The sequence below is a fragment of the Vibrio sp. JZG10 genome (assembly GCF_054064075.1).
This window is the reverse complement of sequence record NZ_JBSUGE010000002.1, coordinates 57,672-288,357: the sequence shown is the minus strand read 5'-3', so window position 1 is coordinate 288,357 and position 230,686 is coordinate 57,672. Positions and strand designations below refer to the sequence as shown.

The 230,686-nt window shown below is 43.9% G+C and carries 194 protein-coding genes and 6 tRNA genes (2 of these 200 only partly in view); 78 read left to right on the top strand and 122 right to left on the bottom strand.

Annotated elements, in window-relative coordinates; all coding sequences use genetic code 11:
* Nucleotides 1-133, bottom strand: partial view of an enoyl-ACP reductase FabV gene (gene fabV, locus ACWYVB_RS03830; protein WP_074190664.1) — the 5' portion only. It extends 1,067 nt beyond the left edge of the window; 133 of the gene's 1,200 nt are visible here — the first part of the coding sequence; the start codon lies at nucleotides 131-133; its stop codon lies beyond the left edge, outside the window.
* Between the two features lie 82 nt (nucleotides 134-215).
* Nucleotides 216-818 carry a multifunctional acyl-CoA thioesterase I/protease I/lysophospholipase L1 gene (tesA, locus tag ACWYVB_RS03825; RefSeq protein WP_005395483.1) on the bottom strand — a complete coding sequence of 201 codons (603 nt, stop codon included), beginning with the start codon at nucleotides 816-818 and terminating at the stop codon, nucleotides 216-218.
* Here tesA and ACWYVB_RS03820 point away from each other — a divergent pair.
* From ACWYVB_RS03820 to ACWYVB_RS03810, 3 genes are all read left to right on the top strand, one after another.
* On the top strand, nucleotides 817-1,509 hold the full coding sequence (locus tag ACWYVB_RS03820; RefSeq protein ID WP_074190665.1) for an ABC transporter ATP-binding protein: 693 nt from the start codon (nucleotides 817-819) through the stop codon (nucleotides 1,507-1,509). The two genes, tesA and ACWYVB_RS03820, sit on opposite strands and share 2 nt — an antisense overlap.
* Nucleotides 1,509-3,965 carry an ABC transporter permease gene (locus ACWYVB_RS03815; RefSeq protein WP_317410511.1) on the top strand — a complete coding sequence of 819 codons (2,457 nt, stop codon included), beginning with the start codon at nucleotides 1,509-1,511 and terminating at the stop codon, nucleotides 3,963-3,965. Before ACWYVB_RS03820 ends, ACWYVB_RS03815 begins: the two co-directional genes overlap by 1 nt.
* 353 nt (nucleotides 3,966-4,318) lie before the next feature.
* On the top strand, nucleotides 4,319-5,758 hold the full coding sequence (locus ACWYVB_RS03810) for an FAD-dependent oxidoreductase (RefSeq protein ID WP_104973675.1): 1,440 nt from the start codon (nucleotides 4,319-4,321) through the stop codon (nucleotides 5,756-5,758).
* 27 nt (nucleotides 5,759-5,785) lie between these two features.
* On the opposite strand, the gene ACWYVB_RS03805 is transcribed toward ACWYVB_RS03810, so the two are convergent.
* Genes ACWYVB_RS03805 through ACWYVB_RS03795 form a run of 3 tightly spaced genes read right to left on the bottom strand, consistent with a single transcriptional unit; the run spans nucleotide 5,786 to nucleotide 8,156 of the window.
* Nucleotides 5,786-6,721 (bottom strand): 5-oxoprolinase subunit C family protein, encoded by a 936-nt coding sequence (locus ACWYVB_RS03805; RefSeq protein ID WP_046876110.1) that lies wholly within the window; start codon nucleotides 6,719-6,721, stop codon nucleotides 5,786-5,788.
* Nucleotides 6,718-7,401, bottom strand: coding sequence for a 5-oxoprolinase subunit B family protein (locus ACWYVB_RS03800; RefSeq protein WP_317410512.1), 684 nt, complete (start codon nucleotides 7,399-7,401; stop codon nucleotides 6,718-6,720). Before ACWYVB_RS03800 ends, ACWYVB_RS03805 begins: the two co-directional genes overlap by 4 nt.
* The gene (locus ACWYVB_RS03795; protein WP_074190669.1) at nucleotides 7,401-8,156 is read right to left on the bottom strand and encodes a 5-oxoprolinase subunit PxpA; all 756 of its coding nucleotides are present in this window, start codon (nucleotides 8,154-8,156) and stop codon (nucleotides 7,401-7,403) included. Before ACWYVB_RS03795 ends, ACWYVB_RS03800 begins: the two co-directional genes overlap by 1 nt.
* Nucleotides 8,157-8,475: 319 nt before the next feature.
* Here ACWYVB_RS03795 and ACWYVB_RS03790 point away from each other — a divergent pair, with 319 nt between their 5' ends.
* A complete protein-coding gene (locus ACWYVB_RS03790; RefSeq protein ID WP_139061101.1) occupies nucleotides 8,476-10,434 on the top strand; it encodes a diguanylate cyclase domain-containing protein in 1,959 nt (652 codons plus the stop codon).
* A 54-nt stretch (nucleotides 10,435-10,488) separates the two neighbouring features.
* Nucleotides 10,489-11,505 carry a UDP-glucose 4-epimerase GalE gene (galE, locus tag ACWYVB_RS03785; RefSeq protein WP_012842291.1) on the top strand — a complete coding sequence of 339 codons (1,017 nt, stop codon included), beginning with the start codon at nucleotides 10,489-10,491 and terminating at the stop codon, nucleotides 11,503-11,505.
* Nucleotides 11,506-11,841: 336 nt separating this feature from the next.
* Here galE and ACWYVB_RS03780 read toward each other — a convergent pair whose 3' ends face one another.
* Nucleotides 11,842-13,923 (bottom strand): TonB-dependent hemoglobin/transferrin/lactoferrin family receptor, encoded by a 2,082-nt coding sequence (locus ACWYVB_RS03780; RefSeq protein ID WP_104970700.1) that lies wholly within the window; start codon nucleotides 13,921-13,923, stop codon nucleotides 11,842-11,844.
* 232 nt (nucleotides 13,924-14,155) lie between these two features.
* Between ACWYVB_RS03780 and ACWYVB_RS03775 the strand changes: the two genes are divergently transcribed.
* Complete coding sequence (locus tag ACWYVB_RS03775) at nucleotides 14,156-15,043, top strand: LysR family transcriptional regulator (protein WP_005395465.1); 888 nt, start codon at nucleotides 14,156-14,158, stop codon at nucleotides 15,041-15,043.
* A 75-nt stretch (nucleotides 15,044-15,118) separates the two neighbouring features.
* Here the strand turns inward: ACWYVB_RS03775 and ACWYVB_RS03770 are convergent, their stop codons facing one another.
* Entirely contained in the window at nucleotides 15,119-17,752 is a 2,634-nt protein-coding gene (locus tag ACWYVB_RS03770; RefSeq protein WP_317410513.1) for a bifunctional acetate--CoA ligase family protein/GNAT family N-acetyltransferase, read from the bottom strand.
* 236 nt (nucleotides 17,753-17,988) lie between these two features.
* Here ACWYVB_RS03770 and ACWYVB_RS03765 point away from each other — a divergent pair, with 236 nt between their 5' ends.
* The 4 genes from ACWYVB_RS03765 (at nucleotide 17,989) to yciH (ending at nucleotide 20,525) form a co-directional block, all read left to right on the top strand.
* The gene (locus ACWYVB_RS03765; protein WP_005390018.1) at nucleotides 17,989-18,558 is read left to right on the top strand and encodes an SPOR domain-containing protein; all 570 of its coding nucleotides are present in this window, start codon (nucleotides 17,989-17,991) and stop codon (nucleotides 18,556-18,558) included.
* 149 nt (nucleotides 18,559-18,707) lie between these two features.
* A complete protein-coding gene (locus ACWYVB_RS03760; RefSeq protein WP_005395462.1) occupies nucleotides 18,708-19,697 on the top strand; it encodes a D-alanine--D-alanine ligase in 990 nt (329 codons plus the stop codon).
* 128 nt (nucleotides 19,698-19,825) lie between these two features.
* Nucleotides 19,826-20,212: a DUF3319 domain-containing protein gene (locus tag ACWYVB_RS03755; protein WP_005395460.1), complete on the top strand. Its 387-nt coding sequence runs from the start codon at nucleotides 19,826-19,828 to the stop codon at nucleotides 20,210-20,212.
* Nucleotide 20,213: 1 nt separating this feature from the next.
* Complete coding sequence (gene yciH / locus ACWYVB_RS03750) at nucleotides 20,214-20,525, top strand: stress response translation initiation inhibitor YciH (RefSeq protein WP_074190676.1); 312 nt, start codon at nucleotides 20,214-20,216, stop codon at nucleotides 20,523-20,525.
* 261 nt (nucleotides 20,526-20,786) lie between these two features.
* Here the strand turns inward: yciH and ACWYVB_RS03745 are convergent, their stop codons facing one another.
* Together ACWYVB_RS03745 and ACWYVB_RS03740 are read right to left on the bottom strand one after the other, a co-directional pair.
* Nucleotides 20,787-20,963: a hypothetical protein gene (locus ACWYVB_RS03745; RefSeq protein ID WP_253644507.1), complete on the bottom strand. Its 177-nt coding sequence runs from the start codon at nucleotides 20,961-20,963 to the stop codon at nucleotides 20,787-20,789.
* Between the two features lie 436 nt (nucleotides 20,964-21,399).
* Nucleotides 21,400-21,756, bottom strand: a complete 357-nt coding sequence (locus tag ACWYVB_RS03740) for a hypothetical protein (protein WP_253644508.1) — start codon at nucleotides 21,754-21,756, stop codon at nucleotides 21,400-21,402.
* 81 nt (nucleotides 21,757-21,837) lie between these two features.
* On the opposite strand from ACWYVB_RS03740, the gene ACWYVB_RS03735 reads away from it, so the two are divergent.
* Complete coding sequence (locus ACWYVB_RS03735) at nucleotides 21,838-22,677, top strand: LysR family transcriptional regulator (protein ID WP_012842273.1); 840 nt, start codon at nucleotides 21,838-21,840, stop codon at nucleotides 22,675-22,677.
* Between the two features lie 306 nt (nucleotides 22,678-22,983).
* Nucleotides 22,984-23,196 (top strand): hypothetical protein, encoded by a 213-nt coding sequence (locus tag ACWYVB_RS03730; RefSeq protein ID WP_012842272.1) that lies wholly within the window; start codon nucleotides 22,984-22,986, stop codon nucleotides 23,194-23,196.
* 102 nt (nucleotides 23,197-23,298) lie between these two features.
* Here the strand turns inward: ACWYVB_RS03730 and ACWYVB_RS03725 are convergent, their stop codons facing one another.
* From ACWYVB_RS03725 to ACWYVB_RS03680, 10 genes are all read right to left on the bottom strand, one after another.
* Nucleotides 23,299-23,688, bottom strand: a complete 390-nt coding sequence (locus ACWYVB_RS03725) for a universal stress protein (RefSeq protein ID WP_046875460.1) — start codon at nucleotides 23,686-23,688, stop codon at nucleotides 23,299-23,301.
* A gap of 928 nt (nucleotides 23,689-24,616) precedes the next feature.
* Entirely contained in the window at nucleotides 24,617-24,778 is a 162-nt protein-coding gene (locus ACWYVB_RS03720; protein WP_005394474.1) for a YoaH family protein, read from the bottom strand.
* A 42-nt stretch (nucleotides 24,779-24,820) separates the two neighbouring features.
* The gene (locus tag ACWYVB_RS03715) at nucleotides 24,821-25,942 is read right to left on the bottom strand and encodes a conjugal transfer protein TraF (protein WP_047009186.1); all 1,122 of its coding nucleotides are present in this window, start codon (nucleotides 25,940-25,942) and stop codon (nucleotides 24,821-24,823) included.
* 60 nt (nucleotides 25,943-26,002) lie between these two features.
* On the bottom strand, nucleotides 26,003-26,884 hold the full coding sequence (locus ACWYVB_RS03710) for a DUF2861 family protein (RefSeq protein WP_005394478.1): 882 nt from the start codon (nucleotides 26,882-26,884) through the stop codon (nucleotides 26,003-26,005).
* Nucleotides 26,885-26,890: 6 nt separating this feature from the next.
* Nucleotides 26,891-27,553: a response regulator transcription factor VxrB gene (vxrB, locus tag ACWYVB_RS03705; protein WP_005394480.1), complete on the bottom strand. Its 663-nt coding sequence runs from the start codon at nucleotides 27,551-27,553 to the stop codon at nucleotides 26,891-26,893.
* Nucleotides 27,528-28,982, bottom strand: coding sequence for a sensor histidine kinase VxrA (gene vxrA / locus ACWYVB_RS03700; RefSeq protein ID WP_005394482.1), 1,455 nt, complete (start codon nucleotides 28,980-28,982; stop codon nucleotides 27,528-27,530). The genes vxrB and vxrA overlap by 26 nt, the downstream gene beginning before the upstream one ends.
* Nucleotides 28,983-29,137: 155 nt before the next feature.
* Nucleotides 29,138-30,514: a Re/Si-specific NAD(P)(+) transhydrogenase subunit beta gene (gene pntB, locus ACWYVB_RS03695; RefSeq protein WP_005394484.1), complete on the bottom strand. Its 1,377-nt coding sequence runs from the start codon at nucleotides 30,512-30,514 to the stop codon at nucleotides 29,138-29,140.
* Nucleotides 30,515-30,522: 8 nt separating this feature from the next.
* Nucleotides 30,523-32,079, bottom strand: a complete 1,557-nt coding sequence (locus tag ACWYVB_RS03690) for a Re/Si-specific NAD(P)(+) transhydrogenase subunit alpha (RefSeq protein ID WP_005394487.1) — start codon at nucleotides 32,077-32,079, stop codon at nucleotides 30,523-30,525.
* 435 nt (nucleotides 32,080-32,514) lie between these two features.
* Nucleotides 32,515-32,796 (bottom strand): HlyU family transcriptional regulator, encoded by a 282-nt coding sequence (locus tag ACWYVB_RS03685; protein WP_005394488.1) that lies wholly within the window; start codon nucleotides 32,794-32,796, stop codon nucleotides 32,515-32,517.
* A 41-nt stretch (nucleotides 32,797-32,837) separates the two neighbouring features.
* The gene (locus ACWYVB_RS03680; RefSeq protein WP_005394489.1) at nucleotides 32,838-33,206 is read right to left on the bottom strand and encodes a late competence development ComFB family protein; all 369 of its coding nucleotides are present in this window, start codon (nucleotides 33,204-33,206) and stop codon (nucleotides 32,838-32,840) included.
* A gap of 254 nt (nucleotides 33,207-33,460) precedes the next feature.
* Here ACWYVB_RS03680 and ACWYVB_RS03675 point away from each other — a divergent pair, with 254 nt between their 5' ends.
* Complete coding sequence (locus ACWYVB_RS03675) at nucleotides 33,461-34,699, top strand: GGDEF domain-containing protein (RefSeq protein ID WP_048625059.1); 1,239 nt, start codon at nucleotides 33,461-33,463, stop codon at nucleotides 34,697-34,699.
* 24 nt (nucleotides 34,700-34,723) lie between these two features.
* Here the strand turns inward: ACWYVB_RS03675 and ACWYVB_RS03670 are convergent, their stop codons facing one another.
* Both ACWYVB_RS03670 and ACWYVB_RS03665 read right to left on the bottom strand, forming a co-directional pair.
* Entirely contained in the window at nucleotides 34,724-35,716 is a 993-nt protein-coding gene (locus ACWYVB_RS03670) for a Solitary outer membrane autotransporter beta-barrel domain (RefSeq protein ID WP_457528028.1), read from the bottom strand.
* Complete coding sequence (locus ACWYVB_RS03665; protein WP_012842266.1) at nucleotides 35,713-36,672, bottom strand: GGDEF domain-containing response regulator; 960 nt, start codon at nucleotides 36,670-36,672, stop codon at nucleotides 35,713-35,715. The genes ACWYVB_RS03670 and ACWYVB_RS03665 overlap by 4 nt, the downstream gene beginning before the upstream one ends.
* A 273-nt stretch (nucleotides 36,673-36,945) precedes the next feature.
* Between ACWYVB_RS03665 and ACWYVB_RS03660 the strand changes: the two genes are divergently transcribed.
* Nucleotides 36,946-37,383 (top strand): DUF3069 domain-containing protein, encoded by a 438-nt coding sequence (locus tag ACWYVB_RS03660; protein WP_005394495.1) that lies wholly within the window; start codon nucleotides 36,946-36,948, stop codon nucleotides 37,381-37,383.
* Nucleotides 37,384-37,454: 71 nt separating this feature from the next.
* Here the strand turns inward: ACWYVB_RS03660 and modC are convergent, their stop codons facing one another.
* From modC to ACWYVB_RS03640, 4 genes are all read right to left on the bottom strand, one after another.
* The gene (modC, locus tag ACWYVB_RS03655; RefSeq protein ID WP_457528025.1) at nucleotides 37,455-38,561 is read right to left on the bottom strand and encodes a molybdenum ABC transporter ATP-binding protein ModC; all 1,107 of its coding nucleotides are present in this window, start codon (nucleotides 38,559-38,561) and stop codon (nucleotides 37,455-37,457) included.
* Nucleotides 38,561-39,247: a molybdate ABC transporter permease subunit gene (modB, locus tag ACWYVB_RS03650; RefSeq protein WP_005394498.1), complete on the bottom strand. Its 687-nt coding sequence runs from the start codon at nucleotides 39,245-39,247 to the stop codon at nucleotides 38,561-38,563. The genes modC and modB overlap by 1 nt, the downstream gene beginning before the upstream one ends.
* A gap of 27 nt (nucleotides 39,248-39,274) precedes the next feature.
* Nucleotides 39,275-40,030 carry a molybdate ABC transporter substrate-binding protein gene (modA, locus tag ACWYVB_RS03645; RefSeq protein ID WP_005394502.1) on the bottom strand — a complete coding sequence of 252 codons (756 nt, stop codon included), beginning with the start codon at nucleotides 40,028-40,030 and terminating at the stop codon, nucleotides 39,275-39,277.
* A 69-nt stretch (nucleotides 40,031-40,099) separates the two neighbouring features.
* Nucleotides 40,100-41,551 carry a cobyric acid synthase gene (locus ACWYVB_RS03640; protein ID WP_457528023.1) on the bottom strand — a complete coding sequence of 484 codons (1,452 nt, stop codon included), beginning with the start codon at nucleotides 41,549-41,551 and terminating at the stop codon, nucleotides 40,100-40,102.
* A gap of 155 nt (nucleotides 41,552-41,706) precedes the next feature.
* Between ACWYVB_RS03640 and ACWYVB_RS03635 the strand changes: the two genes are divergently transcribed.
* Nucleotides 41,707-42,081, top strand: coding sequence for a YgiW/YdeI family stress tolerance OB fold protein (locus ACWYVB_RS03635; protein WP_457528021.1), 375 nt, complete (start codon nucleotides 41,707-41,709; stop codon nucleotides 42,079-42,081).
* Nucleotides 42,082-42,234: 153 nt separating this feature from the next.
* The gene (locus ACWYVB_RS03630) at nucleotides 42,235-42,771 is read left to right on the top strand and encodes a hypothetical protein (RefSeq protein ID WP_005394515.1); all 537 of its coding nucleotides are present in this window, start codon (nucleotides 42,235-42,237) and stop codon (nucleotides 42,769-42,771) included.
* A 113-nt stretch (nucleotides 42,772-42,884) separates the two neighbouring features.
* Here ACWYVB_RS03630 and ACWYVB_RS03625 read toward each other — a convergent pair whose 3' ends face one another.
* The 3 genes from ACWYVB_RS03625 to ACWYVB_RS03615 form a co-directional block, all read right to left on the bottom strand.
* Nucleotides 42,885-43,568, bottom strand: coding sequence for an ATP-dependent zinc protease family protein (locus ACWYVB_RS03625; protein ID WP_457528019.1), 684 nt, complete (start codon nucleotides 43,566-43,568; stop codon nucleotides 42,885-42,887).
* An 11-nt stretch (nucleotides 43,569-43,579) separates the two neighbouring features.
* Nucleotides 43,580-44,767, bottom strand: a complete 1,188-nt coding sequence (locus tag ACWYVB_RS03620; protein ID WP_048625063.1) for an amino acid aminotransferase — start codon at nucleotides 44,765-44,767, stop codon at nucleotides 43,580-43,582.
* A 155-nt stretch (nucleotides 44,768-44,922) separates the two neighbouring features.
* On the bottom strand, nucleotides 44,923-45,780 hold the full coding sequence (locus tag ACWYVB_RS03615; protein WP_457528017.1) for an AraC family transcriptional regulator: 858 nt from the start codon (nucleotides 45,778-45,780) through the stop codon (nucleotides 44,923-44,925).
* 120 nt (nucleotides 45,781-45,900) lie between these two features.
* Here ACWYVB_RS03615 and ACWYVB_RS03610 point away from each other — a divergent pair, with 120 nt between their 5' ends.
* Nucleotides 45,901-47,286 (top strand): MATE family efflux transporter, encoded by a 1,386-nt coding sequence (locus ACWYVB_RS03610; protein WP_457528015.1) that lies wholly within the window; start codon nucleotides 45,901-45,903, stop codon nucleotides 47,284-47,286.
* A gap of 86 nt (nucleotides 47,287-47,372) precedes the next feature.
* Here the strand turns inward: ACWYVB_RS03610 and nrdG are convergent, their stop codons facing one another.
* Nucleotides 47,373-47,843, bottom strand: a complete 471-nt coding sequence (gene nrdG, locus ACWYVB_RS03605) for an anaerobic ribonucleoside-triphosphate reductase-activating protein (RefSeq protein WP_005394529.1) — start codon at nucleotides 47,841-47,843, stop codon at nucleotides 47,373-47,375.
* A gap of 84 nt (nucleotides 47,844-47,927) precedes the next feature.
* On the bottom strand, nucleotides 47,928-50,048 hold the full coding sequence (nrdD, locus tag ACWYVB_RS03600) for an anaerobic ribonucleoside-triphosphate reductase (RefSeq protein WP_104973697.1): 2,121 nt from the start codon (nucleotides 50,046-50,048) through the stop codon (nucleotides 47,928-47,930).
* A gap of 309 nt (nucleotides 50,049-50,357) precedes the next feature.
* Here nrdD and ACWYVB_RS03595 point away from each other — a divergent pair, with 309 nt between their 5' ends.
* A complete protein-coding gene (locus ACWYVB_RS03595; protein ID WP_085343788.1) occupies nucleotides 50,358-51,224 on the top strand; it encodes an endonuclease/exonuclease/phosphatase family protein in 867 nt (288 codons plus the stop codon).
* Nucleotides 51,225-51,315: 91 nt separating this feature from the next.
* Here ACWYVB_RS03595 and ACWYVB_RS03590 read toward each other — a convergent pair whose 3' ends face one another.
* From ACWYVB_RS03590 to ACWYVB_RS03570, 5 genes are read right to left on the bottom strand one after another with little or no spacing between them, the layout of a single operon-like run.
* On the bottom strand, nucleotides 51,316-52,371 hold the full coding sequence (locus ACWYVB_RS03590; protein ID WP_457528009.1) for an efflux RND transporter periplasmic adaptor subunit: 1,056 nt from the start codon (nucleotides 52,369-52,371) through the stop codon (nucleotides 51,316-51,318).
* A complete protein-coding gene (locus tag ACWYVB_RS03585) occupies nucleotides 52,368-55,676 on the bottom strand; it encodes an efflux RND transporter permease subunit (RefSeq protein WP_457528008.1) in 3,309 nt (1,102 codons plus the stop codon). The genes ACWYVB_RS03590 and ACWYVB_RS03585 overlap by 4 nt, the downstream gene beginning before the upstream one ends.
* 28 nt (nucleotides 55,677-55,704) lie before the next feature.
* Complete coding sequence (locus ACWYVB_RS03580; RefSeq protein ID WP_258618338.1) at nucleotides 55,705-56,163, bottom strand: YeeE/YedE family protein; 459 nt, start codon at nucleotides 56,161-56,163, stop codon at nucleotides 55,705-55,707.
* A 10-nt stretch (nucleotides 56,164-56,173) separates the two neighbouring features.
* Nucleotides 56,174-56,593: a YeeE/YedE family protein gene (locus ACWYVB_RS03575; protein WP_048625069.1), complete on the bottom strand. Its 420-nt coding sequence runs from the start codon at nucleotides 56,591-56,593 to the stop codon at nucleotides 56,174-56,176.
* 28 nt (nucleotides 56,594-56,621) lie between these two features.
* The gene (locus ACWYVB_RS03570; protein WP_012842251.1) at nucleotides 56,622-56,930 is read right to left on the bottom strand and encodes an ArsR/SmtB family transcription factor; all 309 of its coding nucleotides are present in this window, start codon (nucleotides 56,928-56,930) and stop codon (nucleotides 56,622-56,624) included.
* A gap of 178 nt (nucleotides 56,931-57,108) precedes the next feature.
* On the opposite strand from ACWYVB_RS03570, the gene ACWYVB_RS03565 reads away from it, so the two are divergent.
* Both ACWYVB_RS03565 and ACWYVB_RS03560 read left to right on the top strand, forming a co-directional pair.
* On the top strand, nucleotides 57,109-57,294 hold the full coding sequence (locus tag ACWYVB_RS03565) for a YgaP family membrane protein (protein ID WP_012842250.1): 186 nt from the start codon (nucleotides 57,109-57,111) through the stop codon (nucleotides 57,292-57,294).
* Nucleotides 57,295-57,365: 71 nt separating this feature from the next.
* Complete coding sequence (locus ACWYVB_RS03560; protein ID WP_048625070.1) at nucleotides 57,366-59,069, top strand: FAD-dependent oxidoreductase; 1,704 nt, start codon at nucleotides 57,366-57,368, stop codon at nucleotides 59,067-59,069.
* 76 nt (nucleotides 59,070-59,145) lie between these two features.
* Here the strand turns inward: ACWYVB_RS03560 and ACWYVB_RS03555 are convergent, their stop codons facing one another.
* The 4 genes from ACWYVB_RS03555 to ACWYVB_RS03540 form a co-directional block, all read right to left on the bottom strand.
* Entirely contained in the window at nucleotides 59,146-59,841 is a 696-nt protein-coding gene (locus ACWYVB_RS03555) for an aspartate/glutamate racemase family protein (protein ID WP_012842248.1), read from the bottom strand.
* Nucleotides 59,842-59,985: 144 nt separating this feature from the next.
* Entirely contained in the window at nucleotides 59,986-60,786 is an 801-nt protein-coding gene (locus ACWYVB_RS03550; protein ID WP_140210444.1) for a PhzF family phenazine biosynthesis protein, read from the bottom strand.
* A gap of 141 nt (nucleotides 60,787-60,927) precedes the next feature.
* Nucleotides 60,928-61,404, bottom strand: coding sequence for a DM13 domain-containing protein (locus tag ACWYVB_RS03545; protein ID WP_457528004.1), 477 nt, complete (start codon nucleotides 61,402-61,404; stop codon nucleotides 60,928-60,930).
* A 297-nt stretch (nucleotides 61,405-61,701) separates the two neighbouring features.
* A complete protein-coding gene (locus ACWYVB_RS03540) occupies nucleotides 61,702-64,026 on the bottom strand; it encodes an FdhF/YdeP family oxidoreductase (RefSeq protein ID WP_457528002.1) in 2,325 nt (774 codons plus the stop codon).
* A gap of 666 nt (nucleotides 64,027-64,692) precedes the next feature.
* Here ACWYVB_RS03540 and ACWYVB_RS03535 point away from each other — a divergent pair.
* The 10 genes from ACWYVB_RS03535 (at nucleotide 64,693) to ACWYVB_RS03490 (ending at nucleotide 78,123) form a co-directional block, all read left to right on the top strand.
* Nucleotides 64,693-65,577 carry a LysR family transcriptional regulator gene (locus ACWYVB_RS03535; protein ID WP_046875405.1) on the top strand — a complete coding sequence of 295 codons (885 nt, stop codon included), beginning with the start codon at nucleotides 64,693-64,695 and terminating at the stop codon, nucleotides 65,575-65,577.
* Between the two features lie 53 nt (nucleotides 65,578-65,630).
* The gene (fdhD, locus tag ACWYVB_RS03530; RefSeq protein WP_457528000.1) at nucleotides 65,631-66,461 is read left to right on the top strand and encodes a formate dehydrogenase accessory sulfurtransferase FdhD; all 831 of its coding nucleotides are present in this window, start codon (nucleotides 65,631-65,633) and stop codon (nucleotides 66,459-66,461) included.
* A 406-nt stretch (nucleotides 66,462-66,867) separates the two neighbouring features.
* Nucleotides 66,868-68,262: a hexose-6-phosphate:phosphate antiporter gene (gene uhpT / locus ACWYVB_RS03525; protein ID WP_021707729.1), complete on the top strand. Its 1,395-nt coding sequence runs from the start codon at nucleotides 66,868-66,870 to the stop codon at nucleotides 68,260-68,262.
* Nucleotides 68,263-68,400: 138 nt separating this feature from the next.
* Nucleotides 68,401-69,009: a transcriptional regulator UhpA gene (gene uhpA / locus ACWYVB_RS03520; RefSeq protein WP_005376090.1), complete on the top strand. Its 609-nt coding sequence runs from the start codon at nucleotides 68,401-68,403 to the stop codon at nucleotides 69,007-69,009.
* A complete protein-coding gene (gene uhpB / locus ACWYVB_RS03515; RefSeq protein WP_457527998.1) occupies nucleotides 69,009-70,511 on the top strand; it encodes a signal transduction histidine-protein kinase/phosphatase UhpB in 1,503 nt (500 codons plus the stop codon). The genes uhpA and uhpB overlap by 1 nt, the downstream gene beginning before the upstream one ends.
* Nucleotides 70,512-70,517: 6 nt before the next feature.
* The gene (uhpC, locus tag ACWYVB_RS03510) at nucleotides 70,518-71,858 is read left to right on the top strand and encodes an MFS transporter (RefSeq protein WP_005394568.1); all 1,341 of its coding nucleotides are present in this window, start codon (nucleotides 70,518-70,520) and stop codon (nucleotides 71,856-71,858) included.
* Between the two features lie 124 nt (nucleotides 71,859-71,982).
* A complete protein-coding gene (gene manA, locus ACWYVB_RS03505; RefSeq protein WP_457527995.1) occupies nucleotides 71,983-73,200 on the top strand; it encodes a mannose-6-phosphate isomerase, class I in 1,218 nt (405 codons plus the stop codon).
* A gap of 350 nt (nucleotides 73,201-73,550) precedes the next feature.
* Nucleotides 73,551-74,813 carry a hydroxymethylglutaryl-CoA reductase gene (locus ACWYVB_RS03500; RefSeq protein WP_394625732.1) on the top strand — a complete coding sequence of 421 codons (1,263 nt, stop codon included), beginning with the start codon at nucleotides 73,551-73,553 and terminating at the stop codon, nucleotides 74,811-74,813.
* A gap of 406 nt (nucleotides 74,814-75,219) precedes the next feature.
* Nucleotides 75,220-76,788: a DUF1800 domain-containing protein gene (locus tag ACWYVB_RS03495; protein WP_457527993.1), complete on the top strand. Its 1,569-nt coding sequence runs from the start codon at nucleotides 75,220-75,222 to the stop codon at nucleotides 76,786-76,788.
* Nucleotides 76,789-76,797: 9 nt separating this feature from the next.
* Nucleotides 76,798-78,123, top strand: a complete 1,326-nt coding sequence (locus ACWYVB_RS03490) for a DUF1501 domain-containing protein (protein WP_457527991.1) — start codon at nucleotides 76,798-76,800, stop codon at nucleotides 78,121-78,123.
* 86 nt (nucleotides 78,124-78,209) lie between these two features.
* Here the strand turns inward: ACWYVB_RS03490 and ACWYVB_RS03485 are convergent, their stop codons facing one another.
* The gene (locus tag ACWYVB_RS03485; RefSeq protein ID WP_005394577.1) at nucleotides 78,210-79,304 is read right to left on the bottom strand and encodes a ketoacyl-ACP synthase III; all 1,095 of its coding nucleotides are present in this window, start codon (nucleotides 79,302-79,304) and stop codon (nucleotides 78,210-78,212) included.
* A gap of 162 nt (nucleotides 79,305-79,466) precedes the next feature.
* Between ACWYVB_RS03485 and trxC the strand changes: the two genes are divergently transcribed.
* Nucleotides 79,467-79,901 (top strand): thioredoxin TrxC, encoded by a 435-nt coding sequence (trxC, locus tag ACWYVB_RS03480; protein ID WP_005394579.1) that lies wholly within the window; start codon nucleotides 79,467-79,469, stop codon nucleotides 79,899-79,901.
* 176 nt (nucleotides 79,902-80,077) lie between these two features.
* Nucleotides 80,078-81,238, top strand: coding sequence for an MFS transporter (locus tag ACWYVB_RS03475; RefSeq protein WP_457527989.1), 1,161 nt, complete (start codon nucleotides 80,078-80,080; stop codon nucleotides 81,236-81,238).
* A gap of 48 nt (nucleotides 81,239-81,286) precedes the next feature.
* On the opposite strand, the gene ACWYVB_RS03470 is transcribed toward ACWYVB_RS03475, so the two are convergent.
* Both ACWYVB_RS03470 and ACWYVB_RS03465 read right to left on the bottom strand, forming a co-directional pair.
* Nucleotides 81,287-81,676, bottom strand: a complete 390-nt coding sequence (locus ACWYVB_RS03470; RefSeq protein WP_005394584.1) for a nitrous oxide-stimulated promoter family protein — start codon at nucleotides 81,674-81,676, stop codon at nucleotides 81,287-81,289.
* Nucleotides 81,677-81,689: 13 nt separating this feature from the next.
* On the bottom strand, nucleotides 81,690-82,199 hold the full coding sequence (locus ACWYVB_RS03465; RefSeq protein WP_104970738.1) for a GNAT family N-acetyltransferase: 510 nt from the start codon (nucleotides 82,197-82,199) through the stop codon (nucleotides 81,690-81,692).
* Nucleotides 82,200-82,335: 136 nt separating this feature from the next.
* Between ACWYVB_RS03465 and ACWYVB_RS03460 the strand changes: the two genes are divergently transcribed.
* Nucleotides 82,336-82,527, top strand: a complete 192-nt coding sequence (locus ACWYVB_RS03460) for a DUF2986 domain-containing protein (protein ID WP_012842232.1) — start codon at nucleotides 82,336-82,338, stop codon at nucleotides 82,525-82,527.
* Between the two features lie 53 nt (nucleotides 82,528-82,580).
* Here ACWYVB_RS03460 and ACWYVB_RS03455 read toward each other — a convergent pair whose 3' ends face one another.
* Nucleotides 82,581-84,752, bottom strand: a complete 2,172-nt coding sequence (locus ACWYVB_RS03455; RefSeq protein ID WP_457527987.1) for a TonB-dependent receptor — start codon at nucleotides 84,750-84,752, stop codon at nucleotides 82,581-82,583.
* An 89-nt stretch (nucleotides 84,753-84,841) separates the two neighbouring features.
* A complete protein-coding gene (locus tag ACWYVB_RS03450; RefSeq protein ID WP_457527986.1) occupies nucleotides 84,842-85,579 on the bottom strand; it encodes a siderophore ferric iron reductase in 738 nt (245 codons plus the stop codon).
* A 420-nt stretch (nucleotides 85,580-85,999) separates the two neighbouring features.
* On the opposite strand from ACWYVB_RS03450, the gene ACWYVB_RS03445 reads away from it, so the two are divergent.
* Nucleotides 86,000-87,331, top strand: coding sequence for an anaerobic C4-dicarboxylate transporter (locus ACWYVB_RS03445; protein WP_104972636.1), 1,332 nt, complete (start codon nucleotides 86,000-86,002; stop codon nucleotides 87,329-87,331).
* A gap of 88 nt (nucleotides 87,332-87,419) precedes the next feature.
* Here the strand turns inward: ACWYVB_RS03445 and ACWYVB_RS03440 are convergent, their stop codons facing one another.
* On the bottom strand, nucleotides 87,420-87,908 hold the full coding sequence (locus ACWYVB_RS03440) for a LabA-like NYN domain-containing protein (RefSeq protein WP_005394594.1): 489 nt from the start codon (nucleotides 87,906-87,908) through the stop codon (nucleotides 87,420-87,422).
* Nucleotides 87,909-88,025: 117 nt separating this feature from the next.
* Here ACWYVB_RS03440 and ACWYVB_RS03435 point away from each other — a divergent pair, with 117 nt between their 5' ends.
* Nucleotides 88,026-88,466, top strand: coding sequence for a DUF4174 domain-containing protein (locus tag ACWYVB_RS03435; RefSeq protein WP_012842228.1), 441 nt, complete (start codon nucleotides 88,026-88,028; stop codon nucleotides 88,464-88,466).
* Between the two features lie 13 nt (nucleotides 88,467-88,479).
* On the opposite strand, the gene cobA (ACWYVB_RS03430) is transcribed toward ACWYVB_RS03435, so the two are convergent.
* From cobA (ACWYVB_RS03430) to nirB (ACWYVB_RS03415), 4 genes are all read right to left on the bottom strand, one after another.
* The gene (gene cobA, locus ACWYVB_RS03430) at nucleotides 88,480-89,238 is read right to left on the bottom strand and encodes a uroporphyrinogen-III C-methyltransferase (protein ID WP_457527983.1); all 759 of its coding nucleotides are present in this window, start codon (nucleotides 89,236-89,238) and stop codon (nucleotides 88,480-88,482) included.
* Nucleotides 89,239-89,409: 171 nt separating this feature from the next.
* Nucleotides 89,410-90,261, bottom strand: a complete 852-nt coding sequence (locus tag ACWYVB_RS03425; RefSeq protein ID WP_182036261.1) for a formate/nitrite transporter family protein — start codon at nucleotides 90,259-90,261, stop codon at nucleotides 89,410-89,412.
* 196 nt (nucleotides 90,262-90,457) lie between these two features.
* On the bottom strand, nucleotides 90,458-90,781 hold the full coding sequence (nirD, locus tag ACWYVB_RS03420) for a nitrite reductase small subunit NirD (RefSeq protein ID WP_182033633.1): 324 nt from the start codon (nucleotides 90,779-90,781) through the stop codon (nucleotides 90,458-90,460).
* A gap of 13 nt (nucleotides 90,782-90,794) precedes the next feature.
* The gene (nirB, locus tag ACWYVB_RS03415) at nucleotides 90,795-93,359 is read right to left on the bottom strand and encodes a nitrite reductase large subunit NirB (protein WP_256966025.1); all 2,565 of its coding nucleotides are present in this window, start codon (nucleotides 93,357-93,359) and stop codon (nucleotides 90,795-90,797) included.
* 529 nt (nucleotides 93,360-93,888) lie between these two features.
* Between nirB (ACWYVB_RS03415) and rnk the strand changes: the two genes are divergently transcribed.
* From rnk to ACWYVB_RS03400, 3 genes are all read left to right on the top strand, one after another.
* Nucleotides 93,889-94,296, top strand: coding sequence for a nucleoside diphosphate kinase regulator (gene rnk / locus ACWYVB_RS03410; protein WP_005394604.1), 408 nt, complete (start codon nucleotides 93,889-93,891; stop codon nucleotides 94,294-94,296).
* Nucleotides 94,297-94,534: 238 nt separating this feature from the next.
* Nucleotides 94,535-95,488 (top strand): GGDEF domain-containing protein, encoded by a 954-nt coding sequence (locus tag ACWYVB_RS03405; protein WP_046875474.1) that lies wholly within the window; start codon nucleotides 94,535-94,537, stop codon nucleotides 95,486-95,488.
* Between the two features lie 484 nt (nucleotides 95,489-95,972).
* Entirely contained in the window at nucleotides 95,973-97,757 is a 1,785-nt protein-coding gene (locus ACWYVB_RS03400; protein ID WP_457527979.1) for an Ig-like domain-containing protein, read from the top strand.
* A gap of 63 nt (nucleotides 97,758-97,820) precedes the next feature.
* Here the strand turns inward: ACWYVB_RS03400 and ACWYVB_RS03395 are convergent, their stop codons facing one another.
* Nucleotides 97,821-99,416, bottom strand: a complete 1,596-nt coding sequence (locus ACWYVB_RS03395; RefSeq protein WP_104973722.1) for a hypothetical protein — start codon at nucleotides 99,414-99,416, stop codon at nucleotides 97,821-97,823.
* A 679-nt stretch (nucleotides 99,417-100,095) separates the two neighbouring features.
* Here ACWYVB_RS03395 and ACWYVB_RS03390 point away from each other — a divergent pair.
* Nucleotides 100,096-101,382, top strand: a complete 1,287-nt coding sequence (locus ACWYVB_RS03390) for a DUF11 domain-containing protein (protein WP_301575996.1) — start codon at nucleotides 100,096-100,098, stop codon at nucleotides 101,380-101,382.
* Between the two features lie 72 nt (nucleotides 101,383-101,454).
* Here ACWYVB_RS03390 and ACWYVB_RS03385 read toward each other — a convergent pair whose 3' ends face one another.
* From ACWYVB_RS03385 to ACWYVB_RS03375, 3 genes are all read right to left on the bottom strand, one after another.
* Nucleotides 101,455-103,137, bottom strand: a complete 1,683-nt coding sequence (locus ACWYVB_RS03385; RefSeq protein WP_457528145.1) for an Ig-like domain-containing protein — start codon at nucleotides 103,135-103,137, stop codon at nucleotides 101,455-101,457.
* 982 nt (nucleotides 103,138-104,119) lie between these two features.
* Nucleotides 104,120-104,193: transfer RNA gene (locus ACWYVB_RS03380), tRNA-Cys, on the bottom strand.
* Nucleotides 104,194-104,229: 36 nt separating this feature from the next.
* Nucleotides 104,230-104,316 (bottom strand) — tRNA-Leu (locus ACWYVB_RS03375).
* A gap of 301 nt (nucleotides 104,317-104,617) precedes the next feature.
* On the opposite strand from ACWYVB_RS03375, the gene ACWYVB_RS03370 reads away from it, so the two are divergent.
* Entirely contained in the window at nucleotides 104,618-105,547 is a 930-nt protein-coding gene (locus ACWYVB_RS03370; protein WP_457527976.1) for a CHAD domain-containing protein, read from the top strand.
* Nucleotides 105,548-105,615: 68 nt separating this feature from the next.
* Nucleotides 105,616-106,404 carry a lipase family protein gene (locus tag ACWYVB_RS03365; protein ID WP_047009223.1) on the top strand — a complete coding sequence of 263 codons (789 nt, stop codon included), beginning with the start codon at nucleotides 105,616-105,618 and terminating at the stop codon, nucleotides 106,402-106,404.
* Between the two features lie 74 nt (nucleotides 106,405-106,478).
* Here the strand turns inward: ACWYVB_RS03365 and ACWYVB_RS03360 are convergent, their stop codons facing one another.
* From ACWYVB_RS03360 to ACWYVB_RS03345, 4 genes are all read right to left on the bottom strand, one after another.
* A complete protein-coding gene (locus tag ACWYVB_RS03360; RefSeq protein WP_012842214.1) occupies nucleotides 106,479-106,733 on the bottom strand; it encodes a hypothetical protein in 255 nt (84 codons plus the stop codon).
* Nucleotides 106,734-106,863: 130 nt separating this feature from the next.
* Entirely contained in the window at nucleotides 106,864-108,387 is a 1,524-nt protein-coding gene (amyS, locus tag ACWYVB_RS03355) for an alpha-amylase (protein WP_053808368.1), read from the bottom strand.
* Between the two features lie 308 nt (nucleotides 108,388-108,695).
* Nucleotides 108,696-108,769, bottom strand: a tRNA-Cys gene (locus ACWYVB_RS03350).
* Nucleotides 108,770-108,806: 37 nt separating this feature from the next.
* Nucleotides 108,807-108,893, bottom strand: a tRNA-Leu gene (locus ACWYVB_RS03345).
* A gap of 553 nt (nucleotides 108,894-109,446) precedes the next feature.
* Between ACWYVB_RS03345 and ACWYVB_RS03340 the strand changes: the two genes are divergently transcribed.
* The 4 genes from ACWYVB_RS03340 (at nucleotide 109,447) to ACWYVB_RS03325 (ending at nucleotide 113,850) form a co-directional block, all read left to right on the top strand.
* Entirely contained in the window at nucleotides 109,447-111,078 is a 1,632-nt protein-coding gene (locus ACWYVB_RS03340; protein ID WP_182035241.1) for a methyl-accepting chemotaxis protein, read from the top strand.
* Nucleotides 111,079-111,267: 189 nt separating this feature from the next.
* Nucleotides 111,268-112,497 carry an alanine racemase gene (gene alr, locus ACWYVB_RS03335; RefSeq protein WP_182035239.1) on the top strand — a complete coding sequence of 410 codons (1,230 nt, stop codon included), beginning with the start codon at nucleotides 111,268-111,270 and terminating at the stop codon, nucleotides 112,495-112,497.
* A 316-nt stretch (nucleotides 112,498-112,813) separates the two neighbouring features.
* On the top strand, nucleotides 112,814-113,545 hold the full coding sequence (locus ACWYVB_RS03330) for an AzlC family ABC transporter permease (RefSeq protein ID WP_167427542.1): 732 nt from the start codon (nucleotides 112,814-112,816) through the stop codon (nucleotides 113,543-113,545).
* Complete coding sequence (locus tag ACWYVB_RS03325; protein WP_012842209.1) at nucleotides 113,542-113,850, top strand: AzlD family protein; 309 nt, start codon at nucleotides 113,542-113,544, stop codon at nucleotides 113,848-113,850. Before ACWYVB_RS03330 ends, ACWYVB_RS03325 begins: the two co-directional genes overlap by 4 nt.
* A 140-nt stretch (nucleotides 113,851-113,990) precedes the next feature.
* On the opposite strand, the gene dld is transcribed toward ACWYVB_RS03325, so the two are convergent.
* From dld to ACWYVB_RS03295, 6 genes are all read right to left on the bottom strand, one after another.
* A complete protein-coding gene (gene dld / locus ACWYVB_RS03320) occupies nucleotides 113,991-115,697 on the bottom strand; it encodes a D-lactate dehydrogenase (protein ID WP_031780543.1) in 1,707 nt (568 codons plus the stop codon).
* A gap of 384 nt (nucleotides 115,698-116,081) precedes the next feature.
* Nucleotides 116,082-116,984, bottom strand: a complete 903-nt coding sequence (locus ACWYVB_RS03315; protein ID WP_203342454.1) for a LysR family transcriptional regulator — start codon at nucleotides 116,982-116,984, stop codon at nucleotides 116,082-116,084.
* A 236-nt stretch (nucleotides 116,985-117,220) separates the two neighbouring features.
* Nucleotides 117,221-117,296, bottom strand: a tRNA-Gly gene (locus ACWYVB_RS03310).
* Nucleotides 117,297-117,332: 36 nt separating this feature from the next.
* Nucleotides 117,333-117,406 (bottom strand) — tRNA-Cys (locus ACWYVB_RS03305).
* 206 nt (nucleotides 117,407-117,612) lie between these two features.
* On the bottom strand, nucleotides 117,613-119,067 hold the full coding sequence (gene viaA / locus ACWYVB_RS03300; RefSeq protein ID WP_012842207.1) for an ATPase RavA stimulator ViaA: 1,455 nt from the start codon (nucleotides 119,065-119,067) through the stop codon (nucleotides 117,613-117,615).
* 9 nt (nucleotides 119,068-119,076) lie between these two features.
* A complete protein-coding gene (locus ACWYVB_RS03295) occupies nucleotides 119,077-120,738 on the bottom strand; it encodes an ATPase RavA domain-containing protein (RefSeq protein WP_145472985.1) in 1,662 nt (553 codons plus the stop codon).
* A 268-nt stretch (nucleotides 120,739-121,006) separates the two neighbouring features.
* Here ACWYVB_RS03295 and ACWYVB_RS03290 point away from each other — a divergent pair, with 268 nt between their 5' ends.
* The 5 genes from ACWYVB_RS03290 (at nucleotide 121,007) to ACWYVB_RS03270 (ending at nucleotide 125,789) form a co-directional block, all read left to right on the top strand.
* Nucleotides 121,007-121,522, top strand: coding sequence for an NUDIX hydrolase (locus ACWYVB_RS03290; RefSeq protein ID WP_005396403.1), 516 nt, complete (start codon nucleotides 121,007-121,009; stop codon nucleotides 121,520-121,522).
* Between the two features lie 22 nt (nucleotides 121,523-121,544).
* Nucleotides 121,545-122,549: a low-specificity L-threonine aldolase gene (gene ltaE / locus ACWYVB_RS03285; RefSeq protein ID WP_104972667.1), complete on the top strand. Its 1,005-nt coding sequence runs from the start codon at nucleotides 121,545-121,547 to the stop codon at nucleotides 122,547-122,549.
* Nucleotides 122,550-122,628: 79 nt separating this feature from the next.
* Nucleotides 122,629-122,949: a c-type cytochrome gene (locus ACWYVB_RS03280; RefSeq protein ID WP_005396401.1), complete on the top strand. Its 321-nt coding sequence runs from the start codon at nucleotides 122,629-122,631 to the stop codon at nucleotides 122,947-122,949.
* 203 nt (nucleotides 122,950-123,152) lie between these two features.
* Nucleotides 123,153-124,685 carry a putative basic amino acid antiporter YfcC gene (gene yfcC, locus ACWYVB_RS03275; RefSeq protein ID WP_457527970.1) on the top strand — a complete coding sequence of 511 codons (1,533 nt, stop codon included), beginning with the start codon at nucleotides 123,153-123,155 and terminating at the stop codon, nucleotides 124,683-124,685.
* 108 nt (nucleotides 124,686-124,793) lie between these two features.
* Entirely contained in the window at nucleotides 124,794-125,789 is a 996-nt protein-coding gene (locus ACWYVB_RS03270) for a succinylglutamate desuccinylase/aspartoacylase family protein (protein ID WP_134645718.1), read from the top strand.
* A gap of 198 nt (nucleotides 125,790-125,987) precedes the next feature.
* Here the strand turns inward: ACWYVB_RS03270 and ACWYVB_RS03265 are convergent, their stop codons facing one another.
* Nucleotides 125,988-126,521, bottom strand: coding sequence for a lipocalin family protein (locus ACWYVB_RS03265; protein WP_457527968.1), 534 nt, complete (start codon nucleotides 126,519-126,521; stop codon nucleotides 125,988-125,990).
* Nucleotides 126,522-126,836: 315 nt separating this feature from the next.
* Here ACWYVB_RS03265 and ACWYVB_RS03260 point away from each other — a divergent pair, with 315 nt between their 5' ends.
* Complete coding sequence (locus tag ACWYVB_RS03260) at nucleotides 126,837-127,217, top strand: cystatin family protein (RefSeq protein WP_005396397.1); 381 nt, start codon at nucleotides 126,837-126,839, stop codon at nucleotides 127,215-127,217.
* A gap of 56 nt (nucleotides 127,218-127,273) precedes the next feature.
* Here the strand turns inward: ACWYVB_RS03260 and ACWYVB_RS03255 are convergent, their stop codons facing one another.
* From ACWYVB_RS03255 to tagH, 22 genes are all read right to left on the bottom strand, one after another.
* Nucleotides 127,274-130,330, bottom strand: coding sequence for an AAA family ATPase (locus ACWYVB_RS03255; RefSeq protein WP_457527966.1), 3,057 nt, complete (start codon nucleotides 130,328-130,330; stop codon nucleotides 127,274-127,276).
* Nucleotides 130,331-130,339: 9 nt separating this feature from the next.
* Nucleotides 130,340-131,473, bottom strand: a complete 1,134-nt coding sequence (locus tag ACWYVB_RS03250; RefSeq protein ID WP_457527964.1) for an exonuclease SbcCD subunit D — start codon at nucleotides 131,471-131,473, stop codon at nucleotides 130,340-130,342.
* 323 nt (nucleotides 131,474-131,796) lie between these two features.
* Complete coding sequence (locus ACWYVB_RS03245) at nucleotides 131,797-132,639, bottom strand: NAD/NADP transhydrogenase subunit beta (protein WP_457527962.1); 843 nt, start codon at nucleotides 132,637-132,639, stop codon at nucleotides 131,797-131,799.
* Nucleotides 132,640-132,930 (bottom strand): PAAR domain-containing protein, encoded by a 291-nt coding sequence (locus ACWYVB_RS03240; protein WP_005375969.1) that lies wholly within the window; start codon nucleotides 132,928-132,930, stop codon nucleotides 132,640-132,642.
* Nucleotides 132,931-132,941: 11 nt separating this feature from the next.
* A complete protein-coding gene (gene tssI / locus ACWYVB_RS03235) occupies nucleotides 132,942-134,777 on the bottom strand; it encodes a type VI secretion system tip protein TssI/VgrG (protein ID WP_258621813.1) in 1,836 nt (611 codons plus the stop codon).
* 48 nt (nucleotides 134,778-134,825) lie between these two features.
* Nucleotides 134,826-135,305, bottom strand: coding sequence for an Hcp family type VI secretion system effector (locus ACWYVB_RS03230; protein ID WP_005375967.1), 480 nt, complete (start codon nucleotides 135,303-135,305; stop codon nucleotides 134,826-134,828).
* Nucleotides 135,306-135,513: 208 nt separating this feature from the next.
* Nucleotides 135,514-138,081 (bottom strand): type VI secretion system ATPase TssH, encoded by a 2,568-nt coding sequence (tssH, locus tag ACWYVB_RS03225; protein WP_457527954.1) that lies wholly within the window; start codon nucleotides 138,079-138,081, stop codon nucleotides 135,514-135,516.
* 10 nt (nucleotides 138,082-138,091) lie between these two features.
* Nucleotides 138,092-139,057: a type VI secretion system baseplate subunit TssG gene (gene tssG, locus ACWYVB_RS03220; RefSeq protein WP_114322985.1), complete on the bottom strand. Its 966-nt coding sequence runs from the start codon at nucleotides 139,055-139,057 to the stop codon at nucleotides 138,092-138,094.
* Nucleotides 139,054-140,877, bottom strand: coding sequence for a type VI secretion system baseplate subunit TssF (gene tssF, locus ACWYVB_RS03215; RefSeq protein ID WP_457527952.1), 1,824 nt, complete (start codon nucleotides 140,875-140,877; stop codon nucleotides 139,054-139,056). The genes tssG and tssF overlap by 4 nt, the downstream gene beginning before the upstream one ends.
* Nucleotides 140,874-141,338, bottom strand: a complete 465-nt coding sequence (tssE, locus tag ACWYVB_RS03210; RefSeq protein WP_012842186.1) for a type VI secretion system baseplate subunit TssE — start codon at nucleotides 141,336-141,338, stop codon at nucleotides 140,874-140,876. The genes tssF and tssE overlap by 4 nt, the downstream gene beginning before the upstream one ends.
* Nucleotides 141,339-141,345: 7 nt before the next feature.
* Nucleotides 141,346-142,140, bottom strand: a complete 795-nt coding sequence (locus tag ACWYVB_RS03205) for a type VI secretion system accessory protein TagJ (protein ID WP_457527950.1) — start codon at nucleotides 142,138-142,140, stop codon at nucleotides 141,346-141,348.
* A gap of 10 nt (nucleotides 142,141-142,150) precedes the next feature.
* The gene (tssC, locus tag ACWYVB_RS03200) at nucleotides 142,151-143,662 is read right to left on the bottom strand and encodes a type VI secretion system contractile sheath large subunit (RefSeq protein WP_152814361.1); all 1,512 of its coding nucleotides are present in this window, start codon (nucleotides 143,660-143,662) and stop codon (nucleotides 142,151-142,153) included.
* A gap of 52 nt (nucleotides 143,663-143,714) precedes the next feature.
* Nucleotides 143,715-145,208, bottom strand: coding sequence for a type VI secretion system contractile sheath large subunit (gene tssC, locus ACWYVB_RS03195; RefSeq protein ID WP_005396386.1), 1,494 nt, complete (start codon nucleotides 145,206-145,208; stop codon nucleotides 143,715-143,717).
* Nucleotides 145,208-145,738: a type VI secretion system contractile sheath small subunit gene (gene tssB, locus ACWYVB_RS03190; protein ID WP_005396385.1), complete on the bottom strand. Its 531-nt coding sequence runs from the start codon at nucleotides 145,736-145,738 to the stop codon at nucleotides 145,208-145,210. Before tssB ends, tssC (ACWYVB_RS03195) begins: the two co-directional genes overlap by 1 nt.
* A 15-nt stretch (nucleotides 145,739-145,753) precedes the next feature.
* Nucleotides 145,754-146,872, bottom strand: coding sequence for a type VI secretion system protein TssA (gene tssA, locus ACWYVB_RS03185; protein WP_268978939.1), 1,119 nt, complete (start codon nucleotides 146,870-146,872; stop codon nucleotides 145,754-145,756).
* Entirely contained in the window at nucleotides 146,865-147,659 is a 795-nt protein-coding gene (locus ACWYVB_RS03180; protein WP_005398381.1) for a PP2C family protein-serine/threonine phosphatase, read from the bottom strand. Before ACWYVB_RS03180 ends, tssA begins: the two co-directional genes overlap by 8 nt.
* A gap of 9 nt (nucleotides 147,660-147,668) precedes the next feature.
* Entirely contained in the window at nucleotides 147,669-148,364 is a 696-nt protein-coding gene (tagF, locus tag ACWYVB_RS03175; RefSeq protein ID WP_104970766.1) for a type VI secretion system-associated protein TagF, read from the bottom strand.
* A complete protein-coding gene (tssM, locus tag ACWYVB_RS03170) occupies nucleotides 148,346-151,864 on the bottom strand; it encodes a type VI secretion system membrane subunit TssM (RefSeq protein WP_145473018.1) in 3,519 nt (1,172 codons plus the stop codon). Before tssM ends, tagF begins: the two co-directional genes overlap by 19 nt.
* Before the next feature lie 16 nt (nucleotides 151,865-151,880).
* Entirely contained in the window at nucleotides 151,881-153,173 is a 1,293-nt protein-coding gene (gene tssL, locus ACWYVB_RS03165) for a type VI secretion system protein TssL, long form (RefSeq protein WP_457527945.1), read from the bottom strand.
* 11 nt (nucleotides 153,174-153,184) lie between these two features.
* Nucleotides 153,185-154,510: a type VI secretion system baseplate subunit TssK gene (tssK, locus tag ACWYVB_RS03160; protein ID WP_104972680.1), complete on the bottom strand. Its 1,326-nt coding sequence runs from the start codon at nucleotides 154,508-154,510 to the stop codon at nucleotides 153,185-153,187.
* Nucleotides 154,511-154,531: 21 nt separating this feature from the next.
* Nucleotides 154,532-154,987 carry a type VI secretion system lipoprotein TssJ gene (gene tssJ, locus ACWYVB_RS03155; RefSeq protein ID WP_005395676.1) on the bottom strand — a complete coding sequence of 152 codons (456 nt, stop codon included), beginning with the start codon at nucleotides 154,985-154,987 and terminating at the stop codon, nucleotides 154,532-154,534.
* 11 nt (nucleotides 154,988-154,998) lie between these two features.
* Complete coding sequence (gene tagH / locus ACWYVB_RS03150) at nucleotides 154,999-156,192, bottom strand: type VI secretion system-associated FHA domain protein TagH (RefSeq protein WP_005395675.1); 1,194 nt, start codon at nucleotides 156,190-156,192, stop codon at nucleotides 154,999-155,001.
* 312 nt (nucleotides 156,193-156,504) lie between these two features.
* Between tagH and ACWYVB_RS03145 the strand changes: the two genes are divergently transcribed.
* From ACWYVB_RS03145 to ACWYVB_RS03135, 3 genes are all read left to right on the top strand, one after another.
* Complete coding sequence (locus ACWYVB_RS03145) at nucleotides 156,505-158,655, top strand: serine/threonine-protein kinase (protein ID WP_268978940.1); 2,151 nt, start codon at nucleotides 156,505-156,507, stop codon at nucleotides 158,653-158,655.
* Nucleotides 158,656-159,085: 430 nt separating this feature from the next.
* The gene (locus tag ACWYVB_RS03140; protein WP_457527942.1) at nucleotides 159,086-159,421 is read left to right on the top strand and encodes an Hpt domain-containing protein; all 336 of its coding nucleotides are present in this window, start codon (nucleotides 159,086-159,088) and stop codon (nucleotides 159,419-159,421) included.
* A 34-nt stretch (nucleotides 159,422-159,455) separates the two neighbouring features.
* The gene (locus ACWYVB_RS03135) at nucleotides 159,456-159,647 is read left to right on the top strand and encodes a hypothetical protein (RefSeq protein WP_457527940.1); all 192 of its coding nucleotides are present in this window, start codon (nucleotides 159,456-159,458) and stop codon (nucleotides 159,645-159,647) included.
* A gap of 32 nt (nucleotides 159,648-159,679) precedes the next feature.
* On the opposite strand, the gene ACWYVB_RS03130 is transcribed toward ACWYVB_RS03135, so the two are convergent.
* From ACWYVB_RS03130 to ACWYVB_RS03115, 4 genes are all read right to left on the bottom strand, one after another.
* On the bottom strand, nucleotides 159,680-160,177 hold the full coding sequence (locus tag ACWYVB_RS03130; RefSeq protein ID WP_457527939.1) for an ATP-binding protein: 498 nt from the start codon (nucleotides 160,175-160,177) through the stop codon (nucleotides 159,680-159,682).
* 111 nt (nucleotides 160,178-160,288) lie between these two features.
* Nucleotides 160,289-161,389 carry a PP2C family protein-serine/threonine phosphatase gene (locus tag ACWYVB_RS03125; protein WP_457527937.1) on the bottom strand — a complete coding sequence of 367 codons (1,101 nt, stop codon included), beginning with the start codon at nucleotides 161,387-161,389 and terminating at the stop codon, nucleotides 160,289-160,291.
* Nucleotides 161,390-161,418: 29 nt separating this feature from the next.
* Nucleotides 161,419-161,679 carry a hypothetical protein gene (locus ACWYVB_RS03120; protein WP_005395662.1) on the bottom strand — a complete coding sequence of 87 codons (261 nt, stop codon included), beginning with the start codon at nucleotides 161,677-161,679 and terminating at the stop codon, nucleotides 161,419-161,421.
* Nucleotides 161,680-161,892: 213 nt separating this feature from the next.
* Nucleotides 161,893-162,507: a glutathione S-transferase gene (locus tag ACWYVB_RS03115; protein ID WP_457527935.1), complete on the bottom strand. Its 615-nt coding sequence runs from the start codon at nucleotides 162,505-162,507 to the stop codon at nucleotides 161,893-161,895.
* Between the two features lie 144 nt (nucleotides 162,508-162,651).
* On the opposite strand from ACWYVB_RS03115, the gene ACWYVB_RS03110 reads away from it, so the two are divergent.
* Nucleotides 162,652-163,227: a TetR/AcrR family transcriptional regulator gene (locus ACWYVB_RS03110; RefSeq protein WP_005395660.1), complete on the top strand. Its 576-nt coding sequence runs from the start codon at nucleotides 162,652-162,654 to the stop codon at nucleotides 163,225-163,227.
* Between the two features lies 1 nt (nucleotide 163,228).
* Nucleotides 163,229-163,633 carry a PPC domain-containing DNA-binding protein gene (locus ACWYVB_RS03105; protein WP_457527933.1) on the top strand — a complete coding sequence of 135 codons (405 nt, stop codon included), beginning with the start codon at nucleotides 163,229-163,231 and terminating at the stop codon, nucleotides 163,631-163,633.
* 98 nt (nucleotides 163,634-163,731) lie between these two features.
* Here ACWYVB_RS03105 and nirD (ACWYVB_RS03100) read toward each other — a convergent pair whose 3' ends face one another.
* The 11 genes from nirD (ACWYVB_RS03100) to ACWYVB_RS03050 form a co-directional block, all read right to left on the bottom strand.
* Nucleotides 163,732-164,067: a nitrite reductase small subunit NirD gene (gene nirD, locus ACWYVB_RS03100; RefSeq protein ID WP_457527931.1), complete on the bottom strand. Its 336-nt coding sequence runs from the start codon at nucleotides 164,065-164,067 to the stop codon at nucleotides 163,732-163,734.
* Nucleotides 164,068-166,587 (bottom strand): nitrite reductase large subunit NirB, encoded by a 2,520-nt coding sequence (gene nirB / locus ACWYVB_RS03095; protein ID WP_457527929.1) that lies wholly within the window; start codon nucleotides 166,585-166,587, stop codon nucleotides 164,068-164,070.
* A gap of 10 nt (nucleotides 166,588-166,597) precedes the next feature.
* Nucleotides 166,598-167,434: an ABC transporter ATP-binding protein gene (locus tag ACWYVB_RS03090; RefSeq protein ID WP_457527927.1), complete on the bottom strand. Its 837-nt coding sequence runs from the start codon at nucleotides 167,432-167,434 to the stop codon at nucleotides 166,598-166,600.
* Nucleotides 167,435-167,445: 11 nt separating this feature from the next.
* Nucleotides 167,446-168,411, bottom strand: coding sequence for an ABC transporter permease (locus ACWYVB_RS03085; protein ID WP_005375889.1), 966 nt, complete (start codon nucleotides 168,409-168,411; stop codon nucleotides 167,446-167,448).
* Nucleotides 168,412-168,491: 80 nt separating this feature from the next.
* A complete protein-coding gene (locus ACWYVB_RS03080) occupies nucleotides 168,492-169,856 on the bottom strand; it encodes a CmpA/NrtA family ABC transporter substrate-binding protein (protein WP_457527924.1) in 1,365 nt (454 codons plus the stop codon).
* A 265-nt stretch (nucleotides 169,857-170,121) separates the two neighbouring features.
* Nucleotides 170,122-170,703: an ANTAR domain-containing response regulator gene (locus tag ACWYVB_RS03075; RefSeq protein WP_457527922.1), complete on the bottom strand. Its 582-nt coding sequence runs from the start codon at nucleotides 170,701-170,703 to the stop codon at nucleotides 170,122-170,124.
* A gap of 73 nt (nucleotides 170,704-170,776) precedes the next feature.
* Nucleotides 170,777-171,694 carry a dienelactone hydrolase family protein gene (locus ACWYVB_RS03070; RefSeq protein WP_457527920.1) on the bottom strand — a complete coding sequence of 306 codons (918 nt, stop codon included), beginning with the start codon at nucleotides 171,692-171,694 and terminating at the stop codon, nucleotides 170,777-170,779.
* Between the two features lie 170 nt (nucleotides 171,695-171,864).
* The gene (locus tag ACWYVB_RS03065; RefSeq protein ID WP_457527918.1) at nucleotides 171,865-172,818 is read right to left on the bottom strand and encodes a glycosyl transferase family protein; all 954 of its coding nucleotides are present in this window, start codon (nucleotides 172,816-172,818) and stop codon (nucleotides 171,865-171,867) included.
* Nucleotides 172,815-173,720, bottom strand: a complete 906-nt coding sequence (cobA, locus tag ACWYVB_RS03060) for a uroporphyrinogen-III C-methyltransferase (protein ID WP_457527916.1) — start codon at nucleotides 173,718-173,720, stop codon at nucleotides 172,815-172,817. Before cobA (ACWYVB_RS03060) ends, ACWYVB_RS03065 begins: the two co-directional genes overlap by 4 nt.
* Before the next feature lie 20 nt (nucleotides 173,721-173,740).
* The gene (locus ACWYVB_RS03055; protein ID WP_457527914.1) at nucleotides 173,741-176,386 is read right to left on the bottom strand and encodes a molybdopterin-dependent oxidoreductase; all 2,646 of its coding nucleotides are present in this window, start codon (nucleotides 176,384-176,386) and stop codon (nucleotides 173,741-173,743) included.
* Nucleotides 176,387-176,679: 293 nt separating this feature from the next.
* Nucleotides 176,680-177,114, bottom strand: a complete 435-nt coding sequence (locus tag ACWYVB_RS03050; protein WP_005395641.1) for a GNAT family N-acetyltransferase — start codon at nucleotides 177,112-177,114, stop codon at nucleotides 176,680-176,682.
* A 381-nt stretch (nucleotides 177,115-177,495) separates the two neighbouring features.
* Between ACWYVB_RS03050 and ACWYVB_RS03045 the strand changes: the two genes are divergently transcribed.
* The 5 genes from ACWYVB_RS03045 (at nucleotide 177,496) to ACWYVB_RS03025 (ending at nucleotide 184,127) form a co-directional block, all read left to right on the top strand.
* Nucleotides 177,496-178,752 (top strand): aromatic amino acid transport family protein, encoded by a 1,257-nt coding sequence (locus tag ACWYVB_RS03045; RefSeq protein WP_457527912.1) that lies wholly within the window; start codon nucleotides 177,496-177,498, stop codon nucleotides 178,750-178,752.
* Between the two features lie 616 nt (nucleotides 178,753-179,368).
* A complete protein-coding gene (locus tag ACWYVB_RS03040; protein WP_170902565.1) occupies nucleotides 179,369-181,282 on the top strand; it encodes a tetratricopeptide repeat-containing diguanylate cyclase in 1,914 nt (637 codons plus the stop codon).
* Nucleotides 181,283-181,289: 7 nt separating this feature from the next.
* The gene (locus ACWYVB_RS03035; RefSeq protein ID WP_457527910.1) at nucleotides 181,290-181,631 is read left to right on the top strand and encodes a hypothetical protein; all 342 of its coding nucleotides are present in this window, start codon (nucleotides 181,290-181,292) and stop codon (nucleotides 181,629-181,631) included.
* A gap of 249 nt (nucleotides 181,632-181,880) precedes the next feature.
* Nucleotides 181,881-183,659, top strand: a complete 1,779-nt coding sequence (locus ACWYVB_RS03030) for a S8 family peptidase (RefSeq protein WP_048625132.1) — start codon at nucleotides 181,881-181,883, stop codon at nucleotides 183,657-183,659.
* 12 nt (nucleotides 183,660-183,671) lie between these two features.
* Nucleotides 183,672-184,127: a hypothetical protein gene (locus ACWYVB_RS03025; protein WP_012842506.1), complete on the top strand. Its 456-nt coding sequence runs from the start codon at nucleotides 183,672-183,674 to the stop codon at nucleotides 184,125-184,127.
* A gap of 144 nt (nucleotides 184,128-184,271) precedes the next feature.
* Here the strand turns inward: ACWYVB_RS03025 and ACWYVB_RS03020 are convergent, their stop codons facing one another.
* The 3 genes from ACWYVB_RS03020 to ACWYVB_RS03010 form a co-directional block, all read right to left on the bottom strand.
* Nucleotides 184,272-185,201, bottom strand: coding sequence for an SRPBCC family protein (locus ACWYVB_RS03020; protein ID WP_457527907.1), 930 nt, complete (start codon nucleotides 185,199-185,201; stop codon nucleotides 184,272-184,274).
* 88 nt (nucleotides 185,202-185,289) lie between these two features.
* Nucleotides 185,290-186,531: a sensor histidine kinase gene (locus tag ACWYVB_RS03015; RefSeq protein ID WP_457527905.1), complete on the bottom strand. Its 1,242-nt coding sequence runs from the start codon at nucleotides 186,529-186,531 to the stop codon at nucleotides 185,290-185,292.
* Complete coding sequence (locus ACWYVB_RS03010) at nucleotides 186,503-187,171, bottom strand: response regulator transcription factor (RefSeq protein WP_047009266.1); 669 nt, start codon at nucleotides 187,169-187,171, stop codon at nucleotides 186,503-186,505. The genes ACWYVB_RS03015 and ACWYVB_RS03010 overlap by 29 nt, the downstream gene beginning before the upstream one ends.
* Nucleotides 187,172-187,261: 90 nt before the next feature.
* Between ACWYVB_RS03010 and ACWYVB_RS03005 the strand changes: the two genes are divergently transcribed.
* From ACWYVB_RS03005 to ACWYVB_RS02985, 5 genes are all read left to right on the top strand, one after another.
* A complete protein-coding gene (locus ACWYVB_RS03005) occupies nucleotides 187,262-188,461 on the top strand; it encodes a DUF5666 domain-containing protein (protein ID WP_457527903.1) in 1,200 nt (399 codons plus the stop codon).
* A 125-nt stretch (nucleotides 188,462-188,586) separates the two neighbouring features.
* A complete protein-coding gene (locus tag ACWYVB_RS03000; RefSeq protein ID WP_145472013.1) occupies nucleotides 188,587-188,886 on the top strand; it encodes a hypothetical protein in 300 nt (99 codons plus the stop codon).
* Between the two features lie 292 nt (nucleotides 188,887-189,178).
* The gene (locus ACWYVB_RS02995; RefSeq protein WP_226977526.1) at nucleotides 189,179-189,346 is read left to right on the top strand and encodes a hypothetical protein; all 168 of its coding nucleotides are present in this window, start codon (nucleotides 189,179-189,181) and stop codon (nucleotides 189,344-189,346) included.
* 60 nt (nucleotides 189,347-189,406) lie between these two features.
* Nucleotides 189,407-189,706, top strand: a complete 300-nt coding sequence (locus ACWYVB_RS02990; protein WP_457527901.1) for a hypothetical protein — start codon at nucleotides 189,407-189,409, stop codon at nucleotides 189,704-189,706.
* Between the two features lie 107 nt (nucleotides 189,707-189,813).
* The gene (locus ACWYVB_RS02985) at nucleotides 189,814-190,092 is read left to right on the top strand and encodes a hypothetical protein (RefSeq protein WP_258459194.1); all 279 of its coding nucleotides are present in this window, start codon (nucleotides 189,814-189,816) and stop codon (nucleotides 190,090-190,092) included.
* 488 nt (nucleotides 190,093-190,580) lie between these two features.
* Here the strand turns inward: ACWYVB_RS02985 and ACWYVB_RS02980 are convergent, their stop codons facing one another.
* Complete coding sequence (locus ACWYVB_RS02980) at nucleotides 190,581-191,630, bottom strand: Preprotein translocase subunit SecY (protein ID WP_457527899.1); 1,050 nt, start codon at nucleotides 191,628-191,630, stop codon at nucleotides 190,581-190,583.
* 438 nt (nucleotides 191,631-192,068) lie between these two features.
* Here ACWYVB_RS02980 and ACWYVB_RS02975 point away from each other — a divergent pair, with 438 nt between their 5' ends.
* Nucleotides 192,069-192,530, top strand: a complete 462-nt coding sequence (locus ACWYVB_RS02975) for a hypothetical protein (protein WP_054868028.1) — start codon at nucleotides 192,069-192,071, stop codon at nucleotides 192,528-192,530.
* 93 nt (nucleotides 192,531-192,623) lie between these two features.
* Nucleotides 192,624-193,097, top strand: coding sequence for a copper chaperone PCu(A)C (locus ACWYVB_RS02970; protein ID WP_301616579.1), 474 nt, complete (start codon nucleotides 192,624-192,626; stop codon nucleotides 193,095-193,097).
* A gap of 339 nt (nucleotides 193,098-193,436) precedes the next feature.
* Here ACWYVB_RS02970 and yegD read toward each other — a convergent pair whose 3' ends face one another.
* The 3 genes from yegD to ACWYVB_RS02955 form a co-directional block, all read right to left on the bottom strand.
* Entirely contained in the window at nucleotides 193,437-194,789 is a 1,353-nt protein-coding gene (yegD, locus tag ACWYVB_RS02965; RefSeq protein ID WP_006742470.1) for a molecular chaperone, read from the bottom strand.
* A 112-nt stretch (nucleotides 194,790-194,901) separates the two neighbouring features.
* Complete coding sequence (locus tag ACWYVB_RS02960; RefSeq protein ID WP_253645101.1) at nucleotides 194,902-195,525, bottom strand: hypothetical protein; 624 nt, start codon at nucleotides 195,523-195,525, stop codon at nucleotides 194,902-194,904.
* A 324-nt stretch (nucleotides 195,526-195,849) separates the two neighbouring features.
* Nucleotides 195,850-196,170, bottom strand: coding sequence for a DOPA 4,5-dioxygenase family protein (locus ACWYVB_RS02955; protein WP_005375836.1), 321 nt, complete (start codon nucleotides 196,168-196,170; stop codon nucleotides 195,850-195,852).
* A 657-nt stretch (nucleotides 196,171-196,827) separates the two neighbouring features.
* On the opposite strand from ACWYVB_RS02955, the gene pdhA reads away from it, so the two are divergent.
* From pdhA to ACWYVB_RS02940, 3 genes are read left to right on the top strand one after another with little or no spacing between them, the layout of a single operon-like run.
* Nucleotides 196,828-197,922: a pyruvate dehydrogenase (acetyl-transferring) E1 component subunit alpha gene (gene pdhA, locus ACWYVB_RS02950; RefSeq protein WP_012842500.1), complete on the top strand. Its 1,095-nt coding sequence runs from the start codon at nucleotides 196,828-196,830 to the stop codon at nucleotides 197,920-197,922.
* Nucleotides 197,915-198,898: an alpha-ketoacid dehydrogenase subunit beta gene (locus tag ACWYVB_RS02945; RefSeq protein ID WP_005395620.1), complete on the top strand. Its 984-nt coding sequence runs from the start codon at nucleotides 197,915-197,917 to the stop codon at nucleotides 198,896-198,898. The genes pdhA and ACWYVB_RS02945 overlap by 8 nt, the downstream gene beginning before the upstream one ends.
* The gene (locus ACWYVB_RS02940) at nucleotides 198,895-200,043 is read left to right on the top strand and encodes a dihydrolipoamide acetyltransferase family protein (protein WP_457527894.1); all 1,149 of its coding nucleotides are present in this window, start codon (nucleotides 198,895-198,897) and stop codon (nucleotides 200,041-200,043) included. Before ACWYVB_RS02945 ends, ACWYVB_RS02940 begins: the two co-directional genes overlap by 4 nt.
* Nucleotides 200,044-200,109: 66 nt before the next feature.
* Here ACWYVB_RS02940 and ACWYVB_RS02935 read toward each other — a convergent pair whose 3' ends face one another.
* A complete protein-coding gene (locus ACWYVB_RS02935; protein WP_457527892.1) occupies nucleotides 200,110-201,075 on the bottom strand; it encodes an electron transfer flavoprotein subunit alpha/FixB family protein in 966 nt (321 codons plus the stop codon).
* 138 nt (nucleotides 201,076-201,213) lie between these two features.
* Between ACWYVB_RS02935 and ACWYVB_RS02930 the strand changes: the two genes are divergently transcribed.
* Nucleotides 201,214-202,875, top strand: a complete 1,662-nt coding sequence (locus ACWYVB_RS02930; RefSeq protein ID WP_457527890.1) for an electron transfer flavoprotein-ubiquinone oxidoreductase — start codon at nucleotides 201,214-201,216, stop codon at nucleotides 202,873-202,875.
* Between the two features lie 160 nt (nucleotides 202,876-203,035).
* On the opposite strand, the gene ACWYVB_RS02925 is transcribed toward ACWYVB_RS02930, so the two are convergent.
* Nucleotides 203,036-210,043: a VCBS domain-containing protein gene (locus ACWYVB_RS02925; RefSeq protein ID WP_457527889.1), complete on the bottom strand. Its 7,008-nt coding sequence runs from the start codon at nucleotides 210,041-210,043 to the stop codon at nucleotides 203,036-203,038.
* Between the two features lie 368 nt (nucleotides 210,044-210,411).
* On the opposite strand from ACWYVB_RS02925, the gene ACWYVB_RS02920 reads away from it, so the two are divergent.
* The 3 genes from ACWYVB_RS02920 to ACWYVB_RS02910 all read left to right on the top strand — a co-directional run bounded on the left by ACWYVB_RS02920 (nucleotide 210,412) and on the right by ACWYVB_RS02910 (nucleotide 214,333).
* Nucleotides 210,412-211,725, top strand: a complete 1,314-nt coding sequence (locus tag ACWYVB_RS02920) for a TolC family outer membrane protein (RefSeq protein WP_048625183.1) — start codon at nucleotides 210,412-210,414, stop codon at nucleotides 211,723-211,725.
* A gap of 5 nt (nucleotides 211,726-211,730) precedes the next feature.
* Nucleotides 211,731-212,348: an OmpA family protein gene (locus ACWYVB_RS02915; RefSeq protein ID WP_395218360.1), complete on the top strand. Its 618-nt coding sequence runs from the start codon at nucleotides 211,731-211,733 to the stop codon at nucleotides 212,346-212,348.
* Nucleotides 212,349-212,677: 329 nt separating this feature from the next.
* On the top strand, nucleotides 212,678-214,333 hold the full coding sequence (locus ACWYVB_RS02910; RefSeq protein WP_395218359.1) for an ABC transporter substrate-binding protein: 1,656 nt from the start codon (nucleotides 212,678-212,680) through the stop codon (nucleotides 214,331-214,333).
* Nucleotides 214,334-214,407: 74 nt separating this feature from the next.
* Here the strand turns inward: ACWYVB_RS02910 and ACWYVB_RS02905 are convergent, their stop codons facing one another.
* The 5 genes from ACWYVB_RS02905 to artP all read right to left on the bottom strand — a co-directional run bounded on the left by ACWYVB_RS02905 (nucleotide 214,408) and on the right by artP (nucleotide 218,035).
* Complete coding sequence (locus tag ACWYVB_RS02905) at nucleotides 214,408-214,980, bottom strand: protocatechuate 3,4-dioxygenase (RefSeq protein ID WP_457527886.1); 573 nt, start codon at nucleotides 214,978-214,980, stop codon at nucleotides 214,408-214,410.
* A 138-nt stretch (nucleotides 214,981-215,118) separates the two neighbouring features.
* Complete coding sequence (artM, locus tag ACWYVB_RS02900) at nucleotides 215,119-215,787, bottom strand: arginine ABC transporter permease ArtM (RefSeq protein ID WP_457527884.1); 669 nt, start codon at nucleotides 215,785-215,787, stop codon at nucleotides 215,119-215,121.
* Nucleotides 215,784-216,473: an arginine ABC transporter permease ArtQ gene (artQ, locus tag ACWYVB_RS02895; protein ID WP_005388570.1), complete on the bottom strand. Its 690-nt coding sequence runs from the start codon at nucleotides 216,471-216,473 to the stop codon at nucleotides 215,784-215,786. Before artQ ends, artM begins: the two co-directional genes overlap by 4 nt.
* Before the next feature lies 1 nt (nucleotide 216,474).
* Complete coding sequence (locus ACWYVB_RS02890; RefSeq protein ID WP_457527882.1) at nucleotides 216,475-217,218, bottom strand: arginine ABC transporter substrate-binding protein; 744 nt, start codon at nucleotides 217,216-217,218, stop codon at nucleotides 216,475-216,477.
* Nucleotides 217,219-217,306: 88 nt separating this feature from the next.
* Nucleotides 217,307-218,035 carry an arginine ABC transporter ATP-binding protein ArtP gene (artP, locus tag ACWYVB_RS02885; protein WP_341480770.1) on the bottom strand — a complete coding sequence of 243 codons (729 nt, stop codon included), beginning with the start codon at nucleotides 218,033-218,035 and terminating at the stop codon, nucleotides 217,307-217,309.
* Nucleotides 218,036-218,462: 427 nt separating this feature from the next.
* Between artP and ACWYVB_RS02880 the strand changes: the two genes are divergently transcribed.
* Nucleotides 218,463-220,697, top strand: coding sequence for a hypothetical protein (locus tag ACWYVB_RS02880; protein ID WP_457527880.1), 2,235 nt, complete (start codon nucleotides 218,463-218,465; stop codon nucleotides 220,695-220,697).
* A 141-nt stretch (nucleotides 220,698-220,838) separates the two neighbouring features.
* Nucleotides 220,839-221,834 (top strand): ABC transporter substrate-binding protein, encoded by a 996-nt coding sequence (locus ACWYVB_RS02875; protein WP_109169058.1) that lies wholly within the window; start codon nucleotides 220,839-220,841, stop codon nucleotides 221,832-221,834.
* A gap of 82 nt (nucleotides 221,835-221,916) precedes the next feature.
* Here the strand turns inward: ACWYVB_RS02875 and ACWYVB_RS02870 are convergent, their stop codons facing one another.
* From ACWYVB_RS02870 to ACWYVB_RS02840, 7 genes are all read right to left on the bottom strand, one after another.
* The gene (locus tag ACWYVB_RS02870) at nucleotides 221,917-222,294 is read right to left on the bottom strand and encodes a nuclear transport factor 2 family protein (RefSeq protein ID WP_318086861.1); all 378 of its coding nucleotides are present in this window, start codon (nucleotides 222,292-222,294) and stop codon (nucleotides 221,917-221,919) included.
* Nucleotides 222,295-222,430: 136 nt separating this feature from the next.
* A complete protein-coding gene (locus ACWYVB_RS02865) occupies nucleotides 222,431-223,162 on the bottom strand; it encodes a DUF3726 domain-containing protein (protein WP_047009283.1) in 732 nt (243 codons plus the stop codon).
* The gene (locus ACWYVB_RS02860; protein ID WP_457527877.1) at nucleotides 223,159-224,895 is read right to left on the bottom strand and encodes a hypothetical protein; all 1,737 of its coding nucleotides are present in this window, start codon (nucleotides 224,893-224,895) and stop codon (nucleotides 223,159-223,161) included. Before ACWYVB_RS02860 ends, ACWYVB_RS02865 begins: the two co-directional genes overlap by 4 nt.
* Before the next feature lie 101 nt (nucleotides 224,896-224,996).
* The gene (locus ACWYVB_RS02855) at nucleotides 224,997-226,598 is read right to left on the bottom strand and encodes a BCCT family transporter (protein WP_005390956.1); all 1,602 of its coding nucleotides are present in this window, start codon (nucleotides 226,596-226,598) and stop codon (nucleotides 224,997-224,999) included.
* Between the two features lie 110 nt (nucleotides 226,599-226,708).
* Nucleotides 226,709-227,698, bottom strand: a complete 990-nt coding sequence (locus ACWYVB_RS02850; protein WP_150918022.1) for a membrane dipeptidase — start codon at nucleotides 227,696-227,698, stop codon at nucleotides 226,709-226,711.
* A 69-nt stretch (nucleotides 227,699-227,767) separates the two neighbouring features.
* A complete protein-coding gene (locus tag ACWYVB_RS02845) occupies nucleotides 227,768-229,228 on the bottom strand; it encodes an aldehyde dehydrogenase family protein (protein ID WP_457527874.1) in 1,461 nt (486 codons plus the stop codon).
* Between the two features lie 72 nt (nucleotides 229,229-229,300).
* The gene (locus ACWYVB_RS02840) at nucleotides 229,301-229,699 is read right to left on the bottom strand and encodes a RidA family protein (protein WP_005375789.1); all 399 of its coding nucleotides are present in this window, start codon (nucleotides 229,697-229,699) and stop codon (nucleotides 229,301-229,303) included.
* Between the two features lie 155 nt (nucleotides 229,700-229,854).
* Here ACWYVB_RS02840 and ACWYVB_RS02835 point away from each other — a divergent pair, with 155 nt between their 5' ends.
* On the top strand, nucleotides 229,855-230,686 hold the 5' portion of the coding sequence (locus tag ACWYVB_RS02835; protein ID WP_139059842.1) for a LysR family transcriptional regulator. It continues 59 nt past the right edge of the window; 832 of the gene's 891 nt are visible here — the first part of the coding sequence; it begins with the start codon at nucleotides 229,855-229,857; the stop codon falls past the right edge of the window.

Genomic DNA, 230,686 nt, shown 5'->3' with positions numbered 1-230,686 from the left:
AAACCCGTTTTGGACCGCTTTTGATCTGCGGGGCGTGTTTTACGTATTCAATTTGCTCTTTAATGGATGCATGACACCCGTGAGGGTGAGCAGAGCGAGCAACAACACCTTGAATTAAAGGGTCTATTCGCATGTTGTTATCTATCCTCGATGAGTGGAATTGAAAATAGATTAACGTAAAGTTAAGTAAAACTTATTGAGCTAGACCATTAAAATTAGAGATGTTTAATTAATTCTTGAGCAACAAAGTCAGCAATCCAAGGCTGTGCATCAGGCTTTGGGTGAAGGCCATCATCCATCATCCACTCGGGTTTGATGACCACATGCTCCAAGAAGAATGGCATCAAGGTAACTTGTTGATGTTGTGCGAGCTTAGGGTAGATATCGTAAAACATATCGCTATAGCGCTTACCATAATTAGGTGGCACTCGAATTTGCATCATGACAACGTCCGCACCTGAATCTTTTATCATGGTAATCATTTTTGAGAGATTCGACGTAATAAGTTTAGGAGGGAAACCTCTTAGGCCATCGTTGGCACCTAACTCAATGAGCACCATATCAGGGCTGTGCTGGGTTAGCAGCTGTGGTAATCGAGCTAAGCCGTTGCCTGTGGTATCGCCAGAAATGCTGGCATTAATAACTGTTACATCTTGACCATGTTCTGACAAGGCATCAGGGAGTAAGCTAGGCCAACTCTTTTCGATCGGCATCTGATAGCCCGCGCTCAGGCTATCACCTAAGACAAGTAGCTTTTCGCTCGCATGTGCAGTAGCGGAAAAACAAAAAAATAGAACTAAGGAAAGTATACGAATCATGCAAACACCTGTACTTAATGCACCTATTGTTCAAGCCAATTTGGTTTCTAAACAAGTCTCTACTAATCAAGAGCAATTAACAATCCTCAAAGATGTAAATGTTGACATCAGGAAAGGAGAAAAAATCGCCATCGTCGGTACTTCCGGTGCGGGTAAGTCAACGTTGATGACGTTGTTAGCTGGCCTTGATACACCAACATCAGGTGAAATTACCTTGTTAGGTCATGAGTTATCAAAACTTGACGATGAAGCTCGCGCAAAAATTCGCGCTGACTCTCTGGGTTTTGTTTTCCAAAGTTTCTTATTAATCCCGAGCTTGAGTGCATTACGCAATGTCACGCTTCCTTGTCTTTTACGTGGTGAAGCCGAAGATGAAGCAAGAGCCGCCGAATTATTAACCGCTGTTGGATTGGAAAAACGTGTCGATCATCTTCCAAGTCAATTATCTGGTGGTGAACAACAACGTGTCGCGCTAGCACGTGCCTTTATGACACAGCCTGAACTGTTGTTCGCAGACGAGCCTACCGGCAATCTTGACCATCAAACCGCAGACAAAGTGATTGAGCTGCTATTCGATCTTAATGAGCAGCATGGAACAACGCTGATATTAGTTACACACGATAGTCATCTAGCAAGTCGATGTGACCGTATTTATCGTATGGAGGCGGGTGAGCTTAAGGAGGAGGTGTAATGTCTGCAGTATCATCAAGCGAAGCAACATCGACAGAAAGAAGCAGTGCAATAAAACACTCGTCAAACAAAAGCCTAATACGTTGGAGTTTCGGCGAAATAAGACAGGGGAACCTTTGGCCTATTAGCGTTGCTCTTATTCTTGTGATTGCGAGCATCTTTGCGCTTTCTGCATTAGCGGAGCGAATGGAGCAGGTGATCGTCAAACAGGGGAAGGATGCATTGACAGCGGATGCGGTGTTTGTGTCTGCTAATCCTATACCTGACACGTTGTTAGCCTCGACTGAAAACCTAGAACGTTCGACGATGACACGATTTGCCACGATGGCATTTAGCGACAATGGTATGCAGTTGATTTCCGTAAGGGCAGTGGACGACAATTACCCTTTAATGGGAGAACTGGTACTAGACAACAACCCATCCGGTCGCGTTAAAGAGAACCAACTCTGGCTTGATGAGCGGATTATGGCTCAACTAGACGTCAAGTCGGGTGACAGCGTCACTATAGGCGATGCCGATTTTACGGTTTCAGGTGCAGTGCTGATGGAACCTGGGTTAAGCTTTAACCCATTTCAGCAAATGCCTTCTGCATACATCCATCAAAAAGACGTTGAGAAAACAGGAGCGATTCAAGTCGGGAGTCGAGTTCAATACCGTCTGTTTCTACAAGCCGATGATAAAACGCTAAAAGGCCTGCAAGAAGATACTGTTCTTTCTCCTAGTGATCGCTGGCGCACGCAAGATACTGCCAGTCGTAGCAATGAGGTCTTTGAACGAACGACGCAGTATTTGTCTCTAACGGTTGCGATTGTCATCATTATGGCAGCGACAACATTGGTTCTTACTTGCCAAAACTATGTGAATAGTCGAACACAAACCATTGCGATGCTAAAAAGCCTTGGCGCAAGTCGACGATGGATTGAAAAATGGCTGTTTATTCAAGTCACAATCCTGCTCATTAGCGCCAGTGTCGTTGGGTTATTGTTGGGGAGTGGGCTGGAGTACTTATTGCGCATTCCACTCAAAGACTTATTACCAGAGCCACTACCTAGTTACGGCGTCACTCCTTATCTAGTGTCGTTTATCTCAGCAGTCCTGATCACCGTTCCTGCCCTTGGCATACCATTGCTAGGTTTGATTAAAACTCCAGCCTTAGAAGTGCTACAGCAGGGCAAAGCTCAACGTTCTTGGAAGCGAATGTTGCTTGTTCTAGTTCCCGTCGTCCCATTACTTTTGCTTTATGCTGATAATACCTTAGTTTGGATTGTTCTTATTGGTATTGCAGTACTTTTTGTTGTGCTTGCTGCAGTGAGCGTCGCACTCACAAAATTGTTTGCGCGTATTTCAACACAACCTGCCATGAAGCTTGCGTTGAGTCGTATCAACCGCACGCCAGTAACTAGTGGCCTGCAGTTTGGTGCTTTGGCGTTGTCTTTGATGCTGCTATCTATTATCTGGCTTGTGCGCAGCGATATTCTCGCGGATTGGGAGAGAACCTTACCTGCAGACGCGCCAAATGTCTTCGCATTAAATATTGGTGATTACGAACTCGATAGCTACCTAGAAACCTTAGATAAAAATGGGGTTACACGGTCACAAGCTTATCCAATTATTCGTGGTCGATTGACAGAAATTAATGGTCAAAACGTCAAAGAGATTGAATACGAAGGAGAAGGCTCTGACGCAATACGTCGTGAATTGAACCTTACGTGGGGAGACAGCCTGCCAGAGTATAATGATGTGCTTGCGGGTGAATGGACAAATAAGGGGAGTGTCTCCGTAGAAGCCGATGTAGCAAATGACTTGGGCATCGAACTTGGTGACAAACTGCGCTTTGTTATTAATAGCCAGAACTACGATGCGGTAGTAGATACCATTCGTTATGTTGAATGGCGTGATATGAAGCCTAACTTTTACTTTATTTTCTCATCCGACGTTATGGCTAATCTACCGGGTTCTTACCTCATCAGTTATAGAATTGATGAAGGGAACGAAACACTATTAACGTCTATGTCTCGATCTCACCCAACGGTATCTGTTTTAGATATTCGTACCATGGGCGAAAAAATTCAGGACTTGATTCAACAAATCGTATCGGCAATCACTATTCTTGCTCTTTTAGGCGTGGTTGCGGGGTTGCTACTTATCTTTACGCTATTGAGATTAAGCTTATCCCAACGTCAGCAGGAGATCCGTTTGTATCGCACATTAGGCTCAAGTAAAAAACGAATCAATACGACTCTGTGGGCCGAATACGGCATTATGGCGTTGATAGCTAGCGGTGTTGCGGTATTCGCTGCGGAAGTTTGTGTGGCCGCGGTAATGACATATGGCTTCGACCTGAACGCACAAATTCACCCCGAATTGTGGATAGCTTTACCACTAGCAACATTTGTTACGTTGGCACTTGTCGTAATGAGTTTGTTGAAAAGATTGTTAACGCCAGTAAACACTTAATCACTGCAAATGTTATTAAATGTGGAACACTCCATGACACTTTTATTTTAGTTATCCACAAAAACAGTGGATAACTTTTGGGATAACTAAATGGGGTAAAAAGTGGGGTGTTTCTGCAGGCTTTACGCCATGGGTCTTACAGTGAAATTGTTATTCACATAGGCACAAAAAAGTGTCTTCCTAACCATGTCGTCAAGTACTTTTTTTGCAATTTTTTTCTACTTTAACGCACCATAAAGGCGCAGTTGGATATTTCGCAAACCCATGAACTTTTTGTGATTTTAATCAAGCCCAAACACGAGTAGAATCCACCGTTAGTAAAGAATTTTCCTTATAAAATTTTTAGTGAAGCAATGAAGTCTGAGTTTCCAAATTACAAAGATAAGCACATCGCTGTTGTTGGTGGCGGTGTCGCAGGTGCAACAGCAGCAATTCATTTTGCGGAGCTGGGTTTTAAAGTTTCCGTAATAGAGAAGGGCGTATCACTGGTAAATGGTCCGCCCATTTGCCATTTACATGCAGGTGGCAACTTATATCGAGAGATTTCTGAGCAACAATGTTTAGATTTGTTAGCACAATCCATTGATACCGTTCGCCTATATCCGCTTTCACTGAATATTCGCCCGACGATCATTGCAGTCCCTTATTCTGATGGTGGAGACCCATCCGCACTTATTCCTCGACTAGAGGTGGTGAAAAATGCGTATCAAACGCTCGTTGATAAAGATCAAAGCAACAAAGTGCTCGGCGAGCCAAGCGAATACTACAAATTGTATTCAAAAGAGGATCTAGAAGCACTCGCACAATGTACTCAACCAAGTCACCCTGCAACCTTTGATGAGTGGTGTATTCCTTTTGCTCAACATACTGATCTAGAAGCGCTAAAGTACCCAGTTGTGGCGGTTCAGGAATATGGCTGGAGTGTTTTTCGCCTTGCCGCAATTGCCAACTTAACGTTGAACGCTCTGCCAAACGCCTCAGTATGCACACAAGCAACGCTCAAACAAGCGGACTGGATGGGTAATCACTGGCAACTTGGTTACGAACGAGATGGCATTGATTATCTTATGACATGTGACTACTTGGTCAATGCATGTGGTTTTGAAACAGGATCCATTGACAATACCATCGGTGCCAAGCGTGATAGGTTAGTTGAGTTTAAAGCCGCTTACGTAACCAAGTGGGCAGACTGCCAACAACTGTGGCCAGAAGTTATTTTCCATGGACCGCGTGGAACTGATAAAGGAATGGCTCAACTGACCCCCTATGGTGACGGTTATTTTCAGCTTCACGGCATGACGAAAGGTATTACGCTATTTGAAGATGGCTTAGTTGAGAGTACACCGTCCTCAGCTCAACCCGAACTGCCCGTTCCTTTACTCTCAAAGATACGTAACGGTTGGCGAGAAGAAGTCTTAGAAGAACGAACCAATAACGCTATCAATCACATGGCGCAGTTCATTCCCAACTATCACTCTGCTATCAAAGGGGGAAAAGCCCTGTTTGGTGCCCAGCAAATTCCTGGAACGGATCCGGTACTCAGGGCAGCCGACGTGACCTTTGAAGACAACCATTACGCACGAATAGAAGTGGTAAAAGCGTCATCAACACTACTCGCAGCGCAAAAAATGCTTCAGTTCTGGTTTGATATTGAACCTAATCAAAATGTGGAATCCCAACATCCTGTTGCTGTGCATTGGTCTGAACAAGAAATTGAACAGTACGCGATTAAACTCACGCAAGAGCGAGATTATCCGCAAGCGTTAGCAGAGCGTTATGGGATGCCTGCATAACAGTTACGTATGGGCTTAGAGGTTGTATTAATATCCAAAAAACTGAGCCCATTGGCACCATACTTCTTGCAAGCCTTGTCTATCTCCTTTCACAAAATTGACTTTTTGCCCGGGTTTCGCCTGTGCCAACCTTGGCAGGTCAATACGTGCTACACAGCCAAACTTAGGATAGCCACCGATGGTTTGATGGTCGTTGAGCAACACAATGGGATTACCATCGTTAGGAACTTGAATCGATCCTAGCGCAATTCCTTCCGACAGTACGCCTTCGTAAGGCGGTTTGATTTTGTTTCCTTCAAGACGATAGCCCATACGATTTGAATCAGGGGATATGGTGAATGCGTTGCTATAAAAGGCTTGGCGAGCGTCTTCATCAAAGTCCTCATTTTGATAGCCTTCAATCACTCTCAGCTTGATAGGTAAGTTGTAATCCGGCTTAAAGCGAAATGTCATCAGCCTTGGTTTGTGTTTCGGTAAGTTATGAGGAAAAAAGGGAAGAATATCGCCTGCTTTTAAAGCGCCACCATTTGAGTCATAACCACCAAGAGATTCTCTCGTGACTGTAGAGGCACTTCCTAAGTGCTGAGCAATATCGAATCCACCTTTAACCGCAAGATAGGATCGAAGTCCATTTTTTGCGACTCCGAACTGCAACTTCTGCCCCTTCTTCAACGTAAAGTCAGACCAATTTGAGATAGGCTCACCATCTACTTTTGCATTCAAATCACCACCACATATTGCAAGATGGCAGTTATGTAGTGCGACAAAGCAAGCGTTACCCAAAGTAATTTCAATCGCAGCACAATTGACTACGTTACCAAGTAAATGGTTTGCCCAACTGTAGGCGTAATCATCTACGGGGCCACCTTGAGTCACGCCAATATGCGCTAAGCCAAAACGACCAAAGTCTTGAATCAAAGAAAGTGGCCCTGACTTTTCCACCAGCAATCCAGCGTAACTCATAGAACACCTCCTAACTCGATAAACTTTTGTTTGGAAATGGCATTAAACGTGACCTTGTCACCTACCTCAAACGGTATAAAAGGTGGCGTATCAGAGAAAAGGGGAAGCGGGCTTCTACCGATAATGTTCCATCCGCCAGGACTATCTGATGGATAGACGGCCGTTTTAGAGTCTGCGATTCCCACGCTTCCGGCTGGTACTCGCGTTCTTGGTGTAGCTAACCTTGGCATATGTAATTGAGTATCGACATCGGAGAGGAATGCAAAACCTGGAGCAAAACCAATCGCTGAAACCGCATACTCGGCCTGAGTATGTAAAGAAATGAGCGCGTCTAATGATAGTCCACGATCTTGAAAGCGGGGCAAATCTAGCGCGGTTTTTTCGGAGTAGTATACGGGAATAGTGATGTGGTTAGGTTGAACAAGACTGAGCGATTGAGTATCAAACTGACTGATCATTTGATGCAGTTTATGCACTAAATCTTTTTCATTGATTCGAAAAGGCAAGTAATCAATGAGGATGGTTTGATAGGAGGGGACCACGTTCATAATGATTGACGCTAGAGTGTCTTTGATGTTTCGAGCAAGTTCTCCGACCGCATTTTCAGAGATATTCTCGTCAAACTTAATGAAAATACTGCACTCAGAGATCAAAGAGATACTAAATTTCTCTTTATGCATTAATTTCCTCCCGCGTATAGGCTTTGACGGATCTTTTGGATCAGAGCGATCGACTCTTCATTGTCACCATGAACACAAATCGTATCGGCTTCCAGTAAAATGTAGCCGCCAGAAGCGGTTTTGACACGCCCAGAATCTGCTAACGTACGGACTTGCTCAAGTATCGCATGCTCATTCTTTAACACGGCATCAGGCTGTGTCCTAGGTGTAAGTAATCCGTCATCTTGATACAAGCGGTCTGCAAATGCTTCAAACAGCAAGGGAACGTCATAGTCATCTGCGATTTCTAAGTATTTTTCGTTTTCCTGTGACGCTAAAATCATTAACGGCACTTTGAATAAAGCTGCCGCCTTTACGACTGCTCTAAATATCGCATCACTTTTCATCATGTCGTTGTATAACGCGCCATGAGGCTTTATATAGCTGATATCTGTGTATTGAGCCCGACAAAGTGCCTGTAAAGCGCCTACTTGGTATATAACCATGTTAGTAATTTCATCACCCGTCATGTTTATACTGCGCCTGCCGAAGCCTTGGAGGTCGGCGTAGCCCGGGTGTGCTCCAATATCAACATCGTTGTCGTTGGCTAGAGTGATAGTGTCGTGCATGACATTAGGATCGGAAGCATGAAAACCGCACGCGATGTTTGCCATATCAACATGAGGCATAACATCTTCGTCTGCCCCCATAATCCAAGAGCCAAAGCTCTCACCCATGTCACAGTTCAATGTAAGTTGCTGTTTATTCAATGTCATACGTTTTATTTCTACACAAGCAATGGGTTCACGATGCAGGAAAATGCATCTAGGTTCAGTGACTCACTTCATTCTTCTATCATGAAAGCGAGGTTTATGATCTGATGGCTGACGAAAAAGATCACTTTAGTCCATAAAGATGTTGCCGTTATTTGAGTTGATCCGAATTTTAAGGTATTTCGTTCCTTTTCCATCCAATTTTTGAGAATTTAAGGTTATTTTGCATTGTCATCGTGTTAATCTTGTCGCCCTTAATGGGTAATAGATTGCATAACAACGCTTCTGTCATTTTTAGTGGTTGTCTGCGACAGGAATACATATGTCATTACGAGCAAAGCTTATTTGGCCAATTTTGGTCTTTATAACGGCTATCTTTGTTATCTCAAAAGGTTATACCTCGTATACTGCATACCAATCGTCTAAGCATGAGTTGGTCGAACAAACGAGAAAGTTGATTAACAATGTTTCTTTCTCAATTAAAGATGCGCTAACGACAAAGAACAAGCAAAAAGCTCAAACTACTCTCATCAACTTTTTAAACCAGCCGAATGTTACGCGGGTTAAACTTTACGACCAAGATGATCAGCCTTTCGTTGTTCTTGAAGGAAGTGGGGTATCAGCTCCCGTCCCTAATCAAACTGAAAGAAGCAAGTTACACGCGCTAGGTTATGCCTTATCTGCCAAATTTCTTTATGTTCTAGAGCCAATTATTCACGATGGTCGTGTCATTGGCAGTATGAGGGTTACGCTTTCCCATCGTCCAATCATAGAAGCCCACCAATCTTTACTTCAAGATGGTGCTGTACTTCTTCTGTTGCTGTTCGCTGGTGGCACTATCTTTTACATAAGTATCGATAGGCTTGTTCTCAAACCTGTCATAGAACTGAGTCATACGATAGAGAGTGTGACACACGGACAAAATACGGATACTCAAGTTCGCTATTACTCCAAGGATGAAATTGGAGAACTCGCACATTCCTTCAATCAAATGATGAACAAGTTGACAACACGCGAGAAACAGCGGCAACACTCATTAGAAATGTTAGAACAAAAGCGGGCGTTTTCAGAAGAAGTCATTGAATCTGTTCAACATGCATTAGTTATTACCGACAACTTCGGGCGTGTTATTTACTGTAATACTGCGACTCGGCAGATATTTCAAAAAAAGTCAGAGGAACTTGAGCATGCCAATATCCGTGATCTAATTAAAACGAAAACACCGAATGAGCTGAGCCAAATCCTAAGTAGGGGGTTAGAGTGCGATGACATTCACCTCAAAAATGCAGACAACGAACAGCAGTTGAGTTTAACCAGTCGTCGTTTGTCCACACATGGACACTTATTGTTTTCGATTCAAGATATCACCGAAATTGAAGAGGCCATGAGCAGGCAGCGTGTTGCGGGGCGTGTTTTTGAGAGCAGCCAAGATGGCCTCATCGTTCTTAATCATCGAGGTGTTATCACAATGGCTAACCCAGCGGTCACTAAGTTAGTTGGACTAGAGATGGATCATCTTATTGGGAAGTCATTTATCCAAACACTAAAGTGGCGCAAGTTGCAGGAAATGATGCCTAGCATCATTGAATCGATAGAAAACTATGGGGTATGGCAAGGGGAAGTTATTGAGCAGAACCATCTTGGCCAGTTTGTGCCGATGTTTGCAAGGGTTAATCGTATCGTTAAATGTGAAGACCATGGGTTCTACGACCTAGTCATTGTTCTTACCGATCTTTCTGGTGCAAAAGAGATGGAACGACTTGAGTACTTAGCTCATCACGATGCACTAACGGGGTTAGCGAATCGCTCCAAGTTCCATTTAGAGTTGGAAGAATTAGTACAACGGTCGGGATACTTACGTGACGAATTTGCGGTGCTTTACCTCGATCTCGATGGTTTTAAAGAGGTTAATGATACCTATGGCCATGACGCAGGTGATGAAGTTCTGAAAAAAGTAGCCGAGCGTCTAACATCTGCGACTCGACATAGTGATTTAATCGCAAGACTTTCTGGGGATGAATTTGTCATGTTGGTTAACCCTGCCAACCAAAAAGTCGTCACCCGCATTGCAGAACAACTGCTCGAAAGCGTATGCACACCAATCGAGTACAAAGGTAACTCGCTCAAGGTTGGCGTTAGCATCGGCGTAAAATTGGTCGGTGTTAATGAGCGAGATGCCACTCGAGTGTTAAAAAGTGCAGATACTGCAATGTATCAAGCTAAAAAAGCCGGAAAAGGCCAAGCAATATTAATGGGATGCGAATTGCAGGAGACAGTTTAAATCGTAACGTCAAAGCTTTAAACTAAACCCATTCGCGTCAGAAGGAATGATAAAATGAAAGTACTTGTTACGGGTGGTATGGGCTATATTGGTAGCCATACATGTATTCAAATGATCGAAGCTGGTATGACGCCAGTGATTCTAGATAACCTGTACAACAGTAAGTCTACGGTCTTAGAGCGCATTGAAAAGGTATGTGGCGTAAAGCCAACCTTCATCCAAGCCGATATCAGAGATAAATCGACAATGGTAGAGGTTCTAAAATCGCACGATATAGAAGCGGTTATCCATTTTGCAGGTTTAAAGGCCGTCGGTGAGTCCGTAGCAAAACCTCTAGAGTATTATGACAACAATGTGAATGGCACTTTGGTATTGGTTGATGCAATGCGCGAAGCTGGAGTTAAATCGTTGGTATTTAGCTCCTCAGCAACTGTCTATGGCGATCCTGCATCTGTTCCAATCACAGAAGACTTTCCAACTAGCGCAACTAACCCTTATGGACGCAGTAAATTAATGGTGGAAGAATGTTTAACGGACTTCCAAAAAGCGAATCCAGATTGGAGCATCACACTTCTTCGTTACTTTAACCCTGTAGGTTCACATCCAACTGGTGAGTTAGGTGAAGATCCTCAAGGTATTCCAAATAACCTAATGCCGTTTGTTTCTCAAGTTGCGGTGGGCCGCCGAGAGTTCCTTTCTGTATTCGGTAGCGACTACCCAACGAAAGATGGCACCGGCGTGCGTGACTACATTCATGTGATGGACTTATCCGATGGTCACGTCGCTGCTTTGGAAAAAGTAGGTAACAAAGCTGGGCTTCATGTCTACAACCTTGGCACTGGCAATGGCTACAGTGTGCTTGAAATGGTGAAAGCATTTGAAACTGCAAGTGGTAAAGATGTTCCATACCAACTTGTTGAACGTCGTCCAGGCGATATTGCGGAGTGTTGGGCTGATCCATCAAAAGCAATGAATGAGTTAGGTTGGAAAGCGTCTCGCACTCTAGAAGAAATGACTGGTGATACATGGCGTTGGCAATCTAACAACCCTCAAGGTTACCCAGACGCCTAATTTTGATTTACACAATAATAACAAAAAGACGCATGATTGCGTCTTTTTTGATCCAAATCGGAAAAAATCGTAAATTACTGGTTAAAAGGTAGCAAGTCTATATAGAGCTGTTAAACTATGTCCGACTCTTAATTTGGGTTATAAATTTTCTCATAGCTATTGGGGTAGTTCATGGAACTCGGTCTGATCATCACTTTTATCATTGCAGCAGCAGTAATGGTGAAAAAAGAGATGGCAAAACAGTAAACTTTCATTTTTCATACTTTTCTTTACATTTTTGAAATGAAAGCCATAAAAAAAGCCAGCATTAAGCTGGCTTTTGTGTTTTCGGAGGCTTTAGAACTCGTATTTAGCTGTAATTGACCAGTTCCGCCCAGCTTGAGTCAGATCTTTGTTTTCTGTCTGAAGGTCACGCACATCATTCCAATTGTAGTACTCTTCATCTGTTACGTTGAACATACCTGCTCGCAACGTAAGGTCTTTAATAGGTTTGTAGTACGCGGTGATATCTACAACCGTAGCTGCGGAGATAGGCAACACTTTATCGTCATTTATGTCGCTTTTATCTTTAGATGCGGTGTAGTTAATGGTTAACGTGGTTCCCCAGTTTTGTTCTGAATCGTAATTAAAACCAGCGACAAGGTTCCAAGGGTTAACACTGTTTAGTGGATTATTGTTTCCATCTTCACCTTCCGTATACGCCGCTGCTACACGAGAGCTAAATCCTTCGATTGGCATGAACTTGTTCCACGAAAGTTGGTTTGAAAACTCAATTCCTTTAATTGTCGCTTTGCCAATATTTACGTACTGCAGAATCGCAGGGTCAGTCACAGGAGTCCAAGTGCCAGAGACGGTTTTACTTTCGATGAAGTTGTCGTAATCGCTGTAGAAAACTGACACTTCACTGCTAGAAATGTCATTATTATGTCGCCAACCAAATTCGTACGAAATGCTGTCTTCTGCTTTTAAATCAGGATTTGGCTTAAAAATATAGCCATGCATTGGGTTGCCGAAGGAGTAGTACAACTCTTGGAAATCTGGAGCACGGAAACCTTGGCTGATTTGCGCGAATAAACGATGTTGTTCATTAAGCTTATAAACAGAACCTAAGCGGCCTGTAAATGCAGAATCAGAAAACTTTTTGTAGTCGCTAGCCGCGTTACCACTTGGGTTGCTGCTTGTGTCACCTGGATCGGTTTCAAATGCATCCCACCGTACGCCCGGGGTAATCGTAAAGTTACCTACCGTAATTTCGTCTTGTAAAAAGAGCCCGTAACGACGCTCGCTCGCAGAAGGGATATAGAAAATTTCTTTGTTTCCGCTTGCACTGTTGTACTCTTTGTTAACGTTCTTAATGTCTTTATCACTGAAGGATGCACCGTACACAAAGTAATGCTCTGTACTACCAAGCATGAGATATTTGTCGAACTGAGAATCAAACTGGTAGCCTTCATCCTCGTAGATGTAGTCTTTACGTTGGTTATTCTGACCTTTAACACGATCAGTAATGCCGTTTTCTTCTTTGCTAAGCCAATCTAGTTGCCAGGTAAGGGAGTCCGCTACGGCCGTTTGCATCTCCCAAATATGTTTTATACCAACTTGATATTGTTCTGTTACATCTTCACTTGTTGCATTAGTATAACCGTTGTAAGACTGCTTTCCGTTGCCTTTGTTGCGAATATAATTCCCATTGAACTCAACACGATGTGCATCATTGAGTTGGTACTGAAGCTTAACCAGTAAGTTGTTCGCTTCTGTATCTGCATCTGCTAGATCTCCAAAGTTATCCAGTTCATTGCCGTCGCGACGCGTATAAGCAAGTAAAGATTCCAAGTCGCCAGTTTTGTGCGCTAATGCCACAGATTCACTGAATGTATTGTCTTCGGAAGAGTAGTTGAACTTCGCATGGCCACCAAAGTTACGACCCTTAAGGAAATCAGCCGGATCTTTAGTTTCAAATGCAACAATGCCACCAATTGCGTCAGAACCATGTAGAGACGATGCTGCACCTTTTACAATTTCAACCGCTTTTATTAGGTCGGTATCCACGTTAACGCGAGCAGAGTTAATGAACGTATTCCCTGATTCGAACTGGTTACCTTGAGATACGCCGTCCACAAGAACTTTAATTCGATTGCCTTCGATACCACGGATATTGATACTCTGGACACCTTGGCGAGAGTTTGTCTTAACCGTGACTCCTGGCGTGTACTCAAAGAGGTCATCTAAGCCAGTGACCATGCTTTCTTCGATGTTCTTATCAGTAACGACCGCAACAGAAGCAGCAGTGTCTTCGATTTGGCTATTAGTACGAGTCGCAGTCACGACCACTTCATTGAAGGTTGAATGATCTTCAGCGTAGACACCTTGGGATAGTGCAATCAGAATAGAGGCTGACAAAATGGTTTTTTTATACATTGGCTTCAATACCTTAGATCCATAATAGGTAACAACAAACGGGATACTAATAGATCTAAATAATAATTACTATCATTACCATTGTCGTTTGTGGTTTTATCTTGAGTAGAACTCTTAGGTTATGAGCATTTCTAGTCTTTAGTTATCAGTGTGTTATATTGTTTAACGTTAGTTCTTGATAAGATCATCCAAATACAATCAATGTGACAGAAATCACATTAAGAGAGGCCATGTGCAGAGTCCAATTACGTTAGAAGCGCTCCATATTCTGGATGCTATTGACCGAAGAGGGAGTTTTGCAGCTGCTGCGAATGAGTTAGATAGAGCCCCGTCATCACTGAGTTATCAGATCCAGAAACTCGAGCAAGACTTAGACATCATTATCTTCGATCGCTCTGGTCACAAAGCCCATTTTACTGAAGCAGGAAAGCTCATCCTTGAAAGAGGACGAGCCATTTTACAAGCCAGTGAAAAGTTAGTGAATGATGCAACGTTATTGGCGAATGGCTGGGAACTGGATATTACCATTGCCTTTGATGGCATTATTCCTATATCCAATTTCTTCCCTATGGTTGATGCATTGGCTGAAGTAAGCTCAACACGAGTCAGACTGCAAGAAGAGATCTTGGCTGGTAGCTGGGAATCGCTGAATACAGGTAGAGCGGATTTACTGATTTGCCCATCACTGGATACACTTCCTCAAGAAGTCAAATCAGAAAAAATTGGTAAAATGAGCATGTTTTGGGTAGCGGCAGCTGATCACTATGTTCACAAGCGTAGTGGTAAGTTTGATGAGGCGGCGCGAGAAAAGTACCGAATCATTGCCATTGCAGACACTGCACGCGAACAACCTGCGCTCTCAATTAATATCATTCAAAAACAGCCTCGCTTGACCGTCACCAACTTTACGGCAAAAGTAGATGCGCTCACTGCAGGTTTAGGCATTGGTACGTTACCAAGCCAAATTGCACAACCTTTGATTGATAGTGGCGTATTGAAGCGAATCGAAGGTACAGAAGAGCAGCCGATGGATATTATCTTAGCATGGCGCCGAAATACCATGGGTGAGGCGAAATCCTGGTGTATTCAATACTTGAAAAAGAATTGGAAACTAAAGTAACAACGTAACTTTTACTTCTTAGGTTCCCATTGCTTATCGAATCTAAGAAGTAAAGTTATCGCTAATGCTTTATTTTTAATTTAAAGGAAGCACCATATCTGCCGTACCATCGGCAAACTGAACATCGACTTCAAATCCCAGGTTTTGAGCTAACATCAACATCCCTCTGTTTGTAGGCATGGTCATTCCAGACATTTGCTTTGTGCCTTTAATCTTGCAATAGCTGATAATTTTCTGCATCAGCACTTTACCTAAGCCTTTTCCTTTCAAATCTGAACGAACCAAAATAGCAAACTCAGCATCACTATTATCTGGGGTAATCAATGCGCGGGCTACGCCTATGATAGACGGTCCGTCGGTATTAAACGCTACCGCAACAAACGCCATTTCGCGGTCGTAGTCGATTTGAGTGAAGTTTGCCAAAGCCTCATGGTTGAACTCACCAACCTCAGAAAAGAAACGCTTATAGAGATCTTCTTTCGATACGCTATTAATGAATTGAGCATGCAGCGGCTCATCTTCAGGCAGGATAGGGCGAAGCAGGATAGGTTGGCCATCTCGAAGCGTTACAGTTTCGACAAACTCTGCCGGGAAAGGGCGAATCGCCAGACGTTTTTGCGCATCTCCCTCGTATTTACACAGTGTGATGTCCGCATCGAGGATAGTTAAATCGCTTTCCGACACCAATACTGGATGGATATCCAGCCTTTGTATTTCTGGCAACTCAACCGCCATTTGGGAGATACGAACTAAGAATTTCGACAACTCACTAATATCGAGCGCATCTTTGTGTTTCTGCAGGCGAATCTTTCCAGACTTTAAAGCCACAACGACAAGGTAGCGTGCAAGCGTCATGTTCAAAGGAGGAAGTGCAGCGACGGCATCTTGGGCGATATTCCACTCCGAGCCGCCTTGACCAAGCAAGATCACAGGTCCAAAGACCTTATCTACTGCAATACTAATCCGTAGCTCTTCAGCGCTGCCGAGCTTTGCCATACCTTGTACCAACAGACCGTGTACATTGGCAGAAGGGTAACTTAGCTTTACGGTATCTAGAATGGATAGCGCTGCGTTGGAAACTTCTCGACTGTTTCTTAAATTCAGGGCGACACCGTGTACATCCGATTTATGAGGAATGTCTGGAGATCGCAACTTAACCGCAACAGGGTATCCGATATTTTCTGCCATATGCACGGCTTCAATTTCGTCAGATGCAATCCATGTTGGCAGAACATTAAACCCGAACAGCTTAAATAATGGGCTGGTTTGATGCGTATCCAAGGTAACTGTGTTTTTATCCAGTAGTCGTTCATTTACCCATTCTTTTGCAGAACTCACACTTCCAGAGTGCAATGGCTCAGCCGTCGTTGGCGTTTCCATTAATTGCTTCTGGTTTCGCCGATACTCAACCAGGTGCATGTATGCAACGACCGCACTTTCCGGCGTTCGATAGGTTGGAATGCCAGCTTGAGTAAATGCCAGTCGTGCCTCTCTCGACGTTTGTTCTCCTGACCAGTTGGTCAAGATATTAAAATGCTTATGCCGAGGGTGAGCCTTGATCGCCTCAATAACAGCTTGAGCAGTTTCAAGAGGGTCGGAAACCGCAGAAGGACTATGCATAATCAAGATCGCATCTGCACAGTCGTTATTCATCAGTGCGTTAATGGTATCAATGTAGCGTTTTTTTGTTGCGTCACCAGACAGATCAATCGGATTTCGAGCGCGCCAGTTGGACGGGAGTGCAGTTTGTAATTGCTCAATGGCAGCGTCATCAAGTGTTGCGAGCTGGCCACCACGTTCAATCAAAGTATCAACGGACATAACAGCAGGGCCGCCGCCATTGGTGACGATCGCTAAACGCTCTCCACGAAGTGGCACAGAATGCGTGAGTGTTTCTACCGCAGCAAAGAGCTCATGCGTATTGCTGACTCGTAACATACCAGTTCGACGGATGGCAGAATCGTAAATTACATCAAGCGTATCACCATCTTGCTGTTCGAAAGTATTCATCTCTTTAGAGCGGCCCGCTTTTAATACCAATATTCGGCGGTTACGTGAAGCAGCTCGCGCAGCAGACATAAATCGTCGAGCATCCTGGATGTTATCCACATAAAGCAGAATAGCTTCCGTATTCCCATCCATACTTAAGTAATCAAGCAAATCTGCAAAATCGATATCCTGTCCGCGTCCAATCGAAATGAACGAAGAAAAGCCAATATTCTTATCATTTGCCCAGTCTAACACTGTGGTACAAACTGCCGCAGATTGTGAGATGAACGCAATTTTTCCGGGCTTAGCCGCAACAGGAGAAAACGTGCAGTTAAATTTGTGCCAAGGCAAGATAATACCTAAGCTGTTCGGTCCTAAAACTCGAATATTCAATGATGAAATATTTAAAGGCTGAGCGTCATCAGAGATAACAATCGCAAACGGCGTGCCTCTCTCATCTAACTCTTTAAGCAGTTGCTCGTTGCGTGAAACGTTCGTACATAAAATCGCAATATCTGGCGTATAGGGTAGGGAAGCCACATCCGGGTAGGCTATAACTCCGGATACCGCTTTGTATCGCGGCGTTACTGGCATAATCGCGCCACCAAATCCACTTTGTAGAAGGTTACGCATAACGACATGCCCTGCTCGCAATGCTTTTTGAGATGCACCAATAACGGCCACAGAGTTGGGTTTAAAGAGTTTATGTAGTTTATTCATGCTGACTCCTAGCCGTTTGCAAGTAACGTTTGCCTATCGGTTTCATATCAATCATAAACGAATAATTTATTGATAAAACGCCTTCAGACCAGACATTGCATAAAATGTGGGCGATGCTTATGGAGTTTGTGTTATTCATCACATCAAAATCACAGATTATTGTATTTGATGCTTGATAAACGGCCCTGCTATCGGCATGATTTATCGTAATATTTATCCAGAGCATTTGTTACTTCATGAAAAAAATCGCAATCATCGGCTTGTCAGTCCTGCTTTCTGCTTGTGCATCTGAAACTTACATCACAGACGTAACTTCTGAAAGTTATCGAGAGGACTACAAATCAGATCGTATCTCTAAGCCAATTATGGCGTCTGAAAACGCTGTAGTAGAAAAAGACGTACAACCAACTGTTGTGAAAATGACGGCAAAGCCTGAAGAGAAGAAAGTAGTCAAGCTAACGCCAAAAGAGCAGGCGAAGCCAGTTAAGATCGTACCACCGAGTAAAAAGCAAGCAGGTATTCAACGATTCGGCTATACCATTCAAGTCGCGGCTGTGGGTAGCCAAGCGAAAGTCGATCAGTTTGCAAATAAGCTGCCACAGAACGGTCAGCCAATTTGGGAAAACTACAAAGTCGTCAACGGTACTAAGTGGTTCTCAGTTTTATACGGAGACTACGCAACAAGCGCGGAAGCCAAGCAAGCGATTTCGACTTTGCCTGCTCAATTTCAGCAGTTAAGACCATTTGTTAAAAGCATTGACGCCATTAAAAACTCAGCTTACCCAACGCTTAACAAATTAAACTAACACATCAAATAAGGGAGCGAATAGCTCCCTTATTTATTTGTTCAAATCCTACTCGAACAAAATTCCTCACACTAAAATTACTGTACGTCACACTTCAAAGGTTTATCATAATAAATAGTATCTTTTGTAGGTCACGGAAAGATTGATTCATGATTAAAAATATTCTTCTACTATGCGGCGGCGGCTCTTCTGAGCACGAGATTTCATTATTGTCTGCAAACTTTGTCGAACAACAATTAAATCTTATTGAAGACGTTCACGTTACACGCGTAGAAATTAAAAACGAAGGTTGGATGACCAACCAAGGTGAGTTGGTTTACTTGGATCTCAATACCAAGCAGTTGTGCTCAAGTGAATCTAATCAAACCATCGATTTCATTGTGCCTTGTATACATGGTTTTCCAGGCGAGACAGGTGATATTCAATCTCTGTTTGAAATCGCAGGCATTCCTTACCTGGGCTGCGGGCCAGAAGCAAGTAGCAATAGCTTCAATAAAATCACATCTAAGCTTTGGTACGACGCTATCGGCATTCCCAATACGCCTTACTTATTCTTAACGCGCAACGATGAAGAAGCTCATACTCAAGCTCATAAAGCGTTTGAAAAATGGGGAAAAGTCTTTGTCAAAGCCGCTCGTCAAGGGTCATCTGTTGGATGTTACAGCGTCACAGAAAAAGATAAACTTTCCAATGCAGTAAATGATGCGTTTGGGTTTTCTGACCAAGTGTTGGTTGAAAAATCAGTAAAACCACGAGAGCTTGAAGTTGCTGCATATGAGATGAATGGCCAGCTGCACATAACGAAGCCAGGCGAGGTTATTGCACCTGACGGTGCTTTTTACTCGTACGATGAAAAGTACAGCAGTTCAAGTCACTCGCTCACCGAAGTTGAAGCGAAGAATCTAACCCAAGCACAATTAGATGCAATTCAGCACGCATCTGAGATGGTATTTAAGCAAATGAATCTTCGCCATTTGTCTCGTATCGACTTTTTCTTAACGGAAGATGATGAGATTTACTTAAACGAAGTAAACACATTCCCAGGTATGACTCCTATCTCGATGTTCCCTAAAATGCTTCAAAATAACGGGCACAAATTCCATGAGTTCTTGGAAGATTGTATAAACAGTGCAAAGTGATTAACGTTATCGAGGCGCGTTTTATGATAGAAATTGTTTTCTAGAGCAAGGTTTATTCAAGCCGTATTTGAATATTGCTCAGTAGCAATTATGATTATATCAACGCATTAAACAGATGACTCAGTGGTATGGCGATTTCAAACTATAGAGGTTTTAACCTGCAGTCAGGCGGACCAGATGGCAGTATTTGGAAGGTTAAAATCAAGAACCACGTCTTACAAGGCAGTTTGACGGCGGTAAAGAAAAGCATTGATTGGTGGTGCGACACCGCATCAATTATTGATCCCAAAGAGTTTGCCGCCCTTGGACAAAGAGCGCAGCAAGTTGGTGGTGCAAAATCAGAAGTCTTTAACGGTTATACGATTCAAAATGATACAGGTCAGCCCAACTCTTGGTACTGTATGTTTAATGGTAAACTGATTAAGGGTAGTAAAACTGCTATTCAACGTCATATCGAAGCTTATTTAGTTGCAAAGCAAAAAGCGATGCAAGCTCAACAACAAAAGAAACAATAGAATGACTCTGGTATATTCAACAGAAACCGGTCGAATTAAGCCGGAAGAAGAAAAAACATCTCGCCCCAAAGGCGACGGTATTGTACGAATTCAGCGCCAAACGAAAGGACGTAAAGGTAAAGGTGTATGCATCGTTACAGGTTTAGACTTGGATGATGCACCTTTAAAATTATTAGCTGCAGAACTCAAAAAAGTCTGCGGCTGTGGTGGCTCGGTAAAAGATGGCAATATCGAAATCCAAGGTGATGCTAGAGACAAGATCAAAGCGTATCTTGAAAAGAAAGGCATGACAGTCAAATTAGCCGGTGGCTAATTTGCATTCAGGAAAACTCAGAATGGCGTCTAAAAATAGACGCCATTTTTTATTTTAGTAAGTAATACGCTAATTGAAGAACAAGCAATCGCAGATTGATAGATCGATATTAGCTATTTTATGGTAAATAGCTATTATGTTTAATACTCATATTAAAGGCTTTAAATTTCAAATTCACAGGGGAATAGGAGCGATCCTTGGCAACATTTGGCGTACGAGCATATATCATTTAACATAATATACATAATACGCACTTTAGAGTTAGAAGATTAGCATTGAAGATGATAGCTTGGTGACGCCGTATTTGGCTTTTCGCTTTATAGACTGCAGTAGCCGATTAAGTTCCTGCACTGTATCTTTGGTTACGTTCGACACCATGCACGTTGGTTCTGCATCTTGCTCATTCAAGTAACCGAACAGCTGGATTGGATATTCCATTATTTCTCTCCAACTTTCTGAGTTAACAAGATCTTTGGCTGGCGTTATTGAAGTTCGATACTAACTCTGCTGGGCATGAGCTAGTGTTTAAGTTATATCAGATAAGCAACCTAACGATTGCTTAAAGCCTTTGTCTTCAAATCTCATTATATCCTTTCGATAACTTATGTTTTAAGTTATCGAAAGGATGAGAAAATTCAATGTTCTCACTTATGGGCACGTATTGTTCATCCCCAAAAGTGTAATTATTACATTAGCTTTATAGGAACGTAAACTCTCTACTTTTCAATCTATACCTAGATCTTTCTTCATATGTTCACTCAACTCACTAGTGGTTCTTACATTAATTTTATGTTTGCAATGATGGATTCTCAACTCTTCACCAAATAATTTTACTAACGATTTTGTATACAAAGCACTAATATTATTTATTATTCTATACAATGTACCTTTCTGATAAACAGATCTTTTCGAATTTTGTATTGCAGTCTTCATATTTAAATATTCTCACATTTTTAACTTTATAATTTAAAGAATTATTTTCAAGTTCGATCTTTATTATTACTTTTGTCGATATTGAATGAGTCATTATCAATGATGCGCAATCGACAATTAAATTACCTGAATCCAACTTAGTAATTTCACGAGAGAGAACTTTTATTTTTAAATTTTCATTTTCGTTATTTAAGTCGATTGAGTTAATTTCTTCAGGATATTTGTTTAACTTAATATCCAATATAGTTTTATTAAGATAGTAGTCTGCCATTATTTCATGACGGCTTTTAAATATCATTGTCCCCCTCCGTTGATGCAAGTTATACTTTCCCTCCCGTTAAAAGACAACGTGACTCAGAGTTGCAAAAAGGTAACAATCATGGAATTGATGAACAATGAGCTGGTCTGCTTTGCAGCCATTTGTAAACACCTCTCTCTTACAGAGGCATCAAAAGAACTTGGAAAGTCGAAAGCTCAAGTCAGCAGGCAGTTAGCGGCATTAGAAAAGCAACTTGGTGTAACACTCGTCCACAGGACAACAAGAAAACTCGTTTTAACTGATCATGGCGAAAGCATTAGAGAGCTTGCCATCAAAACGTTAGAGAGCTTGCAGGAGTTAAATTACAGAGCTAGCTCGTTGAGTGAATGCATTAATGGAAAGTTTAAAATTACAATGCCCAATTCTATAGCCTCTTCTATTTTTGGTTCTGTTCTTAAAGGCTTACAAGAACGATATCCAGCAGTGAACTTTGAAATATCATCAAGTAACAATGTTGAGAATTTATTAGAAAGTAATGTAGATTTAGCGATTAGGCTTAATAACATTATTGATGACACTCTGATTGCACATAAAATCGGTGATTATAACGATGTTTTAATATCTACAGTTAACAATGCCAATAATAACACGCTATTAATCTACAAGAATCACTCGAATAAGGAATCGATTAAAAAGCAGTACACTGACGTTATCGAAGTTGATAACACCTCTATTTTAATAAACTTTGTCTCTGAGGGGGTTGGGGTTGGCGTCATCCCAAATTATCTTGTAAAAGGTAACCATATAGACAACAATATCCAAATTTCACAAAATTTTGATATAGAACGCTCCATGTATATCGCCTACCCTTATCAAAACCCTTTACCAAGAAAGCTAGCTGAAATATCTACTTTTATTAGGTCTGAGTTATCAAAAATATTGAAAAATGAATCACTTTAGGATGGCTTTTCAGGTTTATAATTTTCCTTTGATAACTCATGAGGTCTAGCGAGAAGCTTTGTAACGTATTGTTTCAAAGAGCCTCGTTAGGCATTTATGAAAATCCCCATCTTTATGCTTGTTATCACAACATGAGATGCTATACCGTTTCATTATCAAGGCTTTGCGTGGAATAAATCACGTGGGTTAAACGATAGATTGACTTACATTAAAAATTTAATCGAAAGCAGCTTTATATTAAATTGATTTCATACCGTTCTGCGTGTATCTTCTACCCATATCCCCACAATAACCAAGGAGAATGCCATGGATAAGCTACTCGCGTCTGCACTAGAAATTAAGCAGCGAACTATGGTGACTGGCTTTTTTGCTAGAAATGGATTCAAAATCGCTATGACCGATTTTGATGATGTCACTTTTGAGCGAGAAGGTGTGCAAGTTAACGTGCATTTTGATTTGCAGTCAAACGCAGAGTCTGCATCTATTTTATCCCAAGAGGCTTCTGCCATTCCTGGTTAATTATTTTGTCGTCAATCATACGTAAAGCCGAACACAAACGTTCGGCTTTTTAATATGCGAAAAACGGGATTACAAAAGATGTGGCACAAACCTGCGTTACTGTCACTCATCCAAGTAAACAATCAATAAATCCGCTTCAACCTCATTCGCTACCTTTGGTACCGATGAAAAGAAACGGCTCAATAAATTATGATGATGACCGCAGACAACTAGGTCTATTCCCTCTTTTTTTACGATTCCCGACAATTTGATATGAAGGTCACCGATAACTGCCATCGTCTCGTGTACTGGATATAGGCATTTATCAGCGAGTTCTTGTAGCTCCTTTTGCAACTTTTGTTCTTCTTTCGGCTCCATGATCACACGATCAACATCCACATAAACGAATGAAAGTTTGGCGTTCGAGTTCTTTGCTTGAGTTATTGCTTTTTCGATAACGACTTGGCTAGATTGAGATAAATCAACAGCGACTAAAACGTGCTTGTAACTCATTCTTTCTCTCCTAGTTAGTTTTCATGTGCTTATAGTAAGTCTAGTTCACTAAGAGCGAATGCAATGTCTAAACTCATATTTCATGAAAATATGGGAGTTTGATATAAGAATGTGGAAACAGCCGAGCGATCAGCTATCTAATAGCCATTGAAGGCTCGTGAAGTCAACTAGTGACTTAGGAACCGGTTATTGATATGTGGCCCATTTTGTTCTCCCTCCTTAGGATGTACATAACTATGTAACTAACGCAAACAAACCCACGCTACACTGTCACTACGCTTCTAAATCCTGTCAATTTCTATTGCAGCTTGTTTTATATTCCTAATTACAACGTCGCCTAGTTTAGTAAAACCACTTGGCAATAAGTAATTTCTTCGTGTAATCCATCGATCAAGATTAAGAGCTATTTTCATAGACAACACTGAATTAAAGACAAGATTTAGAGTTAAAACAGAGTCCAACACTCCTATGTTCAACCTAAAACCGACATACGTCTGCGAGCACTTACTGTCTCTATAAGGTCAATTATATAACTATATTCAGATTTTATTTTTCTGTTACAACGTGTCTTTTTTGTCTTTTCAGCATAATCCTCTACTTGAAAACAGGCCCAATAACCGCCTTGTAATTTAATTACACAAAAAACATGACCGAAATAGAAACACAAGACAAAAAACCAACGTAAGTTGCTGAATTTATTTATTTTAATTTAAAAATAGCATTTTACCCCATATCCGTTCAAGCCAGAACGCATCAAGGTTAACTTAAAAAAGTAAAATTTTACTAACTGCTTAGTACAGAATAGAGGGAGTTGAATAAATTGAATGGTATAGAAATAACGTTACGACGTAACTACGTTAAGGTGTGAAAATATTTGAGGATAATATGAGACCAAAAAAAACAGGGCCAAAGCCCTGATATGAATTAATTAGTTTTGTTGCTGTTGTTTTTCTGCGTACTCAGATCGAATTTGTTCGGCAACAATTTTGATGGCTTCTGCTGTACTTGTGCCCTTCGCCATCAATTCTTGAATTTTCTCTACAGCTTGTTGTTGCTCTTGGTGAGATAGAGGGGGTAAATCGTCAAACATAAAAAAGCTCCTCATTTTGAGGAGCAGACTATAACGATTCAATTAATAGGTCGCAAGGAAATTAATGGATGCCCCCATTGCGTTCTCGTTCGTGTACTGAGCAGCAATATCTAATTCGATCAACTTAAGTGGAGACAGTCCAATACCTGCAGTAATGGTACCTTCGTCGCTACTTCGAGCTAAGTTTTTCATATAACCCGCTCGCAATGCCAGTTGACGCAAGATATCAAATTCAATACCAGCTCGAATCATTTGTGTATTATCATCGAAGGATGAAAAACGTTTTTCTTCATTAAGATCGTAGTCGACACTCATAGTAAAGTAATCGGCAACAACCCCTGCCCCGACCGTATATACGGGACGCATGCTGTACTCGTATGATTTTATCGTATCACTGCCATACATGAACGATTTTGTTTTAACGTCTCTTCCGATCAAGTTTTTTGCTGAAATACCGAGACGATATGGGCCAAAGAACCAAAGCGCGCCCGCATCCAAGTTAAACATCGTTTCCGCTGTCTCATGTTCACGTAAGTCTTTGGTATCGAAATTCTGAAAACTCGTGGCGTAAGAGTACGTATAAATACGCTGAAGTTTAGGCGTGACACCAAATGAAAGGTGTTGATTCATAAAGTTGGTGTATTTAGCAAGTGATACACCTGCTTCAGCAACACCAATAGAAACACCTTGTACGTAGCTATCGTCTAACGGATTAGTACCTGACGTATCTACTTTTGGTTGCACGAATGATTCAGTGTATAACTTACCGTATGCAGTTGCAGATAAAAATTTATTAGGAATACCTATAGCGACAACGCCACCAAGATCAAAGTCAGTTTTTTTTCCATCTATGGCATTCATCGATTTTTTGATTTCATCGACATCAGTCAATTTGCTGATGCGTTCGATTTCATCGACAAGATCATATTGATCATCGTAGTTACCACCAAAACTTGGCACGATCATTCCAGCATCGTCGTTTCGGCGATAAATTGCAGTAAGTGCGGGGTTGAAAAAAGGAGCAGTCAGATAAGTTGCTGATACCGTACCAACGCCACCCATCGCATCGCTACGAGCTTCTATCGCATAAGTGGCAGCCGAAGCAACGTTTGCGAAAAGTGTGGTGGCAACAGAGGTGGCTAGAATTTTATATTTGGTTTTCATACTACACTTGTGATTTTGGTTCTTCCTGAACCTTTATCGGCACAAATGGTATTTCTTTAACTATTCTTCTTGGGAAAGATCATAGGTTCGGCTAATAGTTTGAGCTTGCTCAACAATTATATCGCCCTGCCAACGACGACTGTTGATACTCACTGCTAGCACGTATCTATCATTTGGGACACCCGCAAGCTCTAGTGAATTGGGATAGTTAGACTCGTAAGTCTTTTTCCACATTTGCTCGTATTGACCATCAATGTAGTCATATAAACCAACTTCAAGTTGCGGTAATGGACAATGGGGATTACGAAGTGCGCTCTTTTCTACTTTCCAATTCTCTTTAGATGTCCAACGAACATATTGCGAAGAATTGGAATCTCCTAATATTACCCAAGTTCGATACTCTTGTTTATCTTTAGAAACAATAGTTAAGTGATACAAGCCTGCTTCAAGCTTACCCGTGAGGTTATAGCGTTTCGAATAACTGCGCTCATTGGCTAATTCTGTACCGCTCGGCTGTTCTTCATAACTGAATGAACTGTCTGCGGATATAGAATCATCCACCCATCGATTAAATGAAATATTTTCGATGTCAGTTGTAGCTCTTAGCTTGATCACTAATCTAAATGTATCTCGCCCAGGGCTTTGGATGGTCTGACGAATAACGTTCACGCCACTTATCCATTCAGGCAGCGTTACACCAGTGAGAGACTTGCCACAGTTTTTAGATAGAGACTGACCAAGAAGGTCATTGAGATGAGGAGTCAAATCTTTACTTGGTTCCGTTTGCCACAGTTCAACAAGAGAGTTGAACATACCGGCAAGATCATCTTCAAGTAAGTGTTGATGTGCCTGCGTTAAAGGCGTGTTGGTTTGAAACCAGTCCATTGCATGGACTGGTTTCACTAACGCTAATGAGAGAACTACGGGGAGTAGTGTTTTCATTATGACTTATGCTTTCATCTTGTAGCCAACACCGCGAAGTGTTTCAATTTCCAGTCCTGGCAGTTTTTGACGAAGCTGCAATACGTGCGTATCCACAGTACGTGTTGTAGGGAAGTGATTATAACCCCAAACGTGGTCAAGTAGCTCATCACGAGTAAACACGCGACCTAAGTTCGACGCTAAAAATAGCAGTAGATCAAACTCTGTACGAGTTAACGTAATTAGCTCATCTTTATAGGTAACTTCACGAGTTGAACGATCAATTTCTAAGTCTTTTGTGATCACTTTATCAGCGCTGCTTTGCTCTGCTGAATCCGGTGCTCGTAGCTGTGCACGGATTCTCGCAAAGAGTTCCGCTTCAGCAAAAGGCTTCGTTAAGTAGTCGTTCGCGCCGGAATCAAGGCCTGCAACTTTATCTTTTACGGTAACAAGTGCCGTTAGCAAGATAACTGGTACGTCTTTAATCTGTTTCCATTCTGGGAGACATTGTACAGAGTCACCATCTGGGAGTTGGCGATCGAGAATAACCAAGTCAGCTTTTTTCCATTGTGGTTCTACGTCTGCAATACGTTCCACATGTAAACACTCATATCCTGCTTGTTCCAGGCTTACTAACAGGCCATCAGCCAAGTTTTTATCGTCCTCAACGAGAAGCAGTGTCTGTTTCACAAGGTATCTCCAATATAAAGGTTGTAGGTGGTCCCATCAGGGACATTTTTCCGCCCATGCGGCCTACCATAGATTCAACGATTGTTAACCCAAGTCCTAACCCGCTCTTACTGACGAACGGTTTCTTCAAATTTGCCCAATCTTTAGCCGTTAGGCCACCAGCATCTCGGACTTGGAATACTATTTTTTCTTCACTAGTTGAAACATCCAATTCAACTGGTGCAATACCGTACTTAAGCGCATTACGAAGCAAGTTATCGATACAAGTTCCTAACCAGTACACATTAACTTTAGCAGCCACATCTTCATTGATGTTGAAAAGCACGGCACTATCAAATTCTTCTTCGATCTTAAATTCTAACCAGTCTGCGACAGACGGAACCCAGTCTGTTGCAAGCATTTGGTTATCAGATTGCAAATAATCTTTACTCGCTTCTGCCAATTGACGCAAACGACGTGTATCTTCACACAATCTGCGGAACTCGTCATATACGCTTTCAGGTAGATGCTCGAACTCTCGGCGAAAGCCCTCAACCGTCAGTGATAGAGATGCAATCGGTGTTCTGAGCTCATGCGTTAAAATTTGCAATACAAGCATTCTACTACGGAGCTCTTCTCGCTTACTATTCCAGCGGTATACAGCCCAACCAATCACTAGAAGAATATTTGCGATTACCAGTATGATCATACTGATCCGCAAAACTTGTGAGTGATCTTCTACATCCCAACAAATATTGCCTCGTTTAACAAAGCAACTTTTGCTTTGAGACGCTAGAGCGTATGACAAACCCGCATTAGCAACGTTTTCTTCCCAGATATCTTTCTCGAAAACAAAGTAACGGTCACCACGTCGTAACCAAAGTTCGTTACCTTCGATAAACATGCTCGCGCCTGCAATCAAAGCATTAATGGCGTCGTCGTCCATGTTTTTCAAGCTTTCTAACAACTCATCCCCTTCCTCATTGTCACGCTCTTTAATATGCATGTATTGAGCAAGCTTGGGTTTGAGTTCTGGATACTTATCCACATAGCGTGCAGCATAAGTCCCACCACCTGGGTGAATGAGCCCACTACGCGAAAACCAACGTGGTGTCAGTTGCGTCCCTTTACAGATAGCTCTTGTAAATACTAACGGCTCAGTAATTAAAGGACTTAGTGGCAATTTACCACGACAAGTATTCGCTAAGCTGTAAAGCTGTTGTATATCTTTTAACGGATAGTCAGACGTTTGCGGCAGAAGCGAATCTGGCGCAAGTAACTTGGTAGGATAATTTGATTGCAGAATACGAATATCATACGATTTAAGAGCTACTTCATAATTAAATAGCTCTGTAAACGTATCTATTCTTTCTGGTAGTGAATCGGAAAATGCAGGTGCCGAAAAAAGCGGCAATACAGTTGCAAAACCGAGCAAAAACTTTTTAATCAAACTGTTACCGTCACTTGTTACATTAGCCAAAACTATACATCAATCTACAAGCAATTGACATCTGCTAACAGAAGGATTTGCATTACTATAACATTGAAACGGAACAAAAAAGGGCCAGCGATTGCTGACCCTGTATAGTTTTAAATCAAGAATGGTTAGAGTGCTTTAAAAATAGACTCGACACTTTCCTTCGCATCACCAAATAGCATTGATGTATTTTCTTTGAAGAACAGTGGGTTCTGTACACCTGCGTAACCAGTATTCATTGAACGCTTGAATACCACTACATTTTTCGCGTTCCAAACCTCCAGTACAGGCATACCAGCAATCGGGCTGTTCGGATCTTCCAGAGCTGCTGGGTTTACCGTATCGTTAGCGCCGATAACCAGTACTGTATCTGTTTCAGCGAAGTCATCATTGATTTCATCCATTTCAAGAACGATATCATACGGTACTTTCGCTTCAGCAAGTAACACGTTCATATGTCCCGGAAGACGACCTGCTACTGGGTGAATACCAAAGCGAACCTCAATACCTTTTGAACGAAGTACGTCAGTAATTTCATGCACTGGATACTGCGCTTGCGCTACAGCCATACCATATCCTGGAGTGATGATTACTGATTTTGAGTTCTTCAGCATTTCAGCGACTTCTTCTGCCGTTGTTTCGCGGTGTTCGCCCTGCTCTTCGTCACCTGAAATTACAATCTCTTGACCAAAGCCACCAGCAATAACACTGATAAACGAACGGTTCATGGCTTTACACATGATGTAAGAAAGAATCGCACCTGAAGAACCAACCAACGCACCTGTTACGATTAATAGATCATTTGCGAGCATGAAACCTGCTGCTGCTGCTGCCCAACCTGAATATGAGTTCAGCATTGAAACGACAACTGGCATATCAGCACCACCAATTGAAGCAACTAAGTGGTAACCGAACGCGAACGCAATCAGTGTCATCACAATCAGAGCGAACATGCTGCCATCTGCTTTTACGAAGTAGATCATAAGAAGCGTAGAAATCACAACCGCTGCAAGGTTCATTTTGTGCTTGTGAGGAAGGTTAAGCGGCGAAGAAGAAATCACACCACGTAACTTACCAAATGCAACAATTGAACCCGTGAAGGTTACGGCACCAATGAAAACACCCAAGAATACTTCTACAAGGTGGATAACATGTTCAGCATGAGTTGCGGCTTCTGGCGCATCAAGGTAACTGTTGTAGCCAACTAAAACCGCAGCTAAACCTACAAAGCTGTGCAGTATCGCAACCAGTTCTGGCATTTCGGTCATTTCTACTTTCTTCGCATAGAAAATACCGATCGCCCCACCGATCGCCATCGCAATAATGATCCACCCAAAGCCTTGAGCATCAGGGCTGAAGATCGTCGCGATCAGCGCGATCGTCATACCTGCGATACCATAGTAGTTACCATTACGAGCGGACTCTTGCTTTGAAAGCCCCGCCAAACTCATGATGAAAAATAATGCAGCAACAATGTAAGCTGCTTGTACTAATCCTGCAGACATTGTAACTCCTATTTATCTTTGCGGAACATTTCAAGCATACGCTTGGTGACGGTGAAACCACCGAAGATATTGATGCTGGCGATCAATACAGCAATAAAGGATAGGAATGAAACGACCCCATTACCTTGCCCAATTTGCAGTAATGCACCAACCACAATAATGCCGGAGATAGCATTCGTTACCGACATAAGCGGAGTATGAAGTGCATGAGTAACATTCCAAACCACGTAGTAGCCGACAACACAAGCTAAAACAAATACAGTAAAGTGAGAAAGGAACGCTGCCGGCGCAACCGATGCAATCCAAGCAAAAGCACCTACTGCCGCGGCTACACCAATAATTTTCTTCGTTGGAGAGGTAGGTTCTTCTACTTTAGGCTCTGGTTTCGCAGGTTGCTCTTGTTTCACTTGCGGCTGAGCGGAAACCTGAATTGGTGGTGCAGGCCATGTAATTTCACCTTCTTTAACCACGGTGACACCACGGATAACAACATCTTCGAAATCAATATTGATGTTACCGTCTTTTTCTTTACACAGCAGTTTTAGAAGGTTAACAAGGTTTGTCGCGTAAAGTTGAGAAGATTGCGTTGGCAAACGGCCGACCATGTCAGTGTAACCAACAATTTTTACGCCATTATCTGTCATGATAACTTGGTCTTTCACTGTGTATTCACAGTTACCGCCATTAGCAGCTGCCAAGTCAACAATGACACTGCCCGCTTTCATGCTGTCGACCATTTCCTTGGTGATCAGCTTCGGAGCAGGTTTGCCAGGGATTAGTGCCGTTGTAATGATGATATCAACATCTTTAGCTTGCTCTGCGTATAACTCTGCCGCTTTTTTGTTGAAGTCATCGGACATTTCTTTTGCGTAGCCGTCACCAGAACCAGAGTCTTCTTGGAAATCCACGGTCAGGAACTCTGCTCCCATGGACTCAACTTGTTCTTTTACTTCTGGGCGAACGTCAAATGCACGAACAATAGCCCCTAGGCTACCCGCAGCACCGATTGCAGCCAAACCTGCCACACCCGCACCAGCGACCAATACTTTCGCTGGTGGTACTTTACCGGCAGCCGTGATTTGACCTGTAAAGAAACGACCAAACTCATGAGCTGCTTCAACAACCGCACGATACCCAGCGATGTTAGCCATCGAAGAGAGCGCGTCTAAGGCTTGTGCACGAGAGATACGAGGAACAGAATCCATGGCAAGAACGTTAATGTTCTTACTTGAAAGTTGTTCCATCAACTCTGCGTTTTGAGCAGGCCAAATAAAGCTAACAAGTGTTGCACCATCTTGTAGTAGTGCGATTTCGTCAATGCCTTGTTCTTCATCTACGATTGGCGCATTAACTTTTAGAATAAGACCAGATGCCCAAACTTCTTCACTAGAAACGATTTTCGCACCAGCAGCTTCATAAGCAGCATCATCGAAACTCGCAAGCACCCCCGCTTGAGATTCAATCGCGATATCGAATCCCAACTTTATTAACTGCTCAACCGACTTCGGCGATGCAGCTACTCGCGATTCACCCGCAAGTATCTCTTTAGGTACACCGATTTGCAAAACGCATACTCCTTGTATACATATCAATAAATTAGTCCCAAAACAGAGCGTCGCTCTACTCTAACTCTTTTTTATTTCTATCTGTTTACCACGCAAGACAATTGCAAACGAAAGATGGTGTTTGGGGCCACCCATTTGCACAATAACACCTTGACTAACAGCCCTGTTATTATTCTGTTTGTATCGAACGCGTCTCATTACTTCAAGTGTTTTGTAATTTAAATACTAAATTTCATTACATATAACGCTAAGTAATGAATGATTGTCGCTCTGAGCACGAAAAATAACAACGCCATGCCTTACTAGACTGAGGTCTAACCAGATCATAATTAAATGCTGACTTAACAAACATTTAAGCTCTAAAAAAGAAAGAGCCATCAGCATATACACTAATGGCTCTTTTTAAGATGATTGGAATCAAGTTGCGGTGAATTGTTAGTCGAAGATTTTATCGCCCATTTGATCGATAAACATTTGAGATTTCTTCAACATAAGTTCATTGGCATCTTGTTCCGAGCCGAGCAAATCTGAACGAATAAATCGATGAGTTTTCACTTCATCGTCGTATTGCTTTTCTATTCGACCGGCAATGCGGTATTGCCCACCCTCTGAAAGGCTCTCTTGGTAAATAAGGAAACCTTTGTACTCAACTGGTTCCACAGTTTTTACTTCAGCAGTTTTTTCACTACCACCAAACAAACGCGAAAAAAATCCCACGGTTCCTCCTTGGGTAAGCTCATCGATAGATTAAGCTTGTATCACTTAATATTGACATTGAGGATTGGTTTTTCATACCAGTCCAATTCTTTGTCTTCATCATAACTGGTATGGGTAAAAATTACAGGTACATCATGATCTCGGTTTTTACGCCGGTCTTCTTTCACCATTTCTGCCGCGTTTTTCACCGCGATATCTGCACTTTGCTTAAATTGGGTGAGCTTTTGTTCCGGAAGCGAAGATAGAAAATCAATATCATGACGAATATAGACAGGTTTAAGCTGAATAAGTGCAAGGCACGCAATATCTGCGAGCTGCTCGTTGTCATACTGCTCTACAAACTGAGGCAAACTGAGCACTTGTCCAACAAGTGTTTCCATGTAGTTATGCACATCTGAACTTATCTGCATTGGCAAATCTCCCTTGTTCTATGAAAACAAGTATAGCAACGACTTGTTTATAACAACTTATTGATTGCTCTTAATTTAATCAATCTCTCTCTTTTTGTCGTAATGTCTCCCAAAATACTTGGGAAAATGAGCAAATAGACGTATTCTTGCTAGTTCTCGAAGAAAGAAAATCGATAGCAGATTAATATCTATATTGATGAAACACTTAACCTAACCAATTATATAATCAACTATTTTCAGGCAATTTGTAATAGATGTCCTCATCATCAATGACTTCATCAGGCTTTAGGTTCCTTTTCCCATTTATGTTGCTGGGATTAGTGAGTTCGAGCATGAACAACATCATTCAGATGACTCAGTCAAACTGGGGTATTGCCGCAAATTTGCCGTACATACTGTTAGGCTGTGCACTGCTCCTTTGCTATTCATTTAAGCAAGGTCGGGAGTCAATGGTGTGCTTAGCGATGTTACTGGCCTATTTCGTGATACAGCACAGGCTACAAGTCCCACTTCAAAGTGGTACAGCCTTACTTGAGCTGACCATTTTAGCCACGCTACTTCCTGTTTCTTTTCTTGCGGTATTTTTGTTTAGTAAAGACGGTTTCGACTCAAGAGCCATGTTTACTTACCTCTTGATGTTAACGATGTTCGTTCTTTGGTCTTACCTTACGTTAGCGTATTACGTTGAAGGTGGGTTTGAACAATGGACAAGCGGCATTTTATTTATCGTACCTACGGTTTCTAAACTGCCTTTTATTCTAGTTTTATATTGTGTGGGTATTGTCTGCTTCCTCGGTATTCTTGTTTTAAAGAAGAATGAAATCATCCATGCGATGACCTACTCTGCAATGGTGCTGGCGTCCGCGACGTTCATTTTCTTTGATGTGCAATACATATCTAGCACCATGTTTACGCTAACGGGGTTGCTTATCATTATTTATGCTGCCTCTGCCAGCCATCAATTGGCTTTCACAGATAGCTTAACGCGGATCCCGAGTAGGCGCGCACTCGACCTTGACTTAAAACACATGGGCAAAAAGTTCACGATCGCAATGCTTGATGTTGACCACTTTAAAAAGTTTAACGATACCTACGGTCACGATACGGGTGATGACGTATTAAAAATGGTCGCTTCGCGTCTAACTAAAACTCCCGGTGGCGCAAAAGTATATCGATTTGGCGGAGAAGAATTTACCATCGTCTTTAAAGGCAAGTACGCAGATGAGTGTAAAGAGTTTTTAGAAGAAGCACGTAAATCCATTGCAGAGTATGAGATGATTTTACGTGATGAAGAATCCCGCCCAGATAACCATAAACAAGGTCAAAAAAAGCGTGGTAACGACAGTTCGAGGAGAAAGTCGGTCTTTGTTACCGCAAGTTTCGGAGCGGCCGACAGCAAAAACGGGCAAGCACCTCAGGACGTGATTAAGTTAGCGGACGAAGCGCTTTACAAAGCGAAAAAAGCTGGACGCAATTGCGTGAGGCTTCATTAATCCCCCAGAGCGAAAGTTAGCTGACTAATCTTGATTAAAGAACAAGATTAAGCTTCCTCCTTTTAACGCACTGCCATAATTGATCGTTAATCCGATCCCAATATTATCTATCCAATCGGAGTCAAATGGTGGTGTCATTAACCATCCAACACTAGCTTCGTAGTAGTGTACAGTATTCATGGGTTTTCTTGTATCACCACCAATATCAACTCGATTGAAGCTCGAATACACTGACTGCACAGTATCTCCGATGTGGGTAAAATCATAAAACACCTTTATTCCATTGACCCAATACCAGCCTTCCGGATTGCCAATATCACCATTATTTGCTTTACCCCAGCCAGTGCCATAAAAATAGTGAGGAGCCGACCAGAGGTACCATTTCCCCCACGATTCATGCTCTAGGTATTTGAGCTTTGTGTTGACTTCTCCAACAACGGCCCAAGCACTGGTGTTTAGGTATACACCTTCTAGAAATGGTTTTAGGTCATTCAGTGCATTACTACGATAACTATAATCGTTTTGATAGTACATTAAGTGTGAGCCGATTGCGCCGCTAAGCGTTAGTTTGTCTGTGAGGTGTTTTTCTCCAGCAAACTCAATATATCCGCCCATGACTAACTCTTTACTTTTATCTGGAATCTGTCCTTTTTGGTCTACATACACATCTTGCTCTGTACTTAAGGCATAAACTCGGCCATTTAATAGGTAGTGAGTTTGTATTCCCTCTTGTTCAAACAAATCAGAACTAAATGGTAGCGTTGATACAGCGATCTTCTTTCTGAGATCAACCGAATCTTGAGTACCAATGTCTTCGTTATCTATGTTGAAGTATTCGTTCGGATCGAAATCATGAAATCCTACCGTAAAGACATCGCTATCTGACAGAACGATCCCAATAGCAAAGTTCCTTTCATACTCTTTTTGTATCTGATCTTGAATCGAATTAGCCTTAGAACATAATGAAAAAAGTGACAGTGTAGCTAAGGCGTAACTATTGATAACAGCTTGTTTCAACTTGCATTTACCACCGTATGTGTATTTCTTCCTAAAGACTTTGAGGTATACAGCGCTCTATCCACCGTCGCATACAAATCAGACTGCTGCTCTTTTCCCGTTGGTTGAAAAACAAAAACACCCTGTGACACTGTCACCCTATTGGACACGCTAGAATACTCATGTGGGTAATCCAGAAAATACATGGCCTCTTGTATACGTTCTGCTTCTCTCTCTGCGGTTTGGGCGTCTGTGCAACCCAGTAACACCACAAACTCTTCTCCGCCATAACGCCCTACGTATTCGCCAGAGCGACAAAATGTTGCTTTAAGTTGGTTCGCAATGGCTTGCAAGCAACGATCTCCTTCTATATGACCGTAATTATCATTAAACGGTTTGAAAAAATCGACGTCCAATAAAATCAAAGCCATTGGCATGTTGTGACGGCCATGCCATGCAACCATCGATTCTAACTTATGATCGATATAACGACGGTTATAGAGTTTGGTTAAGCCATCTTCATTCGCTTGCTGGGTCAAAAGTTGATTCACTTTCTCCAACTGAGCTGTCGCTTGTTTAAGCTCTCGTCTCATATGGGCAATACGCTGCATTGCGATAAGCTTAGAGTTCAGTACGAGTTTATCTACGGGTTTAATTAAATAATCATCACCGCCGGCCTCTATGGCTTTTGCAATCATTTCTGGCTCTTCGTGACTGCTCAGGAAAATTATTGGGATCCAGTCGGGAAAGGTTTCTCTGATATGAAGAGAGACTTCAAAACCGTTCATATCTGGCATCGATATATCGAGTAATACCAGTTCAGGATCAAAACTCTCGTAGGTGTTTAGTGCTTCTAGCCCACTACCCACCGCTTTTACAATATGTCCAAGTTGCTTAAGACGAATAGCCAACTGCATCCTATCTAGCTGAACATCGTCAACCAGGAGGATTCGCATTGATGTCCCTGTCGGTTGCATAACGCGTTCCATTTCTTATTTTGTCTTTATTAAACATATACCATACTCATAGAGTTGTTGCATTCGACTCATAATTAAGTGCTATATTTTTGTTTAAATATCACGGAATCAATTGTCTATAACGATTACACTGAGAATTGCCCTACCAAAACATGACCAACGAACGTTAGTTCAACAAACTCACGTGTTCTGGTCATCTTACGGACACATGGGTATAGCTATTTGATGCATTTGGTATTAATATTCCCGCCTTTTTGTAATGAGAGACACACCATGTCAGAAGCAACTAACAGCGAAAGCAAAAAAATCGATCTAGCAACCATTTCTCCTGAACTACGTAAAGTTATTGAGTTTGACGAAGTTCCAGAGCAAATGTTCGAAATGGTTACCTCTATCCATGAAGTGTCTGAAGAAGCAGTGCGTGAGTCTTGGGACGAAATGCCTGCAAGTGCTCAGAACATTCTAGATAACTTCGAGCAATTTCATGCTCTAGTTTCTGTTGGCCAAGCATTTGCTGGTATCAACGTGATGGAAGAATTCCCTACTCTTAATCTGCCAGAAAACATGACAGATGAAGATAAAGAAGAATACCGCGCTCAATTACTTGATAATGTGCTTCACAACTGCGTGAAAGACATGGTTAAGCAACTTAAGAAAGCACGTCGCGACCCACTTCTTAAACGCGAATTCAAAGAAGTGTTCGCAAAATAACGTTTTTCCGACAAAATAAAGGCCGCGTTTGCGGCCTTTTTTGATCATTAAGCGTGCGTAGCTTTAAATGATTAATGCGACGCTAATGCCACGTCTTTTTGCGTGACACTGACACCTTTAATTTGTGCGAATACACTATCACCGGCCTTTAAGTCGAGATCATCAAGCGCCCAAGGTGTTATCGTTGCCCACAAATAACATCCCTCATCTAGCTTTAACGATACATTAATACTCTGTTTATCATCAGCCGCGTTAAACACCTCGATTGAATCGACCGTCGCAGGCAGGATATTTCGAATAGAAGTCGCCTTAGGTTGCTCTAGCGTAATAGAAACGTCGTTGGCTCGCACTTGTAAGCGAATTGGCGTCTCTGGCTCACCATCAATCTTTTGCACCCATAGTGATGCATTAGGTGCAAGGCTGACACAAGTCAGCGCATAGCGCTCATGATGCTCAGCAATTCGGCCTTCAAATAAGCTGCTTTGATCCGAGAAAGACTGCCATGGACGCATAGCATGAGAAGCCCACACGTCTTCAAGCTTACCTGAACTCGTAATTCTACCTTGATCGATAATAGCGAGGTGTTGAGCGAGCCTTAAGATCTCCTGCAGGCTATGCGTGACATAGATAATCGGAATATTAACCTTATCCGACAATTCCTCTAGAAATGGCATCACCTCACGTTTTCTCGGCATATCAAGCGACGCAAGTGGTTCATCCATCAAAAGCAAGTTGGGTTTTGATAGTAATGCGCGCGCAATCGCAACACGTTGCTTTTCACCACCAGACAGTGAGATCGGGAAGCGCTTTAGTAACGGTTTGATAGACAAGAGTTCGGTGACTGCATCAAAGTACTCGTCATCTTTTTCTTTAACGCTATACAACAAGTTGCCTTGAACCGAATAGTGAGGAAATAAACGCGAGTCCTGAAACACGTAACCAATGCCGCGCTTGTGTGTTGGTAAGTTGATCCCCATTTCACTATCAAACAAAACGTGATCACCAATCGCAACATGTCCCTGCTTTGGTGCAACTAATCCGCTGATGATATTAATTAACGTGGTTTTTCCCGCACCAGATCGCCCAAACAAAGCGCTAATTCCGTTACAAGGTAACTCAAGTTTAATATCGAAGTCAGTATCACCAAGCATTTGTTTAAATTGAACTTTAATCGTCATTACTTCGCACCCAATCGACTTGCCGCTTTACGATTTAACCATTCAGAGATCATTAATGTAGACAAAGCTAGCGCGATAGAAATGATACATAGTCGAGCCGCCTGCATTTCCGCACCTGGCGTTTCAATAAAGTTGTACATTGCCAGTGGAATCGTTTGGGTCTCTCCCGGAATGTTAGAGACGAAACTGATCGTCGCCCCGAACTCACCAAGACTACGAGCAAAGGACAGCATCGTCCCAGTAATAATTCCGGGAATGGTCAGTGGTAACGTAATGGTGAGAAAAACTTTTAAAGGAGAAGCGCCTAACGTTGACGCGGCATGTTCCAGTTTAGGGTCAACGTTCTCTAAACTTAACCGCACAGACCGAACCATCAAAGGCAAGGCCACCACAATACAAGCGACTACTGCTCCTTTCCAATTAAAGCTAAAGACTAGCCCTACATGTTCATAGAGCCACTTGCCAAGAAACCCTTGCCGCCCAAGAGAAATCAACAACAAATAGCCGATAACCACCGGCGGCAATACCAGTGGTAAATGAATTAAGCTATCGAGAATCGATTTACCGAAGAACGTTTTTCGAGAAAGTAGCCAAGCAAGAAAAACGCCGAGAGGAATGAGCCAAAGTACTGCGTACGCGCCCACTTTGAGGCTTAACATTAAGGCTTGATATTCCAGTTCTGTCACGCTTCGTCCCTATGATTGAAAGCCGGTTTATTGCTGAAAGCCATATTGAGCAAAAACGCGTGCGGCTTCGTCCGATTTTAGGTATTGGAAGAACTGCTCGGACTCAGTAGAATCATTCACAACCGCAGCCGGATAAACAATAGCCGCATGCGTATCACTCGTAAATTCACCGACAATTTTGACTTTGTCGGTTAACTGCGCATCGGTTTTGTAGACCACGCCTAAAGGTGCTTCTCCACGTTCAACCAACGCCAAAGCTAGGCGCACATTCTTTGCTGGTGCGATTTGAGTTTGAATCTCTTTCCATACACCCAGTGTAGTCAGTGATTCTTTCGCGTACATACCAGCAGGCACTGACGTCGGATTGCCTAACGCAAGGCGATTTCCATGCAATGCCTTTTCCCATGCTGTTGCATCAGAGAAGTTAAATGAGGTTAATTCTGAAGACTGAGGCGCAATCAACACTAAGCTATTGCGCACCAAGCTTGTGACATTGTCACGAGAAATAACGTCTTTATCGACCAAATAATCCATCCATTTTGTATTCGCAGAAATAAATATATCCGCTGGTGCGCCGTTGATAATTTGTCGAGCGATAGAAGAAGAACCACCATAAACGGGAGTGATAGAAACGTCATACTTTTCTTCAAAGTTTTGTGCGATTTCGTCGATCGCATTCGTCATCGAAGACGCCGCATACACTTTGAGGTTCGTAGCTGCGTTAGCTGAAAATGAAATGCTTAATATTGCCGCGAGGCAAGCATGCGTTTTCCATGCTTTCATAGAGAAACTCCAATACAAGGCAAGCGAAAGAACTGGTTATTTGGGTAGAAAGTTCAATCAGTTAATGTGCTATTTAAACAAAAAATCAAGGTTCATATGTTGTTCTATCGCATCTGCAATACGATTAATTCCTTGCTCCTTTAACTCTTCAAAGTCTTGTTGTTTGATTTGAGTGCCGTTTACCCACTCTGACACCAGGCTTAAGACATCTGCCTCATCAAAGTACCCGTGAAGGTAGGTCCCCATGATTTGGCCACACTTGCTGATAGCCCCCTCTGCTTCACCGGTACTCAATGTAAGAGGTTGAACGCCCTGCACTTCACTTTGTCCTACGTGGATTTCATAACCCTTTACATTGGCTGTTTTGCCATTAAGAGAAAGCTGCGCTTGTGTATTTGTAAGCTGTTTGCTGTTAGTTAGCGTCGTGGTGATGTCTAGTAAGCCAAGCCCTTCGCTTTGACCCGGCTGGCCTTCGACGCCATTTGGGTCATCAATCAAGTTTCCAAGCATCTGGTAGCCACCGCAGATACCAATCACTTTTCCACCAAGACGAATATGACGTAAGATATCTTTATCCCACCCTTGGCTTCTTAGATACTCTAAGTCGTCTCTAACTGATTTGGTCCCAGGCAAAATAACAAGGTCGGCTTTATCTATTTTCTCGCCTTTGCCTACATAACGTAGATTGATGTCGGGATTCAATCGCAACACATCAAAATCAGTATGATTACTAATCCGGGTTAAAACAGGCACAACGACATTCAGTTTTACCTCAGAGTGCAACTCTTGCTGCGCGGTGATCGCGTCTTCTGCTTCTAAATTCAAACCATGAAGAAAAGGAAGCACGCCGAGTACAGGTTTGCCTGTTTTTTCTTCTAACCAGTCGAGGCCCGATTGCAATAAACGAATATCACCTCGAAAACGGTTGATAACAAATCCTTTTACTCGCGCTTGTTCAGATTCAGAAAGTAACGCGAGTGTTCCGTACAAATGCGCAAATACACCACCACGATCAATATCAGCAACAATGATCACCGGAACATCAGCGGCCTCCGCAAAGCCCATGTTCGCGATATCGCCTTCACGTAAATTGATTTCAGCAGGACTCCCTGCACCCTCGATCATGATCGAATCAAATTCTTGAGTCAGACGAGAGAAGGAATCTAACACCGTATCCATCGCAACTTTCTTGTAATCATGAAAGCCAGCCGCATCCATATTTGAAAGCGCCTTGCCCTGCAAAATGATCTGAGCACCTGTATCACTGTTAGGTTTAATCAAAACCGGATTCATATGCACGGTTGGCTCAATATTACACGCCTGTGCCTGAACTGCCTGAGCTCGACCTATTTCACCGCCATCTTTGGTTACCGCACTATTTAGTGCCATGTTTTGTGGCTTAAATGGGGCAACGTTTATCCCTTTTCTCGCTAATACACGGCATAAACCTGCCACAAGGACACTTTTTCCGGCATCCGAAGTGGTGCCTTGAACCATTAAAGATGGGATCGCTGATTTCATGAACATTTGTAAGGAATAGAGGAAGATGAACAATCATAACGTCATCGTCCCCACTTACTCAAGCAAATGAATAGAATATGAATGTTGAAATCATCATTGGTTCAAACAAGCTCTGTTTTAATGAACCCATCAAAACAAACCGATGAGGATGTAACATGAAAAAGAATACAATTATCGCAACAATCGCCGCCTTAGTTATTGCTCCTTCTATCGCGTTCGCGAAAGATCACGCTCAAAACCAATCAAACTTGCAGTTTAATGGTCCTGTCACTGTGGAAAAATTGGACGCCTTGCTAAACGACTCCAATATGTTTACTGAAAAAGATGTAGTCGTTGAAGGTAACTTATTACGTCAAGTTCGCGCGGATAAGTTTGTCTTTACCGATGGTTCCGGTGAAGTCATGGTCGAACTGGATGACGATATCCGACTAAACTCTCCGATTGATCACACGACTAAAGTCCGTCTGTTTGGCGAATTTGAAGGCGGAAATAAGCCAGAAATTGAAGTCGAGCAACTGGTGATCATGTAAAACAACCCCGATTGCTTTGGATATCAGCATGATGTGGTGACCATTACAGCTAAATGGTGACGGCAAGCACTTAAAATGATAGCTGTATCAATCTTGGTCTGCTTTTTGCAGACCATTTTTTTGTTCATTTTAATCATCTTGCCCGGAGACACCATGCTAGGTAAAGCTCTAAAGGTTGCAGCCTTTGGTTTGTGCGCTGTTTTGCCACTTTCCGCACATGCAAATAATTTCAACTACAACACGATGGAATTTCGCATGGGCACTAGCCCTGGTACATTTGGTGGCGAGTTCAATACCTACTTTACGGAAAACACCCACTTCATTGCTCGCGCAGACAGTGAATTCAGCGGAGACTGGGACATTGCTGGTGGTATTGGCTTTAACGGCCCAGCAGGCCAATTTGCAGATATTTATGGCCAAATGTTGGTACACAACATTAAAGAAAACGGCAGTGATAAAGTGGGTGACGAGTGGCGCACTGAGGTGAATATTGGTACTCGTATTTGGTTCATGCAAAATGTTGAGCTACATGCCCGTATCGGTCAAATAATGGATAACGACGATTCCAATACCGTTTATAATTTTGGCGCAAGATTCCACTCTACTCAGCAACTATCACTTGGCGCGGATTTCAAAAATAATGGTGTCTATGGCCAACAAATTGTGATGTCTGCTCGTTTTGCATTTTAATTAAGTAACTAAGCAGTTGCATTAATAAGTGTGTGATTCAATAAAAATGGCCTCCGGTTTCGGAGGCCATTTTTGTTAAATACCGATTGTTAGCAGGAACTAGTAACAAGGCTTTAATTTTTGCCGGATTTTTTAGGTTTATCTTGGACATACTTTTTCGATACATCCACAACGGCGATATCTCTAAAAAAGCTTCGACCAAGTAAAATTGGAAACTTCATATGCCCACGCTCAGCTAACGTAAACTCTGTCTTTTCTTTGTGGTCACCGACGGTAATATACGCTTTTACTACCGCTCGTTTATCCACCTCTTCTGACGATGACTGCTTGATTTTAGCCCAGCGCTCTACAGGTACTTTAAACTCTTTAGTTTCTTTATCGCCCAAGTCCATCTTAAACTGAACCCAATCTTTACCATCACGCTCAAACGGAACAATGTCTGTCGCGCTAATTGATGATGTTGTCGCCCCTGTATCAACCCTAGCTTTGAAGGTTTGATCAATTTCAGGAACGTAAACCCACTCTTCAGAACCAAGAATCAACATGCCGTCTGGTGTCTTTGTCACTTTGGCTGGTTTTGTCGGTTTTGGCTCGGGCTTTTTCTCAGGTTTTACTTCAGGCTTAGGCTCCACCTCAGGCGTTGGATCAACCTCTGGTTTCACTTCTGGCTCTATTTTGACAGGTTCTTCGACCCTCGGCGACTCAGGCTCAACAGGTTCCTGCGTCGTTTGAGTTGACGTACAAGCAATTAAACTGCCGCTCATCATAAGCGGCAGAATCAGTTTCCAGTTTTTCATCCACACTCCAATTAAGCTTGAGATACTTTCTTAATTGCGTCCGCTACGTATGGAATATGAGTTTCGGTAAGTCCAGCGATGTTAATTCGACCATCGCCAACACCATAAATGCCATAATCTTCACGCAGTTGCGCCATTTGGTTTTCACTAAAGCCTAGCACAGTAAACATGCCTTTGTGACCCTCAATGAAGTCAAATTGATCGGTATTATGGTTGTTTCTCAATTCGTTACACAAACTTTGACGAAGACTAACCAAACGATGTTGCATTTCACTCAACTCTTGCTTCCAAACGGAAGTCAGGTTGTCATCTTGAAGAATCGTCTTAACCAAAGCCGCTCCATGATCGGGTGGCATCGTGTAAGTAGAACGCGCTAACGTAAGTAACTTGCCTTTTGCGTTGGCCACGTCTTGCATGTTCTTACCAACGACAATCGCCGCACCTGTGCGCTCGCGATATAGGCCAAAGTTCTTCGAACATGACGTCGTTATTAACATCTCTTCAACGTTATCTGCCATGAAGCGAAGCCCTTTTGCGTCTTCCTCTAAGCCATCACCAAAGCCTTGGTAGGCAATATCAACAAATGGGGTGAAACCGTTCTTCTGTGACAATTCCGTAATGGCTTGCCAAGCAGAAAAATCGATATCTGCGCCTGTTGGGTTGTGACAACAACCATGCAGCAATACAACATCGGAAGGCCCTGCTTTCGCAAGGTCATCCATCATCTTTGCAGTGTCTACTTGTTTCGTTTCTGGAGAAAAGTAATGGTAGAACTTAACTTTAAGACCTGCCGCTTCCATCACTGGTTTATGGTTTACGTAGCTAGGGTTTGAAATCCAAACCGTCGTATCTGGCTGTGCGACCTTCATTAGGTCACCTAACATACGCAGCGCACCACTTGCACCTGGCGTTTGAATGGCAGCAACACGATCCATTGCTGACGTTCCCGTCAGTAGCAAATCGATCATGCTTTTATTAAATTCTTCGCAACCCGCAAGACCAACGTAAGATTTGGTTTTTTGAGTTTCAACAACGACATCCTGCGCCATTTGAATGGCTTTCATGATCGGCGTTTCGCCTGCGCTGTTCTTATAGACGCCAATACCAAGATCAACCTTGTTTGGACGGTCATCGTTACGGTATGCAACGGATAGAGATAAAATAGGATCTAATACGGGAGTTGGGAGATTAGAAAACATGAAAGTCATAACCCTTTGAAATTCAAGTACCGAACCTCACGTTAACACCATCGCAAAAAATGGCGAAATGATTTTTCACTTATTTCATCAATTAGAGAACAAAATTCTGGGTTACGATAAGTTTTGTGCGCTCTATCGGTTATAAAAAGAACGATTCACTCCTCAATATACCAATCCACTCTTCCGTTTTTCCTAAATTCTCTTGGCGTCATGCTCGACCACGCTTTAAAACGTGTACTAAAGTTGGCACTAGTTGGATATCCGACTATCTCTCCAATATGTTGAATCGGCCATTCTGTTGAACGAAGTAACCTAGCAGCGTATTCCATGCGCATACGTGTTAAATGTGCCATCGGGCTTCGACCAAACTGCTTTTGAGTCAGACGGTGCAAATGTGGCTCCGAACATGGATATAAAGCTGCCACTTGCTCGACACTCCAATCCTTATGCAGCTGACGCTGGACAAGATCGAATACGCGCCGAAGCCTCAATTGGCTGCGTGATATCGACTCTGAGGGCGGCATGTTTAACATCAGCTCTAACTGAGCCACGCTATGTGCACCAACCGCACCACCATAATCAATGGGAAGATTAATACTGCGTAACAACGTTTGGATACACGCATACATCACCTCAGGTGCAGATGTGAGCTGGTAACTAATATTACTCTCTATCATTGGCCATGCTCTATCAGGAGTAAGAAAAAGCCATGCGATCTGCCAGGGTTCCTCTTCCATACCAAAACCGTTTTCAACACCTGCAGGCACCGTGATCAACGAGCCAGGCTCCAAATCATATCGACACGCCCCACTTTCTAACCAACCTTTACCGCGCACGGTGTAAAGCAGCATGTGTTTTTTTTGTTTTTTACGATAAACAGAGAAGAAGTCACGACAGGTTGCAATTCCGCACTGCACAATGCCTCTCTCCTCCAATGCCAGTACTCGACTGTGATCAATAAACTCTTGATAGGTTTTTTCTGAAATCGCGTAGCGCTCTTGTTTATCTTCCATGATTTATTGGCTCACATATACACTAGTGGAGAGTTTTACAAAGGTTTTGGATGCCTTTGAAAAATACACCGCCAAATCATAGGGATAAACTACTCGCATTAATCTTTAAGGAGAAATGCGATGCTCTTAACACGCGAATACATCGATAAAGCATTTTGGCAAAAGCTGATTGCGATTGGCCTTCCTGTTTCACTTCAATCCATGCTTTTTGCGTTACTCGGCGTCGTGGATATTTTCATGGTGAGCCAACTCGGCGAATCCGCAACGGCTGCAGTCGGTGTCGGAAATCGCATTTTTTTCTTTAACCTTGCAGTCATTTTCGGTCTTTGCGGTGCAGTAACGGTGCTGGCTTCTCAATATTACGGCTCAGGGAACCTGGCAGGAATCCGCAGAACATTGGCGCAATCTTGGTTTATTTCCATTTTAGTGACGCTGCCGTTTATTGTTCTTTATGCGATTTTTGATAAAGAGATCGTCTCTTTCATGTCAGACGATCCTGAATACGTCACTTATGCACGTGATTATCTTGTGGTTACGGGCTTTAGTCTTATTGCAACGGCGATAGTGGTACCTATTGAAGCGGTATTGCGCTCCGTAGGCCAAACCAAACTGGCAACCAACGTCAGTGTCTCGGCTATTGTCGTGAATGTCGTGCTTAATTATGTTTTGATTTTCGGTTTATTCGGCTTCCCTCAATGGGGCGTATTTGGTGCAGCCGTTGGCAGCTTTGTTTCTCGATTTTTCCAAACGGCAGTGTTGATTTACTTTTTCTGCAAACGCTACGCATACCTTATTCCGACCAAGTTCGATTGGGCGCAAGGCCGTTTAAAGCAGTATCGTCAAAAATACTTTAAGGTTTCTCTACCCATGCTGGTCCACGATGCGCTCTGGACTGGTGGACTGATCGTTTACAGCATCATCTATGGTCAATTGGGCGTTTCAGAACTTGCGATCATCTCATTCTTATCGCCAATTGAAGGTGTACTGATTTCAACCTTTATGGGGTTTGCGGTCGCAGCATCCGTTCTTCTTGGTAATGATATTGGCGCAAAACATTATGACCGGGTCGAGAAAACGGCATGGTGGTATGTGTTAACCAGCGCAATCTTAGCCACCTTACTGTTTTTCCTAGTGTGGTTGAGCTCGCCTTTAATTCATCATCTATTGGTACTAAGCCCATTAACCGATGCAGAAATGGCACTTAACGTATGCTTAGTCATGGCGCTGGGTATGATTTTGAGAGTGTTTAACATGGTAGGGATTGGCGGCGTACTAAAGAGCGGCGCAGATATTCGCTACAGTATTTTCATTGATACGTTTGGTCAGTGGGCTATTGGTATTCCCCTTACCTATTACACTGGTATGGTACTCGAGTTGCCTTTGCATTTTGTCTTGATGTCTTTGCTAGCTGAAGAATTTGTGAAAGGCGTACTGACGACTTATCGTATCCAATCTAAACGTTGGATAAACAATATGGTCGAAGATGATCAAACGGTGACAGCGTAACTGGAAATACACTAACGAACTCACACAAAAAAAGGGCTCACACGTTATGCACGTGTGAGCCCTTTTTATGTTTGGAGAATGCTTGATTAAATATCCGTAAAGCGATGAATGATTTGGTTTGAACTGCCACGCCATTCGAGATTGAGATCTTTCTTGTCTTGTTCAAACTTACCATCAATCAAAACGTCGATGTATTGCACCACTTCTCTTTGCGCGTCATCCAGTTCAGCCAGCGTGTAGCCTGTCCAAACCCAGATGTCTTTACCGGGACACTCTTCTCTCACCCTTTTCACGATCTTTAAAATATGAGGCACATTAGCAGGATGAAGCGGATCTCCGCCCGACAACGACAAACCGCGACGTTTGATGCGCGTGTCATTCAAGTCATTGATGATTTTGTCTTCCGCTTCTTGCGTGAACAACACACCCGAATCCAAGCGTTGCGTCGACTGGTTATAACAGCCACGGCACTGATGTACACAGCCCGACACAAACAATGTGCAGCGCGTACCCGGTCCGTTAACAACGTCAATTGGATAATATTGGTGGTAGTTCATAATGCGTCTCTTTGTTATCGCGAAAAAGAAAATCAACCTAAAGCAGGTTGATTTTCAAAGTGTTGAATCGAGTGGTAATTAACCTTATAGGTGTTTCACTCGACGTTTAACTTCTTCTTGTTTGCCGAAGTTAAACGGACGTGCGTCTGGGCTGCCCAAGTAGCCACATACGCGACGTGTCACCGATACTTTGGTTGAATCGTGGTTGCCACAACTCGGGCAAGTAAAGCCTTTGCTTGTACATTCAAACTCGCCGGTGTAACCACATTCGTAACACTCATCAATCGGAGTGTTGGTTCCGTAGTAAGGAACGCGGGTGTAACTGTAGTCCCACACGTTTTCTAGCGCTTCTACGTTACGTTGCATGTTCGGGAATTCACCGTAACAGATGAAGCCACCGCTTGAGATTTCTGGGTAAGGCATCTCGAAGTCGATCTTGTCGTAAGGGTTAACCTTCTTCTCAACATCCAAGTGGAAGCTGTTGGTGTAGTAACCTTTGTCTGTTACGCCTTCAATCAAACCAAACTCTTTGGTGTCGATGCGGCAGAAACGACTACATAGGTTTTCACTTGGTGTTGCGTACAAGCTAAAGCCATAGCCAGTTTCGTCAGCCCATTGATTCACCGCATCTTTTAGATGTTTGATGATCGCGACCGCTTTTTCACGCAATACGGCATCATCGTAAACGTGCGCTTCAGTACCAAACAACGCGTTGATAGTTTCATGCACGCCAATGTAGCCTAGAGAAATTGATGCACGGCCGTTTTTGAAGATTTCTGCAATCGAATCGTCTGCTTTCAAGCGCACACCACATGCACCTTCCATATATAGAATTGGTGCAACGCGCGCTTTTACGTTCTCTAGACGAGAAATACGTGTTTCTAGTGCTTTACGAGCAAGACGTAGACGATCATCAAGCAGTTCATAGAACTTCGCTTCGCTGCCTTTTGCGCGAAGCGCGATACGTGGCAAGTTCAAGCTAACTACACCAAGGTTGTTACGACCTTCATGGATAAGTTCGCCATTCTCTTCGTAAGTACCTAGGAAGCTACGACAACCCATCGGTGTTTTGAATGAACCCGTTACTTCCACGACTTTGTCGTAGTTAAGAATGTCTGGGTACATACGTTTTGAAGCACACTCAAGTGCAAGCTTCTTAATGTCGTAGTTTGGATCTTCTGATTTGTGGTTTAAGCCATCTTTGATGCCGAATACAAGTTTAGGGAATACCGCTGTTTTACGGTTCTTACCTAGACCTGCAATACGGTTTTTCAAAATCGATTGCTGAATAAGACGAGACGCCCAGCTTGTACCAAGACCAAAACCAAACGTTACGAATGGGGTTTGCCCGTTCGCCGTGTGTAGTGTGTTTACTTCGTATTCAAGAGATTGGAATGCGTCGTAACACTCTTTCTCTGTGCGCGCTTTAGCAAACTCTTCTGGCTCAGCAATGTTCCACTCTTTCGCGATTTCTAAATGCTTTTCATAGCTCGTGATGACGTAAGGTTCTAGCACTTCGTCAATACGGTTGATGGTCGTACCGCCATAAATATGGCTAGCTACTTGCGCAATAATTTGCGCTGTTACTGCGGTCGCAGTTGAAATCGATTTAGGCGTATCGATTTCTGCATTACCCATCTTGAAGCCGTGCGTTAGCATGCCTTTCAAATCGATAAGCATACAGTTAAACATTGGGAAGAATGGCGCGTAATCCAGATCGTGGTAGTGAATGTCACCCACTTCGTGTGCTTGAACCACATCACGAGGCAGGATGTGCGTTTTCGCGTAGTGCTTCGCCACGATACCCGCTAAAAGGTCACGCTGAGTTGGGATAACTTTGCCGTCTTTGTTCGCGTTTTCGTTGATCAAATCAAGGTTACTTTCTTCAATCAAGCCTTCGATTTCACGAGTTAGTGCACTTTGCTTTTCACGCGCGATGTCGCGGTCATGGCGATATTCAATGTAAGAACGTGCTAGGGCTTTGTAAGGACCTTGCATGAGCTCATTCTCGACTAAGTCTTGAATCTCATGGATGTGAACTTCATCGTGATCTTTTAGCTGTAACTCGACAGCAAGAGCGACATTAAGAGCATAAATGGCGACATCTTTATCTTTGTTTTCCGCTGCCGCTTCAACTGCTGCTTGGATACGATCCCTGTTGAACGGAGCTCTTGAGCCGTCACGCTTGATTACGATTGGTTTCACTTTCTTCTCCTTACCCCAGCATACTCACAGAGTTATCCACAAACACACTATATGGGGTTATTTTTTATTCTGCTAACACAATATATTGTGGCGTATTTAACGAAAAGCACCACTTGAAAACATTGATTTTGATCAATAAAGATCGGCTAGCGGACAAGAACAAATCGATCTTATTGGTACTGATCTCAGTTGAGAAGAAAACCATGAAAATTGCAAAATTGGTACGAAATCTACTTGCTTTTTTTAGAGCGCTTATAGGATAAAGGTTGGAAAGGAATACGCTAAAATCCAGGAGTGAAACAAGCCAATATGCGATCACTATTTGTTACTGCCTTATTAATTTTTAGTTCAACGTCACTTGCTCAAAACTCCATCAACTTAACCAGTTGGAATATAGAATGGCTGTCTATAAATGGAGGTAAGGTTTCTAGAACCAGTGACGATTTCGTCAAACTCAATCAATATGTGGATAAAACTCAAGCCGACATCATCGCCTTTCAAGAGGTCGACTCCAAAGCCGCCGTTCAAAAAGCCGTAGGCGATGGCTACGCGATTTACCTCTCTGATCGAGCTCAATCAAACAATAAGCACCTTCAGTTTTCTGATACCAACCAGTACACCGGTTTTGCTGTGCGCAAAGACATTGAAGTGTCTGATCCAGCAGACTTCTCAATCACGCGTGGTAATAGCAAGTTGCGCTTTGCCAGCTACATCGTCGTTAACCAAAACCAAAAGGACGAGCTTCACCTGCTCTCTGTGCATTTAAAAGCAGGATGCAGCGGAGCATATAAAAACAACCGCAATTGCCAAACACTGAGCCAACAAGGAGAAGCACTTGCGAAATGGATGAGCGAGAGAGAAAAGAAAAAGCAGCAGTACGCCGTAATGGGCGATTTCAATCACAACTTGTCGTATCAACGTGATTGGCTGTGGGCGATCATGACGCTTGGTAACGATGCACAATTGGTAACGCGAGATACCAAAGCCGATTGCAAGGTTCGCTCAAATAAGACCCCAAGAAAAACACACCAATTCCGCTCTTTGATTGATCACATTATTGTTAGCCCGCAAATAAAAGCGAAAAACGCGCATCAAACTCTGTTCAGCTCACAAGATGTTTTGGATTACAAACTGAGTGACCATTGTCCTGTAAACACAACGGTAACGCTTAACTGAACGAACAAAGTAGCCCAGCATCATGCTGGGCTACTTTATGTTGTTACCTGTTAGATAGACGTTTGATTGGTTAACGAGAGAAACCGTTCTATCAAAGCGATCTTGGATTCAGCATTACGACGTCACCCTGCTTTAACCCCGTTCGCACTCTCCCCAACTCTCCAAGCTGAATAAGCCGAGTTTCTACCTCACCGCTGTCTTGCACCACTTTTACGTAGTCCAATTGGCCAACTTGGTAAACCGCCTCTTTTGGCACGCGAAGTACAACATCGTCGGTCAAGGTCAACGCGACTTTGGCGTATGTACCTGGATAGATAGCCGTTGGCGGCTCAAATTGAAGCTTTACGGTATAACTGCGCGAGTTGGCATCTGCCGACGGCGTCACTTCTTTTACAGCCGCTTGCGCATTGAGGTTGTAAGACGGGAAAACAACGTCCACTTCTTTATCGTAAGTCACATAAGGCATGACAGACTCAGCAAAGTTCACCTCTATTTCCAACGAGTTTGGATTGTACATTGATAAAAGCAAAGCCCCCGGCGTCGCGGTATCACCTTTGTTGATGGGCTTTTGCGTGATCAAGCCATCAAACGGTGCAGTAATGATGCTGTAGCCAAAGGTCGTTTCCGCCTCAGAGACCGCCGCTTGCGCTTTATTGAAGTTGGCTTGTGCGGTTTGCAACGCACTTTCCGCTTGGTCAAATTGCGATTGAGGGATCAGCTTTTTGTTTAAAAGCGCTCTGACACGAGAAAACTCCTTTCTCGCCGCATTGAGCTGCGCTTGTGCAGAGGATAAAGCCTGCTCACTTTGACGAACTCGCGCGTCGAGATCATCGCTTTCTAGCCGCGCCAACACGTCTCCTTGCTTCACTCTATCGCCAACCTTCACCAATACCTCCATCACCGATGCCGTTAACCGTGCCGCGATATCGGCGTGCTGCTCTGCAACGACGACGCCCGGAAACTCTCGAACAACCGATTCGCTGGTTAACATCAGTTGATGTGTCTCTGCGTTATTTACATCAATCTGGTTGGTTTTCGCGTCATGTTCGGTCGGCAACTTTTCTGTAAAAAAACCAGCCATATAGAGAAAAAGAAGCGCGAGTATGGCAAACAGAATCACGCCTAACCATTTGGTATCTAATTTCATTGCTCTTCCTCCATCTGAGGTAATCCATGTCCTTTGGTGTTTTGGTATGCAAGGTTATAAACCACCGGAACCACAAGCAGCGTAAAGATGGTCGAGGCGGTAATACCGAATATGATTGCCCAAGCCAAACCGTTAAAAATTGGGTCTAGCGTAATCACGACGTTACCCAGTAACGTTGTACCCGCGGTCAGCAATATTGGCCGCATACGAACAACACCAGATTCAATCAACGCATCATGTAAACTACGACCTTCAGCCAGCGATTGCTGAACAAATTCAATCAAAACGAGTGAGTTACGCACCACAATCCCTGCTAGCGCAATCATGCCGATCATCGCGGTCGCCGTGAACAGCGCTGGGTTCGGGTAATTACCGATGTCACTGCTTAACACATTCAAAATCCAGAACCCCGGCATAATCCCAATCACGGTCAGGGGTATCGCCAGCATGATGATGCCCGATACCGCAGGTAAACCAGTTTGAATCAACATCACCACAAATACGCCAAGCAGCGCAGCGCCATAAGCAATGCCTAAATCGCGGAATACGTCCACTGTGATTTTCCATTCCCCCTCACCACTCCAAACCACTTCGATGTTGTCTGGCACGCTCCAAGTGACACCAGCGCCATTGCTCAAGTACGTGCGATCTTGCCAGTGACGATGCACATCTTCCGCGTGAGTTGTATCTTGGTCAACCATCACATCGGCAATCACTTCACCCGGAACACGCCCAACTACCTCGGCGTAGACATACACAACAGGCTTGAGGTTTTTATGGAAAATCGGTTTGTCCGCTGCGCGTTGCACAAAATGACCGACTTCAGACAACTGCACGATAGGCTGAGGAGCATCCACAACCGCCCCATTGGATTCTACTTTTGCAATGCCCGGACGGCCTCGCACATAAAGTTGCTCTAGTTGATTAAGGTTATCTCTGTCTTCGCGTCGGAGCTGCACTTCGATAGGTAGTGGAGCCACTTCTCTTGGATCGGCGATATAACCGAGCACTTTGGCGTTCGCGGCGGTAATAAGCGTGTTATTGATATCAGCAACAGAAACACCAGACAGCGCCGCTTTTTCTTGATCAACGATGAATTGCCACGTTTCTAAATCACCTTGGATGCTGGTATCCACCTCAGAAACCAACTGTTCTTTGCGAAGCCTATCCGCGACTTTCTCTGCTTGGCTCATCAGATCTTCATAAGATGTCGCTTCATCACCGTAAACTTCTGCCGTAATGGTGGCGATAACAGGCGGGCCTGGCGGCACTTCGACTAGCTGCACGTCAGCGTCAAACTTATCTGCAATCTGCTCTAAATCCGCCCTGAGTCGTGTCACCAGTTCGTGTGATTGCATTGCGCGGCGATTCTTCTCTGCAAGAACGACTCGAAGCTCGCCTTGGTATGGTTCGCTACGCATAAAGTAGTGGCGCACCATGCCGTTGAAATCCATTGGGGAAGCGGTGCCTGCAAAGCCCGACACACTTGTCACTTCCGGCACCGTCATTAAATAGTCCGTAAAGCTCGACAGCGCGTTGGAGGTATCCACAAAGCTTGAAGACTCTGGCATGTTTAATACCAATTGGAACTCATTTTTATTGTCATAAGGCAGCAACTTGAGTGGAACTAAGCGAAGTGCTGGCAACAATGCTGCCAAGACGAACAACAAGGCAACCAAACCAAGGAAAAGCCATGCTTTCTTGCGGCTTTCAAGTAGCGGAATCAACACACCACGATACAAACGATACATCGGCGAAGATTGGATGTCATAGTGGCCATTTTCCTCAGCACCTTTGAGTAGCTTCTTGGCAAGCCAAGGCGTGATCATAAACGCGACAACGGTACTAAAGATAACGCTGATCGGAACGTTGAACGCCAGTGGCGCCATGTAAGGCCCCATCATCCCAGTGATAAAAAACATCGGCGTAAACACGATCACGATTGCGACCGTCGACATTAACAAGGCGCTACGAATTTCTGCCATGGCGAGAACAATCGCGTTGGTTCGTGTTAGATTTTTGCGTTTGAGGTAGCGTTCAATATTGTCGATACTGGCGATCGGATCGTCCACGATCAAACCTAGCGCCAAAATCAATGCAAAGAGTGTGACTCGGTTGATGGAATAGCCAAATGCCAAGTCCATCCCGAGCGCGGCACCATAGCTAATCGGAATCGCGATACCAACCACCAATGCGCTTCGCCAGTTCAAGAACAAACCGACAAACACCACGACCGTTAGAATAGAGATGCCAAGGCTTGATACCAAGTTGTTTACTTTCGCATTCGCCGTTTCGCCATAGTCGCGAATGACTTCAACTTGAACTTGTGGAGGAAACTGCTCGGATTGAAGCTCCGCCAGTTTATACCGAACAGACTGAGCCACGTTAACCGCGTTCGAGCCTTTTTGTTTAGCGACAGAAATGAACACCGCTGGGTATGCTTCATCGTAGTTTTTATCGCGATACCAAGTATCGGATGTTGCCTCACCTTCACCGTCGTAAATACGCGCGACATCTTTCAAATAAACGGGTTTACCATTGAGCACCGCGATAACAAGATCGCCAACCTCTTCGGCGTTAGTCAGAAACCGTCCCGACTCCAATGTGTAATTTTGCCCGTTTACGCGAACGTTCTTGCCTTGGGTTTTGCTATTACTAAGCTGAATGGCCTGTTCGAGGTCATCGATGGTTACTTTGAAGTTTGCCATCGCAACGGAATCAAGCTCTATCTGGATTTTTCTCGGCTCACCGCCAATCACTTCCACCTTGTTGGTGGCATCCAATGATTTAATGCCTAACGTGGCTTGGTCTGCAATACGTCTCAGTTGATGGCGATCGAGAATGTCTGGAGCGGTGGAGTAAATTGCAGCAACAACAATGGGTACATCGTCGATTTCAACAGGCTTCACAAGCCAGTTAGTGACAGAAGGAGGAACTTTGTCTTGGTTGGAGTAGAGTTTGTTGTAAAGCTTAACCAGAGCATCTTCGCGGTTTTCGCCGACATAGAAACGGACGATGACTTGCGCAGCACCTTCCATTGACGAAGAATAAACGTATTCCACACCGTCAATTTGGCTAACAAGCTTTTCTAATGGTTCAGTGATTTGATTTTCGACTTGAGAAGCGCTTAGTCCGGGAGCCGAAACCAATACATCTGCCATTGGCACAACGATTTGCGGGTCTTCCTCTTTCGGGGTCAACCACAAGGCCGCGGCACCGACCACAAGCGCGAGTATGATCATGATCGGAGGGAAAAAGCTGTTCATCACAGACTGAACAAAACTTCGCTTTAGTTTGTCGGGCATCCTTTCCCCTCCATATCAGATTGATTGTTTACGCGTTCGCGGTTTTCACCTTCTTCGCGTTACGGTGAGTAATGAGCGCCTTCGCGAACAGAGATCCAAGTAACATCGCAAGGAAGAACACCACAATGCTCACGTTGCCTAATGCCAGACTCGCAACCGCAGGGCCAGGGCAAATACCTGCCAACCCCCAACCTAAACCAAAGATCGCCGCACCAGATAACAAACGTCCGTCGATGTTCTTATTGGTTGGTGTGCAAAACGCTTCACCGCTAACTGACTGTTTTCTCGGCTTGATGATTAAAAAATAGCTTGGCATGAATACCGCGAGTGCGCCGCCCATCACAAAAGCCAAACTTGGATCCCAACTGCCAGAAATATCTAAAAATCCAATGACTTTAGCTGGGTCGATCATGCCAGACACCGCCATGCCCATACCGAATAACACACCGCTCAAAAGAGCAGAAAAACGAAAAATAGTCTTGTTCATGGAATCTCTCTTAAACTAGGTGAAGTCGAACGAATACCGTTAGACCAGCGACAGCCATAAATACACAGGTCGCCACAATAGAGCGCTTAGACAAACGGCCCATGCCACAAATGCCGTGTCCGCTAGTACATCCGTTACCCAGTCTGGTCCCGATTCCTACCAATAAACCAGCGGCAATCACCATCCCTAAAGAAAGGTTCGCGGTACTAGGAACCGCAACGCCCAACATTAGGACGCTAATCAAGCCACCAGCTATCATTCCAACCGCAAAAAGCAATCGCCACGAATAATCGCCTTTTTTCGGTGACATAATGCCATTCATAATTCCACTGATTCCGGCAATTTTCCCGTTAACCAACAACAATATAGTGGCGGAGATTCCTAACAAAAGGCCACCAAACAACGATTCCCATGGAATAACGTTTAACATTATTTACCTCTAAAATCTTAGCTACGAATTAGTTACAGAAAACGCTATGAAGCGCCTTGATTAATGACTCAACTCTCGGTTCTGACAACGAATAAAACACTTGCTGTGATGCCTTACGAGCCTTGATCAATTTGTGTTTGCGAAGCACCGTCAAGTGCTGTGAAAAGGCGGATTGGCTAAGGAACGAGTTCTTTTGTAGCTCCCCAACACCAACCTCACCTTGAGTCAGTTGGCACAACACCATTAGCCTTTCCGGATGTGCCATTACTTTTAGGAGATCAGCAGCTTCATTGGCATTGCCTTTCATTGCTGCTACATCCATATCTGTATAGCTCATGACTCACCTCTATATTAAAAACTAAATTAGATATTACTAAAGCAATATATTTAGTCAACACTAAATTAGCAATGATGAATTTAGATAAATTAACATTAGACATTTCTAATTTAGATAATTATAGTGATGAATATCAAAGGATGGCGTTCTCAGTTTGAGAGTACGAAGGAGAAGAGTTATGACGTTAGAAAATGCAGTACGAATTTTTGCAGGCACGATGGTATTGATCTCGGTCATACTAACCGTGTTCGTTCACAGTAACTTCATTTGGTTCACCGTGTTTATCGGCGTTAATCTTATTCAAAGTGCTTACACGGGAATCTGCCCTGCTGCTTATTTTTTAAAGAAATTTGGTTTTAGATAATCTAGAGCGTAGTGACCTTTCACACTGGCTATTCGTGAAAGGTCAGTTCGCCCTAAAACTTGGAGTTAAAAATGACTAAGATCTTAATCGTCGGTGGTGTTGCAGGTGGTGCATCTGCGGCGGCGCGTGCTCGTCGTCTAAGCGAAGATGCCGAAATCATCATGTTTGAACGTGGCCCATTCGTTTCATTTGCCAACTGTGGCTTGCCTTATCACATCGGCGGCGATATCCAAGAACGCAGTAAGTTACTACTACAAACGCCAGAAAGCTTTTTAGCACGCTTTAACGTTGATGTTCGCGTGATGAATGAAGTGGTTTCTATTAACCGACAGGACAAGACCGTTACGATCAAAAACCTGTTGGATGAGTCTGAATACGTAGAATCGTACGATTTTCTACTGCTTAGCCCAGGTGCCGGCCCTATTGTTCCGCCAATTCCAGGTCTCGATAACCCGCTCACCCACTCGCTACGTAACATTCCAGATATGGATCGCATCATCGAAACGATCCAAATGAACAAGCCAGAGCATGCGACGGTTGTTGGCGGCGGTTTCATCGGTTTAGAAATGATGGAAGCCTTCCACCAACTTGGCATTAAAACCTCTCTGATCGAAATGGCAGACCAAGTCATGACGCCAGTAGACCGTGAAATGGCAGGCTTTGCTCATGCAGAAATTCGTGACAAAGGTGTAGACCTCAAACTTGGCGTCGCGCTTGAATCTGTGAAATTCGTACCTAACGAGCACGTTGCAAGTTTCGACTCTGGTGAGAGTGAGAAACACCAACACCTAGAAGGTGAATTAGAGTTAACACTGAACAACGGTGAAAAACTCACTACCGATATTCTGATCATGGCAATCGGTGTACGTCCTGAGACAAAACTGGCGCAAGAAGCTGGCCTTCAAATTGGTGCGCTAGGTGGTATTTACACGAACGAATACATGCAAACCAGCGATCCATCTATCTACGCTGTCGGCGACGCGATAGAAGAGAAAGACTTCGTGACTGGCGAGCAAACTCTAGTGCCACTTGCAGGCCCGGCAAACCGTCAAGGTCGTATGGCTGCCGATAACATGCTAGGTCGCAAAGAAACTTACCAAGGTACACAAGGGACAGCGATTTGTAAGATCTTTGACCTTGCAGTGGCTTCTACCGGTAAAAACGAGAAACAATTGAAACGCGCTGGCGTTGAATACGAAAAAGTGTACGTGCATACCGCAAGCCACGCGAGCTACTACCCTGGTGCAGAAGTGGTGTCGTTCAAAATGTTGTTCGATCCAAAATCAGGCAAGATTTTAGGTGCTCAAGCAGTTGGTAAAGACGGTATCGACAAACGTATTGACGTTATGGCTGTTGCACAACGTGCTGGCATGACGGTTGAACAACTACAGCATCTTGAACTGACTTACGCGCCACCTTACGGCAGTGCAAAAGATGTGATCAACCAAGCGGCGTTTGTGGCAAATAACATCATCAAAGGTGACGCAGCGGCGATTCATTACGATGAAATCGACAACCTGACTGAAGATCAAATTCTCCTCGACGTCCGTAACCCGGGTGAATTGGAGTCTGTTGGTTATCTTGAAGGGGCAATCAACATTCCGGTTGATCAACTGCGCCATCGTATGGGTGAACTACCAAAAGACAAAGAGATTGTGATTTACTGTCAAGTAGGCTTACGCGGTAACGTGGCATACCGTCAACTGGTCAACAATGGTTACAAAGCTCGTAACTTGATTGGTGGATACAGAACACTCAAATTCTCGCGCTTATAACGGGATAATAAAAACAGAGAAAACCGAGGGATTGGTTTTCTCTTTTGTTTATTTACATGGACTCAAATCTAACTCATTAACCTTCTATCGCCAAACGGACTGCTGCTTGAGCATGGATAGAAGTGGTATCAAGTAGCGTAACATCGGTGTGACTTTGGTTTACAAGTAAGGCAATTTCAGTGCACCCGAGAATCACAGCTTCAGCTCCCTGCTCTTTTAGTTTTTCAATAATTTGCAGGTATATCGTTCTCGATTCCTCTTTGATTTCACCTTGGCATAACTCTTTATAAATAATGTTATGCACTATAGAGCGATCATCTTGAGCAGGAGTTATGACATCCAGCCCATAGAGGTCGGAAAGCCGTCCTTTGTAAAAGTCTTGCTCCATTGTGAATTGAGTACCAAGGAGTCCGACCTTTTGAACCCCTTTCTCACGAAGTAACTCAGCAGTCGCGTCTGCGATATGTAGTATGGGGATATTAATGCTGGCTTCAATTTGAGGAGCAACTTTGTGCATTGTGTTCGTACAAATAAGAATAAAATCAGCGCCCCCTTTTTCTATTGAAGATGCAGCATCAGATAGAATACTTGCCGTTTCTTCCCATTTACCTTGGTGTTGAAGTTTCTCTATCTCTGAAAAATTCACGCTATACATACAAATTTTTGCGGAATTTAGGCCGCCTAACGCCTCTTTGACTCCTTCGTTGATCAATTTGTAATAACTAAGCGTCGACTCCCAACTCATGCCGCCTAGAAGACCGATAGTTTTCATATAACTCTCCAATCGTTATACACCACCATGGCAGGGGTGTTTTTACAAACAAAATCAACCACGTGAATAGACAGCCTTCTAGCTTTGTCACTAGTGAGAACTGGATAAACCTGCAATCAGAAAAACGAGAACCAAAAAGGACGACTACGCAATTCTCATATCTCCTCGCAACATTGTTACCGCACTTCCAGAAATCTTAACGTATTCCGGACTCAATAATTCTGTATAAACAACTCCACTTCTCTTGGATGCTTGGAAGCCTTTTAATTGCGCTTTACCGAGCTCTTTAGCCCAGTAAACACATAAAGCGCAATGAGCAGAACCTGTCACTGGATCCTCATCAACACCAACCCAAGGGGCAAAGTAACGAGAGACAAAATCAGCGTCAGTGCTTGATTGAGCAGTGATAACAACTCCACGACCTTTTTGTTTAAGTAACGTACTAAAATCAGGTTCGAGTTGCTCTATCAAAGACTCATCATTGATGACGATCAACTGCTTATTATTAAACTGACCATAAGCGATTACATCAACCACATCGAGCCCTAAGCCGTGAAGCAAGTCTGTGTTAATACTTGCTCGCATATCTAAAATAGGAGCAGGAAACACCAAATGAATGTCGTCATGATCAAGTTGTGCAGTTAAAACGCCGGATAGCGTAGCAAACTCAATGGTATCACCTGTACTATATAACCCTTGCTCTCTCAGCACGTGCGCCGTGGCCAATGTGCCATGTCCACACAAAGCGACTTCCGTTTCAGGTGTAAACCAACGAAGTTGCATTGTGTTTAATGACAGAAACGCGGTTTCAGATAGTGACATCTCTGCCGCTATGGCCAACATCATTTCCTCATCAAGGCTTGATTCTGTGATACACACACCTGCAGGATTGCCTTTGAACACATCTGATGTAAACGAGTCGACCTGAAAAATTTTAACTTCCACAAAATATCCTTAAGTTCTATCAACCACTGTAGAACCATTAGCAGCGCTTAGTGCATTTGTACCACGTAATGTATTGCACCAGTTATTTGAGCAGTAAACCTTTATTAACTAAGAAGAAACCACTTTTTCTTCTGATGGGATTTATTGGTATTTTGCCGAAGTAATGAACTCACCGAATGTTTCACACCAAACAACAACAGCATTGTATTCAGAAATGGAAATCCCTTGAGGAACCTCAACAACGAAGTTATTGAATGTTTTGACATCACCAACCAAGCTCATCTCAGATTTAAGGTCATTAAACGCTTGTTCAGTCTCGACAAATTTAGGAGATAAATAGAGTTTATAGTCAGGCCCGGGAGCGAGTTTTCCTACCAGCGTAATAGCTTGGGAACTCAAATGAATTTCACCTTCTCCCCAATGAAAAGCGTTGCTATCTTTGAGGTCCCTCGTGACAACTGCACTGTATTCTGCACCTTGCATGCGCTCAGAAACTTGCTCATCGGTCGGCGCAGGCGGTGCAATAAGAATCGGTAAAGTATAGATACCTATCGCAATACCAATCGCAACAGCCACTAAGTGGCTTAACGTTAATTTAATTATATTTTTCAAGGTCATCTATCTTCTTGTTAGTTTCATCAGCTTAGATTTCGGATCAAATACAGACATCCATCAGGTTATACGTCTAATAGCCTAATTTCATTAATATTATACACAAGCTGGACCAATGCGCCTTAATTGCTGCCTTTTAGAGTGCTATCCAATAACCCCGTTATTAACGAAAATAACTATTTTAATTCAGCTCCCTACACGCCTTCGACGAAATGATCTAAATGCAAAGTGAGCAATTAAAAACGGCTGATAATTGATATCAGCCGTTTGCTTATCGGGAATGTCGTTGTGCTGGTTTGGGAACTATTCTGCTTCCACCAAAGCGATCTTATCGGATGTCGATTTTTCCAATTTGATCGCAATAAACTTAGAGGTTGGCGTAAACGTTCTATCCCCATAACTATCTAAAGGAACCAATGGGTTCGTTTCTGGATAGTAAGCCGCCGCCTGACCTGCTGGTACGTCATAGGCAACAAGCGTAAATCCGCTCACGCGACGCTCTACGCCACCTTCCCATAATGACACCATGTCCACTTTGTCGCCCGGTTCAAATCCGAGTTTACGAATATCCGCTTCATTGATGAACAGCACTTCGCGCATGCCAAATACACCACGATAACGGTCATTCAAGCCGTAAAGTGTCGTATTGTATTGGTCGTGTGAGCGCATGGTTTGCAAGATCAAATCTGGCTTTTGGCCTTTTTCGAGTATCGCTTCGCTGATCAACTGCTTCGGCAACTCGCTAGAGCTGAACTGTGCTTTGCCGCTTGGTGTATTCCATCGACGCTCGGCTGCTGGGTTTACCAAGTGGAATCCACCCGGGTGTTTAAGCTTATGGTTAAAGTCGGTAAAGCCCGGAATGGTATCGGCAATCAAATCGCGAATACGGTCGTAATCTTCAATTGCCCACAGCCAATCCATTGGTTTTGCCCCAAGTGTAGCATTGGCAATACCGGCAATAATCGCTGGTTCTGAACGCAAATGCTCCGAACGCGGTTTTAGCTGACCAAATGAGATATGCACCATGCTGAAGGTATCTTCAACCGTCACGCCTTGTGGGCCAGTCGCTTGCTGATCAATCTCAGTACGACCTAAGCATGGAAGAATAAGCGCATCCTTACCTGTAACAAGGTGAGAACGATTTAACTTCGTCGAAATGTGTACGGTTAAATTGCAGTTTCGCATCGCGTTGTGCGTACGTTCTGTGTCTGGCGTTGCTTGTGCAAAGTTACCGCCCAAACCGATAAATACTTTCGCTTGCCCTTCTTCCATCGCTTTAATGGCTTGCACAGTGTTGTGGCCTTCACCACGTGGGACGGCAAAGTTAAATCGACTTTCAATTCGATCCAACAACAGATCTGAAGGTTTTTCATCAATGCCCATCGTACGGTCGCCCTGAACGTTACTGTGACCACGCACTGGTGAAAGACCCGCGCCCGGCTTACCAACGTTACCTCGTAACATTTGCACGTTTGCGACTTCTTTAATGGTTGGCACAGAGTGACGATGCTGAGTCAACCCCATTGCCCAACACATGATCACACGTTCTGCACGTCGATACATGCTCGCCACCATCTCGATCTCACTTAAATCAAGACCCGATTGTTCCGCGATGTGTTCCCAAGAGGTTGCGTCCACTTCAGCCAAATACTCATCAATACCAATCGTGTGTTGCTTGATGAATTCACGGTCAAATACCGCTTTGCCACCGTTTTGCAAAGCCTCGCGTTCCCATTGCAACAAGAATTTCGCGATGCCACGAAATACTGCCATGTCTCCGCCCAAAGCAGGACGCAGGTACGCCGTGTTTGTAGGCTCTGAGCCATTACTCAACATCTCAATCGGCATTTGTGGGTTTTGGAAACGCTCTAATCCGCGCTCTTTCAGCGGGTTTAGACAGATAACCTGCGCACCACGTTTTACCGCTTCGCGCAGAGGTTCAAGCATTCGTGGGTGGTTCGTGCCCGGGTTTTGACCAATCACGAAAATCGCATCAGCTTCTTCAAAATCATCAAAGATCACCGTGCCTTTACCAACGCCAATGGTGTCTTTCATCCCGATTGCACTGGCTTCGTGGCACATGTTGGAACAATCTGGGAAGTTGTTGGTACCGAATGCGCGCACAAATAGCTGATACAAAAACGCCGCTTCGTTGCTTGCACGGCCAGAGGTATAAAACTCCGCTTGGTGCGGTGAATCCAATTGATTGAGATGTTTCGCGACAAGAGCAAAAGCCTCATCCCAAGAGACAGGCACATAGTGGTCGGACTCGGCATCGTATCGCATTGGGTGCGTGATACGGCCTTGGTATTCCAACCAGTAATCGGTTTGCGTTGAGAGAGATGAAACGCTGTGATTGGCAAAAAACTCAGGATCAACCAAACGATTGGTCGCTTCCCAGTTTACTGCTTTCGCGCCATTCTCACAGAAATTGACTTTACCACTATCTGGCGACTCACCCCATGCACATCCCGGGCAGTCGAAACCGCCATTTTGGTTGGTTTTGAGCATAGTGCGAATGTTTTTAACTGCATTTTCACTGCCCCACCAACTTCTGGTTACGGCTTTCAGTGCACCCCAACCACCAGCTGGACCTTTGTATGTTTTTATTTGTTCTTTTTGGCTCACGACTTTACTCCTCGCAGATATACCAGCAAGCAGGGTGCCCGTGAAAACAAGCGCGTTATTTATTGAGATAATGCGGAAGTATTGAAGGGCTTAGTTTCTAATCCATGTATTTTTTAATCCAAATAAGTAACCACTCAACATACTCTCGCTTGTCCGAGCGTTTACTTATCTAGATTCTTGATATCGGATACCCGCCTACTGTTTCTAAGACTGTTAGATTCAATTTGCATTGTTGCGTCTTGATCTAAATCAAAGATTAAGTCGATATTCAATATGCGTCCAATTGATAATCCTGACCGAGTGATAAACAAAATCTATGACGAATTTTTCCACTGACGGTCATCACATTTTTAATCAATACAGTTTATGAGGTTAATCGTTTTCCCATTCGATTCCACCTATTTCGCTTAACGAACTCAATAAAATCGCCACTCTTGATAATAGATAATATCTATCACACTATAGATACTTTAAATTTGACCCTAATTAATATCAGGAATAGCCTTGATTCAGATCAATTTTGAGTGTGGTTTTATTCTTGACTTGGTTTTGGTTTTTCATTCCCCAGTTAAAACGCTCCAGCGCTTAAAAAGTACGGTAGTGCTGTGCCCTTTTTAGGGAGTTCCCCCGTACATGTGACTCACAACGCAAGGTTAACAAGCCATTATGGATATCAAACAACTTAAATATCTCATCGCACTTGAACAGACCAAACACTTTGGTCAAGCCGCCGCATTGTGCCACATTACGCAGCCTACTTTGTCCATGAGAATCCGAAGCTTAGAGGAAGAACTCGACCTCGAATTAATCCAGAGAAGTCAACGATTTGAAGGATTTACTGAAGCCGGAGAGCGCATTTTAGCTTGGGCAAAAACCGTCTTAGCCGCTCATGATGGATTGCAAGCCGAAGCCGCCAACTGCCGTGGTCAGTTGGTCGGTTCACTTCGGCTTGGAATGGTGCCACTCGCCAGCCAAAACCCGATGCAATTGCTCAAACCATTAGCTCAACAGTTCCCTGAGTTACGCTTTCAAATACTCTCCATGACGACCGAACAGATCATAGACCAACTCAATCGCAATCAGCTTGATTTGGGGATGTGTTATGTCGATCAAGTCAACACCGCTTACTTCGATGTTATCGAGCTAGATTCGACCAAACTTGGCGTTTTATTCGATGAGCGTCATTTTGATTTTGCCGAATCTGAAGTGTTGTGGGAGTCACTCAATAACATTCCGCTAGGGCTGCTTTCGAAGGGCATGCACTATCGCCACTCGATTGATCTTAGCTTTGTGAGTAAAGGGCTAGTTCCACAAACCGTCATTGAAAGTAACTCCACCTTTCACTTGATCCAAGCAGTAACCAGTGGCCTTTGTTGCGCCATTATGCCGCTGAATTGTGGATTGGAAGAGTTGAACGATACGCTTCGCATTATTCCTATCGAAGAAGCCGCCGTTCACGCCCCGCTAGGTTTGTTAAAGCGAAAACAAGAACCCTTCTCCGCGCTAACCGATCAGTGTTTCGCAGAAGCAAAAAGCATATTCAATCGATAACAACAATCCACACGTCAATTTTTGGCATACACAACGGCTTATGAGGTGATTTCATGAGATGTACTACTCAATCTTATTTTGAACTGTCCGATTTCAATCAAGCACCACCTCAACCAAGTGCATTCAATTACCGAGAATTGATTGATGGCCGCCCAGTGCAACAAATGTCGTTGGCGAGCGAGTCCGCTTTAGCTATCAGCTACAACGGCATTAGCCAAGCGGTCATGATGGTGACGCCAGGCCATCTGGAAGACTTCGTGAAAGGGTTTAGCTTAAGCACAGGCATCGTCCACGACTTCAAAGAGATCAAAGACATTGAAATTGGTGGCGATCACGAATCTCACTATGCGGAAGTGGAAATCAGCAACCGCGCTTTCTGGGCGTTAAAAACACAACGCCGAAATCTTGCTGGCACAACCGGATGCGGCATTTGTGGCGTCGAGGCTCTTGAACAAGCTTTGCCTGATTTGGCGCCGCTAACACCGTCTCTTCCTCCGCGCTCCGATGTATTCGAAGGGCTGCGAGACAAAGTCGCACAGTATCAAGAAGCCGCACGTGAATCTGGCGCGTTACACGCCGCTTTATTTGCAGATTTACAAGGCAACATCAAGTTGTGCCGAGAGGACATCGGCCGTCACAACGCGCTAGATAAGTTGATTGGCGCATTGGCCAACAATCACATCGAACCTCAAAGTGGCTTCGCAATAATGACAAGCCGTTGCAGCTTAGAGTTGATCCACAAAGCCGTTCGCGCGCGCATCCCCACACTGGTTTGCTTATCTGCACCTACAGCGTTAACCGTCGAATGGGCAAGAAGAAACCATTTGAACCTAATTCACTTGCCAAAATACGGCTCGCCGCGTCTATACAGCCCTGCGCCTTAACACGTCAACTTAGCAGAATTCCTAATATTTCTAACAGAGACCTCTGGGTCTCTGTTGCTTGCTTCTCGTTCCCAATTGATACTTGGCGACAAGACACTATTCTATCCAACCAAACGTGCTCCCCCCTTGTCAGCACTAAGCTTGCGTATATTAACCTGCTTGCATTTGAACGCTTTCCAATCCGATAAGAACCCTGTCAAAAACCCATAAGTTAGTAAGGATTTTGTGTGACTCTTTTCACGCTTTTCCGCCTTCCTAGGCATTTCTAGGAATTTTTCCTAGCCGATCTAGGCAACCATCTCATGTGCCTCACAAAACCACTCTCTAGAATTCCGCTCAGTCAAAGGTAACAAGGGCGCATAACGGTCTCCGTTGTGTTTCTAAAACAATTACAAGAGAGTTCATCATGTTAAAATTCCTCGAACAGGTGCGGAAGCCGACCCTCGATCTTCCTGTCGAAGTTAGAAGAAAGATGTGGTTTAAACCGTTCATCCAATCTTACTTGGTCGTATTCATCGGCTACCTAACCATGTACTTGATTCGTAAGAACTTCAATGTCGCGCAAAACGACATGATCTCAACTTACGGTTTGAGCATGACAGACCTAGGTCTTATTGGCCTTGGCTTCTCCATCACATACGGCATCGGTAAAACCGTTGTGTCTTACTACGCTGACGGTAAGAACACCAAGCAATTCCTCCCTTTTATGCTGATCCTTTCTGGTCTTGCAATGCTTGGTTTCAGCTTCAGCATGGGCGGCGGTAGTGCAAGCCTGTTCTTGATGGTGGCTTTCTACGCTCTAAGTGGTTTCTTCCAAAGTACTGGTGGCCCTTCTAGTTACTCAACCATTACAAAATGGACACCTCGTAACAAACGCGGCTCTTACCTAGGTTTGTGGAACATGTCACACAACGTTGGTGGTGCGGGCGCAGCGGGTGTTGCTCTTTTCGGTGCTAACTACCTATTCGACGGCCACGTAATCGGCATGTTCGTTTTCCCTTCTATCATCGCGATCATCGTCGGCTTTATCGGTATGCGCTTTGGTAGCGACTCTCCAGAAGCTTACGGTCTAGGTAAAGTAGAAGAACTTTTCGATGAAGCAGTGAGTGAAGAAGACACCGCCGCTGAAGAAAACCAGATGACCAAAAAAGAAATCTTTGTTGAATACGTTCTTAAAAACAAAGTTATCTGGCTACTTTGCTTTGCCAACATCTTCCTTTACATCGTTCGTATCGGTATCGACCAATGGTCAACGGTATACGCGTACCAAGAGCTTGGTCTGTCAAAAGAAACGGCAATCTCTGGCTTTACTCTATTCGAAGTCGGTGCGCTTGTGGGTACTTTGATGTGGGGTTACTTATCTGACTTAGCAAACGGTCGCCGCGCATTGGTTGCTTGTGTGTCTCTTGGTTTGATCATCGTATCGCTTGAGTTCTACCAACACGCCACTAGCGAGTTCATGTACTTAGCCTCTCTATTTGTATTGGGCTTCTTGGTGTTTGGTCCGCAGCTTCTTATCGGTGTTGCCGCGGTTGGTTTTGTCCCTAAAAAAGCAATCAGTGTGGCTGACGGCGTAAAAGGTACATTCGCTTACCTAATCGGTGACAGCTTTGCAAAACTAGGCTTGGGTATGATTGCCGACGGTACACCTATCTTCGGCTTAACAGGTTGGAAAGGTACCTTCGCAGCCCTAGATACCTCCGCCATGATTTGTATTGTTTTGCTTGCTTTCGTCGCTATCGCGGAAGAGAAGAAGATTCGACACGCGAAGAAGCTTCAACTTGCACAAAACCAAGCCTAACTTCTCTGCGCGCTTTACTTCGGTAAAGCGCGCAAGATCATTAAAAAGCATGGTTCAATTCAGTATCATTAAAGATTTTTCTATTGGCTCCTGTTGGAGCTTATTGTTGTTAGTCGTCTGCTCTATTTGGTTGTAATAATGATTCATGTTGCTCTAGTTGATGATCACGTCATCGTGCGTTCGGGTTTCGCACAATTATTAAATTTAGAAAGTGATATTACCGTTGTTGGTGAATTCGGCTCTGTCGCCGAAGCGCGAAAAGGGTTGCCTGCGGTACACCCTCACGTCGTCATCCTAGATATTTCCATGCCAGATGAAAGCGGCTTAAACTTTCTTAGCGAAATACCAACTGGCATTGCCTGTGTGATGCTTAGCGTGCATGACTCCCCTGCGATGGTGGAAAAATCACTAAAGCTAGGTGCAAAAGGCTATCTTAGTAAACGCTGTAGCCCAGACGAACTTATTCAAGCCGTGAGAACCAGTGCTTCTGGCGGCTGTTACCTCACATCAGATATTGCACTTAAACTTGCAACGCCTAGCGACAACACCACCTCTCTATGCCAACTGACAAAACGTGAAAACGAGGTCTGTCAGCTACTTGCGACCGGGTTGGATGTAAAGTCAGTCGCGGCAGAGCTTGGCTTGAGCCACAAGACCGTGCATGTGCATCGTGCGAATGCCATCGACAAACTCGGCGTGAAAAACAACGTTGAGCTCGCCAAATTATTTTCTCAAGAGTCCTTTTAATGCGAGCTTACGCTGTTACTACCATTTGCGGACTATTTGTTATGGCTTGCGCCTGGTTTTGCTTGTGGGTGATTGCCTATTACTTTGTCAATGATCCCGAGCTGGCGATCTTATTGTTTCCTTTCGCTTTACGATTAGGTGTCGCCCTGCACACTCGCACCGCTTATTGGCCGACGATTTACCTTTCGGAGTGGGGGCTTTCCATCGCACTTGCGATGTTACTGGGTCAACCGCAGTGGCTTACCGTGCTGATTGCGAGCATTGCCAGTATCCCGGTCACTCTGATTGCGAAAAAATACTACTACGGAGACCAAAACCGCCATTTAGCCGTGATGAGCGTTGTCATTATCATTAGCGCGTTTATTAATGTGATGGCCGTTGGTTTTCACGTTCCTTCGGTTTACATGGTGTGGCTGGCTAGCATTTCTGGAGGCTTGCTCGTGGTGCCTATGTGCTACTTGTTATGGAGTTATTTGTTCCAAAGTCGTTGGTCTCCGCTTAGCTCTCTCCTACTTAGTAATACCGTTGTATTTCAGGTGCGTCATATCGTGCTTTATGCGCTGCTTTTGATCGGCAGTATTTTGGTGCAAACCAGTTTGCCTGAAGAGCTAAAACGATTTGCGCCATTTTGTATGGCGATTCCAATCATCGTGCTTGCTCTGCGTTACGGCTGGCAAGGTGCCCTGCTCGCCACCATGCTCAACAGCATTGCGCTGATTGCGGCTCGTAGCGGGGTGTCGAATCTAGAAATCACCGATTTGTTATTATCTCTCTCAGCGCAAACCATCACTGGCATTATGCTCGGTTTAGGGGTTCAGAAACAAAAAGACCTCAATCACAAACTGCGCGGCGAACTTGCACGCAATCAGAATTTGTCTCGCCAGCTTATCAAAGCGGAAGAATCCGTAAGACGCGATATTGCGCGCGAGCTACATGACGAAATCGGCCAGAACATCACGGCGATCCGCACACAAGCCAACATCATTAAGCGGGTAAATAACGCAGAAACAAGCGTGGGTTGCGCCGACATGATCGAAGGGCTTTCCCTCAACGTGTACGACACCACTAAGCGACTGTTAAGCAAGCTAAGACCAAAAATGCTGGATGATTTGGACTTAAAAGAATCCGTCGAGCAACTGACGCGAGAGATGGAATTCGCCAATCACGGAACGACTGTTCAACTGAACTGGCAGGGCGATTACACCAGCCTGAGTGACACACTCAAAGTCACCCTATTCCGTTTATGCCAAGAGTCATTGAATAACGCCGCCAAATATGCAGAAGCGCAGTTGATCAATATTGAACTGACAATTGGAGAAGCTGCGGTGTCACTGATGATTCACGATGATGGTGTCGGCTTCAAAGTTCAGGACAGCATGAAAGGCATGGGCGTTCGCGGCATGCAAGAGCGTGTGCACGCGTTAGGTGGAAAAATGGTTATCTACTCCACCAGCGATCAAGTGATCGGCACACAAATCAGCATTACTTTACCTAAGGTGTAACTCAAGATGTTTGGATTTTTACGTTCACCTAAATTTACTCAACCGAGTCTGAGCAACGAGCAAATCGACCAGCGTTACCGCCATTGGCGTTTGCACATTATGTTGGGGATGTACATCGGCTACGCAGGTTTCTACTTTACCCGTAAGACCTTTAACTACGCCGCACCAGCTATGATTACCGATCTTGGCTTAGATAAAGGCGATTTGGGTCTTATCGGTACACTTTTCTACATCACCTACGGCTGCTCGAAGTTTATTTCTGGCACGATTTCGGATCGCTCTAACCCTCGTTATTTCATGGGGCTAGGCTTGATTGCGACAGGTCTGGTCAATATCGCGTTCGGCTTTTCTAGCTCACTCGCGGCTTTCATCACTCTGTGGATCTTAAACGCTTGGTTCCAAGGCTGGGGCTGGCCTTCATGCTCCAAGCTGTTAACCACTTGGTATTCACGCTCCGAGCGTGGCTTCTTATGGGCGATTTGGAACACCGCACACAACGTTGGTGGCGCGCTGATCCCTATTTGGGTGGGCTATTTAACGTTGCACTACAGCTGGCGTGAAGGCTTTATTCTACCCGGCATCATCGGTGTATTACTCGGTCTATTCGTTTGTTGGCGATTGCGCGACAAACCCACAACAATGGGCTTACCAAGTGTCGGACAATGGCGCAACGACGCACTAGAACTTGCGCAAGAAAATTACGGACGTGGCCTCACCTACCGCGAAATTCTGAAATCGTACGTATTTAACAACAAATACATCTGGCTGCTCGCGTTCAGTTATGTGTTGGTTTACATCGTCCGAACCGCAATAAACGACTGGGGAAACCTGTATTTAACCGAGCAGCATCACTATAGCCTGATTAACGCCAACGCTGCTCTGTCGATGTTTGAAATCGGTGGTTTTGTTGGTTCATTGGTTGCGGGTTGGGGCTCAGACAAACTCTTTGGCGGTAACCGTGGGCCAATGAACTTGCTGTTCGCGATTGGGATTTTCTTATCTGTCTCTGCGCTTTGGCTGATGCCTCTGACCAACTTTGCATTCCAAGCGGCGGGATTGTTCTCCATCGGCTTCTTTGTCTTTGGGCCACAAATGCTGATCGGTATGGCGGCGGCTGAGTGCTCTCACAAAGATTCTGCCGGCGCGGCAACAGGATTCGTGGGCTTGTTCGCCTACATGGGCGCAGCATTGTCTGGCTATCCACTGGCGTTAATTCTTGAAGAATATCATTGGACGGGTTTCTTCATCACCATTTCAGTTTGTGCAGCCGTCATTGGCCTTTTGTTGCTGCCATTTTTGCAAGCGCAACCATCACGAAAACCACTCGAACCAAAACCTCGGTTGTAAATCGACTTATCGCCCTTCGGGCAAATTGGCGAGTGACCTAACCGCGCTCGCCATCCTTATTTAACGTATCTCTGCTCAATTTTTCTTCCGATTCAGTTCGGAGGGTTAACTATGGGAAAAATTCATGAATTTGAACACTATTTCATCGCATAGCTTCTTTCAAATGAACAACAAAATCCAAAACTACGCTTGGGGAAGCACCTCGTCTATTCGCGATTTGTTTGGCTTTTCTAACGAAATGAATGAACCTCAAGCAGAAGTATGGATGGGTACTCACCCAAACGGCTGCTCTGAAGTTCAGGTTGAGCAAAAAACGCTGCCTTTGTCTGAACTGATCAAACAAAACCAACCCGCTTACTTATCAGCGGAAACTTCAGCAAAATTTGGCGATCTGCCCTTTTTGTTTAAGATCTTAGCGGCCGAACACGCACTGTCGATTCAAGTTCATCCAAGCAAACAAGATGCCGAAATAGGTTTCGAAAAAGAGCAAAGTGCTGGCATCCCACTAAACGCGAGCCATCGTAACTACAAGGATCCAAACCACAAACCTGAGTTGGTATACGCGCTGACAAGTTACCAAGCCATGAACGGTTTTCGCTCGTATGCCGAGATTATTGAGGCATTTAGCCTTTGCGATATCGATGAGCTACGCGCGCCACTAGATGCATTCAAACACGAAGCCAACTCACAAGGTTTACGAAATTTCTTTGTGCACATTCTGACCATGGAAGGAGAAACAAAAGAGCGAGCACTGAAACAGCTTCTTGCCCACGCTTCACGTCAATCGGAGCAAGGCGCTGACAGCGACGTTTTCCAGCTCATCTTGGATCTATCCACTCAATACCCCGGCGATGTCGGCTTGTTTGCGCCATTGCTGTTGAATGTCATCACGCTGCAACCTGGCGAAGCGATGTTCCTAAGCGCAAGAACGCCACACGCTTACATTAAAGGAACGGGATTAGAGATCATGGCGAACTCAGATAACGTTTTGCGTGCAGGACTCACGCCGAAACATATGGATGTTGAAGAACTGGTTAAATGCACAGACTTTGTGCCTAAGCCGTTTAACAGCCTTGTTCTTGAACCCAATGCCAATGGTTGCCAGAGCCTTTACCCCGTTCCAGTCGCAGACTTTAGTTTCAGCATTCTTAACCAACCGAATCACGACGTGGTTGAGGCAAACAGCGCAGAGATTTTGATGGCGATTGATGCCGAACTGACACTCATCAGTGATAACGGTGAGACGTTAACCGCCGCGAAAGGACAATCTGTATTTGTTCCTGCTTACGTTGGCCATTATCGCATTCAAAGTGCGGGACGTGTGGCTCGCGCCTTCAACTAGTTTTTGAACAACTGATTCAAACTAGCGTCTGACCCAAGGGACTGGGTTAGACAATTTATTCCTTTCATAGATTGAGCCAGTCCGCTTTTAAGGTACTCATGCTTGCACTTTTTCGACTCAAATCCGCAGCAGCCTAAGCCATCTAAGTTCTCTACCCCCGATTCTTCTGTTCACTACAGCACTCATTGTCAAAACCCATTTATTTCCGGTAAATCCTCCGCTCCAATATCAAATTACTTGGATAACAAAGGCGCTCACACAGTGGTATTTGTTGCAAAACGTATAATCAACGTTGTAATCAAAGCCCCAATCACTACAATCTCTGGTTCGATTTTTCAGTTAACGTTTGTATGCCGAAGTTAAACCAAGATAACCCTGTTCAAAGCTCCGCCCTTTCCGATATCGAAACCAGTAGTAAGATTCAATCGGCATTAGAACCGAAGTTTCACAAGCCAGAGAAACGTCTCTGCTTAAGCCCTGGCCTATCGGATAAGCATTTGGCGCGCCGTTGGCAAGTATTGGAACACGTGACCAATAAAGATCATCTTCTTGATCCTTTCACACAGTCACATTGCGACGCTTACTCCAACAACATCGAGCACTTCATTGGTACTGTCAATGTGCCGGTCGGCATCGCAGGCCCTTTGCGCGTCAATGGTTTGTATGCGAACGATGACTTTTTGGTTCCGCTCGCAACGACAGAAGCCGCGTTAGTCGCTTCCTACAACCGTGGCGCAAATCTTATTACCGCCGCTGGTGGCGCGAGCGCATTGTTGCTGAGTGAAGGGGTGAGCCGAACACCAGTGTTCGCCTTTAATCACCTTGCCGACGCTGGCCAGTTCGTTAGTTGGGTTGTGACCCAGTTTGACGTATTTCGTCAAATTGCGGAATCCACCACCTCACATGGCAAACTCAAAGACATCAATGTAAATATCGAAGGAAACCATGTTTATTTGGTCTTTGAATACGTGACTGGTGACGCTTCCGGACAAAACATGGTGACCATCGCAACAAACGAAGTATTCCATCATATTTTGGCGACCAGCCCAATCAAACCAACGCAAGCCTTCTTGGATGGCAACTTATCAGGCGACAAAAAACCAAACGCGCACACACTGCGCTCGGTACGCGGTAAAAAAGTATCCGCCGAAGTGACCATTCCTGCTGAGTTGGTGGAAAAATATCTGCATACAACACCAGAGTCTATGGTTCAATTTGGCAAAATGACCACAGTGGGCGGTTTACTCAGCGGGACAATTGGTGTCAACGCGCATTACGCAAACGCCCTTGCCGCGCTTTACATTGCTTGTGGTCAAGATGCCGCTTGCGTTGCAGAGTCTGCCATTGGCATCACTCGTATGGATGTGGACGCTCAAGGCAACTTATACGCGTGCGTGACCTTGCCAAACATCATGGTGGGAACGGTTGGCGGGGGCACTGACCTTCCAACGCAAAAAGCATGTTTGGATATTTTGGGTTTGCACGGTAACGGCAATGCGAAAGCGTTAGCCGAAGTCGCAGCTGCGCTTTGTCTGGCTGGCGAACTCTCGATTGTGGGCGCATTTTGTGCCGATCACTTCTCCCGAGCTCACCATAAACTTGCTAGAAAATAATCCTTTTACTTTGTACAAGAGAACACCCATGCGGTTTTCTCTTGTGCCAATAAAGCAACTTTATTTATTAGCTCATAAATTAGTTTAAGTTGTATTGTAGACTTAATGATTACACCACTCTCACGTTGACCGCATTATTGCAGTATCACCACACATTCCTCGCTATATCACTGTTTGACCCTATTCTCACGCAATATTAAATATCAGTACGTTACCTAAATAAATATCAAAAACATCTAGCACTAAAGTACCAAATTCATAGATTGAGTTTTTTGTTAGTCACTTATAGAGACTATACTCGTTCCTGCAGCTGCTTGATTTTTCTAAATTTATTATTTAGCTCAAATGAGCTTAATCACTCCCGTTAAATGGATTTAAGTCGTTCCCTCGGGTAAGCGAGTTAACTATGAGACGTCAGAAACAGAATGAAATCTCTTGTTGGGTTCTAGGGTTGATTATCTTATTACTAAGTTACGTCCCTTCAGTACCAGCAGAAATGGAACTAACGCCCTCCGATCAAACCGTTGCGCGTTTCCTCTATCAGAGCACTTTTGGGCCAACACCAACATTAATTGATGAGGTAGAAGAAGTCGGGATGGAAAGTTGGATATCTCAACAAATCTACCTTCCTGCCACCTATCATCAACCGCTCTATCGGACACCTTTTTCCAAAGGCGCACAATCCAATCGAGAAAACGCTTGGTATCAAATTGTTATTACTGCTGATGATCAACTCAGACAACGCATGGCGTATGCATTAAGCCAGATCTTAGTGGTCTCTCGCTATGGCGGTGTTCTTTCCAGTAAGCCCACTGGTCTAGTCGACTACTATGATGTATTGATTGCTAACGCTTTTGGCAACTACCGAGATTTATTATATGACGTTTCCATTCATCCTGTTATGGGCAGCTATTTGTCCATGCTCGGTAGCGCAAAAGAGAACAACACGACGGGTGCATTACCTGATGAGAACTTCGCTCGAGAGTTGATGCAGTTGTTCACCCTAGGCTTGTATGAACTGAATATCGATGGCAGTAAAAAGCTTGATCGTAAAACGGGTAAGCCTATCCCCACATATACCCAAACGGATATTCAAGAGCTCGCTCGAGCATTAACTGGGTGGAAAAATGCCGATTTAGCGTTTGTCGAACCGATGCGAGTCATCAGCTACCGACACGATGGTGGCGAGAAACGATTGCTTGGTAACACAATTCCTGCTGGTTTAACTGCGCAAGAAGAGCTTTCAAAAGTGATCGATATTTTGATGTCTCATCCAAACATGGCGCCGTTTGTTTCTAAGCTACTTATCCAACGTTTTGTAACTTCGAATCCAAGTCTGGAGTACATCGCACGTGTTGCTTCGGTATTCAATAACAATGGCAAAGGAGAAAAAGGAGATTTAAACGCGGTCATTCATGCCATCTTGCTCGATTCTGAGGCTCTAGGCATGACAGATACCCCGCCAATAAAAGTGAAAGAGCCAATACTGGTCCTAACTAATTTTCATCGAGCAGCGGGTTTTACAATCAAATCTACACGTTACGAAGACGCTACTACGATGATGAATATCGCCAATCAAGGACCTCTTCGTTCTCCTTCCGTATTTAATTTTTACTCTCCTGAGTACCAACCATCTAACGAGTTTACGGAGTCTGGTATTAGCTCTCCTGAGTATGAGCTACTGAACTGGTCCGTTTATACCGATTTGGTCAACTATATGTTGACCAGCACTCGCAGAGGCGGCGGTGATTCCTACACTCTCGATCTCGGCGAGTTTTATCTTCTTTTGGATGATCACGATGCCTTAGTCGAGCTGGTTAACGAACGCTTCTTTGCAGGAACGGCCTCGGCGGAATTAAAAAAACTCATGCTCACCGTGTTAGATGAATATCGTGAGGACTATGTGCCAACAACAAAGCTCGCCTTGGTGATTTTTACCGCCATTTCCGGCGATGAATTCTATATTCAGGATTAGGAGTGGATTATGGATATTTCACGACGACATTTTATAAAAAGCACTGCATCGATGGGCGCTTTAGCTTCGCTTGGTCTACCGGGTTATTCTCTCGCGGCGCCATCTAATGACTTTCGAGCATTAATATGTGTTTATTTAGCAGGTGGAAACGATGCGTTCAACACTGTACTGCCGTTGTCTGACGCGCACTATAACCAATATGCCAAAGTCAGAGGGGCTCTTTCTGTCGCCAAAGACGACATACTCCCTATCAATTTGCGTACCGCCGATAGCTCGGATAATCTGGTAGAACTTGGCTTACACCCCAAACTAAAGGCGCTGTCTTCAATTTTCGAACAAGGCGATGCCAATATCGTGCTCAATAGCGGTATTCTCAACCATCCCGTTACAAAACAAGCGATTGAGCTAGGTGAAGCGTCACTTCCCGAGCAACTGTTTTCCCACAATTCACAAACTGACGCTTGGTTACTTGGTGGTATGCAAGAATCTAGCAACTTGGGTTGGGCAGGAAGAATGTTGGACGTATTAACTTCTGAATCAGAAATAACCCCACTATACAGTGTGCACGGGAACTCGCTTTGGTTACGCGCGATGGAACACCGCCAAACCGTGCTGAAAAAAGACCGTGCGGTTCAGCTTACCGCGATTGATAACCCGCTATATAAGGGGATCTATGACCAACTGCTTTCTCATCAAACAGAGAATCCGTTTAGTGGTCACTTTAATTTGATGGTTGATGAGTCGATGATGATGAGCCGTGTACTAAGCGAGCAACTCAATCATATTGATGACGCGCCGCTGTTCACCTCATCAACACTCGGCAAGCAGATGCAAACCGTCTATAAATTGATCGCAAGCCAAGATGTGTTAAAGCAACAACGACAAATCTTCTTCGTTAAACACTCTGGCTACGACCTACACGATTCTCAATTAGTTCGACACCCCGTACTACTCGAAGATCTAGCGACTAACCTCTTAGCAATGTATCGTGCGATTACGCGGTTGGGGCTAAACAAGCAAGTCACCTCTTTTACAATGTCTGACTTTGGTCGACGGATGACAAGCAACGGTAACGGCACCGATCACGGTTGGGGTGGTCATCAACTATTGATTGGGGGCGCGGTGAATGGTCAGCGACCTATCGGCACATGGCCTGAACTAGTATTGGGCGGAAACGATGACTATTCTCAAGGTCGACTCATACCCCAAATTGCAGCAGATCAGGTGGGCTCAACCCTCGCGCAATGGATGGGCGTGAGTGATAACGCGGCATTGGAATACGTGTTCCCGAATATCCGCAACTTCGCTAATTCAAACCTTGGTTTTATGGCTTAAGCTGCTTTAATGAGCTCTTATTTAACATGTCATGAAAAAGGGAGCATTTACGCTCCCTTCTCAATATCATTCCCGCTGAGTGTCCGTTACGCTTCGTCGCGACGGCGCTCGTTACACAGCTTAATGGCACGCTCAAGTAATTCTAGCGCGGATTGCTCACATTCAGGCAGAGCCGCATCACTTTCACCAATTGGCGTTACGCGGTCACCCCATTTCAATACTGCCGCCCCCCATGTCAAACCTGCACCAAATGCAGCAAGAAGCATGTTATCACCTGGGTTAACTCGGCCTTGCTCTACCGCTTCACATAATGCAATTGGCACCGTCGCTGCAGAAGTATTACCGTAGTTTTGGATGTTCACAAACGCTTTGTCGTGTGGGATCCCAGATAGGTCACATAGGGTTTGAATAATACGAATATTCGCTTGATGAGGAATAACAACGTCGATTTGGTCGGTAGTTAACTGTGATGCTTTAAGCACGGTTTTCGCAGCTAGCCCCATGCCTTTTACCGCACGTTTGAAAATTTCTTGTCCTACAAAGTTGAAATCCCAGTAACCGTTGTCTTCCGCAAAACGGTCCATACAAGTACCAAACTTTGGTACGGAAAGAATATCGCGACCTTTAGCGTCACAACCAATTTGAGATTGCAGTAGACCCGTTTCTTTTTCTGTTCTTGATAACACAACGGCGCCCGCGCCATCACCAAATAGAACAGCGGTATCTCGCATGGCCCAATCGATGTAGAAAGACAATCTTTCCGCGCCAATAATGATCGCGTTGCGATAGTTACCTGATTGAATCAAACGTGTGCCCGTTTCAAGGCCGTAGACAAATCCCGTACATGCGGCATTTAAATCAAAGGCCGCCGCAGAGCGAATGCCCAAGTTCTGCTGTATTTTAGATGCGATGTTTGGAATAAGTGAATCCGGAGAACAAGTCGCCACAATGATTAAATCAACGTCGCTGGCGTCAACGCCCGCGCGCGCCAATGCGTGTTTGGCAGCAACGGTTGCCATGTCTGAAGTATTTACATGGCTAATACGGCGGTTTTCGATACCGGTGCGGGTACGAATCCACTCATCTGAAGTATCAAGGAAAGTGCTAAGATCATCGTTAGAGAGCACGGCAGGAGGAACACATTTCCCCCAACCTGTAATTTCAGCGTAGTAATTTGTCATCGCAGACCTATTTATTGTTGTATTTTAATAAAATTTCTTAGAACCTTAGGCTCAAATACAAACCTGCTCTGCGTTATTTCGGCAGGTTAAAAAATAAGTATACAAATAATGAGGCTGACTGGTAAGTCATGTTTTCATCAATACGTAATAAAGGAAGAAGTCATGTCATCGTTTAAAACTCGCTGCCCTTCATGCGGCGGTCTAAATCGTGTCCCGAATGAGCGTGTTGCAGAGTCTGCAACTTGCGGTAAATGTAAAAGTGCACTTTTTGATGGCGCGCCTATCGAAGGAACGCAAGATAACTTTTCTGCCCTATTACAAAGTGATACGCCTGTTGTCGTCGACTTTTGGGCCCCTTGGTGTAATCCGTGCGTCGGTTTTGCCCCTGTTTTCTCGGATGTCGCTCATGAACAAGCAGGAACGGCTCGTTTTGTAAAGATTGATACAGAAGCACAACAAGCGCTCGCTGCACAATTTGGCATTCGAAGCATTCCTACCATCATGGTTTTCAAGAACGGTCAACGCGTTGATATGATCAATGGTGCGCTACCGAAAAGTCAGTTTGATCAATGGTTAAATCAAGCACTTAATAAGTAATTCTCCACGCCAACCTCACTGGTAGGTTGGCGTTTTTATGCAACTTATCGACCTATCTATTTAACAAATATTATTTGTCGAAACGACTTAAATTAATCATTTTACTTGCCTAACTATTAGCCTCATATTCGCGCCGAATAACCCATAGATTTCATTTAACTTATAGGCGCAAAACAGTGGAAAACACAGTCGTTCCTGCAGCATCACCACGAGTTACAGTTCCAGTCGTCGCACTGTCTCTTTATGCGGTGGCTTCGGGCTATTTAATGAGCTTGATCCCTCTCATGCTCGGTGAATACAACATCTCAGCAGATTATGCGAGTTGGTTGGCGAGTGTTTTTTATGGCGGCTTATTGGTCGGCGCGATGTTTATTGAACGTGTCGTGCGTCAAGTGGGTCACCGTAAAGCGTTTATTGGCTGCTTAGCGGCATTCTCGCTAACGATTGTCACGCTACCCGTTTTTGCTAATGGGTTAGTGTGGCTTGCTGCTCGTTTTATCGCAGGTATTGCCGTTGCGGGCGTTTTTGTCATTGTTGAATCTTGGCTAATGTCTGGCGACGAAGCATCACGTGCAAAACGTTTGAGCTTGTACATGCTATCGCTTTATGGCGGTTCTGCATTAGGCCAATTTGGTATTGGTGTACTTGGCGTCAGCGGCGGTGTTCCGTTCATTGCAATCACAACGCTGATCCTAATGGCGATGTTGGTGCTGATGTTTATTGAGTGTGAACAACCAAACAGCCATGAATCAACCGCTTTGTCATTTAAGCAAATTGCCAAGCTAAACCATGCTGCAATTATTGGTTGTGTTGTATCAGGTTTGACCTTAGGCGCGATCTACGGATTAATGCCTGTTGAGCTAACTAACCGTAAAATCAACCATCAAGACATTGGTACATTGATGGCATTAGTGATCCTAGGTGGCATGTTGGTTCAACCAATGGTGACCACATTGAACAAATACATGAGCCGCACAGTGCTAATGGCGTTCTTCTGTATTTTGGATATTTTTTCGATCGGTTTGACCTTTATTTCATCGTCAGCCGTGGTATTAGCTGCTGCTTTATTCTTTTTAGGTGCAGCTACTTTTGCCTTGTACCCAATTGCGATCAACTTAGGTTGTGAAGGACTTGATGAGCGCTTTATTGTCTCTGCTACACAAGTCATGCTGTTCAGCTACAGCATTGGCTCTGTTGCTGGCCCGGTTGTGGCTGATAAATTTATGGGCCAAGAACACGGCTTACTAGGCTACTTGTTTGCCGCTTTGGTTGCGACTGGCGTATACATGCTACTTGCAGCGAGCAAAACTAAGCAGCGTATGGCCGCTGGCCTCTAACCACGCAACTTCTACTCAACGAAAACGAGGGCATGTCGCCCTCGTTTTTTATTCTTCGCTTTTTTGTTTAGATAAACGTTTGTGACGGTTTGACGCGTTCGCTGCAGGTTTTTCCGGTACCGCGCGCTTTTCATGAAGTAAATGACGAACCGCCAAGATGGGATGTTTCAGTAGCATTCTGGGACCAGAGTAACGCATCACCAAACGCATTTGCTCTTTCGGATCCGGTTTATAACAGTGAATCGGACACTTGTTACACGTCGGTTTATTCTCTCCGTAAGGACAACGGTCAAGACGAACTTCTGCGTATTCAAGCAGCTCACGACATTCTGAGCACAAGTCACTTTTTGTTCCATGGTGATCGTGACAGTAAACCTCTACCATGGCTTTTACCGTCTTAAATTCAGTGGCGAGCTTGCCAAGTAAAATATCGCTCATGAGCTTCCAAAAATCACAACGTCATTGTGTAAAGTTCTAACGTTCGACCATTATCGTATTGCTGCTCAACTCGTTCAAACTCAAAGCCCAGTTTTTTGAGCAAACTTATACTACGAATATTGTCATTGTTGGTGATGGCAGCCAACTTATCGAGTTTCATTTCCCCTCGAGCATATTCCAGCACCGCGGTTGCCGATTCGACTCCGTAGCCGCAACCATAAGCAGAAGGTAAAAAACCATACCCGAGATCGTAGTGTTGCAATGTGTCACGTTTAACTAGCCCACAAATACCGATCGGCCGTCCATCGTCCTTTTTCTCTACTAAGAGTAAACTCACGCCTTTAACTTTTTGCATGCGTAGCATGTTTTCTTTTATATAACGCGCCGCTTCATATTCAGTACGAATTTGTTTATCTCCGACAAAACGGTAAAAGTCTGGTTGGTTATAAAGTTCTAATATGAATGGTGCATCATCTACACTCACAAGACGTAATATCAAACGTTCAGTGATCAGTGTTTTCATTTGGACTCCATTAAAACGCGAGAGATGATTGGACATAGAAACGTACTTGAATCTTGCGACCGACGTAAGGGCTTATTTAGTTGTAACTTGATAAAAAAATAACTATCCTGCCCCGCTAAATTAAAGGACCACCACCATGAACCGCAAGAAGAAAATCAATCAGATCTTAAAAGCGAAGCAGAAGAAGCATAACGCTAAGCTACATAAGAGCAATAAGCCGCGTTATATCTCCAAAGCTGAACGTGCAAAAATGGAAGCTGAAGAGCAAAACCAAGCTTCGGAAAGCACGGAAAATGTTGTAGACACAGTGCCGACAGATCAAGCCTAAAAGAAAAGCCGCTTTATGCGGCTTTTTTGTTTATTGTACGGAGAGAATTGACTTTAATATTCAACACTGTAGTTCAGTGTGAATGTGCGACCTCTTCCTTTGTAGTCGTAAGCTGCTGCATCGTAGTGTGCCGCATAAAGAATCTGCGCACGTTGACCCCAAGCGGTTGTGTAGTCTTCGTCAAATAGGTTTTGAATACCAAAGCCTAACTGCCCAACAGGTAGTGTTACATTACCCAGAAGATCAAACGTGGTGTAGCCCTCCAACTTATTGTTGGCGTCATCTTCGTAATCAAACATCGTCTGACTTTGTAGACGAATTGAGTACGAATCTTGGTAGTATGCAGCCCATGCATTAGCCTTAGACGTACTGGCTTTACCTGCGCTCAAATCCTCCCATTTACCATCGGTTTTCAGCTCAGAAACTACGTAGTGTCCTGATGCCCCTAACAGGATATCGCGGGTCACCCAGTAATTGATGTTTGTTTCTGCACCGTAAACACGCTGCTCGTCGTCAACATTCGTAATCAACAACGTTTTTCTATCATACTTGATGGAGTTGTCTGAAAGCGAGTAATAGCCTGCCGCCTGAAGCGCAAGAGAGTTGGTATCAAGACGGTAACCGATCTCATAGCTGTCCGTTTTAATACCTGACATTTTTGAGTCAGACACATTAATGCTGTTGTTCAACGCATAATGACCGTTTGCATCCACAGCATCATAGCTGCCTTGACCATAGTACTTCGCAGGGTCAGCAAGTTCGAAACCTTGGGAGAAGTTTGCCCAAAGTTGAGATTCATCATTAAGCTGATAAATGGTGCCCAAATTAAACAGACTTATAGAGTAGTCGGTGCTGCCACCTGGTACCGCATCCGCTGACACCCCCTTACCCGAGGCAATCTTCTTTTGTACGCTATAGGCAACAAAGTCATCAATCTTGTTGTCCATGTATTGATAGCGGTAGCCTGCTTGAACAGACCAATCTTGATTAATTTGATAGTCACCTTGAACAAACATTGCGTAAGACGTTACATCTACACCTGGGTAACGACCAACTTCGGCGTACGTTTTATTAATCAAGTTTCCAGAGTTGTTTGCAATGCTTGGATCGAACAGAGCTTGATTGCTCTCAAAACGGTCTAAATACGCATCAACACCATAAACAAGGTTGAATGATTCCCAGTTTTTTGCCAGTGCCAAACGTCCAGCAAAAACCTCTGTCTTTTGCTGAGAAGCACCTTGGTAATAAGGAGTAAACGTTTGGTCCTCACTTCGGTAAGACAACTCGCCAATCAGTTGATGGCCGAATACGCTGTCGTGAGCGTAGTTCGCACTTAAGAGAACTCGCTCTGTACCGTGTTCACGATCGGAATCGAATCCCTCTCGTACATCAACAAATTTATTGTTAACAATGTACAAGCCGTATGGCGAATCTTGCTGGCTGTCATAGTATTGTGCGACAAGGTTTAACTTGCTGGCATCGGAGATTTGAATCTCTGTCGATCCCATCACATCGAGCGTCGAGTTGTATTGCAGAGATCCTTGGGAGATATCTGGCGTGACAATGTCGCCATTTGCGTCAAATGCACCTTGTGTCTCGGTGTACACAACCGAACCCCTAGCGGCAACTCGATCGTTACCACCGGAAATAGACTGGGCTAATTTGTAATCAAAATCGTCGCTACTGTTAAAACCTGTAGTGCCACTCACGTACGATTCAAATGACAATGCATCCGAATACGCTTTCTTGGTGATAATGTTGATAACACCACCTGTAGCGCCAGCACCATAAATGGAAGTTGCACCAGATAGTACTTCAATTCGCTCGATGTTGAATGGGTCAATCGCATCAAGCTGACGACTAATCGGGCGAGAAGACTGCAGTGAAACACCATCAATCATTACCAACATTGCTCTGCCACGCAGGTTCTGGCCGTAGTTAGTTCGACCACCCGTACCAACGTCTAGAGAAGGGATGGTTGCAGAAAGAATGTCACCAAGTGTCTTGCCCGCGCGATATTGCTGAGCAATTTCCTCTTGCCCTACAAACCAAACCGTTCCTGGAATATCAGAAATCGATTTCGGCATCACACTGCCCACGACCACCATTTGTTCATCACTTGGTGTTGATGTTTGTTGAAGTTCTTCCGCAGCTATTGAGCTAACTGCGTATCCACTGCTCATCGCAAGTACGATGAGATTAAGAGAAAACGTCCTTTTTATCATTGTATTTATCTTTTTGTTGTCAACAAGAGCATGCAATGATACTTATTCTCACTCTCAAATCGAGCACTGTTACATAAGTTAACCAAATGTTAATTAGGATTATGCTTGCTCATAAGCTGTCGATTTTTTTCTAAACGAGGACAATCTTCACAAAGCTTTCTGCCTTCACATTTATAGACTAAACAACAGCTTTTTCTGACCAATTTGAGCGGCTGATCCAGTGATGTCTCATAAAGTGAATGACTATTGTTGGCATCTAAACCCAATGCCTGTAACCACAAGATGGCATGCTCACGTAATGTTGTGTTGGTCATTTGCGGAAAACGCTGTTGAAGACGAATCAAACAAGCCATGATCCCATCCGACATCAATTGATGAGTGAAGCCTGGGCGAATGCGCGTCCATTGACTCATTTCTTGTTGGTAGAAATCGAAACACTCTCGAATTTGACGTCCGGCCTCTTTTATTAATTCTTCTGGCTTACCATGTATATGTGTTTCATCAGCGAATCGATATCCAGACACAAAACAAGGCTTGAGTTGCTGCGCCATCTCACGAATGTTTGGCAACGTGTGGAAACCGTAAATAGAAATGAACGCAACATAAACAGGCTGCCAACACAACAAATCCCACGTTCTCGTCAACCAATACGCTTTTCCCGCTTCCGGATGAGCCTCAGACAACTGTTGGTAAAGGCCTTGAATGATCGGATTGATATCGTTTTCGATATGAATAACTTCTTGCCCTATTTCGCCAATATCACCGTGAAGGTAAGGCGTAATCTCACTCGAAGTTTGAAATAGTTGCGGGAAAAATTGCTCAGACATGATGGTTTATTGTTGGTGTAGTCATTCTGACACCTTTATACCCAAGCACTAATCGCAATGCAAACTATTATCCTTTGTGTTTACATAACAAGAGGCTATTCTCATCTGTGGTCTCTGCCTCTATTTTCAAGCTCTTTGCGCCCGTAAGGTCTGGTTACGTATGCGATGAATAGCAACAAACTCTTAAACCTCTTCGCATTTAGCGCTGACATGATCGCAAAAATACACAGCATAAAAACACCCTGATAAAACTGTGTTAACAGTTTCCCTGTGTAGCGTGAGTTATTGCCAATAATTGAATATTGCTGTTTCTTATCCAAAGGAGTGTGAACAACATGAAGTATTTTCTTTCTGAATATCGGGACAATGTAATTAAGTAATTTGGCTATATAGCCCCCTGTTTTGAATAAGGAAATCCACATGTTGTATCTTGAGTTTCTATTTTTGCTCGTGATGCTGTATATCGGCTCACGTTATGGTGGTATAGGCCTTGGGGTCGTATCTGGTATTGGTTTGGTGATTGAAGTCTTCATCTTTAAGATGCCGCCAACCTCCCCTCCTGTCACCGTTATGTTGATAATCTTGGCAGTGGTAACATGTGCATCCATTCTTGAAGCGGCTGGTGGTTTGAAATACATGCTGCAAGTTGCCGAACGTGTGCTTCGTAAGAACCCAAAACGCGTCACCCTGATCGCTCCTTTTGTTACTTACTTTATGACCTTCTTGCTCGGCACAGGTCACGCGGTTTACTCCATCATGCCAATCATTGGCGACGTTGCACTGAAAAACGGCATTCGTCCGGAACGTCCAATGGCAGCCGCTTCCGTCGCTTCGCAAATCGCGATTACGGCCTCTCCAATTTCAGCGGCAGTCGTTTACTACTTGGCACAACTCTCTGATATTCAGCACGAGATCACTCTGCTTTCTATTTTGCTCGTTACTGTTCCAGCGACGCTATTCGGTACGTTGCTGATGTCACTTTACAGCCTAAAACGCGGTAAAGAACTGGAAGACGATGAAGAATACCAAGAGCGTTTAAAAGATCCGGTGTGGCGTGAAAAGATCCTCAACACCACTGCAACGTCTCTTGATGAAGTGCTACCAACAAGTGCTCGTAACTCTGTGTTGCTGTTCATCGCTTCTATCTTGGTTATCGTCGTTATCGCGATGTGGCCGGACATTCGTACCATAGTGGATGGCGCGAAACCAATCAGCATGGCCGTTGTGATTCAAATGATGATGCTCTGCTTCGGCGGTATCATTTTGCTTGCAACCAAAACTGACCCACGTGACGTACCAAACGGCGTTGTTTTTAAATCCGGTATGGTGGCAGCGATTGCTATCTTCGGTATCGCCTGGATGTCAGATACTTACTTCCAATACGCAATGCCTCAGTTCAAATCTGGCATCGTTGAGATGGTAACCAGCTACCCCTGGACGTTCGCGCTTGCGTTGTTCATTGTATCGGTTGTGGTGAATTCTCAAGCAGCGACTGCACGTATGATGTTGCCTGTCGGTCTTGGCTTGGGTCTGGATCCTGCACTGCTTATCGGCCTAATGCCTGCGGTATACGGTTACTTCTTTATTCCGAACTACCCTTCAGACATCGCGACAGTGAACTTCGATACGTCAGGTACCACTAAGATTGGTAAGTGGTACTTCAACCATTCATTTATGTCGGTAGGTTTGATTGGAGTGATTGGTGCTTGCTGTCTGGGCTACTTGTTAGGACAAATGATCATTCCTTCATAATTAGCCAAATCAACAATAAATTAGAGGCGAGTCATTGTACGTTAGCGTAAAGCCTGAATGACTCGCCTTTTCTTTGTCACGTTAGTGATTACAGTAAGAAGTCATCATCAATCGCGACAAAGTTATCTGCACAATCAATCAGAGTTTGGGATGTTAGCTTAGGCACACCATAAACGGTCACCGTTTTATTGAAGCGCTGCTGAATTCGTTCCACCAGAAGACTAAAGTCCCCATCTCCAGAAACGAGAATCACTTCTTCAACTTCAGGGGCAATTTCAATCGCATCAAGAGTAATACCGACATCCCAGTCGCCTTTCGAGCTGCCGTCACGACGCTGAATATAGGGTTTAAGCATTACCTCGAACCCAACACCGCGTAAAATGTGATGAAACTGACGCTGTTTTGGATCGTTACTCGCGATGGCATAAGCACGAGCACTCACCACCTCTTTCCCTTGCGTCGCAACATACCAAAACTGGTTGTAATCAAAATTACTGCGATAAGCTTCGCGACAGGTGTAATACACATTCTGTACATCAACCAAAATGGCGATCTTTTGTTTTCTTTCTGAATTCATCTTTTCTACGCTTGATTTATTTGCTGCCTACCCTAAGTCAGTTTTGGAAAAAGCACAATGAGCCAATTCCACTAAACTTAACGTATAAACGGTATTTGGGTTTCTAGGGGAACTGTCATGGGCGGAAAGTTACTAGTGATACTACTTTCTTGTATCTTGTCATCGACAGCATTCGGTTATCCAGCACATTCAAAGTACTGGCCGCATCGGAGTGTGCTTTACTTCGCTCCAGAAAACGATGAATACGTTAAACAATTCTTACTAGAAACACTTATGAATGAATGTGAGTTGGAAGACAGAGATGTGGTCACATTAGTCATTACAGAACAAGGCTATACGTCTCCAGCTTGGCTCAAAGAAGAATTTGATTTGAAAATGCTTGCCAAGCTGTATGAAATTGAAAAAGGTTCACATACCGCAATTTTACTTGGTAAAGATGGCCAAGAGAAATACCGATGGGGCGCAGAAACGGATTGGCCATTTATCAACAACTTGATTGATCAAATGCCAATGCGTAAGCAAGAAATGCAGAGACGTCATAGCCCCTGCAAAATCTAACCATTAGACGAACTTATTTTCTAAACCAGTCTAGTTTGTTGTGCAACTGAGTCACGCTGCCAACGACGATCAATGCTGGACTGATCGCCTTCTCAGCCATTTCAGAAAGTTCGTTCAACTTTCCTTGGAACACGCGCTGCTCTGGGCGCGTACCGTTTTCAATAATGGCGCATGATATCTCAGGATCTAACCCGTGAGTGACCAGCTTATCCATAATATGGCCGCTTTGCTTCAACCCCATATAGAACACAAGTGTGTTGTTGGATTGCGCTAGTGAATGCCATTCAATCTCACGACCATCTTTTTGTACATGACCAGTGATAAATTGAACGCTTTGTGCATGGTCGCGGTGTGTTAATGGAATACCAGCATAAGCCGTCGCGCCCGCCGCCGCCGTAATACCCGGAACCACTTCGTATTTGATACCAAATTCGGCTAGCTCTTCCAACTCTTCACCACCACGGCCAAAGATAAATGAGTCCCCACCTTTTAGGCGCACAACGCGTTTACCTTCTTGCGCTTTCTGCACCAAGATTTGATTGATCTGGTCTTGTGGTACGCAGTGAAAATCGAGCTTTTTCCCGACATAAATCATCTCGGCGGATACGTGTGCTAACTCTAGAATCTCTTTAGATACCAATCGGTCGTACACCACAACTTCAGCCGCTTGAATCGCTTTCAAACCTTTGACCGTCAGCAAGTCTGGATCGCCCGGACCCGCACCAACTAAAGAAACAAAGCCGCTGTTTAAAGATGAGTTTGCAGTAGTCATATCAATGCCTATCGGAAATTTGGATATAAAGAGTAACACTCACGTTATTAACTTAAGGTTTAAACTACCCCAAGGAGTTATTACTTTTTATAGCTAAATCAATACAATATCTATGAAAGTTAAATGAGTTGAATAGCCCCACCCGCAAAAGATAGGGCCATATAAAGCGGTTTATTTTGCGATTGCCGGCTCTGCGTTTACTTCTTCTTCAGCTACGCAGATAGAAGGCGCTGTTTTCGCATGAGTTAGATACAGTGGCAGACAAGTCATTACGAGACCACCAACGATATTACCTAGGATGGTTGGGATAAGGTTGAAGTTCAACCAAGTCGCGATACCAAAATCCGCACCTAGAATCATACCCAGTGGGAATAGGAACATGTTTACCACGGTGTGCTCGAATACTAGCGCGAAGAAGATGAAGATTGGGAACCACATCATCGCTACACGACCAGATACTGAACGTGCCGTCATGTTGCCGATCACGCCTAGGCACACCATTAGGTTACAGAAGATAGCGCGTACAAAACACGTGATCCATCCGTCCATACCCATGTTTTCAAAACCAAGGCTACGTGCGGTAGAAACTGCCACAAATTTCTTCGCTACTGCGTTCAGTTCTAGAGAGAAGTTACCGGTTAGTGAGATAGCCACTAGGTAAGCCACAATTAGAGAACCGATAAGGTTACCCAAGCCTACAAGACCCCAACAACGGAAGATACGACCCCAAGTGATACCAGGACGGTTTGCAAACTTAGCCAAAGGAGCAAGACCAAAAACACCTGTGACAAGGTCGTAACCCATCACACTGAGAATCACAAAGCCCACAGGGAAAACAAGCGCCCCCACAAGGCCAATGCCCGTTTGTACAATCGCGGTAATAGCAACCACCACTGCAAGAGACAGAATAACGCCTGCCATCGTGCCGCGAAGCAGAAGATCTCGTGTGCTGGTATTAATTTTCGCTTCACCCACGTTGATCATGGTTTGCACGAATTCAGCAGGTTTAAAGTCTGTAGACATGAATGTGTCCTTATTCAAAATTGAAAGTTAAAAAGTTAAAGATTGAATAGAGAAAGGCTTCCCGTTGACACCCACTGCTGTCGACATCATCTCGCTTCCCTGTTCCCCAAAGATGACGCTTGGAAAGCCTTTGTCTATTGAATCTAAGTACTCAGTGCATTCCCTCCCCTTAAGGAGGAGGGAATGCAAACCAAGCTTATGCAGAAATTTCTACTTCACCGTTGGTTACGCGCGTTTTGTACGCTTTCACGTTAAAATGCTCGTCTTCCATACAAGCACCTGTTTTCAGGTTAAAGCGTTGCTTTTTAAGTGGGCTTGCTACCCAAAGTTCGCCTTGGTGCTCACAAATCAAACCGCGAGAAAGCACGTTTGATTGGAAGAACGGGTCTGTGTTGCTGATCGCCAGCACTTCTTCTGCTTGTGTTGGGCGGAATACCGCAACTTGCTGACCATCAACCAGTGCACAAACGCCAGTGCCCGGTACGATGTCGTTGATTTGGCAAATCTTTTCAAATGACATGTTCAACCTTCCCTTATGCTTCAGTGATCGCTACGTGTAGGATGTCGCCTTTCGCTTCAGGATGTTTCTCCGTGAAGGTCGCTGGACGATGCTGTTCGCGCTCTTGAACAAACACAACATTGTCATCGCGCTTGTCAGAGTTGATGAAGTGTGCGAAACGAGTCAGTTGTGATTCGTCATTGATGGTTGCAGTCCACTCACACTCGTACTCGTCTACAAGCTTCGCTACGTCTGCTTCTAGTTGAGCGTTAATGCCAAGTTTGTCTTCAACAATCACTTCGCGTAGGTAGTCAACGCCACCTTCCATGTTTTCCATCCAAACCGATGTACGTTGTAGTGGCGCAGCAGTACGGATGTAGAACATCATGAAGCGGTCGATATACTTGATTAGCGTTTCTTTATCTAGGTCACTTGCAAGTAGGTCTGCGTGACGAGGCTTCATACCACCGTTACCACATACGTACATGTTCCAACCTGCGTCAGTCGCGATGATGCCAAGGTCTTTACCTTGTGCTTCCGCACACTCACGAGTACAGCCAGAAACACCGAACTTCATCTTATGAGGTGTACGAATGCCTTTGTAACGGTTCTCGATGTAAGAACCTAAACCAACAGAATCTTGAACGCCGTAACGACACCACGTTGAGCCAACACAGGTCTTCGCCATACGAAGTGCTTTTGCGTATGCTTGACCTGTTTCGAAACCAGCGTCGATAAGCTTACGCCAGATCTCTGGAAGATCGTCTTTTTGAGCACCAAACAGACCAATACGCTGAGCACCGGTTACTTTGGTGTATAGATTGTATTCAGCAGCAACGTTCGCTAGCGCACCCAGTGCTTGAGGCGTTACTTCACCACCCGCCATACGTGGGATCACAGAGTAAGTACCGTCTTTTTGGATGTTACCTAGGAAGTTATCGTTCGTGTCGTGCAGCTTAACCAGTTGTGGCTTAAGAATGTGCTCACCCCAGCAAGACGCCAAAATAGAGCCCACAAGTGGTTTACATACTTCACAGCCGTAACCTTTACCGTATTTCTCCAGAAGCTCATCAAACGTTTTGATCTCTTCAATACGGATTAGGTGGAACAGCTCTTGGCGCGAGTAAGCAAAGTGCTCACACACGTCGTTTTTCACTTCGATACCAGATTTAGCAAGCTCGGCGTTGAGTACTGAAGTCACTAGAGGAATACAGCCACCACAGCCTGTACCTGCGCCAGTCACTGCTTTGATGTCACCCAATGTGTGGTGACCATCAGCAACCGCTTGAGCGATCTTGCCTTTGGTTACGTCGAAACATGAACAGATCACTGCGCTTTCTGGTAGTGCATCCGCACCGAGTGCTGGTTTCTCAGCACCTGCGTGTGCAGGAAGGATCAACGCATCTGGGTGTTCTGGTAGGTCGATTTCGTTCAACATTAGTTGAAGCAGATCGCCGTAATCAGACGTGTCACCTACTAGTACTGCACCTAGCAGCTTCTTGTTGTCTTCAGAAACGATAAGACGTTTGTAAACTTCTTGCTCTTCGTTTTGGTAAACGTAACTCTTACAACCTTCAGTGCGACCGTTCGCATCACCGATAGAACCTACTTTCACGCCCAACAATTTCAGCTTCGCAGACATGTCAGCGCCTTCGAATTTGCTTTCTGTGTTACCTAGTAGGTGATCAACGGCAACCGTCGCCATCTTGTAACCCGGAGCAACAAGACCGTAGAACATGTCGTTCCAAGACGCACACTCACCAATAGCGTAGATGTTCTCATCAGAAGTCTGGCAGTGGTCGTTGATGGCAACACCACCACGAGGGCCAACTTCTAGCTCCATTTGACGAGCTAGTTTGTCTTGTGGACGAATACCTGCAGAGAATACGATGAAGTCTGTTTCTAGCTCTGAGCCGTCAGCAAAACGCATAACATTGCGTGCGTTTGTGCCTTCTGCCGCAATCTCAAGCGTGTTTTTGCTAGTGTGAACGTTCACGCCCATGCGCTCGATTTTTTGACGAAGTTGGTTACCACCAGCTAGATCAAGTTGCTCAGCCATTAGCTTTGGTGCGAACTCAACAACGTGCGTTTCTACACCTAGTGCTTTCAATGCGCCTGCCGCTTCAAGACCTAGCAGACCACCACCGATAACCACGCCTGATTTGCTGTTTTTCGCACACGCTTCAATCGCTTTTAGATCTTCGATCGTGCGGTAAACAAAACAGTCTTTGCTTTCATGACCTTTGATAGGCGGGACAAATGGGAATGAGCCTGTAGCAAGAATCAGCTTGTCGTATTGAACTTCACGGCCAGTGCTTGAGTAAACAATGCGGTTTTCACGGTTAATGTTAATCGCACGTTCACCGATCAACATATTGATGCCGTGTTTCTCGTAGAAGCCTTCTTTCACTAAAGAAAGTTCATCTGCAGTGTGGTGAGAAAAGTAAGAGGAAAGGTGCACACGGTCGTATGCGACACGAGGTTCTTCACAGAAAACGGTAATCTCCATATTAGAGATATCAGCTTTCTCGACTAAGTCTTCAATATAACGGTGCCCTACCATACCGTTACCGATGACTACTAGCTTCAACTTGCTCATTATAATTCCTAAGGGTTAGGTTCTTATCACTGAGCTCATTGTTAATTGTGAAAGAAAATTAATACATGATGTAAATCAATTACAATTTCAAACTACCCTAAAGGGGTAGATGAACGTTTTTATCTTGATATTGAAGAATAAAAGGTAATTTATTAACGGATGTTGGTAGTTTTTACAAAATGAGATAACCGCAGTCATGCTCATAAAGGGCTATACAGTTTTGGCTTTTACAGAATGGCAATGATTGTCGAGTTAAACCACGCTAACGATAAACCCTGCTTTGTTTAAAAACAAAGCATTCGTTTTAACCTAGCAGTTTCAAGGCTATTAAAGGTGAACAACTGAAGTGACTGAAAGTTTTAGAAAAATCAAGTCTCACAACAAAAATCTTTTACTAGCTAAGTCGCACTATAAAGACTAGAATCTGATTTAGTTCATATGGAATAAAATCCATATGATTGATACCGTAATTGACATATAGAGTGCCGTCCCATGTTTGTGAGGCGGCCTTTTATTTGGGAGTCATAAAATGTCAGAAAACAATTCTATCTACATTTCAAGCTTAGATATGAACCGAATCACGGCTTTGTTGGATAAAATGCCAAACATCGCGGCGGAGCTTGTTGAGCTAGAAGCAGAGCTAGACCGTGCGACGGTTCTTGAGCCAGAACAAATGCCAGATAATGTGGTCACGATGAACTCAACTGTAGAGTTTAAATTTGCAGGTGAAGATAGAACCATGACAAAGACACTGGTTTACCCATCTGAGCTGAAAAGCAGTGATGATATTTCCATTTTTGCGCCCGTAGGCAGCGCACTGATCGGTTTGTCTGTTGGTCAAAAACTTGAATGGCCAATGCCAAATAATCAAGTGAAGACAATTGAAATTGTCGATATCACCTACCAGCCTGAGCGTTGTGGTGCACTAAACCGCTAACCCTCAGTAGTCCCGGTGCAAAGGCCTCATTTATGACTTTGCACCAGGAGAGCCCCTCGCTTATCCCCTATTTCCTTCTTTGTTTTTCCAAGCATTTACTTTGCTGCTCTTAAGTAACATCACCGATTCTTTATTATTTACCGCATATTCAATACCTATATCTCCAAGCTCAATCATAGAAATTGCAAAGTATTTTTCGTATATTGTCGCTCCGAAAACGACGTAAATTATGCGCAAAATGGAAGAATATCTAACTCGAATTGCCTGCTTAGAAAAAGAAAATGAAGAGCTGAAGCGGAAGAATGCGCGACTACAAGAAAAGTTGAATGCTGCACTCGACAGTAATGGACTGTGTTTGTGGGAGCAGCATATTCCTTCAGGTACTTTGACGATATTCAATATGCAGTGGGGCAAAATGCTAGGTTATCAGCCCCATGAGTTAACCGCGACGGTTGAAACGTGGAAAAACAATCTCCACCCTGAAGATTATGATCTTGCGGTGGGTGCATTTGAAGATCACCTAGCTGGCAAAACCGACCTTTATGAGGTAGTTCATCGCATGATTCATAAAGACGGCAGTGATAGTTGGGTCTACGATCGAGGGCGCATCGTCGAGTATGGTTCTGATGGCGAACCACTACGCATGATGGGCACTCATATCGATATTACAAAAGAAAAGCGATATGAGCAGCAACTGGCTAAGTTAGCTTCGAGTGATCCATTGACCGGACTGTTAAATAGAAAAGCAATTGAGGAAAACTTTAATCATCAACCTCAAACCAAGCCGTCTCAGCAGTCTGCCTTAGTGTTTGTTGATATAGATAATTTTAAAGCAGTTAACGACCAGCTAGGCCATCATACTGGTGATACTCTCCTCATTAATATCGCCAATAGCTTAACAGAGCTTGCGCCAAGCAAGTCTCAAGTCGGACGCATAGGAGGAGATGAGTTTGTCGTTTTAAGCTCTTATTCAAATCAAGAAGAAATATCTCAACTTTGTGATCGACTCTTAAGTTCCATCATTCCTGCGATAAATCAGGACTTAAATAAAGTAACGATTGGAATGAGCATCGGTGTTTGTCTATTTGATAAAGGAAAACAACAGTTTAATGAAGTTTATCAAAAAGCCGATCATGCAATGTATGAGATAAAGAAAAATGGCAAAAATGGCGTTGCCTATATCCAGATATAATAATTCTCTTGTTTTTTTTTGAAATTAATATTTCTTTAATTTGACAATTTTCTCTACGGAATTGATAGCGTCTTATTTTTTTAATAAGTCATTTATATAGGAAACAAAAGAAATAACAAACAATTAAGAGTGTTGCATACTACACGGTGTAATATTATTACTGTCTTTGTGACTGCTTTTGTTGCATACAATATTATTTCTTATTATTTTTATAAAAACCACTAGTAAAAAGTAGTTAAACATTATAATTCATAAACTTATAAAAACCGAAATGCATGGTTGAATTTTAACCACCCCTTCTGCTAATATCTCGCCTCGTGTTTAAAAGTAATAAACACACACAAATATAAAACAAACTTTATAAAACATAATGCACACTTGATAATTACTGGTTCTATTTGGGTAGAGCTCGGTATTTATTTTATTTAAAACATTATGAATTTGTAATTTCATTTAATATCAAAATATTAAGTAGGTATATAAATTGAAGAAGGTCATCCTCCCTCAATTGGGCTTTGTTGCGTCAAATTTACGCTTGCTAGCTCTTGGCTTTGTAACCCTCGTGTCAGCATATTCTTTTTCATCAGAGGTTTATGCTGAGCAAGTGGCTAGTGGTGAACAAAAAACATTAGTTGTACTCGTCAATTTCCAAGAAAACCCTCAAGAGATCCCGATCTCTAAAGAAGACGCCCATCATGTTGTTTTTAATACCGTTAGCGACTTCTATTCGCAAATGTCCCAGGGGCAACTTTGGCTATCTGGTGATGTTGCTGGAACATTCACCTTACCGATATCAAACCAAATTTGCGATGATGATGCTGTAGCAGCGGAAGCCAACAAAATGGCTGAAACTGCGGGATATCAACTATCAAACTATGACCGTTTTATCTACTTAACAACCAAAACTGGATGTGCATCAGAAGGCTCTGGTAGTCAAGGAGTAACTCCCTCTAGAGCGTCAATAAATGCGGTTTTCGAGCCTCGAGTTATCGCCCATGAATTAGGACATAATTTTGGATTGCATCACGCTTCCGCACTCGACTGTAAAGACGGTACGTTAGCTGGTGATTGTCGTGTCATAGAGTACGGTGATAGCTACGATACAATGGGTAACTACGATATGGGTTACTTTAGCGCCTTCCAATTGGAAAACTTAGGGTGGCAGACCTCCCCTGCTCAAATCATTTCTAGTGATGGTGTTTACTCTATTGATGCCTATGAAGACTTTGAAAGTACTTCATCAAAAGTTTTAAAAATCCCAAGAGGTACCGATCCAATTACAGGTCAGCGCCAATGGTTTTACGTTGAATATCGACAAGCTCTTGGCTACGACAGCTTTTTACGTGACCGTTCGTACATCGTATACCGCCAAGATGTGACAGAAGGTGTGGTTGTGCGCCTAGCGACAGACGGTGATCTTAAAAGTAGCCGCTTGCTACACATGAAGCCTGACTCCACTTTCAAACAATTATTTGGGAGTAATGACTGGGAAGACCCTGCTCTTCCAATTGGTGGAACGTTCACCGATCCAAAAACAGGCGTGTCGATTACTTTGGAAAGTGCTAATGGTCAAAACGCACAGGTCAGTGTCATATTTGGTGGTGAATCCGGGCAATGTATTGCGACATCGCCTCTACTCTCTCTAACCCCACTATCAGGTTCTGATGCTAATGCCGGAGAAACGTTAGCGTATAATCTTAAAGTGACGAACCAGAACAATACAGAATGTGCAGACGCGACCTATACAACGGCTTTAAGCCTTCCTGACGGATGGAATTATGACGCAAGTGCCTTGACGGTTCCTTCCGGCATGAGTGCAGAAACGACGGTCATGGTTACGTCAAACAGCGATGCTCAGCCGAACTCTTACAGCATAACCGTTGACGTTATAGATGCTGAAAATGAACAATCAGCCAAAACCGAGCTATCTTACACAGTGTTATCTGAGTCAACGTCACCACTTGAGGCGGTGAATGATAGCGTAACGATCAGTGATAAATCCGTCGTTCGCATCGAGCAGTTAAATAATGACTCGTTTGAACAATCGACCTCTCTTGCGATTACGGTCGCTAAGCCAAACAAAGGCAGCGCCCGTGTACTGAGTGATGGCTCCATTGAATACACACCTTCGAAGAAGTTTAAGAATAATGATTCATTTACTTATACGATCAGTGACGGTCAATCTTCTTCAACCGCGACGATTAGTATCACCTTACAATCGACTTCTGGTGGGAATGGTGGTGGAAACGGTAAAGGGAAACCGAACTAAATCACGAAATTCATATGAAAAAGCCTAGAGAATACTCCAGGCTTTTTATTCACATGACGTCAATTAGTTGCTTGGTGCAGGACAAATATCACAGTCTGCAGAAGCTGTATTCGTCGCTTGAGTATTATCGATTTTCAAGAAACCAACCGCCGTCACAGTATCACGGAAAGATTGTGTTTCTGCATTGCTAAATGCCGTTGGGATATAACTACCAGTATAAGACTGACATTGATCCGAAGCGAGTTCGATATTATCCACTACTGTCACGTCATCAGAAGCATCCTCAGGCGTACCTGAGTCATCCACAACAGAAACATTCACTAAAGTAAGTCCAGGCGTTGTGTTACATACCATTCCCGAGAAGCTCACTTCAGCAATGATACCATTTTCAGTAAGCTTGAAGCCGCTTTCACATGATTTCGTTACACTAATCATTGGAGACAAGCTCAATGACTCACATGGATCACTTGCGGTATCACTAATGGTCGCTTGGCCACCCGGAGTCGCAGCTGCTGTGACTTTCACCGTATTAGTTAGACCATTGCTTGTACTTTCAAAACTGCCGCTGTATGAAGCACTGTCACCTGAAGCAATGGCACCTAAGCTATGTGTAGTACCTGCTTCTAAATCCTCTACAACAACATCGTAGAGCGTACCGACACCATCATTAATCACGTCGCCGCTGTATGAGTAAACGTAACCATCTTCTGTTTCATTCACGACCGCTTGATTACATGTTTTAGTGATATCAACACTACACAACTCAAAGTCACCAACCACAAAGTCTTTCAACTGAGCGGTAATACTGCTTGATGCTCTTGTTTCGGCTGCAAATGAGCTAAAACAGGTGTCTGTTTGTAGAAGTTCAGTAAGGTTTACACCACCTTCAAAGAAGGTTTCTGGAGGGAAGACATTTTCGACACCACTTTTTGGCGTATACGCCCATGGTGCAGGTGAGTCAGTTGTATTGGTTGAAGCACACACATCTTGCGCGCCTGGTGAACACAGTGCATTTGTCTTAACTTTCAAACGTAAGTTTGTCGCAGCACACTGACCATCTTGTGGATCATTGTTAGCAGCTTTCGCACAAGTTGTGTCCCATTCAAGAACCAAAATTTCAGGGCCATCGTTTGCCCCTTGCAAATAATTCACCTGAATCAAAAGGTCTCCAGCAATATGTTGACCCGTGAATGTACCGTCAGGGTTCAGACCCACTGAGTCTTGATAAAACCAAAAACCTAAGAAGGCATCACCGCTGTTACCGAAACGGTCTGCACCAAAGGTGAGTACTAGATCATTGTCGATAATATATGCTGCCGCATACGCATGAAGAATGTCCCCTTTATCAAGTACCGTACCAGTCTTCCAACCAAGTTCCGGTATGTCTTTGATGTCTTTATTACCACCAGTAAATATTGTATCCGGTGTTGCCGTGTCATTCTCAAAGCTAAATACTTGTGCTCCGCCGATGTTTGGCGGCGTTGACCAGTCATCTGGAGCACCTACTCCAGAGTCATCTATCGCATTAGCATTTGCTTCTAACTCAAACACGCCATCTGTTGGTGTTGCAAATGCAGAGCTACCTATTAGCAAGCTTGTAAATATTGCATAAAGAAAGCTCTTCATCGTATGCCAGATACCTGACTTACAAGAATTCATAACCTACTCCTTAGAACGCTTCTAAAGCTAGACGAAGGTCCCTATGTCATTAATTGCCTTTTAAGAAAAAGTGAAAGCGAGATACAACTTTCGTTTCGAGCTCGTATAACGCATAGAGCATGCCACCACTTAAGGTTATGATTTTATTAAACTAAATATTTTCAACAGCGAAGAGAATGAACAGAGTGTTCAATTTTAAAGAAAGAGAAAGAAAACAAAAGAGACAAAAAACCTACGATAACAAAGATATATACGTGTTCTAGGATAATGTTACAGATTGACACTTTATTGTTTACACCTGTGACAGATGCACAAAAGCGACGGTATTGAAACTGTCCACTATGAATATGAAATAGACGCTTACTCACCTGCCCCAACTAATGTGAAGGTGATGTGTAACACCTGTTTGCATAGTGTTACATCCTTTACACATCTAATTGAATACTCATTTAACTAAAACATATTCAGTCGTTTAGCGAATAAGTTTTAGCTCAATCATTTATGAAAATATAAACAAACTGTTCACCCCTCTGTACAAAAATAAAAAATAATCAACAAATACAAAAGGTTAAACATGGAACACTCTATGCTAGTCAACTGGCGCAGTTTAACTCTGTGAGAAAACTATCACGTATGTGGGCTCAAGGACGTAGCGAGCCCACTTACACAAGGAGGTTTTATGAAAACCATATTTAACTCTTGGTGGGGCAGTAAGAGTTACCGTTGTTCCACTTTATGTAGCCAGAATATACTTACAGCGATCAATATCAGCAGCATGTTTAAGCTGTTTACTTGGGTCATAGCGGTTAGCTTAGTGCTGAGCTCTCAAATTGTTTACGCATCCGCTGGCGACCCTTCAAGCCGAGGCGTGCAACCAATATTTGTTGAAGGGAATAACACCTGTCAACAATTACTTCCAGGGATCGATGGTTTGATAGAATACAAGCTTGAGCCAGTTACAGACGGCACTTTCGGTGATGGCATGCTTGAAGTGGTTATTGATCAACAACCTGGGGCAAAAACCTTCAGTTGGGATCAAGGTGATAGCCCTGTGATTATGCAAGCTATCTTCGTTAAAGGTGGTCCTGACGGAAACCTATATAACTACTTCACAGATGGATTATTGTATCAAGATGATGCCTTACTACATGCACCTGTGGGTAAAAACGGTAGATACTATGGCTTAAGTCATATTTCATTCTGTTACACACCAGGCGTACCAGACATTAAAATCACTAAAACTTGTACATTTGGTGATGTTGTCAATGGTAACACTTTGAAATACAACTATAAACTCACTGTAGAAAACACCGGTGACTTTGCATTGTATGATGTTGTGGCAACAGACACTACAGCCGTTGACAACGATATGGCTGCTGGTGACCATGTGTTCAATTTAGCGATGCTCGCCGTTGGACAAACGCAAGAGTTTAATGGTTCGTTTATTATTGACCAAAACGGTATCACTAACTATGCAGAAGTAAGCGCAGCACTTGAAACTGGTGGTGATGTTGCGGTTTCTGACAACGCAGATTGGGAATGCCCAAGCCAAAACATCCCTGGTTCATTGTCTCTAGAGAAAGACTGTAGTGTCGTCGTCGTGAATCGATTTGAAGATACTGGTATTAATGAATACGGTCTTCAAGTCAATTACAGTGGTAGTGTATGTAATACCTCCAATGTCACCATTGACGGCATTGTCGTAATCGACAACAAAGACTCGAATCCAATCCAGGTTGGTATGCTTGCGCCTGCTGAGTGTTACGACTTTACTGGTAACTACGAGCCAATCCCAGGAGATGGTGAAGGCCTTCCATTACCGGGTGAAGAAGTCAGAGCGTTTACAGATACTGTGGATGCGAGTGGTGAAACTATCTTCGGTAATGTTGTCGTAGAAGCGATAACAGCGTCTGCAGAATGTACGCTATGTCCAACTTGTCCAGAGCCTGTTAGCTGCCCTGAATAAGGCCTACTTACAACTTAATAAAACAACGCCTGACGTTAACTCGTCAGGCGTTTTCTTTCGAACTATATCGTTCTATTTATTCTTACCTTTTCCATTGTTACCAGAGTTGCCAGAATCGCCACCAGATGAGGACTCTAACTTCACTGAGACCTGAGCGGTCGAGCTGCTTTGACCATCACCTATGGTATAGGTAAAGCTGTCGTTATTTTTGAATTTCTTCTCAGGTGTGTAACGCAGGGTGCCACCTGATAACAGCTCTAGTCGCCCCTTACTTGGTCTAGTAAAAGAAACCACGCTTGCAGAGTTTTGCTCTCCAACAACATCGTTTGCCATCACATCGATAATCACCGACTGTTTCGAAAACATAGTCACCTGATCATCAACAGCAACGAGCTCTGGTGATGGCGAGATTTCAGTAGTTACAGAGTAATTCACGGATGCTGCGGTTTGCAGACTTGAGTCCTCCCCGTGCGTCACGATCATCTTCAAAGCATAGTCTTTATCACTAGCGTCAACCGAAGATACGACTGATATCATTACTTGTCCGGTTTCACCTGCTGCTAGCGTGATTGCATTGCTGCTTGCTTTCCAACCAATTGGCACTGACGCGTTCACAGAAAAACTGCTCGCTGAACAATCTGCACTATCTTTGTTAGTAATAGTGACCTGATATTGAACCTCATCGCCGGCTGCAACCGAGTTGTTTGTTGCAGCTTTCGCAGTTACTGATGGAGCATTAACAGTACAAGTCCCGATATTACCGTTGTCAGAGCCGTCAAAGACAACGCTTACTTCGGCGATGCCGTTCGCTGCACTCACCAAACTCAATGTTACACCTGAGTCTGGGTCAGTATAGCTACCACCGACCGGCATAGATGGGTCAAACCAGTCATTTCGGCCAAAAACCGCACGATATTCAGAATCAGTTTTAAAGTGAAGCAGATTACTGCTGCGTCCATCGCCTTCTACAGCGCTTCGAATGATGATGCCATCCGTAACGTCCCCACGATAGAACGAGTAAGAACGAGCATCTAAAAAGTCGTCAAACCCAATAGACTGGCGGTATTCAATGTAAAACCATTTTTTTGCACCTGTAGAAGGATCAGTACCACGAGGTACTTTTATCGTAACTGGCTGATCACTAGTCGTCTCGTAATTCGCGATGGAGTAAGTACCATTTTGAGTAACTTCCAGTGTCTTTGAAGCGTGCTCTCCCTCTAGCCATCCTAGTCGCTCGCGCTGGAAAGTATTCAAATAGCCGATGTCTGGACCACCCATTACATCATAGGTATCACCGTATTCACGCAACGTACAGTTGTCTGAAAGCGTATGTTCGCCGCAATCAAGTGCACGAGAGTGATGCAAACCAAAGTTATGTCCAAGCTCATGAGCGATGTTCATCGGAGAAAAATCACCATTGATGTGCGCGCGTGAAGGCATGCCATCAATAGTTGCCGATCCAGCGACACCACATGCCGTTTTTGTCATCAAGTAAACAATACGATCGTACTCTTCAAGCTTCACTCCCGCAGCGATGGCTTCTTGATCCGCTGCATCTTGAACAGCGGTAAAATCACAAACCTGATTAGACAACGGTAGATTAAACCAACCCACGACTTTCCCAGATAGCCACATTTGCTCAAAAGAGCTTTCACGGTAGAAGTCATTTACTGTGCCAAAGATTAGATTATTTGCCTCTGACAAAGTTAATGGCTGCTCATTTGGGTTTTCTTTGAAGTTCAGCAGGATAACCAATGTATTTTGCTGTCCCGTCGTACTTCCTGCTGCACTGGCGTAATGGATGCTCTGTAAACAAGCGAATATTACTAATAAAAATGACAACCCTTTATTTAGGATTGTTCTATTTATTTTAATATTTTTTATCACTGCTTCACCTAATTTTAAATTAATAACTAGTTCACCTTCCCGCCAATATAAGCAGAAATGGTAGGGTAAAATGATATAAATTTTAGGCAATAAAATGCCCTAGCCTATAAAGCCAAATATGTTCCTATATACATCAACATGGTTATAAAAGGATAACCACCAAAAATATAAGAGCCGGAATCATAGCAAAGCAACCGGTCAAAATTCAACCAGAGCGATAAGTAATTTAGGTTAAGTTTGTGTAATAATAAATTTGTCCATTTTTGTCAGTTACTTAAAATAACCTTATGATTGTTTTATATGAACAAACTTTGTATTCAACAATGACTTTAATAAATCACTTGCACTACAGCCAATTTAAATCATTAAAAATCAAACAAGTAGAAATTGAACTAAAACAACCTCAATTTCATCGCATGAAATTATAACCTTTAAATTCATTAACTTAATAACGAGTCATTCGAATAATATACCTCAACAACTCTTGAGTAATATTATCCATCTTTAATTGTTAAATTTACGTTAAATTAAAGTAGTGAAAAGTTTTTTGCTCACCTAGTTTTATACTCGATTAAAAGACAGACTGAGCGATACAGTGCAATATCAACTAGAGACATATAGAGAAACAAGCAGGATATATGTGCAACTTTATTTTCAGTATTGAGCTAAAATCACGTGACAATATGACGCTATAGATAGCCATTCGGGAAAACTAGTTAAAGAATGATTAACTGATAATTGAGGTTGGTATTTGTACAAAAATTAATTATTCAATTAAAAAGTGTGTATTAGAATAGTTTGACAATACCAGATACTAAAAAACCGGCACTAGGCCGGTTTTTAGAAATAGTGGAGGCGCCTCCCGGAGTCGAACCGAGGTCCACGGATTTGCAATCCGCTGCATAGCCACTCTGCCAAGGCGCCTTTCTGATTTTGTATCTCTGATACCAAAGATTTTGATGGTGCCCCGGGCCGGACTTGAACCGGCACAGCGCGAACGCCGAGGGATTTTAAATCCCTTGTGTCTACCAATTCCACCACCAGGGCAACGCAATCATGCGATGGGTTAGACACCATCTGTCTCAGCGGCCTTTGCCGTGAGAACGAGGCGTACTTTAACGGATTAATTTATCTGGTCAACAAAAAATTAGTCTTTTTTATTCAAATGGTTAAAAAGCCAACTCAAACGAACAAAGGGCGATCATTTTGCTCACAAGAACATCAGCATGCTTTGCTCTCGTTTGCTTTGCTTCATCACTTCATGTCAACGAGGAATCGACAAGTCGCACAAATAGACAATATGGGTATAAACTTAACTCGTACTGCAGGGGACAAATAAGCGCTCATCATGTTTCGAAAGTCATCATTTCAATTACCGCTACATACTGATTCCGAACTCGACTTCGTAGTGCCCCACTTCTTACTTACTGAATTTGATTACGCACGCTCTCTGGAACAGGGGATCGTCCAAGACTTGGATCCTGAATATACACACCAGTATCGCGTCACACTGAGGCGCATACGCTCACTATGCGTACTACTTCGCGAACTGATACCTCCTTTTGAACAGCGTATTTTGAAACCTCATTTAAAAATAATGATGAAGAAAACAAATAAGCTGCGTGATTTGGACGTATTTATCTTGGACAAAAGCCAATACATTGAAATGCTCCCAAACCACAAACCCTCTCTTGAGCCGCTTTTTGGCTTTATAGAATCCGAACGTGCTTACGAACAGGCAAAAGTTGCGCGTTGGCTAGCGACAAAAGAATACACTATGCACTGCACTTTGGTCAGGAATAGTCTGCTGCGAAGTACACAACACGAACGAGTGGATAACAACGTACCAGCGTTACTCTTCGCAAGCCAAAAAGTCTCCGAACAATTTAAAAAGGTCGACAAAGCACGACGCAAGATCTCGGACAAAAGTCGTGACAACGTGATTCACTCGATGAGGATAAAGTGCAAAGCGCTGCGTTATTTGCTAGAAGGGTTTTCCGCACTCTACCCTTCCCCACAGCACAAAAACAACGTGAAACAATTAAAACTATTGCAAGACAAGCTCGGTGATTTTAACGACACTTCAAGTCAAATTGAATTTTTCACACAGGTCAAAGAGGCAGTAAACCTCAATAAACAAGATCGTAAGACCCTGAAAAAGCTGCTTAACGTGCTTAGTGAACATCACGATACTTCGCGCCAGACCATCTTAACGCACTTAGACCAATTTGAGGCTTTCATCCACGATACCAACACACAAAGCCTCTACCAGCACTAACCTAGGTTCACGTATTTTTAATATTCATTAATTACAGTCAGTCGTTAGGCTCCATAAAGAAAGATAACGTGAAACCATTAAAACGATACCAATATGAGCGCTATGCCGTACTCTGTAATCTCGCCTATCCTCGCGTCTTCAGACAAACTCAATACGGATTCGATCCTAATGGGCAACGAGTCATTAGAAATGAACACGGTAAGATTATGATTCGCGTGCTCTGGAGTAAAAAACAGAGTGAAGTGGTCGTAGTAATTAAAGGCTCACACAGTATCAGTGATTGGTTGTTAAACTTCGCGATGTGGACGAGAAGCTGTCGAAGGTTGGGACTGAATTACCGCATTCACGCGGGTTTCTATCATCTTCTGTTTCAAGAAAGTTTACCGAGCCGAAATGAAGATCGGTTGGGGTTGACCGTGATCGAGCGCCTCGAAGGTATCGTTGTACCGCTCATTCTTAGGGGAAAAAGAATCACCATTACTGGTCACTCTTCAGGTGGCGCGATTGGCAGTGTTTTTGCCGATTATATAGAGAAAAAATACCCAAAGAGCATTAAACGCGTTGTGACTTTCGGTCAGCCCGCAGTTGGAGATTGGACCTTTAAAAAACGCTACCGTTTGGGGCACAAAACTTACCGGATTTGTTGCGACATCGACATCGTGACATTCATGCCGCCAGTGCCTTTTCTCTATTGGCATGTAGGCAAAATGCTATGGTTGTATAACGGGAAAATATACGAGAATACGCCAACGTTCATTCGACTTGGACGTTCCCTATTTAGTTGGTTGATGCGACCATTCTCTTATCACTTTATGAGTAAATACATCCGCGATAAAGACTTCTTTGACGAACGCTGAGCTAAGTACCCTAAAACTATGATGTACAGGCACTAAAAAGCCGGACTTAGCCGGCTTTACGTTTTTGTGGTGAATTACAGAGAGGCAATTTCTTTTTCAAGTTGATATTTGCTATCTGTGACTATGCGCTCTAACACTTCAACGCGTCGCTTCAAGTCACCAATTTGCTTGTTAAGGTTATCTTGTTCTTCTTGGCTCATTGTATTACGTTCAGATATCTCCAAGGCTCTTACTTCTTTACGATGATTCAAGATTAACTTAATTATCCCGCCCCCAAATATGGCACCGAACACAATAGCCACAACCAATACATCAGCAATAGATTCCATTCTTCATCTTCCTCTAGATAATGCTCAAATATAAGTTACTCATTTGTTATATGAATATCAAATAACGTATTGATTCACTGCAAAGTTTCATCAAAATTTGCCTGTTCTGTATCAAAATCACAAGAATGGATTACTCAACGCTAACCCAAACCGAGACAGATCCACCATTTACAGGGAACTCAGCCCACCCGTTCGCATCTGTCCAAATGTCTTCAGTTCGGATGCCCAACTTGTCGACATAGCGTGTACTTGGCTTGCCCGTATACATCCACTTCGAGCCACCTGGTCCATCGCTCATGATCACTGCCATTGAATGTGGATGTTCTGCATCGCCCTCGCGAGTCCAGCCAATTACATCCCAATGGTCGAGATAAGAATGTTGTTTGCCATACGCATAGTCTTTACGCAGTGTTACGAGCTCTTCGATGTAAGGCACTTTGACCATATTGATGTCATGCCCTTTATCACTGTACTGCGCGCCGTAGTAATCTGCATAAAACACAGATGGATAACCTTCTTCACGCAATAAGATAAACGCGTAAGCGAGCGGCTTAAACCACCAATCGACCGTCGACTCCAACGCTTGCAAAGGTTGAGTATCATGGTTTTCTACTAAGGTTACTGCTTTGACTGGATTGTCCTTCATCAGCGTACCATCCATGATTTGACGCATATCGTAGCTACCACCCGATTTAGACGCATTGTAGAAGTTCATATGTAGCGGTGCGTCGAACAGAGACATGCTGCCAGAAGTTTTGGTGATAAAGTTATGCAGCTGATTCACATCGTAGTTCCAGTACTCTCCGACCGTGAAGAGTTCTTTCCCTGTTTTCCAACGTAGGTGATCAATCCATTCTTGAAGATATTGGTATTTGATGTGCTTCACCGCATCCATTCTAAAGCCATCAACACCAGTCATGTTGATGTACCACTCACCCCAATCTTTCAGTTCTTGTTTAACTTCAGGATGATCCATGTCTAAGTCAGCATACATAAGGTAGTCGTAATTCCCCTTTTCAGAACTGACTTCCCAATCCCATGCCTTACCTTCACCTTTGAATTTAAAAATGGCTTTTTCTTTACCTGCATCGTCCCAGTCCACGCCATCAAAATGGTACCAAGTCCAATGGAAGTTAGAGTACTTGTCGTTGCGTCCAGGGAAATCAAACTCCACCCACGCTTCAATCCATTTATCACCAAGTTCAATGTTGCGGTTGTTCCAATCTACCCGCTTAGTATCAACCCAAGATTTCCCATCTGCACCACCACGGTGGTTAAACACCACGTCACCATAAACCTGGATATTGTTATTGTGAGCGGCATTGATAGCGCTAAGATACTGATCTTTGGTGCCGTATTTGGTGCGCACTGATCCTTTTTGATCAAACTCTCCCAAGTCGTACATGTCATAAACGCCGTAGCCGACATCATTACTGCCACCCGCTCCTTTGTATGCAGGTGGTAGCCAGAGCGCTGTGAATCCGTTTTCTGCTAGCGTTGGAGCGTTATTTTCCACTTGAGTCCACAGTGTGCCATCGTTAGGCACATACCAATGGAAATACTGCATCATTGTGCCATTCTCAGCAGCCAATGCAGATGAACTTAGCAACAAGGTTAAAGGTAAAATAGTGCGTTTTAATTTAAATGTTTTCATTATTTTTCTCTCACGTTAAGGACTAAAATCCTCTTTTCTGCTCATACACACCAAGCATTGCCAACGGTCACGCTAACCAAGTTGCTGCCTGTGATACAAAAAGTTCGGATTACAATCGAAGAGAAATTAGCACCAATCACCCTATACAATTATTGAGTTATTTAACATTTATAAAATCAATGACTAGCGCATTGAAAATATTGAATGGTGATCAAAACATGGGAGGAATTTAGAGAAGCGTGAACGAGTATAGATTGATGGATTTAAAACGAAGAAAGCCAGTCATTTAAGACTGGCTTTCGAAATAGTGGAGGCGCCTCCCGGAGTCGAACCGAGGTCCACGGATTTGCAATCCGCTGCATAGCCACTCTGCCAAGGCGCCTTTCTGATTTTTATATCTCTGTTACCAAAGATTTTGATGGTGCCCCGGGCCGGACTTGAACCGGCACAGCGCGAACGCCGAGGGATTTTAAATCCCTTGTGTCTACCAATTCCACCACCAGGGCAACGCAATCATGCGATGGGTTAGACACCATCTGTCTCAGCGACCTTTGCCGTGAGAACGAGGCGTACTTTAACGGATTAATTTATCTGGTCAACAATAAATTTTATCTTTTTGATTTAAGTGCTTAAAAAGCGATCCAAACGGTACAATTGGCATTCAATTAGGCCAAGAAATACTCGTTAGCTTTCATCAACTTTAAATCACACACATGTTGATGCCCGTAACTGCTTAGCTTGTAAACGCCTGACTAACGCGGATCGTAGTCACCACTCTCTTCAGCTCTGTAACATCTGTAATAATTGGAGTCCCTACTCTTGGCACTATTTCACACGCAATATCATATTTTGTTACCGATAACTTTGCATCGAATGTGGTCGTACCTTTATAAAATCATTGACATTTTTTATTTTCAAAAAAAAGCTCAATTCATTATCGAAAATATCAATAAATAATGATAGCTTACACTCGTTGCAGTAATTTAATGGACATATATCACATATAAGGACGTGGTTTACTTTGGCGACACACCATAAGAAAAACAAGGTATATCACTAATGTCTATCAAGAATCTTTCTATAGCGAAAAAGATATCGCTATCGTTTTTACTCATTGCCATCGTCAACATTGCGTTTGGCGTGTTTTTATCTACAGAGCTCAAAAGCATTAAATCTGAGCTTTTAAACTATACCGATGATACGCTTCCTGCTATGGAAAGAGTAGATTCGATCCGAGATCACTTGTCTCGCTGGCGCCGAGCTCAATTTGCTGCGTACACTTATGAAGACGCAGACCAAATCAGAAACAAAATTGCCAGCAACATTCGCGAACGTGAAAAGATCAGCAAAGAGCTCGATTCTTACGGTGAAACTATTTGGCCTGGCGAAGAGCAGCAAACTTACCAGCGTCTTATGCGTCAGTGGAAAAAGTACTTGGTTACTATGGACCAGTACAATGAAGCGATGCTAGCTAACGACAAAAGCAAGGCCCACCCTATTTTGGCGAACTCTTTGTCTGCTTTCGAAGCGGTTGACTCAGAGTTAGGCGAACTAATCCGTCTCCTTAAAGAAGCTATGGATAGCAACAAAACTCATATCCTGTCCTCTGTAAATGGATTGAGTAATTCTTCAATTGCGAGTAACGTGATTATTCTACTGATCATGGTAGGCATGACATACGTGCTGACTCGCCTAATTTGTGGCCCACTTAAACTTGTTGTTGAGCAAGCAAATGCCATCGCGACAGGTGATCTATCAAGTGACATTGACCGTAAAGCAATCGGCAATGACGAGCTTGGTGAACTGGCAGACGCGACCACTAAGATGCAAGATGACTTACGCCAAGTTATCGATAACGTGATTGCTGCAGTTACTCAGTTAAGCAGCGCTGTCGAAGAGATGAATCAAATCTCCGATATTTCTGCGTCTGGTATGAAAGATCAACAGCTGCAAATTACGCACATCGCAACAGCAATGACAGAAATGAAAGCGGCCGTAGCCGATGTTGCTCGTAACACTGAAGACTCAGCGAACCAAGCTAACGAAGCAAACCGTCGTACACAACATGGTGTTCGTGAAACGCAAGGCATGGTTGACGCGATTCATGAAGTTTCAAACGTAATTGGTGCTGCGGGCGATACTGTGGCAGAGCTTGAACAGCAATCGAATAAAATTAACGTGATCGTGGATGTTATCCGCGACATCGCCGATCAAACCAACCTACTTGCGCTTAATGCAGCCATTGAAGCTGCGCGTGCTGGTGAGTCTGGTCGCGGTTTTGCCGTGGTTGCGGACGAGGTTCGAACGCTTGCAGGCCGTACGCAAGATTCAACCAGCGAAATTACGTCGATCATTGAACAGCTACAATCGCTTGCAAAAGACGCGAAATCTGCGACAGAACTTTCTAGAACCAGTATCTCAGAATGTGCAGAGCAAGGCATTCAATCAAAACAGCTGATGAGCGACATTGAACACTCGATTTCTGATATCTCAGACATGGGCACCCAAATCGCCACGGCTTGTAACCAGCAAGACTCTGTTGCAGAAGAGCTTAACCGCAGCATTGAAAACATACACTTGGCATCTCAAGAAGTATCACAGGGTTCAGAGCAAACCGCACAGGCTTGTCGTGAGCTAAGCCAGCTGTCAATTTCTCTTAAAGATGTAATGAGCCGCTTTAAACTGAGTTAAACTCAGTGGATACCTTAGTTGATATTGAATCAACCTCGATTTGCACAAATTGAGTACAATCACTGAGGTATATTGAATCATGATCTTCAAAAATGCTCCAAAGCACTACTTGGAGCGTTTTACTTCGTCAGGTACTTTCCCCAAGTACTCAATAACATAACCAATACAAAAAACGCGTACGGAGACTTTATGCGCTTAAATAAAACCTTACTATCACTGACTATCGCTGCTGCAACCGTTGCTCCTGCGATGCAAGCTAATGCTGCCCCTCTTCAAATTAGCAACACTGTAGTAAAAGCAGAGCAAGTTCAAGGCGCTAACGCTTGGCTGGAAATAAACTTAGGTCAATTCCGCGATAATATTGAGCAGTTCAAGTCGCACATGGATGGCAAAACGAAAATCTGCGCCGTGATGAAAGCCGACGCATACGGTAATGGCATCGCAGGCCTGATGCCGACTATTATCGAACAACAAATTCCTTGCGTTGCCATTGCAAGTAACGCCGAAGCACAGACCGTTCGCGACAGTGGCTTTAAAGGCCAACTTATGCGTGTACGCTCGGCGGATATTGGCGAGATCGAAGCCGCAATCGACCTAAATATCGAAGAGCTGATTGGTACTGCAGAGCAAGCCAAAGCACTGTCTAAGCTAGCAGAGAAAGCGGATAAAGAAATCAAAGTTCACCTTGCTCTTAACGACGGTGGTATGGGACGAAATGGCGTTGATATGACAACAAAAGCGGGCAAACAAGAAGCGCTAGAAATCGCTCAACAAGCTGGCGTTAATATTGTTGGCATCATGACTCATTTCCCTAACTACAATGCAGACGAAGTTCGTCAAAAGTTATCTTCGTTCAAAGACAGCTCTGCATGGCTGATTAAAGAAGCGGGCCTAAAACGCGAAGATATTTTGCTGCATGTGGCCAACTCTTACACCGCACTTAATGTTCCTGAAGCACAGCTTGATATGGTTCGTCCTGGTGGCGTTTTATACGGTGATCTGCCAACCAACCCTGAGTACCCTTCTATCGTGTCTTTCAAAACACGCGTGGCATCCGTTCACCACCTGCCAAAAAATAGCACTGTCGGTTACGACAGCAGCTACAAAACGAGCAAAGAAAGCCTAATGGCGAACATTCCTGTTGGTTACTCTGATGGCTACCCACGAAAAATGGGCAATACGGCAGAAGTACTGATCAATGGCCAACGAGCAAAAGTTGCAGGTGTGGCTTCAATGAACACCACCATGGTTGATATTACAGGTATCAAAGATGTTGAGCCTGGTTCTGAAGTTGTACTGTTTGGCTCTCAGCAAGGCAAAACGATTTCGGCAGCAGAAATGGAAAAACATGCAGAGGTCATCTTCCCAGAACTATACACGGTTTGGGGTACTGCGAACCCTCGTGTCTACGTAAAATAAACCCTTTCAGTTGTTCGTAACAGAACGAAAAAGCGAGCCTCGTGCTCGCTTTCCTACTCATATACTAATCTGTAACAATCCGTGCTCTTCTCAATTGAACAGAGCTTACTATTTGCGTTGCGTTACTTTCCTAGAGCCCTAGCAAATGACAAACCCTCTAAACCCTTCATCTTAAAATCGTTCAGGTATACTTGTTTTTTATATAGCACTTAGTGTTTGAAAGCCCTTTCAATTGATGTTAAACATGAAGTTTACAAAAGAATAACAAACGCATTCATATGGCACTGCCCTTTTTGCCTGCTGGCTAGGTATCTCTATGACAGAAAATACTCAACATCTTCAGCGTTCCTCATCGGAGTTGCACGAATTTACCCGGATCGACGTGTGGAACGGTTTCACCCAACTTTTACCTCTGTCCATGTTTGTGGTCATATTTGGCCTCGCATTCGGTGTTGCCGCCGTACAAACAGGGTTAGATGTATTTCCCACTATGTTGATGAGCACACTGGTCTTCGCCGGTGCTTCACAATTTGCCACGCTAGAAATGTGGGGAGCAGAAGTACCTCTGATTCCAGTGCTTATTACTGTATTTGCTATTAATGCTCGTCACCTCTTGATGGGCGCTACGCTTTATCCATGGTTACGACAACTCCCACCGACAAAACGTTACGGTGTAATGCTGGTAGCATCAGACGCAAACTGGGCAATGGCACTCAATGCATTTGGTAGAAAAGAACCAGGTTTTGGTTTGCTTGTTGGCGGCGGCTTAGCGATGTGGTCGTTTTGGATTGTCGGCACCTGGATCGGCATTTATTTTGGTAACGCAATCAAAGACCCGGTGAGCCTCGGACTCGATATGGTTATGGGATGCTTCCTGCTGTCTATGGTGGTGGCAGGGCCGAAAGACTTAAGAATCTTTGCGATTTGGGCCACAGCAGCAGCCTCTTCTATGTTGGCGTATTGGTATTTACCAGAGAATAGCCACGTAGTGGTTGGCGCCATTACTGGTGGAGTCTTAGGTGCTTGTTGGAAGGAGAAAAAAGCATGAACATCGAAACGAGCGTAGGTGGCACACTGCTTATCATCATCGCTATGGCGTTAGTCACGCTCATAACCCGCTGGGGCGGAGTGTATGTTATGTCATTTATTCCAATTAGCGAACGGGTTCAACGTTTCATCACTGCGATGTCAGGTTCCGTATTAGTTGCCCTTTTAGCCCCACTAGCGGTTGAAGGTGATAACGGTGCTAGAGCAGCACTTTTTTCTACTGCTGTCGTCATGTTCATCGTGAAAAAGCCTCTGCCCGCAATTGCAGCTGGCATCATCGCAGCCGCCGCGGTACGCGCTCTTTAACCGTTGTTTCAACGCCGATACCAGTCATCAATAAAAAGCCCCAAAACACGAAGCCCTGATGTCACGAGTGTCATCAGGGCTTGTCTTATGCTCATTATTTTAACGATGATCAACGATATTAATCACGGTGAGATAGCACATTACGCACAGCAGTTACAATTGCGCTTGTATTTGTCCATTTTGCCAATACCAGGGTTAAAGGTGTTGGTTGGATCTAGCTCGTGGTAAAACTTCTGCAGCGAATTTTCAGCTTCGTACAAGTGACCCACATTATGTTCTGCTGGGTATTTAGCACCACGGCTATTGAGGTGTTCTAGCATCAGCTTTTTCATCAACTTCGTGTCGGTCCCTTTTTTGAAAATGTAATCTTGATGGAATACATAACACATAAAGTGACCATAATAGAGCGCTTGAACAAGGTTCTTACTCACCTCTTCCGGTAAAGTTTCTAGCCACTCTTCATCATTACGTCGCAAAGCGATATCAAGTGCAACGATGTCTTCTACGTCTTTTCGGTGAATCGTCTCGTAACGAATTGCTGCACCTGCTGCTGCAAAGCGATGTAAATAAGCTTTTTTACCCTCTTCCGGCGTACACTCGAAGAAATCACAGTCATCTTCAACAGCCCAAACTTCATTGAGGTATTTTTGCGCCTCAGCAATACCACTATCACTCATTTTTAATACCAGGTGATGCTCATACTTATCGCGGAAATCCAGCATTCGTTCTGGTAAATGTTGTGGGAACAACTTACTCGCGTAGTACAAAATGGTATCCGGCAGATATTTACTAACAAACGGGACGCGCTCTAAGAAATTTTCTACTTTAGCTTTAAGTGCAAACATTTTTGGCAGTTTATCTGTGCCTAATAAGTCGATGGATAAAAAGACGTCTTTGCCGTACTTCTCTGCCATGTTGAAGATATCTCGATGCAAGTATTCTCCCATCTCAGGCAAGTTCTCAAACGTAGATAAGAAATCTTTTCGCAGCTTCGTCAGTTTCGCAGGATCATTGGTGCCAAGGTAAAAAACCTGCTCTTTTTCGGGTACTGGGTAGCTATCAACTCGAACGGCGAAAACACCCAATTTACCAGCGCAGCCACTGGCTTCAAATAATCGACGTTCATCGGCATTAAAGCGAGAAGGAATGTCAGAAGTCACGTCTCGAACACGTTCATCGTATTCTTTGTCTGATGCCATTCGCTCGTCATGAATGATCTTCGCTGGGTCAAAGTTTCCTTCTTGCAGGTTTGTCAGAATTTCTTCTGGCGTTTCACCTAACCCTTCAATACCAAGGTGATTAACCAGGTGTAACTGGCCTTGCTTATCGACCTGCGCATAGATCGCCAGTTCCGTGTAAGCAGGACCACGCTTGACTAACGCACCGCCTGAGTTATTGGCGATACCACCAACCACAGTGGCACCTAATGATGAAGAACCGATGATAGAGTGCGGCGCTCGGTTCACCGCCTTCAATTCTTTTTCCAATGAGTGCAAACTTGCACCTGGCAAGCATACCGCCTGCTTACCGCCATCTAATAAGTGAATCTTCTTGATTTTGGTAATATTGATCACGACCACATCACGGTCATAATCATTACCACTTGGAGCTGAGCCTTCTGTTAAACCTGTTTTGGCAGCCTGCATAATAATAATGCAGTTTGCTTCAACGCACTGTTTAATTATCTTCCATTGTTCTACAAGAGTATTAGGAAACACGATAGCAAGCGCAGTGCCACTACCTGAGCGAAAACCTGAGCGGTAGTATTTTGTTTTAACCTCGTCGGTTAGGACATTTTCTTCCCCAACGATAGTTTTAAATTCGTCAATCAGCTGCTTTTGTTTCATATCCGTATCTCTCGTTATTGTACTTCGCTCACATCACCGTTTAGTGACGGTAATGGGCGTTTGAGCCACTATAAGCAGTCCATTTATCGGCGTCTATGTCAGGCAGGCGAGCAACACTTAGCCAACAGACAACAAACAAAATAATTCTTTTATTTTTCTGTCACTTATCTTTCACATTCGGAAAGTTTAACGCAAGAAACAGACCGTTTCTTAAAAGAAACAATAGCAAAACCATTTGTTAACAGTTGTGCGCAGCATCTTGTTATCAATATTAGTGATAAAACAAGGAGAAAGCTTAAGCTTCTAAATTTATAAGAATTTTTAGAAATGAAGATGGAAACAATAACTCAACACCAACATAACGATTGGTGTTGAGTTATTGTCTTAAAATCGATGATTTTGACTTTGAAAGCTGGTGTATAGATGATCAATGAAGATCTTAATTTTTTCTGGCTGTTGACGAGTGTAAGGATACACTGCATAAATACCCAAGCATTTGGCGGTTTCGTCTTTGAACAATTGAATCAGGCGGCCTTGCTTTAAGTCTTCATAAACCAAGACACGCGGTACATAGATGATTCCCTGCCCTAACAGCGCCACATTTCTCAATACAGAAGAATTGTTGGTACAGAGGTTACCGTCGACGGTGATTTGATATACCTCGTCTCCATCTTTAAACGCCCACTCATGCGCTCCGGTTTCTTGGTAGGAATAGACTAAACAATTGTGTTTATCCAAGGCTTGAGGTTGTTTAGGTATGCCATGTTTAGCCAGGTATTGGGGTGACGCGCAAATAATCCAATTCGCATCCACCAGCTTTCTTGCAATCAGACTAGAATCTGGCAACACACCCGTTCTAATTGCCAGATCAAAACGTTCATTCACGATATCGACGAAACGATTATCTAGATCCATATCGATATTGATGTCAGGATATTTCTGATTAAACTCATTGATCACTTGAGGAAGAATTAACTCACCAGAGATAGTGGGTACAGAAACTTTAATGTTTCCAGATAAATTCTTACCTAACCCCACAATGGATTCTTCTGCCGTTGCCACCGCTTGATAAACGGCTTTTGCATGAGTAAAGAACGCTCGCCCTGCCTCCGTCAACGTTAACGTTCGCGTTGTTCGGTAAAGAAGCTGTACACCAAGCTCTTGTTCAAGCTTCGCGATGCGTTTACTGACAACCGATTTGGTCAATGACATGTGTCTTGCTGCAGCGCTAAATGAGCCTTGCTCGATCAGGTGATAGAAAATGATGTAATCGTCGGTATTTCTCATGCGTCTTCGTCAAATCCTTTGGAGACCGATATTGTAAACGGATATTGGTCAATCTGCGAAACATAGGGGCACACTTAACAGCATAACTCGCGAAAGAAACAAGGGTTATACCAACAGTTCAAGAAATTGAGATGGCGTAAATTTATCAATATTCAGATACAAAAAAACCAGCTTTCGCTGGTTTTAAGTTGATGCACTTGGCATCGAGATACCGCAATTGCCATATCTGAATAATTTGGAGCGACACACGAGGTTCGAACTCGTGACCTCAACCTTGGCAAGGTTGCGCTCTACCAACTGAGCTAGTGTCGCATTGATTCTCGAAAGCCATTCACTCTCAAAGAATAATGGAGGCGCCTCCCGGAGTCGAACCGAGGTCCACGGATTTGCAATCCGCTGCATAGCCACTCTGCCAAGGCGCCCTTTTTACTTCGCTTCAGGGCTCTTCCCCGTTGCGTTGGTGGCTACTTTACGGATTGAGAGAAGATAGTCAAACAAAAATCTTTCATTTTCTGTTTGTTTGATTTCTTTTAAGCCAATTAGACCAAAGTTCGATCTTATCGGCTTAAAACGAAGCAATATAAATCTAGCTTTCTGTACGTTTTACTCAATAGAATTTCAATGTCACTTAGTAATTACCGACTCGTTTAAGCAGCCTGCCCACAACATTAGGATGATAAGACCACGTGTGATCAAACATCGACATCAATGCCGGGTTTCCGTATTTAGATAGGCTGATCGCGTGAAAACGGTTTTTCTTCGCTTTAAGCGCATCCACTTTGGCAAGCAACTCGTCTTGTTGTTTTGGTGCGATAAAGTCGGAAATGACCACCATATCGGCATTTTTGTACTTATCACCGCTCATCAAGTCGATAGATTTGATCAAAGTTGGCTCTAAGTCTGTACCACCATGGAAGCTATAAGTTAAAAAGTCCGCCGCCTCGCGCAGACCATCTTGTTTGGTTAGCTCATACGTAATGTGTTCCGTCGAAAAAATAATGACATAGCAATCACGTTGCTCCGCTAATGCAATTTGCATCAGCGCATAAGCCATGGCTTTGGCGCATTGTTCAGGAAACCCGCTCATTGAGCCGGACGCGTCCACGCACACAATAAACGGTCCTTTTTCGATATCTACCGCTTTGTTGTCAGGTCGGTGAGCTTTAACTTTACGTAACGTGCGCGATTTGCCCTGTGTACGGTAGTTCATAAGTCGTTTATCGACTAAGTGTTTATAGAACACGACCTCGAGTTCAGGATACGCCAAAAACATCGTTTCGTTGGGAAGTAGCTTATTTAAATCATCGCTTTCGTGAATGCCGACAATATCATCTGTCGCTTCATCACTCTTCTCTTCGATCATTTGTAGCTCTTCAGTAGGCGCGCGGTTAAGTTCGGGATCATTCACTTGCCCCGCCATACGGCCAAGTTGCTCGGCTATTTCTTGCAAGCCTTGGTGCTTCTTCAAAAACTCCGCATGGCGTTTCATCACTGTTAAGTCAGTTTTGCTCAACTTGGCAGATGCCATATCCCATAAGCGCCCTACACTTTCAGCATCACCCGACTCCGTGACCTTATCCATATTACGCATGGTCTCCATACGCTGATACAGGTCATTCAGCACTTTCTCTTTATTGGCCTCAAGCTCGCTTACTTGCGCTTGCTTAATCGCATCGGCTAGGCTTTGGTACCATTGATCACAGAAGTAATGTGGGAACATGGGATTATTCATCCCCTTGTTCTTCTCCATCATTCGGCGAGCCTGCATATAAAAAGCGGAGTGCCACTCAAGCTTTTTAATCACATCTTCGATGTTTTCGAAAAACGCCTCTTCATCCCAGTGAATGACCTCTTGATATAAAGACAGCTCTTGTTGGAAACGCTCTGTCTCACATACTTTGGTAATCCGTTTTTTAACACTGCCTCGCCACTTTAATAAGTGGCCTTTAACCGAAGATTTAACGCCTCGGTTTTCTGCCATCATCATGACTTGTGAACGCGCCATTAAATCATTAACTGCGCTATCGATGATGCCAGAGTCGGCTACCATCAGCGCAAGGTTAAGTCCGTCTGCACCTAGCATGTCGTCTCCTTATGAGAAAAACTGATGTAAGTTTTTAAAGCGTTGGATAACTTTCTCGCTTTCAGCTTGGATAGACTCAAGTCTCTGACTGACCTGCTGCAGACTCGACTCCATTAGGCGTGGTAATTCAGGATCAACAAAGCTATGCGGAAGCGCATCATGGAAATTCGCTTTTACCTTGCGCATATGGTGCTCTGCTTCACTGAGTTGATTTACGGCTTTTTCACTCTGCGTTAACCACTTTTGGTAAAGCTCTATATCCAAACCCTCTTGAGTCACTAAGCTCACCAGAATGCCTCGGTTTGCGATATCACGGATAACTAGGTTATTTGCGGCATCAACATCAAATCGTAAACGGCACATGTTGGTGTTTTGATTGACGTAGCCATACACATCACCGTGTCCTTCTTTGATGACTCGGTCTAGTTCATCTTTTGGCACGTATACCCAGCGGCTATCGCCTTTCTCTGATTCTGAAACCGACATGTTGCTTTGCAAAATAACCAGTTTAACTAAGTTAACGGCTGCGCCAACTTTGTAGGTCTTAGCTTTAGAGGTATCAAAGCGCATGGTTTCTTTGCGCAAAATACCCGTTGCCGCTTCAGACGTTAACGTCATGCGGTAGGCATCTTCAAGTTCATGCTGAACATCGACCAAAGACTCGCGACAGTATTCAATTTCCTGTTCGGCGTCTTGTTGGTCAAATGCATGTTTTAGGGCGAACTCTTGTACCACTTCGCGTACCACGTCTCGCGATTCAGGGCTGTTCCATAAACAATCTTGCAGCAACAGTAGATCAAGTGGGTTGATTTCATCGCGTCCATTAAAAAACGCGCTCGCTTTTAGCAATTTCACGGCTTTCTTCCAGCGGCGGTCAGACACATACATGTCGGTATTAGCGACATCGCCAAACTGAGCTTCGACTTTGCTTTCTAACATCGTTTTAAGCTGGAAAAGCTTCTCGAATGCATTATCGGTTAACGTCAGCTTGTCGAGCTGCTGTTGCCATTGATGATATTCTTCATCTGTTATTGCTAGCCCTTCTGGCACTTGTGCCTCTTGTGACGTGCCTACCGTCAACATCGACTTAAAGTTTTGTTTATTCTGAATTCGATTCACAAACACACGCACCAACATACGGTCGTAAAGTGCATCCAAACCGCTGTCTTCATCTGGCAGTTCATTGGAAGCCGATACCAACAAACGCATTGGCACACGTTCAATATCGCTGCCATTTTTGAACGTTTTCTCATTGACCACTGTCAGCAATGTATTCAGAATGGCGGGGCCCGCCTTCCAGATTTCATCTAAAAATACGACTTGTGCGGTTGGCAAATACCCTTTAGTTAAGCGAACATAACGACCGTTATCTTTGAGTTCTTGAATACTCAGTGGCCCAAAAACTTCTTCAGGTGTTGAGAATCGAGTCATCAGGTATTCAAAGTAACTGCTATTATCGAACGCTTGGATAAGTCGCTTGGCAATTAAGCTTTTTGCAATGCCAGGTGGGCCTAAAAGAAAAACACTTTCACCAGCAAGTGCCGCAAGGAGGCAGAGCTTGATGGTATGTTCGCGTTCATAAACGCCATCCGTTAACGCTTTAGCCAACTTGTTGATGCGTTCTGAGAGAAGCGCTTTTTCGGCATTTGAGGCAAATAAGGTTTGTGTCATACGTTCTCCGGCTGCTGAACTGGTATAGCGTTAACATTTTTATACACTTGTTATAACTTTGTTACAAATGTATTTTGTTGAATTCCCCTTATAGCAGATGCTTACCCCCTTCTTTAGCAAGCAATCAAAGTTTCCATTTATGAGACACAGCTCACTGAAAGTGCAAACGCTTTCGTCGTGTTGCAACATTTTTTGCTTTTGTTTCCCACCATTTGTGGTTAATGTCGAAAAACGTCAAAATGCGGTAACAGCTAGGGTTAATAACTGCATGAGCAAAATAATTCATAAATGGAAGCAAATTTCTCTGATTGAAGAAGAGGTTATGCTTCCTACAGGACAGGCAATTACGCACACCACAATCCATCACCCGGGCGCTGCGGTGATTCTCCCGATTACAACGGAAGGAGAGATAGTCCTTGTCCATCAATTTCGCCCTTCACTTAATAAATGGCTTTTGGAGCTTCCTGCTGGTACAAGAGAAGGCAATGAAGACCCTCTCTGCTGCGCGAAAAGAGAGCTAGAAGAAGAAACGGGCTATAGTGCAGAAAAATTCACCTCTCTCGGCCAAGTCACTCCCCTTGCCGGATTTTGTGATGAGATACAGTACCTATTTGTTGCTGAGAAGCTCAGCCAAACCAACCGTTACGAATGTGATGAAGATGAAGTGATTGAGGTTGTTACCTTGTCACTCCAACAACTCGAAGACAAGATTATTGATGGCACAATTACCGATGCCAAAACGATCGCTTGTTTAAGCAAAGCGCGCCTTTGCGGATATATTTAGGACTTTGACCAAGGAGACATTCATGGATTTTCGATCAGATACCGTTACACAGCCTACCCAAGCAATGCGAGAGGCCATGTTTAAGGCCCCCGTTGGGGATGATGTTTATGGTGATGACCCTACGGTCAATGAGCTTGAGGAGTTTGCCGCAGAGCTTGCAGGATTCGAAGCGGCTTTGTTTACCACTTCAGGCACGCAAGCCAATCTGCTCGGCCTAATGGCGCATTGTGAACGCGGAGATGAATATCTGTGTGGGCAGCAAGCACATAACTACAAGTACGAAGCTGGCGGCGCAGCAGTACTTGGGTCAATTCAACCTCAACCAGTCGAAAATAACCCAGATGGCACACTCCCATTTGATAAACTGGCAGCGGCGATTAAGCCAGATGATTGTCACTTTGCTCGTACCAAGCTGCTCAGCTTAGAAAACACGATTAATGGTAAAGTGCTGCCTCTGTCTTACTTAGCAGAAGCTCGTGACTTCGTGAATAAGAACAATTTGAAGATGCATCTCGACGGCGCTCGCGTTTTTAATGCAGCCGCTGCGCTTGATGTTCCGGTAAAAGAAATCGGTCAGTATTTTGATTCAATGACGATTTGTCTGTCGAAAGGTTTGGCTGCCCCTGTTGGTTCGTTACTGCTTGGTAGCAAAGAGTACATCGCAAAAGCACGTCGCTTAAGAAAGATGGTCGGCGGTGGTATGCGTCAAGCGGGTATTCTTGCCGCAGCAGGCAAACTCGCCCTTACCGAACAAGTGGAACAGCTAAAACAAGATCATACCAACGCAAAAACCTTAGCGGAAGGTTTAGCTGAACTGCCTGGTTTTTCAGTCAACCCTGAATTTGTTCAAACGAATATCGTATTCGCGAAGCTTGATCCTCAAGTGGACATAGTAAATATCGCTGCGAAACTAAAGGAACAAAATATCACGATAACACCTGGAAACCCCATTCGTTTCGTGACTCATAAAGACATTTCAGCGCAAGATATCGACAATTTCTTATCAAGCATTAAATCTCTGCTTTAGTTTGATTTTGATCATTGAGCTTCCCCTAAGGGGAAGCTTTATTGTATCGATATGACTTTTTAGCGAATAGACAATCTTCATGTTCAGATTTGTACTTCTAACCTCTCTTATTTTCTCTTCCGCTAGCCATGCCGCGCCTTTTGGTGATGCTGATAAAGGTAAAATCAAATCCCCTAGCTGCGTCTATTGTCATGGTGCAACAGGCGTCGCAGGTAATGATGCCTATCCAAATCTTGCAGGTCAAAATGCCCAGTATCTATACGATGCGATGAAGTCTTACCAAGCAGGCGAACGTAAAGGGCCGCTTGCCGAAATGATGGGCGCACAATTAAGAATGTTAAATGATGAGGATCTTCGTGATGTCGCTGCATTTTATGCAGAACAGACGCAAGACAAATGATTTGTTTATCTCGGCTCACAACAAGAGCTTGTGAGCCCTCGACCCGAGCCAAAACATTTAACCAAACTTTGCTTGTAAAATAATCACAATGACTTCACTTCAAATATTTGATGAATTTATAGTTCAATATTTCCATTAATGTTGACTTTTTATTCTGTTTTATTGATATTTCATGCTTCATTGAATTTAACGTGAAGTAAGTTATGTCTCACACACATGCGCAACCAACGGACTCGGTTGCTACACCCAAATCATGGCAGATGCCAGATACCCTCATTTTGATCTTCATTGTTGGTATTCTCGCTGCGATTCTTACCTACTTAATTCCTGCTGGCCATTTTGACAGTCAGCAAGTGACTTATATGGTCGATGGTGCAGAAAAAACTCGCACGGTTATCGATCCATCTTCTTTCTCTTATGCAACTGACGAAAACGGTGAATTGGTTTACAACGAGGTTGGCCTGTTTGCTTCTGGTGGTGGCATTGGTTTAATGAACTTCCCATTCGAAGGGCTAGTTTCAGGCTCTAAATGGGGCAGCGCGATCGGCGTGATTATGTTCATGTTGGTTATCGGTGGTGCTTTCGGCGTTGTAATGCGAACAGGCACCATCGACAACGGTATCTTGCGCCTTATCGATAAGACCAAAGGTAACGAAGCGCTATTCATTCCAGTGCTATTTTTGCTGTTCTCTCTGGGCGGTGCGGTATTTGGTATGGGTGAAGAAGCCGTAGCATTTGCGATTATTATCGCGCCGCTTATGGTTCGCCTTGGTTACGATGGTATCACTACGGTAATGGTGACCTACGTGGCGACTCAAATTGGTTTCGCAACATCTTGGATGAACCCTTTCTCTGTTGCTATTGCACAAGGTATTGCGGGAGTACCTGTTTTATCCGGCATGACAGTGCGCATGGGGTTATGGGCTGGCTTTACGTTAATCGGTATCGCCTTCACCATGATCTACGCCGCTCGCGTGAAGTCAAACCCAGAACTTTCTTACAGTCACCGCACAGACAAATACTTCCGTCAGCAAGAGCTTGGCAATCAAGATTCTCGTTGGAATATCGGAGATACACTCGTCATTCTTACGGTCATCGCTACCACAGTATGGGTTGTTTGGGGCGTAGTGGCTAACGCATGGTACATCCCAGAAATCGCTTCTCAATTCTTCACTATGGGCTTTGTTGTCGCGATCATCGGTACGATTTTTCGCTTAAACGGTATGACGCTCAACTGCGCAGCCGATGCGTTTAAAGAGGGGGCGGCTATTATGCTTGCTCCTGCTCTATTGGTTGGTTGTGCGAAAGGTGTGTTACTTATCCTAGGTGGCGGTACGACCGATGAAGCGAGTGTACTGAATTCTATTCTGAACAGTGCTGGCGGCGTGATCAGTGGGCTTCCTGACGTAGCTGCGGCATGGTTAATGTATGTATTCCAATCTATCTTCAACTTCTTCGTTACTTCCGGATCTGGACAAGCGGCACTGACGATGCCTTTATTAGCGCCATTGGCGGATATTGCAGGTGTCACGCGCCAAGTTGCCGTTTTGTCATTCCAACTTGGAGATGGTTTTACCAACGTTATCGTCCCTACTTCAGCATCCTTGATGGCAACACTTGGTGTCTGCCGCATCGACTGGGGTGACTGGGCAAAATTCTGCTGGCGATTTATCCTATTACTCTTTACCCTGTCGAGTGTCGTCGTTATCGCAGCTCACATAATGGGGTTTGCGTAAAACGAAATCAATTGGCACAAGGCGAGACACGTTCTCGCCTTATTAATACTCTTCGTATGGCGACGTTAAGGTTTTAGATTGGCTTATGGTTTTGGAGTGGTAACTTTAATGGCAACACAACTTCTCGATGACATGATTCAAGGTCATCAAGTGATTCAATCTCTCAATGTAGCAGACCTAGGTCCGGGTGAGCATAAGTTTTGGTTCCGCATCGCGACCAACGCGATCTCTCAGTGGCAACATCTTCCTGTTTTGGTATTCAAAGGTGAAAAACCTGGCAAGAAAATCATGATCACCGCAGGGGTTCATGGTGATGAATATAATGGTGTGTTAGCAGCGCAGAAGACCGCTAGAGAACTCATTGGCACTGAAGTCGCTGGTACTGTCACTATTATTCCAACCATTAACATGCCAGGTATGCTAAACCACAGCCGCGATTTCTATTCCGCAGACCCGGATGCGTCTCCTGCAAACTTAAACCGCTTTTTCCCTGGTGACCAAAACGGCAATGAGGCACAACGCTACTTATATGCATTGTGGAATGATCTGCTCAAACCAAATGCTGATTTAGCCATTGACCTTCACACTCAAACCAGTGGTGCGGCCTATCCACTATACGTGTTTGCAGACTTCCGAATTGAGCAATCATTAGAAATGGCTCGTCTCATTAATCCTGATGCGATTTTAAATGATCCCGGAGATGCAGGCGTCCTTGAAACAGTTTGGAATAACCATGGTGTCCCAAGCATTACGGTTGAAGTGGGTATGGGGCGCTACACAGAGCAAAAACTCATTAGTCGAACCGTATCAGGCATTTTTAATGTGTTGAAGCAGCATAACGTCGTAGAAGGTGAGATAGAGCCTATCACTTCATGCTTGGAAGGAAACGAGATCGTCAGTGTGAAAGCGACACATGGCGGCTTTGTACTACCTCATGTTGGTTTGATGGATTTTGTCGAGCAAGGCCAAATGGTTGCTATTCAATACGACAGCTTTGGCACTGAAGTTGAGCACTACACTGCCCCAACAAGTGGTACAGTGCTCAGCCACAATGTGGAATCTATTCGGGCGCCTGGCTCTCTGATCGTTCGTTTGATTAAGTAAACCATAACCGTTTGTCGATAGATCCACCTTTCGACGCTCACTCAAATTTATATAAGCCCCATCACGAGTAATCACAAATGATGGGGCTATATTTTTGATTACATGAGGTTACAAGGTAACAAAAATATTCCAAGCAAAACTCAAAACCGCGAGACAGAAACTTCGCTTCTGTTGATTTTAGAAGTCACATTGATGAACTTAAAACTGTCGTCCACTCTCTTGATCAACGAGAATTAGCTCATCTAACGCGAAACCTTTCTCTTTAGCAACCTGCTTAAAACGCTCCAGGATTTTCTCATCAACGTTGGGTGTTCTAGACAATAGCCACAAGTAATCGTGGTTGTAACCAGAGACAAACGCATAGTCATAGTTTTCACCTAGCTCAAACACAATGTAAGAAGAATAGATTGGCCCAAAAAAGGAGACTTTTAAGTGCGCAACCGTTTCGTCTTCAACAAAATAAGCTTTACCTTCAGCTTCGGACCACTGTTGATCTTCTTCTGAATATCCGCGGTTTGTCACCTTAACCCCACCATCCTCGCGAAGCCGATACTCGGCCGTAACGTTGGATAGACCACGCTCAAACGAATGATCGAGCCGTGCGATTTCGTACCACTTGCCTAGATAAGGCTCTAAATCAAAATAGTTAACTGGCTCCACCCCATCAGGTTTAGAGGTACAGCCAAATAAAGTAACAAGTGATAAAAGTAATAATGTTTTTAGCGATTTCATACAACACCTAAATTTGATTTAGTGATTGATTTTACTGTAGAAGGTAGCAAATCGATCACTAAGTCGCACTACTGTCCCAAAGGTACGTAGCTACACATCACAGTTCTTCATTATCAATAGCATTGCTGAACACCAAAACCTCGTTATGTCAGCAATTCCCTAACAATATTGTTCTATGTTTTACTTACAAGTTGGTCATACTTGTATATTTTGTCAGCATTTAACCGTATGCATATAGAAATTTTGCACAATATAGACATACGCTGTCATATCCCCCTCCTATAATACGTCGCGATATAGACAGAGGTTATTGTTATGAAATTAAAAACAGTGTCAGTTTGTGCACTTTTGGTATTGCTTGCAGGTTGCCAGCAGGAAAACCCAAGCCAAGCGACACAATTAACAACCTCGGCAGATGTATGTAATACACAAGGAAACATGCCAGGTGGGTGGAATGAGTTTAATGCTACCCCTGATGCACAAAAGGCAATGGCTTTTGTTTTGAAAAGAATGGACACAATAGCGTCGTTCAAACAAATACTGAACGTTCACGCGCAAATCGTTAGCGGCGTCAACTATGCCATTGAGTTTGAATTGGATGATGGCTCTATTTGGAATACAGTTGTTTATCGCAACCTAGATGGTGAGTATGCGATTACCCAGTCGCCAAAAGAAGGCCACTTTTGCGAACAGTAGCGATTAAGTAAGAAAGCCCCTAGATAGGGGCTTTGGGGTTTGTGATAGCAACTGAATTAGACAGCGAAGTTACATTGAGATTTGACCGATACTATCGAACCGACTCTTGATGGTTCAACATCAATCCTCTGCGCCATTTGTTCTTTTAACTCAGAAACGTGAGAAATAACACCGATCATGCGTCCAGTCTGTTGCAAATCCACTAGCGTTTGAATGGCGAGATCCAAAGATTCTGGGTCTAAACTACCGAAGCCCTCATCAATGAATAAAGTGTCTAAACGGATACCACCACTATAGGATTGCACAACATCCGACAAGCCAAGCGCCAAAGCAAGCGCTGCCATAAACGATTCACCACCGGAAAGTGTCGCAACATCACGTGTTTTTCCTGTGTAACCATCTTCAACCATTAAATCTAAGCCGCGACCCGCAGCGCCTTTGAAGCCCTCTGTTTTTCGAGCAAGAATATAGCGCCCTTTACTCATGAGGCTTAAACGTTGAGAGGCCTGAATTAAAACATCATCCAACAGTACACCAAGAACAAAGCGATGTAGGCTAACCCTGCTGCCTGTTTTACCGCTGGCAACGTCGTATAACGTACCAAACACTTTGTACTCTTCTTCTAACTTGCTATTTTTCTCATGCAGCGTAGCAATATCTTTACGAACTTTTTCAATTCGCTCAAAGGTTGAGCGCGTGGTATCGAGCTGATTCCTTACTTCAATATACTGCGCCTGCAGAGTGGTTAAGCTGTCGTTAAGCGAATCCAAGTCCGGTCTTTCAAGCGCTTTCAATGCATGGTTTAAATCATGTAGTGTTTGTTCAAGCTTGGTTTGTGTCTGTTTGAAGTTGTCTATTTCTTTCTGCCACGCTTGAAGCTCATCATCTGTCACTCTGCTATTTAGATAACTGCTTTCATCCTCAAATTTACTCGCCTGTAATGCCTCATTCCACGCTAATTCTGCTTGGCTAAGCTTTCGTTCTGACTCAGATAGCCACTGCTTGTTCGTCACTAACTGACTTTCAGCATTCGATTGCGCTAATACCGCTTGCTGCAAAGCGTTTTGCGCCTTTTCTAAACCTGTATTCAAGGTCAGAATTTGCTCTTTTGTGAGCGAAATGTCACGCTCAAGCGCATCAACGGAACTGTATTTCGGATCAATGGAAGCTTGTAATTGAGTCAAGTGTTCTTGGTTTGCTTGAACGGTTGATTCATTTGCCGCCATTTGATTCTGCAGCTCATGAATTTTATTTTCACCCACTAAGCAGCGTTGATTAAGCTGTTCAACGTTCTTTTCTAGCTTTTCAATATCAATAGATTGTAGACGTAGAAGTTGATCATTAAGCGCCTGCAACTCAGTTTGAACCGTTGAGATCTCAGATGCTGCATGCTCACCAAGCTCTTCTTTCAACTGGTCGATTTGATTCTGATGCTGAATAATGACAACGTTATGTTGTTCTTGCTGATTACTTAGCTGGTTCAGTGAGGTTTGAGCTTCTCTTTCTTTCACTCTGGCAGCCTGAACTTGCTCTTTTGTAACGACTTCTTCAACAAACGTCGCAGGGTTAGGATGCGCTTGGCTGCCACATACCGGACATGCTTCACCTGCCTTTAGTCGCTGCGCTAATACTGCCGCTTGAGCGTTGTGCCACTTAAGCTCTATCGTATCAGCGGCTTGTTGACACTGCATATAGCGCTGACTGGCTTCCTGTAATGACTGCTGCTTGCTTACGGTTAACGCCGTGAGTTTAGAGAGCTCCAAAGTAAGACCATGCAGCTTTTGTAGATCCTGTAGTAGTCGTTGTTTTTGTTTTATTTCCGCATCGATGCTGCCAACAAGCGCAACATCTACTCGGGCTTGCTCTAGATCTTTCTGGCCCTGTTGCGCCTGAAACGCCAACTTGTCTTTCAGCTCTATGTACTGTTTTAACGTTGCTTCAAATTGTTGCTTTTGTTGATGACCTGCCGTTATTTTTCTTTCCAAGTTGGCTTTTTCAACCAACTTGTCTTTCATGCTTTCAAGTTGATACTGCAGTTGCGTTAACTGTGGGACTTTTGCCGCGGCTTCTTTTGCACTTTGCTGCAAGTTTTCTTTTTCTTTCGTAACAGCATTGGCTTTATCAAGGCTCTCTTTCAAAGCAACTATTTTTTGTCTGAGCTCTTGAGTTTGAGCTTTTGCATTCTGTAATGAAACGTAGGGTAGTTCTATCTTATTGGCATTTTTAGCGTTTTCTAATTGCTGTTGACGAACTTTTATCGAGTCTGAGTGTTCTAGATGCAGCTTGAGTGCGTTTTCTGCTTGCTCTCGTTTCGAAAACTCTCCATTAATAGTTTCCGCTTTTTGCAATTCAGATTTAGCAACATTTAGCTTATCTAACGAAGCTTGTTCTTTCTTTCTATCGACCTCTAGCTGCTCAGCTGCTTGTTCAAACTGGTGTAATAATTCCTGCTCTGAACTCACTCCTGCAACTTGTAAAGCGCCTCGAATTTGATTATCAAATTCATCTTTCGCTTTACTGATTGCGCTCGCTTTATCTTTGAGCGCGTACTCAATTTTTTTATATATGTCCGTTTGAAAGAGCTGACCAAAAATTTCTTCGCGCTCTTTAGAACTAGCAAGCAACAGCTCCCGGAATTTTCCTTGAGGCAATACCATTACTTGGCGAAATTGCGTTTCATTCAAACCAATAATATTGCTCACTTCTGTTTTAACTTGAGTCGTCTTGCTAGTGATGAGCTTTTCGGTCTCGCCGAGTTCATAAAGAGCCGCAGTGTGCTTTTTTACCGTCATCCCTTCACCACGCGCTTTGGGCGCTTCCTGCTCTGGAGATCGCACAACTCGGTATTGTTTGCCATGTAACGAAAATTCTAGAACGACTTCAGTTGGTAAATCTTGCGCCGATAAGTCACATCGCATCTGGATGCCTTGCCGCTCATTACTGGTAGTTTCACCGTAAAGGGCAAAGCAAATGGCATCTAAGATCGACGTTTTACCTGAGCCTGTAGGACCATTAATCAAAAACAGAGGGTTACGGCCAAGCTTTTCAAAGTCAATGACTTCGGTTTTTGCAAACGGACCAAAGGCTTGCATGGTAAGTTTAATTGGTTTCATCTTTGGTCCCTATTGCTGTGATAATTGCTTAATAATGTCAGTAACGGCTTGTTCTTGCTCTTGGGATAATTGACTATCTTGTGCCTCAATAAAAAAGTCTCGGAACATATCAATTTCGCTTCGGGCCAACTTTGCTTGCGCCATTTCCTGCTCTACCCCAATTAACATACCCGGTTTCTCAAGATGTAAAACGTTTGGATACACCGAACGAAGCTTTTCCATTGGATTTAAAATCGCATGTTTATCCATCAAACGAACTAACAAATAATCTTCATTTTTAGGGTCAGTCTTGCCCTGCTCTATGACTTTATCTAGCTCTCCCTCAACAATGCGCATTTCATGAGGGGCAATTAGCTCAATATGTTTAGCAGAGACAAATCCTTTCTTGTCTAGTTCGACTAACGTGAAGCCTTTCTTCTGGTTCTGTTCACCAAAACTGTACTTCATGAGCGAACCAGAATAACGGATATGCTCTGCGCCTTTCTTTTGAGGCTGATGTAAATGACCAAGTGCGACGTAGTCGAAATCCAAGAAATGCTCATGACTTACGCGATCAGAGCCACCAATAGATAGTGGTCGTTCAGAGTCAGACTCAATAGCACCATCAACAAAACAGTGGCTAACGAGAACACGCCTTTGCTCTGAAATGAAATGCTCTCTTATTTGCTCTACAAGCAGTTGATGTGCCTTATCATGAGTTGATACCGAGGTTTTGTAGGCGAACCTGACCTGTTCAGGGTCGTTATAAGGCATGCCATAAAACGCTACCTCACCCGCAGAGTCCGTTTTTATGATGATGGGAGTTAGCATATCTTCAAAGTTACTAACAATATGAAGGCCTGCATTTTTCATTTGCTCTGAGCCAAAACCTAATCGTTCTGCACCATCATGGTTGCCAGATATCAATATCATCGGTGTTTTCAGTTCAGTACAAATACGCTTCACGACTCGATTTAGCAGTTCTATTGCAACCGTTGGTGGCACCGAACGGTCATAAATATCTCCCGCCACTACAACGGCATCGACGGGGTTGTGTTCAATATAGTTAATCAGTTGTTCGAGTACTGCTTGTTGATCTTCGAGTAGTGATACATTGTGGAATTGTCGACCAAGATGCCAATCTGAGGTGTGGATAAACTTCATTCGAATTCACTTTCTGCCAAATCTTTAAGCCAGGTTTGCTTCTGCAAGAATCCGAATTTCAGCCGTGTAAACATCAGAGTATTACGCGACTGGCTGAATCTGGCACAAACCAAAGCTCAATATATTTAATTTGGGTTAGGATATCTTGAGTCGAACAGCTTTTCATGTAGTTTATGTTCTATGGTTCATTATTTCACCGGAAAGCGAGAAGAACGTTGTATAAACACCTTTTAAGCAACATTAAGCGATGGTCTCGAATAAAAAAACCGTCACATTTAAACCATTAAAAACCAACGTTTAGAAGGGACAAACTAGCTCAAGAACTACTCGTCGTTATGCCAATTGTATAGAACTCCCACCGTATAACCATCTGGCTCGATATCAGCTTGCAAAACGTGGAAGTCTGAGTTGAGGCTGCTTCTTTGATGCTCCTCAATCATTAACACTTTTAGAACACCTCCGCATGCGCCCAGCCCTCCTAGTTTAACATCAATAAATTGATACTGAGTTTGATCGGTCACCCAGGGAGACAAGAGTTGCATAGCATTTAACCATCGAGGCTCATCTCCATCAATGGATAAATGCAACTCACTAAGTGAGTGATCACACCCTACTCCAAGTTGTTTAAACACTTTATCGACAGCAATGCTTTGTTGTTTGGTATCTAAATCAATTCGAACATCATCAGTAACAAGGCCGGACTGTTGAAAAAAGCACTTCGTCAAAATGATCGAGTTTTGAGATTTGGCATGCTTTTCTGCATCGCGAGCAATTTCTATAGCCAGTATCCAAGTGGCTTGTGTTTCATCAACTTCACGGTTTATCCGATTTAGCGCCATCAAGAACGCCGCTTGACCATAAGGATAAAAATAAATTTCTCTATTGGCAGAGTTACCAAGGATAAGAGAAAACTCGTTTATCAATGCCTTAAGCAAGCTTTTATCTACCGAAGACGGTAAAAGAACACAGATATTCCCTTTGATATCACTTTGCTCCAGTATCTCGCGCTTAGAGCGCACAAGATTTAATATCTGCTCATACAGTGATTGATCAGGATAGGATCTTGGTGTTTCTGCGGGCAATCTAAAACATTCGTTAGCTATATCACGAACAGTGTATGGCCTGCCATTAATGGCAAGAAGATGAGTTTGAAATGCGAGTGGCATCTAGCCTCCGATTAAAACCGTAGGCATGCCAGACAGAATTTTACCACCATGAGACGTTGAATCCCCGACCCTTGCCGCTGGCTTACCGTTGATTGTAACGCTAGAAGAGCCTGCTGAGATGCTATCCGGAGGACCTATACAGATAAGCTTATCTCCCTGCCTAGCTGCTGGAATGCCGCCAATTGTCACGTTTGGCGAGCCAACTACGACGGGGCCACCTACATGAGGAATTTTTCCTGTTTTTTTAGGACAAAGATGAAAGCTGCCCAATATTGCGGCTGGTTTACCCACTTTAAATCACCTTAGTTCAATGAAATTTGCCCAGCTTTAAGAGCGATAGCAGAGCCGTTAATAGATATTTTATTGCCTTTGATGTTGATTTCTCCGGAACTAGACATCTGAATCGAAGCGCCACCGACTTTGATCTCGATACTCTTTCCTGCATTAAAAGACAGCACTTCACCCGTTTCATTAGAAAAATTTTTACCTACTTTCAAGGTCGCATTCTTGCCAATCTCTTGATTGACATCATTCGTCACTTTTTCGGTTTTACTGTTTTCAACGGCAATATCAACACAGTCTTCAACTAGCATTTGGAAAAGTTTTTCGGCATGAAGATAGATGTGTTCTTCACCGGGTTTGTCATCAAAGCGCAACTCATTAAAATTAGATGTGCCTTTTTGTACAGAACGCGATTTATAACCACTTTGAGAGCTTTGCTCTGGTAACGTGTAGGGAGGGAGTTGACTACCATTGTACAGTGACCCCGTAACAATTGGCTGGTCAGGATCGCCATTGACAAACTCGACGATGACCTCTTGTCCTACTCTAGGATGAAACACCGAGCCCCAACCGTTACCCGCGATATTTTGCGCAACACGAATCCAACATGAGCTGTTTACATCGTATTTACCAACACGATCCCAGTGAAACTGAACTTTAATACGACCGTGTTTGTCTATGTAAATTTCGCCATCTTTGTTTCCCGTTACCACTGCGGTTTGCAAACCTTTCATTTGAGGTTTCGGATAGTTCACTGAAGGGCGAAGGATTGTTTTTGAGTCAACACAACTAAATGATACTTTGACACCTTGCGCAGTAGTGCCACCTTGACCAGTCTGATTATAAACAGCCGCAGATAAAAAAACGGAGGACAGTACGTATTCTTTGCCGACTCGAGACTTATCTTCATGCTTTTTAAACTTAAAGCACTTTCCCACACTGAACGTTCGACACGTTGCCTCACCACGGCACAGATATGCGTTTTGCTGTAGTGCTTCTATAGCGTGCGTGTTTCTAAGTGCGTATTGATCATCACTTTCCGTTTCACCCATGTATTCAAAATACTCGCTTTCAGGCACGGTAAAAAAATCACTTTCACCCTTGGCAGTATTTTTAGGATTAGACGAAGGCTTAAGCATGTTATAGCCAGACTTTTGGCTTGCTTTCGTCGTCAAAACTTGGGTTTCATGCCAAGAAGAAATATGACTAGACTTAGCCGTACCTGTATCAAAATCGACTAAAAACTCTGTACCCGGCTTATAGAAACTGATGTCGTCAAAAATCTTAAGCGTGTGGACAGACTTAGTGTGTGTGAAACAGAACGATAGCCCTTCTTCTGACAATAAGCGTCGGACAAATTCAAGGTCTGACTCTTCATATTGCACTTTGTATGTGTATTTAGGGTACGACTTAGTTAACTCAAAACTAAAGGCAACACTATGCTCCGAGAGTACTTCGGAGATAATTTCTTTTATATCTTTATGCTGAAATATTCTGCAATTTTTTCTATAATCGGCGAAACGTAATTTAGGTTCTATTAATAACTCTATATTTTTATAATTCTCACCATTATGAGTATTAGAAACTCGTTGCCCTTCTAATCTTGCAGCAGATACATAACCATGTATATAACGAGGTTTTGAAGAAACATCCTCACTATTTTCAAGGGTAATTGTTACTTCTTTACCAATTATTTCGTTTAACTCACTTCGTTGATCATTAAAGTAAGCTTTAGCACGCAATGAAAAAAGTTCTGAGATCTCTTCTCTATACTCAAATGAGTTTAGTATGATGGCATCTTTTCCGAATGGAGAGGAAATTCGGATGAAATTGTTATCTTGAGTTGCTCTTTTCATTAAATACTTCTTTCAAAAAATGCGGGGGAATATTCCCCCGCATAAAAATTACATTTGTTGACCTTTAACACCGCTGTAGCCGTATACCAATGGCGCAGAAGTGTTGTTTTTATCGTCAGTAGGAGTCACTGTCATCATCATTTCAGTGTAAGAAATAGTGATGGTTTCAACTGGACGATCATCCTGGATAGAAACTGAGTAATTAGAAATCATCGCATCAGTCAGTTCGATCTTCATGATTTCTTCAACTTTCTCACCCTGCTTAGTAATATGGAAAACCGCAGGTTTACCTTTACCAATTGTCGCTTCTTTAAATAAGTCAGGAGAAGAACGGTCTTGAAGTTTAGTGATAGTCAAATCATATAGACGAGTAGCGCTCGCTTCACGGTCCATCGCTGTACCAGTGTATGATGAGATCTCACGACCTACACTCCAATCTACAGATAGTAGTGTAATCAAATCTTTATATTGCTCGGCAGTTGCCTCACCCTTAATATCTGCGTATTTAAGATACGTATTAGACTGCATGCTAATCTCCTATAGCATTATTAATTGACATATATCGTAGTAATTTAATTATCTGACGTTTGATGATAATTAGTGATTAATGTATCAAAAACTTCATTTTAAATACGCCCTGTTATATCTTTAAACAAGACTTAATTTAAGCGTTTTTTATAAAAAATAATAGTTAATATGAACTAACTCCCAATTATTATTGAGAGTGTAAAGGATGTTAAACTATTGAGACATCAAGTCCACTAGTTGTACCTTTAACAATAATTTCATCAAACGTCTTATCATTAAGAATTGCATGCAATATTTCATGAGAAATCTTAGGAAGTAATGTGTTTTCTATGGTTGTCTGTACCACACGTGCACCGCTCCCCGACTCATCACTATTGTCTACAATATCATTAATTAGTTCTTCATCAAAAAATAGGTCAGCGCCGTAGTTTTTACGAATTCGATTCGTAACTTTGGCTAATTTTAATTTTGTTATTTCTATCAATACTTCTCTTGATAGAGGCAAATAAGGTAATACATTAACACGTCCTAAAAATGCAGGTTTAAAGTCAACCAACAAATCGTCACGCAAAGCATCTTTTAGTGCTGAAGGTTCTGGAGATAAATCAGGATCAGAATACAAAGACATCGTCGTTTCTGTCCCTGTATTCGCGGTCATAATAATAATAGTGTTTTTAAAATCTATATCGCGACCTTCACCATCTTTAATTGAGCCTTTATCGAATACCTGATAAAAAATATCTTGAACTCCAGGGTGCGCTTTTTCCATTTCATCCAAGAGAATCACACTATAAGGTTTGCGTCTGACGGCTTCAGTAAGTACACCACCTTCGCCATACCCAACATAACCTGGAGGAGAGCCTAATAATAAGGAAACTTTGTGCTCTTCTTTAAACTCGGACATATTGATAGTTGTGACATTCTCTTCACTGCCGTACACTTTCTCTGCAATAGCTAAAGCAGATTCAGTTTTACCCACTCCACTTGGTCCCGTGAGAAGAAATACACCATTTGGTCGTGTCTCATCCGTGAGCTGTGCACTGGCAGTTTTTATCACTTCAGACATGACTTCCAAAGCGTGATCCTGTCCGACAACTCGTTTACACAAACTCTCTTTCAAACTCAGTACAGCTTGGATTTCATCATCCTGAAGTTTGCCCAGTGGTATCCCGGTCCAATCTGAAATTACTTCTGCAATAAGCGCTTCATTGACATGCGAAAATACTAATGGCTGCGAGTTAGCGGAGAGGCTACTTTCGAGCTCCTGTAACTTGTCCTTAGCAGTCTCAGAACCCTCCTTGATTATTTGAGCTCTAAGTGACTTAGCTTCACTTACCCACTCTTTTTCTTTCTCCCACAGCATCTCTAGTTCAACTATTTCACTAGATAGAACATCAATTTCTTTTCTGACATCTTGCAACTGCATATCAAGAGGTGCACCTAGCTGACTTTCTTGGCTTAGGTGCTCATACTCAGCTTGCTTAGCTTTTAGTTTATTCCTTTTCGCATCTAGACCTCCCGGTGTAGACGATTGACTTAACGCGACTCGCGAGCAGGCTGTGTCTAAAACAGACACAGCCTTATCTGGCAGTTGTCGGCCATTAATGTATCGAGCTGAGAGTTGAACGGCAGCATTGAGAGCCTGGCTAGTGATGTGGACGTCATGGTGTTGTGCCATTACATCAAGTAAACCACGTAACATCTCGACCGCAAGCTCAGGCGCTGGCTCGTCGACCTTCACTACTTGAAAGCGTCTGGTAAGAGCCGCGTCTTTTTCAAAATACTTTTTATATTCTGCCCAAGTTGTTGCTGCGATCGTTCTGAGTTCACCTCTCGCTAACGCTGGCTTTAGAATATTCGCTGCATCACCTTGTCCTGCTTGTCCCCCACCACCAATCAGACCATGTGCTTCATCGATAAACAAAATAATGGGTTGTGGTGCGTCGTTAACTTCTTTCACAAGGTTTTTAAGTCTGTTTTCAAACTCACCTTTCATGCCAGCACCAGCTTGCAATAACGCCAGATCCAAAGACTTAATCGCTACATTTTGTAGAGCAGGAGGTACATCGCCATCAATAATCTTTTGCGCCAAACCTTCAACAACGGCTGTTTTTCCAACGCCAGCTTCACCAGTTAGAATCGGGTTGTTTTGTCGACGTCTTAATAAGATGTCGATCATTAAACGGATTTCATTGTCTCTACCAATAACCGGATCTATCTTACCTTCCCTAGCCTGCTCAGTAAGATCTGTTGTAAATTGATTCAGCGCAGAATTCGCGTTTGATTTCCCTAGGTCATTCGATCCTGATTGACGCGTATTACTTTCTTTAAAGTTCAATAACCGAGATGGTTCTATCTTGTTTAACTCAGGGCTAATCGAACTAGCCATGTTGACTAACGTATCATCAGACAAGTAGGCAAATAAAAGATGAATGCAATCCAACTGCTCCTGATTGAACTCAATCGTTGCCGATAGCAAAGCATTTTGCATCACAGTCACTGTGTGAGCTGAAAGACCTGGGACCGATTGACATCCCGTTTTGTATTTTTCAAGTGTCTTTTGAAGATCAGTTTCAACCTTGATTTTATCGACATCAAATTCGTCGAAAACTTCCGAGTAAATATCGGCAGGGTGTTGAATAATCGTCATTAACCAGTGAGACATTTCAATACTGTGATGGGTTCGAGAGCTTGCCATCGCAGCTGCTTGTTCAAGTGTTTCCTTAGCCTGAGGAGACAATCTTTCGACCAACGCTGAAAGTGAGAGTGAAGCCATTATGTTTCCTTTAAATAGTAATTGTTATGGTTCGATCTTTTGTGCGTTTATGTTTTTTAAGTACAGAACCAACACCTAATTGACCATGTTTTTTTGATAAACAAACTTGAGGTAATAAACTATGTTTGGTGGTGAGCTGCCATTTCACTTGCTTATGCTTACCAATAAATTCATAAGCCGCACGTTTAATAATTTCTACATTTGGATGGTTAGGCAGTAATTTACTAACCAGATCTTTGTGCTTTGGCAGAAACTCGATCGTTGTTCCTGCGTTTATATTCCAAGCTTTCGAGCCTAAGGATGCTCCGGAACCAAGTTGAGCAAACTGCCCTTCAGGCATAGTTCGAGATGAAAGACGTGTTTGCTCTTCTTTTGCAAGATGTAGCCACTGCCCTTGAAACTCATGAATCTTTACTTGGCATCCAGATAAACATTCAAGAACACTTTTTAGTCCAGCTTTGCTTCTCGTCGGTGAAGCAAAAACACCACCATAATGCAGGGACAACGAACTACCCTGGCCAGTTAATGCCGACTTACAATCTTCTAAAGGTGAACGTAATCCCTGTGCATGAGCACGAGACTGAACGGTCAATTGACTTAGTTGCCAGCATCGATAGTAAAGAGACAGTAAACGATGGTTAAAAATATCGTAGAAGTCCACCATTGCCGTATCGCCTTCTTTTTGACGATGTAAAGCTAACTCGCTGTAGTGCTGAGGAAGCACCCCCTGCTCACCCGTTAGGCCTATTAAATTGGTTTCAAGTGCTAGCTTGTGGCTATCAATATGTTTTAGATCGCAAAGCTGCGCATTTTCAAAACCTAACGATGGATTGACCTTTAAGTTTAGTTTTTCATGCTTCGGTAGAGCATCTGTCCCTATTTGTGCCTCGGCTTGCAAGATCTCGTGTTCGATAAGGTGAATTGCTTCAAACAACGGATGTTGCTTTAGATCTCGATAAAATTGCTCCGCGCTCATAGCAACACCTTATCGCCAGTTAATGCAGGCCATATGTGGAAGGGCTTTCCCGTTGACTTAAGTCTTATTTCTAGCTGCGTAAAAATGTTAATTTCAGCATATTGTGCAAAGTAAACGGATAGCACACTACCTAGGAGGAAGATTTGCTCTTTAGGTAAAATTTGATCAGAAACTGTCAAAATGATTTTTATACCGTGCGCAAAACCAACTTTACCTTTCTGACTGACTCTACCTGTAGTCGGCTCGAACTCTAGCTTCGCTAAAGCATCAATTACCGCTTTCGTTTCTGCTGTCCCAGAAAACGCGTAGAGATTCAGGGTTTGCTTCAAAGTTGTTAATCCATCTTCTTCGGTAAAGTGGTTTAAAGTTAGAAGCTTAGTTAGCTGCCATCGTGTACTTTCATCCATTTCTGGCCGGAGGGTTTCTGATATAGAAACTAAACAACGAACTGACTCGAAGTTGTCATTTACTTCCGGCAAAGAGACTTTTGGAAGACCGCCTCCAAATGGAAGCTTCTGCGCTAAATTACGATTGCAGCACTCAGCTTCAACGTACATTAACCAGTTTTCTCGGCTCTCTGGACTGAACAATTGATGCCTTTTATCAACAAAAGAAATGTACGTTTCCCTACCCGGCTCATCGTATCCACCAGCCCAGTTTTTATCCTCACGTCTCATCAACCAATAAATTTCACTGGCGTTCATATAATGCGTGTGCTCACCAGCGTGATAACATGGCAGGTTGTGATACGTTTTGTTCCAGTTTCTCAATGTTACGTCAGAAATAGAGACAACCTCGTTACTCTCGGCTTCCTGGTATTGCGGTGATAAGTGGTAATCGTACTCGGTTGGTAGAATACGCTTTGGCTCCATAACACTTTTAAATAAGTTTACGACTGGCACACAACCAACCATCAAGCTCTCTTCATCCACTTGCTTAGGAAGCCAATCATCATTGGTATCAAAGTAAAAATACAGCTCAACTTGCTCTCCAAGAGCTAGTTCTGATAATCCGAGTTCAGTGATATCAAAGAACATGAACTTCTCAGGAAAGTGCAGATACTCAACAAGTAATCTTGCTCCCGAAAAGCTTCTCTTACTGTATGGAACAACCTTCTCATCTTCTGAAAATCCCACTTCAATAAGATGCCTTTTCGTTAAAGAACGGACTTCTTTGCCACCCGCAACGACAGATAAACCAATTAGATTTTGAAATAGCATTTGGTAAAGTTTAAACGTCAACTGAGATTGCCCGTTTAAATAAAAGCGCAACCGTTCTAATCCCATTTCACTCAGAGATGTCTCTTCATCTTGGGCGGTGAGCTGGATTTTCAGAACTGAATGAGCATGGCTTTCCCATTGGGAGCCCACCGATTTAAGCGGTGCGTTTTTGAAAGCGCCAGAGGTCACATCAACAGGGTACATTCTGACCGGATAACAGGTTCTAAACTCGCATTCGTGGTATCCAGGAGCACCGATAACGACTCGCTCACCTTCTTCTACGTCAAAAAAAGAGGAAGTGGAGCTAGAGCAGTTCATCTTAATGACGGACATTGATGGAATTGGTGCGTGAAAATCCGGATATAACTGCCCCATCAAAGATTCAGTGAACTGAGGATAACTATTGTCTAAACTTTGTCTAATCCTTGCCGTTAGAAATGCACAGCCTTCTAGCAATCTTTCTACATGTGGATCGTCAACCTGCTCCTCACTGATACGGAGTCTCGCAGCGATCTTAGGATACTGCTCCCCAAACTCTTGTCCTTTGTGACGTAAATAAGCTAACTCGCGATTATAGTATTTGAGAAACTCTTCACTCATTTCGCTCTACTCAGTTTCATACCTAAATTTACCGGCTCGACTTCAGAATTGAATCGCACTTCATGAATGCTGTTATCAATTAAGCAAGTGGCGCTGATTTGTAACCTCAACACCCTATCAATAGCGTTTTTCTCGTCCGAAATCTGGACATAAGGATTCCTTAACCTAGGCTCGAACTCTTTAATTGCATCATGAACAATGTCACAAAGCTGATTCTGCCCCTCTTGGCTGCTATAAGGCATAGAGGAAAAATCTGGCAGACCATAATTCAATATTGAATAGCGAACCTCTAAAAGGTCATCAGGAATGTTTTTCCATCCGATACGACTATTTAACATAGACTCCAGATCTCTAAGCAAGCTGTTCAACATCTGTTGTTGGCTCGTAGGGAAATCTTTTTCATCTCTAGTTGAAGGATCACTATCCATCAATTTGTCCAGCAGAGAAACGGTTAAAGACATGTTCTTGTTACGCTATTTGTTTCGATTCTAACAATGTAGTCAAGTCACAGATTGAGAGGGCTGAATCACCAACTAGCCAACATTTTTGGCCTAAACCCACGAAGGATTCTTGCTCACCAAGCTGTTTCCAATCTGTTTCTCGACCTAGCTTTTGTGCGTCAGTTTCTGAGTCAACATAGGTCAATGGCATATGGCCTTCTCCTTCGCCAAGTCCGTCAATATCAAACTCTACAGGTCGCCAAATACTTTCTAATAAAGAGGTAGGTGCTTTTATTTCTAGCGCTTGAATGCTAGAAATTGGAACAAGAAAATAGTTACCCGCGGTGGAAAACAGTTCAATGTAACCACCTAAACGATCATCAATATCCCTAGCATCTTCATAGTTTGTACCGTTTATGTTAAAGCCTTTAATAGTACGATGCTCTTCAATGCTATGCGCTAGGTGTGACGCTTCTGCATAGTCTTGATTTTTGAGAGCGAGGTTAAAGCGAACAAGCTCTTTAGTGAATTCCTCGTCACCTAATACCTTGGCACTAGCCGCACCGTCGATAAAATCTTTTCTAGCCTGGGCCGCTTTCACTAAATGTCGCAACTGACTTGCACCAGGTAGATACTCAGGAAACAATTTGATCGATTGCATAAGTTGCTCATCCGCACGCTCGAAGTCTCCATCAATGCAAAGCAGCTCAATGAACGAGCTTCTCAAGCTTGCATCTTTAGGCGCCGCTTTAATTTCATCAATTAATAGCTCTAGAGCTTGTTGCAATTGGCCTTGGGACAAAGCATTTTTCCATTGGGTCATTGTTATTTCCTTACACCAAGTGCTCTGGTGATAATTCAGTAATTAATTTAATGCTAGATACCATTTGATCGAGCTGGAAGTGCGGTCGCAAATGGATAACAGAGTAATAGTGTCCTGGAGTTTCTCTTTTCTCTCGAACCGTAATTTTCGCTTCATTTAAGGGGTACTTAGCCCTAAGTTCATCAGATGCTTCATCCGACGCGGTAGTGTACTGATGCAACCATCGTTGAAAGTCCCGCTCTAGGCTTTCTGCATCTTGATACCCACCAATCTTGTCACGCCCCATAACCTTGAGATAATGTGCGACTCGCGACACACACAACGTGTATTGCAACATCGACGTGAGCTTTGCATTCGTTGAAATGTGTTTTTCTGCATATTGCTTAGGCTTGTAGAGAGATACATTCGAGGTCATCCCTACCATATCGGTTTCAGGTACAGGAGAAATAGAAATGAAACCGCATTCAGACAACTCTTGTTCTTTTCTCTCAGAGATCTTTAAGTTTAAAGGACATCTTTCACGGTCATTCTTGCCATTAACACGCATTTTGTTCCTAGTAGGAGCGACGATAATACCCTGACTATAATCCCCTTGCTTAATGCCTCGCATGTGCGTAAACCACCCATGCTCCTGAAACGCTCTAATTGATACGGCCGCAAAACAATACGCGCTACTCCCCCATAGCAAATCGCGATTAGAGTCGTAGACATGCTCTTGAAAGTCGAACTGATCGTTGCGTGAACCATCACTTTTATATGGCTGACGGAATAAAACATTCGGCGCAGTCAGGCCAATAAATTTGGTATCATCGTTGTCTCTCAAACTGCGCCATTTTGCGTAATCTGCCTGTTCAAATTGGGCCGCAATATCTCTTATCGCAGAGAGCTGTGAAAAACTGTCAACACCAAACATCTCCGGCGATGCTGACATAATGAACGGGCTGAATGCTGCCGCTGCAGACTGAGAGATCTTGCTGAGCACAGACAGATCTCTATCAAAATAATTTTTACTCGCATCACAACGAAGTTGATAATCGCCAACTACCACGCCAAAGGGTTCTCCCCCGGCCATGCCATATTCATTTTGATAGAGCAGCTTAAATAATGCTGATTGGTCAAATTCGATGGCTTTTAGTGCATCTTTACTGACTTCATTCCATGTTGCCGCCAACACCTTGACTTTGACGGAGTCTGATGAGCGAGTGTCGACCTGTTCGCATAAATACCTCACGCCGATCCAACCTCTTTCGAGTTGTTGAAACTCAGGATGATGTATTATTTCGTTTAGTTGAGATTCTAATAGCTCATCAATTCGGTTTATCGTGTTCATCACACTATGACGAAAACTGTCCAAATCTCTTGAACGCGTACCTTCTAGCCAAATTCGAGCTGACTCTAAAAGATCAGAAGATTCATTGAATCGAGTCAACCACGGGCTATCAAGCTCAGCATAGCCTCCTGTGCTGAATTCATGCTTTAGCTTACTGGGATCGCGAAAGTTAAGTGACACTGCTATTTCCATCTAGAACATAACGATTTGGTATGGCTGGCCTTACGACCAGCCAATTCATCTCTTATCCACCCGACTGAGGGATCTTTGCAACAAGTCGCAAAGATGTCGTCAATTCTTCCATTTGCAGCCAAGGCTTAAGCCATGCTACAGCATTGTAAGAACCTGGTGCGCCAGGGATTTCCTTAACCTGGACACGAGCATCTGCTAGAGGGTATTTCGCTCGGATCTCTTGACCACCACCCTCTGAAGCATTTACATAGCCTAGAATCCAGCGGTTCAACCAAGACTCAACGTCTTCCGCTTCCATAAAGCTACCGATTTTATCTCGAGCCATTACTTTCAAATAATGCGCAAAACGAGATGTCGCCATCATGTAAGGTAGACGTGCTGAAATCGCCGCATTAGCCGTTGCTTCCGGAGATTCGTGGTTCGCCGGTTTTTGACAGGTTTGCGCACCGAAGAACACCGCATAGTTGGTGTTTTTGTAGTGACAAAGCGGTAAGAAACCAAGTTTACCCAGCTCTGCCTCACGTCGGTCGGTAATACCAATCTCTGTTGGACACTTCATATCAGGATCGCCATCATCACTCATGAAGAAATGTGTTGGCAAATTATCCACTCGACCACCACCTTCTGCACCACGGATAGCTGTACAGAATCCATATTTTGAGAAGGCGTCTGTTAACTTAACACCAAGAACGTACGAAGAGTTCATCCAACAGTAGTCATTATGCTCAGCATTGACAGCAATACCTGACACTGGATCTACTTCGAACTCTTCAAATCCAAATTCCTCAACTGGAGCAGTGGCTTGTCCGTATGGTAAACGAGCCAGAACTTTCGGCATAGTCAGGCTAACAAAACGTGAATCAGCACTCTCACGGAACGAACGCCATTGAGCGTATTCTAGCGACTCAAAGACCTTGTCTAGATCGCGTGGTTTTGACAGTTCAGTCCACTCATCAAAACCAAATAGTGCTGGTGAGGCCGCGGACAAGAATGGGGAGAAGCCTGAAGCGGCTACATTTGACATTAGGCGCAGCGACTCAATATCCTCTGGGTGGTTGGTAAACTCATAGTCACCAATTAATGCACCATAAGGTTCACCACCTGCACTGCCAAACTCAGACTCGTAAACTTTCTTAAAGATCTGGCTTTGGTCAAATTCAACCGCTTTACTCAAGTCTTTATGTAACTCTTTCTTAGTCATACTCATCATGCGAATTTTCAGAGTAGAGCTCGTCTCTGAGTTCATCACTAGATAATTTAAACCACGCCAAGAACCTTCAAGTTTCTGTAATTCAGGATGATGCATTACTTCAGACAACTGATCAGAAATCTGTTTATCAAGTAAATTAATCGCTTCACGAAAAGTTACCGTTAGGTTTTTGTTCCAAGTAACCGTCCCTTTCATCGCTTCTTCAGTGAGCGTTTTAATTAGCTCTTCAGCACGAGAGGCTTCTGTCTGCTTAGTTGCACCAATAGCTTGATCTAAAAATGAAGTTGTTTGTTCATTAACAGTTGGATCTAACTGCTTTTCAGCTTCAGTCGTCATTATTCCGCTCCTTCAGTACTGTCTGACTTCGCTTTCTTGCCAAGATCTAACTCGCCCGCAAGTTTTGCCAGATTGTCTGTGTTGTTCAAAACATCCTCTAAGATGTTTTCAAGCTCTTCAGAACGGTCAACTTTTGTCATCAAATCACGCAGTTTATTACGCGTTTCCATCAGTTGGCGCAGTGGATCAACTTGATTTACGATCGCAGCGGGCTCAAAGTCTTGCATTGATTTAAAGTTCAAATCCACCTCAAACTGTGAATCGTCGTTCGCAAGCTTGTTCGCAACTTTGAACTTAACCGATGGGTTCATCTTTTTGAGCACATCATCGAAGTTGTCTCGATCGATCTGAATAAAACGGCGGTCTTTCAATGGCTTCAACGCTTCAGTGTTTTGACCAGCGAAGTCACCCATTACACCTACAACAAAAGGTAGCTCTTTCTTAAGAGTTGTACCTTCAGTTTCAACATCATAGGTAATGTGGACACGAGGCTTCCGTACTCGTGACAGTTTCGAGTGGATACTCGTCATACCATTCTCCCTTTATTAATTTTCATTTTGTTCTGCTATGCCAACCAAACGGAAGTAGCTTTTCTTTGCATCTCCGTCGGAGATAAGTTCCGCCAGTAACTCCGGCAGAGGCATTCCACACCAACGAATGATCTGTTCGATGGAGTAAGAAACTGGTGAGTGAGGCTCACTCTCTCTGAAGAAATCAGCCACTTGCTGCAATTGTCTAATCGCCTGCTCTCGTGATTTCATGTTTGTCGCTAATAGTGCATCAGAACTTTGTGAACTCACTTGTTGTTCCGAAGAAGAAGATTCATCCACCTCCTCCAGTTCTTCAAACACAGCTTGTGGTTGATTAAAACGCTCTCCAAGGAGATGCTTTAATGCCGAGTGTATTGATTCAAGCCTTTTTGATATATAAGAGCTAGGAGTAACATCACCTACCGCTTCATCTAATCGCTGACTGAATTCATTAAATGACTCTGTGGCGAACTCCAGATCAGCGATTAGCTCACGATAAAAGGAATCAGAGGTAGATTTAACTGTAGTTGTAATATCAGATAGCTCTGTAGCGCCAAGATCGACTCGATTTCGGCGCTTATCTTCATCTAAACGCTCCAACTCAATAGCTTGCTGATATTCCCAGTAGGCATACGCTTGCTCAACGCCTACGTCAGTAAGCGGGATACAAGCAATAGGGAAAATAAGTGTTCCTTCGCTATCGATACCATTGAGGCCAGTAATCGCCGATATTCTTGTTTCAATGCCATCCTCATCAGGCATTGGATAGAGATCATCCCAAAATTTCTCGATGAACTCAGTAGCGAGTTTGTACCCAACGCCCATACCGCGAAAACCATACAATCGAGTTAGAGCCTCTATAAGCCAAGCAACAAACTCTAAATCTTTAGATTGATTCGTAAGTATCTCTGGTACTTCTTCTATAAATACCCGCCATAAGTTACTGTGGGTATAAATACTTTCTTCTTCTATAAGTGCATTGCGCTCTGCATTTCGCGCAGCCATACGCTGATCTTTTAATCGGTAATAAGCGGACTGTGGCGATACATCTTCTCTAGGATCAACACCTGTGGGATTCTCTTGAGATATAGGAGCCAACGCTTGTTCATACCAATCGAACATCTCACTATTCATAAGACCTCCCTCTAAGAAAAACGGGGATCGTCGCGTCTTCTCTCGTTACTGCTTCAAATTCCGTCTGCGCTTGGCGAACTTTGACTAACGCACAAGTAACGTTATCACTTGCACCCCTCACTAACGCCGAATGCATGAGTGCTAATCCTGCTTGATTTACTGAGTCCGCATACAATGTCCGGTGAATTTCATCACTCGTTAATTCTTTAGAAAGCCCATCACTACACAGAAGAAATTGGTCTCCATCAGCCAACTGCCCTGAAACTTGATCAATAGTGATACTCTCATCTACCCCAACAGCTCTGGTAATAACATTTGCGAGAGGATGTGACTCAGCATCTTCAAATGCCAATAACCCTTGATCGACTAAATCCATAACTTGACTATGATCGCGTGTTTTTTGAGAAAAATGACCATTTCTAAGCTGGTAAATTCGGCTATCACCGACCCAAAGACAGTGGTAATACCCGTCCTGGATAAACAACAAAACAAGAGTTGTTCCCATCGTTTTACCGTCTAAGTGATTTTGTGCGTATTGATAAATTTCTAAATTCGCGGCTTGAACCACACTCCGGATATCATCGATATTGGTATTTGGGACATCCTGCATATGGCGCGCGATTCTATCCACTAGCATCTGGCTTGCTATGTCGCCAGCACTATGCCCCCCCATTCCATCGGCTACAACCCAAATATGCTGCTCTGTCATATCTAAAAGAGCATCCTCGTTATAAGGACGTACTTTTCCTGCGTGCGATTTAGCAAAGGTAAAATAGTTCCAATTCATTCTTCTATCCTACCAATTCCACTTTTTCCAGCCGCCATCAAGCATGGCAGAAAATTGACCAATAGAAGGGAAACCGCTGGTCATAAACATACATGGTTCAACTAGAGTCGAGCCTTCAGTCCACCAAAAGCATGGCTTACTCAATTTTTCTTTAATGAGGTAATTCAAAAGTGCGCTTTGATCTGCTCCACCTTGATCATGAAAAATCGTAGATATTTGGCTTTGATAAAGAAACTTAAGAGGCCGCACTTCACTTTTTACATTCGCCACTAAATCGTTTTTTTCTTGCATGCTCTTATGCCAAACATCAAATACAAAGTCGTCCTCAAGTACTGCTAGGGCAAGAGATGCACTGTCCTCGGTCCAAGCTTTGTCCCCCCAATATTGCGCAGCTTCACCTTTTACGGCACGAGCTATAGTAAAGAAAAAGTATCTACCGCATGCATCTACACTAGGAATCATGCTACCAATGTATGTCGAGTCTTCTAAGTAACTAACATCCAGAGCAAAGTGCCACACAGGCGCGGTTAAAAAGTGCTCATTCCAACTTTCACCCAATTGTTCTCTGCTGACTGCAATAACAGCCTGCTGCCAGTCATGCCAGCGCTCTGAAAAATCTTGTGATAAGCCATCTTTCACAAAGTCTCCTTTTGCAGGCATTTTACCGATATAACCCCAGGCTGATGTTACAAGGTTCGTGGACATCTGAACCTCTCCATTTCATTTGACCAAAACGGATTAATAGCACTAGACGGAATAAGCTCTAGTTGCACCTTATTTCCCTTTAAATCAATCATAACTATGTTGTCTTTACGCGATTCTGGTCTTGCTTTAAGTGATTGATCTAGCAGTTTGAATATGCCCCACTCACCTTCATAAGTATGGGCAATCTCACGTTTAGATTCTGGCGGTGTGAACACTATTCGAGTCTGGTCTTGACCCGCAGGCCAGCTCAAGGATTTAGCTCGTGCTGGTCCATGCTTATAAACCAAATCTTGCTTACCTAGCTCTAGAACAAACCGAGTAATGTGCTGATCCAGATACACTGGTTTCATACCGAACTCTACGCGCAATGAATTATCAGATTCAAAGAAAGACTGCCTGATACGCTTCGCTCTTTGAAAGACCATCAGCGTTTCTGGACGAACTCCAATTTCCTTTTCTAATCGCCAACGACTTTTCGAAGTATCGACAAACGGTTCAAGATACTCTTGGAAGAATGAGTCAAGCGTACCTCCATAACCAAAGAAACGTTTGAAGTCCTTCAGCCTTACTTCTCTGCTTGCATTTGGCTCGAATGGGTATCTACCCGCAATAGTCCGCTGATAAGGGCGCACCACTTGCGTAACCCAAAGCTGATTTAGATGATCTTTCGACCCGCTCTCCGCAAACTTAACTGACTCTTGAGAAAGTTCACCTAGCCATTGATTAAATGGCCTAGGCAAAAGTTCTTTAGCGCGAGCAAAGGAAGCAGCCACATCTTGTGTAACGGTCCCATCTAAAATACTTTTGTAAGCAATTTTCTGATTATTACCTGAGCTTGATAAATCGCTTAAATACGAGCGCAAGTTAACCATAGCTTGTTGAATATCATCAAAGTCTTGTTCGCCGAGACGTAAGATCTCCGAAAAATGAGATTCGACTTCTTTACCTGGCAGTGCAACATTGAAACCATTTTCTTCAGGCAAGTACATGTCTAGTCTATCTGCCGTATTCGAAAATTTAACTTTGGCAACCTTACCAGCGACTTCAGAAGTGGCCTTCTGATTTTCTGACAATGATACTTTCGACAAACCAACTTCTTTTTGGATTGCCCTCAACAACGATTCGATTGGTCTTTCAACTCCAGATAGAACTCTAGCTTGTTCTGTTGCAAGCTCTAGGCTCGGAGCCTGCTTAAGTTGAATATCTTCGATCAGAGTTTTCCATTCATTCACATAATCTTGATAGTATCGAGATTGGACTCCTTGAATAGCGCTATCTTGATCAATTTCATGAGCCTTAAGATCGTCACCATAAACCCAGTTCTCTTCCATTAGGCTTTTTACTGTACGGTTGATCTGAATCTGAAAAATGCTATGAAAGCCATTGTACGTATAAAAGCCCGAAATGCCTTGTGATAACGGCTTTCCACTCGCTCGTTCAAACTGCTCAAGCCCTTTAGGCCCCAAGACATCAGTCAAACGAAATGAAGGAACATGACTCTTCGAAAATTGTATCTTCATTCGCTGATAAGCACGTTCTGGTAGAGACATTTGTGTCAAAACCTCGCGAGCATTAGTCACGGCAGCAGTATTATAAGAAAAGCCTTGTCCATTATTCTCTAATAAATTTTGAGTGTGCTGTAACAGACCTTTTCTTAAGTCTATATTTAGTTCACCCGGATATTGACGTTCAAAATAGAAGTTAAACCAAGCCAACACTTCATCTTGTTGGTATTTGTCTGGATTAAACAACATCAAATAAGTTTTCAACGTTTCATACAAATACTCTCGATGCTGTTGATTACTTTCCATTTCCGTCACCAAGCTATCAAGAAGCAAGGGAGCGTAATATTGGGTCAACGCATCAGAATATGCATTGTTTGCCGCCTGTGAGACTTTATCTCCTTGATAGAGACCAAACCTTTTTACGGAATCAGCATCGCCGTAGTTGCTTTGCTTTCCTAGAGGAAGCGTCATCAATCGGTCTAATGTCTCTACGGCTGAGATAATATCCGCCTCAAAATCTAGGCTCTCAGCACCAATCATTGCTTCAATATGGCCGGCTTGCTCATTGGTATCGACAATCAACTGAGAATTCCACTTGTAGCTCATAAGCCAAAGTGCAGACGCACCTAGCAGTAGAGAAGCACAGCCAATGTAAACACCTCGGCGCATCCATCCTGACTGCTTTTGATAGTGACGATTAACCGTTCCTAACAGTTGTTCCTTGAAAATAACCTTATCAAACAAGTTCTTCACGAAATAACTATGAGACCCTGTTGGGCTCTTTGCTAGAGCGAGGCGATTTAGTCCAAGTCCATTGGTCGATTCATTCATTAACTTATCGACTGGTAAGCCTTCTTGGACCGAGCTCAACATAAACACACCACGAATCAAGGCTGGCTCTTCAAAACTATTTTGTGCAAATATTTCCGCTAAAAATTCATCAAGGTTAGCTTGCAATACCCTTAGCTGTTTAGGAAACTCAAAAATAAGTGCTCGCTTCTCTAAATCATCTTCAGTTTCAAGGATTCTCAGCATTCGCGCATCAAGGCGCTCCAACATGCCATGAAATTCTTTATTGAATAAAGAAATAACCCCTCTTTCATCAGCCACTTCACGCGGAAACATGAAACCGAACAATTCCTCACGCTCTTCCTTACTTAGATCAGAGAAGAACTCATTGAAACCCGCAACTAAATCCATTTTGGTCAGTAGTACGTAAATAGGAAATTGCATACCTAACTGATTCTTCAGTTCTTGAAGGCGCGACTTGATAGCTCGAGCATGAAGGCTTCGCTCGGTTCTTGTCTGCGACATCACACTGGCTAAACTGATCGTGACAATTGCACCATTAATTGGCCTTTGCGTTCTATATTTTTTCAACAACCCTAAGAAGCCGTGCCATGCTTTAGAGTCGACTTTTTCTTGACTGTCTTGTGTCGTGTATCGACCGGCCGTATCAATCAGAACGGCTTTATTTGCAAACCACCAATCACAATGACGAGTTCCACCGACACCAGCAATAGAGTCAGAACCAAGGCTATCCGCTAACGGAAACTCTAGCCCTGACTGCTTTAACACTGTTGTTTTCCCTGTCCCTGGAGGGCCGATCAACACATACCAAGGCAAGTCATATAAGCTTCGCTTTCCTTTATGTGTTTTCGTTACTACTTTGACAGCTTGCTCAATACGCTCGCGCATTAAGTCAATTTCACTCGCCGCTTCTTTATCTGACTGACTATCAACCTCAAGTAACGTTTGAATACTTTCGTCTTCTTTAACTTTTTGCTTGTGCTGCTTAGTCACGTTGAATAAAGCCCACACAAACACCAGCACCAAAATCGTGACTAGTCGTTGGAAGTCGCTCTTTAGCGGCTCATATCCCGCTATCGTGATAAGTGGACCAACAACCCAAATAAAAATTGAACAAGCAGCGACACCGATAAGACCGAGAAACCACCTTTGAGTAAATATTCTGCCAATTTCTTTAATACGCATCTCTATCTACCTGTTATTAATTCGCGACAAGGAGGTCGATTTCAATTCGACGGTTAATAGCTCGGTTTTCGTCACTATTGTTTTCAACCAATGGTCTTGCATCACCCAGCCCTTCTGGTATGACTCGACCTTCTAGTGCGCTATTCGAGATAAGTTGTTCAGACATAGCAGTAGCTCGAGCTAATGATAGATGCCAGTTCGAAGGATATTTACTCGTGAAAATTGGCCTATCATCGGTATGACCTGTTACAATGATCTTGCCTTGGGTCGACTCCAACGTTCTAGCGAGTTTAGAAATTACGGGTTGGATATACGCAACAACATCAGCACTACCTGATTCAAATAGATCTTGCGATTTTAACGAAATTCTTACCCTGTCTTGCAACGGCTCGACGTTAATTAGCCCCTTCCCGATCTCGGTTGCCAGATACATAGAGATCCTTTCTGAAATTGGCGCTGATTTTGATTCTGACGTTGTATCTTGGTTAAGCTGTTGCGGTTGAACCAAATTGACTAATTGAGAAAAGGTGCGGTTGGAAGCCTTGTTTAGCTCATAGCTAAAATACATGAATATACAAACCAATAATGCAGCCGTTACGGAGCACACAACCCAGAGAGGAGCTCTGTCGGAAGCCTTAGAGCCATTCAAAATGTGTTGTTCGATACTATTGCTTAGCTCTTGAGGTATCCCTCTTCCGTAAGACTTAAGAATAGCGATAATCTGCCTTCTCAGTTTTCGGTGAGACTCCAGTCCGTTTTTTTCCAAACGATATTGGCCGAGAAACCCAAGCGATAGGCACACGTACATCAATTCAAGCAAATCTAAATTTGTATCTGGTTGCGCCATGCACTTATCAAGATACTTAAAGAACGCTTCCCCACCCTGGCTGCTGGCATAGAAAGAACTAAGCAATGAGTCATGGCTCCAAAATGAATGCCCCCCCCAATTAGTATTGAGCACCACTTCATCTAACGAGCAACACAAACAGTAACGAGCCGTATCAATAGTGTCCAAATCAACGTCGTGGTGACGTAGTCGGTTCTCATAATCTCTAAGCTTTTGTGCCAACGTCTCTTTTAGAAACAACGGGTCAGAATGAGTCGCTGTCGCTCGAATTTGACCAATAATGGATAAAAGACCATTCGCTTCTGCCAATAAAGGGTTGTTCCCATAAGCGACCACTGAATCGTTATTCACCAATTCAGGACTTTTTGAGATAACTACCGTATTATCTGCTGACTTTTCTGATTGTGGTTTCGGTGCGGGCGCTCTTCCACCCGGTGTTGGTTTTACGATCGTTTGTTCCATACTGAGCACACCTATTGACTAATACTCCACAGCTCAAGGTCAGCATTCGGAAAATGCCCCGATAAATGCAGCGCAATACCACCACTGTCTTTCAGCCTCATCCAAAACGGGCCTTTCTTGACTACTTCGAAGTAGACATAACCCGTTTGGTAAGGGATCTGCCTCGGTACTACACTCAATGGCGCTACGTTTATGCCATTAATCTGATTGTTGATCAGATCACGAATCTGCTCCGCTGGTCCAAACTTGAGCTGCGCCGGGACTAAACGTCTGATTTCATCTGTTGTCGTATCAGCTTTGACCGCAAGCACAAACTGGCATGATTCAAGTAAACGCTTATCTGGAAGTGGCGTCACTTGAATTCCATATTGTCGTGGCTCCAAAGGAAGTTTGCTTGCTGTTTGATCAAGGACAACGCTCAGATATTGACTCAGAACTTGATTCAATTCGCTATAAACACTTGATACATCTAAGTGATCGTATGTAAGTAAGCTTGGCATCCTCTTGGTTTTGTCAGAAAACGTAGCTAATTCACCAATATAACCTTTCAGGGTCGTAGCTAATTCCAATGGATGTAGCCTGTCTAGGTCACTAAAGTGCTTTAACATCGCCTCATACCTGTTCAACATTTGTAGCATAATGAAATCAACAGCAGATGCAGATGCGGCTTTGCCCTTAATCAATCGCTGCGCAATAACGTCGGCACGCATCTTTGTCATCGCAATAACGTTACGCAAGTAAGCCGACATAACTTTGTCGCTAAGTAAATTGATAAGCGGTGGAACATACGAATCGTCTAGTATTACTTCGCCTTCTGCCGTTACCTCTTTTATTTTCAAAATCGGTAACTCAACATAACCCGCTAATTTGTCATTGCTGGCTTTCAGTTCCAGGTTTAGGGCTGCGACTTGAATCGTTTCTTCATCCTGCCCAGTGAGATTATCTATAACGTCAACGTCTTTAAGTACATAACGAGAAACGATCGCCTCACTTACATCAGAAACATTTTTACCTTTGATATTTGAAAGGGGAAGAGTGATTTTTACTAACGTATTTTCTACGTCTTTATCAATAAATAAAGGCACAACCGAATCGCTGGCTGTTAAGGTATTAACCAGAGTCATATCTGGCAAAACTGCCTCAAAGTGATCTAATTCAATCAGACCATCTTTTAATGCATGTTCTTTTACTCGACATTTCCAAACCCCCCAATTATAAGCCCCACCAAACTGATGTAAGCCTTTGAATTCCTGAGAGGTTGCGCGTTCATGTTGTTGAAAGTGCTGGGGACGTAAAAACATCCCTTCGCACCAAGCCGTCTTGGAATATTGCGTCATTTATAATTAGCCAACTAAACGTTATTTTACGACCAAAGACAGATCTTCTAACAGAATTTGATAGGTGTTGTAACCGGTCTTATCCACTTCAATGACTTGTCGCCAATTTGAATTTTCAATATCTCGAAACGCTGCGACAATGCCTAAGTATTCAGTCTTTGGAGACATACTTGCCTGATATGTTTCTTTCTGACCTGGAGTTAATGATATTTCATATTTATTCACTAAATCAGGGCCTAAGACTTTTTCACTTTCTTCATAAATTGAAAAAAAATCCTGACTTTCAAAAAGGGTATTTGATGTTAATTCAAAAACATACACGACTACAGGGGATGGCCTACCATTGGAGTCAGGGTTAATATTGTGATTTGCTGTTATTTCTAAATCTGAATATGGATCAACAACTAAATTGGCTGCTGAGCATCCAAATAAAACCATTGAAATTAATAACAAAATGTACTGATAAACTCTTTTCATCACCCTATTTCCTAGCTTTTATTTTTTAATGCTAACTCATAGTGTTTAGCGAAATCTTCTAAATAAAATGGAGATTCTTTATTGATAATGTCATCGGATAGCTTTTCATGAATATCCTCAAACCGCTTCCAACTTTGAGCATATTTCCTTGCTGGAATAACCTTATTAATAACCGTGTCTTTAGCTAAAGCTTCTGAGTATATCGACGTAGGTTCAACAAGCGACATAACACTTGAAACCGTACCCTCAACACCTTTCATTAACGCTTGTTCATGACTTTCTATATCACTAAACGCTTCTTTAATGGCTGCACTTGGCTTTAGGAAACTTGCAGTTTGACGGTTATATAAGTTATGAATTGCATCTTCTAAATTCGCAGAGAACTTCAGAGGATTATTTTCTGACTTCCGAAACGCAGTATGACTAAGTCGATTTGTTTGTTTAAATACCGCACGATTGTGCAGTGTTTCCATTAAACCAACTAACATCAAAGAAAATGATTCCCCCAGCTGTTCAAACCATTGTTCTCTGTTGTCGCTGGGAATCATCGTTGGATCAATACCCGCTCCTTTAATGAACGCCGCAAGCTCGCTCCCTTTACTATCAAATTTGGGAGTTGGCTGACGTTCTAGCTGACGTGGGGTTTCCGGTACAGGTGTAGGATCTACACTCTGTTTTTCTGGTTTGGGGATATCAATGAAATCATCGACTAATCCAATATCTAATTGAAAGTCAGAAGGAACACTCTCATTCAAAAGCTCACTGGCACTAAGGCCGAGGTCTACAAACTCTGCTTCAGATGAACTCGAGAATGCTTCAGGTTCTGAACTGGAACGAAAGTTACTTTCCTGATTATTGAATGCCTCAGTGCTCGTTTGAATACTTACTGAAATTTGGTAATCCCCTAAACTAACCGTATCGTCGTCGCTTAGTGCAATCTCATTTCCTTGGCCCACAGGTGTCACAGCGTTATTAACAAACGTGCCATTAGTTGATAAGTCTTTTATCAAGTATTTATCACCAAACTTGATGAGCTCTCCGTGAGTTCCAGATACTACTCTTTCGGGGTCTGGCAGTGTCCAATCACATTGTTCAGACCGACCAAATGTAACCTTGGCATGCTCATCACTTGATTCAAACACAAACTCACTCTCTATCTCTGGAGTAAATTTGTGAAAACTTGTTATGGTTAAAACCAACTTCATGTAAACCTCGCCAAAGACCTGCTAAATATTATTTTTAATTTTATTATTAGTCACTTTCTTATTAACAGTAAGATTAATAAAAACCTTAAACCTGCCATTGAAAATCATGCACGGAATAATGAATCATTTTTTTATCAAAGCAATCACGTATTGTTCAACAATTTTAATTATCCAACCAAGTTCAAATTTTTGACACTTAGACTTTCATCAATAAAAAAACGAATGTTAGTTTGGCCGCGAAATTCTAACATAATGACTTTTCATTGAGCAGAAAGGTATATATTCCCCCATCATTTATACGGAGTTCTTGTGATGGAAGACAGCAATAAAAACAATTCTATAAATAATAAAGATAGCGGAGACAAAACTAAAATTGTAAAGACTCAAAAACGAGACAATGCAATTCAATCAAATAAAGTTGCTAGCAATGAAGGCTCCGTTCAAAATAAAAATGAAACAAATACAAAACTGTCTCAAAAAGAAAACACTCCGTTAGTTAATAAGAAAATAAACAATAAAAATAACACATCAAATAATGACAAAGATGTTATTAATGAGAATTTAATAGGCACAACTGTCAAAAATCGATATGAAATCGAGTCGGTTCTTGGCCATGGCGGACTTTGTGATGTTTATTTGGCAAAAGATAAGATATTAGAATCTTCAGGTTCAGAAACCCCTTACGTAGCATTAAAGATTTTACAAAAAGAGTTTGCATCTCAACCAGAGACTGCACGCATGTTGATACGTGAAGCTCAGCAAACACAAAGATTAAGCCACCCTAATATTATTAGGGTTTTTGATTTTGGTGTTGATGGCGAAATATACTTCTTAGTGATGGAATATATTAACGGGGAAACATTAGAGAATTTAATACAACGATCTAGGCCGCATGGGTTGAAGTTTAACGCAACTTTATCGATTCTAAATCAGGTACTTGACGCGCTGTCTTACGCCCATTCACTTGGTGTCGTGCATGCCGATTTAAAGCCCGCTAACGTCATTTTAACGTCTGAAGGTAATGTTAAATTACTCGACTTTGGTGTATCTAAAACTCATCAATTAAAGCAAGATCAATACGCAGCTAAACGTAAATCCGAAAGTGTGGAGACTCTTGGTTATACTCCAAACTACGCATCGCTCAACTTGTTGTCGGGTAAAGAGCCAAACTTAAGCGACGATATGTTTGCGCTATTTTGTATTGCTTACGAGTTATTGAGTTGCAAGCATCCTTATTCAAGAACTCCTGTTAATGAAGCTCTCAAAAAGAAAATGAAGGTCTCGAAACCTGCTAATATGCCAGTATCTAAGTGGCCTATCTTTGCACGCGTGTTTTCAACTGGCATCATCCCCAAAGACCTTACCCCAGAGCAGTTAAAACAAAAGTTGAACATGCGATATTGGCCTATCGTTAGTGGTGTAGCTGCAAGCGTACTATTGGTTACCGGAATCGTATTTGGCTATCAACAACAACAAGAAACCATCTCTGATTTAGAAATAGCGATTAACAAGCAAAATGATCAGATTAATGGGCAGGAATGGTTGCTCGATACACCGCCAGAAAAAAGCTTGTCACTGATTAATAGTGAGAAAAACTTACACCCGGTGATTAAAGCTGGCTTACTACGTCAGCACAAGAGCTACCTTCTAAGTGAGTTTGAATCTGAGATTGATCAGGTTCTGAATTCTGATGCTAACAACTATCCAAATTATGATGAAATCGAGTCTGTACTAAACAAAGCAAAAGCCTACTACCCTGACTCACATAAAATTGAAGTTCTGGCGTTAGATATTCAATCAAGCAAGCACTCCACATTGCTTTCGATAGCCAGACAAATCAATAGCCAACTGGAAAAGTCTCGATACAGTAAAGAAGAAGACAGTAAGTCCATCTATGAACTGAAAGATGAGTTAAATCAAATTCATCAGGATTACCCATTTACACCAAGCTCATTATCTAGCGATGTTTTTGGTAAACACCTAACTGAAGCACTCAAAAATAAAGATGCTGCAGCACTTGTTGCGCTAATTAAGGTTGGGAATACTTTCTTCTCAAACGTTGAAGAGCATCAAAACAACTTAAAAATAAGCAACGCGATGAAAGATGCAGTTCTCGAAATGAAACTGTATGAGACCGCGCTAGACTCTAACGATCCTCTACCATTTCCGGACGAGGCTGCTCGAATTTTGTTCCAAGAGGAATTTGAAAACTTCTATTACCGCCTAGAAAAGGCAAGAACAACAACTCACCTCGATAACTTAGTGAAAGATGTTGATCAGTTTTCGAAGAACTTTCCTATCGGTTTTCAAGATATTAACGATTTGAGATTCAAAACTGCAGATAAATACCTGCGCTTCTCCGACATACTACTCAATAAGAGAAGGACCACAAGCGCAAGACGTGCAATGAAGAAAGCGAATGAGTTAATGAGGCAGGTAGAACAGGACTCCAAGCAAAGCTAATTGTACAAAAGGGGCGCAAGGCCCCTTTTTTGCGTCAAGCTACTTGCCATTATGCAACTAGGTTGCTAGCTTGTATTTGTACTCAATTAGGAGAGTTAACCTTGACTGAAGGAACAGTCAAAGTTGGCGAGCGCTTGGCTTACTTGTTTGATGATTACTTTAAACTAGGTAGACAAGACTGTTCCCAACCCAGCATTTTATTTGGAACCCACTATCACGTAACTTGTGTTGCCACGACACGAGTGCAAAATGCTTTGCACAAAAGATTAGATCATAGACACTTGTATATAAGTCAAAGTGTACCGAACAATAACTTTGTTTTTATGAGTCTAGCTCAAGTGATAAGCACACTGTTCAGCGCTCAACTCCCCCCCACTTCAACGTTCCTATCCTATACATTTTTCTACCTCGCGGTTAGTCAGAGGTAAACATGATTAATTTTGATGTTCTCAATAAATACATGGAGAACGACGTAGATCTTATCGTCACCGTTTTTTCCACATACTTAGAAGACCACGCCAATGACATACAGCGTATCAATGAGTTGTACGCAAACAAATGTTGGCCGGAACTCTACTTATTGGCTCACAGTCTAAAGGGCACTCTAGAAAGCTTTGGTGAAGAAACCGCTGTCATTGTTTTCACAAAAATAGAAGCAGAAACAAGAAACGATAGCGAGCCAGATAGCTCAGATATAGCTATAGTTACTAAAGAGCTAGCTGCCATTAATCAACAAATCTTTGCTTACTTGAAGAATATGCAATAAAACAAATTAAGGCTTAACTGGGGGAAATATGGCAATGAACAATAGCAATTTCAAGGAGCTGATTGAGTCTCTCAAAGACTTAACGCCAACTCAAAAGAGGTACTTGCTTAGTCGTACAAAGATGGCGTTAGATGATGAGAGCAATATGCTAAACATCAGTGATATACTGACACCAGAAGAGTTGGAAGCATTATTGTCGCTTGCACCAACCACAAATACAAAATAACAATAACATACAACGTAACCGTCAGATTAACGCTAGGGACCAGGTGGGGTGAATAGATCTCGCTTGGTTGTTAGTTTTTCGCCGTTCCTCTTCACTAAAACAAACGTGTTTTTTGCAATCTCTTTTTCTAACTTGAACTGGTCAGATAATTGAGCGACTAACATCAGTCCACGACCTGAAGCAGACCAACTATCATCATCCATTAAGTTAGGAGCCTCAATCTGTTTATTTTTATGTTGGTTGAATGTCATTTCATTGATTGACGCTCCGTAGTCAGAAACCCTAAGTTCAATGAAATCTGACATTTGGTCACATCTAATCCTACACTCCACGTCTATCGGCTTGCCTTCAATTTCACTGTAAGAATGGATGTAAGCATTGTTCATAAGCTCAACAACACAAAGCTCCAACGACTGAGCCGTACTTAACGATACTTGATTATCCATTAAAAACTTAGCAACCTCTTTGCTCGCACTTCGAGAGCGAGTAAGGGATCCACCGTAAGTTCGTTTAAACTCGCTCTGGAACATTCTTTTCCTTTATCCCTAGGCTATCAGCCACGCCACCTTACTTGTAAAAGACTCGCATCATCATCAAACTCATCTTTGTTCTGCCAAGATTGTACTTGTTCAAAGACACATCTAGCCTGCACTTCTGCTTCTAATTGCGAAGTACAAACAGCTTTTATACTTGATGCCAACCTTTGTACTGAAAACATCGCCTCGCCTCGCTTCTATCAAACCATCCGAAGAAAGCCATACTACATCCCCCTCACTCAGAATAATTTGATTACCAACGTACTCCATCGGCTGCAAAGCGCCAATCATAAAGTTGTCTTCACCCGCCAGCTCTGTAGTTTCGGTGCTCGCTCGCCAAACAAGGAACTTAGGATGACCAGCAGTACAATAGCGAAGTTGTCCTGATTCTGTATTAAGAATGGCATAAACCATGGTGAAATAAAGCTGACTGTTCCTAGTTTGCTGATACCGTCGGTTTAGCCGATCAATAACGGCTGCTGGTTCACTGATACAGTAGTCGCCATCTCTTAGCTCCATGGTTATCGAATCAGGTCCCAGATTTTGAGATAACGTCTGTTGGATAGAAAAAGCCATCAAAGCAGACGAAACACCATGACCTGAAACATCGAAAACATAAAATGCGACATGTTGTTCATCAAGCTCAAAATACCCCAACATATCACCACCAATCTGGGAGCATGGTTTGTAGACATAGCTAAAATTTACATTCTGAATAGTTGATTCAGCGGGGAGTAGTTGCTCCATCAGATGACTAGCAGACTGTAAATCTTGATGGATCATTCGATAGGCTGCATCTAACTCTTTATTTCTATCAACGAGTTTGTTGTGCAGTTCTAAAGTACGAAACCCCGCACGGATTCTGGCCTGAAGTTCCTCTACAGACGTCTTCTTATCCACAAAGTCATCTGCGCCAGCATCGATGCCTTTCACGATCGAGCTTTGGTCATTTCTAGAGGACAATAAAACAAAGAAAATGTAACGTTCGCTAACTTGCGATTTTAATTGCCGACACAGCTCAATACCATTAATGCCAGGCATCATTAAGTCACTAAGTACAAACTGAATATCTTTGCGATAAGTCAGCACTTCAAGTGCAGATTGTCCGTCTTCAACAGCAATAACTTCATAGCCCTGCTTTTCTAATGCACTGCTGATATAAAGTAGTACTGTTTTACTGTCATCGACCAAAAGAATGGATTTCATTCGCCTCCTTAAGACGATAGTCGGGCACGCTAACGCAGAACACTAGTCACTGATTGCTCATTTCTAAAACGACTATAATCTTCAGCTAATAACTGGTGTTGATATCGAGTGTAAGACAGCGCCTCATTGGAGATTAATATCTGGTGCTCTTTCTCTATTAACTGACTTTGCAGTTTTTCAATCTGTTCATTCTGCTGTGTGTTATTGAGGTACAGCGCGACGAGACCAAAGACCGAAACCATTAAAAGAGCAATAAGAACATTATTGATAGTTTTAACTTGAATACGCATGACCTCTCCTTGTCTATTAATAGACTTCCCACCATGAAAAGAACGTCTACAGACTAAGAGCGCTAGGCTCTAAAACGTATTGAAGCCCATTGAGGTTGTTTTTCCAATTATAGGCGATAGGAGACAAAATAAGAAAAAAGCTGAAGAATTTGAATATCCTTGTGAATTCAAAAGGCAATAGCAGCGAGCAATGATCTACTCGCTGCTGGTACATCAACTTAGAAATGCAGGCCGAGCTGAAACTTGCTCATACCAACGCGCAATGTTTGGTGCAGTAGTAAGCACATCGATTTCTAGGCCTTTAATTACAAAACCAATCAAAATAAAGCCTGTAATATCGACGATAGTAAAATGGTCAGCGGCAATGAACTCGCTTTCACCAAGTCGCTTATCTAACAACGGTAAAAACTCTTGCACGCGTTGCTTGGATTCTTCACCCCACTCTTTAACGCAACGCTCTCTATCTTCGTAGATAGCTGTGATGTTTCTAAATGCTTGAAAAGCAGCGTACAGACCTTGAAACTCCACCACGCGATGCCACATTTCCACTTGCGCGCGCTCAAGTTGGTTTGCCCCAAACAGAGCTAAATTATTTTCAAACGCTTCATCCAGATAACGACAAATTGCGACGCTCTCACAAATCGTCGTGCCATCTTCAAGCTCAAGCAATGGCACTTTTCCATTGACGCTTTTTTGCTTGAAATCTTCCGCTAGATTTTCGCCGTCACGTACATTTAAAGCGATGCGTTCAACATCGCCACCAATTTCCTTTAAAAAAATGCTAACTCGCTTACAACTTGGAGTTATCGCGGTTTCGTAGAGCTTCATTTTATATCCTTTTTCTTTTTCTAACCGATTGGTTAGGATATACTGTAGCCAGTTTATAAACGATCAGTCAAGAACTTCATTTCCCAAAAGTTGATCAATAAGTTTAGGAGTGGTTTGAGAAAAACCGCTCAGGTAGGTACGCATATGGCAAGAAAAGCCAACTTCGATCGAGAAGAAAAACTATTAGTCGCTATGGACGTTTTTTGGCGCAAAGGTTTCGCTAATACATCCATTTCTGATCTCACCGACGAGTTGAACATCAACCGCTTCAGTCTTTACAACACCTACGGTGACAAGCAACAGCTCTACTACGAAGCGCTCGATACTTACTTGAAAAAGGTCTCGCTACCGTCACTGAATGATTTGGAAAAAGACGACGCATCTTTACCCGAGTTGGAATCGTTCCTTAAATCTTTTGCTGAGCTGCAACGCAAACGCAACTGTGGGTGTTTTATTCAAAATGCGTTGATTGAGCACGCTGGCGAAGACGATGACGTGCTGCGCAAAGGGCATTTTTTGTTTGACCATCTTATCGACATCATTGCGGATGCACTAACCAATGCGCAAAAAGAAACCTTAGTGCCAAAAACGCTGAAACCAGAAGAGCTCGCTCGTTTCGTTCTCAACAACATGCAAGGTATGCGCGTACTTGGCAAAGCCAAACGTTATGCAGACTTGGATACGGCGCTTTCCTGCTTGCTGGTTTTAATTAGGAAGTAATATGTCGATTGAAGTGATAGCAGTTCGTCTTACCAAAGGCATGGACTTAAAGCTGAGCCTAGCGAAATTGGTCGAGAAGCACGGTATCAAAGCAGGCTCGATTGCCTCATGCGTTGGCTGTGTCTCTGACCTCAATCTTCGTTTGGCAGGTGCAGAGTGTACGTTAACCAAACAAGAGCCATTTGAAATCGTCTCTGTGATGGGAACACTGACGCCTGAACATCAGCACGTTCATATCTCGGTGTCTGATCGTGATGGACGAGTCTGGGGCGGGCATTTAATGGAAGGCACGGTTATAGACACCACCGCAGAATTGATCATCCATTCTTATCCAGAACTTGAGTTTACCAGAGCGATGGACGACTCGACTGGCTATACCGAGCTACAAGTGAATCCTTCCGAATAATTAAAAGCTCCAGAGCCTTACCGTGTGGTCTCTGGAGCTTTATTCGCTTATCTCTTACGCTAAGCATTCACTCATATCGAGCAAGCTAATTTCGAGGATCATTCTTCGACTAAATAACAAACCTGATTATCGTCGACTGTTACTTGCCACGTTTTTAGACAGTGCGCTTCGTCTTCCAAACACTGCCCACTCTTTAAACTGAAGTGTTGTTTGTATAGCGGTGATGCAACACACATCTCACCATCGATATCACCGACAATCCCTCGACTCATCACATAAGCCTTACCAATTGGGTCCCAATCTTGAACGGCGTAAACACCGCTATCTGGAATGTAGAATAACGCGACATGCTCGCCTTCAATCAACACCGTGGCACCGATGAACGGCATTAGGTCATCAAGCTGACACAATATCACTTTGGTTAAAGCTGCCATTTACACCTCCTGTTTCACTGGAATACGCTGACCGCGCACACGTTGGTACGGCAAGACTTTGCTGCCCGACGTGCTGTTCAAGAAAGGACGGAAGCGTTGCAATTTTTGAGGATTATCCAGCGTACTCTTCCACTCACATTGATAGGTATCTACGACGCGCGCCATTTGTTCATCCAAAGAGTCACATAGGTTGAGAGAGTCATCCAAAATCACTTGCTTAAGGTAATCTAAGCCCCCTTCTATGTTCTCCATCCACACAGACGTACGCTGCAAGCGATCAGCGGTGCTGACGTAGAACATCAAAACTCGGTCAATCATGGTGATCAACTCTGATTTGGATAAGTCGGATGCAAACAAATCAGCGTGTCTTGGTCTCATGCCGCCATTACCACAAACGTATAGATTCCAGCCGTTTTCAGTGGCGATCACCCCAATGTCTTTACTTTGCGCTTCTGCACACTCACGAGTACAGCCCGATACGGCAAACTTAAGCTTATGGGGCGCTCGCAATCCTTTGTAGCGGTTCTCTAACTCAATGGCTAATCCGACCGAGTCATCAACACCATAGCGACACCAAGTAGAACCCACGCAAGATTTCACGGTGCGCACCGATTTGCCGTAGGCGTGCCCTGTTTCAAAACCAGCATCAATTAAGGTTTGCCAGATTTCAGGAAGCTGTTCTAACTGCGCGCCAAATAAATCCACGCGCTGACCGCCAGTGATCTTGGTGTACAGATCGTATTGCTGAGCGACTTCACCAAGTACGATGAGTTTGTCTGGTGTAATTTCGCCCCCCGGAACACGAGGTACAATCGAGTAAGAGCCGTCTTTTTGCAGGTTTGCCATAAAGGCATCGTTAGAATCTTGTAGAGATTGATGCTGTGGCTCCATGATGTGTTCATTCCACAAAGAAGCAAACACTGATGCTGCTGTCGGCTTACAGATATCACACCCATGCCCTTTGCCATGCAGTGCGATTAAGGTGTCGAAGTCTTTGATCTGTTCCACTTGGCAAATATGGAACATCTCTTGGCGACTTAACTCAAAGTGCTCACAAAGGTGGTTGTTAACCTCTACCCCCATGGCTGCCAATTGCGTATCCAATACCGACTTCACCATATTGCTACAGCCACCACAGCCAGTACCGGCTTTGGTGTTGGCTTTAAGGTCCGTCAGGTTGGTTGTGCCAGCTTGAATCTCGGCAACTAAGTCACCTTTTGTGACGTTGTGACAAGAACAGATGATGGCGCTGTCTGGCATCTCTCCATCCAGCATTCCGGTATCAAATAGCAGGTTCGCCGCGTGGTCTGGCAGGACCGTTTTGTTCAAATAACACTGTAAGAGCGCATCGTAGTCGCTATTGTCACCGACGAGAATCGCACCTAGTAATTGGGTACCGCTCGCATCAACCACCAGCTTTTTGTAGATGCCTGCAACCGCATCTTGCAATACCATCTCCTGTGCGCCTTCGGTTTGCATTTGTGCATCGCCGATAGACGCCACATCCACCCCAAGTAGCTTGAGTTTGGTGCTCATGTCTGCACCTTTAAAACCTTCGCTTGGCATTCCAGTCAGGACATCGGCAGTGGTTCTCGCCATGGTGTAACCGGGTGCGACTAAACCAAAGATCTTCTGCTCCCAAAGGGCACATTCGCCAATCGCGTAAATATTCTCATCGCTGGTTTGGCATTGATTGTTAATCACAATGCCGCCTCGCTCGCCTACTTCTAGCTCAGCTAGCCTTGCCAACTCATCTTGAGGGCGAATCCCTGCGGAAAAGACAATCACATCCACTTCGAGGGGATCATTGTCTTTAAACACCATACGATGCTTAGCGGTTTCACCATCGCAGATTCGCTCCGTCCCCGTTGAGGTATGCACGGTTAGCCCTAGCGCTTCAATCTTCTCTTTTAACACCAAGCCTGCACCATCGTCTAACTGCACGGGCATCAGGCGAGGCGCAAATTCAATAACATGAGTTTCTAACCCCAATAGTTTGAGTGCGTTTGCCGCTTCTAAACCCAACAAGCCGCCGCCAATGACTGCGCCTGTTCTTGCGCCTTCACATGCCTTTTTGATTTGTGAAAGATCATCAAGCGTGCGATAGACAAACACGTTGTCTCGGTCTTTACCTTCAATTGGCGGCACAAACGGGTAAGAACCGGTCGCGAGCACAAGTTGGTCGTAACCCAGCACATCTTCACCATCAAGCAGAATGCGCTTTTGCTCTCTGTCGATGCCTGTTACTTGGCTGCCAAGTACGAGTTGGATGCCATGCATGTCGTACCATTCTTGGTTACTCAGCATCAAATCATCATGAGACTTACCCGCAAACAAAGAGGACAACTGTACACGGTCATACGCGATAAAGCGCTCTGCACCAATCACGGTAATTCGGTGCTCCAAATGCGCGTTTTTCTGCACTAATTGCTCGACGAGGTGTTGCCCGACCATACCGTTGCCTACCACAACGATGTGGCTCAATGCGTTCTTTACTGGAATCGTTAAAGGACTGTTCATCGCTGCCTCCTTATGCCGTTTGCGCTGCGGTTTTGGGTTTGTCTTCTTTCGAAGCAGGAATCTCGACTTTGGATTGCTTCTCATAAAGGAACTTCAACACGGCTTGTCGACACTTCTGATAGTGCGCATCATCCGCCAGTGCGACACGCTCACGAGGGCGCGGTAGATTCACTTCTAACACTTCACCAATAGTTGCCGCCGGTCCATTGGTCATCATCACGATTTTGTCGGATAGCAACACCGCTTCATCCACATCGTGGGTAATCATGATGACGGTATTGTTTAGCTCGGCTTGAATCTTCATCAGTGCATCCTGCAAATGCGCACGAGTTAACGCATCCAACGCGCCAAATGGCTCATCCATCAGCAGAACCTTTGGTTGAAGTGCCAGTGCTCTGGCGATGCCGACTCGCTGCTTCATACCGCCCGAGATTTCGTCCGGCTTTTTGTGCGCGGCATGCTGCATTTGAATCAACTCCAAATAGTGATTCACTTGTTCCTGAATCCACGCTTTGCCCTTTTTGCCGGCAATTTGTTTTACTGCGAGCTCAACGTTTTGATACACAGTGAGCCAAGGTAATAATGAATGGTTTTGGAACACCACTGCGCGGTCGGGTCCCGGTCCAGCTACTTCTCGCCCATCGACGATCACGCCGCCGTCTGTTGGCATGTGTAGCCCTGCGACTAAGTTCAATACCGTTGATTTACCGCAGCCAGAGTGACCAATTAGGGATACAAACTCACCTTTATTGATTTGTAAATCGACGTTCTTAAGCGCGATGAACTCGCCATCTGGCGTTGGGAATCGCATCCCTAAACGCGTTAGATCTAATAATGCTTTTTCCATGATCGTTTCCCTTATCTCAACGCTTGTTGTTTATTCCAAGACAGCCACTTTTGAAGTTGCAGCATGCCTCTATCGAGCATCAAACCGATAAAACCAATGGTGATGACTGCCACCATAATGCGCCCCAATGATGCCGAGCTGCCGTTCTGGAATTCATCCCAAACGAACTTGCCTAACCCCGGGTTCTGAGCGAGCATTTCTGCCGCAATCAACACCATCCAAGCGATACCTAAAGAGAGACGTAAACCGGTGAAGATCATTGGAATGGCAGAAGGTAATACGATGGTGCGGATGTGCTGCCACCACGAAAGTTGAAGCACTTTACTCACGTTGATTAAGTCTTTATCAACGCTCGTTACACCCACTGCGGTATTAATCAGCGTCGGCCATAAGCTACACAGCGCCACTGTGATCAGTGAGTTGATGAACGACTTAGCAAACATCGGATCATCACTCACATAAGTGGCACTCACCACCATAGTGACGATAGGCAGCCAAGCCAAAGGTGATACGGGCTTGAGCAATTGAATGATTGGGTTGAACGCTTGATACAGTCCTTGATTCAGACCAAGCACGATACCAAGTGGAATCGCAATGACAGTCGCCAGCAAAAAGCCCGCAGTCACAGTCACTAAGCTTGTTATGATTTGATCGAAGAACGTCGGTTTACCTGTGTAAGGACGAATCTTCACTTCCGCGTCTGGATTCTTCGCTAACTTCGCAGCATTGCGCTTTTCCTGACGCTCGATAAACGCTTGTTCCTTTTCTCGCTCTTGCCAATGGTCATCGACAAGGTTGCTGAACTGCTGAAAAGTTTGCACAGGTCCCGGTAGCGTACCTAATGAAGTTTGCACTTCTCTCGCCGCTAAGTGCCACATTGCCAAAAAGATCAGCAAGCCAATGACGGGCAAAAGCACCAGCCGACTTCGGTTCACTACCTGCTTAGCAGGAAACAGGGAAATGACATTACTAGACATACTCACTCCTAAGAAATTTACATCCTTGTTATTGCGGGCAGACTCACCTGCCCGCTGTATTTTTTGTAGGACTGCTCATCCTAAACTTTGTCTTTTCCTTTAAGCCCGATAGAGAACTTCTCCAGATATTTATTTGGCTCGCGACCGTCATAAACGATGTTGTCGATAAAGTGTGTTTGTGGCGCACGAAAACCATCTTCAGCACTGAAATCTGGGAAGTCTTTTTTGCTCAACACACCATCTTCAATTAGCGCTTGAGCCGCTTGTTGGTAGATATCTGGACGGTAAACCTCTTTTGCCACATCCATGTACCAATCATCGGATTTCTCGCTTGAGATTTGTCCCCAACGGCGCATTTGGGTCAGGTACCAAATCGCATCGCTGTAATACGGATACGTGGCGTTATGACGGAAGAACACGTTGAAGTCTGGCACATCTCGTTTGTCGCCTTTCTCGTATTCAAACGTACCGGTCATTGAGTTGGCGATAACTTCGGCATCGGCTCCAACGTATTCGCTTTTTGATAGTATCTTCACTGCTTCTTGGCGGTTGGCATTGTCGTTTTCATCCAACCAATGTGCCGCTCGAATCAAGGCTTTCACTACGCGAATGTGTGTGTTTGGATACTTCTCAGCCCAAGCTTTGGAAACACCAAACACTTTCTCTGGGTTGTTCTTCCAGATCTCGTAATCGGTCACGACTGGCGTACCAATACCTTTGAATACGGCTTGTTGGTTCCATGGTTCGCCTACGCAGTACCCTTTGATCGTGCCCGCTTCCATTGTTGCTGGCATTTGTGGTGGCGGTGTAACACTCAAAAGAACGTCAGCATCCAACTGGCCACTGTTATCGCCTGAGTCTGGTGCGTAAAAGCCTGGATGAATCCCACCTGCCGCTAACCAGTATCGCAACTCATAGTTGTGCGTCGATACAGGGAACACCATACCCATGTTGAACGGTTTACCTTTATCCAGATAGCTGTCCACAACTGGTTTTAAGGCATCCGCTTTGATTGGGTGAACAGGTTTGCCATCTGGTTGTTTTGGAATGTATTGCTTCATCTGCTCCCAAGTATCATTGGAAACCGTGATTGCGTTGCCGTTCAAATCCATACTGAACGCGGTAATCACTTCTGCTTTTGTGCCGACACCAATCGTCGCGCCCAATGGTTGACCAGCAAGCATGTGAGCGCCAGCAAGCTCACCATCGATGACTCGGTCTAAGAGCACCTTCCAGTTTGCTTGCGCTTCTAAAGTGACGTACAAGCCTTCGTCTTCAAAAAAGCCTTTCTCATAAGCAACCGCCAGCGGTGCCATATCAGTTAACTTAATAAAACCAAACTTCAGGTCTTCAATTTCTGGCTCACCCAACTCTGCCTTTACGCTGACCGTGGTGAATACCGATAACGAAATTGCTGACACTTTCAGCATCGAACTCCATTTCATTGGTTTGCTCCCATAAAAAAAGCGCCACTACTCCGAAGAGCAGTAGCGCCGTTGCTAAGTCTACAATTACCGCCGGTGATAATTGAGATAAGCGATTCAACAATAAACCCGTTTTAACTAATCCAAGTACTGTGCCAACTTATTTTCTACTTTAAATACAGCACATTAGAGTCTACCCTCGTAACCAAGCAACTGTTTTTGCTTGCTGTTAGTGCAACACGCACCACGGTAGAATTTCTGCCATAACCCCAAAGTAGTAGAGAAGTTAATCCATTAACTGCAATGCCGTAATCAAATTCTTCGCCACTTGAGAGAGCGTTTGACTCGATTGCATGGCTGAGCTTCTGAGCGCTTTATAAGCCTGCTCTTCATCAACGCTGTGCATCTTCATCAGCAGACCCTTGGCTTTTTCCACCAGCTTGCGCTCTTCAATCTTGTGGGTCAGCGATTCAATTTCCGATTGCATACTTTCGAATTTCGCTCTCACTAATGTCGCATGTTCAATCCAAGGTTGAAGTGCAAACTCGCTATCGTTCGGCATGAGAACATAATCCATTTTTTCAGATAAGCGATTGATATCATTAGATGATAGTTGCTTCAGCACGATAAGGAGTGGTGCCGATTTTCTGCGACAGAAATCGACAATCAAACGCAGTTCCGCCGTCGGCTGCTGCCATCCAACAACAACGCGTGCCGACGGTTCTCGTTGCATTAACGTTTCTAGTTGTGCCAATTGGCAGCCGATGATGTTGTCGTAATCTTTGCTCAATAAGCCGGACAATCGAGCCTGCTCTTGGAGGCTATCACAGCACACTATGATGGGTGTTTTTGACGTTGATCGAGTCATGCACATTCCTTGTTTATATCTCACTCACTAAGAGAGACATAACAAGGACTGTGCCAATTAAAGTTGAAGCGTTTTAACTAGAGGCGAGATGTTCTTTGAAGAAGCCTAGTGTGCGTTCCCACGCGAGCGCCGCTTCTTCTGGTGCGTAGCGTGCCGTTGAGTCGTTGTGGAAGCCATGATTGACGTTTTCATACATTAACGCCTGATATTGCGCATCGTTCGCGATCAATTGCTGCTCATAGGCAGGCCATGTGTCGTTAACACGCTTATCGAGCCCTGCGAAGTGAATCATCAACGGCCCTTTGACCTGCTTTTGGATCTCTTGCGCCGCTGGTGTTCCATAGAAAGGCACACCTGCATCGAGCTCTTCTGGCATTACCGCGGCAAGCATGTTGACAATGTATCCACCGAAGCAGAATCCAACCGCGCCCAATTTACCGTTTCCACCCTCGTATTGTTTGAGGAAGTTAGCGGCTGCAATAAAGTCTTGTTCGATCTTGGCTCTGTCCATCTCTTTCTGCATGGCGCGACCTTCATCGTCGTTCCCCGGATAGCCACCGAGTGGATAAAGCGCGTCAGGAGCAAAAGCAATAAAGCCATCTTTCGCGAGTCGCCTGGCGACATCTTTGATGTATGGGTTTAGACCTCGATTTTCATGAATCACCAACACTGTCGGCGATTTTAAGGTCTTCTTTTGTGGCACAACCAAATAGCCGCTACCTTCCCCATGTCCATTGGGCGAGGCAAAGGTTTCATAGGTTGCTTTGATCTCAGGATCATTAAAGGAAACTTGCTCTGCGAGTGCATAGTTTGGAGTCAGAGCATCAACCAGGGCCGTCATACTAAAACCTAAAACAGCGAGGCCACCAAGACGGTTGAGAAACTCTCGGCGAGAGATTTTGCCATGTGCGTATTCGTCATACCAATCGAAAGCTTCTTGTGGAATGGGATGTGACGCCTTGTTGTTAGAATTTGAGTGCTTTAGAACCATTATCCTTGTCCTCATTTCTTATCGAAAAGTAAACTCATCAGGCCTCACTGATGTTTGCCCCAACCAGCTGTGAGACACTTCAAGTGATAAATACATCACTGACAAGCTTACACAAACAATAGATAAAGGATTCCGATCCAACAACGTTTCACGGTTAGCTCGTCACAGGATTAACTGCCACAACAATAGTTTTCCCAATAAGTAAACGCACGTTCAAAGGCCTGTTCCCTATCGTGCACTTGAGCAAAGAGCACAACGGTCATCGTTGCCAACACCGTATTCGCCATTTGGTTCATGTCATCTTCTGACGTCCCAAACGGACAGTTCGTAGGCATTGGCACCTCAGACAGCATTTGCTCCGTCCAGTAGTGCGATGTCACGCCGCTTGTTTGGCTTAACCATACCGTTTGGCTTACTTTCGGGTTGTATTCTGATTCGCCCGATTGCCCTTTGAATGACACAACGGCGTGAGCGGTTTGACCGATTTCATATTCGACTTCTGCATGAAGTTGTTGGAAACCAGGATGGAAGCTACCACGAATACCAACCGTTGCTTGCCCCGGATTCAATGCTCGAACCACGGTATTAATCGGCGTTCTAAGCCTATAACGATTCTTCCAACCGATCATGGTTTCTGCTTGAGGAGCAAATGCACTGAGCGGTAGATACACGATGTTTTGTGTTTCTAACACACGCTTTGCGTCTTCTGCTGATTCCGCTTTCGTAATAGCAAATTTGCCGAGGTAATCTTCGGCGTGTAAACGACCAGATTGGCAGTCGTGATAGCCATGCATCAGCACTTTATGACCATTGTCGGCAAGGATCTTCGCTGCTAACAGGTGCCAAGGCTGACCTGCCGCTTCACGTTTGCCTGCGTAACATGGCCAGTCGATGTCTGCACCAATAGCAGGCATGCGGGATTGGAATGCTTTCACAAAGCCAGCGATTTCTTGTTGAGTCTCGTTTTGTACGCGGATCAGCATCAGCAGCATTGCCATTTGATCATCATCGCACTCTCCGTTTAGGTATTCATCCATAACTCGAAACGCTTGGTCAAAGTTCAGTGGTTTTCTACCACGTTCGCCACGACCGACTGTTCTGATACACTCCAAAATGCTGCTCATATTCCCTCGTATTCCGTCACTGACTGTACGGTTTCTATTAGTTGTTCGCGCAGTTTGACAACTTCTCCCATCACAATCAATGCTGGGCTCACGCCTTTAAGTGTAATCGATAACTCATTGAGCTGATTGAGTTGTGTAACGTGCACTTGTTGTTGAGGGCTGCAACCATGAGTGATGATCGCGACTGGGAAATCTTCTCTCAAACCGGAGTTGGTTAACCCCATTTGTATTTGCGATGACTTTTCTAACCCCATATAGAAGACTAACGTTTGTCCGCTTTGCATCAGTTGGCTCCAAGCCTCAAATGCGCCCGTAACCACTTGTCCCGTAACAAAGGTAACGCTGCGAGAAATTCCGCGATGAGTCAGCGGAATCAAGCTGTTTGCTGAACATCCAATCGCAGCAGTAATACCGGGGATGACTTCGTAAGCGATAGAGTGCTTGACGAGCGCTAACGCCTCTTCGCCTCCACGACCAAATACAAAAGGATCTCCCCCTTTTAAGCGCACAACTCGCTTTCCTTGCTGAGCGAGCGACACCAACAAATCACAGATTTCTTCCTGACCAATACTAGGTTGTCCGCATCGTTTGCCCACGTAAATCCAATCGGCTTGTGGCGAGGCCAACTCCAAAATATCTTTGTTTACCAGACGGTCGTACAACAGCACCTCTGCCGACATAATCGCTTTCACTGCCTTCACGGTTAACAAGTCTGGGTCGTGCGGTCCTGCTCCGACAATAGAGACAAAACCTTTGTGGTTCGCATCTAGATCTTCGGAGTGATTTTCTAAAAGTTGGTTCAGTTTGCTTGCTTGGTCATGCTTAGAAAAGCGAGACGAGCGTTCTTGACTCTGGTCCGCTTGTCCTTTCTTAAACCAAGACTTTTGATAAGGCGCTTCCATGTGCTTATCCTCTTTATGACTTACTTTATTTGAATCGCCAGACTTTGCTGGTTCGCTTGCAGTTTGCCCTTTTGATGCAGATGGCTGTCGAGCATTTGTTTGATTTGAGAAACGCACGAACCACAGTTGGTACCGCATTTGAGTTTGTTTTGAAGTTGGGTCAGTGAAGTGCAGTCTTGTTTCTCCATCGTGTCATGTATCTGTTTATCAGTAACACGGAAACAACTACAGACCAGTTTGGCACTGCTTTGCGATTGAGTGATGGTAAGCAGTTGCGATAGCTCCATCGGCTTGCCAATCAAGCCGGTAAAGTTGGTGTAGTCGGTTTGAATCGGTTCACTAGACACCACCAAAACAGAGCGAATGATACGAACGTCTCCAACAAGGTCGTAATCCACCGCTAGCCAACCCTGGGCAATATCTATCGTAATTCTGCGGCTCTTTTCTGTTCGACAAAAACTCTGCTTCTTTGGGCGTTTATCGTGTGCAAAGCGCCAGATGCCCAAATTACTTTCTGCTTGAAATGCGCTGTAGAGAAACTTGCCGGAATCAAACTGTGTACCGATGAACATACCGTAGGTTTTTACCGCCGCGTCTTGCACTTCAACATAAGACGACTTAAACGCAGGCTGCCCAGAAATAGGGTCTTTTGCGCTGTTTACTATCGCGTTAACACTGCTTTCACCGCCATATCGACCCGCCCAGTGCATTGACATAAACAGCTCTTGAAAATCCAAACCTTCATCAATGGCCACTTTGGCATAAATACTGGTGTTTGAAGTGGGCTGGAATAGCTTGGTGAGTTGTCCTGCTTTTAAGCGATTTTGAGTAGAAGAGAGTGTGCTCATGTACACGGTTGGTTCTAACTCAGACGCGGCAAGGTGTGCGATATGACCTGTGCGCGTCATGGTATGCCATTGGTCGCGTTGCCTGCCCGTATTGAGCCACCAGCCTTTTGTTCTCTCTAAACGCGTCGGAGATTCACTGGTCACGACAAAACGCGCTTTACCATCTGGGTGCGAATAGACGCCATCAGCAAAAGGACGCTCTCCTCCCCATTGTGTTGGCACCCACTCTTCGTATTCTTGCTCGGTTAAGTTCGCGTATTGTGATAGGTCGAGCTTCAATGGCGAATCTGCATTCATGCCTGTCATCGCCGCATATTCCCTGAAGACTGCTCGCTCAGAACTAAACGCAAAGCCATTTCGTGTATTTTCCAATGTACACAGAGCTTGTCCGACTTGGCTTATCGCCCACCAATCTGGTTTTACTTCACCAGGTGGTATTTGAAACTGACGTTGACGAGACATTCTACGTTCAGAGTTAGTCACCATGCCTTGCTTTTCACCCCAACCAGCCGCTGGCAATAAAACATCTGCATATTTAGCAACGTCCGACTCCGCGGTAATATCAGACACAATCACAAAAGGACAAGCCTCTAACGCGCGCTTAACCATCTGATTATCAGGCAAAGAAACCACGGGATTGGTTGCCATGATCCACAGAACTTTAATCTCACCACGTTCTACCGCCTCAAACAGCTCGACGGCTTTTAATCCAGGCTTAGTGGCAATTTCGGGTGAATCCCAAAACGCTTGGACTTGCTTTATAGAGTCTGCGTCAAAAGCGCGATGAACCGCTAGTTGGTTTGCCAAACCACCGACTTCTCGCCCACCCATCGCATTCGGCTGACCTGTAATAGAAAACGGCCCACAACCTGACTTAGCAATTTTACCTGTCGCCAAGTGTGCATTAATGATTGCATTGCCTTTATCGACACCATTTTCGGCTTGGTTAACCCCTTGGCAAAACAGCGTGATTGCGGTTGGGCTTTGTGCGAACCATTGGAAGAATGTCGTGAGTTTTTCTTCTGAAATACCAATGGAAGACGTTAAATTAGTGACATCGTAACGCAAATCAAAAACTTCTTCTGCAAGCGCATCAAACCCGTCGGTATGGGAATTTATGTATTCAGAATCAATACATTGCTGCTCGATAAGAAACTTGAGCAGCCCATTAAAAAGTGACACATCCCCATCGTTTTTAATCGGTAGATGCAAATCCGCTTGCTGCGCTGTGACCGTTTCACGCGGGTCAATGACCACCAGCTTGAGGTTAGGATTGTTTTCTCTCGCTTGTTGAATACGTCGAAATAGAACAGGGTGCGTCCAAGCGGTATTCGCACCGCAAATGATCAATAGTTCAGTATTATCAATGTCGTCGTAATTGACTGGAACGACATCTTCGCCAAATGCGCGCACGTGAGCAGCAACCGCAGAAGACATGCATAAACGGGAATTGGTATCGATGTTCGCGCTACCCACATAACCTTTCATGAGTTTGTTGGCGACGTAATAGTCTTCCGTCAACAACTGGCCTGACACGTACATAGCGACGGAATCCGGTCCAAACTCTGCTTTCGCTTGATGGATCTCTTGTGCAATTAAGTCTGTGATCACCTGCCATGATACTTCTTTTTCCCTTAGCTTGGGGTAGAGCAATCTTGAAGGCATTTGTAAGCTTTCTGCTAATGCGACACCCTTTACACACAGTGAACCGGAATTGGCCGGATGAAGCGCATCTCCAATAATCTTGTTATTGCTGATTTCAATTCCGCAGCCTACTCCGCAATACGGACAAGTTGTCTTTCTACACCCTTGTGACATAACGCCTCCTGCGCGACTAATCCTAAATTACAGGCAAAAAAAAAGCCTCTCCCGAATCGAGAGAGGCAGCAATGCCTTTAACGCTGTTAGTACATTTTCAAAAGTAATACCCTATCCCGCTCTCGCCTGCTATAGAGAGCGGCGCATCGAGTTAACGATGAACATTTATCTCAAAGCAAACGAGGTGCCAAGATTGAAAATCATTAATTTACAAAACGTTAGAATGTAAACAACTATTGCAAAGTAATACCGCGCACTAATTGAGTGCAAGTTTCGTTCATTATCGTGCAGGGTTACTTTACTAATTCCATGACCAATCTAGACTCTTCGTCACCGAAATAATGCGCTTCTTCTTTTAATACTTTGAAGCCAAGGGAGAGGTACAAAGACAATGCAGGCTGATTATTCGGATCGACCGTCAACTTCACACTTGAGCCCAACTTTAACGGCGCGATGGCACTTTCAATCAGAGAACGCGCAATACCCTTACCACGATGTTGAGTATCGACAGCCAGTGACATGATCCAATATTGCTGCGCATTTGTGCTCGTCGTCAGCAAAATATATCCTGCGACTTGCTCCCCCTCTTTCGCCACTAGTAAGCTTTCCCCCCAACAATCAAAAGCTTGTCGAAAGAAAAATTGAGGATAGGCATGTTCTCCAAACAAAGTATTTTCAAGCGTATACACAGCCAATAAGTCGTCTTTATGTGCAGACAGAATGTCCATTCAATGATTCCTCCTTTAACATTTGTGGCGGCAGTATATACCTAAAGCTCATCTAAATGCAGGACTCATAGACCTGCCACTTGCTAGCCCTACAATATGCACCATGGCTCATTAAGTAAGAGCAAGCTTCTTTAGCATATACATCCATGATTAAGTTTTAACCACGAAATCAAAAACCACCCATTAGTAAAAATTTAAAATATAACACCAATTTACTGCTTAGATATCAGATTAAAATTCTAGTTTTTAAAAAAATTCATAGTTTGATAAGTTACAACCACCCCTTATCTTCAGCATGATTCACCACACTTCCGATGTGATAACAAACACCAAAACCTATACCATTCTCCGCATTATTATTTTTATAAAAGCGAGTTTTAAGTGAAAGAATCTCGAAATGCGTTAAATTCCAGTGAATTAAACACAACAACATCTTGGTCAAAACACGATACACATTGGGTCCTTAGTCTGTTTGGAACAGCCGTTGGTGCAGGCATTCTATTTCTGCCGATCAACCTTGGTATTGGCGGGTTTTGGCCGTTAGTCGCAATGGCTGTGCTTGCTTTCCCAATGACTTATCTTGCCCACCGTGGTTTAGCTCGCTTTGTACTGTCTTCCAAGATCAAAAATGCAGACTTTACTGATGTAGTAGAAGAGCACTTTGGCGCAAAAGCGGGTCGCTCTATTTCACTGCTGTATTTTCTTTCGATCTTCCCGATCCTGTTAATTTACGGTGTCGGTATTACCAATACCGTAGACAGTTTTATGGTTAACCAAGCTGATATGGCTTCTTTGCCTCGCCCTCTGCTTTCAGGTGCACTAGTGTTTGCATTAATTGCCATTATGATGGCGGGCGAAAAAGTCATGCTACGGGCTTTTGCCATTATGGTTTACCCATTAGTGGCTATTCTTGCCTTTCTTTCATTTTACTTGATACCAAACTGGACCATGCCAATCATGGACGCCCCTGAAGCGTCTGCTTTTGCTAGCACTATGTGGTTAGCGGTTCCTGTGGTTATTTTCTCGTTTAGTCACGCAGCTGCGATTTCAAGCTTTGCAAATGTGCAACGTCGCCATTATGGCGATCAAGCGGATGCGAAATCCGAAGTAATTCTTCGACGCACTAGCATCATGTTAATTGCGTTTGTGCTTATTTTTGTCTTTTCGTGTGTATTAGCGCTGTCACCAGAGCAATTGGCTCAAGCTAAAGAACAAAACGTGTCGGTGCTGTCTTATTTAGCCAATGCAACAGACAACCCATTTATCGCAACGCTTGGTCCTTTGGTGGCTTTTGTTGCTATCACTTCCTCTTTTCTTGGGCACTTTTTAGGTGCACGCGAAAGCTTAAATGGTTTAATTACCAAACACTCTAAACTGTCTGAAAAGCGGGTTGATCTTATCAGCGTTGCAGTACTTTTCTTTTCAATCTGGGCAGCAGCGATCATGAACCCAAGCATTCTTGGTATGATGGAAGCGTTGTCAGGGCCTGTTATCGCGATGATCTTATTTATTATGCCAATGTTAGCGGTATACAAAATCGATGCATTGAAACAATATCGTGGAAATGGCTCAACTTACTTTGTTTTAACTGCGGGCATTGTAGCGGTAAGTGCATTGATTTTTAGCTTCTTCAGCTAAAAAGTAGTTATTAGGTTGGATTTTCAGGGGAATACCTTATACGAGATTAAGGTGATTCCCTGAATTTTCTTACTCTTAAGCGGGTAACCATCGTTACCATTGACTCTTAAATAAGAGCAAAAACGCCCGCAATCATAAGTACTGAAGCGATACAAGTGCGGCCAATAATACCGAAGTGTGAAGGTTGAATCATTTCATTATGCATAGTTAATCTCCTGTTTATTATAAAAGCCATTTTTTATTGGCTTAATAACACTATGTCTAATATCGAGCTTTTTAACAACCCATACAAACATTAAATATTTATGACAGAAAGATAATTTTTTAGCGAACCAGCCATCTTTCGAGATGCGAATCGCACCGACTAAATGATGAAACTTACACCACTAACAATGTTCGACACACTAGATTCGTCGTACTGTTTACCTTGTCGTTAAATCAATCTTTCCACTTTTGAACAGATTTATCATTATAAATCATAACATTAGCCTCACCTTTCGCGAAACTTTCTTCACAAGCCGTTTGTAACTCGGAATCCATCCGCACTTAGCCAATAAGAAGTGATAGACTTACCTAGTATTAGGGTTAAACGAGATCACATTTTATTAATAAGCTCATGCACTTTCCGATTAAAACGCTAACTTGCGCGCTGTTCTCAGTACTTGGATTCTTCTTCCATCCAACCCATGTACTTGCCAACACAGAAAAACAGAGCTACCTGGAAGAACACATTTCTCCTCAAAGCAGCTCCATGCTCAATCTCTATTTTCGTTCAATGGGTAAGCCGCGCTCAATTGAAGAAGATGAATTAGTTGCGCCACAGAATGCGTCAGCGGAATCTCTTGCGCTTTATTACTTTGCGCGCCTATACCTAAAGCGCTACGAAGGCGTTCCGCTGCCCAAAGATATGCCTGATTTAATTGAGTTTGGGAAAGCGCATCATTTACCATGGGTAGTCGCTGAAGCACAGCTGAATAAAGCGGTAACCATGATTGAACTAGACGACAATTGGAATGCAGAACTTGTACTCCATGACATCATCGCTGAAGCTCGCGATCTCGGCTATTTAGCGCTAGAAGGAAGAGCATATCGCTGGCTAGGGAACTTAGAGGTTTCACGGAATCAACTACGTAGCGGACTCAAGTATTACCGAACCGCCTATGAGTTGTTAGAGAGAACCGTATTTGAAATGCAAGTTGCCATGACGCTGAATAATATCGGTACCGTCTATATCGATGCATCCGATTGGGCTCGCGCCAGTAGCTACCTTACGCAAGCACTCGATACCTATTTAAACAGCAAATATCAATATGACAACAGCCTTTTCATTGGGGTTATCTACGCAAACTTAAGTATTGTTCACTTAAGCAGTGGAGATAGCGAAAAGGCAGAATACTATTTTAATGAAGCAATCCGGCTCTCAATGCAAACGGGGTCAGACGTCATCAAACACTATTCATTATCCAGCTTCTCACAAATGTTAAGTTCGATAGGGAAAATTGATGAAGCGTTGATGGTTGCACAGCGTTGCGTAGCTCTCCCTATCACGGGAAACGTAGAGGCGAAGAAAATGCCTTGTTATGAAGCATATGCAGAAGCATACCTCGCAGATGAACAATACGATAAAGCTATTTCGACAGCTATCAACGTACTTGAGCAAACTAAATCAACCGATGAGCTAGAAATACGACAGCGCATTGATATGCTGTCGGTCCTAGTAAACGCGAATCAAACCCTTAATAATTTTGAAGCTGCTTTTCGTTACTTAACTCAATTAAGAGAGCTAGAAGCTGAATTTTCTCATCATATCCACGGCGAAGAGATGATTAACATTAAGTTTGACCTCGAAGCTAAGTTAGCTCAGAAAGAACTCAAGCTACTAGAAACGAAAAATGCGTTGCAAGCCTCAGAGCTGCGCTCACAACGCTATAGAGAAATGTTCTACTTTATCGCTATCGCAGCGATTGGGGTCGTTGGCTTTCGTTACGTACTGCGCGTTAGGCGTATTAATAAGGCACTCACTCAAGAAAATACTACCGATCCATTAACTCAATTGCACAACCGTCGCTACCTTCCAATTTGGCTGGATAAAATGGCTCGTAGAAGCCCAGATAGAACGTTTGCCTTAGCCGTATTAGATATCGATCATTTTAAAACGTTTAACGATGAATATGGGCATGATATTGGCGACAAGATGTTAATTCATATTGCCAGGTTATTTAATGAATCGACTCGCTCTGGGGACCTACTCATCCGTTGGGGTGGAGAGGAGTTTGTCTTATTATTTGAAGTAAACAGAACTGAAGATTGCGCTAAATTCTTGGATCGATTGAGATATATCGTGGAAAACACGCCACTAGTGGTTGACTCTAAGTCATTAAACGCGACAATTTCTCTCGGGGCTGTCGACAGACTGTCCGTAAAAACTATTCAACAAGAATGGGATCAATGGTTTTTCTTCGCAGATCAAGCTTTGTATGACGCAAAGCAAGCAGGAAGAAATCGCTTCGTTATTCACCCGACGTCATAAGAGCAAAATGAAAAAAATCCTAACCATCGCTATTTTTGCGCCTGCACTTCTCACTGCGTGTAGTAACCATCAAGCCTCTCAACTGGGAATGCGCAGCAGCAGTGTTAACGTATATGCCCAACAAATGAGTAACACTCAGTTGTGCGAGACTCTCTACTACAACCGTGCAACCAACCAAACCAAAGTTGCGATTGGCGCTGAGTTTAACCGACGTGGTTTAAACAAGAAGTGGTGTGATAATGAGTTCAATAAGCTATACATCAAAAAGTGGATTGATAACGTGCTACCCAAAGAAAAGGCCAAACCGAAGAAACCAATGGCGACAATTCAACCCGCTTCAACTAAATAATCCTTCCTCTCAAAGCAGACAGTACGACCGTATTTTCTGCTTTTTACTTTTCATGCGTGCGCTATTCGACATTAAAAAACCTTATAATTTCAGTGAATTAACACTGACTCATGTTGTTCGTCGAACTTTTGATGTAAACAAGTTGTCAATGGTTTTCGTCCTTATTCTTTGTCGTTAGCTTTGTTTATTCCTGTTAGAGGAATATGAAACAGGAGCTAAAAAATTCCAAACAAAGACATGAGGTCAAAAATGGAAATACGCATTAACCGCCTATTTGCTGCTATGTTGGCAGTAGGCATTGCACCTGCCGTCTCGGCGTTTGATCCACTCTATTCTGAACAATGGCACTTAGACAACACAGGGCAAACTGCTTTTGCAGCTAACCCAGCTGTTGCTGGGAACGACCTAAACACCAAGCTCACTCAAGCAATGGGTATTGCGGGTATCGGTGTAAAAGTCGCGGTCATTGATTCTGGAGTGCAGATCGATCACCCAGATCTTGCAGGTAATATAGTTACAGGTAGCAGAAACTTCGTCGAAGACTCTTCTTTCCCATTAAGTTATCCGGTTGACACCAATGGTCACGGCACTGCTGTCGCCGGTTTGATCAGCGCAGTCGGCAACAATGGTGAAGGTGGACGCGGTGTTGCTTCTCACTCTTCTCTTATTGGTTTTAACTGGTTAGCCAACCAGACATTAGAAGGCTGGCTAATCTCTCACGGCATGGACCCAGCCACACGCGATGTTCGTGTATTTAACCAAAGCTATGGTTTCAGCCCGATCAACCCAATAACTTTTGATGAAAGCGATCCTCAACTTAAACTTGAAATGGACGTGATAAAAAATGTCAGCGAAAGTAACTCATGGGGACGCGGTGCTGTATTTGTTAAGTCAGCCGGCAATGGTTATCGCTATTTCAATGCGGGAAGATTCTTCGTATTACCAAGTAACTTCTTTGCTGGTGGAGACAACCAAGGCTTGCCGATGCACAACTCCGCTCAGTCTTATGACAACGCCAACTATTTTAATTTAATCACCAGTGCACTACGTGCGGATGGCACGCGAGCGAGTTACTCATCGGTGGGATCTAACGTATGGGTTGCCGCACCAGCAGGTGAATATGGGCAAGACTTCCCTGCCATGGTCACCACCGATTTGATGGGTTGTGAAGAAGGGCAAAATACCAGCGACGGGCTTGGTATCAATGGCTTACACGGCGGTACGGAGCTAGACCCGAACTGTAACTATACCAGTACAATGAACGGAACCTCGTCGGCTGCGCCAAATACGTCCGGTGCCATCGCGGCAATTATGTCCACGAATCATGCACTTTCTGCTCGTGATGTACGTGCTTTGCTAGCAGAGACAGCAAAAGTAACGGATAAAACGCATCCAGGCGTACAACTTGAATTTACTAACCACAAAGGTGAACAGGTTAGCTACGAGGCCATTTCTCCTTGGCAGAAAAACGCTGCAGGCGTAGATTTCCATACTTTTTATGGCTTCGGCGCTGTCGATTTGGATGAAGCAATGCAACGTGCTCGCATGACGAATCGTGTTTTACCGCCTCAAGTTATTACGCCTTGGGTTAATAATGCTAAAGAAGTCAGTGTACCCGATGCGAGTCTGGCTGGCGGTTCATCAAGTATCGCTATTGCCGATGATCTGAAGGTAGAATCCGTTCAAGTGAAATTGACATTAGACCACTCTCGCCTGCCCGACTTAGCTATCGAGCTCGTTTCGCCATCAGGGACTCGTTCCGTTTTGCAAACACCACGTAATGGTCTTGTTGGTCAATCTCTTGACCCAACGATTACTGGCTACAAAGACCAACTAATGTTGTCTAACCAGTTCTATGGCGAAGATGCAAAAGGCGAATGGACATTACGAGCAATCGATACGAATGGCGACGAAGTCTTTTCTTACATTGCATATTTTAACTCTTCAACCATCTATGACGTTCCGATGGCAAACAACGCTCAGCCAGGTGTTATTAAGAACTGGTCGATGCGCATCTTTGGACACTAAGGAGTCAATTACATGAAATACATATCATTTTCTATGCTGGCTCTTTCTATGATGACGGCTAGCGCATACGCTGAGCAACAACTCTCTCAACAACCCGCACCTGAACTGTTCGTGCCTTCAGAAGCGGTTGAGATTAATGGCCAAGATTATCGCAAGGTGCAAACGGGTACAGCTAGGAGCCTATCCGAAGAAGTAAAGCTTCAAGCCGGTGATGAAGTGTTTAAGAATGCATTTAGCAATGTATCCAAGGCCACTGGACTGGTTTACATCACGGTAAACAACCCTAACGAAGCGAAAGCGGTCGCCAAAGAGCTAAAGCTGGAAGTTGTCTTCGCAGAGGGAGAATCTGCGGTGTTAAAAGCATCTCAAGATCAAGATCTACTGAGCATTAGCGACTATCTAAACGCAGACAGCCGGGTAAAAGCGTCTAAAATTGAACTAAACAGCGGTAAGTACCGTGCACAATAATTCTCTAGCAAGAGAAGTTGGCTGATAAAACCATGCCTCGGCAATTGCTGAGGCATTTTTATAGGTGGGTATAGAAACCCTCTTTTTTTGTAGATTACTACGGAACTAGCATGATATTTAGGGGAGCGTGTCCGGCAACGCCTGTCATTTCTTAAATAAAATAACTTCGGTTCTTAGTTTATCCTGCGTGGTTTCTTGCGGGTTATCTAAGTAGCGCTCAATCCCTAATGGACTGGTTTTGGCTTTCATACCACTCTGACGAACCAAGTTCATCGCTAAAGCCCATGCATTTCCCAAAAACTGATATTCCCCACGGTGCTCGACGACAAATGTTTCACTCTCAGGTATGGTACCGGAAACCGCTCCCTCTGGCGCGGTTACTGCGTTATCAAGTGGCAAGCAAGTGATAAACTCAAACGTGCCTTTCTGCATATCCATCGACTGGTAATAACAAAATAACTCGCCGTTCACAGATAAGCCCTTGTCATCAACTATCTGCTTTAACTGTTGAACTTGTTCTTCTATTACCGGACCTAATTCTGGAATGGTGGCCTCGCCTTTTATTCCGATGTAGTGAACCTGAGGCAGGGTTCGATTACCAATTTCAACCAAGTCTGAGAGCACTTGCCCGGTTTCAAGTTTGCTTTTGAGCATGCGTAGCCCACGTTGATAATCCATCTCTATCATCGACTTAACCATACTTTTCAAAAAGAACAGATACCAAGGAACGCGTGATTGCATTTGCCATTCGACTAAACAACCATCTTGTGACGGCGTCACTATTAGAGTCACCTTTCCGTGACTCTTAATTGGGCGAAAGAAATGAAGCTCCATATCTAACCGATGTTCTTGAGTGCTTTCAAGTACGATGGCACCAGTCCCAATACGCTGACCATTCCATTGGTAACCGGCTCCAACGTGACCTTGATTATCGCTGAATGTCAGCTCGCAGCTCGGTTCAAGAATGATCCAAGGTGACCAATCAGGCCAGTTATTAAAATCCTTGAGATAGCCAATAATCTCGCTTTGATTCTTATTAATTTCAATACTTCTGCTGACCTGATAAGAAAGCATAACGGTTCCTCAAGTTTCCGCGTCACTAACTTCAGTCTAATTCAAATTCCAGTTTTTTCTTGTTTGACTGTGGGTTAGACGCACAAAGCTAGGAACGGAATTCCACTTTCGCACTAAATCGAACACCATCATCGTCAAGTATTAACGCCCATCCCATCCGTTCACATATGCGTTGTACGATAACAAGCCCACAACCGTAGCCGGCGTTGTACGTCTCGTTACCATCGTGACGATTCAGGATCTTAAGAGCATGACCTTTCAACTCAATTTCAATATCCCCTACACTATAGCTAAAGGCGTTTTTAATCAGATTGTTGATAACAATGGTCACAAAACTCTCTGGAGCCGTCACTACACCACTATGTTGTTCGTGCAAAGCGTAATTCGAATCTTGCTTGGCAAATAAAGGAGCTAGCTCTTCCAACTGTTTTTGTAAACAAGTGAGAAGCTGATGCTCTCCGTAATGCTGAGGCTCTATTTTCTCTTTACCGAGCAAGAGAAACGCTTCTGTTAGTACGCGCATGTCTTCACAAGCTGACTGCATTCTCGCGATGGCTTTTTGCGCGACTCGAGGTTGTTCTGGGATACGCGTTAGAATGTCTGTTGAGCCTTTGATCACCATGATTGGCGTTCTCAACTCATGCGATGCAAAACGACTAAATTCTTGTTCTCGTTTGAAATAGCCCGCGATATCGTTTTTATTATCCAGCAAAGTTTGCTCTATCTGGCGTGTCTCGCTGAACTTGGTTTCAACTTGGAAAGCGGGTTGATCCGGTGACATTTGGCTGATTTTGTCTTCGATTTGCGCTAGTGGTCGAGACAATATTCGCACCATATAAATGCCATACCCGACCATAACAAATGAAAATAAGCCACCGAGCAGCAGCGTAAACTGATGCAGCGAGCTTTCGTATTCGTCGAGGTAGTCATCGGAGTCATCTTGAAACACAATGTACATAAGCCCCTTCCCTGAGGGATGTTTCAATACGACAAAGTGTTTGTCTTCGTCACCAAGCAGATATTCATAAAAACCGGGCGAAGTAAAAGAGAGCAACCAATCCGGTGTCGGTGCTTCACTCCAATATGAGTTGAACTCCAATACGTTTGGCAATGGCGCATCCCAGCCCTGTTTCTCGAAACTCTCACTATAAAGTGCCGCTTCAGTATCAAGCCAGTGATGTAAACTCAGCACTTCAAGTTTGTTTTCTGCCACATAAATCAGCGACCAAAAAAGAGTAAACATCACAAGCGTCATCACCCCAAAACCCCAACGGATCTTGCGATAAATACTTGGATATTCGTTATGCTTTAAGTCGGTAACCTTGTCCATGAATAGTCTCTAATCGTGATTCTTCAAAACCTTTGTCTAACGCGGTTCTTAAACCATAAATATGGCTACGAAGTGCATCACTTCCGGGTGGTTCGTCTCCCCACACACTATCGATCACTTCTGTGCGCGAAACCGATGCTGGAGCACGTTGGAGAAGTAACTTTAAAATCTTGGTTTGAATTCGGCTCAGCTTAATTTCTTTGTCTTTTCTCGTCACTTTGCCTGTGCGCGCATCTAAACAAATGTCCGCAAACTTGAGCGTGCCAATATCTTGCCTTGGACCGCGATTAGCCAAAGCATGAACACGCAAACTAAGCTCTTCCATCGCAAATGGCTTCATTAAATAATCATCGCCTCCCGCTTTAAATGCCGCGATTTTGTCATCTAACGTATCTTTTGCGGTTAGGAAGAGGATTGGCGTTCCACAGAGCTCATCTTGTCGCAGTTTCTGTACCGTACTAATGCCATCGAGCTTAGGCATCATGATATCCATGATGATTACATCGTAATGATTATCCTCGATTAACTTCAGTGCGGCCTCACCATGATACGCACAATCGATAATCATGCCTTCAAGCTCAAGATAGTCCGCAATCGTCTCCGAGACATTGTGGTTGTCATCTACAATTAAAATTTTCATAAAAATCACATTTCTTCACGATCTCTTCACGATATGCCCAATAAGATACAGGCAATTTCCTAAACTAGCTCGTAAATTGAGGTTAATACAATGAAAAAACTCGCTCTTATTTCTGTAGTAAGTTTGGCATTGTCTGGTTGTGGTGGTTCAGGTGGTGACAGCAATAGCGATAGCACACCAACTCAACCAGTAGTGAAACCAAGTGTAGCGATTGGCTCTGTTGAAGCGGTCAACGCTGAAGAAAACACGTTAACCGTCAATGGATATACATACCATGTGTCTGGGGTGGTTTATGGCGATACATCAATGCAATTGGCCGATGTAGAACCAAAAATGATGGTTCAAGTAGGGACAGGTGTTCGTAAAGCGTCTGACGATGGCTTCTTAGTAACACTTGAGCCAACCATTACCGGACGTGTTACAGCAATTGATTATGTGAAGAAAACATTTACGGTAAACGGCGTAGATCTGCAGTTTGACGGTTTAAGTGATGATATAGAGATCAACGACTGGGTGATGGTGTCATCCTTGCCGACTGCTGATGCGGGTTATCGAGTGTTGTCTGTGGTCGAAATCGACGTAGATAACGATTACCCAACTCTTGGAAGCTACTACGAACTGGAAGGTCGCATTACTAGTATCGATGAAAATGCTAGCACGTTTAAGCTTGGTACAAATATAACCGTATCTTACGACAACATTAGCCAACTTAGCACCGGCCAATGGGTGGAAGTAGAAGGTGAAATGCAAAACGGCGTCTTCATGGCAAATGAGGTAGAAGTTGAAGGCTACGACGTCATAAGCAATGACAGCGATGTGGAAGGCATCGTGACTTGGGTTGCAAATGATTACAGTGAGTTTTCATTAAACTACCGAGGTGCATTCTTCATCGATAACGCAACACGATTTGAAGATGGCAGCAAAGCGAACCTAAAACAAGGCCAAGAAGTGGAAGTAACGTCTGTCATGAAAAATGGCAAACGCATCGCTACCGTTATTGAGTTTGAGCAACCAGACTTTGACGATAACAACCAATGGCAAGGTAAAGAATTTGAATGTGAAGGATACGTATCAAACTACGATGCTGAAGCAAGAACATTTAACATCGAGCGTTGCGAAAACGACGCAGATCAATTGCTAAACAACACTACCGTTGTGATTGATGTACAAACACGCTTCCAAGGCATCGAAGAACTTAACCTAAATGGTGCTCGTGTCGAAGTCGATGGTGTAATCATCAACGACCAAAATATTGCCCGTGAAGTGGAGTTGGACGTTTACGACAACTGATACCTTCTACGCTATAGAAAAAGTGTCACTTCGGTGGCACTTTTTTGTTTTCACCTTACTATGCTTCCCTAGACTCAAACTAGCAAATTTCCGCGTAACTCTTTTCTCCAAATTACACTTTACCTATGTTCCACAATATTGGTGACTACTATGAAAAACGTTATCTCACTCTGCTTATCTTACTTTTAGCTTCATCCACCAGCTTAGCTAACGTGACTCCCCCTGACTGCGATGCAGAAAAAACAACCAAAACCGTTGCGAAAAAAACCGTGGTTGGTATTGGCAGTTGTTGTACACCTAAAGAAACATTGAAAGATACCGCGATTGATCCAAGAAAAGACAAACTGCCAGATGAAAGGGTGGCGGGCAAAGCTGTTGATACAACGACACAAGAAAAAAGAGAGGAAAACGGTGAAAAGACGTGACAAAAAAGCTCAATAAAAATTAACGTCTACACCATAGAGTTTGAGCGTAGAAAGCATGTTGCCGAAATAAACTGATTACTTACCTGTTGTTTGATGCCCAAGTTCAACCTTGTTTTCTCATATTCCAATACAGGACTTTGACCTCGTACTATTTTTACTACACAAGTCAATTAATTAGTAATAGTTTCTCTTAACTCTGAGACTTTGAGCCTAATGAAAAGTGCCACAACTTGCATACAAATCACTTGTCTATATTGTACACATACAATATATGAAAAAAGGAGGTCTAACGATGGTTAGAGGTTATAGTGAGCAGACGCTAAAAACCGAACCTGTAGTTCAGTTGGCGATACTGACAGGCTTAGATGCAGATTTGAGTTTTATCAGAAACAACAGAGAAAAGGTTTTGCCTGTAATAACAGGTGTCATTTTGTATCGACAGCTCAATCGACTCGACTAAAGAAAAGTCCTTGAACAAGCACAGGCTTTAGGGAATCCGAAATTTTTCGGTAAGGTTCAAATGCTGATAGCGCAAAGTATTGCTAAGCCCATGTGGAACCCTTGGAGTCTATCAGATGGTGAGTTGCGCCAGTATTTCGATACTCATCAGGCAGTCGCAGACTTCCTTTCTACATGGTTTATCACCATCGATATTAAACTTGAGGTCGGCTTTGCAGCAGCTGTTATATACGGGCTATCAAAAGGTCAAGGGGCTGCATTGATTAAAGAAATGGCTTCTGTGCACATCGCTGAAGAGACTTTCAAGAAACTCAGCCTCTCATCAACTGCGCAACGAGCTGGCGCGAGAGCATTTTTTTAGCGGTTATTCTCGCGAGTGTACTCAAAGGCTTTAACGAGGCTGATGCGCTAGCTGCAAAGCAAGAGTTATTACGACGTAACATGCTTAGAATAGAGGATTTGTAAGCTATGTTTTGGATACTGGGTCTTTTTATCTCCTTGTTTATCATGTACTCGGATTATGCGCATTATTTCTATACCAAGCGGCACGGAAAGAAATCTAAGGTTTCTCGCTTATTAAGCTTGCTGATCACGGTAACGCTTCCTATGATTGCTACTATCGAGATTTTGAACGATCTTGGGGCAGGGAAAGTCACCTACCAAGTGTGTGTAATTTTCGTTTCGGCTTTAGTTGGTCTTCTGGTCTGTCTGTCGGAACAGTATCGTTTTAAGGCAGAAAGAGATTAGTCGTATCATGTTGTGTAGCTATCAACAAAGGCACCAAATTAGCGCCTCTTTCATTCTTGGTGTATTAATAACCGATTCGGGCAGGTAAGTTTGGAGCAAATGTTTCCTCACGTGTATCCTCGATCACGCGACCGCTATTATGACTTCCTGAATGAAGCAAAATGTATCTTTCGGCTAATTTTTGACTCGCTGACTTAGAACCTTTAATCACCTGAATACGCATAGTTCATGCCCACCATTGAGCCGTCTGAACTATTCGCTGTACCATGATAGAAAATAGTTTCTGTATTGAAACATATATCCCTTGCGCGTGAATATTTAGCTGACTCGGACATATCAAATCTAGCCTCAACTGATATCCAAGTGAACTTTCAATTTGCAAGACCAGTTGTTCATAATTTATTTAAAAGTTAAAAACTAGTTAATGGCGAGCTAATACAAAAAAGAGCGCCGATTGACGCTCTTTCCGATCTCTAATTGATAACCAATTATGCTGTCTCTGTCTGACCTATCCAATGATAATGGTGGTTGGCTTTTTTACCCACTAAACCGAGCTCTGCCAATTCCTCAAACACCTTGTCTACCTCTTCCGCAGATAGCCTAAATTGTTTGGCAACGGCTTTTTTTGTGCACGTAATTTGATGCGTTTTAAGTGCATCGCTAACTTGCTCTAACAGAGTTTTCGGTTCTTTTGGCTCTTCAGGCTCCGGCGTTACTGGTATTTCTTGCTCTTCCTCCTCTTTGATATGAGGAAGATATCCCGCTGGCTCTGGATCGATATCGCGAACCGTTTTCAGTATCATGCCCTCATTTCGGCGATAGAAATGTCTAAACCGTTGCTCTTCACCAATCAGGCCGACAAAAAATGCAGCAAAGAAATCCAACAGAATCGAAAGAAATACAACTAAGCCAAGCTGAGCTTGCTGAGAGGTAGTACCAAATGCGTTAGCTAGGCTATCAATCAAACCAATCACTGAGCCTTGCGTGACCGGTGGCAAACTATCACGTTCCATAGCCAAGCGTTGCTGCTCTTCGCGTAAGGTTTTGTTTTGCTCCTGAATGCGAGTTACACCGGTCGCGATACGCTCCATCTCGATGTATTTCTGCGCTGCCATATTGTTGAGCTCAATCTGTTTATCGATTGCCGCAATTTGGCGATTAAACGCTTCCACTTTCGCCTGCTCTACCGAAATATGACTTTGTGCGCTGTTTGTTGCACTGTTAATGCCACCAATACTGCCGCCAATGGAGATCGCAGCTAAGACTAAATAAAATACAAGAGCGGTTGCCGCTCCTGTATAGTTGCGATGGGCTCGGCGCTCACCGTATTCATACCAAGCGTAGAATTTACCCGCTTCAAAAATAATCGCTAAACCACCAAATAAGGTTTGCATCATCAGGTTTTCGTCGATCGACAAAAACAGCAATAGAGAAAAAATAGTCGATGCTAAAATCGCAGCACCAGTGAATGCGTATACACTCACCATGGCAAATCGACCTTTAGGGTATCGATATCCAATCTGTTGTTCGTATTTCATTTGAGAAATTTCTTAAGATTAATCGCCCCTCCGACTAAGTAGGACGGACGTTCTGGCACGTACAAAGGAGCGCAGAATACCGTATCCTTTATTAAATTACTGTCATAATTCCGTTAATGGAAAACAAGTGAAGATTCGGTGTGCATTTTGAATCGATATCAGCCAAATCTAGCACGTAAAAACACCACCACGACACCCACTAACCGAAGCTTCAGTGACATATAAGAGAGATTAATTCAGTATCTTCAAAAGCGACTAGGCAAGACTGACAAGTTGAATTGGAGGTTGTGAATGCCAGCCGAATCAAGACATTAAAGCGTTAATAACAGGCAATAAAACAAATAATGCACACTTGCATCACCTTTTAGTAAACTGATAATTACATTGTTTGGTTAATTTGTTAGTATCCCGCGCCGAAGAAGATAAGCACTCAATTGTATGGAAAACACTCTAATACAGCATAAACACCATCGCTTGCACGCTATTGCGGTTATTATCGCGGTGTTGTTTCAGTTGTATTTGGCGTCCACAGCGACTCTTAACCCAACACAAGTTCACAACACAACATGGCTTAACAACGTTCAAAGTGAAAAGGTCTTACTGTGTACCGCAGATGGTTTCAAATGGGTGGATATCAATACGCTGATTGAAGCTAACGCTCAACCTTCTTCTACGCTCATTCAAGATCTTAATTTACATGAAGGCTTTCAGTTTGAGTGTCCGCTTCTTCAAGCAGTTCAATTCTTTCTTTTGGTTGCGATTGGGCTATACCTGACTACCATCCATTGGCAGCGCCGAGTCAAGAAAGCTCTGACGCCTTACCGATTTTCAAAATGCGATAAGCTCGTTTACAAACACATCGCGCCTAAGCACTCTCCGCCGAGTGTTTTTCCTGCCTAACAGGCATCTAATCATTAACAACTTTATTCAAAAATAACGATGACTCTGTTTGTTGTCCATTCAGAGAAGCTATTCATTCAAAAGGAAAAACACATGCTTAAATCATTTAAAACCGCCGCTATCGCGCTTATTGCTGTCATCGCTAGCCCACTGAGTTTAGCGCACGATTATGAAGCAGGAAAAATTCATATCGACCATCCATGGAGCCGCGAAGCGCCACCAAACGCACCTGTTATCGGTGGTTTTTTTCAATTAACCAACCACGGTGACAGTGAAGATGCATTGATCGCAGCAGAAAGCCCAATCGCAGGACATGTCGAAATTCACACGCATAAGAAAGAAGATGGTGTGATGAAAATGATTAAGATTGACGAAGTGCACGTTCCAGCCAATGACTCAGTGTTGTTTAAGCCAGGCAGTTTCCATTTAATGATTTTCAATCCAACACAAGCGCTCAAAGAAGGTGACCGCTTCCCTATGACGTTAACATTCAAAAACGCGGGTACAGTGGAAGTAGAAATGGCGGTTGAAAAACAAGGTCACATGGAAAAACACATGCACCATTAATGACGTAAACAAAATGCCCGCTGATTTAGCGGGCATTTTTATTTCAGCTTAGTAAAAATCATTATTCCGATAGATCATAACTCGATTCTTCAGAATAATGGCAGCGAGTAGCACTTAGCGAGACGCAGTCATATACATAACAGCATGCTCGGACAATAGATTCTGAATCACGCTCGTCCCTCATTGTTCAGAATGACATTGAAAGATTTAAGAACCCTAACAAGGTTCCCTACTCGCATGAAACTCAATCTCTCAGCGAAGTCTTCCAACCATCATTTGATAAGCCTAAGCGAAGTCATAAATTTGGTAACAATGCCCATAGCGCAATTAGTTTTCTTTCTACTTGAAACAGACCTCAGCCCAACGAGCTAGGCCAGCAGTTACCGAGCCAAAATAATTTCCACTGACAACCGGAATATTTGGCAGTACGGTTTGCACCGCATCGCGCAAGATTGGCGAGCGTGCCGAACCACCAGTCATAAAGATAGCATCGGGTTTCACCCCAGCTTGCTCTACCGCTTCTGTCACCAACGCCGTCATTTTATTCTTCGGCGACTGAATCGCTTCGATCATTTCGTCTCGTTGCACATCGACTTCAATCAGTTCTGACAGTAAGTTGATGCCAGTTCGGTAAGAAGCTTGTTCTGAAAGCGCCACTTTCGCTTCTTCGGCACGGCGAACAATGTTGTAGCCTAAAGACTCATGATACACCTCTAGCAAACGAGCAAGCTTTTCTGGCTCTTGAGCCTGCTTTTGAAGCAACTTCAACGCGGATAGGTTCTCTCGAGAATAGAAATCACTCTGCGCTTCTACATTGTTGATTGCTATCGGGTTCCAGAATTGGGTGGTCGGCATCACAATACCTGACTCCATTTTGCTTTCCATGCCAAACGGGAACATGAGCTGCTTAAATGCTAACGCGATATCAAGATCATTCCCGCCGACGCGCTGGCCACTATGAGCTAACAAACTTGCGGTCCTATCCGCTTTGCCACGCCAAGACGGCCCCATTTGAATCAACGAGCAGTCCGTTGTACCACCGCCAATATCGACCACTAGAATGGTTTTGTCTTCGCTGAGTGTCGCTTCATACTCTAGGCCCGCCGCGACAGGCTCAAACTGAAACTCCACATTTTGGAAGCCCGCACGTTTCGCTGCCCGCAACAAAATGCGTTCAGCCTGAATGTTAGCCGTTTCACCGCCACGCCCATGGAAGTTAATTGGCCGGCCGATAACAGCATCGGTAATACTTTGCTGCGCATCGTTTTCGGCTTGCGACTTAATATTGTCCATCATCGCGCAGACAAGATCTTCGAAGAAAGCCAATTGCACGTCACGCAAGCCAGAAGCGCCAAGAAAAGACTTCGGCGACTTTACGTAATAGATATCACGAGGATCTTCCAAATAGAGATTAAGCGCCGCCTGACCAAATGCAATGTCGTCAGATTCGAGATCAATACTTTCTTCTCGGTTTAAATTGATTGCCCGGCGTAAAACCTGCTCACCAACTTGATCTAATGGTTTAATATCTCGATGGCGAAATAAGTGCTCGGATACCGATTCACGAGTCGGTGCAGCAAGGGTGGAAGGAATAAATGGACTGCTCCCTTCTAGGTTAAGCATTACTGGCTCACCCGATTCCATTTTTGCCACTGAACAGTTTGCAGTGCCATAGTCAAAGCCGATAAACATAGTTCCTCCCACTAATAAGGGCCTGTAGACCGTTAAAAAGCCGGCAATGCTAACTTAATGGCATAGGAATTACTATCCTAAAATCGTGTGTAATTTAACGTGGCAAGTCTATCTAACGTTTATTGCTCTCTTTTTTCATAGATGGCAAAACAACCGCAACCAATAACGCTAATAATAAGAATACAGGAGTAAGCGTTAACCCGTGCCAGATCGAATAACCGTCATGGAACAACCAGAAAATACCAACAGTCAAGAGATACGCAAAGTAACTGCAAAACACTAAGCTAATCGCAACAAAGCGAGTTCGATTGATAATAAGAATCCGCACTAGATACTGACTAAGAATACCAGAACAGTGCATGGCAAGCTGCCAATTGATGATAAAGAAAGCAAGCGCAATAAACCCTGCAACCACTAGTGAATCGTGAGTATTTAAAATAAAGTAGCTACCAAATCGGCTTATGATGATCGGGTAATCCCCTTCATATACTGTTGACCAAGATATCGCATTTGCTGCTGCAATATAATTCGCAAAATAAGCGATGGCGTAAAAAGTCGTTTGAGAACTGAACGGCTGAAATACATCCGTACAATATCCTCGCCATTCTTCTTTGTTGGCGGTAGGTCCAACCCAGTTACGTTTTTGATGAGCGACGCGCTCGGCAAATGCAGGTCCGTTGCGAAACAACAACCAAAATATATACAGTGAAAGTATGACCAAGAGTATCGAAAACATACCCTTCCCCCTCAGAAATTATCGGCTCCACTGCCAATGGCGTTGGGGTCGTAAACTACACTTCCCTGCTATACCTATTTCATTTATCTGAACTTATTATTTTATTGCTGCCAAAACTTATTTAACGACATGCTAAACAGAAACATGGTCTCACTGATGCTTAAGCTCAAAAACCTACTTGTAGGTTTAGCACACAAAAACAGGGCCTGCAGAATGGAGAAAAGGAAATCGCGACTTATTAACGAACATGAAAAGGCTAACTTGCTACGGTGACCGCGATGAGGGGAGAAGCATTCAAAGCGGTCATACATGCGGGAGGAACAGCTATTTCTCTAGCTTCTCTTCAAATACACCAATCTCTCTACCCAGCCAAATCGCGCGTTCCGTATGATCGAGCAACTCTTCTTCACTCACAGGATGGATAAGCACAGAAAAATCACCTCGAATTGTATCGAGCCAAGCCAAAAACTCTTCACTCAATGACTCTAGATGAATTTCAAACATCGGCATTTTATGTGGGCCAACCAATCTTCCAACCAAAGGAAACACACGCAGCACATCTTGACGCTCTTGACGGATGATCTCGTTCAAGGCTTGCGCTTTATCTTGTTCTCTTAAAGGAAAATAAACATGAGCGTGATACATAATTTCTCCATAATCACTTCGACTTGAGCGCCATCTACTGCTGATAAGCTCAAGGACCGCCAAGGGTATACATTTGTAATGCCGTCACCCTACCTTGATTCCACTCTGTTGGGAAGAAGTTATGTATTCTCATAAGGCCGGAGTTTCGGGCACAACAAAAAATCTCAATACAACACATAACAACTACTTGAGTTGATTCATTAATAATGACTCACTTTGTCAAATTTTACAGCCAAATTTTGTTGCAAATATGTTTCATTAACCAGTAATTAAATTCGAGTTTAAAAATGCCACCAACAAAATAACAGCATATTACTCTACCAAATCAAGGTGTAAGCAAAACTTTACTACTGGGCGAAAGTCAAAATGAAGCACAATTTAACAATTTGTTTACACTTATTGTATCTGGCTATACCACGATTTAGTTAGAGGGTTAGATGCAGAAAAAATGTTTCTCTGTGTCTTGCGATGAAATAGCCGCAGCGGTGTTATCGGAAAATAGTTTAAAGGACGTACAGATGCCTACAGCTATAGAAAACACAAGCAACCTTAGGTATGGCCTTTGCGCTGATATCAGAGTTTGAGTACCCATACAAACTCTGGTTTGATATGAACAGCTGCAGTCCAAAAGACACGCAGCGTCAAAAGGAGCTTGAGATGAACGTTCAGGCATTACCCATGCATCGGTTTATCGACCATCATGGGGACCTAGTCGGCCAACTACCCAACTGGGCTGACACTGAAACTTTGGTCGGGTTTTACCGAGACATGGTATTGACTCGCACTTACGACAACAAAGCCGTTGCGTTGCAACGCACCGGCAAGTTAGGGACCTACCCTTCGCACCTAGGTGCTGAAGCCATCGGCATTGCGGTCGGCAGAGCGCTGAAAGCCGATGATGTATTTGTCCCTTATTATCGCGATATGCCTGCAATGTGGTGTCGTGGTATTGGCATGGAGAAGAATCTTCAATACTGGGGCGGTGATGAGCGCGGTAGTGATTTTGCTCCTGAGGGCAGCCCAATTCCTAGCCGAGATCTTCCATTCTGTGTTCCCATTGCGACGCAATGTACGCACGCTGTCGGGGTCGCTTCCGCACTGAAAATTCAAGGTAACCATGAAGCTGCGCTAGTCATGTGTGGCGATGGCGGTACATCCAAAGGGGATTTTCTAGAGTCAATAAACTGTGCGGGTGCTTGGAATATTCCACTTGTTTTCGTCGTGAATAACAACCAGTGGGCAATTTCAGTGCCGCGTAGCCTTCAATGTGCTGCCGATTTCTTATCAGAAAAAGCGCAAGGCGCTGGTATACCGGGCATTACGGTAGATGGTAACGATGTCGTCGCCGTTTATGATGCAACTAAGACCGCACTTGAGAGAGCGAGAAAAGGGAAAGGCGCAACACTCATCGAAGCGGTCAGTTACCGATTAAGTGACCACACTACTGCCGATGATGCGACTCGTTATCGTAAAGAGGACGATGTTCAAACCGCATGGCAATACGAACCTATAGCACGTCTTAAAACGTATCTCCTTAATCAAGGTGCTTGGAGCGATGAACAAGAGCAACAATGGCTAGAATACTGCAAGGAACAAGTGGAACTGGCAGTTGAGCGCTACCTCAGCTTACCGTCACAAGCACCAGAAACTGGGTTCGATTATTTGTATGAATCGCTTCCCCAAGAGCTTCACGCTCAAAGAGATGAACTCATCAACAAAGCAATGCGAATGCAGGGAGGAAAACATGGCTGAGCTAACGTTAGTTGAAGCAGTAAACCTCGCTCTGCACCACGAAATGCAACAAGACCAAAATGTTGTCGTGTTAGGTGAGGACGTAGGTGATAATGGTGGCGTATTCCGTGCCACCGTAGGGCTCAAACAAGAGTTTGGTCTCAAACGAGTGATCGATACGCCCCTCGCTGAAGCGTTAATCGGCGGTGTTGCGGTCGGTATGGCAACGCAAGGATTACGACCTGTCGCCGAATTTCAATTTCAAGGTTTTGTTTTTCCGGCAATGGAGCACTTAATGTGCCACGCGGCACGCATGCGTAACCGAACTCGCGGCCGCCTCACTTGCCCTGCGGTTTTTCGTGCGCCATTTGGTGGCGGTATCCACGCTCCAGAGCACCACTCAGAAAGTGTAGAGGCGCTATTTGCGCACACTGCTGGTTTTAAAGTAGTGATTCCTTCTTCACCTCAACGCGCATACGGCCTGCTTCTCGCCGCGATTCGAAGTAATGATCCTGTCATGTTCTTCGAACCGAAACGCATTTATCGAACCGTAAAATCTGAAGTCGTTGATAATGGCGAAGCACTTCCACTCGACACCTGCTTCACCTTACGTAAGGGGCGAGATATCACGCTTGTTACTTGGGGCGCATGCGTCGTAGAGTCACTTCAAGCCGCACAGACCTTATCTAGTCAAGGAATTGAAGTCGAGGTGATTGATTTGGCGAGCATTAAGCCAATTGATACCGCAACGATTTTCAGCTCACTAGAAAAAACCGGACGTTTACTCGTTGTTCATGAAGCGAGTAAAACTTGTGGTGTGGGCTCTGAGCTTTTAGCTCGAACAGCCGAACACGCCATGTGCTTACTAAAAGCCCCACCTAAACGAGTAACTGGAATGGATACCATTATGCCTTATTACCGTAACGAAGATTATTTCATGGTTCAGGAAGAAGACATTGTGACCGCAGCGCGCGAACTCGTGGAGGATTGGAAATGAAGACGTTTAACTTACCCGATCTCGGCGAAGGCCTCGCTGAATCAGAAATTGTAAAATGGCACGTTAATGTCGGTGACATGGTTAAGTTGGATCAAGTGATCTTAACTGTCGAGACAGCAAAAGCGACGGTCGACGTTCCCGCCCCCTACTCGGGCCGTGTAGTCAGCCGCCATGGGGAAGAAGGTGATATCGTCAATATTGGCGCATTGCTACTCGAAATTGACGAAACTGGCGCAGAGCGCGGGGCAACGGTAGAGAAAAAAGAGACCGCTGACGCCGCAACCGTTGTCGGCAATGTTTCTCATCAAGCGCATCACGTTAACGTCGATGACTTCTGGATTGGTGGCAATCACAACGCGACTGAGAGTAATCTAGTTACTGCTCTACCGTCGGCTCGTCTATTGGCACAAAAACTTGGGGTAGATCTTAATCTCGTGTCAGGCAGTGGTCCAAACGGTCTTATCGTTGATGCCGACATTTACGACGAAGCCGGAAAACAGCGTCCGGGCACCGAAGTATTGAAAGGCGCTCGACGCACCATGGTGTCGTCGATGACTGAGTCACACGAGCACGTTGCTGCCGTGACCATTACAGAAGAAGCGCTGCTGGAAGACTGGCTGCCGAACGAAGACATCAGTATCCGTCTGGTTCAAGCGATTGTTCATGCTTGTCAGGAAGAGCCCGCTTTAAATGCTTGGTTTGATGCAGAAACCATGACGCGCTGCGTGCACAATACGGTTAACCTTGGTATTGCTGTAGATAGCCGTCATGGCTTGTACGTACCCGTATTGCGCCACGCAGATGAATACGAGCCACAAGATGTTCGTCGTTGGCTCGATCAAACTGTTGAAGGGATCAGAGAGAGAAAAATCGGTCGAGAGCAATTGCAGCACGCGACGATTACGCTTTCCAACTTCGGAGCGATTGCCGGCATTTACGCGACACCTGTCGTCACACCTCCGCAAGTCGCTATTGTTGGTGCTGGTCGAATACTCGACCGAGTGGTGATAAGAAATGGTCAAGCAATTTCGGTGAAAGCAATGCCGCTATCCGTAACGTTTGATCATCGCGCTTGTACTGGTGGTGAAGCAGCAAGGTTTACTAAAGTGCTTGCAGAACACCTGCAACGCCCGAGCGAAAAGTAACTGGTAAAAACCAAATGATAAAGGCTTCCAGTTCGGAAGCCTTTTGTTTGAGAGAACAGATTATATCTACAGCTTCGCTAGCAACTCCGGCATCACCTCAAATAAATCGCCGACCAACCCATAGTCAGCGATGTCAAAAATAGGCGCATCGGGATCGCTGTTAATTGCGACAATCACCTTTGAGTCTTTCATTCCCGCTAAATGTTGAATAGCACCAGAAATTCCTACGGCAATGTATAATTCAGGTGCAACAATTTTACCGGTTTGCCCGACTTGATGGTCATTAGACACATAACCCGCATCGACCGCCGCTCTGGACGCTCCTACCGCTCCACCTAACTTGTCAGCCAATTGTTCGACTAAAGCAAACTTCTCTTTACTCCCGAATGCACGACCACCCGATACCACCACTCTAGCCGCTGGCAATTCTGGTCGTTCACTTTCTGGCGTTTGCTGCGAAATAAACTCACTAAGTTTATTGATAATAACCGTATCGACTTGAGTAACCTTAGGGACAACTGGCGTGTCTGACAGCTCTACGGCATCAAAAGCCGTACTTCGTATGGTCATCACTTTAAAGGGAGCGTTCGACGTGACTGTAGCCAATGCATTCCCGGCATAAATTGGACGAATCACCGTATCGATAGACTCGATGGTCATCACGTCCGAAAGTTGCCCTACATCGAGCAACGCCGCCACGCGAGGCATCACATTCTTACCAAACGTACTGGCAGGAGAAAGAATGTGTGAGTAATTTTTGGCTACTTGTGAGATCAAAGGCGCAATGTTTTCCGCTAACCCATGCTCGTATTCCTTTGCGTCAACCCAGATAATTTCTGCAACGCCCTTAACGCACTTCAACTCATCCAAAACCGATTGGCACTGATAACCAATAAGCAATACAGAAACAGGAAGCGATTTATCATCATCCTTAATATCAAATGCCGCTTTAATTGCACACAGCGTCCCTACAGCCAAGGACTGGTTGTCATGTTCCGCAATGACAAGTGTTGCAAATGGTCGGTCGTCCATGGTCATGCCTCGTATAACACGTCAGATCCATTACTTGAGCTTAGTTCACTTCACGTTAACGTCAACTGAGCTATAGTTTTCTGTATAGAAACCAAAAACCTGTCACGCAGATGACGATAATAGAAAGGAAGCAGATAGATGGAACGAGAATGCATGGAGTTTGATGTCGTGATCGTGGGAGCCGGACCTGCGGGCTTAAGTGCCGCTTGTCGCCTAGCTCAACTCAACCAAGACAGTGAAGGTGACGCACTTTCAATTTGCGTTGTAGAAAAAGGCTCAGAAGTGGGCGCACATATTTTATCTGGCGCTGTTTTTGAAACTAGTGCCTTGGATGAACTTTTCCCCGATTGGAAAGAAATGGATGCCCCGCTATCAGCCTCAGTTCAGCAAGACCATTTCCTTTATCTTACTACTGAGCAAAACCATATTCGCGTCCCTCATTTCCTTACGCCACGTCCAATGATAAATGGCGAAAATAATTATGTAATTAGCCTTGCCAACCTTTGCCGTTGGCTCGCTAACCAAGCAGAAAGTCTTGGGGTGGAAGTTTTTCCTGGCTTTGCCGCTGCAAACATCAATTATGATCAGACTGGCGCCGTGACAGGCATTAATACGAGCGATATGGGACTAGATAAGAACGGCCAAGCCAAACCTAACTTTGAGCCAGGTATCGAGCTAAAGGCAAAATACACCCTTTTTGCTGAAGGTTGTCGCGGACATCTGGGTAAAGAACTTATTCAAAGGTTCGACCTAGACGCAGGCAAGCAACCTCAGCACTACGCGCTTGGCTTAAAAGAGATATGGGAATTACCCTCTGACAGCAAGGATGTATCTGGCAGTGTTATCCACTCCGCTGGCTGGCCTTTGAGCGAGACAAATACCACTGGCGGCGGTTTTCTATATCATATGGAAAACAACCAAATCGCGGTCGGTTTGATCGTAGATTTAAACTACAGCAACCCTTACCTAAGCCCGTTTGACGAGTTTCAACGCTTTAAGCATCATCCAGCTATCGAGCAGCACCTAAAAGGTGCCCAACGTATCGCATATGGTGCAAGAGCCATTGCAAAAGGTGGGCTTTCTTCTCTGCCGAAACAGCAATTCCCCGGCGGTTTATTGATTGGTTGTGATGCAGGAACTTTGAATGTCGCTAAAATTAAAGGCAGCCACACAGCCATGAAGTCCGGAATCATTGCAGCAGAAGCAGTACATACTGCCCTACAAACTGGGGCTTCTGAGCCAGACTACCAGTCATTGTTTGAATCATCATGGTTGTATGACGAGCTCACCGAAACACGTAACTTTGGTGCGAACATCCACAAGTTTGGCAGCATACTGGGCGGTGCACTTTCGACCTTTGAGCATAACCTATGGCAACCACTGGTTAAGAAGCCGTTACCTTGGACTATCAAGGACTATTCGTACGATCACGAACAGTTAAAACCTAAACAAGAGTGCCAACCAATTGCATACCCAAAACCAGATGGTGAAATCAGTTTTGATAAGCCTTCGTCGGTATTTTTGTCGGGAACACAGCACGAAGAGAATCAACCTTGTCACCTTGTTCTGACTTATCCTCACATTCCAATTGATGTGAATTTGGGTATGTATGACGAGCCGAGCCAGCGCTATTGCCCTGCAGGGGTTTACGAAGTGGTGGAAGTTGAGAGTAAGTTGAAGTTTCAGATAAATGCCGCCAACTGCGTGCATTGCAAAACCTGTGACATCAAAGATCCTTCACAGAACATCACATGGAAAGCGCCAGAAGGTGGTGGCGGACCAAGCTATCAAAACATGTAATCAAAGAACCACTTAAAGTGCAGAAGCAGTGCATTTACTACTGCTAATTTTTAAAGTGGTTAAGCAAAAAGTCGGTAGCTAGCCGCGGCAGAAATAAAAAATAGCACCTGATGATTCAATCAGGTGCTATTTACTAAAATAACTTTATCTTCAGGTAATATTAATCCACGCTAAAAACTTGGTGATGGAACAGCTGATCAACGATTTCATGAGATGTCGCTGACGACCCTAGCTCCAATCCTGATAAATCAAAGTTCTCTAATGCCACGGACATTGTGTTGCTGTCTTCTCCAGTAATCGTCAAATTCAGAGTATCTTGGGCACTATCGTAGTCTGCGCTTACGTGTTCCAACAAGTTATCCATATCCGTTGTTTCGTCACCGACAAACTCAAGAATGTCACTCAAATCCAACTTGTCTTCATCCAGCCTAAAGTCTTTAATCACATCTCTTGATGACGTCATGTCCAGTGATTCTTGAGTAAAGGTGAAGGTGTCAAGACCCTCTCCACCTGTTAAGATGTCACTGCCTAGACCTCCCGTCAGGATATCGTTTCCAAGCCCACCAACCAGAATGTCATCGCCTGCGCCACCACTCAACGTATCTTCACCTGCTTGTCCTAGCAAAATATCAATGCTTTCGCCACCAGTGATACTATTCGCAAACTCATCTCCCACCGACGCATGGCGCTCAGTTTGGGCAATATCGGTACCAGAATCGTTTAATGTAAGTGTAAAGACGTTTTCACTTATGCCACCTTTACCATCAGACACTTTAAACAAGAAATGCAAATCCGCCTGCTGGTCCCCCTGTAGAGTAAGTTCATCGCTTTGAGTAAAGCTATAACTGCCATTGGATGACACTTCCAAAGTACCGAACGCTGTCTGGATATGAAGTTGACCATCTACGTCACTGGTTGAAGAAACTAACGGCTGATTTACGCTTACACCGTGCAGATCTGCGCCCAACAGAGTGAAATCGCCTTCTGCCAAAGAAACGGTCATGCTATCACCATCAGCGTCCTGGCTTCCCGCCAGTAACTCACCGGCAATTGGATCGGGAGAGAACTGGTTTAGGTACTGCCCCAAGTCTTCACCTGAGTCGATAAACACCACTTTGTCGCTAAGCTCATCTAGAGCCTCTGCTGCTTTGACATTATCAGAGAGAGCAATACCAATCCCATATACCTTGGCGTCATGAGTCTGTTTGTAATCCTCCCAGCGCTCGTCTAGATCAGGAGAAGTAACAGCGCCCTCGCTAGGGTTGGGTTCGCCATCTGAGATAAAGAATATGGTGTCCTTACTCTCTGACGGTTTTTCTGGACCGAAATAGTCCCAACCATCCTGCCAAGGGTAAACGGCATTACTTGCCTCACCAGGCTCCATTACAGCCTCTAAAGCTTTATCGTAATCCGTATTGGTACCGTATTCTACGTCACACCAGTTGCGCACATATTCTGAAACTTCATTTTGGAAACTTAAATCGTTTGAATCACGGCCATTCATCTCTGGTGGGCGTGTCATCAACTCAACTTCACTCAAGGTCAGCCAGCTATGTGTGGATGTATCACCGTCGAAACGTACCAGGCGGATATAGGTATTTGATTCTCCTCCATCGGCAATCATGTTTTCAACCATGGAATGTAACGCTGCTGCTGCTTTGTAAGCTCTCGATTCAGTTTTCGGTGCGGTTGCATCACGACCCACGGTATTCTCACCGTCAAAGGTACGGGTCATGCTGTTCGAGTGGTCGAACACTACCGTCACTTTATTGATCGGTAAGTCTTCCATCTGAGCAAAGCCCTGAACTGGAGATGAGGTTGGGGCATGGTTCTCAGTGACATTCAGGATAACCTGAGTTGTATCGGTATCCACACCATCGCTTGCAGACACTTCCAACTGATACGTTTGCTGAGTCGAGTGATCCAGTTTTACACCATCTTTCAGCCAAATCTCACCGCTATTCGAGTCAACACGGAATAGATCAGCATCACCACCACTCAATTCATACTTTATGGTGTCACTGCCATCCGGATCAAACGCTTCCACCTGGCCGACTAATACCCCAACTTCTTGCTCAGCGACGTCAAAGCTTGCTGTATCTTCTGTTGGCATACCGTTGGCATCGGTGCCATGGGTTTGGTCTGTATCACCGACACTGATGAATTCTGGTGCGCGATCTCGGATATCAATGGTAACTTCGCTATTTGTAGTATCACCGTCAGCATCGATAACCGTAACGTCAAGCTTCTCTTGTTGATGACCTACAACATTGCTCGCTTGATAGTCGTAGTGACCATTTTCAAAGTTAATGGTCAGCTTGCCGTGGTTGGTATCAATTTGCGCCAGAGAATGGTCCGATATTTTCGTGCCATCGCTGTTAGTGACATCACCGTTTACTTTGTTGTAGTAATATATCTCGCCATCGATAGTGATGTGATCTACCCACTGAGCATCACCGCCATTGTCATCCAGAAGGTTGCCTTGCAACTGGCCTGAGACCGTTTTACTAAGCAAATCCCCAATCTGAGAATCATCTACAACGACAATAGCACTGCCTTTATCTGTCGCGATCGACTCCAGATGTTCCAGAGACGCTCCATTACCAATACCAACAGACCAGATATTTTCAACATCCTGACCGCTACTGCTGATGCTATTTTCCATCGCATTTTGCAGAATGATGCCCTCTTCTTCAGAAGTAGGCTGAACCCGACCATTCACTATGTCCTGATAACGCTGTTCACTTTCAAAATCATCTGATGTTGACCACTTAATCAAGTTTTCACGGGTTTGAATTTCTCCCACGTTCGTTTGATTTGTCCAATAGGTAAAATCGGAAGGTCGACCATCTGAGATAAAGTAAAGCTGGGTATCGGTATTACTAAGCAATGCATCATCTTCTGGATCACTAAGTATTTCATTTATTTGGTCAACGGCCTGGTTATATGGCGTCGATGCATATGGATGTATACCAGAGATAAAGGAATCAATGGCCTCGGCAGAATCTAGCCACTCAGAAATCTGGCCAGATGGTTGTCCGCTGTAAGTTGCAATTCTAAAACTTACTGGACCCAAATCTTGGTATTGCTCAAACATTGACTTAATAGAGTCTTGAGCAAGTTGCCAGCGAGTAACATATTGTCCGTCTGCATCTGTTACCCAGTCGAGCATTGATTCTGACGCATCAAGTGCAATCACAACACTATTACTTTGTGAATCAACATCATTTATTTCGTAGTGAGCTGAAGACGATGACGGTAATGAATCCGTCACATTCAGATGCAAGGTGGCACTCTCAGACTGACCTCCGGCATCCACCTCGACGCTAGCGCGGATATCCAGCATGTCCGCCCCCTGCTCCGCATGATCAAGAGGCATATGTTGATCAACTGTGAAATGACCCGTTTTGCTATCTATGTTGGCTTGAACCACTTTGATGCGGTCGGCACCTGTTCCAGTATAACCAGTTAGAGTGCTCTGATCTGCACTCACTTCAAACACAACCTCTTTACCATCACTGGTGAAACCACCTAGGTTTTGATCGGCGTTGAAGTGATATTCAGCCTCCGTTGCAGACCCGAGGTTTGCGATAAAGTTGCCTTCAGCATGTACGCCAGTATCCGTGCCAACTTGAGATTCATCCAATGCTGCGTGTGCATCACTGAGCGACATAGGCTCACCCATCACACTAACGGTAACTTTTGCTTTATCAGTCAGACCGTCGTCATCACGGATGGTGTATTCGAAGGTATAATCTTTCACTTCACCCGTTTTCAGGGTTTGTTGATCAGCTGGCAGTGACTCTAGGTGCTTGGCCGCATCAAAGACCAATTTACCATCTTGCAGACTAAGGAAGCTTTCTGATGGATAGTCGATAATAGTCAGAGCGTCACCATCCGGGTCGCTGTCATTCGCTAGAACATCCAGCTCTAAAGTGCCTGAGCCGTTGGTCTGGTAAGCTTCATCAAAGGTCGTCAGGTCCGCTGATACCTGAGTAATAAAGTACTCTGAGCCTTTAGGATCAATGACACCGTCTTTATAGCTGGTAGTAGACATTTCAATACTATCGAAGAAACGCCCATCTGCATTGATGTTGACTACTTGATTACCACCACGGGTACCTTCAAACACACCTGTCGCAACCAAGTCACCTTTGTAGTAAGCCTTCCAAACACCGCGCTCAATACCAGGCTCCCAGCTACCGTTCGAAGTGTCTGTCCATAGGTTTTTCACTTCAACTTCAGCATGATCGGCAACCTGACCATTAGCGAAGGAGAAGCGCATTGCTTCACTTTGTCCAGTTGCATCATCATATCGAATCTGACCATCTTGAACCCGGTCAGAGCCGCTGTCTAGCGCAGAACTAACGCCATATTTGTGGTCGCCGTCACCAACATAATCAGCTTTCGATGCATCAGAAACCTTGTTTCCAGATCGAGTATCAATCACATAGTAATCGACTGTGATATCAGTGCTATCATCCCAGTTGCTCTGGTCAAGTGTCTTGGTTGTTTTTTCAATGCCCTTATCATCTTCAGCAATAGGGGCTTCATTAATATCGCGAACCAACACTTCGACCTGAGCGGTGTCTTTACCGCCAAACTGGTCACGAGCTTCCACTTCTAGCTGGTAGTTATCGATAGATTCATGGTCCAGATTTGCACTATTTTTGACACTGATCTCACCAGTAAGACTGTTGATTTCAAACAGTTCGCTATGACCGTTTAAGTGATACGTAATCTGACTGTCCTGATCGACATCGAATGCATTTACTTTTCCAATTACACCCGATTGACTGTTTTCATCAACGCTAAACTGGTAACTATCGATGTCGGTTTTACCTTGGGCATCCAGACCAAAGTTGTCATTACTCCCACTAACAAATTCAGGAACATCATTAGTGCCCGTAATATCAATCACGATGTTTTGTTGGGTGCCATCGGTTGCCGTCAGGGTGATGGTGTCTTGCACCTGGTCACCCTCGTCCAGCTGTTGAACCTGGCTTTGGTCCAGCGTATACGTCCACTTCCCGTCCACCAATGCTAGCTCACCATAGGTGCCCGTAACGGTAGTGTTTGCGAAAATCGGATCGTCGCCATTATCAACATCAGAAATAGTAATGGTACCTGTTGCGGTCGCGACATCACCGAGATTGCCTTCAGTCACCTTACCGGTGAACGTGCCCGTCACGACTGGCGCGTCTTCGGTGCCCGTAATATCAATCACGATGTTTTGTTGGGTGCCATCGGTTGCCGTCAGGGTGATGGTGTCTTGCACCTGATCACCCTCGTCCAGCTGTTGAACCTGGCTTTGGTCCAGCGTATACGTCCACTTCCCATCCACCAATACTAGCTCACCGTAGGTGCCCGTAACGGTAGTGTTGCTGAACACTGGCTCATCGCCATTATCAACATCATAGATAGTAATGGTACCTGCTGCGGTCACAACATCACCGAGATTGCCTTCGGTCACCGACCCCGTGAACGTACCGTCAACAATAGGCGTGTCTTCGGTGCCCGTAATATCAATCACGATCTTTTGTTGGGTGCCATCGGTCGCCGTCAGGGTGATGGTGTCTTGCACCTGCTCACCCTCGTCCAGCTGTTGAGCCTGGCTTTGATCCAGCGTATACGTCCACTTTCCATCCACCAATACCAGCTCACCGTAAGTGCCCGTAGCCGTAGTGTTGCTGAACACTGGCTCATCGCCATTATCAACATCAGAGATAGTAATGGTACCTGTTGCGGTCGCGACATCACCGAGATTGCCTTCGGTCACCGACCCCGTAAACGTGCCCGTCACGACTGGCGTGTCTTCGGTGCCCGTAATATCAATCACAATCTTTTGTTGGGTGCCATCGGTTGCCGTGAGAGTGATGATGTCTTGCACCTGATCACCCTCGTCCAACTGCTGAACCTGGCTTTGGTCCAGCGTATACGTCCACTTCCCATCCACCAATGCTAGCTCACCATAGGTGCCCGTAACGGTAGTGTTTGCGAAAATCGGATCGTCGCCATTATCAACATCAGTAATAACAATGGAGCCTGTTGCGGTCGCGACATCACCGAGATTACCTTCGGTCACCTTGCCGGTGAACGTGCCCGTCACGACTGGTGCGTCTTCGGTGCCCGTAATATCAATCACGATGTTTTGTTGGGTGCCATCGGTTGCCGTCAGGGTGATGGTGTCTTGTACCTGCTCACCCTCGTCCAACTGCTGAACCTGGCTTTGATCCAGCGTATACGTCCACTTTCCATCCACCAACACCAACTCACCATAGGTGCCCGTAACGGTGGTGTTTGCAAAAATCGGATCGTCGCCGTTATCAACATCAGAGATAGTAATGGTACCTGCTGCGGTCACAACATCACCGAGATTGCCTCCGGTCACCTTGCCCGTGAATGTGCCCGTCACAACGGGCGCGTCTTCGGTGCCCGTAATAGAGATCACAACTTCATGCTCAGTGCCATCTACAGATAAAACGGTAATACTTCTGATGACTGGGTCACTGTCATGATCCAAAGCCTGCACTTCTTCGTGCTCATTATTCAGCTGATAATTCCAGTTACCGAAAGCATCAATTGAGAAGACGCCCCAATAACTATCTTGAACCTCACTCTGTGATTGGAATAACGCTTCACCTGTATTTGGATCAGTAACACTGAGGTTGCCAGAAGTTCCAAGCGTCACGTCTTCTTGAACGGCACCTCTATCTTCACCATCAATCAACGCTTCAGTTTCACCAAGCTCTGAGGTTGTGAATCGAGAAATATTAAATAGCGTTGTACTTTGCTCTGTCGTCACGCCGGCGGTTTCAAAAAAAGTACTTGCTAGTACTTCTGCCCCCGTTCGTTCAACAGTACCAGAGGCCGTCAAACTTGAACCCGTAACTTCACCAGCTTCAGTAGCATATTCATCACCTAGTTCACTCGGGTCTTGTCCTTTTTCGATGGCCTCTAATATTTTCGCAAGCTTGTCGGTAGAATCAGTTTGAGCTTCACCTTCTGTGTCAGCAATATATACATGCTGAGGTTGGATCTTCCCCTCTACTAATTCAACGACCACTTCTCCCGGTAACAAGTTTTCTTTAGACGCAAAAGCTTTAATTTGACCATCTAGGCCGATTACAACATAGGTTTGTGCGGTTAATTTTGATGGTCCAACCAAGAGCTTATACCTCATTTAGTAAATACAAAAATCTCAAAGTCCATAAAACTAAGAAAGTAATAAGACTTATTTTCAAGAAGCGATATACACAATTGGACGTAAGCTAGCATCAATTAACCCATCTAAAACACGCAATTATCCTATCAATAATTTTCATGTTTTAAATTTGTTTTATTTTGCACCGTAAAAACATATGTTATGCGACCTATTTTTAATATTTTTTAAACTTGTCATTAAATTTTCATTGAAATAGCAGCTTACATTCCAAAAAAGCAAGCAAAGGGAAACGTTTGCCTTGGGTAACATTAGTAATCTTTAATATTTATTTTTGAAAAATAACTGGCGTTAAATTATTTGGGGAGATTTTAGTGAAGCTAAGTAATATTAGTATCGCGTGTTTTGGTTTGCTAATACCACTGGTTTCTAGCGCACAAACTTTAGAACAAGCAATAGCGACAACATTTGCAACGAACCCTGATATCAAAAGTGCGTTTAACGAGTATATGAGTAGTCGTTATATTATCGATAAATCACGTGGAGCATATAAACCTAGTCTCGATATTGACGCGGGTATCGGTTACGAGAGCATTCACCCTTCCGACTCTACTGGTAAGAGTGATACCGAGATGACCCGCAAAGATATGGCAATTACTCTTACCCAGTTGATCTGGGATGGTTCAAAAACCCTATATGACATTGATCGTACCTCTGCAGATGCAGAGTCTGTGCGTTATCAGTTACTTGCAGATGCCCAAAATGTTGCGTTAGAAGTCATCAAAGCTTATTTGGATGTAGTAAAAACACAAAAGCTGACTGCGCTTTCCACTAGCAACCTAAACACACATAAGCGAATTTATACTGATATTAAAAAGCGTACAGAGTCAGGAATTGGCTCAGTTGCCGACCTTAACCAGGTTAAAGCTCGTTTAGCAAAAGCTCAAAGTAATGTTTTAGCTGCACAAAATAACCATAAAGACGCTCAAACAGCATTCTTTCGCTTAGTTGGTGAAGCACCAACTAACCTTATTTTTCCGCACGCAGACCAGAACTTTATCCCCAATTCTCTAGACGAGGCCCAATCGCAGGCTTTTGACAATCATCCTGTCATAAAAATAGCACTCGCAGATGTCGATTCTGCCAGGTTCCAATATAAACAAGCAGATGCAAACTATTTCCCAGTCATCTCATTTGAAGCGAAACAAAGCTGGAACGATGATGTAGGAGGAGTAAATGGTCTCAACTCTGAAACACAAGCAATGCTCCGTGTCCGATACAACCTTTACAACGGTGGCCGAGACTCTGCAAACAGTGACAGTATGGCCTACCAACTCAATAAAGCGAAAGACCTCAGAGAGCGAGCATACCGAAGTGTGGAGCAAGAGCTCCGCCTTTCTTGGAGCGCTCTTGAGCTGACTAAACAACAAAAGTCTTTTTTAATACAACACGTTGATTCCATGTCAAACACCGTTATTGCATACCAAAAACAATATCGTATTGGAAAGCGCACCCTACTTGATCTGCTGAACACTGAAAACGAGTTGTTTGAATCACGCAAAAACTACTTAGAAACACAATTTGCGCAGCAATACGCACAATATCGGACCCTGACTTCAACCGGGCAGCTTTTAGACGCATTGCGCGTCGACATACCGGAAGAGTGGACTCAATCGGTGGAGTACTAAATACAATGAAAAAGAATCTTCTAATCACTCTGGCTTTAGTCATAATGAGTCATCATAGTGCATACGCACAAGATGAGCTGACGTACATTCCTATACCAAAGGCGAATCAGATTGCTGACCTAAACGACTTGGACAAAGATGGTGTGATAAACGCTCGTGATCTTTGCGCAGGCACTCCAATAGGGGCAGAAGTGGACAATGATGGTTGTGAAACCTATTTGCATAAAGAAGAGCAATACCAACTTAAGATTTTGTTTGATAATGACTCTGCTCTTATTAACCAAATTTTTAAAAACAAGATAGATGAGTTGGCTGCATTTCTTAAAAAGTATCCAACCACTTCTATAGAGATACAAGGATACGCAAGTAAGGTAGGACGTGCAGAATACAATTTAAACCTATCTCGCCATCGTGCAGAGAATGTACGCAATCTATTGATAGAAAAAGGAATCCCGGGTGACCGCCTAGCAATTATTGCTTTTGGCGACACACAGTTAGCAGAGCCGGGTATGGATCGTGTCAGCCACGCATTAAACCGCCGCGTTACTGCCACTGTTGTCGGCCAGCAAGGAATGGTTAAAGATGAGTGGACGATATTCACTACCTTCCCAGAAGTAAAATAAACTTATACCCCTGCTTATTTGCATAGATGAGTGGGGGTATTTTCATGTCATTACGCCTAACTAATTAGACACAACTAATAAAACAAACACTAACATTAATCATAACTCACTAATATTATGGCAAAAATTAAAAAGTGAGCCTTTACTCTATATTAGTAGTAATATATTAGAGTCAAAATGAAAACCACCAATACTTTTAAATGGGAAGAAGATAAGCCAATCAATAACACTGAGGGGTTTAAGCAATCACCTTTCTTCACCACAATATGAAATCAATTTATTATATAGCTTTAATAAATCAATCATCTATTGAGGAAACATAATAAAACATGACAGAAACATGTCTTCGTAGATTGAGCCAGTTATTAAAACATTACAAACACTCTCAAACGTATCAGGTAAACCTCGACGATTTAGAACTGGTTTTTTCAACTTCTAGACGCAACATATCTAATATACTGAGAATACTTGACAGCTACAATTGGATCCACTGGGAGCCAGGTCGTGGCCGTGGGAAAGCCAGCACACTAAAAGTGACGGTAACAATACATCAAGCCCTCTACTTTACGATTCGTAATGAAATCAACAATGGTAGCTTTGACGTCATCTCGAGGTTACTTGAGCATTACCGTAGCACTGCTGTAAGCGCACTTAGCCAAGCACTCGCAGAAGTTTCAGAAGAAAACAAAGATTCAAATACACTCATCGTCAGCCAGTATCCTTGGGTAGATGAGCTAACCCCTTCACTGACTTATCGCTTTTCAGAACTGCAGGTAATACGCAGCTTGTATGACACCCTATTTACCGTTGATCACTACGGTCAATTAAAAAATCACCTCGCTTGTGAGTACAAAGATGAAGGCAGTTGTATATATATTTGGCTCCGCCCTGATATCTACTGTCACGATGGGCTAACATTACAAGCAGAAGATGTCGTACACTCTTTAAATAAGCTCATTACAACCGATGGCCCCGTCCAAAAATTACTTCAGCAAGTCACTCGTATCAGCTTCGATAATGCCAAACAAGCTATTCGTATTGACTTAAAGCAGCCCAATAACTTATTTATTTACTGCTTAGCAACCGCAAATGCGTCTATCACTACTCGACGTCAGAAGATCTTTAAAGGTCGCAGTATCACAATAGGTACTGGCCCGTTTGTACTTAGGCATTGGGATACCGACAAAATAGTACTGAAGAAACATCATAACTATTTCGCAAAAAAGGCATTATTGGAGCAAATAACGCTCTCTCATCAAGGGACTGAGCTGGATCAATACATCAGTTATAATCAGGAAACTGACGATACCGAATGTTATATGATTCAGGCATTTTCTTTTCTAGCACGTAATCGTCGCGCCGAGTGCTCACTAAGCGAGCAAACTTGGCAGCGCCTATTTTCTTTTATTGAGAGTCGTAGATTTGAATTTGCCAAAGCGAATGGCTTGGAAACGATGCACATTCTCGACGATAGCTCTCACAACGAGAATGTTCCTCAGCTTGAGGGAACGTTGGTCATAACCCATCCAAAGTGGACGATTGATTATTTAAGTAAAGCGAACCAATGGATCGTAGATTTAATCCGTCAAACTGGGTTGCATGTAGAATTTGTGGAGCTAACTGACGCTAGTAATCCTCAACTTGTAAAAGAACAAGCCGACTTGCTCTTTGTCGAAGATGTCATTGAGCCACCTTTAACCTATGGAATTTATGAGTGGCTATTAACAGGTACAGGTATTCGATTTGCTCTTCACTCTGATGAATTTGAACAGCATGTTAATCACGTACACGATGCAGTCTCAGATCCCACGCCTGAAAAACGTTTGGAGGGAATACTCTCGGAGCTCAGAGCTGATACAACAATCTTACCATTGTTCTGGGGGCAAGAAAAAATCACCAGAGCGAAAGGTGTAAGCGGTGTTCAACTCCGTAAATCTGGGTACAGTGATTTCTACAAACTAAGAGTCAGAGCCGGACAAGACTAATCTGTTAGAAGCTTCTGTTTGCTAATTACTTTGGTAATCTACGATGTGAGTTTTCAAAATAACGCTTAATCGTACTAAGCGAGCACAAAATTGAACTCACCGACCACACTACCATCAATGTTGACAGGCTCAAACTGCAAATAATCACGGGCTTTTCCGCCCCACCACTCGTTACCAGTTCGCCCTTTCAAATAAAGCTGAGTCGTTAACAGCTCTTTCTCTCCACGCCACAATTTTACGTGGATGTGGGGAGGTCGAGAGCTATATGGAACCGGAAATAACGTTTGAAAAAGGTAATTCCCATCTTCGCCAGTTAAAACTGCACCAAAGCCTGCAAAGTGAGGATCAAACTTATTATTGTTAGGTTGATTCGGGTGATCATAGATGCCTTGTCCATCACATTGCCATATTTCTATTTTCATTTCAGACAATGGGTTTCCTGCTGTATCCATTACCTTACCCTGAAGAAAAATGGGCTCACCAATAAGACCTTTCGACTGCAAAATCAAATTTTGACGAAGTGGCACTGGAACCACGGGATAAAATGGCCCTTCCGTTTGAGGCGGTGTCGGCTTCATTGGGCTAGCGGATTTTAGCGAAGGCGCAAATATTAGCGACCATAAAGCTAAGAAGTGTCGACGTTCCATATCATCACCAGTGATTGTTTACCTTACTTAAGTTTGGTGATTCTTGATGATTTTTCCAGCGTAGCAGTACACTACAACAAACATGCCTCTGTTCAGGACAACGCTGAACAGAGGCATTTACAAATTAGCTACTAATAATTAAACGGCTTCAAAGGCTAGTGCTTTCTTCTCTACCTGACGGAAGATAAGAGTGAGCAAACCATTTACGGTTAAATAAAATGCGCCTGCAATACCAAATACCGTCAACGTATCGTAAGTTTGTGCGTTAATGCGCTGCGCGTAACCCATCAGATCCATGATCGTAATCGTGCTTGCTAGTGACGTCCCTTTGAAGACTAAAATCACTTCGTTCGAATAAGCCGGAACGGCACGACGAATAGCGTATGGCAGCAGCACTTTTAGCGTTGCGGTTTTGTTCATCCCTAGAGCACGACACGCTTGCCATTGACCAGAAGGAATCGCGTTAAACGCTCCTTTGAACAACTGAGTGCTGTATGCAGCGGTATTCAGTGCTAACGCTAACATCGCACAGAACCAAGGTTGGCTTAACCATGTCCAAAAAACACTTTCTCTCACTACATCAAACTGACCCGGACCGTAGTAAACCAAGAAGATCTGTACCAACAAAGGCGTACCAGTAAACAAGGTGATGATGCCACGGCTTACCCAATGCAAACCCGGAGTACGTAGGATCAGAGTCAGCGTCATCATCAGAGCTAGGATACAGCCCACAACCAAGGAAGCGGCGGTTAATTGAAGGCTAGTACCTAAGCCATCCAGCATTTGCCAAACGTGTTGTTCGTTCATGCGGTAGCCTCCTGTCCCATACTCATGCCTTGAATTGAGAACTTCTTATCAATCAGTTTTACGGCACGTTGCGTAATCAAAGTAATGCCTAAGTAAATCGCCGCAGCAGTTGCGTACCATGTAAAGGCTTCATGAGTTGCTGCCGACGTTAGCTGCGCTTGTTTCAACAAATCTGTTACGCCGATCAGTGATACAAGTGCGGTATCTTTCAACAGAACCAACCATTGGTTAGTTAAGCCTGGTAGTGCGTGTCTTACTGCCTGTGGCAAAACAATGCGAACGAAAGCGTGTGCTTGACTGATGCCGAGTGCACTTGCTGCTTCTCTTTGCCCTCTTCCAACGGCTTTCAATGCGCCTCGTAGAGTTTGAGAAGCATAAGAAGCGAAGATCAACGACAACGCCACTACACCAGACAAGAACGGGCTAACTTCAATAAAGTCGCCGGTGATTAAAAACAGAACCTGCGTCGAACCAAAATAGATAAACAACACGACAAGGATTTCTGGCAAGCCACGTACAATCGTCACAAATGCCGTCATTGGCCATTTAACGAAAACGCGGCGAGACATTTCACCACTGGCGAATACCACTGCCAGAATCAAACCGACTAAAAGGCTTGTGAAGGCTAGCTGGACAGTCATCCAACTAGCTTGAACAAGCGATAAAGAGTAACCCGTTAGTGCCATATTACTTACCGAAGTACTTGTTGTAGATTACGTCGTATTCGCCGTTCGCTTTCACTGTTTTCAGTGCCGTGTTCAGCTTGTTCACTAACTCGTCGTTACCCTTATTTACCGCGATACCGAAACCGTTACCGAAGTATTTAGGGTTAGTGACGTGTTCACCCACGTACGCTAGGTTGTCTTCTTTCTTGAACCATTCCGCTACGACAGCTGTGTCACCGAATACAGAATCAATACGGCCATTTTTCATATCGATGAACGCGTCTTGGTAGCTTGAGTAAGGAACCGCGGTTACGCCCGGCATTTGCTCAATCAGGTAGCTTTGGTGTGTTGAACCGTTTTGAACACCAACACGCTTACCTTCTAAACCTTTTTGGTCAGCCACTTTATCATTAATAGATACAAATGCAGCTGAGTTATCGTAGTAAGGTGCAGAGAAATTAACTTGCTCTAAACGCGCTTCGGTAATGTCCATTGCAGAAATAGCAGCATCGTAACGCTTGAATTTTAATGCAGGGATCAGGCTGTCAAAAGATTGGTTATGGAAGGTACATTTGGCTTCCATTTCTTTACATAGTGCGTTCGCCAGATCCACGTCAAAACCTTGAATTTGGTTGTTTTCATCCATGTACTCGAATGGGGCGTAAGTCGCTTCCATCGCGAATTTAATCTCTTCTTGTGCTGCTGCGTTTGCTGCCATGGTTGCAGAAGAAAGGCCGATTAGTGAAGCTAGTAGAATCTTTTTCATTGCAATACTCCGTGTGTACTTAGTGGGCTGACACTCGCAATGACAGCCGAGCTTATCTGTTAAATAGACTGAACTTTAAAAACGTAGTTTAGTGATTTAGGTAATCAGCAAACTGAGTGGTTTGCGGGTTAACAAACGCGTCATGCGTGCCATGCTCCACAATATGTCCTCTCTCGAGGTACAAAACGTGACTAGCAATCTTTTTAGCAAAATCGACTTCGTGAGTAACAACGACTTGAGTAATGCCGGTTTCGCTTAAATCATTAATGATTTTGACCACTTGGTTCGTGATCTCAGGGTCAAGCGCTGCGGTAGGCTCATCAAAAAGCAAGACTTCTGGTTTCATCATCAGTGCTCGAGCAATCGCCACACGTTGCTGTTGACCACCAGAAAGTTGCATCGGCCATGCATCTGCTTTGTCTGCCAAATGCAGCGTTGCGAGAATTTGCATTGCCTGCTTCTTCGCTTCTTCTTTATCCATGCCAGAGACTTTTACCGGAGCCTCAATCAGGTTCTCCATCACTGTCATGTGTGGCCATAGGTTGTACTGTTGGAACACCATACCCACTTTACGACGAAGCGCTAAACCTTGCTTCTCTTTGATTTCAGTTGAAAAGTCGAATGCGTCATCAGCGATGTTTAACTGGCCGTTATCCGCCCCTTCAAGAAGGTTAAGAACACGCAGTAGAGAGCTCTTACCTGCGCCACTTGGACCAAGTAACACCAGTGTTTCCCCGCTTTCACACTTAAAGCTGACATCGTGAAGCACTTGTGTCTCACCGTAGGATTTATTGATTCCGCTTACCTGAATAGTCATGCTGACATACCGCATTAATTGTCACTTGGTATTTATATTACTCAACTGGACTTTTTATGCAATAAAAATGTATAAAAATTTAATTTGTTAATTTTTTGTATGATCTGCAACCACCAAGACAGAGTATCTGACTGGTTTGAAGAGTTAGTTTTAACTGAATTTGTTGAAGAAAAATCCAACAACATGGTGACGACCGAAACAAGGTTAAAATGGTGGTTATTTTTGTGCTGACGTGTAGAGGAAGTTTTGAGTCTATGAGGATGATCTATTCCAAGTACACCCGCTCATTTTTGCACAGCATCCCCTGTTAGTTTTCCTGTAAAGTCCTCTATGGCAGGGTCCTGATTACGACTTCGCGAATGGACTATAATTTCTTTTTGTATCTGACTCTTAATTTGAGTCATCTAAGTATTAATGGGATAACTCCATGTTGAAGTCGCATTGTTTTTCTCTCGTTACACTCATTTCTTTGAGCTTGCTTTCTGTGCCCAACGTTTGGAGTAGAACAGCAATCGTGTTACCTGGGTTGCATGAACAGGGTATTGATCTTCAAGATAAGCCTATCTCTGCTGCCGCTGCACTTGAATGGGAGTTGGATAATGCCGATATCGTGTTTGGAGCTTACGAAAATAAGAGTGATAACGAGCGTGTAAAAGCGCTTGGTTACATGTACAACCAAAAGCTGGAACTTAACTCAGGTTGGCTGGAAAACGATATACGTAACCAAGCAGAACTGAATGGAGTTGACTACGAAGATTTCTTTCTCCACTTTTCTGAAGACACTATCATCGCAGAGGTTGACTCAAGCCATGGCGAGAATACTCTACTCAATCGAAAACCGATGATTGTTGGTTATACGGCTAGTGCTGACCACGCCGGTTTTTGGCTATATCAACCACCGCCATGGGATGCTGATGTATTCGGTCAGGCGAATAATGGTGGTGCCCTCTATGTTTATCACTCAGAGAAGTTCGACCGCTTAACCCTTACTTTCTCCCAGTTTGCTCAAGGCGGCAGCATCACTATTGAATACCCTTCTGCCATCGATTCGTTTGGTCTGGTAACAGAATGGAAAAGCTTCGCAATTAAAAAAGACAAGACTGAGAACATGACTAAAAACCAAACGGTAAACTGGTCTGTTCCTTCGGATTGGGTTCGCGCTACGACACACGATGGTAGCGGACAAACCTATGGTGGCGGTCAGTATTTTGGGTCCACTTTTTTACGCGACGGCGGCCGCCTTTACGTTGCGAAAATTACTTGGCATGACGACAACAAAGAAAACCGCCCACGCCTCGAAAACATTCAACTCAAAGATAGCTTCCCTGTCGTCAATGTCTCAGGAGCACCAACGGAGACACCTGAAGGTCAAACCATTCAGCGCTGGCGACAAATTCGAGGTTTTGACGAATCAGCTGATCGAAACCAAGATAATTATCTTTCTTGGCAAGAGTTCAAGAGCCGCTCAAATAAGAATGCAACGGCACGATTTCGTTGGGAGTCACGCGTTATTCCATTTGGTCGCATGTGGAATCAAACCTCTTCTTGGGCATTAACCAATCTCGGCAATCCCGTTTTTACCAATACAATGCGTCACTATTACCAAGCTGAATGGGCGAAACAAGGTTTAAATGGTGCGTACAACGACGACACGAATAAGTTACTCGGTGCAAGTCAGTTCTACATATATTCCGGAGGCACAGTGGATGAACTTGGTTTGGTGGCGGGAAGCCAAGCCGCTGACGATGCTTACAAAGCGCAATTCTCGGCGTTCTTGAATAAACTGGCAACGCTGGATGAAGATGCGTTAATTGGCCTCAACATAGGTACGGCAAACTTATTCGGTCGTAATGGGCAAAACCACTTGGTTAACGCTGGCTCCTTGTACTTGCGCGAGCACTACCTTTTCCCTGCTACCGGCTTTAGTGGCTATGCTGGCTTGGCTAAATTTTGGGATAACTCTGCACTCGCCAAAGCGGGCCAGAAAGTGATTTATCAAGCGACCACGCGTTATGGTCGCGTTCAATACTTTGGTAACACAGAAAACAATTGGAAACAGGACCAATACTCTGCACTAGCGGTGTTCTACTTAAACTATCACCCTGAGCGCAGTTACTTTAATCAGTGGAACAATGGCTACTTATATGGAAGTAATAACACAACAAGTGACAACTTCTGGAAGGCAGGCGTACCAAAGAATATTGCTTATCAACCTAGCACCTTGCTTGCCGTTGATTTGGGAGAGCCTGCCAATCAAATACCAGAGGGGTATCAGGCGACTCCGGTAATGATGTCCACCAGCACGCCCTATCCTGCCGATTACACTGTCATTGGAGATGCTTCTATGAGCAAAGTGGCTCATCCTGACTTGCCTAATGGCGCTATCGATTTGTTACCAACCCATACGTACTTTGCGTATCGCTCAGAAGATACGGTAGTGATGCATGGCCCTACAGAGATGGTGTTAGCTCGCGAATTTACTAAAGGCCGAGTGCTGTATCGGACTGATTTCTTTGGCAAGAATATCGATTATTTCTCCTCACCGAAGATAACTATCGCACTTACAGAACCTATGCGACCTGTAGATCAAGACGGTAACATCGGCGACTATGTTTCTCACATTGAGATCGGCGGCTACGAAGGGATGTTCTTGCTGTATTAACTCCCTATCAACCACTCTCACTAAACGCTTCATAAATCGCCGTTTTTATGCTTAACGTCACTGAAAAAACCTTGTTCACTGAATCTTTGTAAACCGATGTATATACTGAAGTAAATGACAACGACAAGGAAATTCAGTCACATGAAGACGACACCTTCAATGCTCTCTGTTCTGCTGCTATCAGCATTATCAACTCATGCAAATGCGGATGAATGTGGAAAAATAACCATCGCGGATATGAATTGGAATTCGGCCAGCTTAATGGCGCACATCGACCAATTTGTCTTAAATGAAGGCTACCAGTGCGATGCGGAATTGATCCCTGGTGATAGCGTTCCTACAGGCACCTCTATGATTGAAAAGGGGCAGCCTGACGTTGCGCCAGAGTTATGGACAAACGGTATTAAAGAAGCACTTGATAAAGGGATTGCGGATAAACGCTTGCGTATCGCTGGTGAATCGCTTGTCAATGGCGGTGAAGAAGGGTTTTGGGTTCCCGCCTATCTGGTAAAACAGTATCCAGAGCTCGCGACGATAGAAGGCGTCATCAAGCACGCCAAGCTGTTTGAACACCCTGAGGATGATGACAAGTTCGCCTTTTATAGCTGCCCTGCTGGTTGGACATGCCAAATCACCTCCGGTCACTTGTTTAATGCATTAGGGTTAAGTGAGCACGGCTTTGAGATGGTTGACCCAGGCTCTGGCGCTGCACTAGCTGGTACCATCGCCAAAGCCTATGATCGCAAAATGCCTTGGTTTGGTTACTACTGGTCACCAACACCCGTATTGGGCAAGTATGATATGGTCAAAGTGGATTTTGGTAGTGGAACGGATCTGGAAGAGTATCGCAACTGTACCACCCAGCCTGATTGTACTTCTCCCAAAGTAACAATGTACCCACCTTCTCCAGTTCGCACAGTAACAACTGAGGCGTTTGCGAGCAAAGAACCCCAAGCATTCGCGTACTTGCAGAAACGCGGATTTACCAACGAGCAAATGAGTGAAATGCTGGCCTGGATGGAAGATAACTACGCAGATGGTGAAGAAGCGATGTTTTACTTCTTTAATACCTACCCTGACTTATGGAAAGGTTGGGTATCTGAAGACGTAGCGATGAAGATCGAAAAAGCGCTTTGATGATTAATACTTAGAGTGCCACAAATCATTTAACCTCCCATACCGTTTGAATAAACGGCATGGGAGACTAATCGACGATTCGTTAATACATGGTGTGGCCATTCAATGTTTCTTTAGGAATCTCTTGCAGAGCGTCCCAATGTTCGACGATTTTCCCATTATGATCAAAACGAAAGAAATCCATCGTCACGTATTCAATATCATTAGGCCATGTTTGGTGAGTGTGTAGTGCCACCAGATTCCCTTCAGCAATAGCTCGCACAAACGTAATGTCTTTATTGGAATACTCATTTTGCATCCGCTCAAAATACTCGATAAAAGCCTCGGGGCCATTTCCAACTAATGGATTGTGCTGAATGTACTCATCGCCAACGTAGTCTTCAACCGCTTTTCTTGGATTACCTCGATAGGCGGTTTCGTAAAACGCAATGGCATTTCTTTTGTTCTCTTGCAGGTCCATTTTTCTTCCCTATGTCGCTCTACTTGGTATTTAACGATAATCATAGCCTAAGAAGTGACCGAACATCGCGCACAAAAAAGGCCGCTAAACCGCAGCCTTCATCACTTGAAACTTGGAATCACTGTCCCTTCAAAGCTTAAACCACACCACCAGCGCCCTGCATGGAACGCTCACTGTTCTCCACTAGCAACGCGGTTGCGGTTTGTTTCAGTGTTTCCCACTCTTGGTCTTCGACAAAAATACCATTTTGCCAAGAGGCTTGTTGCGTGTTGCTTAACTCATCGCCTTCAATGTGAATGGTGTATCCCTGTGCGCTTTTCTCGATATCGAAATCGTTCACAGAGAGTTCGATAACCATACTATGCAAATCCGTATCATGCCCATCAAACTGATCCGAGAAAAAGACTTCTGGCGCGATTCGTCCACGATTTAACACATAAAGCGTTCGTTTGGGACTAGAGCCATTGACCCATTGTGCACGGCACGCGATGCCTTTTGCAGAGAGCTTCAACAACTCACTAAAACCTAGCCAACGGTTATGACACTGTTTCAACGTGATAGTAATCGACTTACTGTTGATCATTTTCTCAAGTGCGAAATCCAACACGGCGGGTAAGTGGCACGCCACACTGCCATTGTGCAAATCCATTTCGATACTCGCTGACGTGTTGTTGGTCACCGATACGGCGCAGTCCGAATCTAACCCAAGAAACAGGCTGGCGTTATTAAAGTGACGCACCCCGTGCAAGCCAACCATTTGCAAGTCCGCCACCATGTTCGCAATGACATCCGCCTCACCACAGTGACGGCGCATGCCAAGAAATGCCTTATTAACCGCGGCCACCAATTCGTTGTGAGAGACGATCATAATGCAAATCCTCCGTTGATTTTTTGATTGTCACTTTGCGCAATTTCGTCACGCGGCGGCATGCTAGGGAAAATCCATGTGTCTGCCAGTTTAGGGTCGTGAATTTCATCTAACAGCGGCGCACCTTGGAAGAAAGTTACTCGAACCCAACGATCCGAGCGCGGATCAAACTTAGTCGCACCAAAGATCGCCAACTTACAGCGCAATAAGTGCATTGGCAGTGCATCTTGGCGCAGCACGTTCATTTGAATATCACCCATTGCTCGGTTACCTAACGTCCATACACGACGTGTGATCGAACGATAAGTCGGGTTCTGCAACAAAAACTCCGCTACGGACATTTCTTCATCACAACCAAGCAAGGCGTGGTACAAGCGATTCACTTGTCTGCCGATATCAAGCGGCAGCTCTTTTTCTTCTCCTGCCTCTTCCCCACGAACACCAAGCCTTGGCTCTTCTTTGTCTTGTGAGCGATACCAGAACCAGTAGTTGTTCTCGGCTAGTGAGTAATCCGCATTAATCGCCCAGCGGTATTTGCTTTGCAGCACCTCAAGTAAGTCATGGATCTTTTTCCCGCCCGGAATCGATAACGTTTCATCCGTATTCATTTGGCTGGCAAATTCGTCCACCAAAGATGGGTAGAGTTCGATCAAGCAAGAAGTGAGGATTTCTTGGGCTTCCACACTCATTGTTTTCTTATGCTCGACCAAACTCGCCCAGTTCGGATGTGATGCCATTAACGTTGTTAGCTCCGATAGCAGTTGTTTGATGTCTGCTATCGCTTGATAATTGAGCCTGTCTTGATGTTCATTGATGGTGATGACTTGCTCTAAATGACGCTGTGCTTTTTGAAGCAATCCTTGCAAAGGAGCATGGAACGACGCTTCACACGGCATGGCAAATACTCGCGCTACCGCACGTTCGCGAGAGGTCATCCATTGGTCAACAATACACGGGTGATTAATCAAGTATGGAGCCATGCCTAAGCCAGTCGCATTGCCGACACCAAGGTAGCGCTGCAAGCCACGATGCAAAGCCACCGCGTTGTCGCGACCTTGCTGAAGTGCTAGGTAGTGCACCCAATCCAAGCTGAATTCACGCAACATATATACTGCACACATTTGCGCACTAAAAGACTGGCTGAAATCTGGGTTATTCTCTAACAGTTTGAAATCGGCGATACCAAACTTTCCGTTACCATAAACAGCTGTGGTACGCAGGATATAACCCACTTCCGCCAGCTCTTTTGGCTCGGGCTGCTTGCCTTGAGAAAGAGCGCTAACAATGTGTTCAAACACGCGCACGCTTTTGTTTGCGCGAGCCAGAACAAGTACGTTGTTTGGATTACGTCCCGCTTCTTGCAGCGGTACATTTGCTCGCAATCTTTCTAACAAAGTAACATCAACATCGCCTTGAACCAGTGCGAATGTGACGTCCCACTTTTCAGCAATGACGCGGTCATTACGCTCGTCATCAGCAATTTCATCACAGAACACCACCAAATGATAAACGTGCTCTAGCGTGGTCAATTTGTAAATAACGTGACCATAACCACGCGGACAAAGTTGCCACTCATGCTTGGTTACTTGCCAATTTTGGCTTGCCATATTACGAATCAGACTACGAACAAAGCTGATTCGGTTTTGGTGCATTGCGCCAAGCCTTTCGGCTGCCATGACAATCGCTGCGTCGCGCATAGTTGCTTCCGTATAAGTAGAACGATGTGCATCCATTTTGCTCACCACCTATTTGTTATTGTAAGAATACTAGGGTTTGTGCGGATGCAGGAGGAAAACACCCGCACAAGCTCCACGTTGTTTGAATTAGATAATTGTTATAGCCCTTGCTCTTTCGCCATTTTGATTGCGATTTGCGGTGCATTCCAAAGTGACGGCAACAGAATCAGCGAAACCGGAACCGCGGTAATCACAATGAAAGATTGCAGTGCAGAGATGCCGCCAGAGCCAAGCGAAATCAGGATCAGAGCTGTCACACCCATCATTACGCCCCAGAAGGTACGGATGATCGCATTCGGCTCCGTTTCACCACTGATCACGACACTGATTGTGTAGGTCATTGAGTCGCCCGTCGTGACGATGAAGATCGTGGTTAAAATCAGAAATAGAATTGAAGTCAGCATTGGCATTGGTAGTTGCTGAGTCACCGCAAGCAAAGCACCTGGCAAGTTAAAGCCTTCAAACGCCGCACTCACACTACCCGGTTCAGCAATTTCAAACGCTAGGCCAGAGCCGCCTACAATCGTGAACCAAAAACAGGTGGTGAGCGGAGCCACAATGCTGATGGTGGAAATAACTTGGCGGATAGTGCGACCTCGGGAAATACGCGCAATAAAGATCGCCATCATCGGACCGTAACCAAGGAACCAGCCCCAGAAAAATACTGTCCACCAGCTTAGCCAACCTTCGTCACCGCGATAGGTCGCCATTGGGATAAAGTTATCCAGCATGCTCCCTACACCTTGAATGTATCCGTTAAAGATAAAATTCGTAGGGCCAAAAAACAGGATGTAAACCATCAATGCCATTGCCAGAATCACGTTGTAACGACTAAGCAGTTGCATGCCTCGACTCAATCCACTGAGCGCTGACAAGGTGTAAAGCGCAATCGCAAACAAAATGATAATAAGCTGAGTGGTAAAGCCATCAGGAATATCAAACAATGCATTTAACGCGTAGCTAACCTGCAAGCCCAGAAACCCAATTGGACCAATGGTGCCCGCGGCTACCGCGATAATGCAGCATGCGTCAATCAATGCACCAAGCTGGCCTTTAAGCGCTCGTTCGCCCAACACTGGATAAAGCAAAATACGGGGTTTTAGTGGCAAACCTTTGTCGTAATGCAGGTGCATCACCACGATGGAAGTTAAGCTACCTACAATCGCCCAAGCCAGAAAGCCCCAGTGCATAAAGGATTGCGACAACGCATTCACCGCACCTTGCTGCGGGTTATCTTGCGCGCCGTATAAAGGGGGTGGGCTAACATAGTGTGCTATAGGCTCAGCCGCGGCCCAGAAAACACCGCCACCAGCCAATAAGGTACAGAAAATAATCGCCATCCAGCGGAAAGAATCCATTTCTGGTTTAGCAATCCCGCCCAACATCACCTTGCCTGTTCGCCCTGCAGCCAAGCCAAGACCAATAAGAAAAGTGAGAAGCAGCAGTAACTGCCAGTAAGGACCAAACACCTGCACAGCCCAGCCAAAGCCGGCGTTAACGATCGTAGATAATAGCTCGCCGTCATAAAGTGCAATAGCAACGAACAACGCGATAAAACCACCGCTATACCAAAAAGCCGGGTTATTCAGTCCCAATTTGTCCGTCGTGTTTTCTGTTGTTGATGTGTTGTGTGTTGCTTTTGACTTGCCCGATGACACGCTCATCGTGGAAGCTTTCATGCTATTGGTTAAATCAGACATACTCTGACTCCAGAGGTTCTTTGCAGCTGCCAAAGACTGGCTACAAAATGTGAGTTTTACGCCTGCCGTATTGTTGTTATGTTGGCAGGCGGTTCCTAATTTTGGGAATGCTATGAAATAGGCTCTAATCCTTCTTTAAGGAAGTTGAACCAGTTTTCACCCAATATTTTTCCTGCCTCAGATTCACTGAATCCGTGACGCATCAATCCGTTGTAGATGTTCTCCATCCCTGCACTGCCGCAGAACCATGGCAGCGCATCTGGCCATCCCGAGTTACTTGCCGAACCTTCGCCGTAATCCATCGCTTTTGACCAACGACCGTTGCGCATCCACTCCAACACTTGTTGCGGCTGATTTAGGCACAAATCGCTACCGATACCTAAATGGTCAACGCCAAACATGTCTGCGGTTTTCGCAACCATCTGGCAGAAATCATCCAGCGTGCACTGGCTGCCATTTGGCAAATGGAATGGATATAAACTGAATCCAATTAAACCACCGCGCTCCGTCAGCGCTTTGATCACGGTGTTGGACTTGTTACGCAGTGCGTCATGCGCAAATGTCGGGTTAGCATGGCTGATACAAATTGGACGCGAAGAAAGATCAATAGCTTCCAACGTTGAGCGCTCTGCGCTGTGGGACATATCAATGATCATCCCGACTCGGTTCATCTCTTCAATCGCTTGCTTACCAAAGCGAGTTACGCCAGAGTCGGTTTGTTCGTAACAACCTGTCGCTAGTAAGCTTTGGTTGTTGTAGGTCAGTTGCATGATCAGCAGACCTTGGCGGCGCATCACTTCAATCAGGCCAATTTCATCATCAATCGGTGAGCAATTCTGCGCGCCGAAGAAGATGCCGACTTTGCCTTCTGCTTTGGCTTTTTCTACATCTGCCATTGAATAAATAGGCATGATGAGGTCCGCATTTTGCTCGAAGCGCAAGTTCCACTCAGCAAAACGCGTTAAGGTTTCGCGCGCAGTTTCGTGGTAGACGATGGTGGCATGAACGGCAGTAATGCCACTCGCCTTAAGCGTTTGGAAATACTCTCGATCCCAATTGCAGTACTGCAATCCGTCAATCACAATCCGTTGTTGGTACATAACCACTCCTTAAACAATTTCTTAGCCTTTTCGTGCGGGCAACTGACACCATCAGTTACCCTGCCGATCTTAATAAGGACGCTGATAAGCGGTTTTCACTACGGTGTAGAACTCTTTGGCGTACTGACCTTGCTCACGAGGACCAAAGCTAGATTCTTTACGGCCACCAAATGGGACGTGATAATCTGTACCCGCAGTTGGCAAGTTAACCATGACGCAGCCCGTTTGGACTTGCTGTTTGAAGATCGCGCTATTGCGCAGGCTTTGCGTGATAATGCCGCCTGTCAGGCCAAAGCGCGTATCGTTCGCGACCGCAATCGCCTCATCCAGATCAGAAACGCGAATCACGCTCGCCATTGGTGCAAAGACTTCTTCTTGGTTCACTTCCCAGCTGTTTTGTGTGTTCAAGAACAGGGTTGGTGACATATAGTAACCGTCATGCTCTAGGCTCAGACGCTCACCACCGAAAGCCAGCTCCGCGCCTGCTTGGCGTGCGTTTTCAATCCACTCAAAGTTCGCATTCAGCTGGTTACCATCAACAACAGGCCCCATGAATACGCCCTCTTCCAGTGCGTGACCCACTTTAAGTTCGCTCATGCGTTTGATTAGCGCTTCAACATACGCGTCGTGAATTCCGTCCATAACCACAAGACGAGAAGACGCGGTGCACTTTTGACCCGCACCCGAGAATGAGCCTGCGATTGTTGCTTCGACCGCAATTTGAATGTCTGCATCATCTGCCACTACGAGCGCGTTTTTACTGCCCATTTCTAGCTGACAACGCACAAAGTTTGGTGCCGTTGCCGCCGCTACTTTACGGCCTGTGTCCACAGAGCCAGTGAAGCTCACGCCGTTCACGTCTTCCGAATTGATAAGGGTATTACCAACTTGCGAACCGCTACCCAAAACGAGGTTAAACGTGCCAGCAGGTAAACCTTGGCGATGGATAATCTCAGTCAGTGCAACGGCACTTGCTGGAGTTAGGTTGGCAGGCTTCCAGACGACACTGTTGCCAAACGCAAGTGCTGGCGCGATTTTCCAAGCCGCTGTTGCTGTTGGGAAGTTCCAAGGAGAGATAATGGCGATAACGCCGACGGCTTCGCGAGTAACTTCAACGGAGACACCTGGACGGACGGAAGCAGCGTTATCGCCAATTTGACGCAGTACCTCAGCAGCAAAGTATTGGAAGAATTGGCCGGCACGGTAAATCTCACCTCGACCTTCAGCAAATGGCTTGCCTTCTTCACGCGAAAGCAAGGTGCCCAATTCGTCACATCGTGCAATGAGCTCATCACCAATCGCTTGCAGCACTGCTTGTTTACGCTCGATTGGTGTTTTTTCCCAATCTGGCTGCGCTGATTTAGCCGCTTGAATCGCTTGCTCTACTTGCGACACACTCGCTTGTGCGAAATCGCCTATGTTTTCGCTGATATCAGAAGGGTTAATATTGGCGATGGTGTCCATGCCCGATTGCCATTCACCTGCTATGTAGAGGGATTTTTCTGCTTGAACATTGTTAATAAAAGTCATGGTTCTTTCCTTGTTCTTCCGATTTGTGATGGCAAGCCACCCACTCACTGATCTCAATTATTCTTGTTGGATTTATTCTGGTTGGCTTGCCGACGCGTAGACGACAAACTCCACCAACATTTCTTCTCGTGCTAACCCTGCAACCACCATGGCGGCGCGATTTGGGTACGGCGCTTCAAAATATTCCGCGTACACTTGGTTAACGGTTTTTAAGTATTCTCTGTCGGTCACGTAAATCAGGACCTGCAATACAGAGTCCAAAGACTCCCCTGCACACTCCAGGGTGTGAATGAGATTGTTAAAGGTTTGACGTGTTTGTGCTTCGATGCCGCCTTCCACAACCGCGCCTGTGTCATCAATAGGAATTTGAGCCGTATACAGGGTTCCGTTGTTGACTATCGCCCATTCAAGCGGCGCTTTAGAAGCAAATAGACTGGTTTTAACTGGGTGTTTTTTAGTAGGAGTATTCACGTGCCTTTCAACCTTTGTAACAGCTTTGTTTCAATATGGTTAAATGATGCACATTGACAGGCGATAAATCTAACGGTAAATTTTTTACATTTGATAAATAAAACTTATCACCTCATTGAGAATAACGTAAATAAAGGGATTAAGAGGCATTAGGGATGAGTATTAAGCTTCAACAATTAATGCATTTTGTGATGGTAGTCGAGGAAGGTGGGTTTCGAGCCGCTTCACATCGTGCAAATAGATCTCAGGCTGCGCTCTCCACGTCGATAAAAGAGCTAGAGAAAATGCTAGGACAAACGCTGTTTGAACCCGGCAACAAAACCAAATTAACGCCTTTTGGTGAGATTTGTTTGCCCAAGGTGGTTCAGTTTCTCAATATCTACAGTGCGCTGGACAACGATCTCAAAGCTGCCGCGGCCGGACAGCAAGGTAGAGTGCGAATTGCGAGCGTTCCTTCTGTTGCAGCGAAACTCATCCCGAGCGTTTTGGGTGCCTTTTGCGAGCAGTATCCAAATGTAGAAGTAAGCTTGATCGATGATAACGCGGCGGGCGTCGAGGCTCGCTTACTCTCCGGTGAAGTCGACTTGGCGCTCGGTAACCCCTCTCACCTTGATGAGGGCGGCATTGACTTTACACCGCTGTTGTCCGACCCCATTGGCGTGGTGTGTTTAAAAGATAACCCGATTGCCAATCAAACAGAGGGAATCGAGTGGCAAACTTTGCTCGAACAACCTTTTATTCGTAACGGCACCTGTACGCTTCTCGATCCAACCCCAGCCAGAGCACTGAGTGAGCAAGCGCTCTATTCGGTCGAGAATATCACTTCGCTGTTTTCTGTCTTAGAACTTGGGATTGGTGTCACGACCCTACCTAAGCTTGCTTTCCCAACCAATGAAACACGCTTGGTTTGGATCCCACTTATCGATCCACCGCTTGAAAGGCAAATTGGTATCTTTACGTTGACTGACCGCACGATCTCACCTCAAG

What these genes read in the sequence shown, in the direction of transcription:
- ACWYVB_RS03820 (WP_074190665.1), top strand. Translation starts at nt 817, where the DNA reads ATGCAAACACCTGTACTTAATGCACCTATTGTTCAAGCCAATTTGGTT.
- tesA (WP_005395483.1), bottom strand. Translation starts at nt 818, where the DNA reads ATGATTCGTATACTTTCCTTAGTTCTATTTTTTTGTTTTTCCGCTACT.
- ACWYVB_RS03815 (WP_317410511.1), top strand. Translation starts at nt 1,509, where the DNA reads ATGTCTGCAGTATCATCAAGCGAAGCAACATCGACAGAAAGAAGCAGT.
- ACWYVB_RS03810 (WP_104973675.1), top strand. Translation starts at nt 4,319, where the DNA reads ATGAAGTCTGAGTTTCCAAATTACAAAGATAAGCACATCGCTGTTGTT.
- ACWYVB_RS03805 (WP_046876110.1), bottom strand. Translation starts at nt 6,721, where the DNA reads ATGAGTTACGCTGGATTGCTGGTGGAAAAGTCAGGGCCACTTTCTTTG.
- ACWYVB_RS03800 (WP_317410512.1), bottom strand. Translation starts at nt 7,401, where the DNA reads ATGCATAAAGAGAAATTTAGTATCTCTTTGATCTCTGAGTGCAGTATT.
- ACWYVB_RS03795 (WP_074190669.1), bottom strand. Translation starts at nt 8,156, where the DNA reads ATGACATTGAATAAACAGCAACTTACATTGAACTGTGACATGGGTGAG.
- ACWYVB_RS03790 (WP_139061101.1), top strand. Translation starts at nt 8,476, where the DNA reads ATGTCATTACGAGCAAAGCTTATTTGGCCAATTTTGGTCTTTATAACG.
- galE (WP_012842291.1), top strand. Translation starts at nt 10,489, where the DNA reads ATGAAAGTACTTGTTACGGGTGGTATGGGCTATATTGGTAGCCATACA.
- ACWYVB_RS03780 (WP_104970700.1), bottom strand. Translation starts at nt 13,923, where the DNA reads ATGTATAAAAAAACCATTTTGTCAGCCTCTATTCTGATTGCACTATCC.
- ACWYVB_RS03770 (WP_317410513.1), bottom strand. Translation starts at nt 17,752, where the DNA reads ATGAATAAACTACATAAACTCTTTAAACCCAACTCTGTGGCCGTTATT.
- ACWYVB_RS03765 (WP_005390018.1), top strand. Translation starts at nt 17,989, where the DNA reads ATGAAAAAAATCGCAATCATCGGCTTGTCAGTCCTGCTTTCTGCTTGT.
- ACWYVB_RS03760 (WP_005395462.1), top strand. Translation starts at nt 18,708, where the DNA reads ATGATTAAAAATATTCTTCTACTATGCGGCGGCGGCTCTTCTGAGCAC.
- ACWYVB_RS03755 (WP_005395460.1), top strand. Translation starts at nt 19,826, where the DNA reads ATGGCGATTTCAAACTATAGAGGTTTTAACCTGCAGTCAGGCGGACCA.
- yciH (WP_074190676.1), top strand. Translation starts at nt 20,214, where the DNA reads ATGACTCTGGTATATTCAACAGAAACCGGTCGAATTAAGCCGGAAGAA.
- ACWYVB_RS03745 (WP_253644507.1), bottom strand. Translation starts at nt 20,963, where the DNA reads ATGGAATATCCAATCCAGCTGTTCGGTTACTTGAATGAGCAAGATGCA.
- ACWYVB_RS03740 (WP_253644508.1), bottom strand. Translation starts at nt 21,756, where the DNA reads ATGATATTTAAAAGCCGTCATGAAATAATGGCAGACTACTATCTTAAT.
- ACWYVB_RS03735 (WP_012842273.1), top strand. Translation starts at nt 21,838, where the DNA reads ATGGAATTGATGAACAATGAGCTGGTCTGCTTTGCAGCCATTTGTAAA.
- ACWYVB_RS03730 (WP_012842272.1), top strand. Translation starts at nt 22,984, where the DNA reads ATGGATAAGCTACTCGCGTCTGCACTAGAAATTAAGCAGCGAACTATG.
- ACWYVB_RS03725 (WP_046875460.1), bottom strand. Translation starts at nt 23,688, where the DNA reads ATGAGTTACAAGCACGTTTTAGTCGCTGTTGATTTATCTCAATCTAGC.
- ACWYVB_RS03720 (WP_005394474.1), bottom strand. Translation starts at nt 24,778, where the DNA reads ATGTTTGACGATTTACCCCCTCTATCTCACCAAGAGCAACAACAAGCT.
- ACWYVB_RS03715 (WP_047009186.1), bottom strand. Translation starts at nt 25,942, where the DNA reads ATGAAAACCAAATATAAAATTCTAGCCACCTCTGTTGCCACCACACTT.
- ACWYVB_RS03710 (WP_005394478.1), bottom strand. Translation starts at nt 26,884, where the DNA reads ATGAAAACACTACTCCCCGTAGTTCTCTCATTAGCGTTAGTGAAACCA.
- pntB (WP_005394484.1), bottom strand. Translation starts at nt 30,514, where the DNA reads ATGTCTGCAGGATTAGTACAAGCAGCTTACATTGTTGCTGCATTATTT.
- ACWYVB_RS03680 (WP_005394489.1), bottom strand. Translation starts at nt 33,206, where the DNA reads ATGCAGATAAGTTCAGATGTGCATAACTACATGGAAACACTTGTTGGA.
- ACWYVB_RS03675 (WP_048625059.1), top strand. Translation starts at nt 33,461, where the DNA reads ATGTCCTCATCATCAATGACTTCATCAGGCTTTAGGTTCCTTTTCCCA.
- ACWYVB_RS03665 (WP_012842266.1), bottom strand. Translation starts at nt 36,672, where the DNA reads ATGCAACCGACAGGGACATCAATGCGAATCCTCCTGGTTGACGATGTT.
- ACWYVB_RS03660 (WP_005394495.1), top strand. Translation starts at nt 36,946, where the DNA reads ATGTCAGAAGCAACTAACAGCGAAAGCAAAAAAATCGATCTAGCAACC.
- modC (WP_457528025.1), bottom strand. Translation starts at nt 38,561, where the DNA reads ATGACGATTAAAGTTCAATTTAAACAAATGCTTGGTGATACTGACTTC.
- modA (WP_005394502.1), bottom strand. Translation starts at nt 40,030, where the DNA reads ATGAAAGCATGGAAAACGCATGCTTGCCTCGCGGCAATATTAAGCATT.
- ACWYVB_RS03640 (WP_457528023.1), bottom strand. Translation starts at nt 41,551, where the DNA reads ATGAAATCAGCGATCCCATCTTTAATGGTTCAAGGCACCACTTCGGAT.
- ACWYVB_RS03635 (WP_457528021.1), top strand. Translation starts at nt 41,707, where the DNA reads ATGAAAAAGAATACAATTATCGCAACAATCGCCGCCTTAGTTATTGCT.
- ACWYVB_RS03630 (WP_005394515.1), top strand. Translation starts at nt 42,235, where the DNA reads ATGCTAGGTAAAGCTCTAAAGGTTGCAGCCTTTGGTTTGTGCGCTGTT.
- ACWYVB_RS03625 (WP_457528019.1), bottom strand. Translation starts at nt 43,568, where the DNA reads ATGAAAAACTGGAAACTGATTCTGCCGCTTATGATGAGCGGCAGTTTA.
- ACWYVB_RS03620 (WP_048625063.1), bottom strand. Translation starts at nt 44,767, where the DNA reads ATGTTTTCTAATCTCCCAACTCCCGTATTAGATCCTATTTTATCTCTA.
- ACWYVB_RS03615 (WP_457528017.1), bottom strand. Translation starts at nt 45,780, where the DNA reads ATGGAAGATAAACAAGAGCGCTACGCGATTTCAGAAAAAACCTATCAA.
- ACWYVB_RS03610 (WP_457528015.1), top strand. Translation starts at nt 45,901, where the DNA reads ATGCTCTTAACACGCGAATACATCGATAAAGCATTTTGGCAAAAGCTG.
- nrdG (WP_005394529.1), bottom strand. Translation starts at nt 47,843, where the DNA reads ATGAACTACCACCAATATTATCCAATTGACGTTGTTAACGGACCGGGT.
- ACWYVB_RS03595 (WP_085343788.1), top strand. Translation starts at nt 50,358, where the DNA reads ATGCGATCACTATTTGTTACTGCCTTATTAATTTTTAGTTCAACGTCA.
- ACWYVB_RS03590 (WP_457528009.1), bottom strand. Translation starts at nt 52,371, where the DNA reads ATGAAATTAGATACCAAATGGTTAGGCGTGATTCTGTTTGCCATACTC.
- ACWYVB_RS03585 (WP_457528008.1), bottom strand. Translation starts at nt 55,676, where the DNA reads ATGCCCGACAAACTAAAGCGAAGTTTTGTTCAGTCTGTGATGAACAGC.
- ACWYVB_RS03580 (WP_258618338.1), bottom strand. Translation starts at nt 56,163, where the DNA reads ATGAACAAGACTATTTTTCGTTTTTCTGCTCTTTTGAGCGGTGTGTTA.
- ACWYVB_RS03575 (WP_048625069.1), bottom strand. Translation starts at nt 56,593, where the DNA reads ATGTTAAACGTTATTCCATGGGAATCGTTGTTTGGTGGCCTTTTGTTA.
- ACWYVB_RS03570 (WP_012842251.1), bottom strand. Translation starts at nt 56,930, where the DNA reads ATGAGCTATACAGATATGGATGTAGCAGCAATGAAAGGCAATGCCAAT.
- ACWYVB_RS03565 (WP_012842250.1), top strand. Translation starts at nt 57,109, where the DNA reads ATGACGTTAGAAAATGCAGTACGAATTTTTGCAGGCACGATGGTATTG.
- ACWYVB_RS03560 (WP_048625070.1), top strand. Translation starts at nt 57,366, where the DNA reads ATGACTAAGATCTTAATCGTCGGTGGTGTTGCAGGTGGTGCATCTGCG.
- ACWYVB_RS03555 (WP_012842248.1), bottom strand. Translation starts at nt 59,841, where the DNA reads ATGAAAACTATCGGTCTTCTAGGCGGCATGAGTTGGGAGTCGACGCTT.
- ACWYVB_RS03545 (WP_457528004.1), bottom strand. Translation starts at nt 61,404, where the DNA reads ATGACCTTGAAAAATATAATTAAATTAACGTTAAGCCACTTAGTGGCT.
- ACWYVB_RS03535 (WP_046875405.1), top strand. Translation starts at nt 64,693, where the DNA reads ATGGATATCAAACAACTTAAATATCTCATCGCACTTGAACAGACCAAA.
- fdhD (WP_457528000.1), top strand. Translation starts at nt 65,631, where the DNA reads ATGAGATGTACTACTCAATCTTATTTTGAACTGTCCGATTTCAATCAA.
- uhpT (WP_021707729.1), top strand. Translation starts at nt 66,868, where the DNA reads ATGTTAAAATTCCTCGAACAGGTGCGGAAGCCGACCCTCGATCTTCCT.
- uhpA (WP_005376090.1), top strand. Translation starts at nt 68,401, where the DNA reads ATGATTCATGTTGCTCTAGTTGATGATCACGTCATCGTGCGTTCGGGT.
- uhpB (WP_457527998.1), top strand. Translation starts at nt 69,009, where the DNA reads ATGCGAGCTTACGCTGTTACTACCATTTGCGGACTATTTGTTATGGCT.
- uhpC (WP_005394568.1), top strand. Translation starts at nt 70,518, where the DNA reads ATGTTTGGATTTTTACGTTCACCTAAATTTACTCAACCGAGTCTGAGC.
- manA (WP_457527995.1), top strand. Translation starts at nt 71,983, where the DNA reads ATGAATTTGAACACTATTTCATCGCATAGCTTCTTTCAAATGAACAAC.
- ACWYVB_RS03500 (WP_394625732.1), top strand. Translation starts at nt 73,551, where the DNA reads ATGCCGAAGTTAAACCAAGATAACCCTGTTCAAAGCTCCGCCCTTTCC.
- ACWYVB_RS03495 (WP_457527993.1), top strand. Translation starts at nt 75,220, where the DNA reads ATGAGACGTCAGAAACAGAATGAAATCTCTTGTTGGGTTCTAGGGTTG.
- ACWYVB_RS03490 (WP_457527991.1), top strand. Translation starts at nt 76,798, where the DNA reads ATGGATATTTCACGACGACATTTTATAAAAAGCACTGCATCGATGGGC.
- ACWYVB_RS03485 (WP_005394577.1), bottom strand. Translation starts at nt 79,304, where the DNA reads ATGACAAATTACTACGCTGAAATTACAGGTTGGGGGAAATGTGTTCCT.
- trxC (WP_005394579.1), top strand. Translation starts at nt 79,467, where the DNA reads ATGTCATCGTTTAAAACTCGCTGCCCTTCATGCGGCGGTCTAAATCGT.
- ACWYVB_RS03470 (WP_005394584.1), bottom strand. Translation starts at nt 81,676, where the DNA reads ATGAGCGATATTTTACTTGGCAAGCTCGCCACTGAATTTAAGACGGTA.
- ACWYVB_RS03465 (WP_104970738.1), bottom strand. Translation starts at nt 82,199, where the DNA reads ATGAAAACACTGATCACTGAACGTTTGATATTACGTCTTGTGAGTGTA.
- ACWYVB_RS03460 (WP_012842232.1), top strand. Translation starts at nt 82,336, where the DNA reads ATGAACCGCAAGAAGAAAATCAATCAGATCTTAAAAGCGAAGCAGAAG.
- ACWYVB_RS03455 (WP_457527987.1), bottom strand. Translation starts at nt 84,752, where the DNA reads ATGATAAAAAGGACGTTTTCTCTTAATCTCATCGTACTTGCGATGAGC.
- ACWYVB_RS03450 (WP_457527986.1), bottom strand. Translation starts at nt 85,579, where the DNA reads ATGTCTGAGCAATTTTTCCCGCAACTATTTCAAACTTCGAGTGAGATT.
- ACWYVB_RS03445 (WP_104972636.1), top strand. Translation starts at nt 86,000, where the DNA reads ATGTTGTATCTTGAGTTTCTATTTTTGCTCGTGATGCTGTATATCGGC.
- ACWYVB_RS03440 (WP_005394594.1), bottom strand. Translation starts at nt 87,908, where the DNA reads ATGAATTCAGAAAGAAAACAAAAGATCGCCATTTTGGTTGATGTACAG.
- ACWYVB_RS03435 (WP_012842228.1), top strand. Translation starts at nt 88,026, where the DNA reads ATGGGCGGAAAGTTACTAGTGATACTACTTTCTTGTATCTTGTCATCG.
- cobA (WP_457527983.1), bottom strand. Translation starts at nt 89,238, where the DNA reads ATGACTACTGCAAACTCATCTTTAAACAGCGGCTTTGTTTCTTTAGTT.
- ACWYVB_RS03425 (WP_182036261.1), bottom strand. Translation starts at nt 90,261, where the DNA reads ATGTCTACAGACTTTAAACCTGCTGAATTCGTGCAAACCATGATCAAC.
- nirD (WP_182033633.1), bottom strand. Translation starts at nt 90,781, where the DNA reads ATGTCATTTGAAAAGATTTGCCAAATCAACGACATCGTACCGGGCACT.
- nirB (WP_256966025.1), bottom strand. Translation starts at nt 93,359, where the DNA reads ATGAGCAAGTTGAAGCTAGTAGTCATCGGTAACGGTATGGTAGGGCAC.
- rnk (WP_005394604.1), top strand. Translation starts at nt 93,889, where the DNA reads ATGTCAGAAAACAATTCTATCTACATTTCAAGCTTAGATATGAACCGA.
- ACWYVB_RS03405 (WP_046875474.1), top strand. Translation starts at nt 94,535, where the DNA reads ATGGAAGAATATCTAACTCGAATTGCCTGCTTAGAAAAAGAAAATGAA.
- ACWYVB_RS03395 (WP_104973722.1), bottom strand. Translation starts at nt 99,416, where the DNA reads ATGAATTCTTGTAAGTCAGGTATCTGGCATACGATGAAGAGCTTTCTT.
- ACWYVB_RS03390 (WP_301575996.1), top strand. Translation starts at nt 100,096, where the DNA reads ATGAAAACCATATTTAACTCTTGGTGGGGCAGTAAGAGTTACCGTTGT.
- ACWYVB_RS03370 (WP_457527976.1), top strand. Translation starts at nt 104,618, where the DNA reads ATGTTTCGAAAGTCATCATTTCAATTACCGCTACATACTGATTCCGAA.
- ACWYVB_RS03360 (WP_012842214.1), bottom strand. Translation starts at nt 106,733, where the DNA reads ATGGAATCTATTGCTGATGTATTGGTTGTGGCTATTGTGTTCGGTGCC.
- amyS (WP_053808368.1), bottom strand. Translation starts at nt 108,387, where the DNA reads ATGAAAACATTTAAATTAAAACGCACTATTTTACCTTTAACCTTGTTG.
- ACWYVB_RS03340 (WP_182035241.1), top strand. Translation starts at nt 109,447, where the DNA reads ATGTCTATCAAGAATCTTTCTATAGCGAAAAAGATATCGCTATCGTTT.
- alr (WP_182035239.1), top strand. Translation starts at nt 111,268, where the DNA reads ATGCGCTTAAATAAAACCTTACTATCACTGACTATCGCTGCTGCAACC.
- ACWYVB_RS03330 (WP_167427542.1), top strand. Translation starts at nt 112,814, where the DNA reads ATGACAGAAAATACTCAACATCTTCAGCGTTCCTCATCGGAGTTGCAC.
- ACWYVB_RS03325 (WP_012842209.1), top strand. Translation starts at nt 113,542, where the DNA reads ATGAACATCGAAACGAGCGTAGGTGGCACACTGCTTATCATCATCGCT.
- dld (WP_031780543.1), bottom strand. Translation starts at nt 115,697, where the DNA reads ATGAAACAAAAGCAGCTGATTGACGAATTTAAAACTATCGTTGGGGAA.
- ACWYVB_RS03315 (WP_203342454.1), bottom strand. Translation starts at nt 116,984, where the DNA reads ATGAGAAATACCGACGATTACATCATTTTCTATCACCTGATCGAGCAA.
- viaA (WP_012842207.1), bottom strand. Translation starts at nt 119,067, where the DNA reads ATGCTAGGTGCAGACGGACTTAACCTTGCGCTGATGGTAGCCGACTCT.
- ACWYVB_RS03295 (WP_145472985.1), bottom strand. Translation starts at nt 120,738, where the DNA reads ATGACACAAACCTTATTTGCCTCAAATGCCGAAAAAGCGCTTCTCTCA.
- ACWYVB_RS03290 (WP_005396403.1), top strand. Translation starts at nt 121,007, where the DNA reads ATGAGCAAAATAATTCATAAATGGAAGCAAATTTCTCTGATTGAAGAA.
- ltaE (WP_104972667.1), top strand. Translation starts at nt 121,545, where the DNA reads ATGGATTTTCGATCAGATACCGTTACACAGCCTACCCAAGCAATGCGA.
- ACWYVB_RS03280 (WP_005396401.1), top strand. Translation starts at nt 122,629, where the DNA reads ATGTTCAGATTTGTACTTCTAACCTCTCTTATTTTCTCTTCCGCTAGC.
- yfcC (WP_457527970.1), top strand. Translation starts at nt 123,153, where the DNA reads ATGTCTCACACACATGCGCAACCAACGGACTCGGTTGCTACACCCAAA.
- ACWYVB_RS03270 (WP_134645718.1), top strand. Translation starts at nt 124,794, where the DNA reads ATGGCAACACAACTTCTCGATGACATGATTCAAGGTCATCAAGTGATT.
- ACWYVB_RS03265 (WP_457527968.1), bottom strand. Translation starts at nt 126,521, where the DNA reads ATGAAATCGCTAAAAACATTATTACTTTTATCACTTGTTACTTTATTT.
- ACWYVB_RS03260 (WP_005396397.1), top strand. Translation starts at nt 126,837, where the DNA reads ATGAAATTAAAAACAGTGTCAGTTTGTGCACTTTTGGTATTGCTTGCA.
- ACWYVB_RS03255 (WP_457527966.1), bottom strand. Translation starts at nt 130,330, where the DNA reads ATGAAACCAATTAAACTTACCATGCAAGCCTTTGGTCCGTTTGCAAAA.
- ACWYVB_RS03250 (WP_457527964.1), bottom strand. Translation starts at nt 131,473, where the DNA reads ATGAAGTTTATCCACACCTCAGATTGGCATCTTGGTCGACAATTCCAC.
- ACWYVB_RS03245 (WP_457527962.1), bottom strand. Translation starts at nt 132,639, where the DNA reads ATGCCACTCGCATTTCAAACTCATCTTCTTGCCATTAATGGCAGGCCA.
- tssI (WP_258621813.1), bottom strand. Translation starts at nt 134,777, where the DNA reads ATGAAAAGAGCAACTCAAGATAACAATTTCATCCGAATTTCCTCTCCA.
- ACWYVB_RS03230 (WP_005375967.1), bottom strand. Translation starts at nt 135,305, where the DNA reads ATGCAGTCTAATACGTATCTTAAATACGCAGATATTAAGGGTGAGGCA.
- tssH (WP_457527954.1), bottom strand. Translation starts at nt 138,081, where the DNA reads ATGGCTTCACTCTCACTTTCAGCGTTGGTCGAAAGATTGTCTCCTCAG.
- tssG (WP_114322985.1), bottom strand. Translation starts at nt 139,057, where the DNA reads ATGAGCGCGGAGCAATTTTATCGAGATCTAAAGCAACATCCGTTGTTT.
- tssF (WP_457527952.1), bottom strand. Translation starts at nt 140,877, where the DNA reads ATGAGTGAAGAGTTTCTCAAATACTATAATCGCGAGTTAGCTTATTTA.
- tssE (WP_012842186.1), bottom strand. Translation starts at nt 141,338, where the DNA reads ATGTCTTTAACCGTTTCTCTGCTGGACAAATTGATGGATAGTGATCCT.
- ACWYVB_RS03205 (WP_457527950.1), bottom strand. Translation starts at nt 142,140, where the DNA reads ATGACCCAATGGAAAAATGCTTTGTCCCAAGGCCAATTGCAACAAGCT.
- tssC (WP_152814361.1), bottom strand. Translation starts at nt 143,662, where the DNA reads ATGGAAATAGCAGTGTCACTTAACTTTCGCGATCCCAGTAAGCTAAAG.
- tssC (WP_005396386.1), bottom strand. Translation starts at nt 145,208, where the DNA reads ATGACGACTGAAGCTGAAAAGCAGTTAGATCCAACTGTTAATGAACAA.
- tssB (WP_005396385.1), bottom strand. Translation starts at nt 145,738, where the DNA reads ATGACGAGTATCCACTCGAAACTGTCACGAGTACGGAAGCCTCGTGTC.
- tssA (WP_268978939.1), bottom strand. Translation starts at nt 146,872, where the DNA reads ATGAATAGTGAGATGTTCGATTGGTATGAACAAGCGTTGGCTCCTATA.
- ACWYVB_RS03180 (WP_005398381.1), bottom strand. Translation starts at nt 147,659, where the DNA reads ATGAATTGGAACTATTTTACCTTTGCTAAATCGCACGCAGGAAAAGTA.
- tagF (WP_104970766.1), bottom strand. Translation starts at nt 148,364, where the DNA reads ATGTCCACGAACCTTGTAACATCAGCCTGGGGTTATATCGGTAAAATG.
- tssM (WP_145473018.1), bottom strand. Translation starts at nt 151,864, where the DNA reads ATGCGTATTAAAGAAATTGGCAGAATATTTACTCAAAGGTGGTTTCTC.
- tssL (WP_457527945.1), bottom strand. Translation starts at nt 153,173, where the DNA reads ATGGAACAAACGATCGTAAAACCAACACCGGGTGGAAGAGCGCCCGCA.
- tssK (WP_104972680.1), bottom strand. Translation starts at nt 154,510, where the DNA reads ATGACGCAATATTCCAAGACGGCTTGGTGCGAAGGGATGTTTTTACGT.
- tssJ (WP_005395676.1), bottom strand. Translation starts at nt 154,987, where the DNA reads ATGAAAAGAGTTTATCAGTACATTTTGTTATTAATTTCAATGGTTTTA.
- tagH (WP_005395675.1), bottom strand. Translation starts at nt 156,192, where the DNA reads ATGAAGTTGGTTTTAACCATAACAAGTTTTCACAAATTTACTCCAGAG.
- ACWYVB_RS03145 (WP_268978940.1), top strand. Translation starts at nt 156,505, where the DNA reads ATGGAAGACAGCAATAAAAACAATTCTATAAATAATAAAGATAGCGGA.
- ACWYVB_RS03140 (WP_457527942.1), top strand. Translation starts at nt 159,086, where the DNA reads ATGATTAATTTTGATGTTCTCAATAAATACATGGAGAACGACGTAGAT.
- ACWYVB_RS03135 (WP_457527940.1), top strand. Translation starts at nt 159,456, where the DNA reads ATGAACAATAGCAATTTCAAGGAGCTGATTGAGTCTCTCAAAGACTTA.
- ACWYVB_RS03130 (WP_457527939.1), bottom strand. Translation starts at nt 160,177, where the DNA reads ATGTTCCAGAGCGAGTTTAAACGAACTTACGGTGGATCCCTTACTCGC.
- ACWYVB_RS03125 (WP_457527937.1), bottom strand. Translation starts at nt 161,389, where the DNA reads ATGAAATCCATTCTTTTGGTCGATGACAGTAAAACAGTACTACTTTAT.
- ACWYVB_RS03120 (WP_005395662.1), bottom strand. Translation starts at nt 161,679, where the DNA reads ATGCGTATTCAAGTTAAAACTATCAATAATGTTCTTATTGCTCTTTTA.
- ACWYVB_RS03115 (WP_457527935.1), bottom strand. Translation starts at nt 162,507, where the DNA reads ATGAAGCTCTACGAAACCGCGATAACTCCAAGTTGTAAGCGAGTTAGC.
- ACWYVB_RS03110 (WP_005395660.1), top strand. Translation starts at nt 162,652, where the DNA reads ATGGCAAGAAAAGCCAACTTCGATCGAGAAGAAAAACTATTAGTCGCT.
- ACWYVB_RS03105 (WP_457527933.1), top strand. Translation starts at nt 163,229, where the DNA reads ATGTCGATTGAAGTGATAGCAGTTCGTCTTACCAAAGGCATGGACTTA.
- nirD (WP_457527931.1), bottom strand. Translation starts at nt 164,067, where the DNA reads ATGGCAGCTTTAACCAAAGTGATATTGTGTCAGCTTGATGACCTAATG.
- nirB (WP_457527929.1), bottom strand. Translation starts at nt 166,587, where the DNA reads ATGAACAGTCCTTTAACGATTCCAGTAAAGAACGCATTGAGCCACATC.
- ACWYVB_RS03090 (WP_457527927.1), bottom strand. Translation starts at nt 167,434, where the DNA reads ATGGAAAAAGCATTATTAGATCTAACGCGTTTAGGGATGCGATTCCCA.
- ACWYVB_RS03085 (WP_005375889.1), bottom strand. Translation starts at nt 168,411, where the DNA reads ATGTCTAGTAATGTCATTTCCCTGTTTCCTGCTAAGCAGGTAGTGAAC.
- ACWYVB_RS03080 (WP_457527924.1), bottom strand. Translation starts at nt 169,856, where the DNA reads ATGAAATGGAGTTCGATGCTGAAAGTGTCAGCAATTTCGTTATCGGTA.
- ACWYVB_RS03075 (WP_457527922.1), bottom strand. Translation starts at nt 170,703, where the DNA reads ATGACTCGATCAACGTCAAAAACACCCATCATAGTGTGCTGTGATAGC.
- ACWYVB_RS03070 (WP_457527920.1), bottom strand. Translation starts at nt 171,694, where the DNA reads ATGGTTCTAAAGCACTCAAATTCTAACAACAAGGCGTCACATCCCATT.
- ACWYVB_RS03065 (WP_457527918.1), bottom strand. Translation starts at nt 172,818, where the DNA reads ATGAGCAGCATTTTGGAGTGTATCAGAACAGTCGGTCGTGGCGAACGT.
- cobA (WP_457527916.1), bottom strand. Translation starts at nt 173,720, where the DNA reads ATGGAAGCGCCTTATCAAAAGTCTTGGTTTAAGAAAGGACAAGCGGAC.
- ACWYVB_RS03055 (WP_457527914.1), bottom strand. Translation starts at nt 176,386, where the DNA reads ATGTCACAAGGGTGTAGAAAGACAACTTGTCCGTATTGCGGAGTAGGC.
- ACWYVB_RS03050 (WP_005395641.1), bottom strand. Translation starts at nt 177,114, where the DNA reads ATGGACATTCTGTCTGCACATAAAGACGACTTATTGGCTGTGTATACG.
- ACWYVB_RS03040 (WP_170902565.1), top strand. Translation starts at nt 179,369, where the DNA reads ATGCACTTTCCGATTAAAACGCTAACTTGCGCGCTGTTCTCAGTACTT.
- ACWYVB_RS03035 (WP_457527910.1), top strand. Translation starts at nt 181,290, where the DNA reads ATGAAAAAAATCCTAACCATCGCTATTTTTGCGCCTGCACTTCTCACT.
- ACWYVB_RS03030 (WP_048625132.1), top strand. Translation starts at nt 181,881, where the DNA reads ATGGAAATACGCATTAACCGCCTATTTGCTGCTATGTTGGCAGTAGGC.
- ACWYVB_RS03025 (WP_012842506.1), top strand. Translation starts at nt 183,672, where the DNA reads ATGAAATACATATCATTTTCTATGCTGGCTCTTTCTATGATGACGGCT.
- ACWYVB_RS03020 (WP_457527907.1), bottom strand. Translation starts at nt 185,201, where the DNA reads ATGCTTTCTTATCAGGTCAGCAGAAGTATTGAAATTAATAAGAATCAA.
- ACWYVB_RS03015 (WP_457527905.1), bottom strand. Translation starts at nt 186,531, where the DNA reads ATGGACAAGGTTACCGACTTAAAGCATAACGAATATCCAAGTATTTAT.
- ACWYVB_RS03010 (WP_047009266.1), bottom strand. Translation starts at nt 187,171, where the DNA reads ATGAAAATTTTAATTGTAGATGACAACCACAATGTCTCGGAGACGATT.
- ACWYVB_RS03005 (WP_457527903.1), top strand. Translation starts at nt 187,262, where the DNA reads ATGAAAAAACTCGCTCTTATTTCTGTAGTAAGTTTGGCATTGTCTGGT.
- ACWYVB_RS03000 (WP_145472013.1), top strand. Translation starts at nt 188,587, where the DNA reads ATGTTCCACAATATTGGTGACTACTATGAAAAACGTTATCTCACTCTG.
- ACWYVB_RS02995 (WP_226977526.1), top strand. Translation starts at nt 189,179, where the DNA reads ATGGTTAGAGGTTATAGTGAGCAGACGCTAAAAACCGAACCTGTAGTT.
- ACWYVB_RS02990 (WP_457527901.1), top strand. Translation starts at nt 189,407, where the DNA reads ATGCTGATAGCGCAAAGTATTGCTAAGCCCATGTGGAACCCTTGGAGT.
- ACWYVB_RS02985 (WP_258459194.1), top strand. Translation starts at nt 189,814, where the DNA reads ATGTTTTGGATACTGGGTCTTTTTATCTCCTTGTTTATCATGTACTCG.
- ACWYVB_RS02980 (WP_457527899.1), bottom strand. Translation starts at nt 191,630, where the DNA reads ATGAAATACGAACAACAGATTGGATATCGATACCCTAAAGGTCGATTT.
- ACWYVB_RS02975 (WP_054868028.1), top strand. Translation starts at nt 192,069, where the DNA reads ATGGAAAACACTCTAATACAGCATAAACACCATCGCTTGCACGCTATT.
- ACWYVB_RS02970 (WP_301616579.1), top strand. Translation starts at nt 192,624, where the DNA reads ATGCTTAAATCATTTAAAACCGCCGCTATCGCGCTTATTGCTGTCATC.
- yegD (WP_006742470.1), bottom strand. Translation starts at nt 194,789, where the DNA reads ATGTTTATCGGCTTTGACTATGGCACTGCAAACTGTTCAGTGGCAAAA.
- ACWYVB_RS02960 (WP_253645101.1), bottom strand. Translation starts at nt 195,525, where the DNA reads ATGTTTTCGATACTCTTGGTCATACTTTCACTGTATATATTTTGGTTG.
- ACWYVB_RS02955 (WP_005375836.1), bottom strand. Translation starts at nt 196,170, where the DNA reads ATGTATCACGCTCATGTTTATTTTCCTTTAAGAGAACAAGATAAAGCG.
- pdhA (WP_012842500.1), top strand. Translation starts at nt 196,828, where the DNA reads ATGAACGTTCAGGCATTACCCATGCATCGGTTTATCGACCATCATGGG.
- ACWYVB_RS02945 (WP_005395620.1), top strand. Translation starts at nt 197,915, where the DNA reads ATGGCTGAGCTAACGTTAGTTGAAGCAGTAAACCTCGCTCTGCACCAC.
- ACWYVB_RS02940 (WP_457527894.1), top strand. Translation starts at nt 198,895, where the DNA reads ATGAAGACGTTTAACTTACCCGATCTCGGCGAAGGCCTCGCTGAATCA.
- ACWYVB_RS02935 (WP_457527892.1), bottom strand. Translation starts at nt 201,075, where the DNA reads ATGGACGACCGACCATTTGCAACACTTGTCATTGCGGAACATGACAAC.
- ACWYVB_RS02930 (WP_457527890.1), top strand. Translation starts at nt 201,214, where the DNA reads ATGGAACGAGAATGCATGGAGTTTGATGTCGTGATCGTGGGAGCCGGA.
- ACWYVB_RS02915 (WP_395218360.1), top strand. Translation starts at nt 211,731, where the DNA reads ATGAAAAAGAATCTTCTAATCACTCTGGCTTTAGTCATAATGAGTCAT.
- ACWYVB_RS02910 (WP_395218359.1), top strand. Translation starts at nt 212,678, where the DNA reads ATGACAGAAACATGTCTTCGTAGATTGAGCCAGTTATTAAAACATTAC.
- ACWYVB_RS02905 (WP_457527886.1), bottom strand. Translation starts at nt 214,980, where the DNA reads ATGGAACGTCGACACTTCTTAGCTTTATGGTCGCTAATATTTGCGCCT.
- artM (WP_457527884.1), bottom strand. Translation starts at nt 215,787, where the DNA reads ATGAACGAACAACACGTTTGGCAAATGCTGGATGGCTTAGGTACTAGC.
- artQ (WP_005388570.1), bottom strand. Translation starts at nt 216,473, where the DNA reads ATGGCACTAACGGGTTACTCTTTATCGCTTGTTCAAGCTAGTTGGATG.
- ACWYVB_RS02890 (WP_457527882.1), bottom strand. Translation starts at nt 217,218, where the DNA reads ATGAAAAAGATTCTACTAGCTTCACTAATCGGCCTTTCTTCTGCAACC.
- artP (WP_341480770.1), bottom strand. Translation starts at nt 218,035, where the DNA reads ATGACTATTCAGGTAAGCGGAATCAATAAATCCTACGGTGAGACACAA.
- ACWYVB_RS02880 (WP_457527880.1), top strand. Translation starts at nt 218,463, where the DNA reads ATGTTGAAGTCGCATTGTTTTTCTCTCGTTACACTCATTTCTTTGAGC.
- ACWYVB_RS02875 (WP_109169058.1), top strand. Translation starts at nt 220,839, where the DNA reads ATGAAGACGACACCTTCAATGCTCTCTGTTCTGCTGCTATCAGCATTA.
- ACWYVB_RS02870 (WP_318086861.1), bottom strand. Translation starts at nt 222,294, where the DNA reads ATGGACCTGCAAGAGAACAAAAGAAATGCCATTGCGTTTTACGAAACC.
- ACWYVB_RS02865 (WP_047009283.1), bottom strand. Translation starts at nt 223,162, where the DNA reads ATGATCGTCTCTCACAACGAATTGGTGGCCGCGGTTAATAAGGCATTT.
- ACWYVB_RS02860 (WP_457527877.1), bottom strand. Translation starts at nt 224,895, where the DNA reads ATGGATGCACATCGTTCTACTTATACGGAAGCAACTATGCGCGACGCA.
- ACWYVB_RS02855 (WP_005390956.1), bottom strand. Translation starts at nt 226,598, where the DNA reads ATGTCTGATTTAACCAATAGCATGAAAGCTTCCACGATGAGCGTGTCA.
- ACWYVB_RS02850 (WP_150918022.1), bottom strand. Translation starts at nt 227,698, where the DNA reads ATGTACCAACAACGGATTGTGATTGACGGATTGCAGTACTGCAATTGG.
- ACWYVB_RS02845 (WP_457527874.1), bottom strand. Translation starts at nt 229,228, where the DNA reads ATGACTTTTATTAACAATGTTCAAGCAGAAAAATCCCTCTACATAGCA.